This window comes from Spiroplasma endosymbiont of Tricholauxania praeusta, from assembly GCF_964019535.1.
GTDB classification, from domain to species: domain Bacteria; phylum Bacillota_I; class Bacilli_A; order Mycoplasmatales; family VBWQ01; genus Spiroplasma_E; species Spiroplasma_E ixodetis_A.
Window position 1 is genome coordinate 1,268,775 of record NZ_OZ026450.1, and the last position, 226,461, is coordinate 1,495,235.

The following is a 226,461-nucleotide window of genomic DNA, read 5'->3' on the forward strand; positions in this document are numbered from 1 at the left end:
TGCCGAACCATTTTCTGCACCATAATCACAAAGTTCTGCTTGCTTAATAACATCAGTATATCATTTGGCAAAATCAATCTCTCTTGCTGTAATATTTTTATTCTTTGCATTATTCATAATGATCTATTCACCCTTCGTTGATTGACTTTTATGTCATTTCCAATAATTTGGATAATTTAAAGCATCTAGCACTTTATTTGCTTGTTCTGATTCTAATACTTTTCCTAGTAAATAGTCAACCTTTAATCCTTTTAAAACAATAATTTCAGGAACATTAATAATACCACGAGCTAAAATATTTTTAATACCTAAAATTCTTAAATAATGCAAACAAATAATAACATCAATATATTTACTAAAACTAAAAGTAACTTGTTCTAATAAATTAGAAGTTAAAACTACATAATCAGGCTTAAAATGATTAATTAATTTAAAATTATCAATATGACGTAAATCATGAGTAAAAGAAATTTTTATTTTATTACTACGAATAGTTTTAATAATTGAATCATACTTATTCCAACTATTAATTTCACCAATATCTTGAAAATCAAAAATTAAATCACAATTTTCAAAAAGATTTTTTCTCTTATTAACAAGAGCAATCAACTTTGTTAAAATAGTTTTATCTTGTAACTCAATTAAACTAACAGGAAGAATAAGGTTTTTTTCTTGTTTTAATTTCGCAAATTTTTCAAATGTTTGAATAAATAAAGGTTCATTTACTTTTCATCACAATCCTGAATCTTGAATATTACGCATCAAAACAATAAACGAAACATAATAAGAGTTTTTAACAAAATTTCATCAAGCATAGTAACAATTTGGCTCATTTGAATTATCACTTTTATACACTGGTCTAATACTAACACTTAATAATTTTTCCATTTGCTCTGATTGTAGAAGCGAATAATGATTATAATCAGGATAATTTAAAATATCATTTGTCTTCAATTTAATTTCAATTAAGTCTCTACTTTGTACTACTTCTAATTGATTCTTATCAATAATTTTATTATATAATATATAGACATTTGAAGCATCAGTTTTTACTGAAGCATAAACACATAATATTTGACTTTGAATCTGCAAATAACTACTTTTTTCTACTAAATTACGTTTAATATAACTATTTATTTTTTTTTGGAATCGATATAAATTTATTTTCTTATTTCTAGAATAAATTAAAAACTGACCATCATAATATTTACAAATAATAGTATTATCTAATCCTAAAGTTATTTTACTATAATATGAAATTAATAACTCCATTCGTTCAATATTATTAACAGTTAAAATATTTTCTAATGCTAAATAATTTTTTATTTTTATTAAAATCATATATTCAAATTGACTATTTATTTTTTTATTATATTTTTTTTGACTAAAATTATCTAAAATAGTTTGCACAAAAACTGACTTTACCACTGTTAACTCATTTTGTTGTAAAATAATTGCTTGTGAAATAGCAAAACGATTATAACGAATATTACTTTGCATTTGACCATACAAAACTTTATTATTATTATCAAAATAATCAATTGATAAATCATAAACAATAACTTTACTTCCTAATTGAAAGGAAACCGAAAAATGACACGGCTCAAATGGAACTTTATTCACTAATAAATCTTGAATAAAAATTTCAATTTTTACTTTAGTTTTACGATTCATCATTGATTTAAATACAAACAATGAAATTCTTTTTTTACGATTTAAAACTTCTAAGCGTTCAGAAAAAGTAATAATTTCATTTTTTAAATCAATTTTCAATGGAACTAAACTTAACAAATCACCATGGATAACATTATAATATTGATTATTACGATGATTTAAACGCATAAATAAAATAATTATTATTGTCATAAAAGGAATTAAAGCAATAATTACAATTGCAGATCAACGCATAATTTTACCTCCATTTAATCAGAGCCTAAAGTAATATTACCATTATTTCCTTGGAAAAGTTTTAACTTTAGTCTTTGATTATCAATATATAATTTAGCTAAACGAAACATTTTGCGATCTTTAACCAAAATTCAATCAATAGCTTCAACAGGAATTGTTTCATATATTTGAACACGATTAGTATCAACATTTAAACCTCAATCTTTAACAGTGTTTTGAAATAATTTATGAATATCAACAGAAATAATAGCTATTTTATTAACATCAACATTTTGCTCTGCACATCACTTTCAAAAAAAATGACGTGTTGAATTACCTAACTCTAATTCTAAATAAGTAGCATGTTCTAAATAAGTTCAAACAATATATTCTTGCTTTGGCAATAATTTAATTTGTGAAGAAGGTTTAATTCCTTGTTCTAATATTAATGTAATGTTACTAACATCAGTATAAAAAAATAAGTTAAAAATATTTTTATTTTCTAAATGTTTAATAATTTGAATAGTTGATCTTCTTCTAAAATTTAAAAAAATATTATTGCGCTTTTTATTATTCGTTAAAGTAGAAGATTTATTAGTTTTTTTTTGTTTTTTAAACCTATTAAAAAAAGGATTTTTTTTTTCATTGTCTTCTGATAATTTAGAAATATCCAAATTAGGTTGATTTTCATCACTAAAATATTCTTTAATTTTTTTAATTCGTCGACTTCAACCCATAAATTATGACCACCTTATTATTAATATTTACCTAATTATACTAAATTTTTTTAAAATAATGGTGCTAAAATTCTAAGCAATAATAAAAATACACCCCGATAGGCAAAACTACGATGTAGTAGTGGATTACTAATAATTAAACTAGAATGAATAAAATCTTTTTCAAATGAAGCAGATAAATCACTATTTGTTTTACTATCATAAACAATTACTAAAGTTTGATGATCTGAATAAAGACTACGATAATCAAGATTAGTTGAACCAATAATAGTAATATCATCATCAAAAATACCAGACTTAGAATGGTTAAAAACATTATTATATTCATAAATTTTAACACCTGACTCAATCAATGAATCATAATAAGTTCTTGACATATCTAATGATAAAAATTTATCAGTAATTCCGGGTAATGATAATCTAACATCAACACCAGAATAAGCACTATTACGCAATGCAGTAATTAAATCGCTAGTTGGAATTAAATAAGGAGTACTAATTCAAACTCGCTTTTTAGCATTACTAATAAATTTAATAAATAAATCTTTTTGAATTGTTTCTTTAGTAATCGGTCCATCATCAATTACTTGGACAATAATATTATTTTTAATTTTTATTTCAGATTTTTCAGCACTAATATCAAGAATATTACCAGTAATAAAATGCCAATCTTGTCTAAATATTAAATCAATTGATTTAACAGCTTCCCCGACAATTCTAATTTGGGTATCTCTTCAAAAGCCATACTTTGCAGAAAGATAAATATAGTTATCTGCTAAGTTAACTCCACCAGCATAGCCAATATTCCCATCAATAATGATATCTTTACGATGATTACGAAAATTATAATTTCCTGTCATAAATGGTAATCTAACTGGTGAAAATTTATGAATAATAATTCCCATTTTTTTCATTTTTCATATTTTATATTTAGATAAACTAAAATATGAACCAACAGCATCATAAATCATATAAACTTTAACTCCTGCTTCAATCCTTGCTTTTAAAACATTAATAATTACTTCTAATAGTTCCCCTTCACCAAGAATAAAATAATTAATAAAAATATAACTTTTTGCTTGTTTTAAATCTTCAATTAATTTAACAAATTTATTAGGACCATTATTTAAAATTTGAACATCAGTATTATTATAAAATGGTCGATGAGAAATTCTTGTTGTATAGTTAAATAAAGATAAAGTATCATCACTCAAAGTTATTTTTTTTGATTCTAAAATTGAATTAGTAAAAGTTCAATCTTCTTGGGTATAAAAATAACTATTTGTTTTTAAATAAGCTTTTTGTTTTCGTCGATAACGATAAGGACGACCAAAAGTTCAATATAAAAAAATACCGATGATTGGCAAACATAAGGTAACCATAATTCATGATAGTTTTGCATCTTGCATACGATTGGTAATAAAAATAATAATACCAGTTAAAATAGTTAAAGTAATAATTATCATCAAAATAATTCATGAATATTTAATATAATTAAATATAACGAAAACTATTGTTGCAATCAAAGCAATATATAAGATTAATGATAAAAGTAAGTTTACTCGTTTACGCATGATTTCTCCTTAATATAAAGAGTTCTTTATTAAATTATATCTAATTATTAATAAATTTATTATTTAAAAGTAAAAAAAAGCAATTAATGCTTTTTAAATAATGGCGGAATGGGAGAGATTCGAACTCTCGCGACAGTTTCCCGTCCTAACTGATTAGCAATCAGTCCTCTTCAGCCTCTTGAGTACCACTCCAAAGTTATAATAATTATTTTTTTTACAATTATTATTATAACTTTAATTTTAAAATTTACTATGTATTTTTTAATTTTTTTTTAAAAATCCTATATTCCAAAATAAAATTTCACTATTTTTTAAATTAAATAAATAATATATTACTAAATTTGTTACAAATTTATTTATTACTTGAAACCACTATTCAATAATCTAATTAATTTATACAACACAAACATTGCATTGATAATTTTCACTATCCTCTAAAACCTCTTGACGAATACGAACATAATAAATTGATGAACAACCTTTTTTAAAGGCTCTAATATAAGCTTTATTTAAATCACGAGTTGTCGCTTTATCAGTAATAAATAAAGTTAAAGAAATTGCTTGATCAACGTGTTGTTGTGCTGCTGCTACAATATCAATAATTGGATTAGGGCCTAATTCATATCCACCTGCAGTGTAATATGCTAAATTATTATCATCAATCTTATAAGCAGGAACATAAACACGACCTAATTTCCCTTCTTTTCGTACCTCAACAGGAGCAACTACCGGTTGTAGACTTGGTGTACATGAAGATAAATAACTAATTGAACCAGTGGGTGCTACTGCCATTAAATGTGAATTAGCCAATCCTGTTTCTTTAATTTTTATTACTAATTCTTTTCATTGCTTCTGAGTTGGAATCATAATGTTATATTTTGCAAATAATTCTTGTATTTTTTTTGTTTCAGGAGTTCATTTATCTGACTGACATTTTATATATTTATCAAAATATGAACCATCAGCAAATTTTGAATTTTTAAATCCACTAAAACTTCCAAATTTTAATGCTAATTTATTTGAAGCACTAAAAGCATGATAAGCCATAACATAAAAGAAAATATTAGTAAAATCAATTGCTTCTTTTGAATCATAAAAAATATGATTTGTTGCTAAAAATCCATGTAAATTCATAGCGCCTAAACCCAAAGCATGATTTTTTTTATTTCCATATGCAACTGATGGAGCACTAGAAAAATCACTACTTCTTGATACGTGGTCTAATGAATGAATTGCTTGAAAAATAACCTCACCAAATTCACTTCCACTTTCCATTACTTTTGCAATATTAATACTTCCTAAATTACAACTAATATCTTCACCAATTTCTTTAAAACTTAAATCACTATTAAATTCACTAGCTGTACTTACTTGAATAATTTCACTGCACAAATTACTCATAACAATTCTACCAGGATGAGCATTATTTTTATTTACTGTATCATCAAATAATAAATAAGGATATCCACTTTCAAAATGTAATTCAGCAATCATTTGAAATAATTTGCGAGCACTAATAAAATTTTTACTAATATCAGGGTTTTTTAACATATTATAATACTCTTTAGTAATAGAAATATCTGTCATTGCTTTACCATAAACTTTTGCAATATCATAAGGACTAAAAAGTGCCATCTGTTCATTATTTTTTGCTAATTCAAAAGTAATATCAGGAATAACTACTCCTAAAGACATTGATTTAATACGAATTTTTTCATCTGCATTTTCACGCTTTGAATCTAAAAATAACATAATATCTGGATGATGAACATTTAAATAAACTGCCCCAGCACCTTGTCTTTGACCTAGTTGATTAGCATATGAAAATGAATCTTCAAGAATTTTCATAACCGGGATAACCCCTGTTGCTTGATTTTTAATATTTTTAATTGGCGCTCCAAATTCTCTTAAATTTGTTAAACACAGAGCAACTCCACCACCACGTTTTGATAACTGTAATGAAGTAGTAATAGCTCGAGCAATTGATTCCATGTTATCTTCAATTCGTAAAAGATAACATGAAGTGTATTCACCTCTTTGTTTTTTCCCTACATTTAAAAATGTGGGAGTAGCTGGTTGAAATCTACCAGACATAATTTGTCTTAAAATTTTACTAGCATGTTCAATATTACCATCAGCAAAAAATAAACTATTCATAACAACTCTATCTTCATAATTTTCTAAATATTGTTTACCATTAAAACTTTTTAAAGCATAAGAATTATAAAATTTTAAAATACCCATAAAACTTGTAAACTGATAATTAAAACTGTATGCTTCATTTGTTAATCGTTCAATTTCCGTAATTGAATATTTATTAATTATTGTTTCATCATAATATTGATTTTTTACTAAATATTCTATTCTTTCTTTAACGGTTTTAAAAAGCAATAAATTTGGTTTAATATGATTTTTCATATAAGATTGTGCTGCTTGCAAATCAAATTGTGCATTATTAGTAGTTTTTGCTCTAGCATTTAAAGTAACATATTCATCACTTTCTAAAGTTCCAGATAAAGTATTTATTTCATTAGTATTTTTTTTATCTTTATCTCAAAAATCTACTAATATATTTTTTATTGTTGATACATCATTTTGAGTTCCTAATAATTCAAATTGAAATAATAGTGGGACATTTAATTTTTTTGAAAGAATTGGCCCAGCAATCGCAAAAGTATCACCAAAATTAGTATTCCCCGACGCAATAACACCACGACAAAAATTACGATTTTGCTTGTTATTTAAAAATTTAATTACCTGTTTAGGAACTGCCCCTTCTTTAATATCGCCACCCCCACTATATGTTGGTGTTATTAACACATAATCTTTATCAACTAAAATTTCCTCTTGTAAATCGTGAGGAATTCTTGAATTTAAAACCTCTAATTTTTGAATAAAACGATGAGTATTATTTGACAAAGAAGAAAAATAAACAACATGAATTTTTCCTTCTGGCTTTAATATTTTTTGGTTTGAAACTTTTACAACATCATTATGCATTTTTTTACTCCTTTAAAATTAAAATTCTCAATCTTCATCTTGCGTTTCTACAGTAATGCCCATTACATAAGATGAACCATTACCTGAAAAGAAATCGTGATTTTCATCAGCTCGAGCTGATAATTGATTAAAAATTTCCGGTTTAATTCTTGTTTGTTCTTCACTAAAAGGTGAATCATATCCTAAATTTTGTAAAAACTTACCAGCATTATATAAACTAAACTTAATAGCGTCTTCAGTTAAATTAAATTCTTGATATAATTCTGTCAAATATTGCTTTTCTAAATCAATTAATTTAAACAATAAATCAAATACAAATTTTTTCATTTCTTCTTGTTTTTCTTTTGGTAACTTTTCAACTTTTCTTTGATATTTATAGCCACTATAATAATTATGAATAACTTTATCACGTAAAATTAATCTAATAATATCTGAAGTATTAGGTAATTTACTACGAGCAGATAAATAAAATGGTAAATAAAAACCACCATATAATAAAAAACCTGGCATTAAAGCGGCAGCTACTTTCGATTTTAAAGGATCATCACTTGTATAATAAGGAATTAGTGCACGTGCTCTGGCTTGTAAACTTTCATTATTAATTACTCACTCATGAGCAGATTCAATCTGCTCACTAGAACATAAAGTTGAAAAAATTGTTCCGTATGATCGAGCATGAACTGCTACCATAAAAGCAAAATTTGTATAAATAACTTGTTCATGATCAGTTAAAGAATTAGGTATTTGTGCAATATCACCAACCGTTGCCTGAATTGTATCTAATAAAGTTAAACCTGTAAATGTTCTTGTTATTAACTCTTGTCATTTTGGATTTAATGTTTTTCAAGAAGTCAAGTCATTAGAAACAGGAATTTTTTCTGGTAACCAAAAATTTTGAGTAATACGATTTCAAACTTCTAAATCTTTTTCATCATTGATTACATTTCAATTTACAGATCGCATTTTTCCATTAAAATTTTTCATAATATACTCTAATGGTGACTGTGATTGTTGAAAATATTTGTTATCTTTTGCCATTTATTATTACCCCTCTACTTAATTACACAACTAAAAACATCCCCTATATTATATAAAGGATGTTGTCATTATTAAAAATTACTTTATTAAAATTACAAATATTAAAAAATAAAAGTAATTATTAAAAATAATCATTAATTCACACCCAGGAATATAATATCACTTAAAAAATTAGACCGGTCTACTGGCTTAGCTTCATTTTACTTGTTACCCTTCTCAAAGTTTTATCTTCAATGGTTTTGTAACGTTCATCAACATCACAGTTGCTGGGGCAGCAAAGAATTCTCATCTTTTTCCCGAACATCTAAAGTTCCTTGTTATTTAGTTGTATAAATATTCTACTACAAGAAAAACAATTTTGGTAATTTATAAATACATTACTATGTATTTTTTTAACCTCAACTATTTTAAAATTATTCTTAATTTTTTTATTATGAAAATTTTCATTTTAATATACAAAAATAATTTAATATATTTTACTATTGTTTTTTAAAGTAAAAAAACATTAATCTTTATACTTTATTTGTTAATAATTTTTTTTCAACTTTTTGTAATTGTTTAATAAAATCATTAATAGTGCCATTATTTTTAACAATAAAATCAATATCTTTATTTAAAATTAAATATTTTTTTTGTTGATTTAATAGTGAAATAACTTGTAAATCATTAACATTATCACGTTCTTTTATTCGTTGGATTTTTTTATCTTCCTCAGCCTCAATTAAAAGAATTTTATCAACTAATAAATTTAAATTTGCATTAAATAATACTGCACAATCAATAACAATTAATTCTTGGTGTATTTTATTACGAATAATATCTTCTTCAACAATTTTTACCATTTTTGGTCAAATAATATTTTCTAATTTACGTAAAATATGAGGGTGTTGAAACGCTTCATACCGTAATTTTATTTTATTAATTGTTTTATCACTATTAATAAAAGTATTACCGAATTCATTAATTAATGCTTTTTTTGTTTCTTTTAGTGTATAAATATGTTTAACAACTTTATCAACAAAAATAACATACGCACCTTTATTTTGAAAAAAATTTGTAGCGGTTGTCTTACCTACTCCCGCTTCACCAATAATACCAATAATCATGAGTTCACCCTTACTTATGTTCAATTTGATAACTTGCAAGAATACCAATCATTGCTGCATTATCAGTACAGTATTCTAATTTTGGAACAATTATTTTTAAATTTGGATATTTATTTTTTAAATCTAATACTGCTAATCTTAATTGCTGATTAGCACTAACTCCTCCTGCTAAAACTAAAGTTTTTGGATTATGTTTTTTTAATGCTAATTCAATTTTATTAATTAACACTTGAATAACTGTTGTTTGAAAAGAAGCTGCAAAATTATTAAATTGTAACTTACCTTTTTCTTTATTTATCAAATTAGCACATGCTGATTTTAAACCACTAAAACTAAAATCTAAACTATTATCATTTTTAGGTAATGGTAATTTATAAGTTGGCTTTCCCAATTTAGCACTTCGTTCAATTTCAGGACCACCGGGATATTTTAAACCTAACATTCTTGCAACTTTATCATAACATTCACCAACAGCATCATCTAATGTTTGACCAAGTATAGTGAAATTTAAATGTTCATTTGCCAACATCAACTGTGTATGACCACCACTAACTAATAAACCAAGTACTGGAAATTCTCATTCATTATTAATTAAAGAAGCATACAAATGTCCATACAAATGATTACATGGAAGCAATGGCTTTTCTAAATAAGCAGCAATAGTTTCTGCTATAATTTTACCTACGTGTAAACAACTAGCAAGACCAGGAGTATTAGTATAAGCAATAAAATCAATATCCATAATTGAAATGTTAGATTTTTCAATTGCTGTTTGTAAGACAGTAGCAATATTTTCACTATGAGCTCGTGCTGCTAATTCTGGAACAACACCACCATATTGTTGATGAAGCTTAATTTGTGAAGCAATAATATTACTTAAAACATTTTTATCTTTAATAACAGCAACACTAGTTTCATCACAACTAGTTTCTATTGCTAAGATTATCATCAATATCCTCTTCTTTATAATAAGCAACTGCTGATTCTAAAGCTAAAATCATCATTTTTTTAAAACTAGTTTCGCGTAATGTTGCTGAAATTGATTCACCGGTAATAAAAGAATCAGAAATTGTTAATAAACAAGCAGCATTTTTTTCTAAATGTTTTGCATTAGCAAATAAAGCAAAAGATTCCATTTCTACTGCTAAGCATTTGCTAATTAAAGGATTAGTTTTATAATCATTATCATTAATACGATAAAATACATCACTTGAATGAATTAAACCTGATCTTAAATTTATTTTTTCACTTACTATATACGAAGAATTTTCATTTTTTTGCTGATCAAATTCATTATCAATTTTTTGTGCCACTTTATTAATAATTTTGCTAATATTACCAACAGATTCAATTTGATTTTCATCAATATTAGCAGCATATTTAGCGAAAGTAGATTCACTATATACTTTAGTAGTATTAATAATATCATAAATTTTAACATCTTTTTGATATGACCCAGCACTACCAACACGAATAATACAGTCAACATCATAAAATTTAAATAACTCATATGAATATATACCAATTGAAGGCATACCCATACCACTAGCAGCAATAGTAATATTATATCCTTTATATTTTCCAGTAAACATTAGCATATTACGAACATTATTTACTTGTTTTCAATCTTGTAAAAAATTAGAAGCAATGAATTGAGCACGTAATGGATCGCCTGGCATAATTACTACTTTTGCAATTTGATCACGAGCAGCTTTAATATGAGCTGTTGGAATTTTTTCTTTATTTTCCATATATTCTCCTTTTTTTAAATAATAATAGTTATTATAATATATTGTTAATTTAGTAACAACATTAATATTTTTAATGACTGGTTTTTTATTTTAAAAATTAAATTTAATTTTATAACTTTTCATACTAATTAAAGAAAATAAAAAATAATCTAAAAAAGTTTAATCAACACCTTTTTAGTTTTTTAGTATAATTTACTAAAACTAAATAATGTTTAGTTTATAAAAAAACTCATTTACTTTATTTTAAAGTAAATGAGTTCTTATTTTAAAAAGGTGGGAAACATAAATGTTTAAAAATTTAACTAAAGGAAATAAAAAAGAAATAGAAGAATGCCAAAGAAAAATGAAAAATTCTTCTGAAAAGCAAAAATATTTACAACAAAAAATATATTTTGAATGAGAAAAATTAGATAAAATAAATTGGATAACAGAAGCAGAACGAGTAGTTGAAACAAATAATACTATAAAACCATTAGAACAAAAATTACGAAAAGAAGAAAAAAAATGAATAAATAATTATAAACAAATAGAAGTAATAAAAAATAGACCATATTGTCAAGAAGAAAGAAAACAACGAGAAGCATTAAAAAGTCAAGAATTTGCAAAATTAAAACATGTACGTATGAATGAACCATCTATTTATCATGATGGAACTTTTGGTATAGTTTTTGATACAGTTTTAAAAACTGGTGAAAAGTTAAAAGGTTCATGGAATGAAACTAATAAAATCAAAATTAATGAAACACCTAGTTGTTCTCAATGAGAAAGAAGGGCAAATAGCAATCCATATAGTTCTCCATTTAAATAAGTTTTTATATTTAAAAATAACTAATCTCATTAATGAGATTAGTTATTTTTTATTTCTATTATAAACTAAACACTTATTGCATTTATTTTTAAATGACTTAAAATATAATTAACTTCTTAAACTTAAGAAGTTATTGGGGAAAAACAAAAAAAAGGAGAACTTAATGAAAATATTAATCAAAACATTAAGTGTTTTAACACTTGCAACAACCACAGGAAATTTAACGAGTTTCTTAAACTCAACTATACAAGAAACTAATATTACAAGTAATTATATTGAAAATAAAACACAGCAAGATACTGGAATGGCAACCCTTTTTAGGACTGTTTTTTGGTAGACACTTGTTTTTGATAATTAACTGGAGTTAGGTAGTTTAAGGTGCTGTGAATTCTTATGTTGTTGTATCAATTGATATAATCAAATAATTCTAATTTTAATTTGATTAATGATGTAAAATTTTTATCATTAATAAATTCAGTTTTGAAAGTTTTAAAAGTTGCTTCAGCAACAGCATTGTCATAAGGACAGCCTTTTTTGCTTAAAGATCGAGTTATGTTGAATGCTAATAAAAGTTTATCAATAGTTTTATTATTAAATTCGTTACCGCGATCGCTATGAAATATTTCAATATCTTTTAAACAGCGATTTGAGTGCATAAATGCTTGATATACTAATGATGCATCTTTTTTAGTACCTACACTATGTCCAATAATTTCGCGGTTAAATAGGTCTATTAATAAGCAAATATAGTTTCACTTACCATTAACTTGAACATAAGTTAAATCACTAACAATAACTTCATTTTTAATTTTATTATTAAAGTTTCTATTAACAAGATTGGTAATTTGACTATCATTGACTTTATTATGATGATTTTTGAATGATAATTTAGTGTATTTTGATATTAAATTATGCTTATTCATAATTTGTTTAATTTTTCTGCGTGATAAATAAATTTCTTGGTTTGCTAGTATGACTTTTAATCTTCTAGTACCATAAACTTCTTTATTTTCTTTAAAAGCACTAATAACAGCTTCATCATAAATATTATTTTGATTTTTATTTTTTTTCTTTAAATTAAAATAATATGTTGATTTAGAGAGTTTTAAAAAACGACACATTGTGCGAATTTTATATTTAGATTTATTATTTGCAATAATTTCTATTTTCTGCCTATTATTAGTGCTGCTTGCTTTAAAATATCATTTTCCATTCGTAATTGTTTTAATTCTTTATTTGCTTGAATTAATTGTTTTTCTAAATCAGAAAGATTATCTTTGGTTTTAAAACTGCCTGAATTAGTAAATTGCTTAATTCATTTATAAGTAGCCGCTCTTGTAACGTTATATTCTTTAACAAGACAAGATACTGACTTGCCACTTTGATATAAAGCTACTATTTGTTTTTTAAATTCATCTGAATATGAGTTAATATTGGCCATAATTATTTTCCTTTCTTTTAACTAATTTGTGAACTTGTCTACGTAATTAGTGTCCAATAAAGTGTAACCCATCCATACAATTTACATTGATAAAGATGGAAAGCAAGTAACAACTAATCAACATTTTTTAACAGACATAGATAGTAAAGAAATCATTCAAATTGGATTTTATAAAAATGAGAAAGAAGAAATTCAAGTTGTCAGAATGCCAAAAACAATCGAAAAAGTGCCAGAACAATTACCACGAGAAATAACATCTCTATGCGATATGTTTTTTAATGCATCAAAATTTAACCAAGATATTTCAAAGTGAGACACTTCTAATATAACAAATATGGATGGCATGTTTTATGGTGCTTCAGCATTTAACCAAGAAATTCTAAATTGAAATACTTCTAAAGTAACAACTATGTGAGCTATGTTTTATGGTGCTGCATCATTTAATAAAAGTATTTGAAAATGAAATACTTCAAAAGTAACAAATATGGGTGTTATGTTTTTTAATGCTCACTCATTTAATAAAAGTATTGCAAACTGAAATGTTTCAAATGTGACAAATATAGGATATATGTTTTATGGTGCTTCAGCATTTAACCAAGACCTTTCAACCTGAAATACTTCTAATGTAATATATATGAGTTGCATGTTTTATGGTGCTTCATCATTTAACCAAGACCTTTCAACCTGAAATGTAGAAAAAGTAACAGAGCATAAACATTTTAGTCTTAATTCAGGAATTGATAATTCTAATAAATTACCAAAATTTAAAAACTAAAAATTTTTTCCTAATATTTATAAAAATATCTTTGTATTTTACAAAGATATTTTTATTTCTATCATAAACTAAACACTTATTACATTTATTTTTAAACGACTTAAAATATAATTAACTTCTTAAACTTAAGAAGTTATTGGGGAAAAACAAAAAAAGGAGAACTTAATGAAAATATTAATCAAAACATTAAGTGTTTTAACACTTGCAACAACCACAGGAAATTTAACGAGTTTCTTAAACTCAACTATACAAAAAAATAATATTACAACTAACTATATTCAAAATAAAACTCAACAAGACACAATTTATATTGACAAAGATGGCAAACAAATAACAATTAGTGAAAGAGATTTGTCAAATATAAATAGTAAAGAAGTTATTCAAATTGGATTTTTTAAAAATAATCAACAAATACAAGTAGTAACAATGCCAGAAACTATTGAAAAAGTTCCAAAACAATTACCACCAGAAATAACATCCTTGAGAGAAATGTTCATAGAAGCCAAATCATTTAATCAAGATATTTCAACATGAAATACTTCTCACGTGACAGATATGGCTTATATGTTTTATGGTGCATCAGTATTTAACAAAAATATTTCATCTTGAAATACTTTTAATGTAACTGATATCAGTTACATGTTTACACGTGCTTCAGCATTTAACGAAAATATCGGAAACTGAGATACATCAAAAGTAATAAACATGAGTAGTATATTTTTTGAAGCAACTTCATTTAACCAATACCTTTCAACATGAAATACTTCTAATGTAACAAATATGAATAGTATATTTAATGGTGCTTCAGCATTCAATAATGATTTATCAAAATGAAATACATTAAATGTAAAAAATATGCATGCTATATTTTGTAATGCCACTGCATTTAATAAAGACCTTTCAACATGAAATACTTCTAATGTAACAAATATGAGTTCAATGTTTTATGGTGCTTCATCATTTAACCAAAAAATTCTAAATTGAAATACTTCTAATGTAACAAGTATGGATTTTATGTTTTATAATGCCACTACATTTAACGAAAATATTTCAAAATGAAATACAAAAAATGTAACAAACATGAATTCAATGTTTTATGGTGCTTCATCATTTAACCAAGATCTTTCAAAATGAAATGTAAATAAAGTAACAAGTCATGAAGAATTTGCTATTGGTTCACAAATTGATAATTCTAATAAATTACCAAAGTTTAAAAACTAAAATCAAAAATTTTAATAAAAAAGTAATATCTTATTGACATTAAATAAATAAAAATGTCTTTAAAAATTTAAAGACATTTTTATTAAACTCATTTATTAAACAATATTATCAATTTACAAAGATAAATCTTTTTTAATAAGAAAATAATTTCCTAATGGAAATAAACCAAGAGGTACTATTAACATTATTGGATATTGTCAAGCAAAATCTAATGCTCTAATAGAAAAAAGCGGTGCTTTTGCTACTTCTGTAACACCGGGAGCAAGTGTTATATTTGGAATATCACCAAACTTAAATGGAGAATTTAATAAAGAAGCAATTGTCATATATTTAAAATATTTAAGGTACTCAAGTCCAGGCATAGAAGAGAATAATGTCATTGTTTGAAACAAAATAAATACTGTTGAAATACATGTTGCTACTGAAAGAGAAATAACTGACTTATTAAAGTAACTAATAAAAGTTCAATTAATTGATGCTCAAAGTAAAGCCAATAATATTAAACCCAAATTATATAAAACAAGATATCCAAATTCTTGAAGTTTAAAATCTTGAAATCTAATTGGAAAAATAATTAATTGAAAAACAAAAGCCGAACCATATAATATTAATATTGAAGAAAGCAAAACAAAAAGTTTTGAATTTAAAATAGTTTTTCTAGACATTGGCATTGTTAATCATGAAGCTAAATAACCTTTATCAATTTCTTTAGAAACTAAAATATGATTTAAAATTAAACTAAAAGAAAAAATTAATATTAACCCCGGAATACCAAAAAAAACAAAATTAAGATAAGTCATGCCACCTAATCCACCTAAACCTGATACTCCATGTTCTTCGCCAATGAATGTCATAGTTGGAGCAAGATAATCTTGTGTTAAAATGGGAACTATTAAAATACATAAAATTATAAAAAATAATATTAATGGAATTTTAACATTTTTAAATTGTGATTTAACAAATCTAAAATTAATCATTAAAATTTACCTCATCCTTATAAAATTTAATAAAATATTCTTCTAAACTAAATGGTAATTCTTTAAAATTATCAACTTTATAAAGTGATAATTCTTTTAAAAACTTATCAACATTAGTACTTAAAACATTCACTTTAATAACTTTTGTTATATTATTTTTTTCAATAATATCTCATTTTTTATTTAAGAAATCATTATAATCTTTCACTGTTGAAAATTTAATTTCATAATTTTTCTTAGCAGAATTTTGTATTTCCTTAATTGATATTTCAGAAATTATTTTCCCTTTTTTAATAATAGCAACTTTATCACATATATTTTCAATTTCGCCAAAAATATGGGAACTCATAAATATTGTTGCACCTTCATTTTTAGAATTTCTAATTAAAGTATTAAACCTTTCTTGCATTAAAGGATCTAAACCTGAAGTTGGTTCATCTAAAACTAAAACTTTTGGTTTATGCATAAAAGCTGAGATAATCGCTACTTTTTGTTTCATACCCTTAGACATTTTTTTAATTTTTCTTTTTGCATCAAGTTCAAAATAATTAATTAATTTTTCAACATATGCCCAAGAAATATTTTTTCTAATAGTAGCTACTGTCTTTAAATAAGCAATTCCTGACATATAATCAGGCAATGTTACTTCACCAGCTAAATAGCCAAGAGATTCCATAATTTTTGCCGATTCTTTTCAACAATCATAATCTAAAATCTTTGCAAAGCCAGTATCAGATTTAATAAAACCTATCATTTGTCTAATAACAGTAGTTTTTCCAGCACCATTAGGACCAATAAAACCATAAACTTCACCTTTGTTGATTGAAAGATTAATATCAAAACAACCAATATTTGGAGAATATTCTTTAGTTAAATTTTTTAATTGAATTATATTCATATTTCCTCCAAACTAAATTAATTCATGAAATTATTATAAACGAAAAAGGGGAAAATATAAATAATGATATGTTTCTCTTTTATAAGAGAATCTTTAATATACTTATTTTCAAGTTTTATAAAACTTTATCATTTAATTAAATTAAATAATTAAATGTTTCCCAACTCACGAAAACGAAATGAAGTTTTATTTAATTTCTTTAACTCTCGTTTATTTAAAATATAAATAATTATTCCGGCAATTAAACCAACTAAAACACAAACGATAGCAATAATTAATAAAATTTGAATTCCCTGCAATGAATAATTTCGATGACCATCAACCACATAAGAATTATTTGGCAATTTTCCAATGGCTGAAGCAACATAATTAAATCAAGCATCTGGAGTAAAAGCAATTCAAGAAATTAATGATATTGTACTAGCATAACTGTTCTTTTCCATTGGTAATTCTCCAACTTGAACAAATCTTAACGTCAATAATGCTCAACCTACACAGCCAATAAACATAAAAAGTAAACACATTATAACTTGAAATAAAACTTGAACTGCTTTTGATGACTGTAAAAATCAAGCATTACCTCAACCAGGGATAACTACATATAAAGAACATGCAATCATTCCAACTAATAATAAAAATATTAAACCCAAAACGTAAGACTTTCACTTATCAGCTCAACGACCAATTGGACTAGCAACTAAAAATCTTAAACCATATGACCGAATTCCACCAAGAATAGTTACTACACCAACAGTAACACCAACTTCTGTTAAAGCGTCCTTCATATAATATGCAAAAGTAGACTGGAACATGTACATCCCAAAAACAAAAATACCACAAAGTCAAACTCGCAAAAATTTCATTGGTTGAAATAGTGAAATTATTTTTTCTTTTCAAATAATTTCTGTTTCTTCACGTTTTTTATTAGGAATAAATATTCAAACTAATAATGCCATTATAAATACCATACCACAAATAAAATAAGCAAAAACTAAAAATGGTATTTTTGTAATAAAATCATTTTGACCATATTGATTTTGTAAATTTTTAGTTAAAATTGTTATTCCTGTTGCAATTCCAGCAATAAAAATTAAACCAAATAATCCCAAAACTGTGCCTTCAAGACCATAAGCAACACCTTGTTGTTCTTTTGTTACATTCTGTGATACTAATTTTCAAAGTGGTGCTCAAAAAAGTCCCGCAATCGAAATACCCCATATTGTATAAATAATATACAATTGAATCATTCGTATATTTTTATCCATATTAAGTTGAATTATTAACGTTCATCATAAACCACATAATCCAGTTATTATAAGTGATACTATCATTATTTTTTTTGCACTAAAACGATCAGTAAGTCAACCACCTGGAATTCTAGAAATAAGAGCAACAAAACCATAAATAGCAACAACAAAATCAAACTCATCTTGATTTAAATTAATATACTGATTAAAGTTGGGAATAATATATCGTAAATAAAGCACTCCACTAAAAACAAATAAATCAGATAAAGCTAAAATGCTAATAATCAAAATAGTTTTACTATCCAAGTCGTGCGTAAAACTTTTTCAACATTTACTTAAAAATATCTTCATTATTTATTTTTCTGCTTTCATAATAATTTAGGATTATCACTAATATAGCCAGTTACTTGATTACCATATATTTCATTTATCTTCACGGCTTCTTCATCACTCTTAAATGTTCATATATTTAACGGTTTTTTTAATTTTTTTAACTTACTAATCATTTCAAAATCTAAAACTACGGAAATTGAAGGATGCAAATAATCAAAGTTTTTAATATACCTCTCACTAAAATCATTTTTATTTTCAAATAAATAACCTTTTTTCATAGGATATTTAATTCTTTTAACAATTTCGTTTAATAACTGGTGATTAAATGAAGAAACAATAATTTCGGCTTTACTTTTTTTTTCTAATTTTTTAATTTCTGAAAAAATAACCATTAATTGATTTGAAGTATATTTACGATTAATTTCTTCTTTAATTTCAACATTAATCATTTGATAATTTTTACTTAATTTTTCAATAAAATCATTAAATAATGGTGGAATTCATTCTTTATTATTTTTAAAAAATTCCAAATTAATAATTTCTTCATATAATAAACTACTAACCTCACTTTTATTATTGGCAATTCTTTCAAATGTATCATCATGAAAAATAATTACTTTATTATCTTTTGTTAATCGAATATCAAACTCTACTGCTTGGCAAATTTTCAAAGCATTTTGGAAATCAATGATTCGATTTTCACCTTCTGTAGAACGAAATCCACGATGTGCCACTAATAATGCCATAAAATAAACACCCCCAATATTCCTATACCTAATTATTTTACACTAGACTTGTTTTGTAATTAAAAAAGTACTTTGTGTTTCCCAAAAATTCAACTATAAAATTTTATTTTTTTAAGTTTAAGTAAAAATTAACAATTAAAATTAATATTTAATTAAGGAATAAGTCTAGTTGATAAATTATAATCATAAATATCATTATCTAAATTACTTGTAACTACAATACTATTATTTCATTCAACATTTTGTTTTGCTATTTTTTCATTAACTAACAATTGTTCAATAGTTTTATCTAATAAATTTAATTGTTCTAATTCTAAATTATTTGATATATCTTTTACAATTTCTTCACTATACACATCATCAAAAATTAAATTAGATGACAAATTTTCACTACTCATTACTGAACTTTGTTCTTCATTAACCATATATTCAAATTCTGCTTCCTCTAACAACTTATCTAATTCTGTTTCTTGTGTTTCTGAATAAACTTGTAATTCTAAAACATCTCATGCAATATTTTTTATTTGTTCACTACACATATCATCACAATTAAAACTGCTTAAATCAAAATTTTGTTTTAAAGTAGAAACACGACCAGATTGCAATTCTTTTTGTTTTTGTTTTTTTTCTTTATGGCGTTGATATCATTTTTTATTATATTCTTTCATTTTTGCCTTTATCTCAGGCCTTTGAGTATACTCTCGTTTTTTTTCTTTATTTTGATGACATCATTTTTTATTATATTCTCGCTTTCTTGCCTTCACTTCAGATTTTTGAAAATATTCTTTAATTTTTTCTTTATTACGTTGATATCTTTTTTTCTCATATTCTTTCCTTCTTGCTTTTACTTCGGGTCTTTGAAAATATTTTTTCTTTTTTGCTTTTACTTCAGATCTTTGATTATATTCTTTCCTTCTTATTTTTACTTCGGGTTTTTGTTCATATTCTTGCTTTCTTGCTTTCACCTCGGGCCTTTGAGCATATTCTTTAATTTTTTCTTTATTCTTTTGATATAACTTTTGATCACATTTTCTCCTTCTTGCTCTCACTTCAGGTCTTTGCATATATTCTCTTCTTCTCGCCTTTACTTCTGGCCTTTGAGCATATTTTTTCTTTCTTACTTTTACTTCAGGTTTTTGATTATATTCTTTTATTTTTGCTTTTATTTCAGGTTTTTGATCATATTTTTGTTGTTTTTCTTTATTAGATTGTTTATTAACTATTTCATTAATTTGAAATGAATAAACTGTATTAATAACTATACTTCCATTATTCATGTTTTTCCCTTCTAAATATAATTAATTAAATTTAATTTAAACTTTTACCACATTTTTCTATCTATCAAAAATTATATTTATTTTTTTTGATAAATAAAACTGTATTATTGTGAATTTTTTTTCAAATTCTTAATAAAATAAAAAATTTTATAGTATAAAATAACCATAAAATTTTTTATTTTTTATTATATTTTTAATTAAGTCTTGGAAAATATTACTAAAAAAGTAAAATTTAATTTCAAAATTAATTCATCATTAAAATTATTAATAACTAATTTTATCGTTTAGATTTATTGAAAGCAATACCCAATGCTTTTGGTGTTTTACTTCATTTTGATGTAAACACTAAAACTAATAAAGATGTTACAAAAGGCAATATATTCCATATATCAGAATTACTTGATATTCATTGAGGAATATTTGGTAAAAACGTAATTCTGGCACCTGTTGTTTCAACAATAGCAAATAAGGCAGCACCAATTGTAATCAATGGTACCCTTCATTGTCCAAAAATTAAAATAGCTAAAGCAATAAAACCATTTCCACTAACTGTTCCACGAAAAGTTTGACTAGCATACATTGGAAAAATACCACCAGCAATTCCTGCTAAAAAACCAGATAATAATACAGCAACATATCGTTGTTTAATAACATTAATTCCCGCAGCATCAACTGCATTGGGATTTTCACCAGTCGCAACATGATGTAATCCTCATTTAGTATATTTCAAAATAATAGCAATACTTACTAAAACTATAATTGCTAAAAATAAATATAAATTAAAAAATTCATTATTACCAATTTTTGGTAATTGATAAATATTTGTTAATGAAATAAAACCATTATTCCCTGGTAACTGAACAACAAAAACTGCAATTGCTGCTGCTAAAATATTAATTGCAACGCCAGAAATAATTTGATCAGATTTTAAAGTAACTGATGCAAAAGCATGGAAACAAGCAAATCCCATTCCCGCTAATCCACCTACTAATAAAGCAATAATTTGTGATCAATTACCTCAATTAACACCTATATTTTTTCCAAATGAAGAAAAAGCAAGAGCACCAATTGTCATCATTCCTTCAATACCAATATTAACAACACCAGCACGTTCTGAAATTAATCCAGATAATGCAGCAAGTACTAAAACAACAAAAATTAAACTAGAATGTTCAAGAATTATTTTGAGTGCTTCCATTAACTTTTTCCTCCTGTTCTTTCGGTTTTTATTTTCATAATTGCTTGTTGTTCATTTTTAAATATATCAGTAAATTTATTAATAAAAGTTGTCTTTTCAATTTCCGCTTTTTTAGTAAATTGTTTGGTTAATATATTAATATTACTATTAATTGGGATAATTTGACTTTTTAATTGCTGTTTGTTAATTTTATAATTTTTAATTAACTCTTTAACATTATTTTTATAATTAGTTTGAAGTTGATGTTTTGCTAAAATTAATTGTTTTTTTATTTTTTTATCATCAGTTTTAACTTTTTGATTTTTTAATGACTTTAATTCATCACTTAATTCTTGTTTCAATTTATTAATTTCTCGATAAAGATTTAATTTTAAGTCTTTTACTCTTGACTTATCTAATATTGCTTTTTGTTTTTTTAATAATGTTATTTCTCGAACTAAATCTTGCTTATAGTTATAAACATTATTTTCATATTTCATTTTTTCATTAATATACATATTTAAACTTTCACCATAAATCGTTTTTATTTCTTGTTGAAAATTATTTCAATTACCAATTTTACCTTTTTTTCAAATTGCATTATATTGTTTATATATATAATGATTTAAAGCTTTATTTTCTTGGAAAAATTGTGCTCAATTAACACCAACTTTATCATTTTTATTATTAATAACTGCTTGTAACTGTAAGTTGATATCACTATTAACTTTATTAATTTCTTGCGAAAGATTTTGTTTTAAATTTTTAACTTTTGACTCATAATCTGATAATGATTTATTATATTCTACCTTTAATTGTTCTTTATCAATTTTATATTTTTTAATTAATTCCTTAGTTTCAATTTTATAAGTAATTTGAAGTTGACATTTTTTTAAAATTAATTGTTCTTTTAATTTTTTATCATTAGTTTTAACTAATTCATTTTTTAATGACTTTAATTGATCACTTAATTCTTGTTTCAATTTATTAATTTCTTGTGAAAAATTTTGTTTTAAATTTTTAACTTTTGACTCATAATCTGATAATGATTTATTATATTCTATCTTTAAGTGATTAATTTTATTATTTTTTTCTTTAATTAAATCTGATTTTAACTTATTATATTGTCTCTTTATTTTAAAATTTTCAATAAAATGATAGTACATCTTGGTAATAAAACTATTTGTAACTTTTCGTTTTTCTCCATCAAAGGCTATATTTAAATAACGAATTAAAAATTTAATTGGCTGTAAACGAGATAATAAAACTGCACAGGCAGCTGAATAAATAATAACACCAAAAATAATATCACCAGTTGCTGTTGGTAATGTTAATACTGAACCAATTGAACCACCGCTCTTAATTAAACCTCAAAGAAAAGCAGAACCCACAACACCTATTGGATTAATTTGACCAACTAAAGCAACAGCTATACTATCAAAACCAATAGTCGGCAAATCATCAGTTAAAAAACTAATTGAAGGATTTTTGGCAATGTAATAAATAACAGCCATTACTCCTGCTAATGCTCCTGAAATAACAAATGATGTTATGCAATAATGTTTATGATTAATACCACTATAAACCGCAGCAAATGGATTTAAACCTACTGTTCGAATTTTATAACCTAAAGTTGTTTTTTTCAATAAGAATCAAACTGTTATTATTAAAATAATAGAAATTAATAATGGTAGTATACAATTATAACCATTAATACTCATACTCATACTATCATGAATAGTTGCTGATGTTCCGTGATCAGCATCATATAAATCTTTATTGATTTTAAATAGTCATTTTACTAAATATCAAATTGTTCAATTTAATAAAATAGAAGTAACAACCTCATGAACATTAAAAAAAACTTTTAATAACACTGTTACCAACGCCACCAATATTGCTGCTAATACTCCAGCAAAAAACGCGCTAATTATAGCTAATGGTTGTGATAAGTCATAACGAACACCAATTGCGATAACAACAGCTCCTGCTGCTAACATTTGACCAGCAACTCCAATATTAAACATTCCTGAGCGGAAAGAAATAACTAGTGCTAATCCTGCTACAATATAAATTGCTCATCAAACTAAAGTATTATCTCAATTATTAGCTGGCCAACTTGTAAAAGCATATGTTAATAACAACTGAAAATAAGTAAAAGCATTTTGACCTGAACCAATTATAACAAAACAAGCAATAATTAATCCAAAAATAATGGCAAAAATTGAACCCTTAAATTTAGTAAGACTACTATTCATTTCTTTTGAACCAAGATATAAACGACTTCGTCGTTTTAAAAATCATGTTTTTTGTTTAAACATTATCTTCATTTCCTTCCATTAACATTTTTTGTCCTGCCATCATTAATCCTAACTGTTCACGAGTAACATTTTTAGCACTAACATTACCAGTAATTTTACCAGCATGTAAAACAACAATTCGATCTGCTAATGACATAACTTCTGATAATTCATAAGAAATTAATAATACTGCATTACCTTCATTTTTTTCATCAAGAATACGACTATGAATATATTCAATAGCACCAATATCCAAGCCACGTGTTGGCTGAGCAACAACTAAAATTTTATGTTTTCTTGTTAATTCTCTACCAACAACCGCTTTTTGTTGATTACCACCCGACAAACCTCTAACTAAAGCAAAACCACTTTTACTACCACGAACATCATAATTATTAATAATATTTTGTGCATAAGATTTAATAGCTTTACTGCGAATCAAACCATGCTTAGAAAAAGGATATTCGCTAATATTTTGTAAAACCATATTATCAATAACATTATAATCTAAAACAAGTCCATATTTATGACGATCTTCAGGAATATGACTTAAACCATTTTTATATAAACTTTGAATTGAACTGTGTTTCATATTCTTATTACCAAAAAAAATATCACCTTTTTCTGGCTTAATTAAACCAGTAATTGCTGAAATTAATTCGGTTTGACCATTACCTTCAATACCAGCAATAGCCACAATTTCTCGTGACTTAACTTCTAAACTAAAATCAGAAAGACCCATTATTGATTTCTTATTACCAATTTTATGAACAAATAAATTATCAATTTTTAATAATACTGGCCCTAATACAACATTACCTTGATTTCTAATATCAACTAAATCTCTACCAACCATCAAAGTAGCAATTTCTTCTTTAGTTTTACTCTTAGATTCAAAAGTTTCAATAACTTTACCTAAACGAATTACTGTAACATTATCAGCAACTTGTTTAACCTCTTCTAATTTATGACTAATAAAAATAATAGTTTTACCATCACGTCTAAGTTCTTCAATAATTGTTAATAAACTAGTAATTTCTTGTGGTGTTAAAACCGCGGTTGGTTCATCAAGCACAATAATACTAGCACCACGATAAAGAACTTTTAAAATTTCAACACGTTGTTGCATACCAACACTAGTATTCTCAATTTTTAAATTAAGTTTAATGTCTAATTTATATTTTTTTGAAATTTCTAAAATTTTAGACTTAGCTTTTTTATAATTAATTCACTGTCATTTATGAACTGGTTCACTACCTAAAATAATATTTTGTAAAATAGTGAAGTTATCAACTAATTTAAAATGTTGATGTACCATTCCAATACCTAATTCACCTGCTCTAATTGGTCCTGATATTACTACTTCTTTACCATTAATTTTAATAATACCTTTTGTTGGTTGATATAGTCCAAATAAGATTGACATTAGTGTCGATTTACCTGCACCATTCTCACCAACCAAAGCATGAATTTCTCCTTTTTTAATTTTAATAGAAATATTATTGTTAGCAATAATAGTATCTAAAAAAACTTTAGTAATACCTTCCATTTCAACAGCATATTGTAAGTTCTGTTTTTCAATATTTACTTGCATTTTATCACCCCTCTTAATTATTTAAATGGATCATATTCTTTTTTAATACCATTAATTCAATAATGATCTTTTAAATTGAGTACTTTTTGTCATCCAGCAGAAATTTTATCTAATCAATTAGTAGTTTCTGTCATTAATGGTGTGTAAATATCTTTATCACCGTCTTTAATTGCTTTATTTGGTGCTATTCCAGTAAAATTAGGTCCACCTCTGTATGGTGCATCATCAATAAATGTTTGATCGGCAGTTGGATCAGTTGGATGCTCTGGATTCTGATTAGTTTTACCAACTGATTTTCAGAGCATAAGTTTAATTGAACTAATTAAATCTTTTTCTGCAGAAGTAATAAATCTATCTGCAGATTGTGGATATTGAAGTTGTTGATCTGTATCAACACCAATAATTTTACCTTGACCAGATTTTTTTAATGATGATAAAGTATCTTCGGTTTGTGGTCCTGCTACTGGAAAAATAATATTAGTTTTTTGTCGAGCAAGATCATCATTAATTGCTTGTGAACCTTTTGAACCTTGAGTAAAATCACCACTAAATTGAGTACCTGAATTTATAAATTTAATATTTGGTAATGGTTCTTTAAAATCTGAATTTAAAATTTTAACTCATGATATTAATTTTTCTTCATCTTCTTTATTTTTAAATTTATTATTAAAAAACTGTATGGCTCAATAATAACCATACATATAATTAGTAACTGCTGGAATATCAAGTCCACCATAGGTTGACATTTTTAAATTATCAAGTCCACCATATTGATTAGCATGAGCAGTTAACCATATTGCCCCTGCCAATCCGGCTAAAAAGCCTGATTGTTCTGCTTTGTAAAGTAAACCAGCCAATTGCTTATTAGATTTTGGTACTTCTTTATTTGGAGTATCACCATCAATAAAAATAAATTTCACTTTATGTTTTAAAATAGTATTTTGTGCTTTAACCAAAGCATTATGATGTAAAAATCCTGAAGCAATAATTACTTTACTATTTATGAAAACGGCTTTATTATATGATGTCATTAAATCATCAGTATTAGTTAATTGGGGATTATCTCAAGAAACCTCAACTCTTTTATTTTTATATTGAGGATCAACATAATCACTATGTGTTCAATCATTAAACTCTTGTTTAAACTTGAGAGCAGCATTATATGATGATTCATTAAAAGAAGCATCATTAATAGTATGTCCATCAGTTACAACAGTTATTCGATAAATATTTGGATCATTAAACTGACTATTGCAAGCAATGATTGGTAATATCATTATTACTGACAATGATATTGCACTAAATACAGTAAAAATTTTACGCATACTATTATATTCCTCCTACAAATATATATAAATATTTATATAAAAAAAATATAAAAAAAGAAAGCAAAAACATTGCTTTCTTAATTCAATTATTCAAAATAAAATAAAACTGTGTATAAATAAATTTTGAAAATAAATAGGTGGGAATAACTTACTATTAAAAAATACAGTATATATGTATTTAATATTAATTATTTTCTTATTTTCACAATTAACTCTAAACACTAGTTTCTCCTTTAATGGCATAACTACCATTATATAAGATAATAAAACTTATTCTTTAAAAATTCAAGAATAATTATAATTTTTTTAAAATATATAGTAAAGTTTTATTAAAACTGTGGTTTATACTTTTCAACACTTTCATCAACATAATTTTTTCAAGCATTTTCTCACTTATCACGAGTAGAATCATTAACTAAATCAGCAACTAATTTATTATAAGCGTCAGTTACTTTTTGTGCTAAACGTCAATAATCATTACTATCAATAATTAAGTTATTATAAATAGCACTAATAGAATCATTATTAGCAATTCCAAGATATTGCTGACCACCTAATGCTGGTTGTGGTATGCTGCCATCAAAGTATTGTTCACCATTAATAGGTTTAATAACTGAATGTTGATCATCCTTATTATAATCTAAATTAAAAGAATGTCATAATCAAGTATTAACTGACTTATGAATTCCTTTTAAAGCTGATGTAATAAAAATATCTTTAGCATAACTATATTGAACACTTTGATCAACATCGACACCAATAATTTTTGCTTTGCTATTAGTAGTAGAGTTTTTAACAGCTGATACTAAATCAATTGTTTGTGCTCCTGCAACAGGCATTACAATATCATCTTTATATCCATCAATTAATTGTGAAGTTATTGCTTTTGATGATTTTATACCAGATTCAAAACTACCTGTAAATTGTTTAGCAATTTTATCAAAATGAATATCAAATTTATTAGTTCATTTTTCAATTTTTTCCTTACCCTCTTTAATTCTAATGGCATTAGTCATTTCCAATAAATTATCATTGCTATTACGATATTTATTAAAATAATATACACCTCAATAATAACCCATCATATAACTAACAATAGTATCAGCTGGTAAACCACCAAAAGTTGACATTTTTAAACCATTATCATCATATGTTTCATGATTAGCTGCTAATCATATTGCTCCTGCTAATCCTGATAAAAACCCTGATTGTTCTGCTGAATAACTTAAACACGCTACATCAACTGGTTTTTCTAATTTAGCATCAACTAAAATAAAACGAACACCTAACTTTTTATATTGATTTTGAATAGCTGGTGTTAATGCACCAAGATGATTAAACCCAACAACAATAATTGTTTTAGCACCAGCAAATGTTGCTAAATTATAATTATTTTGTAAAGTTGAAACAGTACTATCTCGTGAAATAATTCAACGTGTTTTCATTTTTTTATTTTTTCAAACTTCATTACCGGGTAAATTACTAATCATAATACGATTATCATTAAATGTTTTAGTAAACTCTTTTGAACCTTCTAATACTTGCTGATTAAAAGCTTTATCAAATAAATCACCACCATCAGTAATTATTCAAATATCACCAACACTAGGAATACTACATCCAATTAATCCTACTGACGAACTATTTATTAACAAAGTAATAATTAATAATTTTAAAAAATATTTCATAAATTTCTCCTATAAATAAAAAAATGTACTACAGTAAAAATATTAATATTTATTTACAATTTTTTTATACTTTATTTTTACCATATTTTTCATCAAAATTAATAATTCCTCTATTATATGCATCAATAATAATTCGTGCGCAATGAACAGGATTATATAAAATATTAGTTTTTAATTGTAAATTAGCCATTAACAGTTTAATAAATAGTTCAAAATCATTTTCTTTTAATACAAAATCATGCGTAAAACCTTTTATATCATTCATATCTACTAATAATGCTAAAAGAATTTTATGAATTATTCCTCATGAAGAATTTTTAGCATTACTCTCAATTCTACTAATTGTTGCTTGACGAACACCTACTAATTTTCCCAAATATGCTTGCGTTCAACCAAGTCTTAGACCTATAGGCCTAATTTCTACTTCAATTGCCATTTTATTTCCCTCTCTAATTTTAGTTATTCCCAAACTTATTATGTTATGAAAAATTATAAAAAGATAAATTTTATTCTATATTTGCATAAAATATACTAAAATTAATATGGTGATACAAAATGGAAAATGAATTAATTAAATACTGAACAAAAAAAAGTTTTTTTTATGTTAGCATTTTGTGATTAATTGTTCAAATTATATTTATAATAATAGGTTCAATTTTAATAAATACTACTAGCGAAAAAATAATTAATATTTTATTAATAGTTGGCATAAATAGTTTAATTCTATTAATTTTGTTTGCTTTTTCTATTAATCATTATACTTATGAAACGGTTTATCAAATTAAAGTCAAAGGTAGTACTTTTCAAACTAAATTTTATCGTTATCTAATTATTCTATTTAGTTTTGGTTGATTAATTTTTTTCATTTTAAATGCATTATTTATGTTAGTTGAAACTGCCGTTTTTAAAGGCAAACTTGATTATTTTAATACTTTAAACGATCATTGATGAATTTTACTTATTGTAACAATATTTAACGTTTTAATTATTAGCATACATCGACAATTAATGCATTATACATTAACAAATTTACAATTACCATGAAGTAAATATATAAATAAGAAAAAGTAGATTATATCTACTTTTTCTTTGCATCTCATAAATTTATAATGTTTTTTGCACTAATTAAACCAAATAATGATCCACAAGCAACTAAACCACCATTCAATCCAATAAAAACAAATGATAATCCTAATACTAAAGTTATTACTCCATTGCCAAGACTAGCAATACTAACAATAATTAATGGTAATAATGTAACAACAATTGAAGCAACTCCAATTACTAAACGAAGAATATAACCAATTCTTTGTTCAAATGCTTTTCTTGAATTTATCATAACTAAAATAAATATAAGAATACCATAAGTTGTTAGACAAGCTATCAATATAATTCATCCTAATCATTGAATAGTACTTAATCCAGAATCAAAAACTTCTTGTAATCATTCTCCAAACTTCCATAATAATTCATAAGAACTTTCCATTAATCCTTTTAAAGAAATCATAATTATAGAAATAACCATTACCGGCATTAATGTTGTCAAAAGTAGATAAATACCAATGTTAGATAATGTTTTTGAAAATTTTAACATCCTTTTTACCTCTTTATAATTATTATTTCGCAATATTTCTAGTAAACTATTCGTACTTTATTTTTAACGTCTTATGCAAAAAAAATTTAAAATCTATAAACAATAATTTTATTTATCAATCATTTTTAAAATTATTAAAAACTAAATGTAATTAATAATTAAGTATCTAATTTTACATTTATCTTAACATTTAGCCAATATATAGCTAACGAAAGTAATGTTTACTCATATCTTGAAAAACAAAATCAATCGCGTTTTTAATATTTGGTCAATAATTTGGTAATATTTTTCTTATATTATGTTTTATAGCAAATCAAAAATGTTCAATTGGATTTAAATTAGGAGAATATGGTGGAAGAAATAATAGTTTGCATCCAACATTTTCAATTAATTGTTTTGTTGCTTTAGATTTATGAAACGTCGCATTATCTAAAACTATAATTTGTCCACACTTTAATACTGGAATTAGTATATTTTTAACATATGATTCAAAAATTTTACTATTGCAATGTCCTTCAAATGCTCATAGAGCTTTTAATTTACCTTTATTTAGTGCACCAATTATACTCATTCTCTTTATTTTATATGCAGGTTTATTATCAAATAATCTTTTACCTTTTTCAGACCAACCATATTTATAAAATTCATTATCATCAATTCCAGATTCATCAATATATACCAAATCTTCATTCATTATTTTCGCTATTTCTTTTAAAAAATCTTCTTGTTTATTTTTATCTCTTTGTTCATATAGAAAAGTTTTTTTTATATGTATAATTTAGTTTTTTGAAATAGTTATAAACTGTTTCTTTTGTCATATCACCAAATTTTTCAATTACTTTTTGAACTGTAACATCTTTATTTTCTGCTAAATAATTTTTTAATTCATCTAAATCCTTTATTTTGTGGCTATGTCCTTTTTGATAATTCAAAATTGGTTTTATATTTCCGGTTTTTTGCTTTCTTTTTCTTCATAAAAATAAAGTCTTTCTAGTGATATTGAACACTTTACAAATTTCTTTAATTTTCATGTTTTTACTTTCATAAACTTCTATTACTTTTCTTCGTAAGTCCTCACTGTATGGTTTTGGCATAATTTAATCTTCCTAATCTATTTTAATTATTGCTGAATTATACTTGTAAGTGCAAGAATTGTTTAAATTACATATTATTATTTTACATTATTTATGAGTAAACATTACTTTCGTTAGCTATAAATCAACAATAATACGTAATTTAAATAGTTAAAAATAATTATATCTTGTCTTTTAAATTTTAAAAATAAATATATTATCTTTATTGATTGTAAAATTTCAAAAAAAATGTTAAAAAAACTACAAACTAAATATAGTTTTTAACCTATTTACTTTGTTTCTCAAAGTAAATAGGTTTTTATTTTTAAAAGGAGAAAAAACATGAAAAAAATATTAAAAATAATAAGTGGTTTAATAATTATTACAAGTACAAGTTTAAGCGCTATTGGATGTTATAAAAATAACAATATTTATGATTTAAAAGTGTTACAATCAATAATTTGACAAGAATCAGCAGAAAGAAAAATATCATTATTAAATACTTTTCGTGCAGCAATAAAACAGTATGATGATGTTATAGAAGCAAATAAAAAACATTTATCATTAGATGTTATTTACGCAACCGCAAATAAACCTAATGCCAAAAATGATGAAGAAGATAAAAATTATACTGTGCATTATAATGAATCAAAAATTGAAGCTAATAAATATGTACCTATTGTTATTACTGATTTGGATGAAACATTCATAAATAATATTGGTTTTTCAATTTATAAATTTTTTAATCCAAAAATGAAAGATATGGATTATGAATTTAAAAAATGAGTTGATCATCAAGTCAATTTTGAAGAACAACTTTATAATGGAGTTTTAGAATTTGTTAAACATGTATGAAAAAGTGGTGGTATTGTTTTATTTGATTCAAATCGTTTTCAAGGCGAAAATATCAAGTATGGAGATGAAGCAATACCAACTAAAAAACTACTAGAAAATAATTATTATCCAAAGGCATTTCTTGATAGTTATGTTTGATGAATGCAAGGAGTAACTAAATATGATTCAAATAATTATAAAGATTTAATATCAAAAGAAAATCGTTTTAATTATATTAATAATAACAATTTTAAATTATCATCAAAAGATAAAAATAGTATGCAAATAAAAAATTGAGAAAATGATTTAGTACCAATAAAAAATGTACCATCACATATTGTAATGAGATTGGGTGATAACATTAATGATTTTCATTCTAATTTAACTAATTCAAAATTAATTGATAAAATATCATTAAAAAATGAATTAATAAATAATAAAAATTTTAATAACTTAATTGGTAAAGTGGGAGATGAATTTTGATTTACAAAAAATGAAAATGGAGAAATAATAGAACATTATTGAAAAGAAAATGAAAAAAATAGTTTAATTGATAGTGATCTAAAAAACCTTGGTTTTGTAAAAGAAATTAAACTAGAAGAAGGAAAAATTAATTGAAAAGAAACTTATGTACTGGTTGGTGGTAATGATGTATATGGTAATTTTTTATGAGATTTAGAAAAAAAATATGGTTCTAATTTAGATAATTGATTAAATTTACTAAAACATTATTTCAAAAAATATGAAAATATATGAAAATAATTTACAAAAATTAATATTCAATCTCTAAATAAAATTAATATATATATATATATATATATATTAATTGTAAATTTTCAAAAAGATGTTAAAAATAACTATAAACTAAAGACATATTCCGTAATTATTTTTTTGAAAAATCAAGTAATAATTTTATAATTTATTTTATTAATGAATTAATAAGGTGTTGATAAATATGGCTTTTGAAAATTTAAAAAAATTAAAAAATGATAAATTTTATAGATATTTTGGTATAAAACATTTTCATTTTAATGAAATGTTAGAAAAATTAATTGAAATAGAAAAATTAGAAAAAACTAAAGGTCGAAAAAATAAACTTTCAGTTGAAGAAAGATTGATGATGACACTTGAATATTGAAAAGAATATTATACTTTTTTTCAAATGAGTATTAAATATAAAATGAGTCCTTCAAGCTGTTTTCGAAATATTACTTGAGTTGAAAATAAACTTAGTAATGATAGAGATTATCAATTTTTAAAAGAAAAATATAAATCAAAAAATGATAAAAAACAAGAAAATTTAAATGAATTTCAATTTTATTTAATTGATTCAACTGAGATTGAAATTGAAAGACCAACTAAAAAAAACTACAGTTAGAATATTTTTCTGGTAAAAGTTGAATGTATTCTATAAAATTTCAAATTGTATATGATTTTTTTAATAAAAATATTGTTGATATTTTTGCTGATAATGGCAAAGTGCATGATTTTCAAATATTAAAAAATTCAAATCTTGTATTTTCTAAAAATACAATAATTATTGGTGATTTAGGATATCAAGGTATACAAAATATTTATGAAAATACAATAATACCAATTAAAAAAAGTAAAAATAAAAAATTAACTAAACAAGAAAGAAAATATAATAAGATTGTATCTAAAATTAGAATCAAAGTTGAACATGTTTTTGCTTGATTAAAAAGATTCAAAATTTTAGTAAATAAATGTAGAAAAAGTAAATTTAGACTTATGTAGTTAAGATTTAACTTACTTTGTAAAATTTTTAATAAAATAAAACCATTAAAATAAAAAAAATCAAAAATATATTTTTTAAAATTGAAATTATTATCAAGTTAATATAAAAATATTATTAACATTTTTTTATTTTCGAAATAGAAACTTATTTTTAAACTATTTTTTCGGAAAATATTAACTTTTATAATTAATAACACTAAAAAATTTATAAAAAGTATTATTGACAATTGATTAAATTTAATTATGGAATATGTCTTAAATATTGTTTTTAACCTATTTACTTTGTTTCTCAAAGTAAATAGGTTTTTATTTTTAAAAGGAGTAAAAAAATGAATAAAGAAATTGAACAAGAAATAAAAAACTTAATGTTTAAAGAAATAAAAAAATTAAGAACATATGCTATTAATTATCATAATTACAAAAAAAACATACAATTTAATGATATAGATATTCAAAATATAAATAATGGTATTGAAAATAAAAGTAAAAAAAGTAATATAAATAGTATTATGAGAGAACATAATTATGCAAAAAAATTATCTATTTTATAAAAAATTTAATTTAATTATAAAAAGTTTTAATATAAAAAATAGTAAGAACATATGTTCTTACTATTTTTGTAAACTTTGGTTTTGGTAATTTTTTCAATAATTTAAAATTACATCATCATTAAATAAATTAATTTCATTTTTTTTAACTCCTTTTTTTAATTTATTTATATTTTGTCATAATATATTTTGTAAAGGTATTGGATACTTTCATATTCGACGATTAGTTTTAAATTCTTTCAAATCTAACAGTTTATAAGAACGATTAGGAAATACTTTAATATCTAAATCATAATCAATGTATTTAACTGTTTGCGAATCTAAAATAAAGGGACTGGCAATATTACAATAATAATGAACACCATCATTACGAATCATACAAATAATATTGTATCAATCATTTTTAAAAAATAACCAAATTGCTGGATCAACGGTTGTTCATTTACGACCATTAATTTCAGTAATTGTTACATTCTCATTTACTAAAACTAAATATTTTTCAGTATCTTCTAAAACAATTGAATTATTTCAACTACGATATAAATCGCCATTATGCTTATATGCATGAATTGAAAGTATTTGCCCTTCTTTAAGGTACATATACATTTAAACCTCAACTTTCTGCAAATCATAAAACATAATAATTATACCATTATTTATTTAGTAAATAAAAAGCGAAAAATAAATTTATAATAATATTTATTTAAAAAAGAAAAAACTCCAAAAAGGAGTAGTAAAAAACATAATTTTATTAAATGGGGCGACTGACGGGATTCGAACCCGCGAATGTCAGTTCCACAAACTGATGCGCTAGACCGCTACGCCACAGTCGCCATATTAGTTTCTATAAGTAAAACCGTTAAATATTATACAATAAATTTATCATTTTTTAATATTTTTTTTCATAAAACTACAAAAATAATCATCTAATTTTCGTATATAACAGTAACAATAATAAAAAACAATGTTACTATTAACAATCAGAACACAATTTAAAATTAATAATTATGGTTAATTATTAATTTAAATACTCTTAAAATAAAGTTTTATGCCCTTAATAAAAAGCATAAAAATGTAATAAATAATATCTTATTAAATCAATTTATTAATCAAATTTTATTAACAATACTAACTTACAAATAATTTAGATACTAATACTTATGATTAAAATTTAGCAATATACTGATTCCTTTCTCAATTAATTTTAATTAAGAACACCAAAAACAAAACAAATACCCTGATTTACAGATTGAAAAAACATTTAAAATTGGTATAATTTATATAATTTTAATTTATATATCTTATTAATCTTATTATTAAAACTTTGAAAAAGTTATAATATACATTTTTATGTATCAAAAAATATTATTTTTAATAAATAGCAAAATATATATAGCTAACGAAAGTAATGTTTACTCATAAATAATGTAAAATAATAATATGTAATTTAAACAATTCTTGCACTTACAAGTATAATTCAGCAATAATTAAAATAGATTAGGAAGATTAAATTATGCCAAAACCATACAGTGAGGACTTACGAAGAAAAGTAATAGAAGTTTATGAAAGTAAAAACATGAAAATTAAAGAAATTTGTAAAGTGTTCAATATCACTAGAAAGACTTTATTTTTATGAAGAAAAAGAAAGCAAAAAACCGGAAATATAAAACCAATTTTGAATTATCAAAAAGGACATAGCCACAAAATAAAGGATTTAGATGAATTAAAAAATTATTTAGCAGAAAATAAAGATGTTACAGTTCAAAAAGTAATTGAAAAATTTGGTGATATGACAAAAGAAACAGTTTATAACTATTTCAAAAAACTAAATTATACATATAAAAAAAACTTTTCTATATGAACAAAGAGATAAAAATAAACAAGAAGATTTTTTAAAAGAAATAGCGAAAATAATGAATGAAGATTTGGTATATATTGATGAATCTGGAATTGATGATAATGAATTTTATAAATATGGTTGGTCTGAAAAAGGTAAAAGATTATTTGATAATAAACCTGCATATAAAATAAAGAGAATGAGTATAATTGGTGCACTAAATAAAGGTAAATTAAAAGCTCTATGAGCATTTGAAGGACATTGCAATAGTAAAATTTTTGAATCATATGTTAAAAATATACTAATTCCAGTATTAAAGTGTGGACAAATTATAGTTTTAGATAATGCGACGTTTCATAAATCTAAAGCAACAAAACAATTAATTGAAAATGTTGGATGCAAACTATTATTTCTTCCACCATATTCTCCTAATTTAAATCCAATTGAACATTTTTGATTTGCTATAAAACATAATATAAGAAAAATATTACCAAATTATTGACCAAATATTAAAAACGCGATTGATTTTGTTTTTCAAGATATGAGTAAACATTACTTTCGTTAGCTATATAATAAAAGTTTAAATAAAATTAACTTTAATTATATTTAGAAGGGAAAAACATGAATAATAGTTTAAGTATAGTTACTAATACTATTTCTTCATTTCAAACCAATGAAGAAATAGTTTTGTCATTATTTAGTGATAATTTCCTATTAGTTATCGAGTAAAAATTTCCCAAAAGTGAAGTTAAATATACTTGGTGATAAAAATGGAAAGAAGCATGACTATGAAAGAAAAATATAAGTACAAAATTATAAATGATATTATTATTAATAAATTATCTAAACATCAAGCCAAGAATAAACTTAATCTAACTATTAGAAGAATTAACCAATTAATTCAAATTTTTAATAGAGAAGGTAAAGTTGGTTTTATTCATAAATCTCGCAATACAATTTCTAATAAGGCAACAAATTTTGAAATCAAAATTAAGATTATCAACTTGTATAAAACAAAATATTATAATTTTAATTTTCAACATTTTCATGAGAAATTAATGAATGAAGAAAAAATTAAAATTTCATATAGCACACTTTATACTATATTAATCAAAGAAAAAATTACTTCACCAAAAAGACATAAAAATAAAAAAAATAACTTACATCCAACAAGAAATCGAAGAACAAATTTTGGTGAATTAATTCAAATGGATGCAAGTAATCATCATTGATTTGGTAACGATAAACCAAAATCATTTTTACATGCTGCAATTGATGATGCTACAGGAAATATTGTTGGACTATGATTTGATCATCAAGAAACATTAGATGGTTATTATAATGTTTTTTATCAAATTTTAACTAATTATGGCATACCAAAAACATTTTATACTGATAATAGAACAGTTTTTGGATATAAGAAAAAAATTGATTCAGGTAAAATAAACACAGAAAATGACACTTATACTCAATTCCAAAAATGCTGTAATGATTTGGGTGTTGAAATAATTAGAACTTCAATTCCACAAGCTAAAGGTAGAATTGAACGTTTATTTGGAACACTTCAAAGTCGATTAATTAGTGAATTACGACTTAATAAAATTAAAACATTAGATGAAGCTAATCAATTTCTCAAAATGTACATAAACGTTTTTAATAAACAGTTTGCCTTTCCTATTGATGATAATAAATCTGCTATGGTTAAAGCTCCTACACAAGAAGAAATAAATATTTATCTTTCAAGATTTTCTAAAAGAAAAACAGATAGTGGTTCAACTATAACATATTATGGTAAAAAATATTTTCCTTATAAAAATAACAAAGTTCAATACATACAATCTCGAATTGATGTAATTGTACTTAAATCGTTTATTAATGAATTATATCTTAGTTACAATAATCAAATATATGAACTAAAAGAAATAGCACTAAAACCAATTATTAAAGACAACTTGATAAAAACTAAAAAAGTTTATATACCCAATAAAAATCATCCTTGAAGATATGGATATCAATAATTCCTAATTAAAGTTATATAAGATTTACATTTTTTGAATACTAAACCATATAAATTTTTAAAATGTTTGTATATGAGCAAATTTGGTGCTTTAAAATTGATTTTAAAGATATAAAGAGATTACAAATTCAATATCTTCCTCTTTTACATTTTTTTGTGATTTTCTACTAGAACTTTGACTTTTGCTTGTTGAAGCTTCACTGTTTACTTTTGATTTGTCTTTTTGAAATCCAAGAGCATTAGTAACTCTTTTTTTATTTTTTTCTAGTATTTTATAAAATACTAGAAAAAAAGAACTTTCATTGTTAATTGAAAAAATTTAGGCAAAAAAAGCACGATTATTATATCCACTAGTTGAAGGTTGATTTGTCAACTCCATTGAATTTATTTCTTCTTTTTCAAGTTCTTTTAATAAGTTTTTTTTATTGTTATTTATTTTACAATTATAAATACAATAACCAATAATAATTGATGTTGTAATTAATCCATAACCAATAAAACCTGTTGTTGGTCAAAAATAATCTGACTCATAAAAATTAGTTAAATAATTTTTAATATTTGTTCATATATCTTTTTTTGTTTCAAAAAGTTCAGTACTAGTATTATTAGCATTATTAGTTTGATTATTGAAATTTGTCATTTCAGTTGTTGTTATTTTATTGAATATTTTTGATACAGGAGTTGAGATTACCGATGGTAAAGTAGTTATGTTATTAATAATTACCGATAGCATACTATCATTTCATGAATTGGTCTCCATATAAACTATCCTTTCAAAATAAAAACCTATTTGTTTAAAAATAAAACAATGGGTTAAAAACTATATTTAGTTTTTAACAATATTATAATTAATAAATTTTTAAATATTAAATATTTCTATATTATAAAAAATAGAAACTAAAATTTTCAGGATTATTTAAAATTTGTGTATTTTACTGAAATAGTTTAAATTTCCCAAAATAATTTAGTTTTTTTGATAAGTATTTTGGGAAATTTTCACTCGATATTGACAAATGAAGAAATAGTTAATAAACAATCTAAAAAAAGAAAATGACAAGAATATGAACAAAAACCTGAAGTAAAAGCAAAAAAGAAAGAATATAGACAAAAACCTGAAGTAAAAGCAAAAAAGAAAAAATATAGACAAAAACCTGAAGTAAAAGCAAAAAAGAAAAAATATGATCAAAAACCCGAAGTAAAAGCAAAAAAGAAAAAATATAGACAAAAACCTGAAGTAAAAGCAAAAAAGAAAAAATATGATCAAATGTGATACCAAAAAAATAAACAAAGAAAGAAAAAATATGATCAAAAACCCGAAGTAAAAGCAAAAAAGAAAAAATATGATCAAATGTGATACCAAAAAAATAAACAAAGAAAGAAAAAATATGATCAAAAACCCGAAGTAAAAGCAAAAAAGAAAAAATATTATCAAAGATCCGAAATAAAAGTAAGAAAGAAAAAATATGAGCAAAAAAGACATCAACTTATTAAAGAAAGAGAAAGAGAATTGCAATCCGATCATGTTTCTAGTTCAAAACAAATTTTTGATTTAAGTAATTTTAATAGTGATGATATGTATGATGAACAAGTTATAAAAAATGTATTAAATAATTTAGAATTAGATCAATTAAATTTATTAGATAAAACTATTGAACAATTGTTAGTTAGTGAAAAAATAGCAAAACAAAATGTTGAATGAAATAACAGTATTGTAGTTACAAGTAACTTTGATAGTGATATTTATGATTATAATTTATCAACCGGACTTACTCCTTAATTAATTTTAATTATTAATATATTTTAAATTTAAATTAAGAATTTTTAATTAAAAAAAATAATAGTGAGTATAAGAAAAAATAAAAATGATAAATATTATGACTCTTGTTGCAAAATTTTTAATTAAATTTAATATTAATAACATTTAAAATTGGTAAAGCTAATTCATATACGTTTATTATTGTGAATAATAATCATCAATAAATGGAATTCTTCAAAAAATTTCTAGATGATAAGTATAAGATATAAGAAATGCTAACAATCCTACACCAATAATAAAGAAAAATATATCTTTAAAATCAATATGGTATTGACGAAAACGTGTTCTTTTACCTTGTGGATCATAACCCCTTGAATCCATAGCGTACGCTAAATCTTCTGCTTTTTGAAATGAAGAAACTAATAAGGGAATAATTAATGATACTAACGATTTAACTTTTTCTTTAAAATGACCATTTTTTAAATCTACACCACGTGATGCTTGCGCTTTTAAAATTCTACCGGCTTCATCTAATAATGTAGGAATTGAACGAAGAGCAATAGAAATAATCATTGAAATAATATGTACTGGAAATTTAATTAATTTTAGTGGTAACATTAAATCTTCTAATGCTAATGTTAAATCTAATGGTTGTGTTGTGGTTGTTAAAATTGTTGTAATTAAAATCATTAAATAAATTCTAAGAGCAATATAAATACTAACAAATATAGCTTTATATGATACCTTAATACCGTGCCAACGTCAAATCATTCCAACATTAGGGCCATCAGTTAAAAAACAGTTAATTATAAATAAAATAAATGCCATAAATAAAATGGGGCGCATTAATTTTAATAACATCATAAAAGGTAATTTTGCACAAAAGAAAATTGTTATGACAGTAAAACCAATAAGAGCATAACCTTCAAAACCAGTATGAAAAAAAAGTGAAGCAATTAAACAAATTAAAACTAATAATTTAATTCTTGGATCTACACGATGAATGATTGAATTTAAAGGTAAATAACGACCAAAACTAACTTTCATTATTTATTACTCCTTACTTTTTATTGCTATTTTTTTTGGATAATATTTTTGATAGCTGGTCAATTAATTCTGAATCACTTCTAGCAGTAATTTTTGATGTATCAAATCCTGCTGCTTCTAATTTATATAAAAAACTATAAATTTTTGGTGGTTCAATTCCGGTTTCGGTAATTAATTTTTTATCTCTAAAAATAGTAATTGGATCTGCTTTTTTATAAATCTGTGTATTATGTAATACAATAACTTCATCAGCAACCATTAGTACATGATTCATATTATGAGTTACTAAAATAATAGTTTTGTTTTCTTTATGATTTAAATCATAAAATAAATTAATTAATTCTTTTTCACCATCGGGATCAAGTCCTGCTGTTGGTTCATCTAAAATTAAAGTATGACCTTGTAATGCCAAAATACCAGCAATAGCAACTCTTCGTTTTTGACCACCAGACAAATCAAACGGACTTCTTGATAAGTATGTTTCGTCTAATCCAACCAAATTAATATATTTTTTTGCTAACTCTCGTGCTTTATCTTTTTTCTCACCAAAATTAACTGGTCCAAACATAATATCTCGTTCAATAGTTTCTTCAAATAACTGATATTCGGGAAATTGAAAGACTAAGCCAATTTGTTTACGTATTTTTTTAATATCACGAATTTTTTTTTGATTAGCCTTAATAATAAAATCATTAATGGCAACTGAACCTGCCATTGGAACTAATAAACCATTAATATGTTGAATCATAGTTGATTTACCACTACCAGTTTCACCAATAATAGCAACTATTTTTTGTTCAACAATTTCAATAGTAATATCTTTTAATGCTTGATATTGATAAGGGGTTTTTGGAGAATAAGTATAACTTACTTCTTTGAATTTAATTGACATAAGCTAGAAATCAACTCCTCTTCACTTAATGTTTCATTAATATTAATCCCCTTATTTTTTAAACCTAACGATACTTTTAAAACAAAAGGAATATCTAAATGAATACTTTGTAAAAACTCTCATTCTTTTAATATTTCAGATGGAGTTCCATAACGAACTAACTTACCTTTATTCATAACAATAATTTTATCGGCATTAATAATTTCATCCATATCATGAGTAATAGAAATAATAGTTTTATTGCGTTGTTCTTGTAATTTTAACATAATTTCTTTAACTTCTCGTTTACCTTTTGGATCAAGCATACTAGTTGCCTCATCAAAAATAATAATATCAGGTTCTAAAGCTAAAACTGAAGCAATAGCTACACGTTGTTTTTGACCACCAGATAATCATAGCGGTTCATGATCTAAATATTTTTCCATACCCACTGCCCTAGAAACTCTGTCAATAATTGCTGGCATATCACTGGGTTCAACTAAATGATTTTCCAAGCCAAAAGCAATATCATCACGAACAGTTGAACCTATAAATTGATTATCAGGATTTTGAAAAACAATACCTAAGTGACGACGTAATTGTTTAATGTTTTTATTAGTAATTGTTTCACCAAATAATTGAATTGTACCTTTTTGTTTGTGTAAAACACCAATAATAATTTTTGAAAGTGTTGACTTACCACTACCATTATGACCAATTATAGTAATATATTCACCATGATTAATATCAAAACTAACATTATCAACAGCGTTATTGTATTCTGGTTTATAACGAAATTCAACATTTTTTAAACTTAATGAAATTTTAGATTTAATCATATTACTTCTAACTCCATTTTAAATATTATGCTAGTAAAATTATAACAGTAATTTTATATATATCAATTTATAATTTATAAAAATTATAAAAAAAGAAAAAAATGAACAATATCTGTTCAAAATTGAAGTAAAATTATTGTTCATTTTCTAATAAAATTTAGTTTATAAATTAAAGTTATATAAATTTCTATTCTATAAAATTAATGTAAAGAAATATCCGGATTTTTAGAATTTTCTTTTAATAAAGAATCATTTTTTGTTACTTCTTCTGTTGATTTCAATAATTTGTCACTTCAACTTTTAGATGAGCTGGGTACTGCTGATGAAGTTGAAGGTTGCGGATCATTATTTGAAATATTATTTTTTGATAATTTTTCTAGTTCTTTTTTAATATCTTTTAATTCTCGTTTTTTATCTTCTATTTTTCTTGTTGTTTTACCATGATTATTATAACAACCACAGCTCATAAGTAATCAAAATTTATTTCAAAAATCTTTTAATTTTTCAGCTTCTAATTTCCTAATTTCCGCTTCTAAAGATTTTTCTTTTCTTTGATAATATCCTAATGTAAGTTTTTGTTTACTACCTCTATAAAGTTTAGTAAATGGTTTATATATACGTTTAAATCATGGTTTTGCATTTTGCTGAGTAGAAGTAACATTTTCTTCTGGTGAAATTATTATTGATTCTTCTAATGAATTATTTTTTATTCGTTTTAAGACATCTTTTTTTTCTGTAATTTCTTTGACAATTTTTATAGAAGATTTTTCAAGCCTACATATTGTCAAAAGTAAACTTAAAATTTTTGAATTAATATTTGCTTTATCTATAACCACTATATTTAGTTTATGCTGTAATTCATATATTTCACAAATTTTCTTGTTTTTTTTGATCTCCAATTCTGCTATTTTAACTTCATTTTCTGTTTTTTTATTTGAATATAATTTATGATTTGCTTTTATTAATTGTTCTTTATTTTCTAAAATAATTTGTTTATGTTTAAATTCTTCAAATTCTAATAATGTTATTTCTTTCTCTTTTCTTTTTAAACTAGCAGATAAATTAGCAATTTTTAATCTTACTTCTAATATTTCATTTTCTTTTTCTTTAATCAAAAGATTCACATTACTATCATCATCAACTATGGTTTCTTTTAATTTACCTATTTCTTCTTCCATTTCTTTATCAATTTTTTTGAATTTTTCTAATTCATTTATTATTTCTTGTTCATTTTCTTTTAATTTTGTTATATTTTCTTGTATTTGTTGTTGTTGCTTTTCTTCTACTTCAACTTTATTTTCAATTTCTTTTCTTAAGTTTTCTAATTTTATTAAATCTTTTTCTTTAAACTTTACCTCTTTTTCTTCATATTTAATATTTTTTTCTTTTTTTTCCTTTAATTTATTTTTAATTTCATTTAAAGCTATCTTAAGTTTTTTAATTTCTTTACTTAAACCTTCTTTTTCATCATTAATATTTAATTTTAGTTTTTCTCATTTTTTTATTTCTTTTTTTTCATTTTTAATTTGATTATCATTTTCTTTGATTTCTTTTTCAAAGGCTTTAATTACTTTTTTTATTTCTGAACTTTCTTTTTTACGGTTTTCTTGTTCAGTAACTGGCATCAAAATCTTCCTTTCAAAATAAAAAAAATCGATTATTTTTTTAAAAAAAAATAATGGATTGAAAACTATATTTAGTTTTTCATCTATATTATATATAAACTTTATTGAATATATATTATACTTGCTAGATAACACTTTTAAATTTTTATAAAATATTTAAGAATTATTAAAAAAGTTTATTTTTAAACACTAAAATCTTGTTGTATAAGAAAAAGTATCAGTAATTAAACTATCTGGAAAATTATTATTAGATTCTCAAATTATACTGTCTACATCACTTGTATCATCATTACTTAATAAGGAAACAGTATCAACCTCATCATAATAACTATTAGTATCAGATATATTAGTATCAGATATATTATTATCAATAATAACTTCAACAAAACGTTCAAATTTAATATTTTTACTTAAGAGATAATTTTCTATTAAATTCATTATTTTAATTTTATCTTTTCTATTACTTTTTTTCACAATTAAATCATATGCAGTTAATCCAGTTTTATCTTTTATTGTTAAATCAATATTAGGTATTTGTAACAGTTCTTCTATTACTTCAAATCTAGAATAAAGAACTGCTTGATGCAAGGGAGTATATCCTAAATTATTTTGTATATTTATTTCACCACCTGCGTTTAATACTAATTTTAATAATTCAACATTAGATCTTAGTACACAATCATGAATTGGACTATCTCCTTCAGTGTCCTTAGAATTAATTTGATCATAAGATAAAATAGAAAGCAATGTTTTTACAATTTCTTTATAATTTTCAACTAAAATTTTAGTTCTACTGTCCTTTATACCCATATCATTATTTGATATAAATCTAAAGTAACCTAATGGATTACCTCTTTAGGTAAGCCCGTTGTGTCAACACTAGCACCTACAATTGCACATTTTAAAGGATTACCAATTTTTTCTGCTACATAATTTATTAATGATTGATCATTTAATTTTTGTATTAATAATTTTACAATATCTACATTTCCAAAAAGTGTTGCTATATGGAATATATTTCATCCTTTAATTGAATTAATATTTCAGTTAGGATCTAATGATTTTCATAATTCATTATTAGTAAACAATAAATTAACATTAGAATTATTAATTAAAAATTCAATAACTTCATTATCAAATTCACCATATTTGATAAAACGTTTGGCAGCATATTCGAAAGCACATTCAATAGGTGTTTCTCCATTTTTATTTTTATTATTAATTAATTCTTTATTAATTGATAATAAATATTTTAAAATATCAATTTGACCATTATTTGCAGCAATATGAAAAAGATTACTCTCATTATCAATTATTTCTTCTAAACTAATAATATTAGTTAATAATTTTATACCTTTGATATTTCCTTCTTCAATTAATTTTTTTGCTAATGCAAAACTTAATTTACTTTTAAATAAAATTTAATCATTAACTTTAAATAATTTTATTAATTGTTCCTTTTCATCATTCATAATAAGAAAATTAGCACATCTATAACTAACATTAATATGATAATTATTTACTATTATATTTTCTAATTCTTCTAAAAACCATTCTAGCTTTTTTAATTCTGCAGAATCTTTTAAACTATCTCCATCTTTAGCATATTCATAGTTAATTAATCTTTCTTTTATTATTTCAAGATTATCTTGTAATTTTAATTTTATCTCTTCTATAATTTTAAAATTTTCTAGTTCTTTAAAAGATTTATCAATAAGTTGATAAGTATTAATTTTTTCTTGAAATATTTTTTTTACATTCTTAATAAATATCTCTATATCTAAATTACTAATATTTTCTATAGATATCATCTTTCATTTTCTCCTTTTTATTCAAATTAAAAGTAAAATTTAATAAACATAAAAGAAACTAATATAGATAAAATATCCATATTAGTACTAAACATTTATTAAATTATGAATTAATAATATCATAAAAGTTTTCTAACTTTATATAATTTTAAAAAATATAAAAAAAAAACTAAATTTTACTATATAAAAATAAAACCAAAAAAATCAAAATTACTATGTCATAAAAATAGAATTTACTATTAATAGTAAATTCTATTTTTATTCTTTTAACTTATATTTTTTTTAATTAGTTTATCATCACTAACAACAAACTCTACATTCTTTGTTGTTGAAGGAACTCATTCACCAACACTTGGATCAAAATAAAGTCCTCTTTTTGGTTCCATAAATCAAAATATAATCATATAATTATTTTTATAATTAATCTCATTAAGATCATCAAAAACCGATGTTGGATCCTTTCCTACTGCCACTTTTTTATAAATTGAATTACCATTAGCATCTTTAATAGTAATTTTTATATAATCACTGCCTCCATAACCAATATTAAATTTTCATTATTACCACTGATGAAAAATGTTTTCTTAGTTTTATTTAAATTAATAATTGCTCGATATTGTGTTAAGTCCTGTCCCATTCCTTCTAATAATATACTATTTGCAAAATTTAATTTCACTGGAATTTGATATTTATTACCAACAAAATCTTCATTTCTATCTATAATTACAAAATTAGTATCAATACTTTTTTTATCAAGAAAATCAGGTTACTGGTTGATAACTTCGCAATTCATGTTCAACAATAGCATCATAATGACCATCAAAGATATTATTTCAAATCTCTTTTGTTAGTTTTGAATATTTACTTACAATTTTTTCAGTATCTTCATCAGCTTTAATTCCTCATTTAGCAAAGAATGGAATTAGATTTCGATTAGCTATTTTTGAAGTCATTTGAATAAAAAATTGTTTTTTTAATTCATTATCAGTTGGTAATAACTTATCATCTAATAATCGACAAGATTGATTTAAAGTTGAATAAAATCATTTTCCAAAGGCCTGATCTAATTGTCAAAACATACCTAATTTAACAAAAAGTGATTGTTTATCAAAATTTTTATCAGCATGTGATTTAATTAAGTTATTTTGAAATCCAAATTCTCTTTCAACTCAAAGCGCACTAATATTTACTGTAACTATAATAAAAATACCATAAAAAATATTTATCAATAATTGTATTAAAAAATACAATTTTATTTAAAATTGTCAACATATAAAAAAGAGAAAACATAAAAATGCTTTACTCTTTCCAAAAATTTTCTTGCTTTAGTATTTTTAATTAAACAAAAGTAATTAATACCATTGGCGCATTATCACCAGTTCTATTATCTACTTTAATTAACTTTGTATATCCACCTTTACGGTCTTTATATCTTTCAGCAATATTGCCAAATAATGTTGGAATAACACCATCCTTTGGATGCTCTTTAGTTGTAATTTTACGCAATTTAGCAATTGCCATTCTTCTTGACGAATACTATGCATCAAGTTCAATTTCCTGTGTTGTGATTACTTCAAATATTTTCAAAATTTAATTTTATAAAATCATTTAATGAACCTTTCTCTGTTTCTTTTAAATGAATAATTGCTCCATATTTTATTGGCTTTGATATATGATCAAATAAATCCACTCTCGTAGCAACTAATGAAAAACTATCAAAATCTTTATTAATTTTAATTCCTTTATTATTACTAAAATTTTGATCAATAACAACTTTGTTTGGATCATATTTACCAAAATTTTTTCGTAATTCTATTTCTTCAGCATCTTCACCATCTATTTTAGCCCTCTTATTAGGTTTAACGATATTAGTAGTTCTAATTTTTCCCTCTTCTGTTAAATACTTATACACCAATTTCATTGAAATTTCTACGCATGAATATTCATCAATTTTAATTTTTGGTTTAGCAACATTATATGAAACAGAATATCCAACTGTAAACTTTGTAACTCTTTTAACAATATTAAATGGTAATTTAATTGGTATTTCTTTTCTTTCACCGGCTTTTATCTCACCTTCAACAAAAATAAACGTGTCACCATTTTCTAAAAATGATAGATTAGCGATAGGATATGAAATTTTAGTAAGATAATTAATTACTGCTCGTGAAGTTTCTAAACTTATTGAATATTTTTGTTTTAAAAATGCAACTTTCCTTGTAACTAGGGGAGCTGCAAAAGAAGTTCCTGCATCTATTATAACCTCATTTGTTGAATTCAACATTTGTAAAAAATTATTTGAGCAATCCTTGGCACCAAAATCATTACCAATTTCATATGTAGATGGTTTTTCAAAAATACCAAATACATTACCAACTCCTGTATATTTTGAAACCTTAAGATCTTCATTATTTGTTTCATAAACTGCACCAACAGATATTGCAGAAAATGAATCAGCTGGTGAATGAAGTTTATTTAATTTATCGTTACCAGACGCTACAATAAATTGAACATCACATTCAAATTGTAAAATATCAAGTAATTTTCCAAACACTGAAAGTTTATTATAATCTACTCTAGGTGCACCTAATGATAAATTTCAAATTTTAATATCATTATTTTCCCTAACTATTTTTTCTACGGTTTTCATTAAGTAAAAAAGATTAATTTTTCCTAAAGGTAATGCTTCAAAAGTTTTAACATTAAACTCTCCAAGATTATCAGAAAAATTAGGATTAAGATAATCATTACCAATTATTAAGGATGCAACTTTAGTACCATGTTCATAACTACTTTCAAATATTGAAGGTAAAAAATTTCCTCCATCAGTATGATATGTTTGTCAACTGTTATGGAAAATACAGTTTGTATCAATAATTCCTATTTTTTCTCCATTATTTTTAGAACTAATAATTTCTAAATTATAATTATCAACTTGTTTATTGCTATCATCAAAAGTAATTTCTACATCTTCTACTGCTTGAAAAATAATAAATGGATCTTTATCAATAACTTTATTTAAATCATTAATATTAATATTTAAAAACTCATTTGCCACAATTTCATTATCTGCAATTAAAATTCCATCTTCTAAAAGCATTTTTTTAAAAATTTTAAAATCAATTATTTCATAAATTGAAATAATTGGAGAATAACTTTGTTTTTCAAAAAATTTAATTGTAATATCTTCAATATAAATTAAATCATTTAAAATCAATTTATATTTTCATAATTTTTTATCATTTAAATATTTTCTTATTTTTTCTTATTTTATTTTATTAGAACTTACAATATCATTATTAATTTTATTTATTTCAATATCATCTTCGTTAGTTATAGCAGCAATTGTTTCAGAAATTAAATTAATGGTTTCAAGTAAATCATTTTTACTACATGAATATACCAAATTAATTTTTTTTAGTTCATTATTATCACTAAATACATAATTTGAACCAATTTGAATTGGTCTCTTTGAATCTTTTTTAAAAATTTCTTTAATTCTTTTTGTTTTAGGCATTATTTTTGAAAATGATAAAGTTATTGGTAAATAAATAAATTTTGAAAAATATTCATACATGTTAATCATTTTTTCACATTTATTTTTTAAATTAATTAAAGTATTAATATTGAATGTTCATTTAGAATAATCTATTCCGCCGCCAGAATTATTTGGTATTATCTTTTCTGGTGATTTAAATTTAATTATTGCCATTTTTTAAACCTCTTTGAATTGTTGATTTGCTAATTGACACTATTTTTTCTATTTCTCTTAAAGATAATCCCATTTTTTTTAATAATTCAATTGATTCAATATTTAAAATTTTAACAATTGATTTTTCTACCGAATAATCATATATAATTGACTCAGTTATAATTCTTTCAACTAAAGAATAATCTATTTCTTCTTTTTTATATGTTAATATTTTGCGACAAATTTCCTTTTCAAAATTAATGTTATTTAAAATAGCTAAAGAAAATAATTCTTTTTCAAAAATTTCTAAACTAATATTATTCATCTTAATATTGACATTAAATCTTCTTAAAGTTGCTGAGTCTATGGAATTGACTTGATTAGAAATTGCAAATAAAATTGTCCCTTTTGGTAATGAGTCTAAAATCATATTAAATGTTCCAATCATTCTTTGATATTCATCATTTATTTCTCTATTTCTAGAACCAATAAGAGAATCAAACTCATCAATTATAAAAATAGAATTTATATAATTTTTTCTAATATCTATTAATAATTTTTGAAGATTTTTTTGAGTTTCACCTAATTTATGGGAAGTTAAATTTGGAGCACTAATTGAAAATAATTTTTTATCAAGTGATTTTGCAATATCACTTACAAATGATGTTTTTCCTGTTCCAGGACGACCAGTAATTAAGATTTTAACTGCTCCAATTTTAGAAGTTTTATTATGATCTCCTAAAAAATAAATCATTTTTTGTAATGGTTCATAATTTTCTCAAATAATTTTATTTGATAACTCTTCTTTTTTAACAACTAAATATTCATCATTAATTGAATTAATCGATATGGTTGATGTATTACCAATAATAGAAGTAATATAATCAGCATCTTTGGTTTTCCCTTCATTTTTTAATTCAATTGCAAATTTTTTTACTAATTCTATAACTGTTGCTCTGTTTAAATTAACTGCTGCTTCAATTATATCAACAATTACTTTTTTCATTTTATTAAAATGTCCCCTTTCTTATTTTCTATTAAATTATAATATATATTTTTTATTTTTGGGACAAAATTAAATATTTTGGGACAAAAATAAAAAATTTTTAAATATTAACCATAAATTAATTATTAAAAATAACTAAAAGTGGGACAAAATAAAAAAGAGAAAACATAAAAATGCTTTACTCTTTCCAAAAATTTTCTTGCTTTAGTATTTTTAATTAAACAAAAGTAATTAATACCATTGGCGCATTATCACCAGTTCTATTATCTACTTTAATTAACTTTGTATATCCACCTTTACGGTCTTTATATCTTTCAGCAATATTACCAAATAATGTTGGAATAACACCATCCTTTGGATGCTCTTTAGTTGTAATTTTACGTAATTTAGCAATTGCCATTCTTCTTGAATGCAAATCACCACGTTTAGCTAATGTTACTAAAGGTTCAATAAATGTTTGTAATCTTTTTGCTCTTTTTTCTAACAAAACTAATTTTCCATGAACAATTAATTCACTTGCTAAATTACGGATTTCAGCATCTACTTTAGCACTATTTCTTCCGATATCGTTAATATATGACATTTTTTCTTATCCTCCTTCTTAGTTTTTAATAGAAAACTCTAAATTATGTTTTGATACACAATCTTCAATTTCTTTAATTGATTTTGAACCTAAATGTTTAATTTGTTTAATTTCATCTAAACTTTTACTTACAATATCACCCAAAGTTTTATAACCATCACGTTTTAAACAATTGTATGAACGAACAGTTAAATTCAATTCTTCTAAGGCTTTGTTTAAATCATTATTTTCTTGCTCATTAGTAATTGAAATAACTTCAAAGTTTTTAACATTATCATCTAAATTAACAAAAAATTCAATATGACTCATTAAAATTTTAGCTGCCATTGCAATAGCTGATGCTGCTTTAACTGAACCATTAGTTTGTACACCAAGAATTAATTTTTCATATTCAATACCTTTTAATGTTTTAGTTACAGGTTCAATTTTATAATCAACTTTTTCAACGGGTGAAAAGTTTGAATCAATAGCAATAATGCCTGAACTATTAGCAATTTCTTTTTTATTTTCCTCAAATGAAGAATAACCACGAGATTTCTTTACCATTAATTCCATTTCAAAAAGAACATTTCTTGAAGTTGTTCGAGCAATAATTAATTCTGGATTAACTACTCTAACATCAGTTGGACAACTAATATCTCCAGCAGTAATATCTTGTTCACCAGTAATACTAATTTTTAAATTAGCAATTTTTTCGTCCTTTTGAATATCACCATCAAAGGCTAAAACTAAGTCCTTAACATTTAAAATTATTTCAGAAACATTTTCAATTACACCTTTAACTGCAGTAAATTCATGAGATACACCACTTATTCTAATTGCATATACAGAAATACCTGGTACTGAAGATAATAATGTTCTTCTTAAGGCATTAGCTAAAGTTGTTCCATAACCACGTTCTAATTGACTCACAATAAATTCACTGTAATTAATAGCACTATTTTCACTGTTTAAACTAAATTTTGGTTTTAAAAATTGTTGTTCCATGTTTTATTTTCACCTACTTTATTTTCTTGGTTTTTTTGGTGGACGACAACCATTATGAGGGATTGGTGTCACATCATTTAAATCTTTGATTTCAAAACCTACTGCTTGTAAACTACGAATTGATGGTTCTCTTCCTGGTCCTGTTCCATTAACAAAAACACTTAAAATTTTAACTCCGTGTTCCATAGCAGTTTTACCTGCAGCTTCAGCTGCTAACTGTGCTGAGTGAGGAGTTGATTTACGAGTTCCTTTGAAACCTACTGCTCCAGCACTTGATCAAGCAATAACATTACCATTAAGATCAGTAATAGTAACAATAGTATTATTAAAACTTGCTTTAATAAATGCTTTTGCTTTAATAAAATTAGGATTAACTTTAATTTTTTTCTTTACTGTTGTTTTTATATTCATTATTTTTTTCCTCCTAATTAACTTGCTTTTTTCTTGTTAGCAACCGTTTTACGTGGTCCCTTGCAAGTTCTTGCATTAGTTTTTGTTGATTGTCCTCTGGCTGGTAATCCTTTACGATGACGAATACCACGATAACATCCAATTTCCATTAATCTTTTAATGTTTAAAGACACTTCACGTCTTAGTTCACCTTCAGTTTTATATTTCTTTTCAATTAATTGACTAATTGAACTTAATTCTTTTTCTGTTAATTCATTAATTTTTTTAGTTTCTTCAATTTTTAGTTCTTTTAATATTTCTGAAGATTTGCTGCGACCAATTCCATAAATTCTTGTTAAACCAATTACTGTATGTTGATTTCCAGGAATATTTACTTGCGCAATTCTTCGACTTGCATTGTTAGTATTTGATGTCATATTTATTTTTCCTCCTTAATATTTCTATCCTTGACGTTGCTTATGTTTAGGATTTTCACAAATGATTACATTACGTTTTTTACGTTTGATTGGTTGACATTTGTCACAAATTTTTTTAACTGATGCTTGTACTTTCATCATTTTCCTCCTGTTAAACTATTAGTTTTCTTTGTTTTCATCATCTTTATTTATCGGTAAATGTGTAGTAGCCATTCTGTTACGAAAAGTAATTCGTCCTTCAGTTAAATTATAAGTTGATAATTCAACTTTTACATGATCACCTTTGATAATTTTAATTTTATGTGTTTGCATACGACCCGATGGTCTTACAATAGGAGTAAAGTCATATTCATTCAACTTTACTTTAAATCTAGCATTAGGTAAGACTTCTATTACTATACCTTCACATTCAATAGTACTATCATTAGTTTTTTTTACTTTTTGAACTTTGGGTTTAACTACTTGTTTTGGTTTAGCCATTAATTACATTCCTCATTATTTTTTTGATTTTCATTAAGTATTGTTAGTACTTCACATCCATCATTAGTTACTAGGATAGTGTGTTCAAAGTGAGCAGTTTGCTGTTTATCAGCAGCAACTACTGTTCACTTATCACTTAAAACCAGAATTTTATCAGTTGTTGTTTGAACCATTGGTTCAATACAAATTGTCATTCCTGACTGCAATTTTATTCCAGTGTTGGGCTTACCAACATTAGGAATAGCTGGGTCTTCGTGGAGTTTTTTACCAATACCATGCCCAGTATATGATGTTGGTAAATAAAAGCCTTCGCTTTCTACATAAGTTTGAATGGCGTTACTAATATCACCAATTCTAACCCCTGGTGCAATAATTGCTATTGCTTTATTTAATGATTCTTTAGTCACATTAATAAGTTTTGCTTGTTCTGGTGTTGGTTTCCCACCAACACACATTGTAAAGGCAGCATCTGCATGATAACCATTAACAGCAGCACCAGCATCAATTTTCACAATATCATTCATTTTAAAAGGTTTATCATTAGGAATGCCATGAATTAATTGTTCATTAACTGAAACACAAATTGTGGCAGGAAACCCATGATAATTTAAAAAAGAAGGTACAGCATTATTTTCTTTAATAATTTGTGCTGCCACTTTATCAAGTATTTTACCCGTTATCCCAACTTTTATTATCTTTGCTAACTCTTTATGAATAAGTGCTACAACTTGACTAGCGGCTTTGATATTTTGAATTTCACTTTGACTTTTAATGCTAACCATTATTTTTATTTCCTTTTAATGATGATAAATATGATTTAATTTGTTTTTTAATATCACTATTATCTTGGTTGGCATCCACTGTTCTTAACAGTCCACGTTCTTGATAAGAATCTACCAATGGTGCCGTTGCTACTTTGTAAGTTTTTAAACGATTGATAATTGTCTTTTCATCACTATCATCAATTCGCTTAATTAATTTTACCCCATCATTATCACAAATACCAGTAATCTTTGGTGGTAGGAAATTAAGATTATAAATTGCTTTACATTGAGGACAAGTAACTCTTGAAGACAAACGTTTAATAACTGTTTCTTCATTAATATCTAGATACAATACCATTGAAAGCGTTTCATTCAAACTTGTTAATACTTTATCTAATGATGCTACTTGTGAAATTGTTCTTGGATAACCATCAAGAATAAAATTATGTTTAATATCTTTTAAAGTATTACTAATAATCTCGTTTGTAATCTCATCAGGAACATATTGACCCTTATTAACATAAGTTTGAGCTTTTTTACCTACTGGTGATTGTTTTGTGATTTCATCACGAAACAAATCACCAGTTGATAAATGCATTAAATTATATTGTTCTTTCAGAAACTGTGACTGTGTCCCTTTCCCTGATCCTGGTGGACCTAAAATAATTAAATTCATCGTTACCCCCTAAGACCATAAGTGTTCTTTAACATCTTTGTTGTCCTTATAATTTAAGAATGAATGTTGAGTAATTCGTCCCTTAATTTGTTTTGTTGTATCTAATGCTACTCCAACCATAATTATTAATCCAGTTCCACCAACTGCTAATGAAGAAGGTAGATTAGTAAATTTAGAAATCAAAAATGGAGTTACTGCAACAGCAGTTAAGAAAAAGGAACCAATCGTACTTAAACGATTTAACATTCTTTTAATATAAATTTCTGTTTCCTTCCCTGGCTGAACGCCAGGAATATAAGTTCCTGATTTTTGAAAATTCTTAGCCATTTGTTCGGGATTAATTTGCACTTGTGCATATAAGAAAGTAAACATAATCGTCATTATAGCAAAAATACTAATTCCCGGCCACGACTGTAAAGATAAATAATTTCTAGCAAAATTAGCAAAACCACTATTTTGATCAACAATTTGCGCCACTGTCATTGGAGCAGTAATTAGTGCCGAAGAAAAAATAACAGGAATTACTCCAGCTGAGTTAACTTTTAAAGGTAAATAAGAACTTTTATCACCCTTTAAAGTTAAACCACTACCAGTTTGTTGAATTGGTAAGTGTCGCTCTGATTCACTAAAGAATACAACAACAAGAATAATCAGTAGGAAGGCTGCAAAATAAAGAGCAAATTTTAAAGCCCCTTGAAAAATAACACCATTATTAGTATCTGGTCCTACTCAATACTTAAAAGTTGAAGCTAAGTTAAATGGTAAATTAGCAGCAATTCCACCAAAAATAATTAGTGAAATTCCATTACCAATACCACGATTAGTAATCTGATCAGCCATTCATAATGATAACATTGTCCCTGCTAGTAAAATAGCTGGAATCAATACATAATAGAAAACTTCTGGTCCAGCTGCTCCCGATCCCGAACTTCAATCAACACTAATAATATGTTGAGATTGTAAACCAAAGATTGTGGCAAAACCTTGCATAATAGCAAAGGGGACAGTTAATACTCGATTCATTAACTCTAATTTTTTCTTACCTTTTTCTCCTGATTTAGCTCATCTTGTTAAGGTAGGAACAACATCAGTTGATAATAACTGAACAATAATTGATGCAGTAATGTAAGGTGACACTCCAAGTGCAAAAACAGAAAATCTGCTAATAGCACCACCACCTAACATTGAAATTAAATTAAAGAATTCAATACCACTACTATTACTGCTACTTAAATCTTCATTCAAAGTTACTCCTGGAACTGTAATAAATGCTCCAACACGAAAGATAAATAAAATAAAAATGGTAAATAAAATTCTAATTATAACTTCTTTATACTTTTTTATTAATTCACGGGTTGTTGTGAACACTTAGATCACCTGCGCTTTTCCTCCGGCTTGTTCAATAGCAGTAATTGCTGATTTTGAAAATTTATGAGCTTTAATTGTTTTTGGTGTTGTTAATTTACCTTTACCAAGAACTTTAATACCATCTTTTTTACTTCTAATCAATTTTAATTGAAATAAAAGTTCAGGTGTTATTTCATGCTCTTTAATTAAATCAATTTGTTCTAAGTTAATAATACTATAATTGGTTGTAGTAAAGTTAGTAAACCCTCGTTTTGAAATACGACGATATAGTGGTGTTTGTCCTCCTTCAAATCCGGGTCTTGTTCCACCACCGGTACGGGCATTTTGTCCTTTTGTCCCTTTACCAGCCGTTTTACCTTTTCCAGATGAAGTTCCTCTACCTAAACGTTTAATGTCTTTACGAGAACCTGGTGTTGGTTTTAAGTTATGTAATGTTGTTTCCATAATCCACCTCTAACCATTACTACGCTTAGTAGTAAGATTTTTATTTTTTATAAAATATTCTGCTGGTTTAACATTGCCAAGACCTGCAATTGTTGCTCTAGCTAAATTAATTTTATTTCTAGATCTAAATGCTTTTGAATAAATATTATGAATACCAGCTAATTCTAAAATATCACGAGCAGATCCACCAGCTTTAATTCCGATTCCTTCTTTAGCTGGTTTTAATAAAATTTCACTTCCACAATATTTACCTTTAACTTCATGAACAATAGAATTATTGTTTTTAGTTATCGTAATTGTTGTTAAATTTTTGTGAGCAGCTTCAATTGCCTTTTTAATTGCATCAGGAACTTCATTGGCTTTAGATATACCAAAACCAACTACTCCTTTACCATTACCAATAGCAACAGCAGCAGAGAAACGCAATCTTCTTCCCCCGGTTGTTACTTTGTTAATTTTTCTGATTCAAATCACTTTTTCAATAAATTCACTTGGAGTTTTTGGTTTACGTTCAAAATTTTTACGTGGTTCACGAACTTTATTTTCTTTTTTATCGTGGCTATTTCTTGGTTGTGATGAATTAGTATGTCTAATTTTATTTTCATTACCAGTAGGATTTTTTACTTCTGCTTTAACAGAAGGTTTTGCTACTGATTTTTGAACTTCAGTATTTTCTTTATCATCAATAATTGTTTTTTTATTTTCTAAACTCATACTTTTAATTCTCCTTTTTTAGAATTCTAATCCAGCACTACGCGCTGCTTCTGCGAATGCTTTCACTTTACCATGATATAAATATCCACCACGATCAAAAACCACTTTTTTAATTTTTTTCTTAATAGCTAAATTAGCAATTGTTTCTCCAAGTTTAGTAGCAGCATCTATATTGCTTTTTGATGCTAAATCTTTAAATGTTAATGTTGATACACCAATAATTGTATTTGAAGCAGTATCGTCAATAATTTGAGCATAAAAACTATTATTAGATTTAAAGATATTTAAGCGTGGTCTTTCACTAGTACCCATAATTTTACTACGAATACGATAATGACGAACTTTACGAGCTTGTTGTTTATTAATCATTTTCTATTCTCCTTAAGTGCCAGTATAAGATTATTTACCTTTACCAGCAGCTTTTCCTTCCTTACGACGAATGTGTTCATTTTTATATTTGATTCCTTTACCTTTATATGGTTCTGGTTTACGGAATTTACGAATTTTGGCTGCAACTTCTCCAATTAATTGTTTATCAATACCACTAATTTGTAATACTGTTGGTTTAGGAGCAACAATGGTAATTCCTTGCGGAATTTCAAACTTAATAGGATGAGAATATCCTAATGTTAAATTTAAGATATTAGCTTGGACAGCAGCACGATATCCAACACCATTTATTTCTAATTCTTTCATGAAACCTGTTGATACACCAACTAACATTCCATTAATTAATGAATTAGTTGTTCCGTGAAGTTGTTTATTTTTTTTGTTATCATCAGGTCTTGTTGTAGTAATTGTTTTTTTCTCTTCATCAACGTTAATTTTAATAACATTTGGTAATAGTTTTTTTAAAGAACCTTTTGCTCCTGTAACAGTTAACAAGTTACTTGCATCTAGCGTTATTGAAGTATTTACTGGAATGGTAAGGATACGGTTACCAATACGTGACATATAGAGTTTCCCCCTTATCATACATAAGCAAGAACTTCGCCACCAAGACCAAGTTTTTTTGCTTGTTTATTTGTCATAATACCTTTTGATGTAGAAATGATTGCAATTCCATAACCATTTAACACACTTGGTAAGTCTTCACATTTTGCATACATTCTTAATCCTGGTTTAGATATTCTTTTTAAACCAAGAATTGGACTTTTACCAGTATGAACTAATAAAAGTTCTAATTTAGGTTTGCTAGGATTTTCTTTAGTAACACGATATTTTTCAATATAACCATTTTTTTGCAAGATATCGGCTATCTTAACTAGTTGTTTTGAAGAAGGTACACTAACTACTCGATGTTTACTGCTATCCGCAGCGCTAATAGCATTACGAATAACTGTTAAAATATTACTTATTGGATCTGTCATCATAATTATATACCTCCTATCATGATGCTTTTCTAATACCAGGAATTTGTCCTTGGTATACTAAACCGCGAAAACAAATACGGCATAACATAAATTTACGAATAACCGCATGAGGACGGCCACACTTTTGACAGCGTGTATATGCTTGCGTACTAAACTTTGATTTACGGGCTTGTCTTACTTTTAATGAAGTTTTTGCCATCTTATGCCACCTGCTTTCCTTGTTTTTTAAACGGTAATCCTATTTTTTTTAATAACAATAATGCTGTTGCATTATTTGATGTTGTGGTAATAATTGAGATTTCCATACCACGAACTTTATCTACTTCTTCATAATTAATTTCAGGAAAAATAATTTGTTCTTTAATACCAACAGTGTAATTACCATTTTGATCAAATGCTTTAACTGATAAACCTTGAAAATCACGAATTCTTGGTAAAGAAATTGAGATAAATTTATCAAGGAAATCATACATTTTTTCGCCACGTAATGTAACTTTACAACCAATTGGCATTCCCGCTCTTAATTTAAAGCCGGCAATTGATTTTTTCGCTTTAGTGATAATTGGTTTTTGACCAGTAATTTTTGATAATTCAGATACTGATTTATCAATGGCTTTTGGATTACTACTTGCATCTCCAACACCAATATTAATAACAACTTTTTCAATTTTGGGTACTTGCATTATTGATGTAAAATTTAATTCTTTTTGCAATTGGGGAATAATAGTTTTATTATATTTTTCTTGTAAACGATTCATTTTTATGCTGTTACTCCTTTATTATCGTAATTCTGTTTCAGATCTTCGTGCAATACGAACTTTTTTGCCATCTTTATCAATTTTGTACCCAATTTTTGTTACTTTTTTATCTTTTTTACCATCAAGGATCATTACATTAGAAATGTGAACACTAGTTTTTACTTCCACAATTCCACCTTCTTGATCATTTTGAGTAGGTTTTTTATTTTTCTTAGCAGTAATACCTTCAATAATAACACGATTTTTTTCACGAAGTACTTGGATAATTGGTCCGGTATGACCTTTATGCTTTCCTGCAATGATTTTAATTTGGTCGCCTCTTTTTAATTTAGTATCAAGACTAATAACTGGTTTCTTTTTGCTTGCCATTTATTTCATCCTCCTAAACAATTTCTTCTGCTAAAGAAGCAATTTTATTATAACCACGCTCTTTAACTTCACGAGCCAAGACACCAAATACTCTAGTACCACGTGGCGTTTTATCTTCTTTAATAATTACTACTGCATTATCATCAAATTTTACACAAGAACCATCATTACGTTTTACACCAAATTTACTACGTACGACAACTGCATTAACAACTTGTCCTTTTTTCATTGCACTATTAGGTGTTACTGATTTTGCTGAACAAACAACAATATCACCAATTTTAGCAAATTTTTTAGTACTACCACCCAAAACTCTAATAACCATAACTTCTTTAATACCAGTGTTGTCAGCCACATTGGCTCACGATAGATTTTGTAACATCTTTCTTATCCTCCTGGTTAATTAAGCTTTTTTATTTGTTTTAGATTCAATAATCTTTAACAAACGGAAGCGTTTTAGAGCTGAAAGTGGACGAGTTGAAATGATTTCAACCTTGTCACCAATTTTAGCTTGGTTAGTTTCATCATGGGCATGATACTTTTTAGTTGACTTAAAACTTTTATGGTACATTGGATGTCGTTTTGAAGTTTCAACAACAACAGTAATTGTTTTATCATTTTTGTCAGAACTTACAATTCCAACAAAAGTTTTACGTTGTTTGTTTGGAATAATATTTGTCATTATTCTTTGTCCTCCTTAGCTGGTGTTACAGTTTTCTTAACTGTAGGTTTTTTAGATGGTTTTTCTACTTTAGTAGCAGTAACTTTTTTAACTTCTTTGTTTGATGATTTTGCTTTAGTTGTTTTTTCAGTAACTTCTTTTTTAGCAATTTTATCTGATTCTTTAATAACTTCTGATTTAGTTATTGTTTTAACTTTAATATCTTTTTTGTCATCAACTTTAGCAACTTTTTTAGTTTTTTTGCTTTCTTTATTTTCTTCTGGTAATACCATTTTATTAATATGTAATGGTTTGATTTTTTCACCATTATTAATTCTGATAGTTAATTCAGTTTTAATACGAGCAATATCCTTACGAAGATTATTTATCATATGCGGAGTTTCTAGTTTACCTAACGAACTTTGAATTCGTAAAGCAAACAATTGTGCACGAAGAGTTTCTTCGTCTTGTTGTAATTCTAAAGTTGATTTATTTTTAATTACTTGCATTTCCATTTGCTTCACCCAATTCTGTTGTTAAATTTTTAGCAACCTTTACTTCTTCTGTTGGTTTTATTTCTCTAGTAACAATTTTACATTTGATTGGCAACTTGTGCATTGCAAGACGCAATGCTTCACGTGCTGTTGCTTCATTAGGATATGATACTTCAAACATAACTGTTTTTGCTTTTACTACTGAGACTCAATGATCAATTGAACCTTTTCCTGAACCCATACGTACTTCCGCTGGTTTTCTAGTAATTGGTAAATGTGGAAAGATTCTAATTCAAACTTTTCCACCACGTTTCATGTAACGTGTCATTGCTACTCTGGCTGCTTCAATTTGTCTTTCAGTAATGTAAGAACCTTCTTCAGCACGAAGTCCGTAAGTTCCAAAAGCAACTGTTTTACAACCTTTTGCAGTTCCTTCATAACTTAAACGGTGGACGCAAGAGTGTTTATATCTCTTAGGTATAGCCATCTTACTTTACCTCCTTACGTGGTTGTTGTGGGTAATTATTTCGGCGATTGTTATTATTTCTTTGATTATATTTTGAAATAATTTCAGGTTGAGTTGAGTCAGTTCCTGATAAAATTTCACCTTTATATACTCAAACTTTAATACCAATTTGACCAAAAGTTGTTTTTGCCTCAGCAGTAGCATAATCAATATTACTACGTAATGTTGCTAGAGGAACACTACTTTCTGAATAACCTTCAACACGTGCCATATCCGCTTCACCAAGTCTTCCTGAAACACGAGTTTTAATTCCCTTTGCTCCAGCACGAAGTGCTTTACGAATTGCTAATTTTTGTGTTGTACGATGTGACATACGATTGCTTATTTGTTGTGCTAATGTATTAGCAATTGTTTGCGCATCAATATCAGGATTTTTAATTTCAACAACATTAATTCTAATACCTATTTTACGATTTTTAATTGTTTTACGAATTAATGTTGTTAATACTTCAATGTTTGAACCGCCTTGCCCTAAAACTGAACCAACACGAACACAGTGGATAAATAAGGTAATTTGTGATTTAGTTCTTTCGATTTCAATTTTAGAAACACCAGAAGTTTTTAAATGCGCAAATAGTGCTTTTCTAATTTTGTGGTCTTCTAAAATTCATTTTGCTAAATCTTCATTACTAGTTGCATATCAACGTGATTGTCAATCTTTATTGATACCATATCTTAATCCATTTGGACTAACTTTGTGACCCATATTACTTATTTACCTCCTAATTATCGCTAACCACGATAGTGATTTTGCTTGTTCTTTTTAAGATTTGATATGCTCTACCATGAGCACGGGGCATAAATCTTTTCATAGTTGGACCTTCATTTACAAATATTTCCTTAATACGTAATTTGTTGGCTTCCATTCCATAGTTATTAGCAGCATTAGCAACTGCTGAATTAATTAATTTTATAATTGGCTGTGCTGCGCGTTTTTTTTCATGAGCTAGAATTACTAGAGCTTTGGCAACAGCATTATCACGAACTAAATCGGCTACTAAACGCACTTTTCTTGGACTAATGCGTAATTTATCTAAATGAGCTTTTGCTTCCATAATTTCTATCTCCTAACGCTTTTTCTTGTCAGAACCGTGACCACCAAACTTACGTGTGGGTGCGAATTCTCCTAATTTATGACCAACCATATCTTCTGTTACATATACAGGTAAATGTGTTTTGCCATTATGTACACCGAATGTATGTCCAACAAATTGTGGGAAAATTGTTGAACGACGAGATCAAGTTTGAATAATTTTTTTTGATTTATTTTTATTTTGAGTTTCCACTTTGTTTAATAAATGACTATCAGCAAAGGGTCCTTTTTTTAAAGATCTTGACATATATTACTTTCCTCCTACTTTGTTGCATTTCTTCTTCGTACAATTAATTTATTTGATGCTTTTTTACTATCACGAGTTTTTAAACCTAATGCTTTTTTACCTCATGGTGTTACTGGAGCTTTTCTTCCGATTGGGGCTTTACCTTCTCCTCCACCATGTGGGTGATCATTTGGGTTCATAACACTACCACGAACAGTAGGTCTAATTCCTTTTCAACGATTTCTTCCTGCTTTACCAATATTTACTAAGTTATGATCATCATTTCCAACTGTACCAATTGTAGCTCGACAATTACTTAATACTTTTCTAACTTCACCTGATGTTAATTTTAATAATGTATACTTAGCTGTTTCATCACGACCAAGAATTTGAACAGTACCACCAGCACTTCGTGCCATTTGTCCACCTTTACCTGGTTTTAATTCAACATTATGAACAACTGTTCCTTGTGGAATCTGTGATAATGGTAAACAGTTACCAACAGTAATATCAATTTTAACAGTATCACTGTTTTCACCACTTAATAACTTATCTCCTACTTTGATTCCTTTTGGTGCTAAGATATAACGCTTTTCACCATCAAGATAAGAAATAAGACAAATGTTAGCATTACGATTTGGATCATATTCAATTGTTTTAACTGTTCCAACTACATTGTCTTTGTTACGTTTAAAATCAATAATACGGTATTTAACCTTATGACCATTACCTTGATGCCTTACTGTAATTTTACCTTGATTATTTCTACCAGCTTGTTTAACTAAATTTACTAATAAAGATTTTTCAGGGCTATTACCAATAGTTAAGTTCTGTTTGTAATCCAGAACGGTCATATTACGTCTTCCTGCAGTAGTGGGATTAATTTTTCTAATTGCCATTGTTTTTTTCTCCTTCCAATCTCATTAGCTTTGTTCTTCAGAACTAAACAAACTTAATTGTTCACCAGGAGCTAATTTAATAAGAGCTTTTTTTACTGCCGATGTTTTCCCAACAAATCTACCAACAGTTTTAGTTTTTGGTTTACTATTAATAATATTAACGTCTGCTACTTTAACTTCAAAAATCTGTTCAAAGGCTTTTTTAACGTGACTTTTATTAGCTTTACGGTTAACAGTAAATGTATAGATACCTTCAGCCATTTGTTTATAAGTTTTCTCAGTTAATACTGGTTTTACTATAACTTCACTTAAATGCATATTAAATTAAAGCCTCCTCAACGATTTTAATTGCCTCAGTAGTAAACAATACTTTTTTAGCATTTAATAAATCGTAAATATTAATACTATTAGCAGCGATTGTTGTTGTTCTAGGTAAATTGCGACCTGATTTAATAACTGTTTCTTTATTGCTTATTCCTGAAACAATTAGTGTTTTATTGTTTGCTAATTCTAAAACTTTTAAAGTTTCTAACATAATTTTAGTTGAAGGTTTTTCAAAGTTTAATTCATCAATTACAACTATGTTTTTATTTTGGAATTTGGCAGCCAATGCTGATTTTATTGCCAATCTTCTTACTTTTTTTGGTAATCCAATTAAATAATTACGATCAGTATTTGGTCCAAAAACAATCCCCCCACCTTTTCATTGTGGTGAACGAATTGAGCCTTGACGCGCATTACCTGTTCCTTTTTGTTTTCATGGTTTTCTACCACCGCCAGCAACTTCAGCACGACTTTTAACAGCGTGTGTTCCTTGACGTTTTGTAGCATTATAACTTAATAAACTATCAAACTGCGCTTGCTTGTGGGGTTCAATTCCTCAAATTTTTTCGTTTAAAGTTAATTCGCTAACTTTTGTTCCAGCGTTGTTAACAACATTAATTTTCATTTTGCTATCCTCCATAATTAACTTTATTGACCATCAGTAACTTCGGTTGTAGTATTTTGATTTCTAACAACTAATGATACTGGGGTTTTGAGAATTGGTTTTTTAACTGCTTGTTTAATAACAAGAAAGCCTTGTTTTGGTCCTGGAACTGAACCTTTTACTAAAAGATAATTATTTTCTTTATCTACTTTAATAACTTCTAAGTTAGCAACACTACGTTTAACATTTCCCATTTGCCCTGGCATTGGTTGTGATTTAAACACACGGTTAGCATTAATAGAACCTGTTGAACCCATTTGACGATGTAAACCTGATCCATGACCCATTGGACCACGTGATTGATTATGACGTTTAATGCGTCCTGTAAATCCTTTACCTTTAGAAGTTCCTTGAACATCAACGAATTCACCTGCTGTGAATACGTCAGCAACATTAATAAGATCTTTATGATTAAATCCGTTCATGTTACGAATTTCTTTCACGAAGCGCTTAGGTTGACTGTCGGCTTTTTTAAAGTGTCCGATTGTTGGTTTGTTTGATAAAGTAACACGAAGATCGAACGTTGCAAGTTGTAAACTACTATATTTGTCTTTTACATTTGTTTTAACTTGACTTACTACATTTGGTTGTACTTCGATAATTGTTACTGGAACTAGTTGTCCGTTGTTTAAGAAAACTTGTGACATTCCTAGTTTCTTACCTAAGATTCCTTTCATAATTTCCTCCTTGGAATATGTTGTAAATAATTAATATTTATCGATTTTAATAATTTTTTTTATTAATCTTTTTTGATACTTGATTTAAAGTTGATTTTTTTTTCATCTTTAGATTCGATTATCAAAGAGATACTAACACTATTAGGGATAGTAAGTCCACTTAGAGCATTTAAAGATTTTGGTGATAATTGAGCACCAATAATTCTTTTGTGAGTTCTCTTTTCAAATTGTTCACGTGAATCTTTATGTTTATGCGGTGAACGAAGAATAGTGAAAATTTCTTTATGAGTTGGTAATGGAATTGGACCTACCACTTCAGCACCTTCTTTTTTTAACACATCTTTAATTTTCTGTGCTATTTGGTCAATAGCTGAGTGATCATAACTTTCTAAACGAATTTTTACTTTGTCTCCTATGATTGCCATTGGCTATATCCTCCTTAGAACGATTTTTAATAAAATAAAGAACAAAACATGTGATATAATGACAACTGATATCAGTGTATCAGCATTTATACATAACAATCACGCCTTGTAAGTATAACATAGTGTAATGGTAAAAGGGAATAGCAAAATACAAAAAATACAAAAAAAATAATGGGTTTTTTGCTCATAATCTTTTAACTATTAATTTAGTTGTAAAAAATAAAGATTTTTATTAAAAAAATAATAAAATACCATTATTTTTTTATTATTTTCTTACTTTAAAAAAGTAAAAGGTAATATATAATTATAATATTTCACAAAATTTATTTAAATAAAAATATTACATGATATAAATATAATAATGAAATTCTTTTAGCAAAAGATATTTAAACTTCAATTTTGATATAATTCTAAAATTAGTAAGTTACACTTTTATAACAACTATGTTGATTAAATTAGAAAAGGAATTACAATGAGAGTAAGAAATAAGCCATGAGCAAAAGAATTTATTTTAACACATAATAATTTATGTATTAATGATCCCTATAATTACAAAGGGAAATGAAATAAAAAAATATTTCAAAATAAAAATCCAATCAATATTGAAATTGGAAGTGGCAAGGGAAATTTCATTATAAATCTTGCTAAACAAAATTCAAATCAAAATTATATTGCTATTGAAAAAAATATTTCTATTGTAACTATATTATTAAAAAAATTAATTGAAAATAAATTATGTAATTTAAAAATAATTATAGAAGATGCCATAAATTTAAAAGATTTTTTTGCCAATAATGAAATTAATAAAATTTATTTAAATTTTTCTGATCCATGACCTAAAAAAAGACATTTTAAAAGAAGATTAACATACCAAAAATTTTTAGAAATATACAAAAAAATTTTAATAAAAAATGGTCAACTTCACTTTAAAACAGATAATAACAATTTATTTAATTATTCACTTTTAGAATTTCAAAAAAATAAATGAAATTTATTAGAATATACAATTAATCTACATCAAGATAATAATATAATAAAAAATGATGAAGCATTTATTAAAACTGAATATGAAGAAAAATTCATTAAACAAAATAAAAACATTAATTATTTATTAATACAAAAAAATAAAATTGAAGTTTAAACTTCAATTTTATTAAAAAAAGTTAATGATTAACTAAGATTATATTCATATTAAACTATAAAGATTTTTCATCAAATGTTACATTTAATTTTCCACCCTGTGAATCTCAAGAAATAGGTAAATTTAAAAAAACAGTTTTTGGGTTATCGGGATTATCTGTTGAAATAATTTAATAAGTGTTAGAACCAATTTTAAGTTGTTCTTTATAACCGTTATCAACTAAAAGTTTAATCAAATCTTTAATAGTATAGTCACTTTTACTTCATTGACCCGTTTGTGATCAATAATATGAAGAACTAATAGTATCAGTTAAATTTACTGAATAACTAATTTTCCCTTCATTATGATACGTTCCTTGCTTAATAGTATATAAAACTGTTCCTATTGAATGTGATTTTAATTTAAATGATTGACTTGGATTAGTTAATGTTTCACTATCACTAGTAGTTTTAGTTCCTTGTTGCTCTGAACCAAATTCAGCACTAGTTTCAACATCACTTTTACCAACTCAAGGAATTTTAAATTCAGCTTTAACTTTAACTCCAATTTTTTCTAATGTTTTTCAAGAAAAAGTATTAGTATTAGTAATAGTTTTAGATTGTGATTGAGTTTGATAAATTTGTTCGGTATTAGAACTATTAGTATAAATGTCTTGAAAAGAATCTACTATATTTTCATCTTTAGCAACAGTCTTTATTGGTTTTAAAGTACCTTCTTTGCCAGTAAAATATTTATCATATTCTTTTTGAATCAAATCCTTCATGGAAATTGGTATTTCATAATTACCATCTGCTACTCATCCATTTTTTGGAATAATTGTATTATTGATATCTTTAATAATATTTTCCATATTATCTGGTGGATATCAAGTAAGTCCATTCTTTTTTGTTTCATGTTTTATAGAAGTATCAGCAGAAGTACAAGCAACTACATTCGTTACTGTTACTGTTGAAAATCCTAAAATAGACATTAATGATAATAATTTCCTCATATTTTTGATCATATATTATTTTCCTCCTAAATATTTATACACACATGTTTTGTGTGACCATCTTAATTAGCAGAACAAATAATGATTTAAAGATAAATGAATGATATACAATAAAATAGTTAAAGTCAAAAAAATTAATGAAATTATTTAAAATTAACATTATTTTTAACAAATTTTATCTTTTTATTCTTATATAAATAAGTAATAATTAATTATTTAATTTATACGAAAACTTATAATATTGATAATAGTAATCTTATAAATAACATTAAAAGTAAATATTGTATAAAATATTTTATTTGAATTTATTATAAAGATTAAAAAGAAAAACAAATATTTTAAGTAATTAAGAAGAATACTAATGCCATTATCATTAATAACTGAAACCACACCTTTATTACCACTATCAAATAATACTAGCACATGAAGACAAACTATTAAAATTGAACTAATGTATTTACCAAGAAATTAAACATTTAGTTTCGGGGTGAATATCATCAACTATTATTACAATTGCTAGTTTAAACATTATTAGCGCTCAAGTAAATAGTAATGAGGATATAGATTTTAAAAAGGCATTTACTACTTTAATTAAATGAGAAGTACTTGGCAATACTACTATTTCACTCTTTGTTTCATTTCTAAAGAAATGTTTAATAAATTTCGGTAATAGTCAATTAGAAAAAACTTTATTTTATAAAATATGAAATAAAATAAAAGATAAAGTATTTACTAATACTACTGAAACAGCTAACCTTAATTTTGAGGAAATAAAAATACATTAGAAACACAAATGAAAGAGTTTTCAAACTTATGTCAACAATTAGTTACAAAGTTTAAAACTCTTTTAAATAATAATACTGAAAATAATATTATATTAACCATTGAAGAAAACATTAATAACAATCTTAAAGCATATTCAATAATTACTAATGAATTAATAAAAATTATTGCTACTTTCGCAGTTTTCACTAGCGGAGTAGCTTTTGCTAGTTCTATAAGTATTATAAAAAACGATATAGCCAATGATTTACCTTTAAATCCAACATCCTTTGTTAAAACTTTTACTGCTCTTGAAACTATTATTGTATCCTTTTTAGCATTAATAATTTTTAAATTAAAATTTAATCTATTTGAAAATGGATTAAAAAATATTAAACACTCATTATTATGACAATGCATTAAAAAAATTATTAATAAACCTACTGTTAGTGAAGCAGATATTGAATTAGAATATGAAAAAATAACTGCTTTAAAAAGATGATATGATTTAAATTTTATTAAACTAGAATTTAATTTAAATGAAATACAAAAAATTTTAGAAATACAAACTTTAAATCCTAATAATGACTACAATAACAATATTTGTAAAAATATTAAATATTTATTTACTTGATTAATATCAATAGTATCTTCGATGACACTTGATAGTTATTTTGATATTATTACTGCTCAAATAAGTGCTAACAAAAAAATAGATTTTATAAAAGATTTAAAGCTACTAATAACTAAAGAAAATATAATAGTTGCAATAATAGCCCAAATTGGTTTTTCATTTAAACTTAATATTACTGATTTTTGTTGAGAAAGATTTAAAAATACATATACTTGTCAAGCATTAAGTTATATATAGCTAACGAAAGTAATGTTTACTCATAAATAATGTAAAATAATAATATGTAATTTAAACAATTCTTGCACTTACAAGTATAATTCAGCAATAATTAAAATAGATTAGGAAGATTAAATTATGCCAAAACCATACAGTGAGGACTTACGAAGAAAAGTAATAGAAGTTTATGAAAGTAAAAACATGAAAATTAAAGAAATTTGTAAAGTGTTCAATATCACTAGAAAGACTTTATTTTTATGAAGAAAAAGAAAGCAAAAAACCGGAAATATAAAACCAATTTTGAATTATCAAAAAGGACATAGCCACAAAATAAAGGATTTAGATGAATTAAAAAATTATTTAGCAGAAAATAAAGATGTTACAGTTCAAAAAGTAATTGAAAAATTTGGTGATATGACAAAAGAAACAGTTTATAACTATTTCAAAAAACTAAATTATACATATAAAAAAAACTTTTCTATATGAACAAAGAGATAAAAATAAACAAGAAGATTTTTTAAAAGAAATAGCGAAAATAATGAATGAAGATTTGGTATATATTGATGAATCTGGAATTGATGATAATGAATTTTATAAATATGGTTGGTCTGAAAAAGGTAAAAGATTATTTGATAATAAACCTGCATATAAAATAAAGAGAATGAGTATAATTGGTGCACTAAATAAAGGTAAATTAAAAGCTCTATGAGCATTTGAAGGACATTGCAATAGTAAAATTTTTGAATCATATGTTAAAAATATACTAATTCCAGTATTAAAGTGTGGACAAATTATAGTTTTAGATAATGCGACGTTTCATAAATCTAAAGCAACAAAACAATTAATTGAAAATGTTGGATGCAAACTATTATTTCTTCCACCATATTCTCCTAATTTAAATCCAATTGAACATTTTTGATTTGCTATAAAACATAATATAAGAAAAATATTACCAAATTATTGACCAAATATTAAAAACGCGATTGATTTTGTTTTTCAAGATATGAGTAAACATTACTTTCGTTAGCTATATGTAATTTTCCTAAAAAATGTTATCAGTCTGTTTACTCAAATAATTCATTTTTCCAATTAAGTTCAAATATTACTGAAGAAAATTTAGAAAAATTAGTCAAAAATTATTATGAAAAATTTGATAAAAATATTAAAATCTTAGAAAAAATAAATATTAAATTAAATGATACTATTAATACAAGTAATCGATTAAATATTAATAAAATTAATAATTCTCAACTACCACCATTATTAAAAACACTACAAAAAATAGAATCAAATATTATTTCAATACCAATTAACTAAAAATATTGTCAAATAACTTTTTTATAAAATAAAAAAGGAATAATTGTTATGATTATTCCTTTTTATAACTTTATTTACTTGTACTATAATTTTTCATATATTGAACTAATGTTTTAATTAATACACCCATACCACGATCATTTTTATAAGCAGTTCCTGCAATATCTAAATGTAAAAATGGTTTATCTTCACTAAATTCTTTTAAAAATGCAGCAGCATTTGATGAACCACCATATGGATCTTTAGAAAGATTACTTAAATCAGCTATTTTAGATGAACGCATATTTAAAATATTTTGTTGATGAATTGGCATTCTTCAAATTTCCTCATTAGTTTGTTGTGATGATAAATCAAAATCATTAAATAATTTATCATCAGTAGCAAAAGCACCAGTCATATAGCTACCTAATGCCACTAGCATTGCGCCAGTTAAAGTTGATAATTCAATAATACGATTTGCTTTTCCTTTACGTAAAGCATATGTCATACCATCTGCTAATACCAATCTTCCTTCTGCATCGGTATTATTAATTTCTACAGTTTTACCATTCATTGAAGTAAAAACTGTTTCTACTAAAGTAGCATGACCACCAATCTTATTTTCTGTTAAACAAGCAACAGCGACAAAGTTTATTTTTAATTGTAATTTAGCAGCAGCAATGGCAGCATTACATACACTAGCTGCACCCGACATATCAAATTTCATACCTTTCATTGCTGAAGAAGGTTTTAGTGAATAACCACCACTATCAAAAGTAATTCCTTTACCAACTAATCCCAAAATATCATCGGCATGCTGTGGATCACCTTTATATTCCAAAACAACAACACGAGCATCAAAATTACTTCCAGCATTAACTGCTAATAATAAATTCATATTTAGCTCTGTTATTTCTTTTTGCCCTAAAACCTTTACTGATAAATTTTTAATACCTTTTGCTGCATCTTGAATTTTTTTTGCAAAAACTTCGGGATATAATAAATTAGGTGGCATATCTTGCAAATTACGTGCTAAATTAATACTTTCTCCTTGAATTTCGATCTGTTGTTGTGAAGTATAGCTAGGGAATTTTGCTGTTGAAACAACATTATATTTAACTTTTTTTTCTTCATTCTTTTTACTTTTTAAAGTATATTCTTTAAAAGTACCGAATCATAATGCTTCATATATAGTTTGTAAAAGTATACTTTCATTTAAATTACTCGTAACAAAAGATTTGACATCAATATCCAAATCTTGACTATTATTACTACTAAAATTTACAAAAAAATTATAAACATCATTACGAGTTAAACCTTTACTATCACCTAAATATAGGTAATAAGTTTTATCTTCAGAAATTAATGTTAATTTATTTTTTTCTTTAGCAATCAATTCATGAGGAACTTTATCAGCAAATACCGCTGTTAATTTTAATTTTAATTCAAGTTTACTACTAACATTAAGTAGAATATTTTTATCCATATTTTCACTCCTAAATGGTAATATTAAAATAATTACAATATATCTGAATTAATATTTTCGAAAATTACAACAAAAATAGATAAGTTAAACAATATTATTGTATTATTATTGTATTGTAATATTACCATAGAATGGAGCAAAAACTATGAAGCGTTCTGAATTAAATGAAAAAGATAAAAAAAAGTACTGCTGAGATTTTAAGCATTTATTTATTAATAATGAATCTTGAAAAAAAGCTTTACCTGAGTTTGATAAATTTGCCAATCAACTTTTAACTTTTAAAGGAAAATTAAATAATATTGATAACTTTAAAAAATATTTAGCAATTAGCAAAGAAATATCAATGTTAGGATCTAAAGTTGTACAATATTTACATTATGGAGATTTAGATCAAACTAACTTAGAATTGCAACAATTATCTAGTTTATTTGCGACTCAACAAAGTAAGTTATCGGAAAAATTAGCATGGATTGAACCAGAAATTAAAACTATTGGTTTACAAACTATTAAAAACTGGATTAATAATGATCCCTCATTAATGATATATAAACATGATATGGAAGTTTTCTTTAAATTTGAAAAATTTATTTTAAGTGAGCACGATGAAACTTTACTAAGTAAAGTTAGTAAATCAAGAAGTGCTGCTGGTGGTTTATATGATAGTTTGGTTTATGCTGATAAACAAAAAACAATGTTTAATTATCAAAATAAAGAACAAGAATTAACACAAACTTTATATTTAGACATTTTAGAAAATAGTAATCCAGTAAAAGATCAACAATTAAGAATTGATATTTCAAAAAAATTTTATGAAGATATTAAAAATAAAAAACATTCATTAGCACAAGTTTATGAAAGTATTTTAGAAGTAGCTGTTGAAGAAATAAAAATTCGTAACAACGATAAAGAAAAAGATAATAAAAAACATTTAACTACTTTAGAATATAGTTTATTAAGTGATGATGTACCATTAATACTATATGAAAATTTAATAAAAACGGGACAGAAACACGCTATTTTAGTAGAAGAATTTTATAATTTAAAACGTAAATTTTTTAAATTTAAAAAATTTTATAGTACCGATACTAGTTTAAAAATGACAACAATACCAACCAAAAAATTCAGTGTTGAAGAAGGTATTAATTCAATCAAAGAAATTTTAAGTATCTTAGGTGATGAATATTTAGAACAATTAAACTTAGCATTATTACCAGGTAGAATTGACTATTATGAAGACACAAATAAACGAACTGGTGCTTATTCAACAGGTGGTAATGGCGTAGAACCCATTATTTTAATGAATTGAGATGATACTATTAATTCACTTAATACACTAGCTCATGAATTAGGTCATTCTGTTCACACCCTATTTTCAGAAAAATATCAAAAATATCCAAATGCTGACTATCCAATTATTTTAGCTGAAGTTGCTTCAACAGTTAATGAACATCTAGCATTTGATTATTTATATAATAAAGCGTCAAATAATCAAGAACGCATTTACTTACTACAAACTCATATTGAAACTGTAATTGGTACTTTTTTTCGTCAAATTCAATTTGCTGAATTTGAATGAGAAGCACATAAATTAGTAGAAAAAGAAGTGCCATTAAACGCCGATATTTTGGCTGATTTATTTGAAAATACAGCTAATAAATATGGACAAAAAGCATTAGATAAATACGAAGAAAAAGCAAAAGGATACTCATGACCACGAATTCTTCATTTTTTCCACTCACCTTATTATGTTTATAAATATGCTACTTCAATTACCGTTTCTTATAAACTTTATGAAGATGTTAAAAATGGTAAAAAAGAAAATTTACTTAACTTTTTAAAAGCTGGTGGCAGCAAATATCCATTAGATATTTTAAAAGATGCGGGTGTTGATTTAACACAAATTGATGTTTATAACCCATTAATTACTAATTTAAAGAAAATGATTAACCAATTATCAGACTTAATTAATAATAAAGATAATTAAATTGCAAAAAAATAATATATAATACTAATGGTGTTTTAGTCCTTTAGCATTTTATTTAAAACGTTATAAAATAATATGTACATATTTTGACTATTACAATTAGTAAAGACTAAGGAGAATAAATAAAAAATGAATGTGAAATTTGATTTTGAAGATATAAATCTAATTGCAAATAAAGGAATAGTTAAATCGCGAAAAGAATGTGATACCAGTGTTAAACTAAATGGTTTTACTTTTAAAATTCCAATTATTCCGGCAAATATGAGTGCTGTCATTAACCAAGAATTATGTATTTGATTGGCTAAAAATAATTACTTTTATGTAATGCACCGTTTTAATATCGATCAAATTAAATTTATTAAAAATATGCAGGAACAAAAATTATATGCTTCAATTAGCATTGGTGTTAAAAAAGAGGATAAAGAGTTACTTGAACAATTAATCAAACTGAATCTAATTCCTGAATTTATTACTATTGATATTGCTCATGGTCATAGTAATGCTATGGAAGAAATGATTAAATTTATAAAAACCACTTTTGCTAAAACAAATACTAAACCTTTTATTATTGCTGGTAACGTTATGACAAAAACCGCTGTTAAAGATTTAGAAAAATGAGGTGCTGATGCAATTAAATTTGGTGTTGGTCCAGGAAAAGCTTGTATTACTAAACTAAAAACTGGATTTGGTACAGGTGGTTGACAATTAAATGCTTTACAAGATGTTGCCAATAGCACCACTAAACCATTAATTGCAGATGGTGGTATTAGATGTAATGGTGATATTGCTAAAGCAATAGCTTTTGGTGCCACTATGATTATGGCAGGAAGTATTTTAGCGGGTTATGATGAATCACCTGGCAAAATTGTTACAATAAATGGTCAATCTTACAAAGAATATTTTGGATCAGCAAGTATTTTTAACAAAGCGGAAGCGAAAAATATTGAAGGTAAAAAAATACTTGTTCCATATAAAGGTTCAATTGCTGATACTTATAAAGAAATGGAAGAAGATTTACAATCTGCTATTTCTTATGCTGGCGGTAAAGATTTATCTGCATTAACAAAATGTGATTATGTTATTGTTAAAGGTACTATTAATAATGGTGATGATCGTTAATAACTTTTAATTTTTCTTTAAAAACAATTCTGGGTACCGAGAATTGTTTTTTATTAAAATAGAAGCAAATCAAACTGCCTATGATGATAATTGAATTCACAGTGATAATTGTTTAATGATATTAAAGAATCTAATAATTAAATTATTTTTAATATTTAAACTACTTTGTCTAAAACTTTTTTTCTGATTTTTCTGCCATTTTTTATCCCCTTTATTATCATTTATAGTGAGCAAAGGCTTTATTAGTTTCTTCCATATTTTTTTGCTTTTTAGTTTATATTCAATTTTATTTTAATAAAATATAATGAATTAAATAAACTTTATTTAAAATACCAGATAAAAATATATTGTGAAATACGTTTTATTTCTTTATAATAAATATAAAAATTAATATAAGTTTTTTAATCCATTTACTTTCATTTCAAAGTAAATGGTTTTTTATTTTGAAGGGGATGAAAAGATGATTAATACAGAAAAATTACCTTTATTAGAAACAAGTGCACATATTAATTATAATGGAATTAATAATTCAAATATGTCAATAAATCATAATGATTCATCTAGTACTGAAAGTATTATAACTTTAGATGATGATCAAATAACAAATAGAAGAGAAAATAATAATTTAAACAGTTTATTATTTGATGGTGATTCAGTAAATACTATTGTTAATTTTAGCAATGATTGAAGGGATACTGATGATCGTTATGGTGGAAAAACACAGAAAAGATTAGATATTAATGGTAATTGAGAATATAATACGAAATTTATAACAGGTGATATTTTAAATGAAAAAATAGCAAATATTGATAATCAATTATATTTAATGAAAGAAATTATATTAAATGATGGCAGAGTTATTTTAGAATTATCAAATTTAAATGAAAATAAAAAAATTGAAACAAAATATAAAATATACAATAATGAAGAAGAAAGAGAATACAATAATAATTTAAATGACTTGGATTTAACTACTTTTTTACCAATAAATAAAGAAAAAACTAATTTTTTAAAAAAATTTTTCAGTTCAAAATATATTTTTTTACCTAATACATTTTTTTTAAATTTTGCTTTCGGATCAGTATTATTATTTGAAGCTAAAAATTATTTTCATAAAGAAAAGTTACCTGAAAATCTTTATCATAATTTTTGAGATGTATTAATGAGTGGTATTAGTGGTATTACAGTAATGAATTTATCGTATTTAAATTACAAACTTATTTCTTTAAAAAATAAATGAAAATACTTATCTTTTTCTTTAGTAATTGGTGGTATTAGTATTTGAGATCAATTTTTATATTTATATGTTAGCGAAGAAAATTTCAACTTCATCTCTTTTATAGAAAGAATAAGTATTTTTTTTATTAGTATTTTAATTGAAGAATTAATTTTTGATAAAATTGCTCAACCTTGCATTGAAAAATTATGACAAAATTTAAAAAATCAAAACTTTTCAAAAATTATTAAATATGGTAGTACTGTTAGTATGCTTCTTTTTGTATCAATTTTTAAAAATATATTAACTGGTCTTTATGGCGAAGAAAAAGAAATAAATTTAGAAAATATTAAAAAAGCACTTCCACTAACACTATTGACAGTAATTCTTGAAAATACTCTTACTTCTTTTTCTTTTTCTTATTTTGATTGATTTTGAACAAAAATTTCAATTGCAAAAGAAATAGCAACCAATAGTATAAAAGGAATAGAAAGATTTGCTAATCAACAAGCACAAAATTATAGTTTTAAAAAATTAATAAAACAATTTAATTTTCAACCATTTAATGCAAACTTAATAAATGAAAGCGAATCGATAGATCATCCAGATTCAAATCAACCATCTATCCAAGTTATGTAAAAGTAAAGTCATTAATTCATCTTTTGATGAAATATAAAAAAATAACACATTTTAGTTTAATATATTAAAACGAAGAAGTAAACCCCCTATTATCGTTATATCCAATTTCATTGAAACAACGATTGGGATCCATTTCATTTCAAGATACAGCATGTCTAGATGTTGAAGGTTGAGATTGCATAGTTGCTTGACTTCTTAATCCAGAAATCTTTTGTTTAATTTCATATAATTTTGCAATTTTTTGTTGTTTAATTTCATTACTTCTACTATTATTAAAACGACCACAACTAATAATAACTCAAAATTTATTAGAAAAATTTCGCCCTCCTTTATCTGTTTCTAATTTTTGGATTTCTTTTTCTAATTTTTCTAATTGAGCTTGATATTGATTTAACGTTACTTCATATTTATATTTTTGAAATTGTTTATTCAATCAAATAAAAGGAGATTTTAATAATATTTTTATTTGTGTTTTTATACTTTGTGAATTATAAATTTGTCTTACTGTTGCAAGACAACCATTAATTTCGATATTTTTTTTATTTATACTAACATTTAATTTTGCAATTTTTTTATCTATTTTTGCAATATCTAAATTTCTTCTACTCATACTACGATTTAAATCGCAAATATTTTCCATCTTCAATTTTAATCTTATTTTTAATCTTGCATCTAAAACCTCTTTTTCTAATTTTAGATTTGGACATAATCATCAATTTTCTTGTTTTATTGAAAAAAATTTATTTGCTATTTCAAGTTCATTTCTAGCAATTTTACAAAATATTCTTTTTGTTTTGTATGTTCTTCTTTCTAACTTAACAGCTAATCTTGCTGTTTTTAATTTTAACTTTGATAAAATTAATTTTTTATTTAAATCATGAGCATTAAAATTTTCAATTTGCTGTTCTATATTTGTTCCTTCAACTTCCAATACTCTTATTTCACTATCTAATTTCTCTTCTCGTATCATTTCTTTGGATATTTCTTCATCTAATGCTACTATGTTTTCTTTTCATTTTTTTATCATATATGTTGTTTGTAATTGTTTATTTGGTAATTGATTTTTTAATTTTAATATTTCTTCTCTATTTTTTTCTATTTGTTTTTGGATTTCATAAAGTTCATTAATATTTATAATCTTGTCTATTTTTTTAATTTGTTCAAAATGTTTTTTTCTTTCTTTTTCTAATTTTTGTTTTTCAATCCTTAAAACTATTATTTTGTTTTGTTTTGTTTTTATTACAGTATCTATTTTTTTGATTTCTTCTTTAAAAATTTTTGATTCCTTTCTAATTGTTTCTATCACTAACTTCTTCCTTTCTTTTTTATTTAATATAAAAAAAATCATTACTTTCTTAAAAAAATAATAGATTGAAAACTATATTTAGTTTTTCTTTTACATTGTATATAAATATAATAAATGGATGGGTTACACTTTATTGGACACTAATTACGTAGACAAGTTCACAAATTAGTTAAAAGAAAGGAAAATAATTATGGCCAATATTAACTCATATTCAGATGAATTTAAAAAACAAATAGTAGCTTTATATCAAAGTGGCAAGTCAGTATCTTGTCTTGTTAAAGAATATAACGTTACAAGAGCGGCTACTTATAAATGAATTAAGCAATTTACTAATTCAGGCAGTTTTAAAACCAAAGATAATCTTTCTGATTTAGAAAAACAATTAATTCAAGCAAATAAAGAATTAAAACAATTACGAATGGAAAATGATATTTTAAAGCAAGCAGCACTAATAATAGGCAGAAAATAGAAATTATTGCAAATAATAAATCTAAATATAAAATTCGCACAATGTGTCGTTTTTTAAAACTCTCTAAATCAACATATTATTTTAATTTAAAGAAAAAAAATAAAAATCAAAATAATATTTATGATGAAGCTGTTATTAGTGCTTTTAAAGAAAATAAAGAAGTTTATGGTACTAGAAGATTAAAAGTCATACTAGCAAACCAAGAAATTTATTTATCACGCAGAAAAATTAAACAAATTATGAATAAGCATAATTTAATATCAAAATACACTAAATTATCATTCAAAAATCATCATAATAAAGTCAATGATAGTCAAATTACCAATCTTGTTAATAGAAACTTTAATAATAAAATTAAAAATGAAGTTATTGTTAGTGATTTAACTTATGTTCAAGTTAATGGTAAGTGAAACTATATTTGCTTATTAATAGACCTATTTAACCGCGAAATTATTGGACATAGTGTAGGTACTAAAAAAGATGCATCATTAGTATATCAAGCATTTATGCACTCAAATCGCTGTTTAAAAGATATTGAAATATTTCATAGCGATCGCGGTAACGAATTTAATAATAAAACTATTGATAAACTTTTATTAGCATTCAACATAACTCGATCTTTAAGCAAAAAAGGCTGTCCTTATGACAATGCTGTTGCTGAAGCAACTTTTAAAACTTTCAAAACTGAATTTATTAATGATAAAAATTTTACATCATTAATCAAATTAAAATTAGAATTATTTGATTATATCAATTGATACAACAACATAAGAATTCACAGCACCTTAAACTACCTAACTCCAGTTAATTATCAAAAACAAGTGTCTACCAAAAAACAGTCCTAAAAAGGGTTGCCATTCCAAAATTTACATGATATATACATTAATACTATTTTCTATATACAATTCAATAACTTATAATTCTTTTAAAATAAATTATTAATAATCTAATATTTACTAACAAAAATAAATTATTTTTTAATTTATATTAATTTTATTATAATATTTAATATCATATACAAGCACTAAAGTAGGTTAATAATGTTAGAAATCATAAGTCTTAATAATAAACATATTACAATTAAAGTGAAAAAAAATAAAAAAGAAATTTTAAATGCACTAGGTATTATTGATATCAATAATACTAATGAATTTAAAATATTTAATACTCCGTTTGCTCTTGAAATACTACTTAAATATACAAATAATAATGATAAATTAAAACAAATATATGAGCACTCACTAATATCATGAAAAAAAATCCAACAAGAAAAAAACTTAAATGATTATTCAGGTAATCCTAAACTAAGACATTATCAACGTGTTGATGTTGCAATTTTAAAAGCAAATAAAAGATTTGGCTTATTTAATGAAATGCGAACTGGTAAAACACCCACCATTTTAACAGCATTATCAGAAATGAAAACTAATAAAATATTATTTGTTGTTCCTAAGTCAACTATTTTATTAACATGGGTTCCCGAAATTAAAAAATGAACTACCTATAATTGTATTACTATTAAAGATGATATTACTAAAGTGCGAACAGAAAAATATAATCAATTTAAAAATAGTAATAATTGTATTTTAGTAGTTTCTAAAAACACTTTTAAAAATGATATAAAAAATAAATTATTAACTAAATTTGATTTTACATTAGTTATTGATGAAGCACATTTTTTAAGAAACTACAAAACTGCACAAAGTTCAACAATTTTGGAAGTTGCAAATAAAGTATCATCAGTTTATTGTTTAACTGGTACTCCCGCCAACAATCATCCTAGTGATATTTTTGGTATATTAAAAATTATTGATAATAAACTATATAAAAATATTGATTATTGAGATTTTGTTGCTCGTTACTTTGGAATAATTAGAAAACGTATTACTAATTTTGTAACTATTAATATACCAAAACCAAATGTTAAACAACAACTAGCAGCAGAATTTGATTATTTAGTTAAAAAAATATCAATTATGCGTAAACAAATTGATGTACGTAATGAAATGCCAAAAATTATTAAAAATGATTTAATTTTAACTATGCCCAAAGCACAAACTGCAATTTATTATGATACTCTTGAAACTATGAAACAAGAATTATTTTATAATAAAAAATCTAAAATAACTTTTTTACAAATATTTACCAAATTAAGAACTATTTGTTCAACACCTATTAATGAGGGAATGAAAGAATTAGGAGCAAAATTTAATTGATTACTAGACTACTTACATGATAATGAAAATGATTCAATTATTATTTATAGTAGTTTTAGTGATAAAGGAATTAACATTTTAAGTAACATTTTAGATAAACATAAATTAAATCATCAATTAATTACTGGTAAAGTAAATCATGAACAAAGACTTAAAGCTATTAGTGATTTTCAAAGTAAAAAAGTTAAAATTATTTTATGTAACATTAAATCTACTAATGTTGGTATCACATTAGATCAAGGTGATGTTATGATTTTTCTAGATCGTGAATTAAACCCAACCGAAAATGAGCAAGCTGAAAGTCGCTTTTTTCCAACTCAATTAAACGATAATAAAACTAGAGAAATTATTAATTTATATTGTGCTAATACTATTGATTTAAAAATTAGAGACATCCTTAATAATAAAATTGATATTAATAAAGTTATTAATGATCAAGGTATTAAATTTTTTGAATAATTTTTATTATATTTAATAAACTAAACGAGGATTAAAAACAAGATCTGCATTATTATTAGGAATGAATTGTTCATCATTAATTTCAAGAATATATTCTTGCAATAAAGGCGCAAATTCGTTTGAAGATTGAAAAGAATGAGTGTTATCAATGATTTGTTGACTTTCAAAAAATTCTCTATAATCACCATTATCTTCTCCATCATTTAAACAACAAAAAAGACCTGAAATAAAACCAAAAAGAGCACCAGCAAAACACCCTGAAAACACTGTTACAGCTGAAGTAATATCAAATTCAAAAATATTTTGTTCTCTTTTTTGATATAAATCAGAAAGAGCAAACAAACTACCTCCAATAATATTCCCTAAACAACTTGCTAATATTATTTTTTTATTAATCATGTTATTTACCACCTTTTTAATATTTAAATTATTGGTTTAGATATTTTTTTTAAATTAAATGCTTTTCAAGCAAGAGCATCTGCTTCATCATTATATATATCACCACTATGACCTTTAACTCATTTAAAATAAATATTAACATCTTTTGCTATTTTATCATAAAATGCTTTATATGCCTTTGTTTCTACTTTAGTAGTTTTTCATTCACCAGTACATCATTTACTAATTCCAACATAATCATGACAAATTAAAATTGATTTTATATTATTTTCCAAAGCTAACTGCATTGCCTTTTGTGCACCCATTATTTCTCCAGCAACATTTCTTAATTTTGCTCAATTTTCATCATCAAATTTTTCATAAAATATATCTTTTTTGTCATTATTTAAGAAAACAAGTCCATAAGAAAATTGATTAATTTCTTCTTTAAAACTACCATCAGTATATGCTATTACTTCATATTTATAGTGATTTTCAGATTTTATTTGAATTTTATCATCTAAATAATCTTGAGCTTCTTTTTTAGTTGCAAATTTTTTATACTGAGCACCAGCAAAACCTCTAATTTGTATTTCACATTCATTCCAGTTTTCAAATATTCCAATGACTCTACCTTTTTTTACTGCATAAAATTTACTTGCCATAATTATGACTCCTCTATTGTTTATTTTAATTTTACAATAATATTAAATTTTATCTAATTAAAATGACAAATTAAAGCAAAAATATTGCTGATGCTAATTAGCAAGTGACTTTACTAATTAAATAAAATGACACAAAAAAATATTTATTATTTTAAAATTTTAATTTTTAAATTTGGGTCATTTGTTAGGATCGTTTTCAAATCCTGAATTTTTAGCAAATCATCCATGTCATAATACTTCATTTACATTTCATTTTGATAAGTCTTGATTAAATAACGAAGCTTTATAAAACATATAACCCATATCCACCACTTTTGAAGTATCTCACTTTGAAATATCTTGATTAAATAACGAAGCTTTATAAAACATATAACCCATATCCACCACTTTTGAAGTATCTCACTTTGAAATATCTTGATTAAATGCTACTGCTCCAGCAAACATACAACGCATGCTTGTAACATCATTTACAATTCATTTTGAAATATCTTGATTAAATGATAAACAATTTCGAAACATATTATTCATATTTGTTACATTATTATCATAGAGTAAATTTGTAATATTACCATTAAATAACGAAGCACCATAAAACATTGAACTCATATCTCTCACATTAATTATATTTCAAGATAAATTTTGATTAAATGATAAAGCACCATAAAACATTGCATGCATAGTTGTTACATTAACTACATCTCAGTTTGAAATATCTTGATTAAATTTTTTTGCTCCAGCAAACATCGAACTCATATTTGTTACGTGTGCAATATTTCAACTTGATAGATTTTGATTAAATGATGAAGCATTACTAAACATATAACTCATATCTACCACATTTGATGTATTTCATTTTGAAATATCTTGATTAAATTCTCTTGCATCCATAAACATATTTTTCAAAGATCTAATTTCTGATGGTAATTGATCAGATACTTTTTCTATTGTTACTGGCATTTTAACAACTTGAATTATTCCTTCTCGATTTTGAAAAAATCCAATTTGAATAACCTCTTTGCTATTTATATTTGATAAATCTACTTCACTCGTTTTCACTTGTTTTCCATCTTTGTCAATGTAAATTGTATCTTGCTGAATTTTATTATCTAAAAGTTGAATTTTTTGTGAACTTGTATTTAAGATAACATTAGTTAAATTACCTGTAATTGCTAAAATACTTAATGTTGTTAATAATGATTTCATAATTAATCACCCTCCAAGTTTTCTCCAATAACTTCTTAAAGTTTAAGAAGATAAATATATTTTAGTATTTTTTAAAAAAATAAATAAACAATAAGTTATAAAAAACAAAGCATTACAATTATCTTTAAATTTAAATTAAATAAAAAGTTATCAATGTACTTGCAAAATGTTCACCGATAACTAAACTATTTTTAAATTGAAACTATTTTTTATTATTAAATTAATAAATAAAATAAAATACCGGCACTAATGATATTGCAATTAATAATGAAAAAAATTTTTTCATAAATTAATCCTCCTCAATTTTTACCAATAACTTCTTAAGTTTAAGAAGATAAATATATTTTACATACTTTTAATTATTTTTTAACACTTTTTTCATAAAATTGTATACTAATAACTTATTAACTAAATCTATTGCACTATTTAAAATAATATAAATTTTAATATATAAAACACTTAAAATATAAAAAAATAATTAATAAAATGATAAAACAGAAATCATGTAAAATATATAATATAAATTTAAAGGGGGTTAATTTAGATTATGCCAATTATTACAACTAAATGCTATATTTCATCATGTGAGAAAGAATATACATTTGACTCTTTATATCGTGATAAATTTATATATTGCAGTGGTAAATGTTATCAACAAGCATTCAATAATACAGTAACAAAATATACACAAAAATAATAAGTTAGTTTTGGAGAGATATTATGAAAAAAGAAAAATTAATAGAACTGATTAACAATAAAATATTATAAGGTTTTTAAAAATGAAAAAAAAGATATTTAAAGAAACTGTTGATGATAATTATTCAACAAAGAAAAGTATTAACTATTATAATAATTGACTTATTATAATTTTTTCATGATTAACAAGTATAACTTTAATAATTAGTTGAGTTTTATGAATTATTTTCTTTAAAAGAGAAACTACTGATTTATTAATCCTTATTGATAATTTAATGACTAAGAAATTTTTTAAATTCAATTTAACTTTTCCAACTCTGACAATTGCAGTATTGGGCTTTGGCTTCATAATTTTAGGTATTGTTGCTTTTCCTTTTATCTTTTTAAAAAATAATGACTTTATTTCTCTAATATTAACTAGAATTATGTTATGAATATCATTATTTTTTATTATTGGATCAATTTTATTTTTTTCCTTTGGTGGATATGCTGCTTTTTATAAATTTGCTTCTGTGATAACTATTCGTAAAAAACTATTTTTCATTATTCCATGAGGATTAGAATTTTTTTATTTTATAGTTTTAATAATTTCTTGTATATGCTTTATTAAAAAAAGTAGAAAAAAGAAATATATGTCACTAGAAGCAAAAGCACTATATTCACAAAATGAAATTAATCAAAACATAACTTCTTCAACAAATAATAATAATAATGAACAAGCAATATGAACGCCACAAGAAATTGAAGAAGTATGAAATAAAGGAGAAATTATCAATAATTTTAATCCACAATTATACCGTCGAGATTATGCGGGTGCCTTAATGTTTTGACATAATTTTATTGCACAACCGAAGCTTAATGATCCAATTGAAAGTTTAAATTGAACTATTATTTATGAACGTCCCACCACAGCAGATGGAACTAATTATATTAAAAATTTAGTACCCATGAATAATAATAATGCTGTTACTAAAGGTAATAATTTCCCCCATTGAACAACTTCAGTCACTTATGACAGTAAAAAAAATAAAAACATATTTAAAAAGAAGTCATGAAAACATAAAGAAAAAAATCAAATAGAATAAAAAAAACATATTTAAAAAACTAAGTATTTTAATACTTAGTTTTTTAAATAAAGATTAATTATCCAATTTTAGTTTTAGTTTCAACATTACTTGCTAATACTGTATCCAATACATCTTGACCACCACGAACCTGATGTTGTTCTGGATCAATGCTATGCAACATAATAATAACTTGATGAGCAACATTGATTTTCATACGATTAAATAATTTTGAAGCTTCCTCAATATAAGCTTGTAAGGGATTTAACTGCGCATAACCACGCAAATGGATTCCTGCACGCAGTTTGCTTAAAGCATCAATGTGATTAGTTCAATATTGATCAAAAGTTTGTAAAATAACACTATTTTCAATTTGTTTTATAATAACATCATTTAATTTTTCTCTTTTTTCAAGATAAAAATTATAAGATTTTTCAACAATTAAATCAATATTTTCCTCAATACTTAATCGATTTAACTTTTCTGCAATTAAATCATTAGGTTTAATTAATTTATTTTCAATACCTTTAACTAATTCATCATAATCAATAAACTGTTCTCTACCAACAACTTTATTAAAAATATTTAGTAAATCACGTGCTACTGTTCTGTGCATATTTTTGATTAAATCTAATAAATCATCAGCAAGTAAAATATTATCACGTTGATGATATGTAGCTTCACGATGCTGAGCAATAACATTATCATAATCTAATAAGTTTTTTCGTGCATCAAAATTCATACCTTCAATTTTTTGTTGTGCTCTAGTAATTGATCTAGTTAACATTTTTGATCTAATATAGTCTTCACCTAAACTTGCAAAAGCTTTTTTTAATTTTTCACCACCAAAACGTAACATCAAATCATCTTCAATTGAAACATAAAATCGTGAAAATCCAGGATCACCTTGTCTTCCAGCTCTTCCACGTAATTGATTATCAATTCTTCGTGCTTCGTTTCTTTCAGTACCTAATACAGCAAGGCCACCAAGTTCAATAACACCCTTACCAAGTTTAATATCTGTTCCACGTCCTGCCATATTGGTTGCTAAAGTAATTGATCCTTTTTCACCAGCTCTAGCAATAATATCAGCTTCACGAGCATGATTTTTAGCATTTAAAATCTCATGCTTAATTCCTTCCAAAGTTAACATATTAGCAATTCGTTCTGATACATCAACATTAGCAGTACCAATCAAAATTGGTTGTCCTTTAGTATGTCGTTCTTTAACTTCTGCAATTAAAGATTTAAATTTAGCATTTAATGAAGCAAAAACATGATCGGGTTTATCTTCTCGAATAATTGGTTTATTAGTAGGAATCTTAATTACTCTCATATTATAAATTTTTACAAACTCTTCTTCTTCGGTTTTAGCAGTTCCTGTCATACCACTTAGTTTATTATATAAACGGAAAAAGTTTTGATAAGTAATAGTAGCTACTGTTGTTGTTTCTTGTTGAATTGTAACATTTTCTTTAGCTTGTAAAGCTTGATGAAGTCCATCACTATATACTCTACCAGGCATTAATCTACCAGTAAACTGATCAACTAGCACAATTTCACCATCTTTAACAACATACTCTACATCTAATTTGAAAACATGATTAGCACGAAGTGCATTTTGAATATGATGAAATAATTCCGAGTTATCAATATCAAATAAATTTTTTAAATTAAACTGTTTTTGGGCTTTATTAACACCCGTTACTGTTAATGCAATTTGACGTGATTCTCAATCAATTTTATAATCTTCAGGTATTAAAGTTTTTGCAAAAACATCTGATGCTTGATATAAAGGAGTACGATTTTTTGAACCACCAGAAATAATTAAAGGTGTTCTTGATTCATCAATTAAAACAGAGTCCGCCTCATCAATGATAGCATAATTAAGCTGACGTTGAACTTTTTCTGGATAAACCTTAACCATATTATCACGCAAATAATCAAAGCCTAATTCTGAATTAGTTGTATATGTAACATCTTTTAAATACGCTTCACGTTTTTGATTAGTAGAATGATCACGAAGACTAACGCCAATAGTAATTCCCAAAAATTCTAAAATTGGTCGATTTAATTCGGCATCTCTTGCTGCTAAATATTCATTAACAGTAATAACATGAACACCTTTACTACTTAAAGCATTTAAATAAATTGGCATCACAGCAGTTAAAGTTTTTCCTTCACCAGTTCGCATTTCAGCAACATCGCCATTATGAAGAACAATACCACCAATTAATTGAACAGGATATGGATGTAATCCACTAATTCTTCGTGCTGCTTCTCTAATTGTCGCAAAAGCTTCAACTAAAATATCATCTAAAGTCTCACCTTCTGCCAATCTGGTTCTGAATTCAACTGTTTTATTTGCTAATTCTTCATCTTTAATTTTTCTCATTGTTTCATCAAGGCTAATTATTTCCTTAACTTGTTTATTAATTTTTCGTAAAATTTTACGATCTCACATAAAGTAAATCACCATTTTTTTCTTTATTATTACTTATACTTATTATTACTTGTAAAGTAATAAAATCTTTATTATTTTAACATAAAAAAACTTAGAAAACTTAGTACCCAAAAAAAATTGTATTTATATTATATTTTTTTCTTTCTCTTCGAAGTTAGAAAAAATAATTTACTATAATTATTTTAATTACTATAAAAAACTTGATTATTATATGATTTAATATTACTTTTATTAAAAGATTCCTGGTTAATTTCTGATTTTGTAAGTTCAATAAAATTAATTTTAGATTCTAACATTTTATTTAAACTATTTTCATTAAAGGGGAGATTGTCAAAAATCCGGAATAAATTAATTCATATAGTCTTATTATTATGTTAGACAAGAAATAATTTGGATTTTTATGAAATTGTACATTCATCTTACTATTTTTTAAAAGATATTACAACTAAAATACTTATAATTAAGTTTAGTAAGTGCTAAACTTATGGAATAAAGTTAAGGAGAATTTAAAAATGAAAATTAAAACACTTAAAAAATTACAGTTATTAACTGTATCATTATTTATTTTAACTATTTTAACTTTAATTATAGGATTGTGATTAATAGGTTTATTTCATGGAAAAGAAGTAGTAATCTCGAAAGATATTTCTTTACATAAAATTTTAAAAAAAATATTTAAATATAATGGTTTTATATTATGAAGTAAATATAGTTTATATTATATTCTAAGTAATAATAACATTTCTCTTAAAAATTTTGGAAACTATTATACTGTTCATAATTATTATCATTATTCTTTATTACAATTTAAAATTGGAATTATTTTTTGTGAGATTTTAGTACCAATTTTAATATTTATAACTATATTTTTAATTTTAAGAATAGTTTATTTAAAAATAAAAATTAAAAATTAAAAATTTTTGAGACTTTATTGCAAATTGTGAAATAATCAATAATTATTACATTCATTAAAACTATGTTTCTAAATTTATCTTATTACATTTAAAAATAACCATTTTAATATAAATTAAAATATTATATGTTCTATTACCAAGCATTTCTTTTAAAACATGTCAAATATTTGTTTCAGTAAAACAACCTATATTTCACTTTGCACCTTGATTTTCAATACCTTGTTTATTATTTTTAAAATACTGTTTCTTTAATTTTTTATGATTATCTAATTTTATATATAAATAGTTAATTAATTGTTCATATTGACCATTATTAATTAAATTTTTACAGTGATTATATTCTTCTAAATATTTTTCTTTATTTCCAGCCATTATTCCAAGATATAGTGTTCTAATTAAATGAAATTTATCTAAAACAAACTGTGCACCTAGATAATCAGCAACTTCTTTAATTCATCCTGCACTATCACCACAAATAATAATTTTTGCTTGTTCAATATTTTCATAAAATTTTTGACAATGTTCTTTAACAAATTCAGCACTTTTTTTAACTCCAATTGGAGTTCTTGTTTTTCTTATAATTGCTTTTATTCTTTTATTTTGTACTGGATGGGTTACACTTTATTGGACACTAATTACGTAGACAAGTTCACAAATTAGTTAAAAGAAAGGAAAATAATTATGGCCAATATTAACTCATATTCAGATGAATTTAAAAAACAAATAGTAGCTTTATATCAAAGTGGCAAGTCAGTATCTTGTCTTGTTAAAGAATATAACGTTACAAGAGCGGCTACTTATAAATGAATTAAGCAATTTACTAATTCAGGCAGTTTTAAAACCAAAGATAATCTTTCTGATTTAGAAAAACAATTAATTCAAGCAAATAAAGAATTAAAACAATTACGAATGGAAAATGATATTTTAAAGCAAGCAGCACTAATAATAGGCAGAAAATAGAAATTATTGCAAATAATAAATCTAAATATAAAATTCGCACAATGTGTCGTTTTTTAAAACTCTCTAAATCAACATATTATTTTAATTTAAAGAAAAAAAATAAAAATCAAAATAATATTTATGATGAAGCTGTTATTAGTGCTTTTAAAGAAAATAAAGAAGTTTATGGTACTAGAAGATTAAAAGTCATACTAGCAAACCAAGAAATTTATTTATCACGCAGAAAAATTAAACAAATTATGAATAAGCATAATTTAATATCAAAATACACTAAATTATCATTCAAAAATCATCATAATAAAGTCAATGATAGTCAAATTACCAATCTTGTTAATAGAAACTTTAATAATAAAATTAAAAATGAAGTTATTGTTAGTGATTTAACTTATGTTCAAGTTAATGGTAAGTGAAACTATATTTGCTTATTAATAGACCTATTTAACCGCGAAATTATTGGACATAGTGTAGGTACTAAAAAAGATGCATCATTAGTATATCAAGCATTTATGCACTCAAATCGCTGTTTAAAAGATATTGAAATATTTCATAGCGATCGCGGTAACGAATTTAATAATAAAACTATTGATAAACTTTTATTAGCATTCAACATAACTCGATCTTTAAGCAAAAAAGGCTGTCCTTATGACAATGCTGTTGCTGAAGCAACTTTTAAAACTTTCAAAACTGAATTTATTAATGATAAAAATTTTACATCATTAATCAAATTAAAATTAGAATTATTTGATTATATCAATTGATACAACAACATAAGAATTCACAGCACCTTAAACTACCTAACTCCAGTTAATTATCAAAAACAAGTGTCTACCAAAAAACAGTCCTAAAAAGGGTTGCCATTCCACCCATCCAACAATGTTATGATTAGGTAAAGGTTTATTATTTAAAAGTGAAAATAAAGATTTATTAAATTTTTTAAATAAATTAAAAGATAAAGATAAATGAAATGAAAAATTATATCAATTTGGTATACAAAATTCATTATTAGGTAAATGTTTTTTAATATGAATGTTAACTAAAAATGGTGAATTAAGTTTAACTTTACCAAGTCCAAGTTTTATGTCACGTGTTGCTAAATTTAATGAACAAGAACAATCAGCAGAATTATTTTTTATGAATGAACAAAGTGATAATGGTAGTTTAACATGAGTAACAATAGAAAATTCAAAAGTAAAAGTTGAAATATTTAATGGTAATAGAGAAATTTTATTAGGTAGTACAAAATCAAAAATTAAACCAGAAAGTCAATTAAAAGAAAAATATGAATTAAAAAATCCATTTGGTTATTTACCAATTGTTGAAATTACAAATTTACCACAAATTCATTTTTATGGTAATAGTACACAAATGAATGCATATCCAGATTGTGCACCAGTATGAAATTTAATATGAGATTTACAACATATTATTAAACAAAAAAGAAAAGAAAGAATATTAAATTTAACTAGATTTTATGGAATTATTGATAATGAAAAATTTAAAGCTTTAAATTTAAGTGATGATTTTCAATCAATTATTAAAGATGCATTTTTAAATATTACTACTGCAAATTATGTAAAAGGTGGTAATGGTGGAGTTGATATTGTACAAGGTAATCCAAAATTTGGTGAATATTGACTTGATTATAATGGTACAGCAAAACAAATATTTAATGGTGCTGGTTATGATTATGATGAATTTAATGGTATTAATTATGAAAATAAAACTAAAACATTAATGAATAATAAATTTGATATGCAAACAACAGAAGTAAAAATAACACATTATACAACTTATTTATATAGAATGTTTGATATGTTAGTAACTTCTTCTAAAGATGAAAATGGAAAAGTATATTGAAATGGTATTGGTGAAAGACCTTATAGTTTTGAATTTATACCAATTGCTATGGTTGACCAATTAGTACAAGATGAATTAATTAATAGTAGATTAAATAATGGAACAATGTCAATAGTTGAAGCAATTAGTTTATATGAAAATATTGATACATTAATGGCAAAACAAAAATTAGAACATATTATTAATGAAAATAAATTTTTAAATAAAAATTTAGGAGATAATACAAATGATAATGAACAACGCAGTAAGAATTCAATTAATGAAAAAAGCACATCTAGCATTAAAACAAACTCAGCAATTAATTAAAAGATGTAGTTATTGAAAAATATTTCCATTTGTTATAAATAATGGTGCTATACCTTTAACTGAAACTGGTTATAAACCAATTAATAGTAAAATAAGTGATTTTGGACAATATGAATTAATATTAACTGGTAATACTCCAGTTGTATGTATTTGAAAAAATAGTACAAAAATATATCAAAAAAATAAAGGAATTATTAATCCAGAAACTCATAAAACTACTGGTCAAGATGAATTTTATACAAAACAATATAAAATTGGGGATTATTGAAATGCTTATTTAATTGATGATACAAGTGGTGTTGATTTTAATAATTTACCAAATAATCAAATATTTAAAACAGTACAAACTAAAAGACAATATACTTTAGTAATGTTTGAAGAACATATTACAATTGATGATTATTTACAATTTTTTGTTGTATTTAATGATGAAAATGAAAATATTGGTGGTAATAGTACTAAAAATCAAGATAGACAATTATTATATATTTCAAATGTAACAAATTATTATAGTCCTTATAATGGTGCATTTAGTATGCAAGTTTTAACTTTTAGTAGTTTAAATGATAGAGTAATAAGTAGTGGTCAAAATACACTTGATTTTGTACAATATGCAAGCCCAGGTAGTGGTTATGCTTTTCCTACTATTGAAAAAGGAAAAGTAACGTTAAATCGTACTTTAATGCGTGATATTGGTGTACGTTATAGTCATAGACAAAGTTATGGATTAGAATTATTATCAAGTTGTTATTATTATGGAAGACCAATAATTCAAGGTCAAGAACCTATAAAACAAGGAACAGAAGAAATATTTGAAAGTAAAGTATTTGCTTCAAGAAGATTATTTATTGCTGGTAATAATGATTTATCTACAACTGATATTAAAAATAATGGTGGTTTACTTGCTGGTATAAATGATAAAATAACAACAAGTAGTCATCCTGAAACAACATTTTATAATATTATGGATGCAAAACCAACTGGATTTACTAATTTTAAAGATTTTAAAGAATGATTAAAAACTTCATTAAATTTTCAAGAAAATTTATTTGTAACAAAAGATTTTAAAGGTATGTTAGCATTTGATAAAGATAAAGCAACAAAAAGTAATGGTACAGCAATTGGTGAAGCAAAATTCTTTTGAGATAGTGAATGAAATATAAATAATTTAACGGGTAATTATAATGTTGATATGTCAAGTAATTTTAAATATAAAGACCCAGATACTCATTTAATTATAGGAAGTCCAACTGTTGATTATAGTAAAATATCACAAAAATATATGTCTGCTATATTAAATTTTAATTCAGTTGTATTTAGTCCTTTAATACAAATGCCTTATGATTCAAATCAATGATTACCTTTTGCTTTAAGTGATATTCCTTTAATTGGTAAATTATTAAATGCTTTAACATTAGGTATTTGAAGTAGTTGAGTTATTACTCAAAATGTTCAACAATATAAAAAAATGTTATATTTTAATGGTTTTATGAGTGCATTTTTTACAAGTAATTTAGAAAGTATTATTGGTAATGGTGGTTTAATTCCTTTAAATGCATTTACAAATGATAATGATTTTACTATTGGTAAATTATTAGGTGCAAATGTTTCAACAACTGCTATGACTATGAAATTAAGTGATAGAGTAAGTGTATATCCATGAGACCCTAATAATGGTCAAAAATTAACTACAAAAGAACAAATAAGTACAGTTGATTTATCACAAAAGAAAAATAATAAAGTTTATATTTTAGCAGAAGATACTGAATTTTTAGATATAGCAAGTCCTTTTACAAATGAAGATAAAGATTGTCAATGAAATCCTACAAGTAATGGAGTTATTGATGGTTCAAATTATGCTTATATTATTGATACAATTGTAACTCAATCATTACATCAAGGAGAAGAAAGACATACATTTTATAGTGATAATCCTTTTACTTATCAAGGTGATTATAATGAAATATCAGTTGCACAATTTCGTTATAATAATATGGGTTATTTAACTGGTAATGCTTTTAATTGAACAACTTTATATAAATTAAATCATGATGAATATGAAGAAACTGAAGAAACTACATTTAGTTATCCAGCAAAAATATTACCACCAAGTCCTCAAAATATAGCAAAATCAATAATTATTATTCCAGATTTAAAAATAGAAATGACTGCAAATAATTTACCTTTAACAGACACAAGTGATATTCGTGAATATAAAGATAATACTGAAAATTGATGACTTGCTAATAAAAGCAAAGAAATTAACTTTGAAGTTGATTTAAATCCATTATTAGACCCTACATTATTAATTAAAACTTTTAATGACTTAAAAAGATATTATAAATCAGTAACTGTTTATTATAATTATGAAATTCAAACAAAAGAAGAAATACGTAATCTACATGATGATTTACCAATTAATTTTTCTACAACTGAAACTTTTAGACCAGCAAAAAATGAAAATACAAGTATAACTATTGATTTAAAAGATTTAATATTTAGAGATAATCGACCAATTACTGGTAAACATTTTGAACATTGAAATAATGGTCATCGTCAAGGTTTTGGAATTGGATATGCATATGGAATAACAGATAGTGATTATGATTTGAATGATTATCAATTTAATTTACTAGAAAGCAGAAATTCAATAAATGAAAAATTAAATAATAATTCTAATATTGGTTTTTGTATTATTAATAATAATGATTTTAAATGGAATTTTTATTTACAAGCAACATTAGGAAAAATTGAAGGTGTTATTCAAGGAATTTATGCTACTACATATAGTTATGGAATGAGATATATTGAGAGATTAAATGTAAATATTTATAAAGTAATTTTAAATGTAAGATAATTTGTTATAATAAATTAAAAAGGAAAGGATTAATATAATGTTTTTTTATGTATTTTTAGTAATTAAAATATTTGTCATTGCTTTTATGATTACACCCTTTATTTTAGGAATTACCTTAACTGGTATAGAAAAATGTAAAAATAATAATCCTTTTGGTGTATTAATTTTAACGGTTTGTTTGAATATTATTGGTACTGTAATAGGTTGTGTTTTATTATATAAAAATCAAAATCCAGAATTTAGATTTTGAAAATTTTTTTGAAATAAAATTAAAAAAATATTTACATTTAAAATACATTGTAAAAGAAAATCTAAACAAAATAATATTTCCCCACAATCTTAAAATATGTATAATATGAAAATACTTACCTAAGGGGTTAGAAAAGGTAAGTTGTATATATCAATTTATTTCATTTATATTTAAACTTAGGTTGGCACCTAATTAAAAAGTTACCTTAATTGGTAACTTTTTTGTTTATATTTTTTAATTTTAATTATAAACTTGTTATATTACTTTTAATAACATTTGTATTATTATTTACTGGTAAATTAGAATTATTAATATATGTTTTAAATTCATTTGCTCATGCTGGTATTGTTTTTAATACTTCTAATTGTTCTTTATCTCTAGTATTATAATATTGTTCTTTATACTTTTCTCTTTTTATTTCTAATTTTTCATCATTTAGTACTTTAATTTGTTTTTTTGTTAGTCAACTTATTTGATTATAATTAAGTCATGAAAATTGTTCATTTGTAAACCATTGAATTTGATTAGGTGAAAATCATCTAATTTGAACTTCACTTAATTGTTGAATTTCTTCTTTTGAAAGACTTTTTATATCATCTTCATTGAACGATTGAATTTGCTCTTTTGTCAAATTTAAATTTAAATTTTTACTATAGTTTTCATCTATATTTCTTTTTTTTCTTTCTATCTTATTTTGTGAACTTTTTTCTATTTTTTTATTTAATTTATTACCCCATTCTTGGGCTTTTAAGTGTTTTTTATAAATAATTTCAAGAACTTCATCTTTAATTTGTTGTTCTTTTTTTGGTAAATTACTTTGAATATTTGCAAAATTTGTTGCATTATTAGTAATGTTTGCTATTTGATTAGCAATTTTAATAATATCATTCATTTTTAACACCTCTTTTAAAATATAAAAAACCATTTACTTAAAAAATAAAGTAATGGGTTAAAAACTTTTTAAATTTTTTTAATATTTTATTACTTTATAAATTAATTGCAATAAATATGATATTTTAACATTTTAATGTTTCTTTAATTATTATTTACTCCTTATTTACTCCTTATTATAATTTAATTTTTCTTCTTTTGTATTTGGAAAATGATTATAATTTTGCATTAATTGATTATCTGGAGCAATAAATACTTCTATTTCACCAATATCATTTATTTTATATGATAATACTCTTCAATCTGCTATATTTATATTTTTAAAATTATTAGTATCACAATATTCATTTGTACATCTTTCTTCTGTTAATCAATAATTACCATTATGTGAAAATGATATTTCTTCATCTTTTGTATATATTATAAATCTATTATATTTATCAATATATTTTAAAAAGTCTCATAAATTCATATTATTTACTCCTTATTTTTATATTAATTTTTAATTTCTTTTATTTTATTTTTAAATTGTTTTTTATGAAAATAACACATATTAAAAAATTGAACTACACTATCTTCTATATTTACAGTTTTTAAAGTAACTAATACTTTACTATTACAATCTTTAACAATACATTTAAGTAATACTTTTTCTTGTTTTTGTTTTTGCATTATTTAACTTCCTTTTTACAAGTACATAAATTAATTGATATTTCTAAGTGTTTTAAATTTTTTAATTTTCCTATATTTTCACTAAATTCTTGTATACTTTTCATTGCATAATAATCTGTTTCAAACTTACTCATTTTATTTATTCTCCTTATTTAAATAATATCAACCAATTAATAAACTATCTGCTTCATCATGATTTGATATTGTTATATTTCAATTTTGTTCATTAATTAATTCATTTGCTAACTGTATTGAAGTATTTTTTATTCAAATAAATTCTTGTTTTTTAGGTAAATTAAAATTATTTTTTAAATTATTTACATATCATTTTTTTCATGAAGAAGGACTTATTAACATATTTTTTGTTATTAATTTGTTAAATTGTCCAGCAATAAAACCACGTAAATGTTCTTGTGTTTCATATCCAATACCATTTTTTACATGAAAAGTACCACGTTCAATAATTAAATCTAATTCATTATCATTAACTTTTATATCTCAATAAAATTGTCTTTTTCCATTATATTCTTTCAAATTATAACTTTTAACAAATATTGGTTTTCATCTTATTATAAAATTATCACTTATATTTTCTTTTTCTCATAATGTAAATCCAGTATTTTTTATACTTGGGTCAATTGAAAGTAAATAATTAGTCATCTTCATCATCACTACCTTCTAATTCTTCATTTCATTCACCTTCTTCAGCACAACAATCAGTACATATATTATCATCATATTTTTGGGTATATCATGAATTACTAAATGGATAATCACATCTTTTACAATATTTTTTATTCATTATCAAATTCACCATTTTCTAATCTATTTAATAAAATTTTAATAAAATCCATTTCACCTTTTATATATTGTTGTAAATCTTGATAAAATTTATCATTATATTGTTCTTCAACATTTTTTAATCTTTCATTTAAATAATTAATTAATTTTTCTTTATTCATTTTTATTCTCCTTATTTTTATTTAAATATTTATTTTCTACATTTTCAGATAAATTATTAACTATTATTTCTAAACATTTCATACATCAATAATTAGTTAATCAAATTCTTTTATTACAATATTTACATTTATTCATTTTTAAATACCAAATTATCTAACTTACTTATATTTTCTTCTAATTGTTGAAAATTTGTATTATTTTCAATTACATTATTAATATTTGGATTATCAATATATATTTTTTCATTTTCAGTAATAATTGCTTGGTCACTTTCATATGCAATTTGCATTTCAGTACTCATAATTCCCCATTTTCTTAATAATTGAGTTAATACAGTTTTTAATGCCATACTATCAAAATCACTAACAATAAATTCTTTATTTTTTGCATAAGTTTTTGAATATTTTAAAAAATGTTTTTCTATTTGTTTTTTTGACATATAGCTAACGAAAGTAATGTTTACTCATATCTTGAAAAACAAAATCAATCGCGTTTTTAATATTTGGTCAATAATTTGGTAATATTTTTCTTATATTATGTTTTATAGCAAATCAAAAATGTTCAATTGGATTTAAATTAGGAGAATATGGTGGAAGAAATAATAGTTTGCATCCAACATTTTCAATTAATTGTTTTGTTGCTTTAGATTTATGAAACGTCGCATTATCTAAAACTATAATTTGTCCACACTTTAATACTGGAATTAGTATATTTTTAACATATGATTCAAAAATTTTACTATTGCAATGTCCTTCAAATGCTCATAGAGCTTTTAATTTACCTTTATTTAGTGCACCAATTATACTCATTCTCTTTATTTTATATGCAGGTTTATTATCAAATAATCTTTTACCTTTTTCAGACCAACCATATTTATAAAATTCATTATCATCAATTCCAGATTCATCAATATATACCAAATCTTCATTCATTATTTTCGCTATTTCTTTTAAAAAATCTTCTTGTTTATTTTTATCTCTTTGTTCATATAGAAAAGTTTTTTTTATATGTATAATTTAGTTTTTTGAAATAGTTATAAACTGTTTCTTTTGTCATATCACCAAATTTTTCAATTACTTTTTGAACTGTAACATCTTTATTTTCTGCTAAATAATTTTTTAATTCATCTAAATCCTTTATTTTGTGGCTATGTCCTTTTTGATAATTCAAAATTGGTTTTATATTTCCGGTTTTTTGCTTTCTTTTTCTTCATAAAAATAAAGTCTTTCTAGTGATATTGAACACTTTACAAATTTCTTTAATTTTCATGTTTTTACTTTCATAAACTTCTATTACTTTTCTTCGTAAGTCCTCACTGTATGGTTTTGGCATAATTTAATCTTCCTAATCTATTTTAATTATTGCTGAATTATACTTGTAAGTGCAAGAATTGTTTAAATTACATATTATTATTTTACATTATTTATGAGTAAACATTACTTTCGTTAGCTATATATAAAGTTTTTTCAAAACCATTTACTAACTGAAAATATGCTACATAACCAATAATAGGTTGTTTTAATCTTTCTAAATCATCTTGTATTCAATTAAATTCAATTCCCTTAAGTCTATCTATTTTTTTAATTTCTGTTAATCTAACATCACTTACATTAATTTCTTTATATTGTTGTGAACGTAATGCTAATTGAATATAACCTTTATATCCCATTTGAAATTGAGCATTATTTACTTTTGTGTTATTATCTCAATAAGGTACAATATAACAATAACCAAAATTCTTTTCTAATGGTAAATTCAATAATACTGCTTGATAACAACTATTAATAATAGTATCTGGATATGCTTTATCTAAACCATATTGATTTGAAATTGCTAATACATTACTTTTAAATTTTTGTATTTCTAAATTATTAATAATACCTTTTTGTCTAATAAATTTTTCTACATTACCATTATTAATATTTTTAACTAATAATTCATTTGCCATTTTATTTTAATTCCTTTCATGTTCAAATTGCTTTTTCTCATTCCATTAATAATTCATTTGTTATTTCAACTTTAATTAATTCAATTTCATTTTCTTTAACTCAACATATAAAATGAATATTTGATAATTCATAATTATTATTTTTTAATAATCAATAATACGCTATTATTTGTAATTTTGATTTTTCTAATAATTCTTTAGTAAAAACTTTATAAGTTTTAAAATCTACTATTATATTTAAATTATTTTCTTTATAAATTAAATCTGGTGTTCCAGCAACTATATCTGCATTAAACATTTTTTCACTAATATATTCATTATTATTAATAAATTTAGTAGGTAAATATTCTAATAATGTATAACAATAATTTAAATAATTTTTTGGAAATAAATCTTTAATATAATTTTTAATTTGATTAGTTATATTTTTAATATTTATATTTTGAAAATATAATTCTGCTACTTTATGAACTGCATTACCTCGAATTCTTGCATTATGAATATTAAAACAATATTTACATTTATTACATTTACAATATGAATTACCCAAATAATAATCAAGTATTTTACTTACTGATATTAATTCTTTATTTTTTATAAAATATTGATGTGTTTCTTTTTTAAAAATTAAATTATTTTTTTGATTATTTAATTGCATTTTTAATTAAATCCCTTACAAAATTATTAATTGTAATTTCTTTTTTTACACAAAGTTTTTTTAATTCATAATGGTCACTTTTAGTAAGTCTAATAATAATTTGTTTAGTTATTAAATCTTCTGGCTTCTTTTTAGGAGCTGCTACCATATTTATTCATCTCCTTTAACCTTTAATAATTCTTTTATAATCAATAATTGCTTGTTCTAATTTATTTACATCTTCATATATAAAATAATCATTACTAATTTTTAAATCCCCATCATTATCAATTTCAAAATCAAAATTTTCATATTTACTATTAAATTGTTCTTGCAATTCTTCAAATTTTTCTATTAATTTCATTGCATTTTGTAATTCTAATTGATTCATTATATTTACACTCCTTTAAAATTTTCTAATTGTAATTCATTAATATAATGGTTATATAACCTATCATAGTTATCACTTGTTAAATACATATCATTTTCAATCATGTCATTAATACATTTATTACAATAATAAGAATTATCAATTTCACTAAATCAAATATATTTTTCATTATGAATATTACATTTCATTATTTTCACTCATTAATTTATAAAAACATTTATTACAAGTTCTATTTGCAAATGATGAATTTTTATGACAAATATCACATGAGCCAAATATTTTTATTTCTTCATATTTTATATATATTCTTTTATCTTCTTTTAAATTCAACATAAATTAATTCTCTCTTTCTATAATTTTTAATATTTCTTGTATTTCAATATATTTTTTATTTTTAAGTAATTTTTCATTACATAAATTTTTTATTAATTCTATTTTTTCAACATTTAATAACATATTAATTTCCTTTAATACTTTAAATAAAATATTTTTTCATTATGAGTATTTATATCTTTCATTGGTGTAACAATATAATTTATTGCTAAATCATTATCATTATATGGATTATTTATTTTAAAACTTTTCATATCTTGTTCTCATGTAATGTTATATTTAAAACATTCTTGATTATTATTATTTTTAAAAATATAATAACCATTATATTCTTCATAAAATTCACAAGATATTAATTCATTTTCATTTGTAGTAATATCTGAAATATTTTTTATATATTTTAAAATTTCACTACCTTTAATACTTTCAATATCTTTTGTAATTGATTTTTTACCTAATTTATAATTAAAATCTTCAATTATTTTTAATGTTATTTTTTTATTATTTTTATTAATAATAGTATCTTTAATTGGAAATCATGTTTCATATTCACCAATTTCTAATAACATACCTTTAGTTGTTTCTCTTACTTTATTTTTAATATCTAAATTAACATTAATCATTACAAATCCTTTCTATGTATAAGCCTTATCACCTACAGTGATAAAAGGCTTATATACTACTAACCACTTATCTATCTACTACGTATAGGCTTATGCTACTGTAAGTAGCAAAGCCTAGGAGGGTAGGGGTTCTAGGGGAAGGGAACCAAAAAATATCAAGTTTTAAAAAAGCATGACAAAAATTACTATTGGGTAATTCCAGCACAATAGCCTACATAATTTTTTATTTAGTTATGTAATAATTAATTACTTTAATAAAGTGCTGGTTTAATAAAATAATTAATTATAATTGTTAAACAATTAAAAATGAGAGAATTATCTCTCAAGTTATTTTTATAAAATATACCAATTTTTTATTCGGCTAATTCATTAGACATATTCCATAATTAAATTTAATCAATTGTCAATAATACTTTTTATAAATTTTTTAGTGTTATTAATTATAAAAGTTAATATTTTCCGAAAAAATAGTTTAAAAATAAGTTTCTATTTCGAAAATAAAAAAATGTTAATAATATTTTTATATTAACTTGATAATAATTTCAATTTTAAAAAATATATTTTTGATTTTTTTTATTTTAATGGTTTTATTTTATTAAAAATTTTACAAAGTAAGTTAAATCTTAAGTACATAAGTCTAAATTTACTTTTTCTACATTTATTTACTAAAATTTTGAATCTTTTTAATCAAGCAAAAACATGTTCAACTTTGATTCTAATTTTAGATACAATCTTATTATATTTTCTTTCTTGTTTAGTTAATTTTTTATTTTTACTTTTTTTAATTGGTATTATTGTATTTTCATAAATATTTTGTATACCTTGATATCCTAAATCACCAATAATTATTGTATTTTTAGAAAATACAAGATTTGAATTTTTTAATATTTGAAAATCATGCACTTTGCCATTATCAGCAAAAATATCAACAATATTTTTATTAAAAAAATCATATACAATTTGAAATTTTATAGAATACATTCAACTTTTACCAGAAAAATATTCTAACTGTAGTTTTTTTTAGTTGGTCTTTCAATTTCAATCTCAGTTGAATCAATTAAATAAAATTGAAATTCATTTAAATTTTCTTGTTTTTTATCATTTTTTGATTTATATTTTTCTTTTAAAAATTGATAATCTCTATCATTACTAAGTTTATTTTCAACTCAAGTAATATTTCGAAAACAGCTTGAAGGACTCATTTTATATTTAATACTCATTTGAAAAAAAGTATAATATTCTTTTCAATATTCAAGTGTCATCATCAATCTTTCTTCAACTGAAAGTTTATTTTTTCGACCTTTAGTTTTTTCTAATTTTTCTATTTCAATTAATTTTTCTAACATTTCATTAAAATGAAAATGTTTTATACCAAAATATCTATAAAATTTATCATTTTTTAATTTTTTTAAATTTTCAAAAGCCATATTTATCAACACCTTATTAATTCATTAATAAAATAAATTATAAAATTATTACTTGATTTTTCAAAAAAATAATTACGGAATATGTCTATTAATAAACGATTTAAGTACAATTACATCAATTCGAGATTGTATGTATTGAACTTTGTTATTTTTATAAGGAAAATATTTTTTACCATAATATGTTATAGTTGAACCACTATCTGTTTTTCTTTTAGAAAATCTTGAAAGATAAATATTTATTTCTTCTTGTGTAGGAGCTTTAACCATAGCAGATTTATTATCATCAATAGGAAAGGCAAACTGTTTATTAAAAACGTTTATGTACATTTTGAGAAATTGATTAGCTTCATCTAATGTTTTAATTTTATTAAGTCGTAATTCACTAATTAATCGACTTTGAAGTGTTCCAAATAAACGTTCAATTCTACCTTTAGCTTGTGGAATTGAAGTTCTAATTATTTCAACACCCAAATCATTACAGCATTTTTGGAATTGAGTATAAGTGTCATTTTCTGTGTTTATTTTACCTGAATCAATTTTTTTCTTATATCCAAAAACTGTTCTATTATCAGTATAAAATGTTTTTGGTATGCCATAATTAGTTAAAATTTGATAAAAAACATTATAATAACCATCTAATGTTTCTTGATGATCAAATCATAGTCCAACAATATTTCCTGTAGCATCATCAATTGCAGCATGTAAAAATGATTTTGGTTTATCGTTACCAAATCAATGATGATTACTTGCATCCATTTGAATTAATTCACCAAAATTTGTTCTTCGATTTCTTGTTGGATGTAAGTTATTTTTTTTATTTTTATGTCTTTTTGGTGAAGTAATTTTTTCTTTGATTAATATAGTATAAAGTGTGCTATATGAAATTTTAATTTTTTCTTCATTCATTAATTTCTCATGAAAATGTTGAAAATTAAAATTATAATATTTTGTTTTATACAAGTTGATAATCTTAATTTTGATTTCAAAATTTGTTGCCTTATTAGAAATTGTATTGCGAGATTTATGAATAAAACCAACTTTACCTTCTCTATTAAAAATTTGAATTAATTGGTTAATTCTTCTAATAGTTAGATTAAGTTTATTCTTGGCTTGATGTTTAGATAATTTATTAATAATAATATCATTTATAATTTTGTACTTATATTTTTCTTTCATAGTCATGCTTCTTTCCATTTTTATCACCAAGTATATTTAACTTCACTTTTGGGAAATTTTTACTCGATAACTAATAGGAAATTATCACTAAATAATGACACATTTAAAAGCATACTTGTAAAAATAATCAAAAATAGTACAATTTATAAGTAAAATTAAGAAAAAAGGAAGAATTTAAATGAGTACAAGGTGTAAAACAAGAAAAAAAGTAAAAAAAAATAAAAAAACAAAATAAATTTAAAAATCAAAATTGTGATTTATTAATAAATAAAGTAAATAAATATAAAGAAGAAAATACTAATCTTATTTTTTGTCAAAAAATGTTGTGTCCACAAGAATGAAGTAATGTTATAGAAATTAAAGAACTTGGAAAATTTTTTTTCTGCTTTGAGCATGCAGATGATTTTGAAGAAAAAGAATTACCAAAAATTTTAGATAATTTACCTGATGAAAAACTTGAAAAAATTATTAAAGCAAATCAAGAATAATTTTTAAATCCATACAAAAATGTAATTAGGGGAAAAAATAATACTACTGTGAAAAAAAGTATCTTCACATTTGCTATATAATAAATAATTCCAACAAAATTAATAGTATAGGTCTCACAAAATAAACGCCTTTAATTTAGGTGTTATTTTGCATTTAAAAGCATACTTGTAAAAATAATCAAAAATAGTACAATTTAAAAGTAAAATTAAGGAAAAAAGGAGTAATTTAATATGAAAACATGAATAAAAACAAATTTAAGTAAAATAACATTAGCATTAGCACTAACTGGTGCAACAACTGGAACAATAGGATTAATCATGGGGGGGTGCTTACCAATAAAATGGAAAATTACTATTTAAAACCAAATGGAGAAAAAGTATTAGGTACAACTACAATTTGATGAAATAAATGATATAGCCCTGATAAAACTAGATTGTATTTTTCAAAAATTAAACATCATGATGAAGATGTAAAATGAGATGGTACTTACACAAATAATTATTTTGAATAATTAAATTTCTAAGTTAATATAAGAAATATTTTCATTATATTTATCGAATAAATTAATATTTTTTAAATCAATTTCTTGTTTATCTGTTATTAAAATAAAATCATAATTTCCGGAACCAAAAACACCACTAATTTCAATCCGATTTAGATTATTAATCGGATTTTCGATTTGTAATTCAAATTCACTATTATTATCAATTTGTGATATTTCTTTATAAAATTCCAATTTAGAAAATAATTGAGATTTATTTGAACCATATAAATTTAAAGCATTTTCAATTTTATTATTACTAATGATTAATTTTGTAAAATATTTTCCATATTCGCCATTTGCTAATGTTCAATCTGATGGAATTAATGAAGGTATATTATTAGTTTCTAGTTCATTGGTTATAGATAATCAATTAAATTGATTATCGTCTAATTTAAATAATTCATTTTGACTAATATCATTATTTCTTAGTTTAATGTTATTCATATCTGTAAAATCAAAATACTCAGATTTTAATATAACTTTGGTATCTTTAAATCTTCAAATATCTTTACCAGTAGGTTTTATTGGACTCGATTTTAATTCAAAATAATAGGGTAACAAAATTTTATTATCATCATTTAAAACTTTATTAATTGACATAATTGAATAAATATTATTTGATAACATAATTACTAGTTTCTTAAAAATATGAACTTGTGGTAAATTTATATAATTTGGATAATCCAATTTTCATTGTTTAAATAAATTAGTTATTACTTCTTCTGGTTTTTGTCCTTCAAATTTTGCTCTTAACTTTGCAATTTCATTGTCTGGAACACCTTTATCATCATATGTTGCACCATCAAAATTCCTATTATAATTATATGTATAACTTAGCATATCTAATAATAGTTGTTGTAGACTGTCAATGGGTGGTTTATCATTTATTTCAATTTCAATATCATTAAAGTTCTGTGATAATTCAATAACAATATTTCTACTTGGATATGGTGGGTTTGGTTCTCGATGACTATATAATAAATATTGTTCATTCTTTTTCATTTCAAAATCAGCTAATTTTTTCGGTATTGGGGATGGTCCATCATATTTACCAATTTTTGCATATGTTATTTTTGCATTATTAATAATTTCTTTTCTTGTTTCAGTTCCACCACCAATAGCAATTAAATCTAAAACTGATTTTTCTTGTCCAATAAATTGTTTTGCTAAATTTCAAGGTAATATTTGTTCACTAAATCATTGTTGTAATATTCTAACTTTTGGTTGAGTTTCAATAGGCATTGATAATAGTGGAAATGCTATCTTATCCTTGATAAATAACTTTGGGTATACTTCCATATTATCAACTTCACCAAGTACCTTTATATTCCCGAAAATCATGCTTCTAGGGGCTTTAATTTTTAAACCAATTACTTTTGTATCTTTGTCTAATGGTTTTTGTAATTTAATAATTATTGGATAACCATCTCTTGTTTTAAAATCTTTAATTTTAATAATAGTAATACTTTTAGTACTCCTTGTTTTTGGATTTTGATAAGGTTGTGAATAATTATTAATAATATATAAATTATCAATATTATTTTCAGTTAATGATTCATTAATACTAACTGCATATAACTTAAATTGATTTAATAAATTTATTTCTTGAAATATTAAATTTTTAATATCAGTCATACTATATTCAATTGTATTATCATTAATATTTGTACTTGCTCTTTGATTTAATTGCATAGTAAAATCAGATGTTTCAACAGCAGTAGTTTTTAATACTTTTTCAATATCAATAAATCCGATTTTAATAGTATTTGCTGAAAATTTTAAAGTATTATTTTCATTATTTTTAAATAAACGTTCAATTTCATAAATATAAATTGTTCTTTTTTTAAATTCATCGTATGCTCTATTAATATCGGGGTCACTAGTTGCTCTCATCATATTAGTAAAGTCATAAGGAATATTATCAATTAAATAATCATTTTCTACTTCTGCTTGATTAAGTTTAGTTTGTTTCTGTGGAAATTTCGTTTGTGGTTTGTTGTTGTTTTCCATTGTTTTCTCCTATTAATTGGTTATTTTCGGGATTAAATAATTTTAATCTCACTGTTAAATTATTAATTTCTTGTTCATCATTAATATTAAATGTTTTACTATTTAATAAGTCTTTATCTAAACGTACTAATATTTGAATAAATTTAAGAATATCAATATTAAATTGTCATAATTTTTGTTCAATATAGTTAATAGTTGAAATATTTACTGCTGTACTTTCGGGAACTGATTGTTGTGCAGATTTCTTTTGACTTGGTATATGAATACCACAACGTTTAAATATTTCATTAACATTTCAATCGTATATATCAGTTAAATTTTTACCTTTAAAATTACTATTTGTCATATTAATATTTTCATTTTGTTCGTTATTATCTCCACCACTTTTAAATATGTAGTTTTTAGTAACCAAAGTTCTTACTATTTGTTCTAATGCTGATTGAACATTCCCATAAGTTTGATTAAAAATAAATTTAGGTGAGTTTAAAATAGTATCTAAAACAATTTGTTCATAAATAACATCTAATGCTTTAATTTTATCCATTACTTTATCACAATCTGCTAATTCATTTGCTTTATTTCGCATAATTGCTATTGGTATATAATTAATATTTAGTGTTTGTTCTTGCTCTAAATTTGGATTATTAATGAATGATTTAAAATCTAATGGAAATTGTTTTTTATTATCACTAATACTATAAATTGCACGATTAATAGTTACTTGTTCATTATTTAATGTATAAATTTCAAATAATCTTACATTTTGTGCATTTTGTTGATAACTATCATAAAAAATAGTACATTGAATTAATTTACCGGTAATATCATAAACTCTTTGTTGAATATCTATTACTTGAAAATATAAATCATCATTAGCAATAAAAATTAAATAACCACTAATTCCTAATTTGCTTAATTTAAAAATAGAATTTCAATTTTTTCTATAAAATTCTTGCTGAATTAAGTATTTTTTAATAGTTTCATTATTAATATCTAATGGAGCATTATATAAATTAGCATTATTTTCTGCTACAAAATCAGTAAAATAAGTTTCATGGTTAAAATCATTAAAACCAAAATAATTTAAAATAGAAGCATGTGTACTTTTATTTTTATTAGTTAAAAATTTTACTTTTTCATTTTGATTATCACTAGTATTTGTTTTATCTTTTCTTTTAAATAAACTTAACATAATATTCACCACCTTTCTAAAATATTTGATTAATTTTTAATACAATTTTTACAATAATAAATATAATTAAACCAGCAGTTGCAGAAGATAATAGTACTCCAATTAAACCTAAAATAATTTTTATAATTTTAAAAAACATAATATTATTCCTGTAATTCTTCTAATTTTCATACATTACCTTTTAAATTACCTTTTCCGCTATAAATAGTAATCAATTTTGCATGTTGAACTGATAAAATTACTATATTAGCACTATCATTAAAGGTTTGTATTTGTACACCATCAATTTTTTTATCAGTTATAATAAATTCTTGTATAGTATAAACTGGATTATATATACTTCAAGAATAATAAACTCTATAATGTTTATTAACTATAAAATCATAAGTAATTTGTCAATTATCTCATTTATTTTTTTCTCTTGTTCCTACTTCTTTTCAATTTGAACGACTTGGACTTGGTGTTGGAGGAATATCTTTTAATTCATTAATAGCACCGGCAATAGTTTTATCAGTAGTTTCTAAATTAGGAATTTCAGTACTAATAGTATTGATAGAAAAAACATATTTAAAATGGTCTTTATCCATTTTATCTTCTATTTTTTTATCTACTTCTTCTTTTTTATAATAATCAGATAAATCAGTTTTACCACCAATAGCACTAATAGTATTAGTTACTTCATCAATTTTAATATTTTCGCCAGTAGTTAATTTATTTTGCTTTTTATCTAATAAATTATTAGTTTCTATTTTTGTATAATAATCACGTTCAGTACTTTCTTCTGCTATAAATTCAGTTGGCGTATCTATTCCTTGATATTGATATATTTCTTTTATATCACCAATTAAATTAATTTTTCCACGTTCAGGATAAGAATTACCTCCACCCCTAAATTTTTTATTTCTATTGTCATAGTAAATAGTTCCAATATTTAAAATATTTTTATTTGAGATTTGTTCATTATAAGTCATGGAATCAACATTTAACAATTCAAATTCATTAAAAACATTATTTAAATAAATTTTAATTACTTTATAAAATTTCATAAAGTCATTTTCTGTTGAATATTGATAACTGATTTTAATAAAATATCATTTAAATGTTTCTATATTATTATTTTCAACTTTTTTTCATAGGGGACTAGTTTCGATATTAAATCAATTATTTTTAACATCATTAATATTTTCGTTTGCTTTAATTAATTCAGTATTTAATTTTGTAATTTCATTTTCATTAGTAGTAATTCGTTTTTGTTGTTTAGCAGAAAAATCACAAGTTGGTGCATGTGTATAATCACCAATTTGTGGATTATTTTGTAATGCTTCGGGTGGTAATGTACCAATTTCATCAGGTCAATCTAAAATCATTGTTTCAGATTCTTTATCATAATCTGTTGCAACATAACCTTTATTTATAAATTTTGTAACAGGACCTCTATATATTTCATTTTCATTATCATCAACTAAATCATCATACAATTTCATTTGTTTTGATAATGTAAATTCTTTTTGTTCTTTAATTAATTTATCAATTTGATTTCTAGTATAAAATGCTTTTAAGTCAATTTTTTCAACATCTATTTCATCATCATTATAACTTGAAAATATTTGTTTTAATTCTGTTAATCTTGCTCATATTTTCATTCTACTAGGTGCTAAATCTCAAACATTAATTGTAGGAGTACTATTTGCACTAAATTGAGTACCATTATTAAATTGAATAGTAGCATCAACATTAAATTCAATTGGTGTACGATTAAATACTCAATGTTCAACCATTACATAAACCATATCTTTTAATGTTTCTTTAATTAATTCATCTTTAAAACTATCAAAAGGAAATTTAGATAAAATAAAATCAAGATAAGCATTAATATCATTTTGAGCACGAATAGCAAAAGTTATAAATCAATCATTAACATTAGGTCATGTTTGTATGTATTGCTGTGGCGTTTCTGTAATTTTTCCAGTTAATGGATATCAGTTATTATAATTTTCTAAACTGACATCAGTTCAAAGTTTATTAATCATAATTTATCATTCCTTAAAAAATGCTTTTTTATAATGTTTAGTTTTTGTTTTAGTTTTTCTATGTGCAATATGAATAACTTCTTTTTGTAATTTCTTTTTCCCTTTTTCTACAATTTGACTATATGCAAATTTTTCTAAATGATGTAATAGTCGAGTACCAAATAAAGTATTAACTGAAAATTTTAAACCAACACTTTTAAATGATTTATTAATATTTTCAATAGGATTATTAATAACATTCACTACTTTATGATAAGTTCTTATTATTCTAAATATTTCTCTATAAACTTTAAAACTATCTCTAATTACTTGTTGAATAACTGGTGGAGCAAATGCAATTGCTTTTAATCATTTATTACGACTAACTCCATAACCAATATATCAACCACTATATCATCTATATCAGTGAAATGGATGTATTTGAGTAACAAAAGTTTCTGCTTTAATAATACTATCAACAACTGTAATTGGTTTATACTTAGGATTACGATGATAAATAGTAATTGCACATTTACTTAATGATAAAGGTTGAATTTTACAACCCATAAATACTGGTGAACTTAATGGAATTAATTGTGCATGTTTAATTGCTTTTTTCTCTGCACTAGTAAATAAATTTGTTGCTTTTTCTTTTAATTTATTAATTTTTTCAAATGCTTGTTTTTCTAACTTTTCAAATTTTTCTTGTAATTTATATATACTTTCTCGTAATTTTTCAAAATATGGAGTATCTTTTCAAAATTTATTTAAACCTTTTTTTAAATAAAATCTAATATCAAAATATTTAAAAGTTTGATTTGCTTTTAAAACAAGTTGATGAATAACATTATTTTTAAAATTAAATTTAATAGCATTAGCACGAATTTTTTGTAAATCTAAAATTAAAGTTTTTCCATATCTATTTTCTGTATGTATTGTATGAACTAAATTTAATCAATCATGTTGATTCATGGATAGTACTTTTTTTAAATCAGTATTATATTTTTTTAAAAAGTTATTTGCTTTTTCAATATCTTTAATTTTAAATTTAGGAGTTAATTGTGGACTTAGTTTTATTAATGTATTTTGTAATAATAAGTAATCTTTTAACTCTTGTGCTTCTAATTTTTGAAAATTATTTTTATATTGTCTTTCAGCAACATAACCTAAATCTCGTAATACTGTTTCACGATTAGGAGTAAAACTATAATTCATTAAATAACGTTTATTACCAATAATTTTATCTGTTAAAATTTCTTTTCCACTTACTTGACTAATAATTTCTTGTAAATTTTTTGCTTCTTTAATTCCAACTTGTTCTAATGTTTTAGTTTTTTGTGCTAAATTAATAAATTTAGTAGTACGATAACCACGACTAATTTTATTAATTCCAGCAAATGCTGGTAATATATTAAAAAAAGTATTTAATGGTGTTACATTTCCTTTTAAATAATCATAAACTTGATTAATAGTAAAATCAGTTAAAAATTCTACACCAACAGCACTAATACTAGCAATTAAATCACTTGCACCTAATCCAAGTGCTAAACTTTCACTTAAACCACCAGTAAAAGGAGCAAGTGCTACTGCTATAACTTGTACACCAATCATTTCTAAAATTTCTCACCAAAAACTTTTATTTTCTTGCTGTTTACTTATTCTAGTATGTTTTGGTTTATTTATGTTTAAAAGTATTGCTGTACTAGTTGTACCGATTGGCATGGTATTAATTTCCTTTATTTAAGAGTTATTTTAATTGGATTTGTTGTTCCTTTATAATTTAAATCATTAACATTTGAAGAAATAACTATGTATAAATCACCTGCTTTTTGTTTTTGATTACTTACATTAGTTTTTCCTTGTGCATCACTAAAATATTTAATAGTTGGATTTGTTAAATTTGGATTTAATGATTTAAGTTCATTAGTACTTTTTATTTGTGTATTTAATTCACTATTATTGTTATTAACATTTGCAGTAATATCAATTGTTAAACTTGTAATTTTAGTTTTTAAATCAGTTTTATCATTATTAATGATTGCACATAACATTCAACGTGAAGTTGTTTCTTCATCTGTTATATAGGGTATTGATTCACCAGTTACTTCTCCACCAACTAAATATCTTCTTCCAACTTTACCATCAGCAATATCTTGAACATATACAACTGTATTTTGCAACATATAGCTAACGAAAGTAATGTTTACTCATATCTTGAAAAACAAAATCAATCGCGTTTTTAATATTTGGTCAATAATTTGGTAATATTTTTCTTATATTATGTTTTATAGCAAATCAAAAATGTTCAATTGGATTTAAATTAGGAGAATATGGTGGAAGAAATAATAGTTTGCATCCAACATTTTCAATTAATTGTTTTGTTGCTTTAGATTTATGAAACGTCGCATTATCTAAAACTATAATTTGTCCACACTTTAATACTGGAATTAGTATATTTTTAACATATGATTCAAAAATTTTACTATTGCAATGTCCTTCAAATGCTCATAGAGCTTTTAATTTACCTTTATTTAGTGCACCAATTATACTCATTCTCTTTATTTTATATGCAGGTTTATTATCAAATAATCTTTTACCTTTTTCAGACCAACCATATTTATAAAATTCATTATCATCAATTCCAGATTCATCAATATATACCAAATCTTCATTCATTATTTTCGCTATTTCTTTTAAAAAATCTTCTTGTTTATTTTTATCTCTTTGTTCATATAGAAAAGTTTTTTTTATATGTATAATTTAGTTTTTTGAAATAGTTATAAACTGTTTCTTTTGTCATATCACCAAATTTTTCAATTACTTTTTGAACTGTAACATCTTTATTTTCTGCTAAATAATTTTTTAATTCATCTAAATCCTTTATTTTGTGGCTATGTCCTTTTTGATAATTCAAAATTGGTTTTATATTTCCGGTTTTTTGCTTTCTTTTTCTTCATAAAAATAAAGTCTTTCTAGTGATATTGAACACTTTACAAATTTCTTTAATTTTCATGTTTTTACTTTCATAAACTTCTATTACTTTTCTTCGTAAGTCCTCACTGTATGGTTTTGGCATAATTTAATCTTCCTAATCTATTTTAATTATTGCTGAATTATACTTGTAAGTGCAAGAATTGTTTAAATTACATATTATTATTTTACATTATTTATGAGTAAACATTACTTTCGTTAGCTATATATCTTTTCATTGCTCTTGGTGTTGCTAAAACAAAAGACATAATTTTAGTTTCATTATTATCAGTAAAAGTCATATAATCATCCATAACAATTTGACATAGTACACCTTTAATATATAAATCATTTCCATTTAATCTTAATTGTTGAGCAATCTGATTATCAGTAATTAAACCTTTATTATTAGCTAAATAAACAATACTATCATAAAGATTATTAGTAATAAAAAAACGACAATTATTACTATTTCTTAGTTGAAATAAAGTATTTCAAGCATCTAACATTGATTTTAAATATCCTACTGGTGTTTTATCAGTAATATCTACTTTAGTTGCATATTTTGCAATTACATTTGTATCATTATTTGCTAAATAATCTGCTAAATCATTAGCAACTTCATATTGCATTGTATTTAATAAATTTTGTCCATTTTCAGCATTTAAATCAACATTAGCAATTATTTCACCTGCAACTGCTTTCTTCTTTAATTTCTTTTAAAATTTTAATAGTTTCAGCATAACTAACATCTAATCCTTTGCTTTTATCATTTCATTTTAGTACTTTAATTTCTGGATTTTTTGGTTTTTTAACTATAAATTCAATTTTTGTAGAATTAACCATTTCAATAGGAAAAAAACTTGCTCATGGTGAATTTGATTGTTTATAAAATTCTATAAACTCTGGTGCTTCTACTAATTTTTCGGTATTATCTAAATTTTTATTGAATGGTACTGCCATTTTTTATTTTCCTTTCTGTTATAAATTATTTTTCTTTTTATAATCCAATAAAGTACTTTTTATTGAATTTGGTTGATTTGTTATTATTGTCTGTGGTTTGCCACCTGTATTAATTGTTTCTTTAAATACTGGTTGTTCTTTAATCATTTTTTTAATAGTTTCTTCAATTTTTGAATTTTCTAAATTATTAGTTTTAAATTTTAAATAATCATAAAATTCACTTTTAACTTGATATTTTTTAAATATATTAATCATTTCTTTTTCTTTAATTTCTTGATTAAGTTTATTTAACTTATTTTCTGCTTCATTAACTTTATTTTCTATTTCTTGTGAAGAAGCATTATTTTCAGTTAAAGGTTCAGTTGTTTGTTGAACATTATTTTCATTTTCTAACATTTACATCACCACTTTTTTATTTATTTTCTTTATTAATCTTTTCATTTAACTTTGCTAATTTTTTTTGATGTTTAATAATTTTGTTATTTGCTCTAACATGTTTTGGAGTTGTGATAAATCTTTTTAATAAAACAATAATTTCTCTGCAAATTAATGTTCCAACACTTGTTCCAATAATTATTAATTCATGTAAAAATTCTTTCATCTCAATATTTTCCTTTCAACTATTTATTTTTAATTTTTAATTATTCATCAAATTGACCACCATTAATTCTTTCAATCATCGATTTTGAATTACTTATAATGCTTACTAATAAGGCAATTTCTTTATTTAATTGTTCCATTCTCTCTTTATATGTATGAATTTCATTATTATAATATTCAAGTAATTTTTCTTTATTCATAAATTATTCACCTCCTTTATAAACTCATGTGATTATAATCTCAATTTAATGAAGCATTATCATGATTTAATGGTACTTCGCTCATATTATCACTACCATAATATTGACTTGCAGTTTCACTATTAATAGTAAATCTATTGTCATTAATTAATCTTGTAGTTTCATCATTAAATGATGTTTCTTGCATTTCTTCATTATGATGTGTAGTTTCCATAGGTAATAAATTATGGATAATTTCACTTGCACCAGCAACAATTGTAGGTACTGCATAAGCATTATTAAAATTATTATTAATACCCATTGCTACACCACTTGATATTAAACATCCACCAGTTGCCATATTACAAATCTTTCTTATTGTTTCAAATTTATTAGGTATTAACTCCGTTAATCCATTAATAAGATTTGATATACCATAAGCATTTAAACTAATATATGTATCTCAATCCATTAATGACTGATTTTCTTGTTTATTTAATAGTAATCATGGCGGACCTTCTGTTGTAGTTGTAGTAATTATTGGAATTGGTGTTGTTGGAATAATAGGATTAATATTATTTTCTGTTCATTTACTATAATTTGCTAAACCAATTGTTCCTAATCCTAATGCTATTTTTTTAGAACTATTAATTAATTTAGTTTTAGTATTTGGTCTTTGATTTAAATTTCAAATATCTAAACCTAATTTTTTACCAAATAATAAACTATTAATTGAACCTAATATTGGATTAGCAATTACTTGACCATAATAAGCACTTGTACCAATCATTGCACAAATAGGACTTATACCAGTTCTAATTAATTTGGTTAAAGTATAATTTGATTGTGTATTTTCGTTTGGCATTTTATTCTCCTTTATTTGTTTTTATCAGTTCTCTTATAACATCTAATAAGGAATCTACTACATAAGAATTTAATTCAAATTCATAATTTCTAATTTTAATTTTTTCCTTTTGCATTTGTTTAATCTCCTTTAATTTCTAATTTTTTAATTGTTACTTTAATTCAACCTTGATAAACATCATTATCACCAACTATTAATGCAACATTACTTTCGGGGTCAGAAACAATTATGTGTTTGGATTTAACATTTGGGTATTGTCTTAAAATAATTGCTCTAATATCATTACTTGTATGAATTGCTTTTGGAAATGGTGATAATATTTCAATTTCATCTTTATTTTCAAACAAAGTAGGTAATATTATCATTAATTATTCTCCTTATTTTTAATTTGATTAGCAATTTCAAGTTTTTCTTGTTCCAATTTATCTTTTATTATTTGATTTTTTCTAATTATTTCTTGTTCTAATGAATAAATATGTTCTGACATTTTATTTATTATTAAATTTATATAATGTATTTCTTCTTCAATATTATTAAATGCAAGAGTTCCTATTTTAATTTTTAAATTTTCTAATACTTTTTTCCATATCTTTTTTTATTACTAAATCAGTCATTTGTTTTGGATTTTGATTAAAATTCATTATATTTTTTCTCCTTTTTGTAAAATATCTTTTATTATTTCTAATTCAGTCATTCTAATTTCATTTGTTTTAATAAAATTTTGCAATCTTTCAATTTCTTTTGTATATTTATTAATATTTTCTTTATGCTGCTTAATTCTGTCATTAATATATTCTAATGGTGTATTTTTAATCATTTTTTTACTCTTTTCATTTTTTAAATCATTTAACATTGATTGAACAAAATGCACGATTTTTAGGAATATTTAAAGTATTAAAAATTTGACCAGTTACAATAATTTCATCGTTTTTGTTTAATAAAATACATCGTCTATAAAATTTTGGGTTATTAAAAATTAAAGTAACATAATTTAATCCATTTCATTGACCACGAACACTATAATATAATTCCTTATTACCTTTTTCGTAATATTTTGCTTCAATAGTGTTACTCAGTTTTACTTTTAATTTGACATAATTTGCTTTATCTTTCATTTTTATAATTCCTTAAATAGTATTGAATATGCTTATAAGCATCTTGTTCATGTTTTGTTAATTTTATATTTCCTTTATAATTTTCTATTTTAGTTTTATTTTTTGGTTCACTTTCTAAATAATCTCAATTCATAACATCTTCTACTAATACCATTAATGCACCAATAATCTTAGGTGTTGCTAATGGATTAGTTAATAATTGTTTTGAGCTTAAAAAGAAATTTTCTACAATAACTAATATTTTTTGATTAATAAATTGTTTTTTAATTAATTTAAAATATTCTTTATATATATTTTTACTTTCTAAAACTGTTTTAATTTTGAATGTTTCATTAAAAGTAATATTATTAGTTTCACTTGAATATATAACCATTCCATTATTACCAATTCCAGCAGGATCAATTCCAATAATTAAGTCATATTGCATTAATTAAGTTAACCTCTAATAATCGTTTTAATAATTTCTAAATCACAATTACATCAACAATATTTACATTCTTCAATAAATTCTTTATGACCACAAACTAAATTATCTTTTTTTAAATCATCAATCAGTTTAATTAGCCCTATTTTAAATTCAATATCATCACTGTCTGGTATGCAAATCGTTCCTCTTTTAGTTAAATATTCTTTATTCATATTTATGCCTCCTACTTAACCTAATATTTAAAATACAGTCATAACAAATCGCTTTACTATTTTTATCTCTTAAAAAATATTTTCTTGTTTTTATATCATTAGTATTAAAGAATAAATAATCTAATTTATTTTGTTTACATGTTCAACAAAAATACTTTTTCATTATGAGTTGAAATTTCCTTATATGAAGTAACTATATAATTAATTGGTAAATCATCGTGTTTATATGGATTATTTATTTTAAAACTTTTTCTATTTTCTTCTCATGTAATGTTGTATTTAAAACATGGATTTGTAATATTAGTTTTGTTATCTGTTATTTCACCCATAAATCAACTATTATGCTGTTCATAAAATGTTAATGGTTCAAGTTTGATATCATTAAGATAATATTCTTTGGGTGTTTCTTGTTTATTAACAGTTATTTTTTGGTCTTTAATATATGGTTCTAATAATTTTATTAATTCATTACCACTTAATTCTCTTTTAATATTTTCTAAATTAAAAACTCAATATGTGTAACTGTTATCAACAATAAAAGAATTATTTTTAATCATTCATTTTGGAAGCGATAATTTATATTCAACATAATCAATAAGAATAGATTGTGGTTTATCTTTAACAATTTGTTCTTTTTTAAATTCTATTTGCATAATAATCCTTTCCTAATATGTTCTGTTGCTTCTAGCATAAAGAACATATATTTTGATTTTTAGATTATTAATAATACTACTATTAGTTTTATTCATTCCATGAAAACTGGGCTCAAAAATAAATTGTGAAATTTTAAAAAGAAATCGAGGCATTCGATTCAATACTTATTTAATTTGTGTTAAACAAATTAATATTTTAATTGAACCGGCACCGCTCAATTTTTTTTACAAGTTTGAAATTTATTTTCTCGCCCAAAAAAATTTTTCAAAAAAAATAAAAAATAAAACCAACACTTGCTCACTGGGGAGTGGCAAGGTTGGTTAAATAAAGAATAGAATTAATATAGTAGGTTCCCTAGTAGGTCTATATATACTAGTTTCCAATTCGCTCCCACCCCAAGAATTACCATTAAATGGTTAGTATAATTTATTAGGTATCACTCCACTTTTTATTTATTCATGCAAGTCCACATGTTCTAGCTACTATTTTTAACAACTGTGTTGTAGTTCACTTTTTTAGTTCCCTAACACGTGTTGATAATAGCGTTAAAGACGGTTATTAAAAATTTTAAAATTTTACAATTACAAAAAAAGACAAGATTATTTCTTGTCTTTTTCCTTGTTAATAATTTTTATTTTATCTTATAAAATCTATATTTTTTAAAATACGTCGAATATAAATTTAAGGGTAAAAGAGAATTTAATTTGTCTATCATCATTTTTAAATGGTAATTTCGGAAATAAGTTACTAATATGATAATTAATTATTTCGTAACTTTGACAACCGCCCTCATTAAAGTTGTCTTCTTTTTTTAATTTACTTTTTTTTGTAAGTTGATTTTTATTTTTTTTAAAAATATAAAATAAACTAAATATTGAAGTTGTTGTGAAAAAGAAACTAATAACTAAAAATCAAAATTTTTTTAAACTTCATTGACTACTTTTTTTTCCAATTTTCTCTTCTACAAAAATTTGATTTTCTTTAATTATTAATGAACTAGTTTTTAGTTTATTAATAATTGGAATTCTTATTACTTTAAAAAATTTACGTTGGTCAGTTCTAAACCATTGAATTTGCATATCTGTAAAAAATGGAATTTGGTCCTTTGTAAAAGATTGAATTTGTTGGGCTATTAAAGACTGAATCTGTTCCATTGTCAATGATTGAATCTGCTCTTTTGTAAAATATGGAATTTGTTCTGGTGTAAAAACTTGAATTTGGTCGGTTGTAAATCAAGAAATTTGTTCTTTTGTAAAAAATAGAATTTGTTCTGGCGTAAAGATTTGGATTTGCAAAGGCGTAAAAAATGAAATTTGATTTTCTGTCAATGATTTAATTTGTAATAATGTAAAAGATTGAATTTACTCTTTTGTAAAAGCTGCAATTTGAATTGGTAAAAATGACTGAATTTGTGATAACTTAAACGACTGAATTTGAATAGATGTAAAAGACTTAATTTGTAATCATGTCAATGATTGAATCTGTTCCATTATCAATGATTGAATCTGTTCCATTGTCAACTCTTGAATTTGATCTTTTGTAAAAACCGCAATTTGTGATGGCAAAAACAATGAAACTTGTTCTTTTGTAAATGAACTAATTTGTAATGGTGTAAAAGATTGAATTTGATCTAATGTAAATAATGGAATTTGGTCCTTTGTAAACGCTTGAATCTGTAATGATATAAATGAAGCAATTTGTTCTGGTTTAAAAGATTGAATTTGTGATGACCAAAATGATTTAATTTGTTTTGCTATAAATTTTGGAATCTGTTCTTTTGTAAATGAACTAATTTGTAATGGTGTAAAAGATTGAATTTGATCTAATGTAAATAATGGAATTTGTGCTGCTGTAAAAAATGGAATTTGTTCTGGTGTAAAGACTTGAATTTGTAATAGTGTAAATCAACGAATTTGATCTAATGTAAATGAAGCAATCTGTTCTTTTGCAAAATTTGGAATTTGCTCTTTTGTAAAAAATGGAATTTGCCATAATCAAAATGACTCAATTTGAATGGGCGTAAAAGCTACAATTTGAATTGGTAAAAATGACTGAATTTGGTCTTCCGTTAAATGTAAAATTTGTATTTTTGTAAATGCTGGAATTTGGTCTTCTGTCAATGACTGAATTTGTCATAATCAAAAAGACTGAACTTGCAACGGCAAAAATGATGCAATTTGTTCTCTTGTAAATGCTGCTACTTGCAACGGCAAAAATGATTTAATCTGTCATAATCAAAATGACTCAATTTGAATGGGCGTAAAAGCTGCAATTTGAATTGGTAAAAATGACTGAATTTGTTGAATTGTAAAAAGTGGAACTTGTTGTTTTGTAAAATCTACCACTTGCAACGGCAAAAACGACTGAATCTGAATTGGTGTAAATGACTCAATCTGGATATCTATGAAAGATGAAATTTGCTCTTCTGTAAAAACTTGAATTTGCAATGGCAAAAATGATGCAATTTGGTCTGGTGTCAATGCTAAAATTTGCAATGATGTCAGTGAAACTACTTGTTCTTTTGTAAATGACTGAATTTGCTCTTTTGTAAAAGACACAATTTGTATTTCTATAAATTTTGAAACTCGTGATGGCAAAAATGATGCAATTTGAATAGGCAACAATGATCTAATTTGTATAGGCATCAATGCTTGAATTTGTCATGACCAAAAAGACTGAATTTGAATTGATGTCAATGCTTGAATCTGAACTTCTGTAAAAACTGAAATTTGATCTTTTGTTAAGGATTGAATTTGTCAAGGCATAAATGATTGAATTTGAAAAAATGTAAAATATGGAATTTGTGTAACATTAAATGACCTAATTTGTATAGGCGTCAATGATTGAATTTGTTCAGTTGTAAATAATGGAATTTGTTGATTTGTGAAAGATGGAATTTGTTCTGCTGTAAAATATGGAATTTGTTTTTCTGTAAAATATGGAATTTGCAACGGCAAAAATGACTCAATTTGAATTGATGCCAATGCTTGAATCTGATTTTCTGTAAAAAATGGAACTTGTTCTTCTGTTAAGAATTGAATTTGTAATAATGTAAAAGATTTAATTTGATCCGTTGTAAAATGTAAAATTTGTCAAGAAGTAAATAATTTAATTTGTTCGGTTGTAAATAATGGAATTTGAAATTTTGTTAAATGTGAAACTTGCTCAATTGTCAATGAAACAATTTGTACTTTTGTTAACGATTGAATCTGTTCTTTTATCAATGACTGAATTTGTGATAACGTAAAAATTTAATCTGCTCTGTTGTAAATGACTGAATCTGAATCGGTGTAAAAGATTGAATTTGTAATAATGTAAATTCTGGAATTTGTGCTGCTGTAAAAAATGGAATTTGTGTAACATTAAATGACCTAATTTGTATAGGCGTCAATGATTGAATTTGTTCAGTTGTAAATAATGGAATTTGTTCTGCTGTAAAATATGGAATTTGTTTTTCTGTAAAAAGAGGAATTTGTAATGACGTAAATGACTCAATTTGTACTTTTGTAAATTTTGAAATTCGTAATAATGTAAATGATTTAATTTGAATAGGCAAAAATGACCTAATTTGTATAGGTGTCAATGATTGAATTTGTCATGACCAAAAAGACTGAATCTGTTCCATTGTCAATGATTGAATCTGAACTTCTGCAAAAACTGAAATTTGATCTTTTGTTAAGGATTGAATTTGTCAAGGCATAAATGATTGAATTTGAAAAAATGTAAAATATGGAATTTGTGTAACATTAAATGACCTAATTTGTATAGGCGTCAATGATTGAATCTGAATAGGAGTAAACGCCTTGATTTGATTTTCTGTAAATGATACAACTTGTTTTTCACTAAAATACGGAATTTGCGACGGCAAAAATGCTTGAATCTGAATAGGAGTAAACGCCTTGATTTGATTTTCTGTAAATGATACAACTTGTTCTCTTGTCAATGACTGAATTTGTGATAACGTAAAAGATTGAATTTGTTCTGCTGTAAATGATACAACTTGTTCAATTATTGATGAATTATTTTTTTGTTTATTAAAAGTTGAAATTATTTTTCTTCCAAAAAATTTACGCTGCTCTAATGTAAAAATTTGTTTTTGTTCTGATGTAAATGATGCAATCTGTTTTTCTGTAAATTCTGGGATTTGTTCTTTTGTAAAAGCAGAAATTTGTAACGGTGTAAACGCAGGGATTTGTTCGGTTGTAAATAATGGAATTTGTTCTGGCGTAAATACAGAAATTTGCAACGGTGTAAACGCAAGGATTTGTTCTGATGTAAAAATTGGGATTTGTTCATATGTTAAATACGGAATTTGTTCTAATGTAAATGCTGCAATTTGAATAGATGTAAATGACTGAATTTGTCATAATCAAAATCATTGAATTTGTTCAGTTGTAAATAATGGAATTTGTTCTGCTGTAAAAAGTGGTATTTGCTCTGGTAGCAATGATTGAATTTGATATTTAGATAAAGCTTTTATTTCATGATCTGTTAAAATTGATATTTTTATTGAAGGTATTATTGAAATCATTGTTGTATTAGATTCTACTTGTAAAGTCTTAAAAATTGAAATATTACTATTAATGATAGGTTCTTCTTGTAAAAGAGGTTTAACAATCAATGAATAATTATTAGGCATGTGCTTTTCCTTTCCAAATAAAAACCTATTTACTTTAAAATAAAGTAAATAGGTCAAAAACTTATATTTATATTTTAATATTTTTCTCTATCTATTAAGTGAATCTTACACTATTTTAAGAATATTATTATAAATATTATTTATAAGCAATTTTATTTTTAATATTAATATAAAACCTTCATTTATTTTTAATGTTCATTAATAACAACAATTATTTTTTTACTAACATTGTTAATTTTAATAAAATCATTAATTTTTTGTGAATTAACTCGTTTAGCATTACGCAATGCTCAACCAATAGAACGTATTAGATAAAAATTTGTTGTTAATAACAATGGCTTAATTAATGCAAATAGTAAATTAAAATCAGTATCTTCTTTAAACATTAATTGTGATTGAATTGCTATTCTTTGAATTCAAAAATTACTATCATTTATTAACTTAAATAAATATTGATCTCTAACACTAATATTATTGTTACTAAATATAAGAACACCAATAATATTATCAAAATAATCAGTAGTATCTCATCAAATATTATGCTTAATTATCGATAAAAGCCAATCTAAGTCATTAAAACTTAAGTTTTTCTTTCATCAAAGATTTAAAAATTCCATTGCTGTATATTGAAATTCACGATTTTTTTGTAAATATAATGTTTCAAATAACTGTTTTTTACTTATTAAAGATAAATTTTTATTTCATTTATTTAAAAATAATCTTACTAATGGTTTTCGTTTACTAGTTAAAATTCCATAAAATTTGAAATTATTAATTAAAAATTTTTCTTGTTTAATTTTAGTATTAATATTAGCATTATTAATAAAAATTGTCGTTAATATTTTTATTTCTTCATTAAATTTTTCCATATATACCTTTCTATCTATATAAAATATTTTATCTTAAAAATATTGAAGGGAAAGTACTCATTAAAATAATCGTTATTATTGCTAAACAACTAAATATGCATAATCTAAGAATATGACGAAAATGTTTTTTATTTAAATAACTAATTGTTTGATTTAAATACATTAAATTTCATTTATTAATTGGCAATTGATAATAATCCAAAATAGCGATTAAAATTGCATGTTGTTTAAATGATTTACATTTTTTATAATATTTAATATGGAATGAAATTTCATTTCAATGCTTGAAACTAAAAATATTATTAAGATCCATTAGTTCCGAAACAATTTCTTCTGGTGTAAAATCAGCATTTGCTGCATAAAAAGATTTGAATTGCTTATTTTGTTTAATTCAATATTTAACCTCATAAATAATCATAAATAATGCAATTACTAATACCATTACCACTGTTAAATCTTTAAATATATTTACCGCATACAATAATTTTCGAAGTTCAAAACTAATTTTTTGATCAGTTTTATCAATAACAGTTAATAATATTGAAAGAATTATTGAAAATATTGATAAAAACAATGCTAATATATCCATAATTCTAATTTTTTGTGTACATTTTAATTTAATATATTTAAATAAATCTTTAACAACAATATTAACATCAATTGTTAATGTTAAATTTTGTATATTTGTTTGTATTTCTTCATACCTAGCTTCTTCTAACTTTTCTTCTTCATCATCAAAAAACATAGTTTTCCCTCCATCCTATATTATAATTTTAACATTATCCGTAACTAAAACTAAAAAAATGAACAACTCAAAAAGTTGCTCATTTTTATATTTTAGTAATAGTTTATTTTGGAGTTCAAGTTTTTAATAAATCATTTTTAATATTACCTACTTGTGGCCCATAAATTACCTGAATAGCTGTACCTTTTTTAAAGATACCAACCGCACCAGTTGATTTTAAAATATTATCATCAACTTTAGTTTCATCAAAAACTGTAACACGCAATCTTGTAGCACAATTGTCTAATAATTTAACATTACTTCGTCCACCAAGACCTTTAAAAATATTTTCTAACATATCATTATTTTTATCTTTATTAGTATCAGGTGTTAATGTTTGTTTCTTTGTCATTTCTGCTTGTAAAGTTTTATGAATAGACTCTGCACCATCAAGATAGGTAATTTCAACTTTATTGGCAATTACTTTAATATTTTTAGTTCCACTTAATCTTAATAAAGCTTTTGAATAAATATTTGCATCTTTTAAAGTTGCAACTAATACTTTATCTTTAGCGTTAACATCAATGATATTTAATGCTCCACCAAGTCCAAGTAATAAATTTTCTACTTTTGTTCTACCTTTTTTTGAAGACTTATCTAAAGAACTTTCAACACTTTGTAAAGCTAAGTTGGTTGCTAATTCTCCTTCTTCACGACCTAAAGTTTTGTAATTTCTTCACTTAATAATGTAATAGAACCCAAAGAAATAAGCAGGTGCCATAATTAATCCAGTAACAAATACTCAATAGAATCCTGTTTCTTTACCAAGAATACTTGGTAATATTCCAAAGAAAGAAAAATCAATAAATCCAGCAGCAAAACCTTGACCAACAACTATATTTAATAAATACGCCATCATAAAACTAATTCCTGCCATAAATGCATGGAAAACAAAACATAATGGTGCTACAAATAAGAATGAAAACAATAATGGTTCTGTAACTCCTGTTAAGAAAGAAGTTAGAGCAGCAGATCCTAAAATACCACCAACCATTTTTTTATTTTCTGGTCGTGCTAACATTCACATAGCAAGTGCTGCAAAGGGATAGCCATATTGCATATATGCAAATCGCCCACTCATAAACATTGTTCCCGGTGTTTGATTCATGTGTCCTACTGCATTAGAAGCAAATTGTCCAAAGAAAATATTGTACGCTCCAACAAAATGATCACCAGATTCATTAATTCAATTTCCACCAATTCCAGTATATCAGAAAGGCGCATATTGAACGTGATGCAATCCTGTTGGTATTAATAAACGCTCAGTAATTCCAAAAAACATTGCAATAAATGCTCCACCAACTGTCGGATGAAAATTATCACCAGTTAACTGTCCATCAGTAAGTTGACCTGTATTCATACCAGCTGCTAAGCCATTACCAATTTCTCTAAAAGCAATTAATAACATTGGTCAAATAAAGAAAAAAGCTAATCCCATTCCTATTCCAACAAAAAAAGCTAAAATTGGCACAAAACGTTCACCACCAAAAAAAGCTAATACTCTTGGCATACGAATATTGTATGAATGATTATGAACAATTGATACTAATCAACCAACAAGAATGCCACCTAAAACTGAAGTATCAAACGTAGGAAATAATCCTAAGACAGAAGAAAATAAACCAGAAGATTTACCACTTTCTGGAGTAATCTTTGCACCTTCACCTAAACCTCATGGATCAAACCCCAACATTCCTGTTTTAGGATTTCAAAAAAACATGCCACTAATAACTGAAGTCATAACAATAAAAGTAATAAATCCAGAAAGAGCAGCTACACCTTTACTAGCTTTTGCAAAACCAAAAGCAATAGAAATAGCAAAAATCAATCCTAAATTAGCAAAAACAACGTTTCCGGCTGATTGCATAATTGAAAAAATATTAATAATAGCAACAAGACTATCATGATTAGGCAATTGCTTTAAAGCACTAGCAACTCCACCACCAATTCCTAACAATAAAGAAGCTATTGGTAATGTAGCTATTGGTAAAAAAATGGCTCTTGATAAGTTTTGCATTTTACCAAACATTTTGCCACCTAATTTATTGAAAGTTCCTTTAAAAGTAAAACTAGGATTTTTCTTATCCTCAGGAGATGTTTGTTTACTATGAAAAAATTTACTCATTTTCTCACCTCCATTCTATATTGTTCTATACAGATGAGAATTTTATTCTATACTTAATATTAATATTTAACTATTTCTGTCAAGAAATTGTAAACCAATTTAAATAAGTTAAACATTAACTTAAAAACTAATTTCAAATTAATATAAACTTATATTAATATACTATCAAATTTTACAAAAAATACAATTAATATAAATAAAAAAGTAAGTACAATTACTCCTTGACAGAAAAGTAATAATACTTACTACAATTAAAGTATAACAAAAACACAAAAAAATACAAATATTACAAAAAATACTAAAAATATAATTAATGTAAAATTCTTTTTTGTAAAAATACTTTTTCAATTTTACTTTTATCAAAAACTTTATAAAGAAAATCTAAAACATCATTTTTATTAAATTTATTTTTTAATAAATACCTAAATCGCAAACTTTCTAAACTTACATAATAGTTAAAATCTTTAAAATAATCGCTATTAGCAACATAATCATAACTTCCACCAATTAAATAAGTAATACCTTGTTCATTTGGTTTAGTTTTAAATAAATAAAATTCTTTTGCTTTTTCACATGCTTGCACTAATTCTTGTAAACTTAACATTTTAGTTCCACGAACTATAAGCGGATTTTTACAATTTCTACTAAAAGAATATGCTTGAATACCAACATCTTTTTGATTTAATGATTTAATATTTTCTTGTACTTTTGTTACATATTTACTTAAATATTTAACTACAAATTCATTTGTTCCTTTATGTACAACCTTTAAATCAATACCTTTATTATTACCAGCATGTGTTCATCATGTAATTATCATACTATATGGTATTTTACGATTAAATAATATATGAAAATGAACTGCACCACGCTTTTGATATTCATAAACATAAAAATATCTTAATTCACCCAAATGTTTAGCACGTTTAGGGTCATTTCATCAACGTTTTAAACGTTTAAAAAATAATTGTAAATCATGTTTTGCTTTTTTAATATCAGTTTCATTTTTGTGATAAGTTAAAGTTAGAAAACTTAAAATTCTTGCATTATAAAAATTATGTAATGCTTTTTGAACTAATTTACATTTAGTACGAACATTATTATTTCTTAACTTAGTATCATTACCAATATTCTTTATACCTAATTTATTTCTTTCATTTCTAATCATATCAATAGGCAAAACAATATTTTTAACATAACAAGCATAAAAAATCTTTTTAACATAAAAATTATATGAAATATTCATTTATAAACATTCCTGTCAAGAATTTTTAATAAAATTAAAATTGAATGATTTATAAATAAATATAAATCTTTATATATCTTATCATAAAATAATAAAAAAAGTATCAAATTTTACACTTGCGGTGAAAAATGATACTTAACAGATAAAAATATTATATATATAGCTAACGAAAGTAATGTTTACTCATAAATAATGTAAAATAATAATATGTAATTTAAACAATTCTTGCACTTACAAGTATAATTCAGCAATAATTAAAATAGATTAGGAAGATTAAATTATGCCAAAACCATACAGTGAGGACTTACGAAGAAAAGTAATAGAAGTTTATGAAAGTAAAAACATGAAAATTAAAGAAATTTGTAAAGTGTTCAATATCACTAGAAAGACTTTATTTTTATGAAGAAAAAGAAAGCAAAAAACCGGAAATATAAAACCAATTTTGAATTATCAAAAAGGACATAGCCACAAAATAAAGGATTTAGATGAATTAAAAAATTATTTAGCAGAAAATAAAGATGTTACAGTTCAAAAAGTAATTGAAAAATTTGGTGATATGACAAAAGAAACAGTTTATAACTATTTCAAAAAACTAAATTATACATATAAAAAAAACTTTTCTATATGAACAAAGAGATAAAAATAAACAAGAAGATTTTTTAAAAGAAATAGCGAAAATAATGAATGAAGATTTGGTATATATTGATGAATCTGGAATTGATGATAATGAATTTTATAAATATGGTTGGTCTGAAAAAGGTAAAAGATTATTTGATAATAAACCTGCATATAAAATAAAGAGAATGAGTATAATTGGTGCACTAAATAAAGGTAAATTAAAAGCTCTATGAGCATTTGAAGGACATTGCAATAGTAAAATTTTTGAATCATATGTTAAAAATATACTAATTCCAGTATTAAAGTGTGGACAAATTATAGTTTTAGATAATGCGACGTTTCATAAATCTAAAGCAACAAAACAATTAATTGAAAATGTTGGATGCAAACTATTATTTCTTCCACCATATTCTCCTAATTTAAATCCAATTGAACATTTTTGATTTGCTATAAAACATAAGGGAGCATACCGATGTTGTCAATAATATTCAAATTTGTCTTAAAATTATAAAGTTAGACGAGAATAATTTTGACTTCAATATGCAATTGTATGTTAATCTTAACACTTAGAAAATATTAGTCAACAATAATACTTACTTTTATAACTCAAAAATTCTTATTAAACTTTACGTTAATAAGTTTTATTTTATTTTTAGTTATTTTTTAAATTTAAGTTTTAATTTATAATAACTGGATGGCTGTATTTATTTGATAACATTTAAAATTAACCATTTTTGTATACATATCAATGTTATAAGTTCTATCACCAATCATATGCTTTAAAATTTGTTTAATATTAGTTTCAGTAAAGCAACCAATATTTTCAACTAGTGCTTGGTTTAATACACCATCTTTTGCATTAATAAAATAACCAACTTTTATTTTTTTATATTGTAAAGTTAATGATTGTAAAAAATCAATTAATTCATAATATTCACCTTTGGCAAATAAATTTATTGCATTTTGATAGTGTAATTTAGCAATTTGATTTTTTCTTCTTCCAGCCATGATACCAAGAAATAAAACATGAAAAGCATGAAATTTATCTAAAATAAATTTGGCATTTAAAATGGTAGCAGTTTTTCTAATTCATTTTGCACTGTCTCCACAAACTATTAAATTTGCTTGGTCAAAGTTTTCAAAAAATAAATTACCATATTTTTCTATTAATTTTGCGGTTTTTTCAGCACCAATTTCTGTTTTTGATACTCTTATTTTACATACAGCTCTTTTATTAATTAATTTTCCATTTTTCTTTTTACCAGTACACATTACTATTAATCTCATCGAACATTTTTTACAATTTTTAGTATTGTGTTTTTCATTAAACTTAAATTTTCGATGACCATCATCAATATTTACATATAAATTTTGATTTGGTTGTAATGGTATTTTGGGAATATTTGCTTTTGGTAATTCAAATTTTTGATATGTTCTACAAACTGTACTATTACTTATTAAATCTTCAATAAAAGTATCACAAACATCACGATACTTTTTACCATCAGCAAAATATTTTAAAATTTGTTTAATAACGTTAGGTGCAAGTTTACTATATTTTTTAACACCAAGATAGTTATCTAATAAGGATGCATATTCAGTTTTTTGTTTTTCTATGTTATAATAAGTACAAATACGTCGTTTATAAGTTAATAAACCTTTTTTTGCTTTTAGTTTTCGTTGTCTAAATCTATATGATTTATATTTAGATTTATCACATGTACTTCATAAATAATCATCTATTTTTTTAAATAATTCTTCTGTTTGTTTTAAACTTAATTCATCTTGATTAAAATCGTGTTTGTCTCAATCAAAAAGATTAGGAAATGGTAGTGTTAACATTTTTAATGTTCCTTTCTTTTAAATAATTTAATTTTAACTTATATATGTTAATAAGGAGTAAAATATGGCTTTTATTAGTAGTTATGCACAACTGAATAAAAAATATAATCTTAATTTTAGTGATAATAATTATAGTTTTAGTTGAGATATTTTTAAAGCATTTGTTGGTGATGAATGAGCAGAATATTTTACTACTAATTGTTTTTATCGTTTTATACCAACAGCACGTGGAACAAGAAAAACTTGAAACTGTTTAGCATTTGATTTATTTATATGTTGTAATTTTAGTGATAGTAGTGTCCAAGAAGTAAGAAGATATGAAAATACTCATAGTGAAACTACAATTGGTGCTTTAATGAATGTTTGTCAAGTTTTATTAGATACATATAATATTAATTTATTACCTAATAATCCACATGGCATTAAATGAAAAATTACTAAGGATGGGGGATGTATTATCTTTCCAAGTAATCAACAAATTGATTTTATTGGTTATGCTAATGGTAATAAAATTTTTGGAAAAGAAGCAGGTGGGTCAAGTTTTTTAGGTTCAAGAACAGATGAAATAATCATGGCAGAAGAAAAAGAAACACTTACTGATAAAGAATTAACATATCGCTATGAGCGATTAGAAATATCTATGTTTAGAAGTAACAGAATTAAAGTGTCAAATGAACCAATTAAAGAATGAAATTGAACTTTTATTGATAAAAATATATATAGCCCTACTTTTGGAAAAAAGATTACTCGTTATTTTTATAAAAACTTTTTTATGACTTTTACATGCAATCCTTATGATAAATATCATCCATTTTATTTAAAATACTGTACGCCATTTTTACCATTAAATAATGAAGTAATGGAAAATCTTAAAAAAATTGGCAAAGTTTATTATGAAAATAAAGACATGTTTAGTGGTTTAGGTTTATTTGTTTTAAGATTCACTATTAAACCATTTTGAGATAAGTTACCGGATATCCAAAAAAGAAAATTATTAGAAATGAAAAAAAGTAATGAAGATGAATATAATACTGTTTATTATGGTTTTGAATTTTTAGATAGTGATGCAACAATTTTCCCATTTCAAAAAACAGTAAAATATTGACAATCATATGATTTAAAACAATTTTATAATCAAGAAAAAGAAATGTATAAATTTGATTTTTATAGTGTTGGTATTGATTGAGCTACGGGACCAAAAGACCATACTGTATTTATGGTAGTTGGTTTTAAAGAATATAATAATACTGGTTATTATGATGCTTATATTATTTGTGAATTAGTAGTTACACCAAATGACTTTATAAATGAAAATGAAAAAATTAATGCTTATGTTAATGAAATTTTAGGATTAATGGATAATTTTGAAAATTTTGAACAAGCAATTTATTTTTATGATGATAAAGCAAGAACAGCAATGGATTGATTAAATCAAAAATTAATTGATGAATACAATACTATTTTAATAACACAAACTGCTATTAAACATGCTTCAAATTTAAATCAAGAAGCCGGATTAACTAATAGAGTAGTTTGAATGAGAAATATTATGAGTTATGGAAACTTTTACGCAAATAAAGATGATTTACCAAAAACAACTCAATGTTTAGAAGAATTACGTTATGATGAAACAAAAACTAATATTCCTGACAAAAATATGTATCAAGACCCTTATGATGCTCTGTTTTATGCACTGTATCCATATAAAAATGTAATTAGGGGTAAAAATAATGCTACTGTGAAAAAAAGTATCTTCACATTTGCTATATAATAAACAATTTCAATATAATTAATAGTATAGGTATTATAAAATAAACGCCTTTAATTTAGGCGTTATTTTGCATTTAAAAGCATACTTGTAAAAATAATCAAAAATAGTACAATTTAAAAGTAAAATTAAGGAAAAAAGGAGTAATTTAATATGAAAACATGAATAAAAACAAATTTAAGTAAAATAACATTAGCATTAGCACTAACTGGTGCAACAACTGGAACAATAGGATTAATCATGGGGGGGGTGCTTACCAATAAAATGGAAAATTACTATTTAAAACCAAATGGAGAAAAAGTATTAGGTACAACTACAATTTGATGAAATAAATGATATAGCCCTGATAAAACTAGATTGTATTTTTCAAAAATTAAACATCATGATGAAGATGTAAAATGAGATGGTACTTACACAAATAATTATTTTGAATAATTAAATTTCTAAGTTAATATAAGAAATATTTTCATTATATTTATCGAATAAATTAATATTTTTTAAATCAATTTCTTGTTTATCTGTTATTAAAATAAAATCATAATTTCCGGAACCAAAAACACCACTAATTTCAATCCGATTTAGATTATTAATCGGATTTTCGATTTGTAATTCAAATTCACTATTATTATCAATTTGTGATATTTCTTTATAAAATTCCAATTTAGAAAATAATTGAGATTTATTTGAACCATATAAATTTAAAGCATTTTCAATTTTATTATTACTAATGATTAATTTTGTAAAATATTTTCCATATTCGCCATTTGCTAATGTTCAATCTGATGGAATTAATGAAGGTATATTATTAGTTTCTAGTTCATTGGTTATAGATAATCAATTAAATTGATTATCGTCTAATTTAAATAATTCATTTTGACTAATATCATTATTTCTTAGTTTAATGTTATTCATATCTGTAAAATCAAAATACTCAGATTTTAATATAACTTTGGTATCTTTAAATCTTCAAATATCTTTACCAGTAGGTTTTATTGGACTCGATTTTAATTCAAAATAATAGGGTAACAAAATTTTATTATCATCATTTAAACCTTTATTAATTGACATAATTGAATAAATATTATTTGATAACATAATTACTAGTTTCTTAAAAATATGAACTTGTGGTAAATTTATATAATTTGGATAATCCAATTTTCATTGTTTAAATAAATTAGTTATTACTTCTTCTGGTTTTTGTCCTTCAAATTTTGCTCTTAACTTTGCAATTTCATTGTCTGGAACACCTTTATCATCATATGTTGCACCATCAAAATTCCTATTATAATTATATGTATAACTTAGCATATCTAATAATAGTTGTTGTAGACTGTCAATGGGTGGTTTATCATTTATTTCAATTTCAATATCATTAAAGTTCTGTGATAATTCAATAACAATATTTCTACTTGGATATGGTGGGTTTGGTTCTTGATGACTATATAATAAATATTGTTCATTCTTTTTCATTTCAAAATCAGCTAATTTTTTCGGTATTGGGGATGGTCCATCATATTTACCAATTTTTGCATATGTTATTTTTGCATTATTAATAATTTCTTTTCTTGTTTCAGTTCCACCACCAATAGCAATTAAATCTAAAACTGATTTTTCTTGTCCAATAAATTGTTTTGCTAAATTTCAAGGTAATATTTGTTCACTAAATCATTGTTGTAAAATTCTAACTTTTGGTTGAGTTTCAATAGGCATTGATAATAAGGGAAATGCTATCTTATCTTTAACAAATAACTTAGGGTATACTTCCATATTGTCAACTTCACCAAGTACCTTTATATTGCCAAAAATCATGCTTCTAGGGGCTTTAATTTTTAAACCAGTAACTTTGGTATCTTTATCTAATGGTTTTTGTAATTTAATAATAATTGGATAACCATCTCTTGTTTTAAAATCTTTAATTTTAATAATAGTAATACTTTTAGTACTTCTTGTTTTTGGATTTTGATAAGGCTGTGAATAATTATTAATAATATATAAATTATCAATATTATTTTCAGTTAAAGGTTCATTAATAGAAACAGCATATAACTTAAATTGATTTAATAAATTTATTTCTTGAAAAATTAAATTTTTAATATCAGTCATACTATATTCAATTGTATTATCATTAATATTTGTACTTGCTCTTTGATTTAATTGCATAGTAAAATCAGATGTTTCAACAGCAGTAGTTTTTAATACTTTTTCAATATCAATAAATCCGATTTTAATAGTATTTGCTGAAAATTTTAAAGTATTATTTTCATTATTTTTAAATAAACGTTCAATTTCATAAATATAAATTGTTCTTTTTTTAAATTCATCGTATGCTCTATTAATATCGGGGTCACTAGTTGCTCTCATCATATTAGTAAAGTCATAAGGAATATTATCAATTAAATAATCATTTTCTACTTCTGCTTGATTAAGTTTAGTTTGTTTCTGTGGAAATTTCGTTTGTGGTTTGTTGTTGTTTTCCATTGTTTTCTCCTATTAATTGGTTATTTTCGGGATTAAATAATTTTAATCTCACTGTTAAATTATTAATTTCTTGTTCATCATTAATATTAAATGTTTTACTATTTAATAAGTCTTTATCTAAACGTACTAATATTTGAATAAATTTAAGAATATCAATATTAAATTGTCATAATTTTTGTTCAATATAGTTAATAGTTGAAATATTTACTGCTGTACTTTCGGGAACTGATTGTTGTGCAGATTTCTTTTGACTTGGTATATGAATACCACAACGTTTAAATATTTCATTAACATTTCAATCGTATATATCAGTTAAATTTTTACCTTTAAAATTACTATTTGTCATATTAATATTTTCATTTTGTTCGTTATTATCTCCACCACTTTTAAATATGTAGTTTTTAGTAACCAAAGTTCTTACTGTTTGTTCTAATGCTGATTGAACATTCCCATAAGTTTGATTAAAAATAAATTTAGGTGAGTTTAAAATAGTATCTAAAACAATTTGTTCATAAATAACATCTAATGCTTTAATTTTATCCATTACTTTATCACAATCTGCTAATTCATTTGCTTTATTTCGCATAATTGCTATTGGTATATAATTAATATTTAGTGTTTGTTCTTGCTCTAAATTTGGATTATTAATGAATGATTTAAAATCTAATGGAAATTGTTTTTTATTATCACTAATACTATAAATTGCACGATTAATAGTTACTTGTTCATTATTTAATGTATAAATTTCAAATAATCTTACATTTTGTGCATTTTGTTGATAACTATCATAAAAAATAGTACATTGAATTAATTTACCGGTAATATCATAAACTCTTTGTTGAATATCTATTACTTGAAAATATAAATCATCATTAGCAATAAAAATTAAATAACCACTAATTCCTAATTTGCTTAATTTAAAAATAGAATTTCAATTTTTTCTATAAAATTCTTGCTGAATTAAGTATTTTTTAATAGTTTCATTATTAATATCTAATGGAGCATTATATAAATTAGCATTATTTTCTGCTACAAAATCAGTAAAATAAGTTTCATGGTTAAAATCATTAAAACCAAAATAATTTAAAATAGAAGCATGTGTACTTTTATTTTTATTAGTTAAAAATTTTACTTTTTCATTTTGATTATCACTAGTATTTGTTTTATCTTTTCTTTTAAATAAACTTAACATAATATTCACCACCTTTCTAAAATATTTGATTAATTTTTAATACAATTTTTACAATAATAAATATAATTAAACCAGCAGTTGCAGAAGATAATAGTACTCCAATTAAACCTAAAATAATTTTTATAATTTTAAAAAACATAATATTATTCCTGTAATTCTTCTAATTTTCATACATTACCTTTTAAATTACCTTTTCCGCTATAAATAGTAATCAATTTTGCATGTTGAACTGATAAAATTACTATATTAGCACTATCATTAAAGGTTTGTATTTGTACACCATCAATTTTTTTATCAGTTATAATAAATTCTTGTATAGTATAAACTGGATTATATATACTTCAAGAATAATAAACTCTATAATGTTTATTAACTATAAAATCATAAGTAATTTGTCAATTATCTCATTTATTTTTTTCTCTTGTTCCTACTTCTTTTCAATTTGAACGACTTGGACTTGGTGTTGGAGGAATATCTTTTAATTCATTAATAGCACCGGCAATAGTTTTATCAGTAGTTTCTAAATTAGGAATTTCAGTACTAATAGTATTGATAGAAAAAACATATTTAAAATGGTCTTTATCCATTTTATCTTCTATTTTTTTATCTACTTCTTCTTTTTTATAATAATCAGATAAATCAGTTTTACCACCAATAGCACTAATAGTATTAGTTACTTCATCAATTTTAATATTTTCGCCAGTAGTTAATTTATTTTGCTTTTTATCTAATAAATTATTAGTTTCTATTTTTGTATAATAATCACGTTCAGTACTTTCTTCTGCTATAAATTCAGTTGGCGTATCTATTCCTTGATATTGATATATTTCTTTTATATCACCAATTAAATTAATTTTTCCACGTTCAGGATAAGAATTACCTCCACCCCTAAATTTTTTATTTCTATTGTCATAGTAAATAGTTCCAATATTTAAAATATTTTTATTTGAGATTTGTTCATTATAAGTCATGGAATCAACATTTAATAATTCAAATTCATTAAAAACATTATTTAAATAAATTTTAATTACTTTATAAAATTTCATAAAGTCATTTTCTGTTGAATATTGATAACTGATTTTAATAAAATATCATTTAAATGTTTCTATATTATTATTTTCAACTTTTTTTCATAGGGGACTAGTTTCGATATTAAATCAATTATTTTTAACATCATTAATATTTTCGTTTGCTTTAATTAATTCAGTATTTAATTTTGTAATTTCATTTTCATTAGTAGTAATTCGTTTTTGTTGTTTAGCAGAAAAATCACAAGTTGGTGCATGTGTATAATCACCAATTTGTGGATTATTTTGTAATGCTTCGGGTGGTAATGTACCAATTTCATCAGGTCAATCTAAAATCATTGTTTCAGATTCTTTATCATAATCTGTTGCAACATAACCTTTATTTATAAATTTTGTAACAGGACCTCTATATATTTCATTTTCATTATCATCAACTAAATCATCATACAATTTCATTTGTTTTGATAATGTAAATTCTTTTTGTTCTTTAATTAATTTATCAATTTGATTTCTAGTATAAAATGCTTTTAAGTCAATTTTTTCAACATCTATTTCATCATCATTATAACTTGAAAATATTTGTTTTAATTCTGTTAATCTTGCTCATATTTTCATTCTACTAGGTGCTAAATCTCAAACATTAATTGTAGGAGTACTATTTGCACTAAATTGAATACCATTATTAAATTGAATAGTAGCATCAACATTAAATTCAATTGGTGTACGATTAAATACTCAATGTTCAACCATAACATAAACCATATCTCTTAATGTTTCTTTAATTAATTCATCTTTAAAACTATCAAAAGGAAATTTAGATAAAATAAAATCAAGATAAGCATTAATATCATTTTGAGCACGAATAGCAAAAGTTTTAAATCAATCATTAACATTAGGTCATGTTTGTATATATTGCTGTGGTGTTTCTGTAATTTTTCCAGTTAATGGATATCAGTTATTATAATTTTCAAGACTAACATCAGTTCAAAGTTTATTAATCATAATTTATCATTCCTTAAAAAATGCTTGTTTATAATGATGAGTATGTTTTTTTGTTTTTTTATGTGTTATATGTTCAATTTCTTTTTGTATTTTATTTTTACCTTTTTTTAATTTTTTCTTACTTTTTGTTACAACTTGACTATATGCAAATTTTTCTAAATGATGTAATAATCCAGTACCAAATAAAGTATTAACACTAAATTTTAAACCAACATTTTTAAATGATTTGTTAATATTTTCAATAGGATTATTAATAACATTTACTACTTTATGATAAGTTCTTATTATTCTAAATATTTCTCTATATACTTTAAAACTATCTCTAATTACTTGTTGTAAAACTGGTGGAGCAAATGCTATTGCTTTTAATCATTTATTACGATTAACACCATAACCAATGTATCAACCACTATATCAACGATATCAATGGAATGGATGTATTTGAGTAACAAAAGTTTTTGCTTTAAGAATACTATCAACAACTGTAATTGGTTTATATTTAGGATTGCGATGATAAATAGTAATTGCACATTTATCTAATGACAAAGGTTGAATTTTACAACCCATAAATACTGGTGAATTTAATGGAATTAATTGTGCATGTTTAATTGCTCTTTTTTCTGCACTAGTAAATAAATCAGTTGCTTTTTCTTTTAATTTATTAATTTTTTCAAATGCTTGTTTTTCTAACTTTTCAAATTTTTCTTGTAATTTATATATACTTTCTCTTATTTTTTCAAAATATGGTGTATCTTTTCAAAATTTATTTAAACCTTTTTTTAAATAAAATCTAATATCAAAATATTTAAAAGTTTGATTTGCTTTTAAAACAAGTTGATGAATAATATTATTTTTAAAATTAAATTTAATAGAATTAGCACGAATTTTTTGTAAATCTAAAATTAAAGTTTTTCCATATCTATTTTCTGTATGTATTGTATGAACTAAATTTAATCAATCATGCTGATTCATAGATAATACTTTTTTTAAATCAGTATTAAATTTTTTTAAAAAGTTATTTGCTTTTTCAATATCTTTAATTTTAAATTTAGGAGTTAATTGTGGACTTAGTTTTATTAATGTATTTTGTAATAATAAGTAATCTTTTAACTCTTGTGCTTCTAATTTTTGAAAATTATTTTTATATTGTCTTTCAGCAACATAACCTAAATCTCGTAATACTGTTTCACGATTAGGAGTAAAAATATAATTCATTAAATAACGTTTATTACCAATAATTTTATCTGTTAAAATTTCTTTTCCACTTACTTGACTAATAATTTCTTGTAAATTTTTTGCTTCTTTAATTCCCACTTGTTCTAATGTTTTAGTTTTTTGTGCTAGTTTAATAAATTTACTTGTACGATAACCACGACTAATTTTATTAAGTCCAGCAAATGCAGGAAGTATATTAAAGAAAGTATTTAATTTTGTTACATTTCCTTTTAAATAATCATAAACTTGATTAATAGTAAAATCAGTTAAAAACTCTACACCAACAGCACTAATACTAGCAACTAAATCACTTGCACCTAATCCAAGGGCTACACTTTCACTTAATCCACCAGTAAAAGGAGCAAGTGCTACTGCTATAACTTGTACACCAATCATTTCTAAAATTTCTCATCAAAAACTTTTATTTTCTTGTTGGTTACTTGTTCTAGTATGTTTTGGTTTATTTATGTTTAAAAGTATTGCTGTACTAGTTGTACCAATTGGCATGATATTAATTTCCTTTATTTAAGAGTTATTTTAATTGGATTTGTTGTTCCTTTATAATTTAAATCATTAACATTTGCAGTAATAGTTATATATAAGTCACCCGCTTTTTGTTTTTGATTACTTACATTAGTTTTTCCTTGTGCATCACTAAAATATTTAATAGTTGGATTTGTTAAATTTGGATTTAATGATTTAAGTTCATTAGTACTTTTTATTTGTGTATTTAATTCACTATTATTGTTATTAACATTTGCAGTAATATCAGTTGTTAAACTTGTAATCTTAGTTTTTAAATCATTTTTATCATTATTAACAATTGCACATAACATTCAGCGTGAAGTTGTTTCTTCATCTGTTATATAGGGTATTGATTCACCAGTTACTTCTCCACCAACTAAATATCTTCTTCCAACTTTACCATCAGCAATATCTTGAACATATACAACTGTATTTTGTAACATATATCTTTTCATTGCTCTTGGTGTTGCTAAAACAAAAGACATAATTTTAGTTTCATTATTATCAGTAAATGTCATATAATCATCCATTACAATTTGACATAGTACACCTTTAATATATAAATCATTTCCATTTAATCTTAATTGTTGTGCAATCTGATTATCAGTAATTAAACCTTTATTATTAGCTAAATAAACAATATTATCATAAAGATTATTAGTAATAAAAAAACGACAATTATTACTATTTCTTAATTGAAATAAAGTATTTCAAGCATCTAACATTGATTTTAAGTATCCTACTGGTGATTTATCAGTAATATCTACTTTAGTTGCATATTTTGCAATTACATTTGTATCATTATTTGCTAAATAATCTGCTAAGTCATTAGCAACTTCATATTGCATTGTATTTAATAAATTTTGTCCATTTTCAGCATTTAAATCAACATTAGCAATTATTTCACCTGCAACTGCTTCTTCTTTAATTTCTTTTAAAATTTTAATAGTTTCAGCATAACTAACATCTAATCCTTTACTTTTATCATTTCATTTTAATACTTTAATTTCTGAATTTTTTGGTTTTTTAACTATAAATTCAATTTTGGTTGAATTAACTATTTCGATAGGAAAAAAACTTGCTCATGGTGAATTTGATTGTTTATAAAATTCTATAAACTCTGGTGCTTCTACTAATTTTTCGGTATTATCTAAATTTTTATTGAATTGTATTGCCATTTTTTGATTTCCTTTCTGTTATAAATTATTATTTTTTTTATAATCCAATAATGTACTTTTTATTGAATTTTGTTGATTTGTTATTATTGTTTGTGGTTTGCCACCTGTATTAATTGTTTCTTTAAATACTGGTTGTTCTTTAATCATTTTTTTAATACTTTCTTCAATTTTTGAATTTTCTATATTACTTGTTTTAAATTTTAAAAACTCATAAAATTCCGTTTTAACTTGATATTTTTTAAATATATTAATCATTTCTTTTTCTTTAATTTCTTGATTAAGTTTATTTAACTTATTTTCTGCTTCATTAACTTTATTTTCTATTTCTTGTGAAGAAGCATTATTTTCAGTTAAAGGTTCAGTTGTTTGTTGAACATTATTTTCATTTTCTAACATTTACATCACCACTTTTTTATTTATTTTCTTTATTAATCTTTTCATTTAATTTTGCTAATTTTTTTTGATGTTTTATAATTTTATTATTTGCTCTAACATGTTTTGGAGTTGTGATAAATCTTTTTAATAAAACAATAATTTCTCTGCAAATTAATATTCCAACACTTGTTCCAATAATTATTAATTCATGTAAAAATTCTTTCATTTCAATATTTTCCTTTCAACTATTTATTTTTTTATTTTTGATTATTCATCAAATTCACCTTTAATAATTCTTTCAATCATACATTTTGCATCCATTAAAAGATTTGCAATTAAACGTTCATTCAGTCGTATGTCTTCTAAATCTTTTTCATGTTGTTTTAATTTATCATCATAATATTGAATTAATTTTTCTTTATTCATACTTTTCACCTCCTTTATAAACTCATGTGATTGTAATCTCAATTTAATGAAGCATTATCAGTATTTAATGGTACTTCGCTTAGATTATCACTACCATATTGACTAGTTGTTTCACTATTAATTGTGAATCTATTATCATTAATTAATCTTGCAGTTTCATTATTAAATGATGTTTCTTGCATTTCTTCAATATGATTAGTTGTTTCCATTGGTAGTAAATTATGGATTATTTCACTTGCACCAGCAATTATGGTAGGTACTGCATAAGCATTATTAAAATCATTATTAATACCCATAGCAACACCACTTGATATTAAACAACCACCAGTAGCCATATTACATATCTTTCTTATTGCTTCAAATTTATTAGGTATTAACTCAGTTAATCCACTAATAAGATTTGAAATACCATAAGCATTTAAACTAATATATGTATCTCAATCCATTAATGACTGATTATCTTGTTTATCTAATAATAATCATGGTGGACCCTCAGTTGTAGTTGTAGTAGTTATTGGAGTTGGTGTTGTTGGAATAATTGGAGTAATATTATTTTCTGTTCATTTACTATAATTTGCTAAACCAATTGTTCCTAAACCTAAAATAATTTTTTTAGAACTATTAATTAATTTAGTTTTAGTATTTGGTCTTTGATTTAAATTTCATATATCTAAACCTAATTTTTTACCAAATAATAAACTATTAATTGAACCTAAAACTGGATTTGCAATTACTTGACCATAATAAGCACTTGTACCAATCATTGCACAAATTGGATTTATACCAGTTCTAATTAATTTGGTTAAAGTATAATTATTTGTTTCCATTTTTTTCTCCTTTTATTTGTAATAATTTTTCTAAAACATAATGATTTTTATCAAATTCTCTAATCAATCATTTTTTTGTTTCTGACGGATTATTAGTACAAAGAATTAATCTTTCTATCATATAAATTAATTCTTTTTTATCTGCTCTATCAAAAATTACTTTTAAAATTTCATCTAACATAATTTATTCTCCTTTATTTGCTTTTAACATTTCTCTTACAATATCTAATAAAGTATTTACTTGATAATCATATAATTCAAATTCATGAATTCTAATTTTAATTTTTTCCTTCTGCATTTATTTATTCTCCTTTAATTTCTAATTTTTTAATTGTTACTTTAATTCAACCTTGATAAACATCATTATCACCAACTATTAATGCAACATTACTTTCGGGGTCAGAAACAATTATGTGTTTGGATTTAACATTTGGGTATTGTCTTAAAATAATTGCTCTAATATCATTACTTGTATGAATTGCTTTTGGAAATGGTGATAATATTTCAATTTCATCTTTATTTTCAAACAAAGTAGGTAATATTATCATTAATTATTCTCCTTATTTTTAATTTGATTAGCAATTTCAAGTTTTTCTTGTTACAATATATCTTTTATTATTTGATTTTTTCTAATTATTTCTTGTTCTAATGAATAAATATGTTCTGACATTTTATTTATTATTAAATTTATATAATGTATTTCTTCTTCAATATTATTAAATGCAAGAGTTCCTATTTTAATTTTTAAATTTTCTAATACTTTTTCCATATCTTTTTTTATTACTAAATCAGTCATTTGTTTTGGATTTTGATTAAAATTCATTATATTTTTTCTCCTTTTTGTAAAATATCTTTTATTATTTCTAATTCAGTCATTCTAATTTCATTTGTTTTAATAAAATTTTGCAATCTTTCAATTTCTTTTGTATATTTATTAATATTTTCTTTATGCTGATTAATTCTGTCATTAATATATTCTAATGGTGTATTTTTAATCATTTTTTTACTCTTTTCATTTTTTAAATCATTTAACATTGATTGAACAAAATGCACGATTTTTAGGAATATTTAAAGTATTAAAAATTTGACCAGTTACAATAATTTCATCGTTTTTGTTTAATAAAATACATCGTCTATAAAATTTTGGGTTATTAAAAATTAAAGTAACATAATTTAATCCATTTCATTGACCACGAACACTATAATATAATTCCTTATTACCTTTTTCGTAATATTTTGCTTCAATAGTGTTACTCAGTTTTACTTTTAATTTGACATAATTTGCTTTATCTTTCATTTTTATAATTCCTTAAATAGTATTGAATATGCTTATAAGCATCTTGTTCATGTTTTGTTAATTTTATATTTCCTTTATAATTTTCTAAATTATTAGTTTTATTTTTTGGTTCACTTTCTAAATAATCTCAATTCATAACATCTTCTACTAATACCATTAATGCACCAATAATCTTAGGTGTTGCTAATGGATTAGTTAATAATTGTTTTGAGCTTAAAAAGAAATTTTCTACAATAACTAATATTTTTTGATTAATAAATTGTTTTTTAATTAATTTAAAATATTCTTTATATATATTTTTACTTTCTAAAACTGTTTTAGTTTTGAATGTTTCATTAAAAGTAATATTATTAGTTTCACTTGAATATATAACCATTCCATTATTACCAATACCAGCGGGATCAATACCAATAATTAAGTCATATTGCATTATTCAAAGTCACCATTTTGAATTTTTTCTTGTAATTTCATTATTAATTTAAGTTTTCAATTACTAATAATAATTTTAATTACATCACTAATATCATCTTTAAGTAATTCAATAAATTCATTATCAAGATAATAAATTAATTTTTCTTTATATCTATTAATTACTTCTTTTTTAAATTTTTCTCTTAATTTTTCTTTATTAATTCAAAAATCATATTCAGTTTTACATTTACCATCATGATTAATAAAAAGTTTACAATCATCTATTGTACAGTTTGTTTTATCCATATTTATACCTCCTACTTAACTTATTTTTAAAATACAGTCATAACAAATTGCTTTACCATTTTTGTCTCTTAAAAATTTTTTTCTTGTTTTAATATCACTAGTAGTAAAGAATAAATAATATAATTGTTTTTGTTTACATGTTCAGCAAAAATAATTTTTCATTTAATATTCCTTTTCTAATATGTTCTGTTGCTTCTAGCATAAAGAACATATATTTTGATTTTTAGATTATTAATAATACTACTATTAGTTTTATTCATTCCATGAAAACTGGGCTCAAAAATAAATTGTGAAATTTTAAAAAGAAATCGAGGCATTCGATTCAATATTTATTTAATTTGTGTTAAACAAATTAATATTTTAATTGAACCGGCACCGCTCAATTTTTTTTACAAGTTTGAAATTTATTTTCTCGCCCAAAAAAATTTTTCAAAAAAAATAAAAAATAAAACCAACACTTGCTCACTGGGGAGTGGCAAGGTTGGTTAAATAAAGAATAGAATTAATACAATAGGTCCCTACAACAGGTCTATATATACTAGTTTCCAATTCGCTCCCACCCCAAGAATTACCATTAATGGTTAGTATATTTTATTAGGTATCACTCCACTTTTTATTTATCCATGCAAGTCCACATGTTCTAGCTACTATTTTTAACAACTGTGTTGTAGTTCACTTTTTTAGTTCCCTAACACGTGTTGATAATAGCGTTAAAGACGGTTATTAAAAATTTTAAAATTTTACAATTACAAAAAAAAGACAAGATTTTTATTCTCGTCTTTTGTCATTTATTTTTAATTCAAGGGTAAAAAAAGAAAGGAGCTATTTTTAAAACTTTTTAGTTATCGACATCTTCGACACGCTCCCAAACATAATATAAGAAAAATATTACCAAATTATTGACCAAATATTAAAAACGCGATTGATTTTGTTTTTCAAGATATGAGTAAACATTACTTTCGTTAGCTATATATATATATATATAATAGTAAAAACAACAATAAAATAAATAAAAACGATTTTTTTACTACTATAATAGTAATTTCGGAGAAATTTTATAATCTATATAGATATTATTAATAACTACTATAAATTTTAATAGTATATTGTAATTAAAAAAATAGTAAATATTTTAAAACACTTACTATTTTTATTTTTTTAATTTTAAGTATTAATTTAAATTAAATCAAATATCTAAACCAATAAATTTAATAATTAACGTACCAATACAATAAGTAAAAACTAAAGTTGTTAACATATATAAAATTCATGATTCTTTTACTCTTTTATGATCAAGAAATTTATTAAAAGGAATTGCTTTTACAGCAAATCCGCTAGCAATAAAACTAAAAAGATAAATACTTATTTCAATTATTCATTTTATTAAATGTGAATCATGCATATTTATTAACCTCCACTAACCCTTTTAATACGTTCATCAAATACCTTTGTTTCTTGCTCTTTTAAAATTGATGTATATTCAACTTTATCACTAATAATACGAACCATATGTAAATCAGTTACCAAAAGTCCACCAGAAATCGTTAAATTACGAATTTTTTCTTTAATTTTAAATGACATTTTTGATATTTGAATATTAGCAATCAAAGGTGTATGCCATTCAAGAATACCAACATAGCCTTCAGTTGTTTTAACATTAACTCACTGTACTTCTCCATCGAAAAAAATACCATCAGGAGTAATAATTTTAAGATTTAATGCCATACTATCACCTTCAATTATCTCAATTTCTTTGCCTTTTCAATTGCTTGTTCAATAGTTCCTACATATAAAAATGCTTGCTCTGGTAAATCATCACATTCACCATCTAAAATTTGTTTAAAACTATTAACAGTTTGACTAATAGGAATATAAATACCATTTAAACCCGAAAATTTTTCAGCAACATGAAATGGTTGTGAACAAAAATTACGAATTCTTCTTGCTCTAGCTACTATTTTTTTATCTTCTTCACTCAACTCATCCATTCCTAAAATACCAATGATTGGTTCTAATTCAGAAAAACGTTGAATTGTTTCAATAACTCTTTGTGCAACATCATAATGTTCCTGACCAACAATAGCAGGATCTAACATTCTTGATGAAGATTGTAAAGGATGAACAGCAGGATAAAGCCCTAAAGCAGCAATATTACGATCTAAAACAATTTTAGCATCCAAGTGAGTAAATGTTGTCGCAGGAGCTGGATCAGTTAGATCATCGGCTGGTACATATACTGCTTGTACAGATGTAATAGAACCACGTGTTGTTGATACAATACGTTCCTGTAAAGCACCCATTTCTGTCGATAATGTTGGTTGGTATCCTACTGCTGAAGGCATTCTTCCTAATAAGGCTGATACTTCACTACCAGCTTGTGTAAAACGAAATATATTATCAATAAATAATAATACATCTTGCTGTTTTTCATCACGGAAGTATTCAGCAATTGTTAAACCAGTTAATGCAACACGCATTCTAGCACCTGGTGGTTCTGACATTTGACCAAACACTAAAGCAGTTTTACTAATAACACCTGACTCTTGCATTTCATAATATAAATCATTACCCTCACGTGTTCTTTCGCCAACTCCTGAAAAGACAGAAATACCACCATGTTCTTTAGCTATGTTATTAATTAATTCTTGAATTAAAACTGTTTTACCAACTCCAGCTCCACCGAATAAACCAATTTTTCCACCTTTAGCATAAGGTGCTAATAAATCAATAACTTTAATTCCTGTTTCTAAAACTTCTGATTTTGATTGTAATTCATCAAAACTAGGAGGTGTACGATGAATAGGATATTTTAATTTAGTTTTAAGTTCTTTACCATCATCAATGACTTCACCCAATACATTAAAAAGTCTACCCAAAACTTCTTCACCAACAGGAACACTAATTGGTATTCCTAAATCAACTGCTTCAAGACCACGTAGTAATCCTTCAGTTGGACCCATTGAAATACAACGAACACTATCATCACCAATATGTTTTGCAACTTCAACAATTAATTTTTGACCATTATTATCAATACTAATAGCATTATTTAAATTAGGTAAACTATTATGATTAAAACGAATATCAATAACTGGACCTGAAATTTGAACAATTTTTCCAATATTTCGTTTAGTTGGTAATTGTTTACTAGTTTTAACACTTTCTTTGCTATTAACTACTTTTTTAGTGACTTTTGCTTTTACTTTAGCAATAACTTTAGTATTATCCTTTTTTAAAGAATTTTTATCACTAACTTTTTTTTCTTTAATTGTTATAGGTTTTTTACTAGTTGCATTTTTCATTTTAGTTTACTCCTTTATTATGATGATTGGGCATCAGCGCCACCAATAATTTCTGAAATTTCTTGGGTAATAGCACCTTGACGGGCACGATTATAACTTACTAATAATTTATCTTTCATTTCTTTGGCATTATTTGAAGCATTTTCCATTGCTAATCTTCGTAATGCTTGCTCTGACACTTGTGATTCTACTAATGCACCATAAACAATGGCACCAACATATAAAGGAATAGCACTATTAATAACAGTATTAGCGTCTGGTTCAAAATCGGTTTGAATTAAATTACTTTCTTGATTAGTTTTAATAGAAACAATTGGCAATAAATCAATAATTGTTGGAATTGTTGTTACCGTATTTACATATTTTGTATATGCAATTTTAATAGCATCAGTTTCTTTATTATTAAACTTAGAAAGTAACAACAAAGATATCTCTTGCGAATCATTATATGATGATTGAATGTTAATTTCAGTATAAGATTGCATAATTTTACAATGATGATTAGTAAAGTATGAAACTCCTTTACTACCAATAACAACTATTTCATCTTGTGGTTTATATTGTTCTAATACTAATTTATTTAAATTATTATTAAAACCACCACATAATCCTAAATTAGAATTAAAAACGACTCATATTGTTTTATTAATAACTTGATCTTTTGTTTTTAAATAAATTGAATTACTTAATTTAGGTATTAGTTGATTGAATGTATCATAAACTTCAGAATAATAAGGTTTAATCATCTCAATTCTTTTACCTACTTTTTTTAATTTAGCTGTTGATACTAGTTGCATTGCTTTAGTAATTTTATAACTAGTATTAACAGATTTAATTTTTTGTCTAATTTGTTCCATGCTTTGAGCCATGATATTTCACCTTACCTTCCTAAATACATTATTTGAATGTTTTAATTAATGTTTCCCATTCTTCAAGACTACCATATATTTTAGGATTATAGTCATTTAGCTTATTGGTCAAATTATAAACAACCTGCATAATGCCTTGACTAATGCTCACTTGTAACTCTTCACTAAACGCTTGATCTTGCTGTAATTTTAAATAACTTTTTCGTTGTTGTTTTTGAAAATAAGTTATTACTTCCTTTTTAAAAGAATCCATCATTTCTACTGGTAATCATTTAATTGCCTTATTTTTAATTGCTAATAAAATAATTGCTTGATCAATTTGATTTAATGGTTCATTTTGTTTTTGTTTTAAAATTTCAATGGCACGTTTACCATGTTCAATAACAGCTCTAGTATTTTCATCTAAATCAGAACCAAATTGTGAAAAAGCTTGTAATTCACGAAATTGTGCTAATTCTAATTTTAATGTTCCACCTGCTTGTTTTATTGCTTTAATTTGTGCTGATGAACCTACCCGTGAAACTGATAAACCCACATCAACTGCTGGACGAATTCCGGCATTAAATAATTCTGACATTAAAAAAATTTGACCATCAGTAATTGAAATAACATTAGTAGGAATATATGCAGAAATATCACCGGCTTGTGTTTCAATAATAGGTAAGGCAGTAATACTCCCACCACCATGTTTTTCATTTAATTTAGCTGCACGTTCTAATAAACGTGAATGAAGATAAAAAACATCTCCTGGATAAGCTTCTCTTCCTGGTGGTCGTCTTAATAATAAAGAAATAGCACGATAGGCCACTGCATGTTTACTCAAATCATCATAAACAATTAAGACATCTTTACCTTCTTCCATTCATTCTTCGGCAATAGTTACTCCTGTATAAGGAGCAATATATTGCAAAGGAGCAACTTCACTAGCAGTAGCAGCAACAATAGTTGTATACTCCATTGCCCCTAATTGTGTTAATTTATCAACAATTTGAGCAACAGTTGAGGCCTTTTGACCAATAGCAACATAAACACAAAAAACATTTTTACCCTTTTGATTAATAATAGTATCAATAGCAATCGTTGTTTTTCCAGTTTGACGATCACCAATTATTAACTCTCTTTGACCTTTGCCAATCGGAATCATTGCATCAATTGATAATAATCCTGTTGCTAAAGGTTCTGATACAGATTTTCTAGTCATCACACCCAGCGCTATTCTTTCAATCGGTCTAGTTTTCGTAGTTTTAATTGGACCTTTACCATCAATCTTTTGCCCTAGTGCATTAACAACTCTTCCTAAAAGCATATTACCAACTGGTGTTTCAACAACATTACCTGTTCTACTAACAATATCTCCTTCTTTGATACCCGTGTCATCCCCCATTAAAGTAACACCAACAGTAGTTTCTTCTAAACTCAAAACCATACCATAAATATTACTTTTAGGAAAAAATACTAATTCACCATTAACAGCCTTATCTAAACCATGAATTAGTGCAATTCCATCACCGACAGTAACAACAATGCCTTCCTCATTAGCACTAATTTTTTTACCATAATTTTTAATTTGGCTTTTTATAATTTCTGAAATTTGATTAACGTTTAAGGACATTTGTTTTACCTCTATTCATGACTTAATAATTCTTGTTTTAATTGATCAATTTGACCTTTAACTGAACCATCAAAAACTTGATTCCGTACTTTAACTTTAATACCGCCAATTAATGATTTATCAATCTTGTTAACGACTTTAATCTTATGTTTAATGACTTTCTCAATTTTCAATTTTATTTGATTTATTTGTTGGTTTGAAAGTTCTATTACTGAATAAATAATGCCATAGTTTACATCTTGATATTCATTACATAATTTGCGAAATTCTTTTAAAATGAAACGAACACACTGGAAATGATGTTCATCAATCAACAAAAAGAAAAAATTTAACATATATGGTTCAATATGATTTTTAAAAGTTTCACTAATAATTTGTTTACGTGTTTCAATAGTTAAATTACTACTACTAGTAATATCAATAAATTCTGGATAAGTAGTAAAAATATCAATTAATTTATTACTTTCTTCAGCAAATTGAGTAATTTTTTTTATTTCTCTTGCTAATTGAAAAAGACCATTACTTCATTGATTAGCTAATCCTTCATCTATCATTTAACTTCACCACTATTCCAAATTCTTAATAAAATCAGTAATTAATTGTTCATGTTTTTTAGCATTCATTTCAGCACCAATAATTTTTTTAGCTGCTTCTAATGCTACTACTTTGATTTCTTCGTTAATCTTTGCTTCTGCCTCTTTACGAGCACGAACTAAATCACGATTTGATTGATTAGTAATACGCATACTCTCTTCTTGCGCTTTATCAATAATTTGTTTACGCTTATTGTAACCATCATTTTGTGCATTAGCAATAATTTCCTGAGCTTCAATTTTAGCAGCTTTTAATATTTGACTAGCTTCACCACGATCTTGATTAGCTAATGATTGCTTGCAAGCAGCATCATCAAGTTTTTCTTTAATTACTAAATGTCGCGAATGTAAAGCCTTACGAAACGGAGCATAAACTCATCTTCAAAGTACCATTAATAAAATTAATGTTGCAAAAATATGAGCAATAAAAACAGGAAGATTGGGAAATAATTGATTAACAATATCATCACCTGATACTAAATCATTGAAATTAAAATTCATAAAATCACCTACTTTTTAATATTTTTTAATACCTTATGCTACAAATATTAAAATTAGAGAAACAACTAAACCATAAATAGCACCTGATTCGGCAATAGCTGCACCAATAACAAATTGTGTTCTAATTTTAGATTCTACTTCAGGATTACGAGCAACCGCTTCAACAGCTTTACCAGCAGCAAAACCTTGACCAATTCCACTTCCTGCACAAGAAATAGTTGAAATTCCAGCTCCAACAAACTTTAAATTCATCAATCCATTAGGATCAGCTGCTAAATGATTAAAAAAATGAAAGACATGTGTCATTACTGTTGTTAATAATTCCATAATAAATAAATTCTCCTTTTTGTATTTTATTTTTTTTCCATAATTGAACGTTCGGTATAAATTTCTTCTTCATGATTTATTGCTTGTTGTTTACGAAGTTTTTTTGGTAATTTAATAGTAAGTTCTCCCTTATGAGAACTTCCTTCTTCCATTTGTAATTTCCAATAAACAAGAGTTAAGGTGCCAAAAATTAAGGCTTGAATGCTTCCAGCAAATAAATCAAAATAAATATGTAAGAATGGTCCAATTACACCAATTAATAAATTCATCTGACCAATAATTGGGATATTACTTCAAATATTAGCAGTTACCCCATAAAGCATTGCCAAAATAATACTTCCACCTAAAATATTACCAAATAAACGAAAAGATAAAGAAATCAAAGGTGCAAATTGAGTAATTAATTCTAGAGGGTTAATAATAAATTTTTTAAAAAATAAAAGTTTCTGAAATTTAATAGCAATATAATATATTCCAATAAAAGTAACTAATGCCATTGATAAAGTAACCGTATACATTGATGACTGTGGTTCAAGACCAATAATCGATAATCAATTACCAATTAAAATATAACCCATTACATATAACAAATAAACTGTCAGGTTTTTATACTTTACACCAAGAACATCAACAACAATTTTTTCAACTGATTTAATTATTAATTCAACAACTAAAACAATACCTCTTGGATCTTCATCAGGCTTCATTCGTTTTACTTTATAATAATAAATATAACTAATAACACTGATAAAGACTGTTGTTATCAAAATTGTTACCAATTGTGGCATAATTTGTAAATAATTCCAACTTTCCAATCCAGCTAAAGTTTCCATTTAAATTCCTTCTTTTAAGTTATTTTTTTGATATACACATAACGTTGCAGTAATAGTAGCAACCATCAATATTGACATTCCGGCAATTATAGTAAAAATATTAGCAAAATTAAAGAAAATATTCAAAACTATAATTGAACCATAAATTAACATTCTTAATAAGAATCCAAAATATGCTAAGGTTTGTTTTAAATGTATTCCACTGGTTAATCATTTTGACGATAAATATAAAAAGCATAACCCAATCATACTTCCTATAAAACCAATATTAAATCCAGTAATTAATAACCAATGGTTTGTATTAATTATAACAGTTATAATTAATCCTACATTAATTAATAATCAATAGCATAACATTGTAAAAAGTATTGAAAGAAAAAGGTTATTTCTAATTTTTTCCATTAAAATATTTATTTAGTTCCAAAAATTCGATCACCAGCATCACCCAATCCAGGTACAATATAACCATCATCATTTAATTCTTTATCCAACGCTGCTAAAAAAATCTTAACATCAGGATGATTATGATTAATTTTCTTAATAGCTACTGGTGCTCCTACAATGGAAACTAAAGTAATGTTTTTAAAACCTACTTTTTTTAATTCTTTAATAGCAGCATCAGCAGTACCACCAGTAGCAAGCATTGGATCTAAGATAAATACTAATGCATCACTTATATTTTTAATATTTTTGGGATATTTAAAAAAATATTTTTGTGGTTTTAAAGTTTCTTCATCACGATAAAGACCAACATGACTAATAATTGCATTAGGTACTACATACTCAAATCCATTTGTCATCCCTAATCCTGCTCTTAAAATCGGAGAAAGAATGATTGTCTTGGTTAATGTTTTACCAATAACTTTAGTAATGGGTGTTTCAACTTCAATTTCATCAAGAGGAATATCTTTAAATACTTCATAAGCCATTAACGTTGCAATTTCGCTTAAATTCTCTTTGAAATCTTTTTTTTGGGTTAAGTGATTTCTAATTCTTGTTAATTTATCTTGTATTAAAGGATGATTAACAATAAACAGATTTTTACTACTTTCCACTAAAAACACTCCTTTATCTTTAATGCGTATATTTTCAATAATTTAAAATATATACTAATATGAAATTTTACGCCTTTTAATTTATAAATCAATAAAATAACAATAAAAATAACGAAAAAAGATAAAAGATTTATTCAAAAATTATTTTTTTAATTGTTAATAACATTCTTATAGTTCAAAATTAACTAAATAAAAATATAATTTATAAATTTTATTTTAATAACTTTGTTTTTATTTTAAAAAAATTATAATCTAAAATATAAATTTAATAAATTTCTTTTATTGATATAGAAAATTATATATTTACAATAAACTATTAATAGTAATTTTTGTCTTATTTTTATCAAAATAAATAGTTTTTTTTATTTTGAAAGGAGAAAAAAATGAAAAAAATTCAAAAATACTTTACATATACAGGCGGAATATTAGGTGGTAGTACAGCATTAGGTGGTATAAGTTATTTTTATTATGATTTAATTTCAAAAAATAAGGAAGCTTTCCATGATCCAGAAGCAGGAATGGCACTCTTTGGAATAATGTTTACTATAGCAGGTTCACCTTTGATTGGAGCATTTTTAGGCTCTAAACTAAGGTATGGAATTGGCACTTCCATTTCAAATATTTATGATAAATGTTTTCCAACAAATATTTCTGATATTAATGTTGAAAGTAATAACGAACAACAAATATCTGAAAGAACTCCATTATTAAAAAACAACGATATAACAAGTATTAATAGTGAACAATTACCAATAATTAATGAAAATCATTGTCAATTAACTTTTTAATAAACTTAATAAAAATAAATGTTAGTAATTTACTAACATTTTTTATTTATGATTAAATAACAATAAAAAAAGTTACTGTTTAACACCCATTTTTTTCATTTCTTCATATAACTTATTATTATTTCTATTATTTCATGTACCAAATTGATGATTAAAAGAAGTAAGCAAAGGATAAGAAAACCCAAGTTCTACTAATTTTTTAATACATTTAAAATAATCTTCTTTTAATGGTAAAACAACTTCAGCAACTTTCTGTTTTCATGGTTGTTTATATTGAATACCACTATAAATATCATTTAATTCAGGAACAATAAAAGCATAAATTCCACCAACACCAACTTCCATAAAATTATGTTTATTTGGATGAGGATATTCAAAAATTTTAATATGTAAAACCAAATGTTCTAATAAATTACAATAAACTAATCGATCAGCATATTGATAGGCAAATGGTGACTTTTGAGCTCATTTGGGAGTAGATAACAAAATTGCTTTATCTTCATCAATATGATGAATATATAAACCTTCTTTTCCCCTTGTTATTCCTTGTGATTTCTTAGACATTGTTGCATCTGAAAAATAATTTTTTGAAATACATCCATATTTATTTTTTAAAAAATTACAAACATTTTCATAATTCATTGTTAATAACTTTTCTACTTCTGACATGCTTACCCCATACTATACTACTTTATTTTTATGATAATAATGAAAATTAAGTTATCTTTTTTATTACCCAAAATAATATAAATTAATCTTTAACAAATGCTAAGACAAAACTAAAACTACCATGTAATAAAAAATGATAATCATCTTCAATAGCATTAACATTAATATGAACATCATCAAATGTTTTAATAGATTCTGATAAAGTATGACCTTCTACATTAACAACATAGTCACTATCTTGTTTTGCTGTTGGAACAATAGCGTTAATTTTACTTTCAATTAATGATAAACAACGTAAAGCAATTGCTTCACCAAAAGTAGTGGTATTAATTTTAATTTTTTCTTCTTGCTTATCAATATTAATATTACTAATGTCTTTAGCCTTTGGTACTAATTTTACACAAGCATTAAAACTACCTTTTAAAATATTACTATTATTTGAAGCAGATACATTAACAGTAAGTGATTCAAATTTATTAATTTTAGCATACATATCATTATGATTAAGAATTGTTATTTTATAATCAGTACCATTTTCTGGCTTTTTTCCTTCTGGAACTAATTTACTAATTTCAGTTTGTACTTTAGTTTTAAATTTAATTAAAGCTATATTATAAATATCTTTATTTAATTCAACAGGAGCATTAGTAACTTCCATATTAATATTACTAATATCAACATATTTTTGATTTGCATCATTTACCTTATCACATGCAATAAGTGGTAAAGAAATAATGCTCGTTAAAAACATCGCTTTAAATACTTTTAATATTTTTCTCATAGTTTTTCACCTATTATTCTCTCGAAAAAACTAATCTTCTTAGTTTTAACTTTATATTTCTTAATTATTTTTGATTATTAACTTATTATTATTTTGTTTTCTTGAATATTTTTTATAACTATTTGTTCCAATAAAAATATAGTAAATTAAAATATTAATAGAACCTATTAATACTGATACTAAACCAAAATATAACAATAGGCTAACTTTAAAAGAAGAAAAAGAAAAAATAATTCCTAAAGTAATTAAAAAAAAGCCAGTAAATTGAATAAACTTTCAAGTATTAAATTTAAAGTGTTTTTTTGACATAATTTTGCTCCTAATAATATATTTTGTATAATTATATCATTTTCACAAAAAAAGCAAAATTTTTAATTATTAAATAATAATTGTTATAAACTAATAACATGAACAGCAAAACTAATTGCTTCTTCATATTTATTAAAAAGAAAAAATAAACGTTTATTTTGAAAATTAATTTCAATACCAATATATTTTTGTTTATTTTTTATATAATTATTTTTTTCTCAAAAAAATGTAATACTTTTAACATCAACTAATGGTATTATTTGTAGTTCAAAAGAATCAATAAAATAAAGATTATTTTGTGAAATTAACAAGTCTATTTGATTTAAAGGTATAAAATCTGATGATTTGATAAGATTAACGTCTTTAATTTTATAACGTAAAAATAATTTTTTGGCAGCACTATATTCAGTTTTTAGCAAAATATTTTGGCCAGAAATCTTATTAAGTTCTTCATACTTTCCCAAAATGACTTTGTCACTATAATAAATATCTTCTTTAATTTTTTCTATTGAGACTGGTAATTCTTTAGTATTTATTTTTTTTAATTTTAAGTATTTATATAAAGTATTTATATCTTTAGTAATTTTTAATATTTTCTTTTGTTTATTTTTTTTAATTAATAAAATTAGTGCAATTAATAAAATCAATATTGTTGTGCACGCAATAATAATTAAAATTATTCATCAATTCATAGTATTATCTCCTTTTTTAATACTGTTATCTAATTATTATCTAATAATTTTATCATTAAAACTATTAAAAATAGTTGATGGTTTATTTGTTAAAATCTCACCTGCTACTCTATACCTTAAATTAGGGAAGTTTATATTATGATAATCGTTAATTGGTTGTTCATTACTTAAATTACAACTTGTAGCTACTAAAGGCCCTGTTAATTTAATTAATTTTTGAATAAAATGTGAAGCACTAACTCTAATTGCTATTGTCTTTTTATTTATTCAATATGATGTGTTTAAACTAGGTTGTTTTAAAACTATAACAGTAACTTTACCAGCACTAAAATTATTTATTAAAAATGACTGTAATTGATCGCTAATTATACCAATGCTTTTAGCTTGCTCTCAACTAGCAACTAAAATTGGCAGTTCTTTACTATAATCACGTTTTTTAATTTGATAAATTTTATTAATAGCTTTGTCATCATCAAATTTACAAACAAGACCATAAATTGTATCTGTTGGTAAAGCAACCACTTCGCCATTAGCAATGATTTGGCTAATTTCTTTAATTTGATTTTGCTGTAAAGTTATCATGAAAACACCACTATAAATTTTAACTAAATTATACACCTATTATTTTAAATATAATAGTTGTTTCAAAATAATGAATAAAAAACTTATAAATAATATTTGTAATTTAAAATAAACCTTAAAATTACTAATTAAGGATTGGAAAATCATTAATTAATGGTTTAATAAACATCTTAATTTAATATAGATTAATATTTATATTAGATTTTTATTAAATTAAATATAGAAGGAGAATCAAAAAATATGCCTAAAAGAAAAATAGGAATACAACATACTAATGAAGAAATTGAAAAAATAAGAAAAGAAATTGAAGATAATGATAATAAACCATTTATAATAGAAACAATTTGTATTCAAAATATCATTGAAAAAACAATTGATAAAAAATTTAATAATAATGATTTTACAAAAATGATTTTTCCCAATAAAGAATTAGATAGTACTATAAAAAAAGAAATTATAAAATTAGAAACTCAATTTAAAGATGCAGAAATAGATTATATTAAATTTAATTCTTATTTACCAAAAATATAATGAAAGTTAAGATTTATCTTTCTGATGATTATTTAACTAAATTATCATTATTAAATTTATTAAAAATAAATGATTTCATATTTGTTTTTTATTTATACTATTAATTTTATATAAAAAACATCTTTAAACTTATCGTCAAAGATGTTTTTTATATAAAAATGTAAGGGAAATTAACATTAAATTGTCATGATTGATTGTATTATTTTATATATATGACTAATACTTTTAATATTAGTATTAATCATTTTCTTAAATAAAGAAATTCACAAATTGATTCAATTATAATTTTGAGTATTGTTTTTATTAGTAAATAAAATGAAAATAAAATGAATTTTAAATTTGTTTTGAAATATCAAAGGGTTTTTTATATATAAAAGGATAATAGGGAACTCGTAATTAGGAATAGGTAGTAATTGATTTATTAATAATATTTTTTTCATAAATATGATTTTTAATTATAGAACATTCATCAATATCTAAAAATTCTAAATTTAAATTATATTTTTTGATAAATGTTTTTTGAAATGCTCACAAAATAGATTTAATACTATAAAATTTTTCTTGGATATAAAAATTAAATACCACAATTGAATATTGAATTCTTTTTAACATTACTCGTTTTATTTTTTCATTAATATTTTTTTCTAATTCATAATTTCATGAATTTTCATTAATATTAATAACAGAAATATTCTTATATTTATCTAAATTATAATTACTATAGATATTTACCTTTTCAATTAATATACAAGGTTTTTGATTTAGTAAATGAAGTTTAAAATTATTACTTAAGTTATTTTTTAGGGAAATAATTAAAATATTAGGGAAATTTACTTTTATAAATGAAGTTATTTGAATTTTATTAGCATAGGAGTCATCAATTAAGAATATATATAAGGGAATGTTTCAGTTCTCGTTTGCTATAAAACTTTTATGAAAAGTAATTATTAAAAATTTATTTTGTAAAAGATTAAGATTGGGAAAATAATTATTTTTTAATTGCGAATTTATAATAAAAAGGAGTTGTTGCCCTCATTGGTAGTCACTTTCTATTTTAAAAGTATCATCCAAGGCAAAACCAATATCACTATAATAATTAAATTGTAATTTAAATCAATTATCACTAAGAAAACTATTCAAATTACTTTTAAAAGTATTTGAATATAAAGACACCTGATATTCATAAGTAATAAAAGAAAATATTTTTTGAGTAATGTTACTAATTTCTGAAGTTATATTTGGAAATAATTGACTGTCAACTTTAATATTAAGTAAACAAATGAAATTAAAATAATTGGTTTCAAACTTATCAAACTCAATAGCAAACTCTTTAGCAATTATTAATCTAAAATGTTCGACTTCTCTTTTTATACTTAAGTTTAAATTAAATTCAATTTGTTCATCTTTTTCAAAAAAAAAATTAAGTTTAATTTTTCGTACATGAATTGTTAAAAATCATATTAGTTGATCATCATAATATTTTTTATAACCGATATTGATCATTATAATTTCTATTTTTTTGTATATATAGGTTAGGACTTTATCATTAGTTAAGAGATTTTTTTTATCTTTACTAATAAGTTTTATAATAATAATAGCGGTTATAAATCTTAAATGTCATTCATAACCATCTAATTGAAACCCTTTATTATGTTCAAATTTTAATTTTAATCTTAAATTTTGTTCAAAGAAAAAGTTATTCAAGTAAATAATGTCTTTTTTTAAATTATACTTATTTGTGTTACTTATATTGATAAGTCACTCACTACTTAAATATTTTTTTGTCATACACATATTAAGAACAAATTACTCATTCTAACAAAAGGATATTCATTGGATATGTGGATAAACTGTGTAAGCAAAGTATTTATTGCTACTATTTCATTGTCACCATTAATTACAAAGTAATCTTGCTTTCTGGAAATATTGCAATTACTAATTTTTATTAACATTGTATTAATAAAAGTAATATTTCTTTGTAAAGTTCGAAATGTAACATTAAATTTTTCCATTAGAAATGCTATATTAACCGAACAAGAATACTGAAAATATTTTAATATTTCAATGATACGCCACATTAAAACTGCCCCCGTTATCCTAATTGAAAGATTAAATGAGATTTTCCTTTTCAAAAAATAAAATAGTCACCTTTTGAGTGACAAAATTATTGTTCTTAAATTGTTTTTATATGTTATAATGTTTGCCAAATAAATAGCATTCTTCATTTATTATTAATATCTTTAATAAATTTGTAATTATATTGTGGTAAATACTTTTTAATAAGAATAGTTAGTGCTTCTTTTTGATCAAAACCAAATTCAAATGCTAATAAAAAAGATTTTTCTAAAACTGCATGACATTGTTGAAAAATTACTTCATAAAAATATAATCCTTTATGATCAGCAAATAAAGCTAATTTTGGTTCATATTGTAAATTATGTTTTGAAAAAGTATTCGCTGTCTCATCAATATATGGCGGATTTGAAATAATAATATTAAATTTATGATTTTTAAGATTTGTAAATATATCGCTTTCAACAAAATTAATATTTTTTAGGTTAAAATTATCATTATTAATCTTAGCAATAGTTAATGCATCTTTGCTAATATCACTTGCTACTATATTTCAATTAGGTTTCTTTAACGCTAAACTAATAGCAATAGCACCACTACCTGTTCCTAAATCTAATACTTTTAAATTATCATTATTAAAAATGTTTTGTGCATAGACAAAAACATTTTTAACTAGTTCTTCAGTTTCATTACGAGGAATTAATACTCTATTATCAACAACAAACTTATGATCAAGAAATCATTGATAACCAATAATATATTGTAAAGGATAGCCAGCAACAAATTTTTTAACTAGTTGTAAATATGATTCTAAAAAATCTATTGCTATTGTTTGACTAAGATTTGCATATAATCAAGATAAATCTTTATTAATAAACTTTAATAAAATTATCTTATTAATTTGTTCATTTTTTTTATTAATTTTTTTTGCTAATAAAAGATAATCTCTATAAGTCATTAATTTATACTCCAAAAATAAATATTTTATTGAAAATTAACAGATGAATTATTATTTCTTGAAGTTTTTTTTATTAAATTATTAACAACGAGAATTAAAACAATAATACTAAAAATAAATAAAAAACTAATTGTTAATAAACAAATAATTGGAAAAAGAATAATGTAACTACAAATACTAATAATAAAACCAAAATTATTAATATTATTACCATTAATATTTCGTAAAAATTCTAAATTTTTTCATAATAAATAATGAAAAATTAAACTAGATGCACTAGCAAATCATAATGTTAAAACTAAAAATAAAATGTGAATAATACCACTACTAAAAATTAATGTAATAAATGTTCCTAATGTCGCATATAAAAAAATAACTGATATTAAAAACAAAATTTTTGTTCTAGAGTCTAAAATCTTAAAATCCATAATAATTTCTTCCTTTTTTACTTTAATACTGTAATATTTTCATCAATATTTTCTAATTTTTCTTTTTGTTCACTACTAATTAAAGCAATAATAATTTCATCAATATTACCTTCCATAATACGATCTAACTTTAATAAAGATAATCCAATCCGATGATCGGTTACTCTATTTTGTGGATAATTGTATGTTCTAATTTTTTCTGAACGATCACCGCTACCAACAGCTGTTTTTCTTAAATTACCAATTCTTCCCTGTTCTTCTTCAACTTTTTTTTCATAAAGTTTAGCTCTTAATACCCGCATTGCTTTATCTTTATTATCATGTTGACTTCGTCCGTCCTGTGAAGTTACAACAACACCTGTTGGAATATGAGTAATTCTAATTGCTGAATCGGTAGTATTAACATGTTGACCACCAGCACCACTAGAACGATAAGTATCAATTCTTAAATCAGAATTATTTATTTTAATTTCAACTTCATTAACTTCTGGCAATACAGCAACCGTTGCAATTGAAGTATGAACTCGTCCTTGTGATTCGGTTTTTGGAACTCTCTGAACACGATGTCCACCAGCTTCAAACTTTAATTTAGCAAATACATGTTTACCTTTAACCATAAAAGCAATATAACTAAATCCACCATTTATTGCTTCCTTTGCCTCAATAGTTTCAATTTTTCATCGTTGAATTTCACAATACTTACTATACATACGATATAAATCACCAGCAAAAATATTTGCTTCATCACCACCAACAGCTCCTCTGATTTCAATAATAACATTTTTATCATCATTTATATCTTTAGGAATTAGTGTTAGTTTTAATTCATTTTCTGCTTTTTCTAATTCTATTTCATTTGCTTTAATATCTATTTTAAGCATTTCACAAAGTTCTTGATCCTGTTCGGTTGCTAATGCCTTTTTTGCTTCAATAATTTCTTTGTTAATTTTTTCATATTTTCAATATTGTTCAATAATTGGTTCTAATCTACTATGTTCTTTTGTTAATTCAGTGTATTTATCACGAGGAATTAATTCGGGATTTTCTAACTGCTTTTCAATTTCACTATATTTTTTAGTAAGTTGCATTAACTGTTCTAATGTTTTTTCATTCATAATATCACACCTGATTTATCTATTCTGATTATTTGTTAAGACACGATGATGACTACGACATCGAGCTTCATATTGTTCTTGCGCACCAATTAAAATAATTTCATCATCATATCTAGCTTCTCGGCCATTAATAATACGTTGTGTCCTTGTTGCTGCTTTACCACATTTTACACAAACAGCATCTAATTTAGTTACAAATTCTGCTAAGGCTAATAATTCTTTAGTAACAGGAAATGGTTCACCACGAAAATCTTGATCTAAACCCGCAACAATAACTTGCTTATTTTGATTTGCTAATGTTTTAATCACTTCAATAATTGATGGTTTAAAAAATTGTACTTCATCAATTGCAACTGCTTCTATTTCTTTATCTACATGTTTTAATATTTGCATTGGATCATCAATTACTATCGCTGTGATAGATACTCCTTTATGACTTACTACTTTTTTAGCATCATAACGAATATCAACCTTGGGTTTAAAAACTAGCACTTTGCGTTTAGCATACTGTAAACGATTTATACGTCGCATAAACTCTTCTGTTTTTCCAGCAAACATACAACCAGTAATTACTTCAATTCATCCCTCATTATAACGACTATACATTTATATCCAACTCCATCTCTAATTTTAATTGTTTGTTAATTCTGGTGATTTACTAGCAACTTTATCTAAACTATCAATCAATTTTTCAACTTCATTAATATTTTGTAAATATGCACCAGCTGCTGTCTGATGACCACCACCACCAAACTTGGCAATAGTATCATTAATTATTCATCTTGCACTACGAACACTAACTTTGATTTTACTATTCATTTGATCATAAGCAGCAATTAATCAAATTTTAATACCATCAATATTTGACATTACATTAACTTGGCTAGTTAAATCTTCTCTAGTTAAAACAACTTCACCTTTAATATTTAATATTTTATTTTGACTAATAATTTTTGTTTGTAAGTCAGTAATTATTTTATCGTTAAATATTATATAAGCAACACCATTATCAGTAATTTTAAAATTTGATAATATATATCCTTTCAATCTTGCGATTTTTAAATTTTGAATATATAAATTTTGATATAAGTCTAATAAATTAAAATTTTGTTTAACTAAAAAACTAGCAATCTGAAAAGTTTCTTCATTAACAGAGCGATACAAAAATCTACCAGAATCAGTAACTAAACCAAGAAATAAATTTCTAGCTGCTAAAGCAGAAACTTTTAAATTCAATACTTGTGCTCATTTTGCCACTACTTGGCAAGCAGCAGAAGCCTTTTCTTCAATTAAATCAATATCACCATATTTATCAACAATTGGATGATGATCAATTTTAATTATTTTTTTTCCTTCTTCTCAAAATTCGCCACTAATTCGTTCGCGATTGGCTGTATCAGTGACTATTACTAGTGCATTTTCATAATCTTCTTTTTTAACAAAAGTTGGTTGTGGAAATAATGATGCCATATGTTCATTTGTTTCACCTGGAACAAGTACTTTTTTATTTTCAAAATTATCTTCAATAATTTTTTTTAATCCTCATTGTGAACCCAAAGCATCTCCATCAGGATTAATATGACGATGAATAATAATTGGATTACTAATTTTTATTAATTCATAAATTGCTTGTGCTTCTTTTTTAAACTTATTCATATTATATATCCTTTCTATCATGTACCAATTAATTGCTTTGTTTCATCATCAAAAACAAAAATTGAATTTTTAGTAATACTAATTCAACCAACAGTTCCCACTTCTAAATTATCATTATTATTAGTTAAAACTTCAAATTGTTCTGATTTAGTAGTTTCAACCAATAAATATGCTTTTTTATCATCAACTTTAGTAATATTTTTAATAACACCATTAATAATAATTGAATTTTTTAAAAAAGTAAATCGTGGTTTCTTTGCACTAAACAAAATGGCATTTGATTTAAAAGCAATAGTAGAAGCGGTTTTAGCACCAAACTTACCTAAATTTACATTATAAAAATATAAATTATGAGCATTTCATTCTCCCTTTGCGATATTAATATGCTGTTCATTTATTTCTTTTAATAAATTTAAAGATAATGGTTTATCAGTGATTTCACTAACATTTCCTTGTTGAATAATTATTTCATTTTCAATAACAGTAACATTAGTTGCTAATAAATTAATATCAACTTGATTATTAGTTGTAAAAATAATAATTATTTTCAAAAATTTTTGTAATTTTTTAATTCAATTTGCTAATTGTTCTTTATTATCAACATTTAAAAGTTCAAATGGGTTATGTAAAATTAAAATTTTAGTAGGCACAATTAATTGTTGAATGATTTTTATTATTTGTCGCTCTACTATTGTTAATTGTGTTAAACGTAGTGACAATAAATGACTTAGATCTAAATGTTTAAATATCATAACAATATTTTCACTAATTAAATCACGGACATCAATTAACTGCGAATATAAAGTTTGTAATTGTTGTTGATATGTTTCTTTATCTTGTAACTGTGGATTTTTTAAAATTTTATCATGATAGATTTTAATTTCATCTTTAATATTTTTTAAAAGTAAATGCATTTCATCTGGTAAAAGTTGCATTGCCACAAAATCTTGTTTCATATTAAATTTAATTCTTTGTACTTCTGCTAAGTCAATTCACTGGTCTAAAATTTGATCAATTTGACTACGAGTACATTTAATTTGTTGATATGAAACTAAATGATTAAGTTCACTATTAAAATTTTGATTATGATTGTTACAAGTTTTTAATGTAGTTCTAATTTCACTTCTAGTAGTACTAATCTCTCTATTTAAATAATTATTTATTTCTTTAATAACAAAACTAATTTCTCGTAGTTGAAACTCTCATTTTCTTTCTTTTGGTGGATTACATCCACAAAAACATGGTCCCACTAAACTTTCCAAACTAGAAATACGATCTTGCAAAGATTGTAAAAATAATAAGTTATTATTTGCAATAATATTTTTTTCTTCGGTAGTGAATTTTTTAATTAGAATATCTGTTAATTTTTCACTTCCAGCAAAATTAAATTTCTCTTGAGCAAAGTTTTTATGAAAATGATTAATTTGATATTGATATTCTTTAATAAAATTATTACGAGTGCTTTGTGTCTCATTAATAAAATTTTTAATAATATTAATTAATTTTTCTTTAAAATAACCACTGTCTAAATTTAAACCTATATTTTTTAAGTTTTCAATATCAGTCTTAATTTTTTGATTAATATTACTTATTTCTTGTAAAAAAGGTTTATTAGTAACTGCTGTTCTTGCTAAGTTACGTTGAATACTAAATAATTTATTTCAACTCTGTAAATGCATACTAACATAAGCCATTTTTCGTTCAAAACCAATACTATTATAAGTAACATCAATATCATCAATTAAAATTTTACCCTCCATAATAGCAGAAGAACCTGCTAGAGCATTAATTAATTTTTCAATATTATCTTCATCATTACTAAAAATTGCCAAGCAACTAGGATATTTTCCTTCAAAACTTCAATCTTTTACGGCTTTTTCAACGGATAAATTAATAATACTAAAATTAAAGTTACTAGTTTGCTCAGTATTATATCTAATACCTTTACTTATTACCAATTTATTAAAATCAGATGATTTTTCCATAAAACCATTCCCTACCTTAAAGTTTTTTATTTCATATACTATTAAAATTATATTCTATATTTATTGGGTTGTATACATACAATATTTTAACTTAATTAATGTTAAATATGTCTGTAAATAATTTTATTTTTAGAGTATAAAAAAAGAAACTATGATTAGTTTCTAGTTTAATTAAAATTATTTTTTAACTTGTTTAGTATCAGTTAGTTTTAGAACATCTTTCGCTGTTTCTAATACAATAGTTTTAGTATTTTGTGGTTTTGCTTTGTTTATTTCAACAGTTTTTGTTTTTGTTTCAACTTGTTTACTTGCTTTTGTATTAAAGCGTTCAACTCTTCCTTTTGCTGAAACAAATGATTGTTTTCCAGTATAAAATGGATGACAACTTGAACATGTATCAACACGGATTTCTTTACCCTTAGTTGAACCACTTATAAAATTATTGCTACATGTTATACATGTTACTTTAGTTTGAAAATACTCTGGATGGATGCTTGCTTTTGCCATGGTTTCACCTCACTTATAAAATTACTATTAATAAAAAGTACTTAAAAATAATATCATTAACAATATAAAAAAGCAAATAAATATTAATGATAGATAGAGTTTTTATTTTGATAGATTATATTGTAAAAATGTGTTCTAATTCAATTAACTAGATATCATGAATTTTATTTTTTTTAAATTATATATTCTATTGAAATCTAAAACTTAAAAATTGTTTTTATATGAATAAAAAAATATTATTTACATAATTGATACATTTTTCAGTTAATTAAATACAATAAAAAATATTTACTTTCAGTAATTAAAGATAAAATTTTAATTTGTAAATGATTAGTAATGCTTTGATATTTTTTAATACCTAATGCTAAATTAGAAAGATAAACATAACGATATTTATATTTATCTCAATGCTTGGTATTGATACCAAAGATATTATTAATTTTCTTGTTCTTGTACGATTAGGAATATATAATCTTGGTTATCTTCGTATTCAACTTTTAAATCTTCTAATGTTCTTTTAAAAACATCATTAGATTTTTTCTCATAGAAACTAAATTGATTTTCAATACTAATTTGTTCTTGTATTAATACAATTCCCTATTTTGCTTTTAAAAATTAATTAATACTACATTAATTTTACTAAGTAAATAAAAATAATTACCACTTAAAGGTTTGAATCTAAGTGGGGTATTTATTAGAAAATTATTTAAATTTACATAGTAAAACATTAATATATTTGTTATATTTTAGATAAAATAAGTTATTTATACTAAGAGTTATAAAAAGGGGATTACTCCATGAAAAAAGAAAATTTTAATTTTTTAGAAGAAAAAACACAAAAAATTAATACTACAGATATCTTATACCCTAAAACAGAAATTGATGAAATTCAAAAACCAAATAATAAAGTAATAATATTAAACGGAAAATATGGTTCTGGAAAAACTTCAATAATTGAATCAATACCAAATGAGCATACTAAAATTATTAATATTTCTTTATTAGAAGATAATTTAAGATAATTTAAGTTTAATGTGTATAGTAAAATGAAAAAGAGTAAAAATATATTTAGAAAAAATTATTTATTATTTTTTTTAATTCTAAATATATTATTCTTTTTAATTACTTTATGTTTAAATTTAATCTATGCTTCTTTTACCACAGATGTTCTTTTTAAAACAGCATCAACTTTAATGAGTTCTTTTTTTTCTATAATGTTACTAGTTTTTTTATTTAATTTTAAAATTTTTGAATAAATATCAGCCAAATAATCAAGAATATTTTTTATACGATATTGATGATAAAATAATAAAAATAATGAATAAAAATAATATTATTATTGCTATAGAAGATATAGACAGACTTGAAGATAAAAAAATAACTGAATTAATTTCACTATTGAATTCTTTAATTGCAAAAATTAATAAACAAGTTATAAATGAAAATTCTAAATTAATTTTAACAATTGATTTAAATATAATTTCTGAGAAAAATATAAATTTACTTAGTAAATCTAATTATTCTATTATAAACACAACAACACATACAAATATTTTTTTATGTACTTGAGCAGAAACAAAAATAGGTGAATACTTAGATTCTATAAGTCAGGAAATATTTGTAGAATTTCCATGAATACTCACTATAAGAGAATTTAAAAAAATTGTTAAAGATTCAATAATCGATTTTGACTTTTTTAAAAAAAGTAAATTTTTAAGTCTTTTTTATAGTGAATTAATTTCTTTTAATTTTTTTCTAATAAAAAATTTATTAGTATTTTCTTTTAAAAAAGAAAATATATTAAATAAAAAAATTAGTTGATTATTAACTAAAGATTATTATAAAGAAATTAATTTAAGTAATGAAAAGAAAAAGGATGCTATTAAAGAATACACTAATTTAAATTTTGGAGAAATTCCTCTTTTTTTGCAAGAATTAATTTTAGATAATATATATTTAGGAATTATAGGATCAACTAATAATCCCAAGAAATTTAATTATACAATTTTTTATATTACAAATAAATTAGATTATGTACCTATTGAAAACAAACTAGAATCCTTTTTAAAAATTATACAAAAAAGATTTAAAAATATTATTCTACCAGGTCTCGATTATATAAGTTTAACTTTAAAAAAAGAATTATTAAATTTAGATACAGATTTTACTAATTTTGACAATATATACGCTGATTTAATATTAAAAATAAGAAGTAATTTTAATGATACTGAAATTAATGAGCTTGTTAAATTAATTAATAACATAACAAGCTCTGAATTAGACAATAACTTAGTAGGTTTAGATTCTTATATTAAAAATAAATTTAATCATTATTTAAATTCAAATAAATCACCTTCATTTTCTAATCAAATAATATATCAAAAAATTGGATTAAAATTTGATAAAAAAATTATTTAGAATACTTTAAAAAAGTAATTGAATTGGGTGCTCCTATTTATATTAACTGGAAAATATTAAATGAAAATATTGAATTGCAAGACTTATTATCAAACGAAACATTTAATTATAATTTAAATAAAAGATTTTTAATTTGTATAACAAACCTAATTTTTGATGTTATTAAGTTAGATCATTTTAAAAATAGTAATGAAACATTCTTAAATTTATTGAAAAAAGAATGTTTTAGAGAATTCCAAAAAGAATTGCAAGAAATATATAGTTCAAATTTTTTGGCTACTTTTTTTAATAGTATAGTTGAATTATTCTACTTAGATAAAACTAAATTTGGAATAGATTATTATAATGAAATAAATAAAATTATTAAAGAAAAGAGAAAAGAAATTAAAATTAATGAAATTATATATAATGAATATGGAAAAATAAGTTATTTATTATGACCATGACATTTTATAGATTTAGAAAGTTTATGAATAATAGAAAATTTTAATAATAACTGTATTTCTATAGAAAAAATTAAATTTATTTATGATGAAATATCTTTAAATTTAGAAAAAATAGATGAAAAATATCAATCAAAAGTTAAAGAAAAAATGAATTATATTATTGATAAACTGAATTTAAAATTTAAAAAACTTTAAATAATTTTATTATTTAAAATCAAAAACTTTAAATTCACTATCTAAGATATTAATATTTAAACAGTAACGCTCGTAACTGTGAACAATCATTAAAGTGTCACCTTTGCCTGCTCGTTGAATAAAGTCAGTTTCTTCGGGTGAAAGCCCACCATATGATTGATATAGTAATTTAACATCATTTAAATCACTAGGGGCAAGATTAAATATAAAAGTATATTGCGTATTATTAATCATTGCTGTAGTTTTCTTTTTAATATCTTCAGTACCTGTAAAGTCATTAATATTTTGGGTTGTAATAATAATTCCTGCATGATATTACGACAACGCTTTACCATTTGATACATAAAGTTAAGCGCGACTGGATTGTCTTTGTCAATAGCTAAGTGAGCTTCATCAATAACGATGATTAATTCTTTATCTTTTTTAAAACGATTACGTTTAACTTCACCTTTAATAAAAGCAAGAACTAAGTAAACTGAGCGGCTGTAATTTTAGGAATATCTTGATCAAACAATGTTCAAACATCATAAACAACAAATTGATTATTAAAATTTAATGTTGTATGAACATTCCATAATTTACTATATTGACCATCATTACAAAAGTCATACTGAATGATATCCATTAATTCATTTAAGATTTTATTTGGCTTTTCTTGGTAACTGTGACAAATAGTTTCATATAAATTTTGGAAAGTAGGGAATTGTCCTGGTTGCAATTTACTAATATCAGTAGCATTAGTAATTTGAAATTTAGTATATGTTTTTTGAATTTCATTAATTAGAACACGTAATTCTCTTTCTTTTAAATCATGGTATAGGGTTCTAAATCATAAGTTTTAGTAACACTAAAACCAATATCATCACTACATAAATTAATAACTCTATAAGAAATATCTAATTTTTGTAAAATTAATTAATATGGAAAAAATATTGAAAAAAATATAAAATTTGATAACCTTTAATCATAAACATATAAGTTTTAAAAAAACCTATTACTTTATTTAAAAGTAAATAGGTTTTTTATTTAGAAATATATTAAAGGAGAAAATAAAGATGTTAGATTTTGCTAAATATTTTGATTTACAAAGTGATGGTGAATATTTTGATTCAATCATGAAAAATATAATTAAAGAAAATAGAAAAAATGAAAATGTAATTAATATTTCAGAAGAAGAATTAATATTAAAAGAAACTAATGATTTCAAAGAATTTAAATCACTAATTGAAAAAGAAATTAAAATGTTTATTTTTAATGATGTAAAAAAAACTCTACAAGAATGAAAAATAAAAAATTTTAAAAAAATTTATGCTCTTGAAGAAAGAGGAATAAAATATAGTCGTCAAAGTTATCCAGATCAAATATTTCAAACTCACTATGCTATTTATCAAAGAATTAGTGAATATTTTAATAATGATTATAATACTTTGATAATTTCTGAAATTTTAAAAAATTTAAAAGAATTAGAAAAAATCTATAAAGAACTTAATAAATTTGATGATGTTTTTCCTGATAATTGTTTTTTATTAGAAGAACTATTACCAGAATTTCAAGAAAGTACAAGTAAAAATAGTATGAATGAAATGCAAAACAGAAAAAGAAATATTAAACAATTGGCAAAAGAAAATGAGCAAGAAAATGAAGAATGAGATATAACAGAAGAAGATGAAATTAAAGAATTAAAAAGTAACAATACTAATAGAAAAATTGCTCTTTATGAATTATTAAATAAAAAACTTGATGAGAAAAAGAAACTTAAATTTAAACCTTGAAATAATACTAAATGTAAACAAATTGATCAAGAAATTACAAAAATTAAAAAAGAATTACAAACTATTGAAGAACATGAAGAAAATGAAAACAATAAAGTTATTGAACAAATAATTACCAAAGTTAACCAACTACAAGTTCAACCTTCAATTAACACAGATGATGATATGAATAATTATTATGATGAACAAACAACTATTCAAAAACAATTTTCAACTTTATAAAAAAGTATTACATTAAATGTAAATAAAAAAATATAATCTAGTAATAGATTATATTTTTTTATTTTTTTATATTTTTTAATAATTGAAAATCATTAAAATTTTTGATTTTAATATCAAAAATATATACTAATTAATTTTTAACATTGAAAAATCAAAATCTTCAGATGAAAAAACTCTGTTATTTCTTTTTAAAAATTCTTTTGTTTTATAAATTTCTTGAGAAACCAAAATATATTGTCCTTTTTTCTGTAAAATATTATTCATCACTTTTTCTGTTAAATCTAATCCTAAAGTTACAACTATCATTGCATCAACATCTAATTCTGATACATTTTCAGAGTTTTGTTTATACCTTTCTCTAAGCGTTCTTTTTGCACTAATACCAATATTAAATTTATTATATTTTACAATAAAATCATATTCAACTGAATGAACTTTTGAATCATGAGAATTATTTAATAATTCAATATTTTCTTTGAATTCTAAAAATTTCTCCTTAACTCTAGCTTCATAACTTGAACCAGCTGTAGATTTTATTGATTGATTAACACTTTCACTAATAATTAAATTAAAAACTGCATCACTATTTAAATTACTATTTTTTGATAAAAATTTAATTTTTTCATTTAATTTTAATATTTCATTATTTGATGTATTTAAAATAAAACTACTTTTATCATTATCAAATCTTATAAGCATATCAATTATTAATGAAAAAATTACTCTAAAACTATATGGATATTCTAAACTACTAATATCATACTCTATACTAAGTGGATCATTTATACTACTAATTTTTTTTACAAATCTGGAATTTGTAAATGTTTTAACTTCTTCTCATAAAAGTTCTTTTAATTGAAATAAAGAAATTGCAAAATCTAAAAAAATAATAAAATTATTTACATTTTTATTATTTGTTAATAATAATTCAGATATAGCTAACGAAAGTAATGTTTACTCATATCTTGAAAAACAAAATCAATCGCGTTTTTAATATTTGGTCAATAATTTGGTAATATTTTTCTTATATTATGTTTTATAGCAAATCAAAAATGTTCAATTGGATTTAAATTAGGAGAATATGGTGGAAGAAATAATAGTTTGCATCCAACATTTTCAATTAATTGTTTTGTTGCTTTAGATTTATGAAACGTCGCATTATCTAAAACTATAATTTGTCCACACTTTAATACTGGAATTAGTATATTTTTAACATATGATTCAAAAATTTTACTATTGCAATGTCCTTCAAATGCTCATAGAGCTTTTAATTTACCTTTATTTAGTGCACCAATTATACTCATTCTCTTTATTTTATATGCAGGTTTATTATCAAATAATCTTTTACCTTTTTCAGACCAACCATATTTATAAAATTCATTATCATCAATTCCAGATTCATCAATATATACCAAATCTTCATTCATTATTTTCGCTATTTCTTTTAAAAAATCTTCTTGTTTATTTTTATCTCTTTGTTCATATAGAAAAGTTTTTTTTATATGTATAATTTAGTTTTTTGAAATAGTTATAAACTGTTTCTTTTGTCATATCACCAAATTTTTCAATTACTTTTTGAACTGTAACATCTTTATTTTCTGCTAAATAATTTTTTAATTCATCTAAATCCTTTATTTTGTGGCTATGTCCTTTTTGATAATTCAAAATTGGTTTTATATTTCCGGTTTTTTGCTTTCTTTTTCTTCATAAAAATAAAGTCTTTCTAGTGATATTGAACACTTTACAAATTTCTTTAATTTTCATGTTTTTACTTTCATAAACTTCTATTACTTTTCTTCGTAAGTCCTCACTGTATGGTTTTGGCATAATTTAATCTTCCTAATCTATTTTAATTATTGCTGAATTATACTTGTAAGTGCAAGAATTGTTTAAATTACATATTATTATTTTACATTATTTATGAGTAAACATTACTTTCGTTAGCTATATATTATTTGATTCGCCATTAGTTTTATAATTTAATATACTAATAATAAGTTCATATCAAGATTTACTATCCAAATTTTTATTTTTATTTTGGATGGGTTACACTTTATTGGACACTAATTACGTAGACAAGTTCACAAATTAGTTAAAAGAAAGGAAAATAATTATGGCCAATATTAACTCATATTCAGATGAATTTAAAAAACAAATAGTAGCTTTATATCAAAGTGGCAAGTCAGTATCTTGTCTTGTTAAAGAATATAACGTTACAAGAGCGGCTACTTATAAATGAATTAAGCAATTTACTAATTCAGGCAGTTTTAAAACCAAAGATAATCTTTCTGATTTAGAAAAACAATTAATTCAAGCAAATAAAGAATTAAAACAATTACGAATGGAAAATGATATTTTAAAGCAAGCAGCACTAATAATAGGCAGAAAATAGAAATTATTGCAAATAATAAATCTAAATATAAAATTCGCACAATGTGTCGTTTTTTAAAACTCTCTAAATCAACATATTATTTTAATTTAAAGAAAAAAAATAAAAATCAAAATAATATTTATGATGAAGCTGTTATTAGTGCTTTTAAAGAAAATAAAGAAGTTTATGGTACTAGAAGATTAAAAGTCATACTAGCAAACCAAGAAATTTATTTATCACGCAGAAAAATTAAACAAATTATGAATAAGCATAATTTAATATCAAAATACACTAAATTATCATTCAAAAATCATCATAATAAAGTCAATGATAGTCAAATTACCAATCTTGTTAATAGAAACTTTAATAATAAAATTAAAAATGAAGTTATTGTTAGTGATTTAACTTATGTTCAAGTTAATGGTAAGTGAAACTATATTTGCTTATTAATAGACCTATTTAACCGCGAAATTATTGGACATAGTGTAGGTACTAAAAAAGATGCATCATTAGTATATCAAGCATTTATGCACTCAAATCGCTGTTTAAAAGATATTGAAATATTTCATAGCGATCGCGGTAACGAATTTAATAATAAAACTATTGATAAACTTTTATTAGCATTCAACATAACTCGATCTTTAAGCAAAAAAGGCTGTCCTTATGACAATGCTGTTGCTGAAGCAACTTTTAAAACTTTCAAAACTGAATTTATTAATGATAAAAATTTTACATCATTAATCAAATTAAAATTAGAATTATTTGATTATATCAATTGATACAACAACATAAGAATTCACAGCACCTTAAACTACCTAACTCCAGTTAATTATCAAAAACAAGTGTCTACCAAAAAACAGTCCTAAAAAGGGTTGCCATTCCACTATTAAAAACAATGGCGGTGGTCATACAATGATAGAACCATCAGAAAATGTTTCATTATTATCAATGATATCTTCTAATCTTGCGGGAAAAATAGCTGAAAAAATTATGGTAGGAAAATCAATTCCTCAATCAGCCTCACATGACATACAAAATATTTTAGAATTATTAGATGAACTATCAAAAATAAATTTAAGTCATAAAATACCAAAAATTTTACTAAAACAAACACAAGAAACCGTAAATACATTAATAGAAAATTATAAGACAATACATTTAATTGCAATAATGTGTCTTGTTAAAAATGAAAATAATAAAGAAGAAATAGAATTTATTTATAAATATAAAGAGTTGCCAAAACACATCAAATGTAAAATAGAACAAGATACAAATTTGAATAATTTTTTAAATTCAGAATTTAATGTTGAAAGTTTTAAAAAATATCAAAATTATAGTTTTGAAGACTTTTTTAAATATGAATTGTTTGAATTTAAGACATTATTAAATTTCTATCCAAATTTAAAATCTGAAGCAAATGCTTATGAAAACTTTAGTAATAAAATAATTGATTTGTGTTTGAAAAATGATTCATTGAAATTAAAAATTATTAAAGAATATACAAAAGTAGTTGAAGAAATTGTTAAAAAATCAATAACAGTAGCAGAAGATTGAAATAATGCATCTATAAATTTTACTGAAACTATTTTAAGTAAAATATTATGAAAAGAAATACCATTTTATTCACAATAGACATATTCCATAATTAAATTTAATCAATTGTCAATAATACTTTTTATAAATTTTTTAGTGTTATTAATTATAAAAGTTAATATTTTCCGAAAAAATAGTTTAAAAATAAGTTTCTATTTCGAAAATAAAAAAATGTTAATAATATTTTTATATTAACTTGATAATAATTTCAATTTTAAAAAATATATTTTTGATTTTTTTTATTTTAATGGTTTTATTTTATTAAAAATTTTACAAAGTAAGTTAAATCTTAAGTACATAAGTCTAAATTTACTTTTTCTACATTTATTTACTAAAATTTTGAATCTTTTTAATCAAGCAAAAACATGTTCAACTTTGATTCTAATTTTAGATACAATCTTATTATATTTTCTTTCTTGTTTAGTTAATTTTTTATTTTTACTTTTTTTAATTGGTATTATTGTATTTTCATAAATATTTTGTATACCTTGATATCCTAAATCACCAATAATTATTGTATTTTTAGAAAATACAAGATTTGAATTTTTTAATATTTGAAAATCATGCACTTTGCCATTATCAGCAAAAATATCAACAATATTTTTATTAAAAAAATCATATACAATTTGAAATTTTATAGAATACATTCAACTTTTACCAGAAAAATATTCTAACTGTAGTTTTTTTTAGTTGGTCTTTCAATTTCAATCTCAGTTGAATCAATTAAATAAAATTGAAATTCATTTAAATTTTCTTGTTTTTTATCATTTTTTGATTTATATTTTTCTTTTAAAAATTGATAATCTCTATCATTACTAAGTTTATTTTCAACTCAAGTAATATTTCGAAAACAGCTTGAAGGACTCATTTTATATTTAATACTCATTTGAAAAAAAGTATAATATTCTTTTCAATATTCAAGTGTCATCATCAATCTTTCTTCAACTGAAAGTTTATTTTTTCGACCTTTAGTTTTTTCTAATTTTTCTATTTCAATTAATTTTTCTAACATTTCATTAAAATGAAAATGTTTTATACCAAAATATCTATAAAATTTATCATTTTTTAATTTTTTTAAATTTTCAAAAGCCATATTTATCAACACCTTATTAATTCATTAATAAAATAAATTATAAAATTATTACTTGATTTTTCAAAAAAATAATTACGGAATATGTCTAATGAAATAAAACAGATATAGATTTTATTAATCAAGAAAATAGCAAAGTTTCAACAAGTAAAGGTCAAAGTTCTAGTAATAAATTACAAAAAATATAAATCTTAGATACTTTTAAACTTTAGACATATTACGCAACTAATTAATTTTAAAAATTGAAAAAATATTTAATATTTTATTTCATTAATTGATTTATAGTAGTGTTTGGAGAAATTATAAGGTAGCGATGTTATTAATTTTTATCCATATATAATTTCATATATCCTTGAAATGAAATGAAATAAATTACCTTTTATACACTGAAAAAAGTTTTAAAAATATTATAATAAATAAATGATATATTTGAATATGTCACCATAAATCTAAAAATTTTAAAGAGGTATAAAATGAAAAGAATATTAAATATTTTAAGTTGTTTAACATTTAGTGCATTAACTACTATTAACATTAACGCTTGTGACTTTTTTGATAACAACTCTCACAAATCAAAACCTTTGTACGAAAATGAAGAATGATTTAATGGCACAAGTTCTCAATATGAAGGCAATATTGTAGACAATATCAATATAATGTCTTGAAAAAAATATCATTTAGATTGACAATCATTTATTAAAAAGTATCAATTGTTAAATTTTGATGATAAAGCAATTATTAAAGTTGAAACTGCCACATATAAAAACTGTATATGACATAATTTACCATCTCAAATTACAGGACCTAACTTATCAGTTAATACAGCAAAAATTAACACATCAAGTAACACAAATGATGAAAAAAACAAAATTTGTTGAAATATAGAATTTATGTATTATTATGGCAGTTGATTTACTCCGTTAGTTTTTATTCATATCTATGCTCAAGCATTTTTTTGATATAGTAATAATGGCAATATATATTTATCTATTCATTTAAAAGAAGAATCAAAAAATGCTGTAGAAGGAGCACACTTTAAACTTCAAATAAATAGTACATATTTAAGCTAAATTTATTAATTATAATAATGAAAAGGGGACAATATAACAATGAATGATGAAGATGAAAAATGTGACTTAGAAGTTAAATTAATTTTAGCAAAACAATATAAAAATGATCAAATCAAAGAATTCTTAGTAAAACTTATAAATTCAAAAAAAGAAGAAAATAAATTTTATAGTAACTTAGAATTACTGGCGGATGTTTCACTATATTATAAAAAAATTAAAAAAACTGTTAAAATAACAAATAATATTTTGGAAATAATAAGCAAAATTTTAAAATTAAATGATACTGAAATAAATAATTTTTTAAGTTTAAGTTGAAATAAAATTCAAGAAATAACTACAGAAAAAATCATAAATATCGAAGAAATTAATGATTTATTAAATGAACCTTTTGTAAATACTTCATATATTAATCAAAAAAATTTAATATAGATTTCTAATTTAATATCTTTCTAAAATACTTACATTAACTTCATAAATAACACTCAAAAGTATTATAAATACTATTTTATTTTTGAAATAATGTAAAATTATTTTATAAAAGGGTTAAAGTTTGAAAAAGGGGTATTTTATGAAAAATTTAAAAAGTATACTATCAATTGTAGGTGTTTTAGGATTTACAGCAGCAACAACAAGCAATGTCACTGCATGTATAAGTAATATAACAAGTAATTTTCAAGAAATAACAAATTGAAAAGAAAATAATGGTGAAATTCAAAGCTTAGTTAATAATAAAAATACTATTTATGCAGGAACCAAAACTGGTGATGACAAAGGTAATTTATTTAAAATTACAAAAGATGATACAACAACACCTTTAACAAATTGAAAAGAAAGTAATGGTAAAGTTCAAAGTTTATTAAATGTTAATGATACGATCTATGTTGGAACAAAAACTGGCGATGGCAAAGGTAATTTATTTAAAATTACTGATGATGATACAATAATAGCACTATCTAAATGAGATGAAAACAACGGTGAAATATGTAGTCTATTAAACATTAATAATACTATTTATGCAGGAACAAAAACTGGTGATGGCAAAGGTAATTTATTTAAAATTACTGATGATGATACAATAACAGCACTATCTGATTGAAAAGATACTAATGGTGAAGTTCGTGGTTTACTAAATGTCAATGGCACAATTTATGTTGGAATTAAAACAACACCCGTTGATAATGTATATACAGGAAAGTTAATTAAAATTACAAAAGATGACACAATAACAATATTATCAAAATGAAATGTAAACAATGGTGAAATTTATAGTTTAACTACTTCAACAAACGAAAATATTTATATCGGAACTAAAACTGGTGATGGTCAAGGATATTTATATAAAGTTAAAGAAGATGGTGAAAATACAGTAGTAACTAACTGAAAAGATACTAATGGTGAAGTTTTAAGTCTAGTTAATGATAATAATACAATTTTTGTTGGAACAAGAACTACTGATGGTAAAGGAAGATTATTTAAAGTTGTCTATACAGTAGCAATTGGTATTTTTAGTTGAAGTAGCAGTGGTGGCGAAGTACATAGTTTATTAAATGTCAATGGTATTGTTTACGCTGGAACTAAAATTAATGATAATAAAAGAAAACTATTTAAAAGTTTAAATCCAGAAGGATAATAAAAACTAATTAATTTAATTTATTAACTTCTTTTAAAAAAACCTAAAATTTAATTTTAGGTTTTTTATTATTTTTATCCTGTATAATTTTCAAACTTACCTCATTTTGGAATAAAAACAGTTACTACTTTTCCTGTCGGGCCGTTTCGATGTTTAGAAATAAGAATTTCAGCAAGATTACTTTCTTGTGAACTTGTTGTTTCTTCGCTATTTTTTTCCTTATAATAATCATCACGATATAAAAACATAATTACATCAGCATCTTGTTCAATAGCCCCTGACTCACGTAAATCAGACATTAAAGGGCGTTTTTCTTCACGTCTCTCCACCATTCTTGATAATTGTGATAAACAAACAATTGGTACTCTTAATTCTCTTGCCAAAATTTTTAAACTACGAGAAATATTTGAAACTTCTTGTTGACGTGATTCACTATCTCTACCAGTTAATAACTGTAAATAATCAATAATTACTAACTTAATGCTATTTTCACGACTTAATTTTCTTAATTTAGTTTGCAACTCTAAAACTCTTAAACCAGGTGTATCATCAATAATAATTCTTTTTTGTTTCAATTGCTCAGCAGTAGCACTAATACGATTTCAATCAGCCTGTGTAAATTTAGACTTATTACGTAAACGATTAGCATCAAAATGTCCTTGACAAGAAATCATTCTTGTAATTAATTGATCTTTTGGCATTTCTAATGAAAAAATAACAACAACATCGTTTTTATTATCTTGTTCATTAGCAGCATTTAAAGCAAAATTAAGTGCTAAGGCGGTTTTACCCATTGAAGGTCTAGCTGCTAAAATAATTAAGTCACCTCGTTGAAAACCACTAGTAATCATATCCAAATTGTTAATACCTGAACTTGTACCAGTAATATTAACTGTTGATTTTTGTAGTTGTTCAATTTTAGTTACCACATCATCAATGTGTTCACTAATTGGCAACATCTCTTCATGATTACGTTCACTACTTACTTGTACAATTTGAGCTTCAGCAGCAATTAAAACTTCATTAATTGACTTTTCACTTTGTAACTCTTTACCAATATTTTTTAAAGCATTTTCTAATTGTCGTTTAGTAGTTCTTTCAATCAAAATATCAATGTGTTCTTTTAAATTAGCATCAGTAATATATTGAGCCACTAAAGAAGATAAATATTCAATTCCACCAATTTTATCCAAATTATTTTGCTTAACTAATTCTTCGGCAATAGTTGTTACATCAATACCGGAATTATTTTTATAAAGATTGGTAATTGTTTTAAAAATAATTTGATTAGAATTAATTGTAAAGTCATGTGGTGCCAATAAATTTAATGCACTTTCACATGCTGGTGATGATTGAATCATCGCACTTAAAACATTAACTTCTGCATTATTTATATATTGACCATTGTTAGACATAATTATTCTCCTAAAACTTCAACCTTTAATTGTGCAATAATTGTAACATCTAATTTAATATTAATGTTAGTTATACCTAATTCATTAATAGGATTAAATTTAACAAATTTATGTTTATCAATTTTAATGTTATATTTTTGCACTAGTTGTTCACAAATTTGTTTTGAAGAAATAGCACCAGAAACTTTACCATTATTACTTTTTAATTTAAATTGTAAAGTAATTAAAGCTAATTGTTCTTTAATTTTTTGTAAATCTTCTAATTCCATTTCTCGTTGTATTTTTTTATTTTCAATTACTTTTTGATTAATTTTTAATGCTTCTGATGTAGCAATTACAGCTAATTTTCTAGGTAATAAATAATTTTTACCATAACCATCACTAACATTAACAACTTCACCTTTTTTACCATAATTTTTAACATCCGTTAAAAGTACAACTTTCATTGTAAACATCTCACTTTCTATTTTAATAATTTTTAATACCTTTCAGTAGTAGCACTCTCACTTTGATATACGCCACTTTCAATTAGTTTTACCAATTCATCATACAATGCTCTAATTCCCAATTTACTACTTTGGACAGCAGCAGCACTAAAGTGACCACCACCACCTAAGTTTTCACAAATAATTTGAACATTTATTTCACCGTTGCTTCGTGCTGATAAACAGGCACGTCCTTGACGATCATAAGCAATAGTAAATGATGCTTTACAATCACGTAAGTCTAACAACATTTCTGAAATTTGGGCTAAATATGAAGTATGTACTTCTAAGTTTTCATCACCAACAGCAACTAAAAATCCTTTTTTAATTTCTTGGGCGTGACTAATTAAAGCAAATTTATCAATTAGTTCATTTAAACTATTTTTCAATAATCCTTTAACTTTAGAAGGAGAAGCTCCTCAATCAGTTAATAATCCACAGGCTTCAAAAGTTCTTCTTGTTGTTCTTACTTGGAAATTATTAGTATCAATTAAAATACCTGCAAACATTATATTTCATAAAAATTCTGATTCAATATTATTAAAATCATTATAATAAATAATTTCTGTCATTGCTTCAGCTGTTGAAGAAGTTCCTGCATCAATATAAGAAGTAATGGTACTACTAATTGATTCATCAGAAACACGATGATGATCAATAACAATAATTTTTACAGCTTTACTTAATAAATCAGGACTATCAACGCGTTGTGGATTATGAGTATCAACAACAATTAATAAAGTATTTGCATGAAGAAATTTAAGTGCTTGTTTACCAGTAATAAAATTACGACTAATATAACTTTCAGGAACAAGTTCATGAAGAATTTTTAATGTTTTTTCATCAACTTCATTTTGATTAATAACATAATGAGCACTTTTATTTAAACTTTTAGCAATTTCAATAATAGCTGTTCCTGAAGAAATACTATCAAAATCAGCAGTCGCATGTCCCATAACTAAAATGTTTTCTGCTAATTTTATTTCATTATATAATGATTGTGCAAACATTCTAATATTAATTTTAGATTCTGATTGTTTTGCTTCAATAGTACCTCCAATAAAAACTGTATTACCACCAAATTCACGAATAACTACTTGATCACCACCACGATAAACTGCTAACTCTTTACTTTCAATAGCCAAATCATATAGATCTTTACTAATAGCATTACCATAAGAGAAACCAGCAGATAACGTAATATCTGCTTTAAATTTTTTAACACCTTCTCGAATATTTTTAATAAGTGGAAAGTTATCATTTCTTGCTTTATTAAATTCATTTTGATAAAGTAAAATATTGTAACCATCTTCAATATTACCTAATAATAAACCTGAATAATTATTAGCAAAATCATTTAATTCAGTTTTAATAAATGCTTCAACACGAATTTGATTCTCAACTCTTAATTTTTGTAAAGAATTATAAAAATTATCAATACTAATTACACCAAAAACTAATTTTTCTTGCTGTAATTTATTATATAAGAAATGATATTTAGTTGTTTCTTGTAACAAAATTGTTCTAGTTTGTACTAAATAAATAGCATCATAAAGCATATCTTCAATTTTAAGTGTAATTTGAGTAATATTATTACTAATTAATTGTTCTAAATCTCTTGATAGTTTAACAATTGATTTTCCAATTAATCTACCTAAACCTTTATCTTCTAAAAATTCACTTACTCACATAATTGATAAATCACTATCCAAAACAATCATACCAACACTACCAAAAGTTAAAGCTTGTGCATTATTTAATTTTATGATTTCGGCTGTGTTAATATAACGATGACGAATTCATAAACTAAATAAAAAAATATAAAGACAAACAATAATAAAATTACCTAAAACTAAACTTAAAATTACAGTAATAGTGACCACTTGTTCTGCTGTCTCAATATTAACAATAAAATAAGTCAAGCCAATTAAAATTTCAACTACTAATCAAACAATCATTATTAAATGATAATTTCTTAACGATTTGAACACTTTGTCACTTCCTTCTAATATTATTAATTATACTATAACACTAATACTAAAAACAGCCATTATCTTTTATGTAATATAATACTATTAAGGTCTTTTTATTTTAATTTTAAACTATTATTTAAAATAAAATATTTTTAAGATAAAAATAAATAAAAATTGAGTAAGATTTGTAAACTTACTCAATTTTTTATCTTGAATATCTTAATAATCCCATGATTTGGGCACGTTTTATATTTTTAGCAATTAAACGTTGATACTTTGGATTAGTACCTGTTGTTCTTGCTGGCAAAATTTTGTTATTATTACCCATAAATTTACTTAGTAATTCAATATCTTTATAATCAATATAAGTAATATTATTTTTAGTAATAAAACAAGATTTTCTTCTTGTAAAATTTCTTGGTTTACCAGTGTTCATAATTATCCTCCTTTAATTATTTAAATCTCAAATGATATCTTCTTCATCAAATTCTATATTTTGAATAGCAGCTTCTTTTTCTTGAAGCTGATTAATATTAGTAAAGGCAATATCAGTACTATAATTAGGACTTTTAAAAGCATCATCTAAATGAATTTTATTCTCATCTCTTGGTTTTGAATAATTAATATTAGCATTATTACCACTACTATCTTTTTTACGATTATCTAAAAAAGTAACAGTTTGTGCAACCACTTCAGTAATATATAGTTCTTTTCCATTTTGATCGGTTGATTTTCTTACTGACAGTCTTCCTGAAACTGAAATTAAAGAACCTTTAACTAAATAATTAGTCATATTTTCAGCAACTTTATTTCAAGCCACACACGAAATATAATCAGCTTGATTTTGAATATTATTAACTGCAAGTGTAAAAAAAGTAAAAGGTTTTCCTGTTGAAGTTTGATGTAACTTTAAATCACGAGTGATTCTACCAATTAATGTAACAATATTCATTTTTTATCCTCACTTTTAACTTAGATTTTATTAATCTTTTTGTTCAGTATTCGATGCATTATTATTAGTATTTGTTTTTGAATTTTGGTAATTAGTTTTTGTACGATAAGATGATTCAGTACCAGCGATTGGTCTTGGTTTTCTTTCACCATTTTCATCACGATTATAAGAAGGACGATTTCCTGGTCTTGTTGGTCGAGAGAAAGAACTAGATTCTACTTGACGTTTTGGTTTAAACTTATTAACTTTTTCACTATCTAAATTAATAACTAAAAAACGCATTACGTCTAATTGTCTTTGTTTATTTAAAGCTACACGATTAAAGTTAGCAATGTTTTCTGGTGAAGTTAGCACTTCAATAATAAAATAATGACCCTTAACTTTTTTGTTAATAGGATAAGCAAATTGACGAATAGAATCTTGTTCTTTAGTAATTTTTCCAGCATTTTTAGTTAAAATTTCACAAAATTCTTTTTTAATTAATTGTGCTTTTTCTTGATTTTGATCATCAACGATGTACATAATTTCATAATTATGCTTTTGTTTTAAATCTTCCAATGTTCGAAGACCTCCTTTTGGGCATATGGCTCTGATGAGCAAGGAGTAAATATATTAAGTTTGATTTTTAAATATTTGACTCATACAATATTATAACGTAATTACCTTTAAAGTAAAGGAAAAATAACAATAATTATTAATATAACATGAGAAAAAATGACTAAATAAAAATTTGATTTCAATAAGAAATTTTATTTTATATAATCAATTATTTTTTGTACTATTTCCTTAGGAGTTAAATCATTAGTGTCAATTACTAAAAAATTAAAGTTATTTTTTTCTTTTTCATATCACTGTTCATATTTTTTATTTAATAAACTTCAGTATTCATGAGGTACATGTTTTTCTGATTCACGACCACGAAGGTTTATGCGTTCAATTGTGTTTTCAAGATTTGCTTTTAAATAGACAATTAAATCAGGCTTAATTTGTGGATCAAAATAAAGTGATGAAATAATAACATTATTATAAAAATTTAAATACACTTCATAATCTCTATCATTCATATTGTTTTGAGCTTTTAATACCTCAACAAAAATAGGATCTTCTAAAATACTACGATCAAAAATAACATTGTTAAAATTTTGTGCTTCTTTTAATTGTTTACTTCGTGCCATCAGCATAAATACTTGCATTTTAAAAGCATATTCTAAAGGATTTTGATAAAAATCATCTAAATAGGGATTACTAGTAACTGGCTCGTCCATAATTTTATATTTTAATAATTTTGCTAATTCTCTACTAATAGTGCTCTTACCAACACCAACTACACCAGATAATACAATTTTCATTTTTTGCCTCCCATAATATATGATTATAATTAATTTATCTTAATATATAAATTTTCTCCCTCCAAATAAAAAAACATTTAATAAATTAAATTTTACTTTTACTAAAACTCGTTGCTTATATTTTCAAAGATTAACGTAATATCAATTAACATTTTTTGAAATTATTGATAATACACTTTCTTGATTCTACATACCTTTTAATAACTATATTTATCATAACATATAAATTTTACTCTAACTTAAATCTATTATTTTTAGTTAACTTCCATATTAGTATTTTTAAATTTATTATTTATATAGCTAACGAAAGTAATGTTTACTCATATCTTGAAAAACAAAATCAATCGCGTTTTTAATATTTGGTCAATAATTTGGTAATATTTTTCTTATATTATGTTTTATAGCAAATCAAAAATGTTCAATTGGATTTAAATTAGGAGAATATGGTGGAAGAAATAATAGTTTGCATCCAACATTTTCAATTAATTGTTTTGTTGCTTTAGATTTATGAAACGTCGCATTATCTAAAACTATAATTTGTCCACACTTTAATACTGGAATTAGTATATTTTTAACATATGATTCAAAAATTTTACTATTGCAATGTCCTTCAAATGCTCATAGAGCTTTTAATTTACCTTTATTTAGTGCACCAATTATACTCATTCTCTTTATTTTATATGCAGGTTTATTATCAAATAATCTTTTACCTTTTTCAGACCAACCATATTTATAAAATTCATTATCATCAATTCCAGATTCATCAATATATACCAAATCTTCATTCATTATTTTCGCTATTTCTTTTAAAAAATCTTCTTGTTTATTTTTATCTCTTTGTTCATATAGAAAAGTTTTTTTTATATGTATAATTTAGTTTTTTGAAATAGTTATAAACTGTTTCTTTTGTCATATCACCAAATTTTTCAATTACTTTTTGAACTGTAACATCTTTATTTTCTGCTAAATAATTTTTTAATTCATCTAAATCCTTTATTTTGTGGCTATGTCCTTTTTGATAATTCAAAATTGGTTTTATATTTCCGGTTTTTTGCTTTCTTTTTCTTCATAAAAATAAAGTCTTTCTAGTGATATTGAACACTTTACAAATTTCTTTAATTTTCATGTTTTTACTTTCATAAACTTCTATTACTTTTCTTCGTAAGTCCTCACTGTATGGTTTTGGCATAATTTAATCTTCCTAATCTATTTTAATTATTGCTGAATTATACTTGTAAGTGCAAGAATTGTTTAAATTACATATTATTATTTTACATTATTTATGAGTAAACATTACTTTCGTTAGCTATATATGTATATTGTCCTTTATAGGTTAATTTTATAAAATTAATATGATAAAACCAAACTAATAATTTTGTACTATTAATAAATAGAGGTGAATTTGTATGAATAACGACTGAGAAACATTTTTTAATTCTTCTGTACTAAAAATGAAAAAAGCAATAATTTCTTATAATAACTTTTTAGAAGATGATAGACTAGAAAATTTTTATATTTTTGCACATATAGCTTTTAATAGACTATTTATAGCTTTTTGTATAAAAAATGATAAAAAACAAAAAATTAAATTTTTTAACGAATTGTCTAATATATTAAAAAAGGAATCTGTCATAACTTCTGATGCAAAAAAAATAATAGATTTATTTAATAATATAAGAAATGAAATACATCACAATATTCATAATAATATAGACGATAAAACAATAAATTCAATAGAAAATGTAAAATTTTTGACTAGTTTAATAAACTTGTACAAAAGAATAATTTTTGAAATTTGACCCGATTTTAAATTATATGAAAACATAATATATTTTAATAATGATAATAATAATAATTTTAATATACCATTAGAAAATACTTACATGATAAAAGTAAAAGAAATTATTAATAAAGAAGAATTGCAAAATTTCTTTAAAGAATATGCTAAAAATATTATCATAGCAAATCATGATAGTAAAAAAGAAAACAATATTATTCTAAAAAAAGATTTAGACCCTAATGAAATAACTAAAGAAGATCTTAAACCTTCAGAAGTAGTAAGTGAATTAAAAACTCAATTTGATTCAAAATTTAATAAGATAGATTTTACAAATATATTAAAATATTTTTGTGTTTTTTCTTTACCAAATGAAAATAGCAACTGAGAGCCTTGAAATATGTCTAATAATTATGAAAAATTAACCATATCTAATAAATTTAAAAACCATTGTTATAAATTAGACATTACAAAGAGTATTTTATATAAGAAATCTATAATTAAACTTTTACTTAATTTTTTACAAAAATATCCCAATAATTATAAAAACTTCTTGAAAGAACAAAAAAATTTAATAATAAAGGTAATATAAATGATTTTTTATAATTTTTTTATTAATTTTAATTTAAAGTTTAATATTTTATTTAAACATTAAAACCTAAACTTTCCAAAAAATATTTCTTATATAGTAGGCAATAATAACGTAGAACCACAAACAATAAAATACATTATTAAAAATAAATTTATAAATAAGAAAAATTAATTTGTAAGATTATTAGCATTGACTATATAATATTAAATTTGAATTTATTTATTTCAAAAAATAAATTTTTAATAAAATAAATTATGATATTATTTTAAAGCGTATTATTTTCTGAAATAAATAATAAGTTACTAACAATGTAAATTTAGACTTTAAATTTATCAATTGTTATAATAAGAATAAATTTGTAAAGGGTCAGGTGAATTTTTATGTACAGTGAAAGTTTAAAAAATAATTTAAATGAAGATATTAGTAAGCATTTTACACACTTAAAAACAATAGAAAAAGATTATAAAATTACTCATGAAGGTGTATCAAGAATGGTAATGCTTGATCGTTATGCACAAAAAGACAAAAATTTAATTACTTTAAAACGAGGTGATTTGGTAATTAGTATTATCCGTGAAGACGCTATTTTTCCAACTAGAGGAATTGGTTATGTTGTTGAAGAATTAGAAAATCAAGTTTATGCTATCAAAATTGAAGATGAATACCTAGGTTCAATTGATCCTGAACTAATAAAAATTTCTGGTAAAGCCGGTATTATCCACAAACAAAAATATGAACTTGAAAAACCACTAGAGTTATTTTATGAACAAATTGCTTATCGTGTTGGTAAATCATTAACTACAAAAGAATCACCAAAATTAAGATCTGTTTATTTATCCGAATTTTATGAGCAATTAAAATCGCTAAATATAGTACCTGCCGGAAGAGTTTTATATGGGACTGGTAGTGATTCTAATGTTACTTTTTTTAACTGTTTCGTAATGCCTTTTATTCATGATTCACGAAGTGGAATTGCTGCCCATCGTCAAGAAGTTATGGAAATTATGTCACATGGTGGTGGTGTTGGTTCTAATGGTTCAACACTAAGACCAAAAGGTACTGTTGCTAAAACAGTTGGTGGTAAATCTTCAGGAGCTGTTTCTTGATTAAACGATTTATCTACATTAACTCATTTAGTAGAACAAGGTGGATCACGACGTGGCGCACAAATGATTATGCTAGCTGATTGACATCCAGATATTACCGAATTTATTATTTCAAAAATGCAAAATGCAAAAATTTTATTATGGTTAAAAGAAAATTCAAAATCAAGTTTAATTCGTGATGAAGCAAGTAAAAAATTAAAATTTGAAGTACTTAATGACCAAGATCGCAATATTTTTGAATCAATCTTAAATAATGAACAACTTTTTAATGAAGAAATAATAGAAAATGCTAAAAATAAACTAGCACTTGGTGGATCTTGAGAAGTAATTAAAAGCGATTTTTTAACCGGAACTAATATTTCAGTAACAATTAGTGATGAATTTATGAATGCCGTTGCAACAAATGGTAAATGAAATTTACGTTTCCCTGACTTAGATAATTATACTGTAACTCAAAAACAAGCTTATGATGAACATTGAAATAAAATTGGTGATGTTCATGATTGAGAAAAAATGGGTTACCCAATTAAAACTTATTATACAATTAATGCATCTGACTTATGAGATTTAATTAATTTCTGTGCTACATATTCAGCAGAACCTGGTATTTTTTTCATTGATAGAGCTAATGAAATGACTAATGCTCAAGCATATGGTATGCGTGTTGTTGCTACTAATCCTTGTGGTGAACAACCATTAGCACCCTATTCAGTTTGTAATTTATCAGCAATTAATTTAGCTAATTTTGTTAATAAAAAAACGAGTGAAATTCTTTACGATGAACTAAGTAAATCTGTAACAACTTGTGTTCGTATGCAAGATAATGTTATTGACAGCACTCCATACTTTTTAGAAGCAAATAAAAAACAAGCACTTGGTGAACGAAGAATTGGTCTAGGAGTAATGGGTTTACATGATTTACTAATTTGAAGTAATCTAAAATACGGCTCAAAAGAAGCTAATGAAGTAGTTGATAAAATTTTTGAAACTATTACTACTAGTGCTTATCGTGCATCAATTAATATTGCTAAAGAAAAAGGAAGTTTTCCATTTTTAAAATCACGCGAAGCATTTATTAATAGTGGCTTCATGAAAACAATGCCTGAAGACATCAGAAATGATATTCTTAAATATGGTATCCGTAACTCACATTTATTAACTGTTGCTCCAACAGGTTCAACCGGAACTATGGTTGGTGTATCAACAGGACTTGAACCATACTTTGCCTTTTCATATTTCCGTTCAGGAAGACTTGGCAAATTTATGGAAGTAAAAGCAAAAATTGTAAATGACTGATTACAGTATCATCCAGAATTTAAAGAAAAACCATTACCAGATATTTTTGTTTCAGCAATGCAATTAACACCTGAAGATCATGCTAATGTACAATGTATTATTCAGCGTTGAGTTGATTCTTCAATTTCAAAAACTGTTAATGCTCCAAAAGGTTACACTGTTAAAAAAGTAGAACAAATATATTACAAATTATATAAAGATGGAGCAAAAGGTGGAACTGTTTATGTTGATGGAAGTAGAGATAGTCAAGTCTTATCTTTAACCGATGATGATAATCAAATGCAAGACCAAGTTAACTTAAGTGATCTTGGTCTAACTGAAACTTTTGCCGATAGTATTAATGAAACAAAACCAATTAAACCAGGATGACGTAATGATCGTCAAGATCGTAAAATTGGTACTGATTTAGGTGATTTATGTACAATGTGTAAAGAAGGAGTCCTTGTCTTTAGCGCTGGTTGTTATACTTGCAATAATTGTGGTATTCAATCTAAATGCGGATTATAAAAATAAAAAACTACTTAAAATTAATTAAGTAGTTTTTTATTTTTGTATTTATTTACATTTTAGATGTTTGATAATTACTAGTTACATTCTGTTGTACTAAAGATGCTACTGAATGCAATTTATTTACTTCTTCACCTATATTTTTTCCTCAATCTTGAAGTTTTGTTTCAGATTTAAATGATTGATCATCTTCAAAAAATTTTTTTCTACACTCTTCATTGTACAATTTATGTTTTCTTAAAATATCAGATAAATTTTCTTCTCTTAATTCACTGTCAGATTCTATTGTTATAATATTTTCTTCTTGCAAATTTACTTCTTCTACAATACTTTCTAGTCTTTTCAATAATTTTTCTAGTTTTTTTGTCTTTTTGATTTGGTTATATTTTTCATCAATACTTGGTTTAAATTGAAGAAGTGCACCTTTAAAAACTAGCAATACACCAATAGGTACGCCCACAGTTATACCAATAGGTCCTCCCGCAACTCCAATTAAAGCACCAAATAAAGCACCTCCAATCATAGGAACACCACCTTTTATAACCACAATTCCTAATAACTCTAAATTTTTACAAATATCAGGATGTTTTTTTGATTTTTATTTCAAAATTCTTTTAATTCATTATTTATTTTTTCTATAGTTTCTTTCATCTTTTATTCTCTTTCCATTTTTTGACTACAAAGATGGTTTAAATTTATTTTCTAAAGATAAATTTTGTAATCTTGTTGAATCTTCATCTAAATTTATATCTTGTCAACCATCAGTTTTTATGTTTTCTCTTTCTAAAAATAATTTGTCTCTTGACACGTCTTTATATAAGGTTGTAACTATATCTAATAATGCATCATAACATTTTTTATCACCAATCTTTAATTCTTTAATAGTTTTTTTAAAATTACTTGCATATTCCTCATATTCTTTTAATATAAGTTTCTTATTACTTTTATCTTGAAAATAATTATCTAAAATAATTTTTCATATTTTATTTTCAATATCTCGTATTTCTCTATCTTCTTTTGATAAGAAATTATTTTTCTCATTTTTACTTTTTTCTTCTAATATTTTACATCTTTGTAACTCTAAATCTTTTACTTCTTCTTTTTTATCATCTATAAGTAAATGTAAACAAGCGATTTTTTTATTAAGTCTTGTTTTTTCATTTTTTAAATCTTCAATTTCTTTTTCATTCTTATTTTTCTTTATTTTTTCTTTATTTTTTGCTTCAATTTTTTCTATTTTTGCTTCAATTTTTTCTATTTTTTTTAATTTTATTTTTATTTTTTTTTCTGCTTTTTCAATTTCTTCAAGTTTTTCATCTTCATCAAAAAACATATATTTAAAAAATATATCTTTGCTGTGTAACTTCATATATTCTGAATTTCTTAATTTTTCTTTTTCAAGTTTTTGTTCAAAAAGAAAAACTCACTCTTCTACTATTTTCGAATTAACTAAATTTTCAATTCCTACTGCTATATTTCTACTCATTTTTCCTATTCCCTTTCAATATTTTATAAAAAACCCATTTACTTTAAAAATAAAGTAAATGGGTAAAAAACTAATCTTTTGATTTAAAATTAACACATTTTATTTTTTTTTACAATAAAATTATTCTGGGAGCGTGTCGAAGATGTCGATAACTAAAAAGTTTTAAAAATAGCTCCTTTCTTTTTTAAACCCTTAAATTAAAAATAAATGACAAAAGACGAGAATAAAAATCTTGTCTTTTTTTGTAATTGTAAAATTTTAAAATTTTTTATTATTAACATCCTTTAAATATCTACTACACGCAGTGACCAAGTAGGAGAAAGTTAATAATTAATAACCCTCTTTAACGCTATTATCAACACGTGTTAGGGAACTAAAAAAGTGAACTACAACACAGTTGTTAAAAATAGTAGCTAGAACATGTGGACTTGCATGGATAAATAAAAAGTGGAGTGATACCTAATAAAATATACTAACCATTAATGGTAATTCTTGGGGTGGGAGCGAATTGGAAACTAGTATATATAGACCTGTTGTAGGGACCTATTGTATTAATTCTATTCTTTATTTAACCAACCTTGCACTCCCCAGTGAGCAAGTGTTGGTTTTATTTTTTATTTTTTTTGAAAATTTTTTTGGGCGAGAAAATAAATTTCAAACTTGTAAAAAAAATTGAGCGGGACCGGTTCAATTAAAGTATTAATTTGTTTAACACAAATTAAATAAATATTGAATCGAATGCCTCAATGTTTTTTAAAATTTCACAATTTATTTTTGAGCCCAGAATTGCTGGAATTAATAAAACGAATAGTAGTATTATTAATAATCTAAAAATCAAAATATATGTTCTTTATGCTAGAAGCAACAGAACATATTAGAAAAGGATTATTATGCAAATAGAATTTAAAAAAGAACAAATTGTTAAAGATAAACCACAATCTATTCTTATTGATTATGTTGAATATAAATTATCACTTCCAAAATGAATGATTAAAAATAATTCTTTTATTATTGATAACAGTTACACATATTGAGTTTTTAATTTAGAAAATATTAAAAGAGAATTAAGTGGTAATGAATTAATAAAATTATTAGAACCATATATTAAAGACCAAAAAATAACTGTTAATAAACCAACTACTCCAAAAGAATATTATCTTAATGATATAAAACTTGAATCATTAACATTTTATGAACAGCATAATAGTTGATTTATTGCCGAAATAACTGATAGTAAAACAAAGATTACTAATCCTTGTTTTAAATATAACATTACGTGAGAAGAAAACAGAAAAGGTTTTAAAATAAATAATCCATATAATCATAATGATTTACCAATTAATTATATAGTTACTTCTTATAAGGAAATTTCAACTCATAATGAAAAAGTATTTTTGTTGAACATGTAAACAACATAAATTAGATTATTTATTCTTTAATACTAATGATATAAAAACAAGAAAATATTTTTTAAGAGATAAAAATAGTAAAGCAATTTGTTATGACTGTATTTTAAATATTAGGTTAAGTAGGAGGCATAAATATGGATAAAGAAAAATTAATTAGTTGATTAAAAATAAGAGAAAAAGAATATAGAAAATGTATAGAAAATAATAATAACTATAAAGGAAGATATGAAATTATATGTGTATTATTATATGAAATAAATAATGGAGACTTTGATTAATAATGGAATATGACTTAATTATTGGAATTGACCCAGCAGGAATTGGTAATAATGGAATTGTTATATATTCAAATGAAACTAATAATATTGTTTTTAATGAAACATTCAAAACTAAAACAGTTTTAGAAAGTAAAAATATATATAAAGAATATTTTAAATTAATTAAAAAACAATTTATTAATAAAAAAATATTAGTGATTGTTGAAAATTTCTTTTTAAGTTCAAAACAATTATTAACTAATCCATTAGCAACTCCTAAAATTATTGGCGCTTTAATGGTATTAGTAGAAGATGTTATGAACTGAGATTATTTAGAAAGTGAACCAAAAAATAAAACTAAAATAGAAAATTATAAAGGAAATATAAAATTTACAAAACATGAACAAGATGCATATAAGCATATTCAATATTATTTAAGGAATTATAAAAATGAAAGATAAAGCAAATTATGTCAAATTAACAGTAAAACTTAGTAACACTATTGAAGCAAAATATTACGAAAAAGGTAATAAAGAATTATATTATAGTGTTCGTGGTCAATGAAATGGATTAAACTATGTTACTTTAATTTTTAACAACCCAAAATTTTATAGACGATGTATTTTATTAAACAAAAATGATGAAATTATAGTATCTGGTCAAATCTTTAATACTTTAAACATCCCTAAAAATCGTGCATTTTGTTCAATTAATGTTAAATGATTTAAAAAATGAAAAGAGTAAAAAATGATATTATGAAAAATTTTATTAATAGTACCAATATTAATAACAAGCATAACACTAATAATATTTTTAATTTATATAATTAAAGATTTAAAAAATGAATATAAAGTTTTAAAAATATTAAGTGAAATTTCTAATCAAATTGAAAATAAGGAGAATAAATAATGAATAGATGTACATTTTCACAAACTACTAAATTTACTAGTTTAATACCACCACATGATGAACATTTTGAACAAATACAATGTGAAAATATGACAGAAGAGCAATTTGATGAATATGGAAGAGTATATTGTAAAGAACATAGAAATAAAGTTGATGAAATTAATAATTCAAGACATAAAAATTGTATTAATAAAGAAAAAATAATTGAATATTTAATTGAACATGACACATTAGATATGGAATTAATAATTGAATATTTAGAAAAAGGTTAATTTGATAATGAATAAATGTGAACATGAAGATGTGAGTATTGAATTAGTATTTAGATGTGATAATTGTAAAGCTGTTCAATTTCAACATCCAAAAAATAATAAGGAGAAATAATTATGAAAATTTGTAAAAATTGTAAAGAAAATTATAATTGACCAAATTGCGAAAATTGTTTTAAAAATAATGATAATAAAAATTAAAAAGAATAATAAATGTGGTTATGGTAGAGTTTTTGCTCATAAATGTAATAACTTATGTAAACAAAAACAAAATAAAAGAGTTAGGAAAGAAAGGTTAAATTATGAATAAAGAAAAATTAATTAAATATATTAATGATTTAATTGAATTAGAGCCAGCACGGAGAACGGATGTAACATTATTTATCTTAAATAAACTAATAGAAAATGGAGAATTTGACTAATGATAATATTACCTACTTTATTTGAAAATAAAGATGAAATTGAAATATTATCACCATTTCCCAAATCAATTCATACAAGTAATGATATTAGAGCAATTATTTTAAGACAATATCCAAATGTTAAATCAAAACACATAATTGTTTCTGACCCAGAAAGTAATGTTGCATTAATAGTTGGTGATAATGATGTTTATCAAGGTTGAATTAAAGTAACAGTTAAAAAATTAGAAATTAAAGGAGAATAGAAAATGCCAAGTATAGAAAATCAATCAAATTATACTTTAACTAAATTAATTAGAACTGGAATAAGTCCAATTTGTGCAATGATTGGTACAAGTGCTTATTATGGTCAAGTAATAGATAATCCATTATTAGGTTCAATTAATAGTTTATTATTTGGTAAAAAATTAGGTTTAGATATTTGAAATTTAAATCAAAGACCAAATACAAAAACTAAATTAATTAATAGTACTAAAAAAATATTATTAGGTTTAGGAACAATTGGTTTAGCAAATTATAGTAAATGAACAGAAAGTAATATTAGTCCTATTATTCCAACAACACCAATTCCAATAACTACTACAACTACAACAGAAGGTCCTCCATGATTACTATTAAATAAACAAGAAAATCAGTCATTAATGGACTGAGATACATATATTAGTTTAAATGCTTATGCAGTACCTACCATAATTGCTGGTGCAAGTGAAATTATCCATAATTTACTACCTATTGAAACTACACATCATAATCAAGAAATGCAAGAAACTTCATTTACAAATGAAACTGCAAGATTAATAAATGATAATAGATTCACAATTAATAGTGAAACAACTAGTCAATATGGTAGTGATAATATGAGCGAAGTACCATTAAATCATGATAATGCTTCACTAAATTGAGATTATAATCACATGAGTTTATAAAGGAGGTGAGTAATTTATGAATAAAGAAAAATTAATTGAATATTATAATCACGAAATAAAAACACATAAAGAAAGGATGGAACAATTAAATAAAGAAATTTCTTTATTAGTAACTATTATAAGTAATTCACAATCAATGATTGAAAGAATTAATGGTGGGCAATTTGATGAATAATCAAAAATAAACAATAAATAGTTGAAAGGAAAATTTGAAATGAAAGAATTTTTACATGAATTAATAATTATTGGAACAAGTGTTGGAACATTAATTTGCAGAGAAATTATTGTTTTATTAAAAAGATTTATCACAACTCCAAAACATGTTAGAGCAAATAACAAAATTATTAAACATCAAAAAAAATTAGCAAAGTTAAATGAAAAAATTAATAAAGAAAATAAATAATAAAGTGGTGATGTAAATGTTAGAAAATGAAAATAATGTTCAACAAACAACTGAACCTTTAACTGAAAATAATGCTTCTTCACAAGAAATAGAAAATAAAGTTAATGAAGCAGAAAATAAGTTAAATAAACTTAATCAAGAAATTAAAGAAAAAGAAATGATTAATATATTTAAAAAATATCAAGTTAAAACTGAATTTTATGATTATTTAAAATTTAAAACTAATAATTTAGAAAATTCAAAAATTGAAAAAACTATTAAAAAAATGATTAAAGAACAACCAGTTGGAATGGCAACCCTTTTTAGGACTGTTTTTTGGTAGACACTTGTTTTTGATAATTAACTGGAGTTAGGTAGTTTAAGGTGCTGTGAATTCTTATGTTGTTGTATCAATTGATATAATCAAATAATTCTAATTTTAATTTGATTAATGATGTAAAATTTTTATCATTAATAAATTCAGTTTTGAAAGTTTTAAAAGTTGCTTCAGCAACAGCATTGTCATAAGGACAGCCTTTTTTGCTTAAAGATCGAGTTATGTTGAATGCTAATAAAAGTTTATCAATAGTTTTATTATTAAATTCGTTACCGCGATCGCTATGAAATATTTCAATATCTTTTAAACAGCGATTTGAGTGCATAAATGCTTGATATACTAATGATGCATCTTTTTTAGTACCTACACTATGTCCAATAATTTCGCGGTTAAATAGGTCTATTAATAAGCAAATATAGTTTCACTTACCATTAACTTGAACATAAGTTAAATCACTAACAATAACTTCATTTTTAATTTTATTATTAAAGTTTCTATTAACAAGATTGGTAATTTGACTATCATTGACTTTATTATGATGATTTTTGAATGATAATTTAGTGTATTTTGATATTAAATTATGCTTATTCATAATTTGTTTAATTTTTCTGCGTGATAAATAAATTTCTTGGTTTGCTAGTATGACTTTTAATCTTCTAGTACCATAAACTTCTTTATTTTCTTTAAAAGCACTAATAACAGCTTCATCATAAATATTATTTTGATTTTTATTTTTTTTCTTTAAATTAAAATAATATGTTGATTTAGAGAGTTTTAAAAAACGACACATTGTGCGAATTTTATATTTAGATTTATTATTTGCAATAATTTCTATTTTCTGCCTATTATTAGTGCTGCTTGCTTTAAAATATCATTTTCCATTCGTAATTGTTTTAATTCTTTATTTGCTTGAATTAATTGTTTTTCTAAATCAGAAAGATTATCTTTGGTTTTAAAACTGCCTGAATTAGTAAATTGCTTAATTCATTTATAAGTAGCCGCTCTTGTAACGTTATATTCTTTAACAAGACAAGATACTGACTTGCCACTTTGATATAAAGCTACTATTTGTTTTTTAAATTCATCTGAATATGAGTTAATATTGGCCATAATTATTTTCCTTTCTTTTAACTAATTTGTGAACTTGTCTACGTAATTAGTGTCCAATAAAGTGTAACCCATCCAAGATTACTTATTATTACAAAATACATTAACAAAATTAAGTCCCCAATTAACTCCTAAATTTAAAATTAAAGATATTGAAAAAGCAAATAACTTTTTAAAAAAATATAATACTGAATTAAAAGAGGTATTAAAAATGAACCAACATGATTGATTAAATTTAGTTCATACAATACATACAGAAAATAGATATGGAAAAACTTTAATTTTAGATTTACAAAAAATTCGTGCTAATGCTATTAAATTTAATTTTAAAAATAATGTTATTCATCAACTTGTTTTAAAAGCAAATCAAACTTTTAAATATTTTGATATTAGATTTTATTTAAAAAAAGGTTTAAATAAATTTTGAAAAGATACTCCATATTTTGAAAAATTACGAGAAAGTATATATAAATTACAAGAAAAATTTGAAAAGTTAGAAAAACAAGCATTTGAAAAAATTAATAAATTAAAAGAAAAAGCAACAAATTTATTTACTAGTGCAGAGAAAAAAGCAATTAAACATGCACAATTAATTCCATTAAGTTCACCAGTATTTATGGGTTGTAAAATTCAACCTTTATCATTAAGTAAATGTGCAATTACTATTTATCATCGTAATCCTAAGTATAAACCAATTACAGTTGTTGATAGTATTATTAAAGCAGAAACTTTTGTTACTCAAATACATCCATTTCACTGATATAGATGATATAGTGGTTGATATATGTCAATATCGAGTGAAAATTTCCCAAAATACTTATCAAAAAAACTAAATTATTTTGGGAAATTTAAACTATTTCAGTAAAATACACAAATTTTAAATAATCCTGAAAATTTTAGTTTCTATTTTTTATAATATAGAAATATTTAATATTTAAAAATTTATTAATTATAATATTGTTAAAAACTAAATATAGTTTTTAACCCATTGTTTTATTTTTAAACAAATAGGTTTTTATTTTGAAAGGATAGTTTATATGGAGACCAATTCATGAAATGATAGTATGCTATCGGTAATTATTAATAACATAACTACTTTACCATCGGTAATCTCAACTCCTGTATCAAAAATATTCAATAAAATAACAACAACTGAAATGACAAATTTCAATAATCAAACTAATAATGCTAATAATACTAGTACTGAACTTTTTGAAACAAAAAAAGATATATGAACAAATATTAAAAATTATTTAACTAATTTTTATGAGTCAGATTATTTTTGACCAACAACAGGTTTTATTGGTTATGGATTAATTACAACATCAATTATTATTGGTTATTGTATTTATAATTGTAAAATAAATAACAATAAAAAAAACTTATTAAAAGAACTTGAAAAAGAATAAATAAATTCAATCGAGTTGACAAATCAACCTTCAACTAGTGGATATAATAATCGTGCTTTTTTTGCCTAAATTTTTTCAATTAACAATGAAAGTTCTTTTTTTCTAGTATTTTATAAAATACTAGAAAAAAATAAAAAAAGAGTTACTAATGCTCTTGGATTTCAAAAAGACAAATCAAAAGTAAACAGTGAAGCTTCAACAAGCAAAAGTCAAAGTTCTAGTAGAAAATCACAAAAAAATGTAAAAGAGGAAGATATTGAATTTGTAATCTCTTTATATCTTTAAAATCAATTTTAAAGCACCAAATTTGCTCATATACAAACATTTTAAAAATTTATATGGTTTAGTATTCAAAAAATGTAAATCTTATATAACTTTAATTAGGAATTATTGATATCCATATCTTCAAGGATGATTTTTATTGGGTATATAAACTTTTTTAGTTTTTATCAAGTTGTCTTTAATAATTGGTTTTAGTGCTATTTCTTTTAGTTCATATATTTGATTATTGTAACTAAGATATAATTCATTAATAAACGATTTAAGTACAATTACATCAATTCGAGATTGTATGTATTGAACTTTGTTATTTTTATAAGGAAAATATTTTTTACCATAATATGTTATAGTTGAACCACTATCTGTTTTTCTTTTAGAAAATCTTGAAAGATAAATATTTATTTCTTCTTGTGTAGGAGCTTTAACCATAGCAGATTTATTATCATCAATAGGAAAGGCAAACTGTTTATTAAAAACGTTTATGTACATTTTGAGAAATTGATTAGCTTCATCTAATGTTTTAATTTTATTAAGTCGTAATTCACTAATTAATCGACTTTGAAGTGTTCCAAATAAACGTTCAATTCTACCTTTAGCTTGTGGAATTGAAGTTCTAATTATTTCAACACCCAAATCATTACAGCATTTTTGGAATTGAGTATAAGTGTCATTTTCTGTGTTTATTTTACCTGAATCAATTTTTTTCTTATATCCAAAAACTGTTCTATTATCAGTATAAAATGTTTTTGGTATGCCATAATTAGTTAAAATTTGATAAAAAACATTATAATAACCATCTAATGTTTCTTGATGATCAAATCATAGTCCAACAATATTTCCTGTAGCATCATCAATTGCAGCATGTAAAAATGATTTTGGTTTATCGTTACCAAATCAATGATGATTACTTGCATCCATTTGAATTAATTCACCAAAATTTGTTCTTCGATTTCTTGTTGGATGTAAGTTATTTTTTTTATTTTTATGTCTTTTTGGTGAAGTAATTTTTTCTTTGATTAATATAGTATAAAGTGTGCTATATGAAATTTTAATTTTTTCTTCATTCATTAATTTCTCATGAAAATGTTGAAAATTAAAATTATAATATTTTGTTTTATACAAGTTGATAATCTTAATTTTGATTTCAAAATTTGTTGCCTTATTAGAAATTTTATTGCGAGATTTATGAATAAAACCAACTTTACCTTCTCTATTAAAAATTTGAATTAATTGGTTAATTCTTCTAATAGTTAGATTAAGTTTATTCTTGGCTTGATGTTTAGATAATTTATTAATAATAATATCATTTATAATTTTGTACTTATATTTTTCTTTCATAGTCATGCTTCTTTCCATTTTTATCACCAAGTATATTTAACTTCACTTTTGGGAAATTTTTACTCGATAACTAATAGGAAATTATCACTAAATAATGACAAGTAAGTATTATTGTTGACTAATATTTTACAAGTGTTAAGATTAACATACAATTGCATATTAAAGTCAAAATTATTCTCGTCTAACTTTATAATTTTAAGACAAATTTGAATATTATTGACATCTTCGGTACGCTCCCATTATTCTTAAAAACTGCATTAAATTTAATAAATAATTAAATTTATATAATCATTTTTTAAAATCAATTTTTATTTTTGTAATAAAACATTATTTACTGATTACTACTAATATGGTAATACGAAGGTAATAACTTACTATTAAGTTAAGTTATTAATTTTTAAAAGAGAATATAGTTTTCTTTTAAAAATTACCTTCATATTTAAATTTTTAATGAGAAAAGGAATTTATCAAATGAAAACATTTTTAATAAACATCACTCTGACAGCAATAACTTTAACTGCTGGAAATGAAATGATAGCAAAACATTTTAATGAACAAATAAGTGTTAAATCACAATTATATGTCCTTGGCGACAGCTTATCAGATAATGGTAATTTAGCTAATATTTTTACTTATGATACTTGAAATATAGATAAAGTTAAATTTCAAGAACCTTTTTATCATAATTCATTTACTAATGGCGATGTTGCTGCTAGTATTTTAGCGAAAAAACTAGGAACAGAACTATTACCAGCTTGATATCAAAAAGGTAATAACTATGCTGTAGGTGGAGCACAAGCCGGACAAAATCATAGTTGAGAATATCAATTATTCTTAAATCATTATTCTATTGACCACCAAGCTAATCAATTATTAAAAGATCATAAAATACAAAAAAATGATGATATTTTTATTGAAATAGGTGGTAATGATCTGCTTTCTGCTATGGATGAAAATTCAACAGCAAAACAAGAGTCAATTATTAATAATGCAATAACAACTGAGTTTGAAACTATTGATACATTAATTAATGCTGGTGCTCAAAATTTAATAATTGCCAATGTGCCTAACATTAGTAATATTCCAAAATATGTTAATGAAAAACAATCTGTTAAAGAAGTAGCAAACCACTTATCAAATGAATATAATAACAAATTAAATGATAAAATTACTGAATTAATAAAAAATAATTCTGATATTAATATCAGACCGTTTGACTTAGAAACTAATTTTAGTGATTTATTATCTGAAGCACAAGAAATAGGAAAAAATATTACTAATGAATCAATAAAATGATCAATTCCCGGTTTAGCTTTAAATTTAAATCCAAGATATATTGATGGAACAACTCCAGAAACTATTAATAATAATTTTTTCTTTGATTATGTTCATCCAAATAAATGAGCACATGATCAAATTGGTCTTGAACTATTCACTGAACTTACTTCATAAAAAATGCAACAGAAACAATTAATTAACAATATTTTTATTCTTAATTTATTTTAATATATATAGTATTAAAGTAGTATAATACATATAAAGCCAAGAAAGAAGGTGTATTTAATGATTAAAAAAATTAACGATGATCTAAATGATTATATTAGTGAACATCTAAAATATCAAATGCTTAGTTTTAAATTAAGTAATGATGCAAATCAAAAAGGATATCCTGGGTTTGCGCGCTTCTTCCAAGTAGAAGCAGCTGATGCTGTTGTTCATATTCGTAAAATTTGTAACTATTTAATGGATCAAGATGCTCAAGTTGAAATTAAAGACATTAAAGTTCCAACTTTTACTACAAAAAACATTGAAGAAGCATTAAAAAAATTAAAATCTACTAAAGAAGAATTACTTGATTTTACTAATAAACTTGTTAAAAGTGCTCGTGAAAATAATGATAATTTAACTGCGAAATTTTATGACTGATTCTTAATTGATTTCTATGAAGAAATTGCTTATGAAAAAGACTTATTGGATTGAATTGCAATGTCTAATAGTAACCTTTATAAAATTGACAAACGTTTACTAAAAACTGAAGAGCCAGATACTTTAAAAGTTATTGTTCCATTTTATGAACCCGAATAAATTTCATATTTAACTCTTAATTTTCACCAAAAATGTATAAAAAATTATACATTTTTTATTTTTTTATAAAAATTTTGTTGTATTTTTTTGATTTTCTTCTGCTTGATAGTTTAAACTGTATTCTCTTTTTTCACCTTCAATATTTATTTCATCTTTACTTTTATTACTTCATTCAATAACTTTTAACTTATTTTCTCCTAAATCAGTTTTAATATTAATTATTACTCATATATACTCATTATAAATCTCTTTAAGTTTTTGAAAATGCTTTTGAAATAAAAATTTATTTTTTCACTATAATTACCTTCAAATGTAATCATTATTGAAATGTTTTCTATTATTTTTATTTGTTTTACATACTCTTCTGATATTTTTTGTAATCTTCTTTGTTTATTATATTCGGTTTCATTTATTTCATTTCAATTATTGGAACCGTGTTGATAACCAATATCAAAAGAAGAAAATAATTCTGATGGAAATGCCATTTTTCTAAAAGTCTTTAATGAAAAATATAAATTATTTTTCATTGAATAAAAATCTAATCCTATATACTGACTATTAGCATCATATAATATTTCTTTTTCTTCTTCTTTAAAATTATTTTCAATTATATAATTAACAATTTTTTGAATTTTTACCAATTCTCCTACATCATATGTTGGATTATTTTTTTGATCTAATTCTTCTCTTAATTCATTTATTACCTTACTAATAATTTTAGAATGTTTTGTGACAACAATTACATCATAAAAATCTGTATCAAAATATAATTTATAATTATCATTTTTTTTAATTTTAATATTTAATAAAATACCATAACAAGCATAAAGAAATCTAGGGAGTGAACGTTTTAATTCAACATCACCATCTAAATAAATGCCTCCATATTGGTTTAATATAACAATTCTTATAAAATCTGATGCTGATTTTAGTTTTTCTTTAATTGCTAATCTATTATTTTTAAATATTTGTTCAAATATTACTACATCATTATTTTCTAAATTTTCTATTTCTTTTAAACTAATAATTTTAATATTATTAAGTAACTTATGTTGTTGTTTTTCATTTTCAGTAATTTCTCTATTTTTTTCATTTTTAGAAATTCATAAAATAACTTCACGTTCATGTTGATGTAATAAAGCCGCATAAATTATATTATTTCTTACAGTAATTGGTATTTCTCCAATTCATACAAAATGAATTGGATATTTATTATCTATAACTGCCATTTTTTTAATAACTCTTATATTTTATTTAAATGCATTGTTTAAAAATGATAATTCATCTTCGATATTTAATCTTGGAAATAATAACTCTTTTTTATTAACAGATTTATTAAAAACTTCATTCAAGTTAATATTGACTATTGGTTTAGTAATTTTTAAGACACCCAATTGTTCATGAATTTTTAATGAACTATTAACCAAAATTGGACTTAATAAAGCACTACTAATAATTAAAATATTTGCTAATAAATTTAAAATATTATGTAATTCAATAGTTTTATTATTTTTATGTAAATCTCATGGTTTTGTTAAATCAATTAATTTATTACCACTAGTTATTAATTTAAAAACGACATTAATTGCTTCATGAATTTGATACTCATCCATTTCAATATTAAAATCATTAATAGTACTTTTAATAATTTTAATTATTTCTATTGCTTGTGGTTGTAACTTATTTAAATTAACTTTGGGAATTTTACCATCACAATATTTAATGATCATTGTAACTGTTCGCGAAAGCAAATTACCTAAATCATTAACAAGATAAGAGTTATAACAATTTAAAAATAATTCATGACTATATTTTGCATCATGACCAATAATAATTTCTTTCATTAAAAAAAACCGTAATCCATCTGCACCATAACGATTTACTAGTACTAAAGGATCAATAACATTACCTTTTGATTTTGACATTTTTCCTTCTTCATTAGTAATTCAACCGTGAGCCAAAATTCGATTTGGTTGTCTCAAGTTTAATGCCATTAATAAAATTGGTCAATAAATCATATGAAAACGACTAATTTCTTTACCAACTAAATTCACAATTTCACAATTTGAATCTAGTCAAAATTTTTTAAAATTAATGTCATCATCTTGTAAATAACCTAATCCTGTTAAATAATTACTTAATGCATCAATTCAAACATAAATAACATGTTTTGGATTTTCTAATACTGGTACCCCTCAAGTAAAACTCGTTCTAGTAACACTTAAATTTTCTAAACCTGGCGTAATAAAATTATTAATCATTTCCGTTTTACGATTAAGTGGTCATAAAAATAATGGATGTTCATCATAATATTTTAATAATTGTTTAGTATATTTTTCCAATTTTAAAAAATATGATGGTTCTGATAAAGTAGTAATATTACCTTGACATATTTTACATGTATTATTAGTTTTATTAATTTGGCTATCTGTCAAAAATTCTTCACAAGAAATACAATATGAGCCTTCATATTTTCCCAAATAAATATCATTTTGTTTTAATAATTTGCTGAATATTTTCTGAACACTTAAAATATTATTTTTATCAGTTGTTCTAATAAATTTATCATAATCAATATTTAAGTTTTTTCATAAATTCTTAAACCCAACAACAATATCATCAACAAATTTTTGTGGAGTTTGTTTATTTTCATCCGCCTTTTTAGCAATTTTTTGACCATGTTCATCACTTCCAGTTAAAAAGAATACTTCATAACCTTGCATTTTCTTATAGCGAGCTAAAACATCAGCAATAATTGTTGTATAAGCATGTCCTAAGTGTAACTTAGCACTAGGATAATAAATAGGGGTAGTAATATAAAATTTTTTTGTCATTATTTGCTCCTAAATTTAATAATTATAATTTTACATTAAAATAGTATTTTTTATTGTAATACTTATTTAAATTAATAATATTTTATTAATCTTTATTTTTTTATAAAATGGAACATTTTTGTTGATATTGATTTTTATTAAAACCATTATCAGAGTTAACAGCATCTATATCAACATTTAAGTAAAACTGATAATCACTATTTACGTGTTAAAGAACACTACTTTTTTCATTATCATAATTATTTACTGGTAAATACTGATTACCATTACTCATTAATGGTTGATTTTGTAATTTTCCTGAAATTGCAAAATCATATCAATGTCTCAAAAGATCATTTTTTTCTCATTGTCTTCTTTTTTCTTTTTCTATTTTTTCTAAAATATTATTAAGTTTTAAAATTTTTAATCCAACCTTTTTCAATTCTTCTTTTTGATTACTTATATTAACTTTTTCACATACTATTTTGTTAATTCGTTTTTTTTCAAAATTATAATAACCAAAAGTTAAAAACTTAACTAATTTATTCTTAAATTTAAAAATTTTACTTGTTTTTTGTTTTTCGAAAATTTCTAACTTTTTAATACTATTTATATTATAAGAAAGAAATATAGATTGTTTTTTAATATATGACTGCAATGTTTTTTCACATTTATATTTCTTATTACTAATATAATATAATATTATTTTTATTTTATTAATTTTCTTTTTTAATAAATTAATATCTAATTCTCCATTATCTTTTAAGTATCGATCATCTAAAACATCATAAAAATGTTCTTCATTATCATCATAGCTTGTAATAAAATTAAAATGTTGATTTATAAAAGGAAAACTATTATCGATTTTGTATTTCTTCATAATTTTCACTCCTTAAACTTATATAATCTAGTGACTAATTACAATATTTTCTTAATCTTTTATATTTATTGATTATTAGATAAAATAAAAAAAACAAAAATTAATAAATTAAATGCTAATTAAATTTAATATTAAACATTATTTATCTTTAAAAACTTTTTTAAAAATATAATCAACATTTATTAAAAAAATATTATTATTACAACATTCATTTAACTGTTCACTAGTTAAATATTGATTAATATTATTCTTTATTAATACATCTTTAAAATTAATCATTTTATTTTGTGCTTCTAAAGTGCATTTTTGAATAAAATCATAAGCAATTTCACGTGTTATTTTTGGATTATTTTTAATAATAGTCAATAAAACTACTTGTGAAAAATAAAGTTCATTAGCTTTAGCAATATTATTTGCCATGGCACTAGTATTAATTACTAAATTATCTAAAATATTTGTCATTCTATTAATAATAAAATCTAATATATGATAAATATCAGGTAACATAATGCGTTCATTAGAACTATGAGAGATATCACGTTCATACCATAATAAATTATTCTCATATACTATACTATTATAACTTCGAACTAATCTTGCTAAACCACAAATATTTTCAGAACCAATTGGATTTTTTTTATGTGGCATTGAACTTGAACCTTTTTGTGAAATAGAAAATCCCTCTAAAAGTTCATTAACTTCGCTACGTTGACTCAAACGAATTTCTAAAGCTATTTTTTCAATTGTTGTAGCAATTGAACTTAATTGTGTAATTAAAAAAATCAAACGATCACGTTGTACTACCTGCGTAGCACAACTGTCAACTTCCATTTTTCATTTTTTGGCAATAAATTCACTAACTTTTGGCGAAATATGAACAAAATTACCCATAGCACCCGTAATCTTAATAACTTCAACTTGTTTTCTTGCTAATTCCAACCTTACTAACTGTCTATTTATTTCATCGTATCATAAAGCAAATTTTAATCCTAATGAAGTTGGTTCACCAAAAATACCATGACTGCGACCAATTACTAATTGATTTTTATATTTAAACGCTAATTCTTTTAATTTCAATTGTAAAGTAATTAAAGCTTTTTCAATAATTTCATTTGAAAATTTTATTTGTAGATTTTGGACACTATCAACCATATCAGTTGAAGTTAAACCATAATGAATTCAACGACTTTCAGTTTTTAAGTTAGCACTCAACATTCTAGTAAAAGCAACTACATCATGCTTAGTTTCTAATTCTAATTTATTCATTAATTCAATATCTAATTTAGCATTTTTTTTAATTAATTGAAAATCTTTAAGAGGAATTATATTTAAATGTTGTAATGATTCACAAACATCAATTTGAAAATTCATTCATAAGTTTAAACGATTTTTCATATTTCAAATATTAGTCATTGCTTTTGTTTCGTAACGTTCAATCATTTTTACTCCTTAATAAATATAGTTTGTTTACGATCTGGACCAACAGAAAATATTCTAATTGGAACACCCACCAACTCACTAATTTTTTTTAAATAATTTTTAGCATTTTCTGGTAATTCATCATAACTAGTAATATTAGTAATATCTTCATTTCAGCCAGGCATAGTAATAAAATGTGGTTGACATTTATTAAAGTTATTAATTTGAGAAGGTATGTATCTAATTATTTCGCCATTTAAAGTATAATGCGTACAAATGCTTAATGTTTCAATACCAGTAAGCACGTCTAACAACATAATAGCTAAACTAGTAAATCCATTAATTTGTGCACTATACTTAGCAATAACTGCATCAAATCATCCAATTCTTCTTGGTCTTTTTGAAACTGTGCCATATTCATTACCAGTCATACGAATATAATCTGCTAATTTACCAAAAACTTCACTAGGAAATGCACCAGCACCAACTCTTGTACTGTATGCTTTAGTTACACCAATAATTTCGTTAATTGCTTTTAAAGAAATACCTGAACCAATAGCAATTGAACTAGCACTTGGATTAGAAGATGTTACAAAAGGATATGTACCATGATCTAAATCTAATAAAGTACCTTGTGCTCCTTCAAATAATATCTTTTTATTTCTAACTAATTGTTCATTTAAAAATTGACCAGTATCAATAATTAAATCTTTAAAGTATGGTAATAATTCTAATAAACGATTATATATTGTTTGCGCATTAAATTCTTTTTCATATCCATAAACATTTTTTAATATTTTATTTTTAATTAACAAATTATCAGTAATCAATTCTAATAGCCGATCCTTATCTAATAAATCACCCATTCGAATTCCAATCCGATTAACTTTATCAGCATAACAAGGTCCAATTCCTTTTTTAGTAGTTCCAATAGCTTTATCACCCTTAATTTTTTCTTCATATTCATCAAATGCTAAATGATAAGGTAAAATAATATGAGCACGATCAGAAATTCGTAAATTTTGACAACTAAAACCAGCAGCTTTTAAATATTCAATTTCAGAAACTAATTTTTCTGGATTAACAACACAACCATTAGCAATAACACAATATGAATCTTTATTAAAGATACCAGAAGGAATAATACTTAATTTATATTTTTGATGTTCAAAAACAATTGTATGTCCGGCATTATCACCACCACTTCAACGAACAATAACATCAGAATTTTGACTATAATAGTCAGTTATTTTACCTTTTCCTTCATCACCTCATTGACAACCAATAATAGCAGTAGTTTTAAATGGTTTTGGTTGATCAATTTTTGATATTAAAATATTTTTAGTATTAACAATTTTATTAGTAATTTTTTGATTTTCTTCTTTTATTATATGTTTTGATTTTTCAAAATCTACTTTCATCTTATTAATGATTGGCTTAACAGTGTCAGTTTTTATTGATTGCGTTTTTACTTTAGTTGCTTTTTTTACATCTTTAACTTTTGGTTTAATAGTTTTATTAAGTTGTTCAACTTTAGTTTTTGCCTTTTCTATTGTTGGTTTGATTATATTTTTTTTTGCTTTCATATTGTCTCCTTTATACTCAAAAAAAAGTATTTATAAATTTATAAATTAATTATATAATTATTTAATAATGATTATCAAAATATTGTTATTAAAATAAACTAGTAAAGGAAACTTAAAAAATGAAATGAAATTTTGATAATGACAGTTTTCAAAATGATAATAATGATGATTTTGACAAACTTTGTCCTATTTGTAAGCAAAAATTACTAGAAGCAAAACTTGAAAAAATAAATGAAATAAATCAATATCAGCAAACACAAAATGATATTTTATTAATTGAAGAAATAAAAAAAGAATTAGAAAAAATTAAAAAAGAAAAAGAAACACAACTTTATGTTTACTTATGTAGAAAACATAAAAATGAAAATATTCTTTAATATTTTTATAATATATTAATTATTTTTTATTATATTTATTCATAATATTTTCAAATTTACTATCAGTAATTCAACTACTAATGCTTTCTACAAAAAATTGTTTATGATCTTTTATATTCTTTAACTCATCATTACTAAACTTACTCAAAACTCAATCAGCCGTGTTAAAATTAGGATTTTTACCAACACCAATTCTTAATCTTTGAAAATCTTTACTACCAATTTGATTAAAAATACTTTTAATTCCATTATGACCAGCAGCACTAAATTTTTGTTTGTATTGAAATTGACCAAAATTTAAATCAACTTCATCGTGAATAATTAACACGTTTTCAATTTTAATTTTAAAATAATTCATAAAATTTGAAACACAAAAACCTGATAAGTTCATAAAAGTTAATGGTTTCAAAAAAATAACATCAGTGCCATTAACAACAGTTTTAACATATTGACCATTAAATTTAGTTTGATTAATTTTTAATTGTAATGTTTCACAAATCATATCAATAATAATAAAACCAATATTATGACGTATCAATTCATACTCTTTACCTGGGTTTCCTAATCCAATAACTAATTTCATTTACTTTAAATTTCCTCTTTATTATTTTTTACTATTTTTATTATTAATTTTTTTTATTAATTCATTTGTTTTATCATCATAAACTTTTGTTAATGATTTATTATTAATTGAAGCATCAATCATTTTTGCAATAAAATCAGCAATTGAAATAATTTTTAAGCCATTAAATTTTTTTTCCTCAGAAATTTCAATAGTATTAGTAATAACAACTTCCTTAATAATTCCATCAATAACAGCTTGTTTCAAATTTTTTGAAGCTTGACCACTAAAAATACCATGAGTAGCTAAAATATAAACTGATTTTGCACCATGTTCTTTAATAGCTTTTGCTGCATTAATAATAGTACCACCTGTATCAATCATATCATCAATAATAATAGCATTCTTTTCTTTAACATCTCCTAATACAAACTTAACTTGACTTTGATTAGGAGTTGTTCTTCTTTTATCAATAATTGCCAAAGGTACACTTAAATAATTGCCTAATCTTCGAGCACGAGTAACACCACCATGATCTGGAGATACAACAACTAAATTAGTTAAATTTTCTTCAATTAAATAAGATGCTAAATCTTGAGTTGCTCGTAAATCATCAACAGGAACATCAAAAAATCCTTGTTCTTGTGGTGAATGTAAATCAACAGTAATAACACGATCAACACCCGCAACAGTTAATAAATTTGCAACAAGTTTACAAGTAATAGGTTGTCTACCACCTTGTTTTCGATCTTGACGAGCATAACCAAAATAAGGAATTACTACATGAATTTTAGCAGCAGATGCACGAACTAAAGCATCAACAAAAATTAATAATTCCATTAAATTATCATTAGTTGGCGGCGAAGTTGATTGGATAATATATACCACTTTCCCTCGTACTGATGTTATAGATTGAATGTTAAATTCACCATCAGCAAAACGACTAATTTCTGCTTTTCCAGGTTCAATATTAAGTTTTTTACAAACTTCTTGTGTAAATTTTTGACTAGCACTTAAACCAAAAACTACAATGTTTTCTACATTATTCATTAAATCCTCCTTTACATGTTTCTAAAAAATTATAATTATAATTTCATTATACAATGTTTATTACAATTTAAGTATATTAAATTTAAAGACTATTAATTAAAAATAATTAATAAAAAGTTATATCTTTTGCAAGAAAAAATAAAATCATTATAATAGTTAACGGATAATAAATATTTAAAAATATGTTTATTAATAAACAAGGATTATTGCTGAGGTGTTTTATATACTTATTATCCACATTCTAATATCATTAATTTTAATAATTATTCTGAAAGGTATTTATTATTAATAATAGTAAATAACTGGTAAAACATTGAAAATGTTAATTCTTCAGATCTTATTGTTAATGATCAAGATAAGTCCTTAATTAAATTAACGGCTTTTTCTTTGCTATTTAAATAAATACCCAAATTGTTAACTAATGTTTTTCTCTTATTAACAAAACAACTTCTTACAAATTTTCAAAATAATTGTGGTTCATCAAGTTGAAATTTAGGATTTACTTTAAAATAAACAACACTACTTGTAACATTAGGTATCGGAGTAAAATTATTAGGACTAACATCAAAAATAATTTTAACATCACAATAAAATTGACACATAACAGAAAGATTATTATATACTTTAGTTTTAGGTTTAGCACAAAATCTTTGTGCAACTTCTTTTTGCATCATTAATGTAAATGAATCAAATAATTCAATATTTTCTAATAATTTTAAAACAATTTGTGAAGTAATATAATAAGGCAAATTTGCAATTACATGAATTTTTTGATTTATTGCAAATTCTTCATTAATGATTTTTTTTAAATCTAAATTTAAAAAATCATCATTTATAATTTTTAAATTTTTGTATTCATTTAACTCTTTTTCTAAAACAGGAATTAATTTTTTGTCAATTTCAATTGTCACAACTTTTTGCGCAGTGCTGAGTAATTTATTAGTTAAATGACCAATGCCCGCTCCAATTTCAACAATGCCATCTTCATCTTTAAAATTACTAGTTTTAACAATTTTATCAATTATATTATTATTAATTAAAAAGTTTTGTCCAAACTTTTTAACTGCATGTAAGTCGTATTTTTTCAATATTTTTTTTGGATTTTCCATTATTATTCTCCAATTCACATTTTTAGTTAATTATATACTAGTAATAATTAAATAAATAGTTAGCCAACTAATCATATATGCTAAATTTACTACTAGCAAATCTACATGTGGTAATATTAACATATATCAACTTAATAAATAAATATTAATTTGAGTGGGAAAAGGAGATGATTTTTATATGGCAACAAAAATAGAGGTTGCTAATGACGGACACAATAACCAAGACGTTAATATTGTTTCTCTAGATTTAGGAACAAGAAATTTAATTGTCAGAGTTAATGGAAGGGTTGTTTATAGTCAACCATCAGCAATTGTATTTGATACAGAAAACGGAGAAGTATTCATTGGTGAAGCCGCTTTATTAATGAAAGAAAAAACTCCAGCGAATAAAATTTTCAGAGAACCAATGGCTAATGGCGTTATTAGTGACAATAATGCTTTGATTGCTTTATTAACTGAAATTTTTACACAAATTATTGATGTGAAAGCTGAAAAAATTTGAGAAAATTCAGTAGCACTTGTAGCTATTCCATCTAAGGTTTATAAATTAGATAGAACTGTTTTACGTGAAATTCTACAAGGAAAAAAAATAGCTAAAATTCCAATTTATAGTGATAAATTTCCCAATAGATATAATGCAAGTAATGAAAGCGTAATGAAAGCTGAAAAAGTTGTTATTGTTCCTGAAGTAAAATTGGCAGCTATTGGTGCTGGGGAAGCACTTTGAGATGCTTCAGGAGTATTTATTCTTGATATTGGTGGTGGAACTTCTGACTGTGCCATTTTATCAAGTGGAGAAGTTATTGTTCAAGATTCAATTCCAATTGCTGGAAATGCTATTGAACGTAGTATTAAAGAACATTTTGAAAAAATGCACTATATATCTCTTAGCTCAATGGAGGCTGAAAAAACAAAAATTAGTGCTGGTATTTGAATAGATGGTGAAAAAGATAGTGAAAATAAAATTACTATCCATGGAAAAAGTACTAAAACTAAAAAACCTGAACAAATTACAGTTCCTAAGCAAGAAGTAGCTAGAGTAGTTACTGAAGCCTTTGAACCAATTGTTGCACTATGTAGTGACATTATTGATAAAGCTGGACCTGCCTTTTCAGAAATGATTATGAAAGACGGTTTAACTATCACTGGTGGGGGTGCTTTGCTTGAAAATATTACAACTTATCTAAACAAACGACTAAATTTAGAACATGTGGTATCTGCTAATAATCCAAGAGAATGTGTAATTAGAGGGACTCAAGCCTATGAAACTCATAAACAAGATGTATATGAAAAAGGATTCATTAGACCAAGTAATTAAAATTCCAGGTGTGTAGAAGGAGGAAAAAAAATGGGATTATTTGATAAAAAACCCAAAGAAAACTTAAATAAAAAAAGTAATATTAAGTCTATTAATGACTACCAATGATTAGCTTTAGATGTTGGAACAGAAAACTTTAAAGCAAGGTATGTTAACATTGGACTTACATATGATGCTCCAACTTATCTTGCTGAAGACTATGAAAAAAATGTTATTCTTTATGGTGAAGAAGCTAAAGCTTTAATTGATAAAACAAATGAAAATGTTGTTATTAAGCGTCCAGTTCGTGATGGTAATATTGCTGATCCAGATGCTTTACAACGTATCCTTGCTAAAATTTTTCAAGATTTTAGACTTGAAATTAAAGATTCAAAACAAGCTGATAAAAACCCTAATTTAATTGTTTTAATGGCAACACCAAGTGAAATTAATTCAGTACAAAGAGAAGCATTAGAAAATATAGTTCATCGTTTAGGAGCACTTCGTGGATTTGTTCAAGAAGAAGTTAAAATGGCAGCATTAGGTTCAGGCCAAGATATTTTTGGAACTGCAATTATGTGTGTTGATATTGGTGGGGGAAGTACTGATATTGCCGTACTTAGCAACGATTCAATCCTATATTCATATACAACACATTGTGCTGGAGACTATTTAACACAAAAAATTCAAGAATACATAGCTAAAAAGCATGCTTTAAAAATTGGTACTAAAGAAGCAGAAGATGTTAAAAAGAACATCGGTTCACTTATGAAATATCAAGATGAAAAACCATATACTATTTCAGGTGTTTCATTACCTAGATTAGACTCTCAGCCAGGAGAAACAATGTCAATTTCTAAAACTATTGAAATTACACCAGAAGAAATTCGTGAAAATGTAATGCAAGTTCAATTTAGAGAACATGTTATTCCATCAATTCGTAGAGTACTAAGAACTTCTGGGGAAAAAGCTGCTGGTAGTGTTAGTGACTTAAAGAAAAAAGGTAAGGGAATCACAATTTGTGGTGGTGGAGCTTACATTAAAAAAATTGATGAATTTATTAAAGAAGAATTGGCTAAGGAATATTTCATCGAAGTTAAAGCTGAAAAAGGTACAAAACCAATTCGTCAAAAATATGAGGGAGATATTTTTGAAGTACGTGTTGCTCAAAATCCTTTAGATAATGTTATTGATGGTTGTGTAAAATATCGTGATACAATTTACAAACAATTAATAGCTGAACAAAATCCTAACCGCGAAATTCTAACAAAAGATGAAGATTTAGGATAAAAAATAAGTTTAAATAAAATGCACTTTTAAAATTTATAGAAGTGCATTTTTTACTTATATAAATAATAAATTACTATTCAAAATGAAATGAAAAAATAATGGTAATGATTTAGTTATCAATTTCAAAAAAAGCAAACAAAAATATAAAATTTCTAGAAGGTACATTTTTTTCTTTCTATGATTATTAATTTAAATAAGGAATTGAAATTATTAATAATAATTTTTTTAAAAGGAGATTTTATGAAAAAATATCGTAAATTTTTTATAATTTTCATAGTTTTATTGGTTACTGGTTTACTTGCTTGAATTATTGTTTGAAGTTGCCAAGTTAATTATAATCGCGATTATTATCTTAGTTTATTACGTTATCGTTGATCATCAGAAATGACTAGTTTTATTAAAGAGAATGAACGAAAAATTAAAAACCCAGCTAGTCAAATGGCAAATAATGAATTTAATAGTTTTTATGATAATGCTAGTAAACCATTACCTTTTCTTGATTTTAATCAATTAGCACATGATTTAACTAATACACGACTAGGAACTCAAAACAGTAATGTTGATTGAGAAAAATTATATAAAGATGTTGGTTTAAGTCAACTTGCTACTGAAACAGCAAAAAAAGAACAATTACGTTTTTATAATATTATGGCAAGAGTATATGGTAAAAATAATATTTTACGTTTAATGCAAAGTGTTACTCAAGCACCAATATCAAATAAAAACGTCGTTGCTTATAATCAATATTCTTATCTAATTAATAGTCAACGTCAAATTTATGGTCCAGATTTTGTTAATACTAAAGAAATTAGCGCAAACTATCAAGCGGGTTGATGAGCAACTAATAACATAATTAGTGTTAGTACTCATGAATATGGTCATGCTTTCGATAATTTTTTATCATTAACGGATGATGAACGTAGTACGTTTAATAACAATTGAAATTAGCCTAAAAATAATAAAATCGAAAATTATTTACTTAATAAAAATATTTTTAAAATTAATAATGATTATTCATCTGTTTGAAGAGCAGAAAATCACGTGATGAGGGCGCCAATTTCTGATTGTAGTAAATTATTAATGAATTATTTAAATGATAAAGTTAATATTAATAGTAGTGATTATCAAAAAAGATTAGTATTCCCACAATGATTATTGTGCAAAGTAATTATGGTCGTATGTTTTGAAGCCAAGCAAAACCTTATAAAAAAGGTGAATTTTTTGCCGAAGCCTTTGCTGAATGATTATTAACGCCACAATCTGGAAGAGGGTGAAATTGAGAATTATTAAATGATTTTTTTATTAAAAAATTACCAACTTGTTTATAAATTTTTCCATAAAATATTTTAATTAATAAACTTTTTTAATTCTTCTGTTTTTAAAATTCCTAGAATTTTATTAAAAATAATATTATTTATACCAGTTAATCTTAATAATCTTGTATTTTTAATAGTTTTTAATTTATCAAATATCATAGATTTCCTATCTTTTTTAATTTTAATCATATTTTAAAAATCAAATTTTAATAAATAACTATCCACAAGAAGTCTATTATATAGAGAAACATGAAGCAATATTAATAAAGGAAAATTATATAAAATAATAACCTAAAAATAAAATAATATTTATTTTTTTTTACAAATTAATTATTATTAATAAGTTTTATTAATTTCTTTTGTCTAACAAAATAACCAATTAAAATTAAAACTCCAGGAATAACAAATGTTGTTAAACTAAATAAACCTGTTAAAAATAATCATTTTTCTTCAATAAAATAATTATTTAAACAAAGTAAAAAGGGAATCACTTGAAATAGTCCATAAATAATTATTAAAATAATAACTAGTGAAAAATAATTAAAAAATGTAAATATTCCATAAATAATACAACTAATAAGTAATATTATTGACATAATCATTCCAATTATTAAACCTATTTTAATAAAATTATTATTATTTATCATTTTTTTCACTATTCCTTTTTTTACTTTATATAAAAGTTTAATATAAAATGTTATAATATTATTATACTACTTATAGGAGAAAGTTATAGGAGAAAGATAATCTAATGCAAAAAATAAATATTTTGTTTAAAAATCAGATTCAAAAAAAATTAAAGTAAATAATTTATTAAAACATAAAAATCAAATTGTATATTTTTATAATGTAATTGTCTTTAAAACATATATATTAGTTTATTATTATAAATAAAAAACACAAACTTAAAATACTACCAATTGATAATAATATTATAAACTACTACTTTTTCATCTAAATTAATAATTTAACAAGTTAATATTATTATTTTTTTTAAAATCTTTAAAAGAATACTATAAAAATAGTAGCCGCTGCTTATAAAAAAATAAATAATATAAAAACTTTTTTCTAACTAAAATCAGATTGTAATTTAAAGTTTTACACTTCAAATTACAATCTGCTTTAATAATTTTATATTATAACTTTATTTTAAATATTTAATTAATAATCTATTGCAAATTTCAATCCATACCCTAAACTTCTAGTTAAATAGACATTAGAAAATGCCATATCGGCTGTTAATCTTGCAGGAAATAAAAATTGAATGTGTCAATCAAGATTATCAAAAAATAATGCAGTAGTTATACCTCTAACAACTTCAGCAGTTGCTAAAAAATCGTGATACGATTCTTTAAATGAAAAATTCATGCTATTATATGCTACTTCTTCATTCGTAATTTTTCCCTCATTAATTTTATTAATTTCTTTTCCCATTATTTTTAAAGAAACAGAAAATACATCATAATGTTCTGAACCTCAATCTATTTTATCTGAACCATTATTTAAAAATCATTCTAATATTCTAATAGATTTTGGTTTTTGAAAAGATTTTAAACCTGTAGAAACTACAAAATCTCAACTTTCATAAGCTGGATTTGATAATGCTGATGTTTTATAGCTATGAACAATATCTTTTTTATTTTCACTAAATTCATAAGTTATTTCTTTAACTTCTTTTGGACTATTATTTATATTTAAAAAATTATTTGCATTTGTAAATGCTAAACCAATCGTTCCTAATAATGTTACTAAAGTTTTCATATATATTTTCCTTTCATAAATTAAAATATTACATTTTTATTTTTATAAATATTCCATAATTTATCTTGTTAAACTTCTGGAACTCAATTAACTTTTAAATCATTATTTTCACCAATAAAATGATTTTTTCCCTCGTCTGTTAATGTTAATTTAACATGTGTATCATGTTCTTTTAAATCTTCTGTAGTTAAAGGATCACCATCTACTTTTACAATATTAATCATATTAATATCTAATTTTGAAAAACCATTTTGTTTTTTTAATTCTTTTACTAAAATAGTTTTAAATTTAGCAATATCTGCTTTACAATTTACAGTTGGAGTTGTTAAAAATTTTAAGTTTTGTTTAACAAATAAATTTAATGAAACATCGTATTCTACTGCTTGATCTACTAGTTCAACTTTATTTGTTTCTTCTTTTACTCCTTTATATAAATTTAATTTAATTTTAATTGTAATAAAATTTTCTGAACCAATAATTAAACCTTGTTGATCTTCTGCAGAATATATTGCTACTAATTCATTTTCTTTAACTTCAATATTTTTATCTTTGGAAATTTTTTGAACTGGAACTGTATTATTAATTGGTACTATAATTGTTGCTAAATCTACTGTTAATTTTGATCAAACAAAATCATATGTATTATTTTCTTCGTTATATTTAATACCAAAACCTTCTAAATTACTAAAGTCATCAACATTATAACTAGAAGCAAATGATTTACTTAAAATACTTTCTGATGTTTTACAAGCAACTATTGCTGTTGTACTTACTGTTGTAAATGCAATCGTTCCTAAAATATTTAATCATTTTTTCATTTTTATAAAAAACCCCTTTTTATACACTTATTATATTATTATTTTAAAAAAAATTAAAAAAATACATTTTTAAATGTCAACAATATTTTTTATTGATTAAAATGTATTTTTTTATATTTAAAATTATTATTTTAACTGTATAAAAGTATAGACGATTAACTATTTTAAAAGTAATAACTTTAACTTTATATAAAAAAATAAAAATTAAAAAACTAATTGTTTTTTAATTTGTTCAGAAATTTCTTTACTTTCTAAAACTTCAATTAACTTTAAACCAAATTCAAATGCAGCACCAATTGATTTTCCAGTTATAATATTATTATCAACTACTACTTTTTCATCTAAAATAATACTTTTATTTAAACCAATATTAGTGCCTGGATAATGCGTAATTTTTTTGTTATCTATTAAATTTAATTGACCTAAAATTTGGGGTGCTGCACAAATAGCAGCAATAAACTTATTACTATCTTTAGCAAAAATAACTAATATTGATTTTAATAATTCATTTTTGCTTAAGTTTTCTACTCCAACTTTACCACCCGGTAAAATTAGCATCTTATAACTTAACAAATCAATATCACTGATTTTCTTTTCACATAAAATAAAAACATTATGACTTGATTTGATTTTTAAGTCATTTTCAATACTTACTAAATCAATAACAATATTAGCCCTTCTTAATAGATCAATAGTAATTATTACTTCACCCATTTCATAGCCTGTTGCTAAAAAAATAGCTACTTTAAACTTCTCATTATTACTCATTATTTCTTTTCAATTCATTATTTAATTTAAAAACATTAATAGCATTTTCCCTAGTTGCATTAATAATACTTTGTTTTGGGATCTTCTTTAATTCAGCTATTTTATTAACTGTAAATATTATATTTTCTGGATGATTAATTGTTAATCCATTTTTGGGATTTTTGCCTCTTTTTGGTTCAGGAGTTAAATATGGCGCATCTGTTTCAACTAATATTTTATTAATTGGTATATTTTTTGCCACCTCTTGTAACTTCAAAGCATTTTTATATGTCACATTACCTGCAAAAGAAATATAAAAACCTTGTTTTATAAATTTTTCAGCTATTACTTTTGTTCCTGTAAAACAATGAAGAACACCATTAGTAATATTTTCTTTTTTAATAATTTCAAAAGCATCTTCAAAAGCATTACGAATATGTAATAATACAGGTAATTTATGTTCTTTAGCTAATTTTAATTGTTCAATAAATCATTTTTTTTGCAATTGTGGTTCTGTAAATTTATGATAATAATCTAATCCAATTTCACCAATAGCAACTACTTTACCGGTTGCTATTAATTTTTTCAATTCTGAAATAGTATTACTATCGCAAGTATTTACTTCTGTTGGATGAATACCTACAGCTGCATAAAGATTAGGAATTTTTTCTTCACTCTCAAATTCATAAATTTGACTAACAGCTTGCTTACTAGTATTTAAGTCAAAACCAACATTACAAATACTACCAATGCTATCACCTGCTGAATAAGCATCAGTTAATAATTTTAATATTTCTGTTTCATCATAATGTTTTGACATTAAATGACAATGAGTATCAAAAATTCCATTATTAGCCATATATTTTACCTTCCCTTTTATTTTCCTAAACAAAATCTTTTAAAAATTTCATCTAATAAATCGGTTTCAAATTTTTTACCTTGCATTTCTAAAATCTTATTTCATGCAGTTTGTAAGTGAACAATAATTAAGTCTATCGAAATATTCTTTTTTAAATCTTTTAATGCTTCTGAAATACTAAGTTCAATTTCATCCAAATATGCTAATTGTCTTGTATTCGCAAAAAGTAATTCTTTATCAAAATTAATTTCAGTAGTTATAATTTTATTTTTTATTCCTAAAATTAGATTTTCAATTTCGCCCATTATTGCACTAACTTTTACCACATTAAAATTATTTTTAATGTCTAATTTTAATTTTAACCTTAAATCCGTTTTATTAATAGCAATAAGGTAATTTTTATGTTTTATTTTTTCTAATAATTGTTTATCCTCAACACTTAAATCTTTTGAACCATCAAGTACTAATATTATTAAATCTGCTTCATTTAAAGCCTTATGTGATTTATCAATACCTGCTTTTTCGATATCATTTAAAGTATGACGTATACCTGCTGTATCAATTAAATTTAAACTAATATCACCCAAATTAATTTTGCCTTCTACCAGATCTCTTGTTGTTCCTTCTTCATTAGAAACAATAGCTTTATCTTCATTTAAAAGCACATTTAATAGGGAAGATTTTCCAACATTAGGTTTTCCAATAATAACTGTATTAATTCCTTCTTTTATAGTTTTAGTAATTTTACTATGTTCTTTAATAACTTTTATTTTATTTAAAAATTTTTCAACTAAAGGAATAACATTATTAATTGTTTTTTCCTCAACTCCATCGTATTCAGGATAATCAATATTAACTGTTATATTAGCAATTAAAGTTAGTAATTCTGAAGATAATTCATCAATTAGTACTCTTGTTTTACTACTTAAACTATTAATAGCGGTTTTTAAAATAGTATTATTTTCAGCCATAATTAAATCATTAATAGCTTCTGCTTCAATTAGATCAATTTTATCATTTAAATAAGCTCTTCTCGTAAATTCTCCTCTTGTTGCCATTCTCATACCTGTAGATAGTAATAATTGCAAAATTTTTTGTGTTATTAACACTCCGCCATGACAATTAATTTCAATTGTATCTTCACCTGTAAAAGATTTGGGAGCGCGATAACATGCCAAAACAACTTGATCAATTTTATTCTTATTATGATCAATAATATATCCTGTTATTAAAGTGTGACCTTTCTGATTTAAAATATCTTTATCAAAAACCTTATTTAATAACTCATAAGTATCTTTTCCTGAAATTCTAATAATACTGATTGCTTGATTTAAAGGTGCGGTTGCAATTGCAGTAATAGTATCATTTAACATTTTTTCCTCTTTTCATTTAAACAATCTAAGATTTAAAATCTTAGATTACTCTAATTTTCCAATCTAATTACTACATGTCGGTTATAACCTATACCTTCAGAAAAACTTGATATTCCTTCAATATTTTTAACTATTTCATGTATAATTTTTCTTTGGTTATTAGGCATTGATTCAAAATGAAACATTTCTTTACTTATTCTTATTTTTTTTATAATTTCATATATTCTAATTTTAAAATTTTGTTTTTGAATATTTAAATAATTATTAACATTTATTACTATTTGATAGTTTCTTTTAAATTTTATTTCTAAATAAGTAATAAGTAAATTTTGTAAAGCACTAATTGTATAACCTTTTTTGCCAATTAAAATTGAATTTTTATTCTTACAATTAATATTAATATAAAATTTATTACCATTTAATATTATTTCTTCTTGATAATTTTTTATATTAAAAAGTTCCAATAAATCATGTCATTTATCATTCAAATAATTTTTAACATCATTTTCATTAAAAATAAAAATTTTAGTAATAGTTTTAAATAAACGTTTTTCTATACCTAATTTTATATAAAATGTTTTGGAGGGCAAATTTTTGATAGTTTTTTCTAAATCAATATTTTTTTTAAATGATTTAATTTCCATCTTTTTTTCTCCACATTATAATAAATTACTTATTTTTTTTAGGTTGAACAACTATTTCAGATTTTGTAAATATCTTTTTAATCTTACTTGAAAATGGTGTACTAATTGTACCATTTTTTTTATAACGACTACGTTTATGTTTATTATAGTAATGAAAACCAAGAGTTTGAAATATTTGTAATATTCCAGAAATAATTCAATAAATGCCTAATCCTGAAGGAGCAACACATACATAGAATAAAAACATAAAAATCATAACGCTTTGAATAATAACTTGTTTTTTTAATGCAGCTTTTGCTTCTTTAGTTTTAATCTTCTGTCGTGAACGATTTAAAAACATCGGTAATAACATAGAAACTAATTGTGTTGGTATATATATAACAATAATTATTAAATACATAAATTGGCCATGAGTAACCATAGTTCATGGTTGTTCAACTAAACTAATAGCACCAACAACAGTATTTTTTAATAAATTAGTTGATTTCATAACAGTAAACATAGCTGTTAAGAAAGGAAGTGATAAAAACATTGGAATAAAAGCAGCTATTGGATTTATTCCTTCTTTTTTATAAATAGCCATTAATTCCATTTGTTGTTTTTGTTTTGCACTTGGATCACGTGAATGTTTATATTTGGCTTGAATTTCGGAAGTTTTCATTTGCACTGATTGCATTTTTTCCTGATTTTGTTGGGCTTTAAAAGTAAATACTAATGTAATAAGTTTAATAATTAACGTTGTAAAAATAATAGCAAAAATAACACTTACTGATCAGTATTTTGAATTTACATCAACTCCACCACTTAATCCAGCAGAAATACTAACTAAGATTCAAGCGATTGGATAAACAAACATTCCAAAGAACGGTGATTTAGTTTGCGTTCAAGCTTCACTTCATGTTCTAATCCCTGTAAATCCATATTCATAAATATTATTACCATTAAAATGAAAAATGTGATTTTTTGCTACATCACTGTTACCAATAAGTAATTCAAAAAAAACAGCAGCTACATTATATCTTTGAAAATCATAAGCTGAAATAACATCACTAGTTGCAACATTAGGATCACCCATAGTCTGACCACAACCTCAAAGTGTTGACATCAATAAAAAAGTTCCTAAAATAATTTTAGTTCATTTTCATGTTATTTTTAATCAAACGTTTTTTTTCTGTTGTTCAGGAAATAAAAACTTTTTATATTGCATTAAATTTACTCTCCTATAATGGGATTTTCATTAAAAGATGTAATAAAGAACTAAGATTTTCTTCATATGTATTAGATAAATAATTTTTTCTAATCATAATTACTATATCTACTGGTCAATCTTTTTTAATATCTACTAACATTCCTCGTACTTGACGTTTAATCTTATTACGTGCAAAAGCAAAACGAACTAGTTTTTTTCCTACTGATACGCCTACTCGTATAGCCTCAAAATCTACTCTATTCATATAATAGATAAAAAATTGACTATTTGAAATACTTTTTCCTTCATTAATTAAATATTTAAAATGATGATTTTTCAAAAGGCGGTATTTTTTTTCCATATTTTGTTCACCTTATTTTATTTTTTAAACTATGCTGTTAATTTTTTACGTCCTCTTTGACGTCTTCTTTTAATAACATTAATCCCTGTTGCAGATTTCATTCTTGCAAAAAAACCATGAGTTTTTTGATGTTTTCTCTTACTTGGTTGATATGTCGGTTTCATTTTTTTCTCCTTTTTTTTAAAAATTCTAATAAAAAATCATTAAGAGTATTCTAACATAATTTTTATATCTTAACAAATTATTCTGTTTATTTTTAATAAAAACAATATTAGTTTAACAAAAAAAATAAATCATTTATAATATTAAATAATAAATAATATTTTTTTTATTTTTTTAAAAGTATAATAAAAGTATAATACAGATTATAATTATAAAAAAGTTATCAACATTAATCCACAATTTATCCACAATAATTATATTAATTAAAGAGGTTTTTAAA

276 protein-coding genes, 2 tRNA genes, 2 pseudogenes and 1 riboswitch (1 of these 281 cut by a window edge) are annotated in these 226,461 nt (G+C 23.8%); of the genes and pseudogenes, 70 read left to right on the top strand and 210 right to left on the bottom strand.

Going from position 1 to position 226,461, the window contains the following annotated elements; translation table 4 throughout:
• The 10 genes from proS to AACK96_RS07030 all read right to left on the bottom strand — a co-directional run.
• A protein-coding gene (proS, locus tag AACK96_RS06985; RefSeq protein WP_338974082.1) for a proline--tRNA ligase crosses the window boundary here: on the bottom strand, positions 1 to 117 show its 5' portion. The gene continues 1,335 nt to the left of window position 1, outside the view; only the first 117 of its 1,452 coding nucleotides appear in the window; its start codon is at positions 115 to 117; its stop codon lies off the left edge, out of view.
• A gap of 6 nt (positions 118 to 123) precedes the next feature.
• A complete protein-coding gene (locus AACK96_RS06990; protein WP_338974084.1) occupies positions 124 to 1,908 on the bottom strand; it encodes a hypothetical protein in 1,785 nt (594 codons plus the stop codon).
• Between the two features lie 14 nt (positions 1,909 to 1,922).
• Positions 1,923 to 2,624, bottom strand: coding sequence for an acetyltransferase (locus AACK96_RS06995; protein ID WP_338974086.1), 702 nt, complete (start codon positions 2,622 to 2,624; stop codon positions 1,923 to 1,925).
• 50 nt (positions 2,625 to 2,674) lie between these two features.
• Positions 2,675 to 4,198: a cardiolipin synthase gene (gene cls, locus AACK96_RS07000; RefSeq protein WP_338974088.1), complete on the bottom strand. Its 1,524-nt coding sequence runs from the start codon at positions 4,196 to 4,198 to the stop codon at positions 2,675 to 2,677.
• Between the two features lie 101 nt (positions 4,199 to 4,299).
• Positions 4,300 to 4,390: transfer RNA gene (locus AACK96_RS07005), tRNA-Ser, on the bottom strand.
• Positions 4,391 to 4,591: 201 nt separating this feature from the next.
• Positions 4,592 to 7,198 carry a class 1b ribonucleoside-diphosphate reductase subunit alpha gene (gene nrdE, locus AACK96_RS07010; protein WP_338974089.1) on the bottom strand — a complete coding sequence of 869 codons (2,607 nt, stop codon included), beginning with the start codon at positions 7,196 to 7,198 and terminating at the stop codon, positions 4,592 to 4,594.
• 18 nt (positions 7,199 to 7,216) lie between these two features.
• The gene (gene nrdF, locus AACK96_RS07015; RefSeq protein WP_338974091.1) at positions 7,217 to 8,236 is read right to left on the bottom strand and encodes a class 1b ribonucleoside-diphosphate reductase subunit beta; all 1,020 of its coding nucleotides are present in this window, start codon (positions 8,234 to 8,236) and stop codon (positions 7,217 to 7,219) included.
• Positions 8,237 to 8,393: 157 nt separating this feature from the next.
• Positions 8,394 to 8,559: riboswitch (cobalamin riboswitch) on the bottom strand.
• Positions 8,560 to 8,748: 189 nt separating this feature from the next.
• A complete protein-coding gene (gene coaE, locus AACK96_RS07020; protein ID WP_338961076.1) occupies positions 8,749 to 9,342 on the bottom strand; it encodes a dephospho-CoA kinase in 594 nt (197 codons plus the stop codon).
• Between the two features lie 10 nt (positions 9,343 to 9,352).
• Positions 9,353 to 10,291 carry a tRNA (adenosine(37)-N6)-threonylcarbamoyltransferase complex transferase subunit TsaD gene (gene tsaD / locus AACK96_RS07025; RefSeq protein WP_338974092.1) on the bottom strand — a complete coding sequence of 313 codons (939 nt, stop codon included), beginning with the start codon at positions 10,289 to 10,291 and terminating at the stop codon, positions 9,353 to 9,355.
• Complete coding sequence (locus AACK96_RS07030; protein ID WP_338974093.1) at positions 10,266 to 11,093, bottom strand: purine-nucleoside phosphorylase; 828 nt, start codon at positions 11,091 to 11,093, stop codon at positions 10,266 to 10,268. Before AACK96_RS07030 ends, tsaD begins: the two co-directional genes overlap by 26 nt.
• A gap of 286 nt (positions 11,094 to 11,379) precedes the next feature.
• Between AACK96_RS07030 and AACK96_RS07035 the strand changes: the two genes are divergently transcribed.
• Both AACK96_RS07035 and AACK96_RS07040 read left to right on the top strand, forming a co-directional pair.
• Positions 11,380 to 11,901 carry a hypothetical protein gene (locus AACK96_RS07035; protein WP_338974094.1) on the top strand — a complete coding sequence of 174 codons (522 nt, stop codon included), beginning with the start codon at positions 11,380 to 11,382 and terminating at the stop codon, positions 11,899 to 11,901.
• 163 nt (positions 11,902 to 12,064) lie between these two features.
• Positions 12,065 to 12,238: a hypothetical protein gene (locus AACK96_RS07040; RefSeq protein ID WP_338974095.1), complete on the top strand. Its 174-nt coding sequence runs from the start codon at positions 12,065 to 12,067 to the stop codon at positions 12,236 to 12,238.
• Here AACK96_RS07040 and AACK96_RS07045 read toward each other — a convergent pair.
• Positions 12,219 to 13,342 (bottom strand): IS3 family transposase gene (locus AACK96_RS07045; RefSeq protein ID WP_338973306.1). Its coding sequence is split into 2 segments (ribosomal slippage): positions 12,219 to 13,099 and positions 13,099 to 13,342, totalling 1,125 coding nucleotides; the frame shifts between segments, so codons are not numbered across the junction. The two genes, AACK96_RS07040 and AACK96_RS07045, sit on opposite strands and share 20 nt — an antisense overlap.
• Positions 13,343 to 13,547: 205 nt before the next feature.
• Here AACK96_RS07045 and AACK96_RS07050 point away from each other — a divergent pair.
• A complete protein-coding gene (locus AACK96_RS07050; protein WP_338974097.1) occupies positions 13,548 to 14,117 on the top strand; it encodes a BspA family leucine-rich repeat surface protein in 570 nt (189 codons plus the stop codon).
• A gap of 165 nt (positions 14,118 to 14,282) precedes the next feature.
• The gene (locus tag AACK96_RS07055; protein WP_338974099.1) at positions 14,283 to 15,338 is read left to right on the top strand and encodes a BspA family leucine-rich repeat surface protein; all 1,056 of its coding nucleotides are present in this window, start codon (positions 14,283 to 14,285) and stop codon (positions 15,336 to 15,338) included.
• 113 nt (positions 15,339 to 15,451) lie between these two features.
• Here AACK96_RS07055 and AACK96_RS07060 read toward each other — a convergent pair whose 3' ends face one another.
• The 11 genes from AACK96_RS07060 to AACK96_RS07110 form a co-directional block, all read right to left on the bottom strand.
• A complete protein-coding gene (locus tag AACK96_RS07060) occupies positions 15,452 to 16,315 on the bottom strand; it encodes an ABC transporter permease subunit (RefSeq protein WP_338974101.1) in 864 nt (287 codons plus the stop codon).
• A complete protein-coding gene (locus AACK96_RS07065; protein ID WP_338974102.1) occupies positions 16,308 to 17,213 on the bottom strand; it encodes an ABC transporter ATP-binding protein in 906 nt (301 codons plus the stop codon). The genes AACK96_RS07060 and AACK96_RS07065 overlap by 8 nt, the downstream gene beginning before the upstream one ends.
• Before the next feature lie 149 nt (positions 17,214 to 17,362).
• Positions 17,363 to 18,811: an MFS transporter gene (locus tag AACK96_RS07070; protein ID WP_338974103.1), complete on the bottom strand. Its 1,449-nt coding sequence runs from the start codon at positions 18,809 to 18,811 to the stop codon at positions 17,363 to 17,365.
• Positions 18,811 to 19,539 carry a glycerophosphodiester phosphodiesterase family protein gene (locus tag AACK96_RS07075; RefSeq protein WP_281748966.1) on the bottom strand — a complete coding sequence of 243 codons (729 nt, stop codon included), beginning with the start codon at positions 19,537 to 19,539 and terminating at the stop codon, positions 18,811 to 18,813. The genes AACK96_RS07070 and AACK96_RS07075 overlap by 1 nt, the downstream gene beginning before the upstream one ends.
• Positions 19,540 to 19,691: 152 nt before the next feature.
• Positions 19,692 to 20,816 carry a hypothetical protein gene (locus tag AACK96_RS07080; protein WP_338974104.1) on the bottom strand — a complete coding sequence of 375 codons (1,125 nt, stop codon included), beginning with the start codon at positions 20,814 to 20,816 and terminating at the stop codon, positions 19,692 to 19,694.
• A 277-nt stretch (positions 20,817 to 21,093) separates the two neighbouring features.
• Positions 21,094 to 22,014: an ABC transporter permease gene (locus tag AACK96_RS07085; RefSeq protein WP_338974105.1), complete on the bottom strand. Its 921-nt coding sequence runs from the start codon at positions 22,012 to 22,014 to the stop codon at positions 21,094 to 21,096.
• The gene (locus tag AACK96_RS07090; protein WP_338974106.1) at positions 22,014 to 24,314 is read right to left on the bottom strand and encodes an ABC transporter permease subunit; all 2,301 of its coding nucleotides are present in this window, start codon (positions 24,312 to 24,314) and stop codon (positions 22,014 to 22,016) included. The genes AACK96_RS07085 and AACK96_RS07090 overlap by 1 nt, the downstream gene beginning before the upstream one ends.
• Positions 24,307 to 25,887 carry an ABC transporter ATP-binding protein gene (locus AACK96_RS07095; RefSeq protein ID WP_338974108.1) on the bottom strand — a complete coding sequence of 527 codons (1,581 nt, stop codon included), beginning with the start codon at positions 25,885 to 25,887 and terminating at the stop codon, positions 24,307 to 24,309. The genes AACK96_RS07090 and AACK96_RS07095 overlap by 8 nt, the downstream gene beginning before the upstream one ends.
• Positions 25,888 to 25,904: 17 nt before the next feature.
• Positions 25,905 to 27,212 (bottom strand): BMP family ABC transporter substrate-binding protein, encoded by a 1,308-nt coding sequence (locus AACK96_RS07100; protein WP_338974110.1) that lies wholly within the window; start codon positions 27,210 to 27,212, stop codon positions 25,905 to 25,907.
• 332 nt (positions 27,213 to 27,544) lie between these two features.
• A complete protein-coding gene (locus AACK96_RS07105; protein ID WP_338974112.1) occupies positions 27,545 to 28,903 on the bottom strand; it encodes a BMP family ABC transporter substrate-binding protein in 1,359 nt (452 codons plus the stop codon).
• Positions 28,904 to 28,967: 64 nt separating this feature from the next.
• A complete protein-coding gene (locus AACK96_RS07110; protein ID WP_338974114.1) occupies positions 28,968 to 29,339 on the bottom strand; it encodes a helix-turn-helix transcriptional regulator in 372 nt (123 codons plus the stop codon).
• A 119-nt stretch (positions 29,340 to 29,458) separates the two neighbouring features.
• Between AACK96_RS07110 and AACK96_RS07115 the strand changes: the two genes are divergently transcribed.
• Positions 29,459 to 29,974 (top strand): hypothetical protein, encoded by a 516-nt coding sequence (locus AACK96_RS07115; RefSeq protein ID WP_338974116.1) that lies wholly within the window; start codon positions 29,459 to 29,461, stop codon positions 29,972 to 29,974.
• 7 nt (positions 29,975 to 29,981) lie between these two features.
• Here AACK96_RS07115 and AACK96_RS07120 read toward each other — a convergent pair whose 3' ends face one another.
• From AACK96_RS07120 to AACK96_RS07130, 3 genes are all read right to left on the bottom strand, one after another.
• A complete protein-coding gene (locus AACK96_RS07120; protein ID WP_338974118.1) occupies positions 29,982 to 30,497 on the bottom strand; it encodes a hypothetical protein in 516 nt (171 codons plus the stop codon).
• Between the two features lie 205 nt (positions 30,498 to 30,702).
• Positions 30,703 to 31,275 (bottom strand): IS630 family transposase, encoded by a 573-nt coding sequence (locus tag AACK96_RS07125; protein ID WP_338975134.1) that lies wholly within the window; start codon positions 31,273 to 31,275, stop codon positions 30,703 to 30,705.
• A complete protein-coding gene (locus tag AACK96_RS07130) occupies positions 31,232 to 31,591 on the bottom strand; it encodes a helix-turn-helix domain-containing protein (RefSeq protein ID WP_338973555.1) in 360 nt (119 codons plus the stop codon). Before AACK96_RS07130 ends, AACK96_RS07125 begins: the two co-directional genes overlap by 44 nt.
• 321 nt (positions 31,592 to 31,912) lie before the next feature.
• On the opposite strand from AACK96_RS07130, the gene AACK96_RS07135 reads away from it, so the two are divergent.
• From AACK96_RS07135 to AACK96_RS07150, 4 genes are all read left to right on the top strand, one after another.
• Positions 31,913 to 33,166 (top strand): HAD family acid phosphatase, encoded by a 1,254-nt coding sequence (locus tag AACK96_RS07135; RefSeq protein WP_338974120.1) that lies wholly within the window; start codon positions 31,913 to 31,915, stop codon positions 33,164 to 33,166.
• Positions 33,167 to 33,359: 193 nt separating this feature from the next.
• Complete coding sequence (locus AACK96_RS07140; protein ID WP_338973316.1) at positions 33,360 to 33,782, top strand: transposase family protein; 423 nt, start codon at positions 33,360 to 33,362, stop codon at positions 33,780 to 33,782.
• A 23-nt stretch (positions 33,783 to 33,805) separates the two neighbouring features.
• Complete coding sequence (locus AACK96_RS07145; RefSeq protein ID WP_338974121.1) at positions 33,806 to 34,159, top strand: transposase family protein; 354 nt, start codon at positions 33,806 to 33,808, stop codon at positions 34,157 to 34,159.
• Positions 34,160 to 34,488: 329 nt separating this feature from the next.
• Positions 34,489 to 34,710 (top strand): hypothetical protein, encoded by a 222-nt coding sequence (locus tag AACK96_RS07150; protein WP_338974122.1) that lies wholly within the window; start codon positions 34,489 to 34,491, stop codon positions 34,708 to 34,710.
• A gap of 60 nt (positions 34,711 to 34,770) precedes the next feature.
• On the opposite strand, the gene AACK96_RS07155 is transcribed toward AACK96_RS07150, so the two are convergent.
• Together AACK96_RS07155 and AACK96_RS07160 are read right to left on the bottom strand one after the other, a co-directional pair.
• On the bottom strand, positions 34,771 to 35,307 hold the full coding sequence (locus AACK96_RS07155; protein ID WP_338961175.1) for a DUF402 domain-containing protein: 537 nt from the start codon (positions 35,305 to 35,307) through the stop codon (positions 34,771 to 34,773).
• Between the two features lie 156 nt (positions 35,308 to 35,463).
• A tRNA-His gene (locus tag AACK96_RS07160) sits at positions 35,464 to 35,540 on the bottom strand.
• Between the two features lie 680 nt (positions 35,541 to 36,220).
• Here AACK96_RS07160 and AACK96_RS07165 point away from each other — a divergent pair.
• The 3 genes from AACK96_RS07165 to AACK96_RS07175 all read left to right on the top strand — a co-directional run bounded on the left by AACK96_RS07165 (position 36,221) and on the right by AACK96_RS07175 (position 38,562).
• The gene (locus AACK96_RS07165) at positions 36,221 to 36,580 is read left to right on the top strand and encodes a helix-turn-helix domain-containing protein (RefSeq protein ID WP_338973555.1); all 360 of its coding nucleotides are present in this window, start codon (positions 36,221 to 36,223) and stop codon (positions 36,578 to 36,580) included.
• 28 nt (positions 36,581 to 36,608) lie between these two features.
• A complete protein-coding gene (locus AACK96_RS07170; protein WP_338975131.1) occupies positions 36,609 to 37,109 on the top strand; it encodes an IS630 family transposase in 501 nt (166 codons plus the stop codon).
• Positions 37,110 to 37,314: 205 nt separating this feature from the next.
• Positions 37,315 to 38,562, top strand: a complete 1,248-nt coding sequence (locus tag AACK96_RS07175; RefSeq protein ID WP_338973446.1) for an ISNCY family transposase — start codon at positions 37,315 to 37,317, stop codon at positions 38,560 to 38,562.
• Positions 38,563 to 38,880: 318 nt separating this feature from the next.
• On the opposite strand, the gene AACK96_RS07180 is transcribed toward AACK96_RS07175, so the two are convergent.
• Positions 38,881 to 39,294: a hypothetical protein gene (locus tag AACK96_RS07180; protein WP_338973439.1), complete on the bottom strand. Its 414-nt coding sequence runs from the start codon at positions 39,292 to 39,294 to the stop codon at positions 38,881 to 38,883.
• A gap of 273 nt (positions 39,295 to 39,567) precedes the next feature.
• On the opposite strand from AACK96_RS07180, the gene AACK96_RS07185 reads away from it, so the two are divergent.
• Positions 39,568 to 40,338 carry a hypothetical protein gene (locus AACK96_RS07185; RefSeq protein WP_338974123.1) on the top strand — a complete coding sequence of 257 codons (771 nt, stop codon included), beginning with the start codon at positions 39,568 to 39,570 and terminating at the stop codon, positions 40,336 to 40,338.
• 177 nt (positions 40,339 to 40,515) lie between these two features.
• On the opposite strand, the gene AACK96_RS07190 is transcribed toward AACK96_RS07185, so the two are convergent.
• From AACK96_RS07190 to rpsJ, 43 genes and pseudogenes are all read right to left on the bottom strand, one after another.
• A complete protein-coding gene (locus AACK96_RS07190) occupies positions 40,516 to 41,364 on the bottom strand; it encodes an energy-coupling factor transporter transmembrane component T (RefSeq protein ID WP_338974125.1) in 849 nt (282 codons plus the stop codon).
• A 13-nt stretch (positions 41,365 to 41,377) separates the two neighbouring features.
• A complete protein-coding gene (locus AACK96_RS07195) occupies positions 41,378 to 42,256 on the bottom strand; it encodes an energy-coupling factor transporter ATPase (RefSeq protein WP_281748539.1) in 879 nt (292 codons plus the stop codon).
• Positions 42,232 to 43,074: an energy-coupling factor transporter ATPase gene (locus AACK96_RS07200; RefSeq protein ID WP_338974127.1), complete on the bottom strand. Its 843-nt coding sequence runs from the start codon at positions 43,072 to 43,074 to the stop codon at positions 42,232 to 42,234. Before AACK96_RS07200 ends, AACK96_RS07195 begins: the two co-directional genes overlap by 25 nt.
• 200 nt (positions 43,075 to 43,274) lie before the next feature.
• The gene (locus AACK96_RS07205) at positions 43,275 to 44,699 is read right to left on the bottom strand and encodes a hypothetical protein (RefSeq protein ID WP_338974129.1); all 1,425 of its coding nucleotides are present in this window, start codon (positions 44,697 to 44,699) and stop codon (positions 43,275 to 43,277) included.
• Positions 44,700 to 44,888: 189 nt separating this feature from the next.
• Positions 44,889 to 45,509: an ankyrin repeat domain-containing protein gene (locus AACK96_RS07210; protein WP_338974131.1), complete on the bottom strand. Its 621-nt coding sequence runs from the start codon at positions 45,507 to 45,509 to the stop codon at positions 44,889 to 44,891.
• 29 nt (positions 45,510 to 45,538) lie between these two features.
• Entirely contained in the window at positions 45,539 to 45,787 is a 249-nt protein-coding gene (locus AACK96_RS07215) for an ankyrin repeat domain-containing protein (protein WP_338974133.1), read from the bottom strand.
• An 81-nt stretch (positions 45,788 to 45,868) separates the two neighbouring features.
• A pseudogene (locus AACK96_RS08435) lies at positions 45,869 to 46,120 on the bottom strand (ankyrin repeat domain-containing protein); the annotation flags it as partial.
• A complete protein-coding gene (locus AACK96_RS07225; protein ID WP_338974137.1) occupies positions 46,121 to 46,510 on the bottom strand; it encodes a hypothetical protein in 390 nt (129 codons plus the stop codon). It abuts the pseudogene before it with no gap.
• 266 nt (positions 46,511 to 46,776) lie between these two features.
• Positions 46,777 to 46,983 (bottom strand): hypothetical protein, encoded by a 207-nt coding sequence (locus AACK96_RS07230; protein WP_338974139.1) that lies wholly within the window; start codon positions 46,981 to 46,983, stop codon positions 46,777 to 46,779.
• A gap of 276 nt (positions 46,984 to 47,259) precedes the next feature.
• Positions 47,260 to 47,739, bottom strand: a complete 480-nt coding sequence (locus AACK96_RS07235) for a M60 family metallopeptidase (protein ID WP_338974141.1) — start codon at positions 47,737 to 47,739, stop codon at positions 47,260 to 47,262.
• A 109-nt stretch (positions 47,740 to 47,848) separates the two neighbouring features.
• Positions 47,849 to 48,031: a L17 family ribosomal protein gene (locus tag AACK96_RS07240; RefSeq protein WP_338974143.1), complete on the bottom strand. Its 183-nt coding sequence runs from the start codon at positions 48,029 to 48,031 to the stop codon at positions 47,849 to 47,851.
• Positions 48,018 to 49,727 carry a S8 family serine peptidase gene (locus AACK96_RS07245; RefSeq protein ID WP_338974145.1) on the bottom strand — a complete coding sequence of 570 codons (1,710 nt, stop codon included), beginning with the start codon at positions 49,725 to 49,727 and terminating at the stop codon, positions 48,018 to 48,020. The genes AACK96_RS07240 and AACK96_RS07245 overlap by 14 nt, the downstream gene beginning before the upstream one ends.
• Positions 49,728 to 49,775: 48 nt before the next feature.
• The gene (locus AACK96_RS07250; protein WP_338974147.1) at positions 49,776 to 50,222 is read right to left on the bottom strand and encodes a hypothetical protein; all 447 of its coding nucleotides are present in this window, start codon (positions 50,220 to 50,222) and stop codon (positions 49,776 to 49,778) included.
• Positions 50,209 to 51,207 carry an ATP-binding protein gene (locus AACK96_RS07255; protein ID WP_338974149.1) on the bottom strand — a complete coding sequence of 333 codons (999 nt, stop codon included), beginning with the start codon at positions 51,205 to 51,207 and terminating at the stop codon, positions 50,209 to 50,211. The genes AACK96_RS07250 and AACK96_RS07255 overlap by 14 nt, the downstream gene beginning before the upstream one ends.
• Positions 51,208 to 51,424: 217 nt before the next feature.
• A complete protein-coding gene (gene rplQ / locus AACK96_RS07260; protein WP_252319218.1) occupies positions 51,425 to 51,790 on the bottom strand; it encodes a 50S ribosomal protein L17 in 366 nt (121 codons plus the stop codon).
• A gap of 18 nt (positions 51,791 to 51,808) precedes the next feature.
• The gene (locus AACK96_RS07265) at positions 51,809 to 52,777 is read right to left on the bottom strand and encodes a DNA-directed RNA polymerase subunit alpha (protein ID WP_281748527.1); all 969 of its coding nucleotides are present in this window, start codon (positions 52,775 to 52,777) and stop codon (positions 51,809 to 51,811) included.
• Between the two features lie 18 nt (positions 52,778 to 52,795).
• On the bottom strand, positions 52,796 to 53,188 hold the full coding sequence (rpsK, locus tag AACK96_RS07270) for a 30S ribosomal protein S11 (RefSeq protein ID WP_252319229.1): 393 nt from the start codon (positions 53,186 to 53,188) through the stop codon (positions 52,796 to 52,798).
• A gap of 17 nt (positions 53,189 to 53,205) precedes the next feature.
• Positions 53,206 to 53,604: a 30S ribosomal protein S13 gene (gene rpsM, locus AACK96_RS07275; RefSeq protein WP_174480910.1), complete on the bottom strand. Its 399-nt coding sequence runs from the start codon at positions 53,602 to 53,604 to the stop codon at positions 53,206 to 53,208.
• A 24-nt stretch (positions 53,605 to 53,628) separates the two neighbouring features.
• Positions 53,629 to 53,742, bottom strand: a complete 114-nt coding sequence (gene rpmJ / locus AACK96_RS07280) for a 50S ribosomal protein L36 (RefSeq protein ID WP_174480911.1) — start codon at positions 53,740 to 53,742, stop codon at positions 53,629 to 53,631.
• 21 nt (positions 53,743 to 53,763) lie between these two features.
• Entirely contained in the window at positions 53,764 to 54,084 is a 321-nt protein-coding gene (gene infA / locus AACK96_RS08440; RefSeq protein WP_348774424.1) for a translation initiation factor IF-1, read from the bottom strand.
• Positions 54,084 to 54,866 (bottom strand): type I methionyl aminopeptidase, encoded by a 783-nt coding sequence (gene map / locus AACK96_RS07290; protein WP_338958159.1) that lies wholly within the window; start codon positions 54,864 to 54,866, stop codon positions 54,084 to 54,086. Before map ends, infA begins: the two co-directional genes overlap by 1 nt.
• On the bottom strand, positions 54,859 to 55,524 hold the full coding sequence (locus AACK96_RS07295; protein ID WP_281748525.1) for an adenylate kinase: 666 nt from the start codon (positions 55,522 to 55,524) through the stop codon (positions 54,859 to 54,861). The genes map and AACK96_RS07295 overlap by 8 nt, the downstream gene beginning before the upstream one ends.
• 9 nt (positions 55,525 to 55,533) lie before the next feature.
• Complete coding sequence (secY, locus tag AACK96_RS07300) at positions 55,534 to 56,892, bottom strand: preprotein translocase subunit SecY (protein ID WP_338958165.1); 1,359 nt, start codon at positions 56,890 to 56,892, stop codon at positions 55,534 to 55,536.
• Positions 56,893 to 57,336: a 50S ribosomal protein L15 gene (gene rplO, locus AACK96_RS07305; RefSeq protein WP_174480916.1), complete on the bottom strand. Its 444-nt coding sequence runs from the start codon at positions 57,334 to 57,336 to the stop codon at positions 56,893 to 56,895.
• Between the two features lie 9 nt (positions 57,337 to 57,345).
• A complete protein-coding gene (gene rpsE, locus AACK96_RS07310) occupies positions 57,346 to 58,050 on the bottom strand; it encodes a 30S ribosomal protein S5 (RefSeq protein WP_338974152.1) in 705 nt (234 codons plus the stop codon).
• Positions 58,051 to 58,068: 18 nt separating this feature from the next.
• On the bottom strand, positions 58,069 to 58,419 hold the full coding sequence (gene rplR, locus AACK96_RS07315) for a 50S ribosomal protein L18 (RefSeq protein WP_174480918.1): 351 nt from the start codon (positions 58,417 to 58,419) through the stop codon (positions 58,069 to 58,071).
• Positions 58,420 to 58,449: 30 nt separating this feature from the next.
• The gene (gene rplF, locus AACK96_RS07320; protein WP_252319239.1) at positions 58,450 to 59,004 is read right to left on the bottom strand and encodes a 50S ribosomal protein L6; all 555 of its coding nucleotides are present in this window, start codon (positions 59,002 to 59,004) and stop codon (positions 58,450 to 58,452) included.
• 14 nt (positions 59,005 to 59,018) lie between these two features.
• Positions 59,019 to 59,423, bottom strand: a complete 405-nt coding sequence (rpsH, locus tag AACK96_RS07325) for a 30S ribosomal protein S8 (RefSeq protein ID WP_174480920.1) — start codon at positions 59,421 to 59,423, stop codon at positions 59,019 to 59,021.
• 13 nt (positions 59,424 to 59,436) lie between these two features.
• Positions 59,437 to 59,622 (bottom strand): type Z 30S ribosomal protein S14, encoded by a 186-nt coding sequence (locus AACK96_RS07330; protein WP_174480921.1) that lies wholly within the window; start codon positions 59,620 to 59,622, stop codon positions 59,437 to 59,439.
• Position 59,623: 1 nt separating this feature from the next.
• Positions 59,624 to 60,181, bottom strand: coding sequence for a 50S ribosomal protein L5 (rplE, locus tag AACK96_RS07335; RefSeq protein ID WP_174480922.1), 558 nt, complete (start codon positions 60,179 to 60,181; stop codon positions 59,624 to 59,626).
• A 21-nt stretch (positions 60,182 to 60,202) separates the two neighbouring features.
• Entirely contained in the window at positions 60,203 to 60,550 is a 348-nt protein-coding gene (gene rplX, locus AACK96_RS07340) for a 50S ribosomal protein L24 (protein WP_338974153.1), read from the bottom strand.
• A gap of 13 nt (positions 60,551 to 60,563) precedes the next feature.
• Positions 60,564 to 60,932 carry a 50S ribosomal protein L14 gene (gene rplN / locus AACK96_RS07345; RefSeq protein WP_338974156.1) on the bottom strand — a complete coding sequence of 123 codons (369 nt, stop codon included), beginning with the start codon at positions 60,930 to 60,932 and terminating at the stop codon, positions 60,564 to 60,566.
• Between the two features lie 21 nt (positions 60,933 to 60,953).
• A complete protein-coding gene (rpsQ, locus tag AACK96_RS07350; protein ID WP_252319243.1) occupies positions 60,954 to 61,232 on the bottom strand; it encodes a 30S ribosomal protein S17 in 279 nt (92 codons plus the stop codon).
• Positions 61,232 to 61,726, bottom strand: a complete 495-nt coding sequence (rpmC, locus tag AACK96_RS07355) for a 50S ribosomal protein L29 (protein ID WP_281748521.1) — start codon at positions 61,724 to 61,726, stop codon at positions 61,232 to 61,234. Before rpmC ends, rpsQ begins: the two co-directional genes overlap by 1 nt.
• Positions 61,707 to 62,192, bottom strand: a complete 486-nt coding sequence (gene rplP / locus AACK96_RS07360) for a 50S ribosomal protein L16 (protein ID WP_281748520.1) — start codon at positions 62,190 to 62,192, stop codon at positions 61,707 to 61,709. Before rplP ends, rpmC begins: the two co-directional genes overlap by 20 nt.
• Before the next feature lies 1 nt (position 62,193).
• On the bottom strand, positions 62,194 to 62,937 hold the full coding sequence (gene rpsC / locus AACK96_RS07365) for a 30S ribosomal protein S3 (protein ID WP_281748519.1): 744 nt from the start codon (positions 62,935 to 62,937) through the stop codon (positions 62,194 to 62,196).
• A 16-nt stretch (positions 62,938 to 62,953) separates the two neighbouring features.
• Entirely contained in the window at positions 62,954 to 63,286 is a 333-nt protein-coding gene (gene rplV / locus AACK96_RS07370; protein ID WP_174480929.1) for a 50S ribosomal protein L22, read from the bottom strand.
• Positions 63,287 to 63,298: 12 nt separating this feature from the next.
• The gene (gene rpsS / locus AACK96_RS07375) at positions 63,299 to 63,571 is read right to left on the bottom strand and encodes a 30S ribosomal protein S19 (protein WP_174480930.1); all 273 of its coding nucleotides are present in this window, start codon (positions 63,569 to 63,571) and stop codon (positions 63,299 to 63,301) included.
• Positions 63,572 to 63,585: 14 nt separating this feature from the next.
• On the bottom strand, positions 63,586 to 64,449 hold the full coding sequence (rplB, locus tag AACK96_RS07380; protein ID WP_338974158.1) for a 50S ribosomal protein L2: 864 nt from the start codon (positions 64,447 to 64,449) through the stop codon (positions 63,586 to 63,588).
• 24 nt (positions 64,450 to 64,473) lie between these two features.
• A complete protein-coding gene (rplW, locus tag AACK96_RS07385; RefSeq protein ID WP_252319250.1) occupies positions 64,474 to 64,767 on the bottom strand; it encodes a 50S ribosomal protein L23 in 294 nt (97 codons plus the stop codon).
• 1 nt (position 64,768) lies between these two features.
• The gene (gene rplD, locus AACK96_RS07390; RefSeq protein ID WP_281748516.1) at positions 64,769 to 65,398 is read right to left on the bottom strand and encodes a 50S ribosomal protein L4; all 630 of its coding nucleotides are present in this window, start codon (positions 65,396 to 65,398) and stop codon (positions 64,769 to 64,771) included.
• Between the two features lie 23 nt (positions 65,399 to 65,421).
• Positions 65,422 to 66,114, bottom strand: coding sequence for a 50S ribosomal protein L3 (rplC, locus tag AACK96_RS07395; RefSeq protein WP_174480934.1), 693 nt, complete (start codon positions 66,112 to 66,114; stop codon positions 65,422 to 65,424).
• A 62-nt stretch (positions 66,115 to 66,176) separates the two neighbouring features.
• Positions 66,177 to 66,533, bottom strand: coding sequence for a 30S ribosomal protein S10 (rpsJ, locus tag AACK96_RS07400; protein ID WP_338975148.1), 357 nt, complete (start codon positions 66,531 to 66,533; stop codon positions 66,177 to 66,179).
• A gap of 478 nt (positions 66,534 to 67,011) precedes the next feature.
• Between rpsJ and trmB the strand changes: the two genes are divergently transcribed.
• Complete coding sequence (gene trmB, locus AACK96_RS07405; RefSeq protein ID WP_338974160.1) at positions 67,012 to 67,680, top strand: tRNA (guanosine(46)-N7)-methyltransferase TrmB; 669 nt, start codon at positions 67,012 to 67,014, stop codon at positions 67,678 to 67,680.
• A 169-nt stretch (positions 67,681 to 67,849) separates the two neighbouring features.
• Here the strand turns inward: trmB and AACK96_RS07410 are convergent, their stop codons facing one another.
• Positions 67,850 to 68,683 carry an ETX/MTX2 family pore-forming toxin gene (locus AACK96_RS07410; protein WP_338974162.1) on the bottom strand — a complete coding sequence of 278 codons (834 nt, stop codon included), beginning with the start codon at positions 68,681 to 68,683 and terminating at the stop codon, positions 67,850 to 67,852.
• A 781-nt stretch (positions 68,684 to 69,464) separates the two neighbouring features.
• On the opposite strand from AACK96_RS07410, the gene AACK96_RS07415 reads away from it, so the two are divergent.
• The 3 genes from AACK96_RS07415 (at position 69,465) to AACK96_RS07425 (ending at position 71,310) form a co-directional block, all read left to right on the top strand.
• Positions 69,465 to 70,304 (top strand): hypothetical protein, encoded by an 840-nt coding sequence (locus tag AACK96_RS07415; RefSeq protein ID WP_338974163.1) that lies wholly within the window; start codon positions 69,465 to 69,467, stop codon positions 70,302 to 70,304.
• 117 nt (positions 70,305 to 70,421) lie between these two features.
• Positions 70,422 to 70,781 (top strand): helix-turn-helix domain-containing protein, encoded by a 360-nt coding sequence (locus tag AACK96_RS07420; RefSeq protein WP_338973555.1) that lies wholly within the window; start codon positions 70,422 to 70,424, stop codon positions 70,779 to 70,781.
• Between the two features lie 28 nt (positions 70,782 to 70,809).
• Complete coding sequence (locus AACK96_RS07425) at positions 70,810 to 71,310, top strand: IS630 family transposase (RefSeq protein WP_338975131.1); 501 nt, start codon at positions 70,810 to 70,812, stop codon at positions 71,308 to 71,310.
• 360 nt (positions 71,311 to 71,670) lie between these two features.
• Here AACK96_RS07425 and AACK96_RS07430 read toward each other — a convergent pair whose 3' ends face one another.
• Positions 71,671 to 73,065, bottom strand: a complete 1,395-nt coding sequence (locus tag AACK96_RS07430) for a peptidase M17 (RefSeq protein WP_338974164.1) — start codon at positions 73,063 to 73,065, stop codon at positions 71,671 to 71,673.
• A 145-nt stretch (positions 73,066 to 73,210) separates the two neighbouring features.
• Here AACK96_RS07430 and pepF point away from each other — a divergent pair, with 145 nt between their 5' ends.
• The 3 genes from pepF to AACK96_RS07445 all read left to right on the top strand — a co-directional run bounded on the left by pepF (position 73,211) and on the right by AACK96_RS07445 (position 78,023).
• Positions 73,211 to 75,049: an oligoendopeptidase F gene (pepF, locus tag AACK96_RS07435; RefSeq protein ID WP_338974165.1), complete on the top strand. Its 1,839-nt coding sequence runs from the start codon at positions 73,211 to 73,213 to the stop codon at positions 75,047 to 75,049.
• Positions 75,050 to 75,178: 129 nt separating this feature from the next.
• Positions 75,179 to 76,168: a GMP reductase gene (locus AACK96_RS07440; RefSeq protein ID WP_338974167.1), complete on the top strand. Its 990-nt coding sequence runs from the start codon at positions 75,179 to 75,181 to the stop codon at positions 76,166 to 76,168.
• Positions 76,169 to 76,628: 460 nt separating this feature from the next.
• Positions 76,629 to 78,023, top strand: coding sequence for a hypothetical protein (locus AACK96_RS07445; RefSeq protein ID WP_338974169.1), 1,395 nt, complete (start codon positions 76,629 to 76,631; stop codon positions 78,021 to 78,023).
• Between the two features lie 64 nt (positions 78,024 to 78,087).
• On the opposite strand, the gene AACK96_RS07450 is transcribed toward AACK96_RS07445, so the two are convergent.
• The gene (locus AACK96_RS07450) at positions 78,088 to 79,329 is read right to left on the bottom strand and encodes a hypothetical protein (protein ID WP_338961267.1); all 1,242 of its coding nucleotides are present in this window, start codon (positions 79,327 to 79,329) and stop codon (positions 78,088 to 78,090) included.
• Between the two features lie 190 nt (positions 79,330 to 79,519).
• Between AACK96_RS07450 and AACK96_RS07455 the strand changes: the two genes are divergently transcribed.
• Positions 79,520 to 80,643 (top strand): IS3 family transposase gene (locus tag AACK96_RS07455; RefSeq protein ID WP_338973306.1). Its coding sequence is split into 2 segments (ribosomal slippage): positions 79,520 to 79,763 and positions 79,763 to 80,643, totalling 1,125 coding nucleotides; the frame shifts between segments, so codons are not numbered across the junction.
• A 195-nt stretch (positions 80,644 to 80,838) separates the two neighbouring features.
• A complete protein-coding gene (locus tag AACK96_RS07460) occupies positions 80,839 to 82,473 on the top strand; it encodes a DEAD/DEAH box helicase (RefSeq protein WP_338974170.1) in 1,635 nt (544 codons plus the stop codon).
• Between the two features lie 12 nt (positions 82,474 to 82,485).
• On the opposite strand, the gene AACK96_RS07465 is transcribed toward AACK96_RS07460, so the two are convergent.
• The 3 genes from AACK96_RS07465 to AACK96_RS07475 form a co-directional block, all read right to left on the bottom strand.
• Positions 82,486 to 82,872, bottom strand: a complete 387-nt coding sequence (locus AACK96_RS07465) for a hypothetical protein (RefSeq protein WP_338974171.1) — start codon at positions 82,870 to 82,872, stop codon at positions 82,486 to 82,488.
• Between the two features lie 23 nt (positions 82,873 to 82,895).
• Positions 82,896 to 83,516 (bottom strand): ribonuclease H family protein, encoded by a 621-nt coding sequence (locus AACK96_RS07470; RefSeq protein ID WP_281748496.1) that lies wholly within the window; start codon positions 83,514 to 83,516, stop codon positions 82,896 to 82,898.
• 159 nt (positions 83,517 to 83,675) lie between these two features.
• Positions 83,676 to 84,719, bottom strand: a complete 1,044-nt coding sequence (locus tag AACK96_RS07475; RefSeq protein WP_338974172.1) for a BspA family leucine-rich repeat surface protein — start codon at positions 84,717 to 84,719, stop codon at positions 83,676 to 83,678.
• Between the two features lie 547 nt (positions 84,720 to 85,266).
• Here AACK96_RS07475 and AACK96_RS07480 point away from each other — a divergent pair.
• Positions 85,267 to 85,416 (top strand): hypothetical protein, encoded by a 150-nt coding sequence (locus AACK96_RS07480; RefSeq protein WP_281748502.1) that lies wholly within the window; start codon positions 85,267 to 85,269, stop codon positions 85,414 to 85,416.
• 82 nt (positions 85,417 to 85,498) lie between these two features.
• Entirely contained in the window at positions 85,499 to 86,500 is a 1,002-nt protein-coding gene (locus tag AACK96_RS07485) for a hypothetical protein (RefSeq protein WP_338974173.1), read from the top strand.
• A gap of 58 nt (positions 86,501 to 86,558) precedes the next feature.
• Here the strand turns inward: AACK96_RS07485 and secA are convergent, their stop codons facing one another.
• Positions 86,559 to 88,943 (bottom strand): preprotein translocase subunit SecA, encoded by a 2,385-nt coding sequence (gene secA / locus AACK96_RS07490; RefSeq protein ID WP_338974175.1) that lies wholly within the window; start codon positions 88,941 to 88,943, stop codon positions 86,559 to 86,561.
• Between the two features lie 512 nt (positions 88,944 to 89,455).
• On the opposite strand from secA, the gene AACK96_RS07495 reads away from it, so the two are divergent.
• Complete coding sequence (locus AACK96_RS07495) at positions 89,456 to 89,857, top strand: hypothetical protein (RefSeq protein WP_338974177.1); 402 nt, start codon at positions 89,456 to 89,458, stop codon at positions 89,855 to 89,857.
• A gap of 60 nt (positions 89,858 to 89,917) precedes the next feature.
• Here AACK96_RS07495 and AACK96_RS07500 read toward each other — a convergent pair whose 3' ends face one another.
• Positions 89,918 to 90,229 (bottom strand): hypothetical protein, encoded by a 312-nt coding sequence (locus AACK96_RS07500; RefSeq protein WP_338974178.1) that lies wholly within the window; start codon positions 90,227 to 90,229, stop codon positions 89,918 to 89,920.
• 309 nt (positions 90,230 to 90,538) lie between these two features.
• Here AACK96_RS07500 and AACK96_RS07505 point away from each other — a divergent pair.
• From AACK96_RS07505 to AACK96_RS07520, 4 genes are all read left to right on the top strand, one after another.
• A protein-coding gene (locus AACK96_RS07505; protein ID WP_338973306.1) for an IS3 family transposase occupies positions 90,539 to 91,662 on the top strand; the annotation gives its coding sequence in 2 pieces (ribosomal slippage) (positions 90,539 to 90,782 and positions 90,782 to 91,662; 1,125 coding nt in all).
• A 28-nt stretch (positions 91,663 to 91,690) separates the two neighbouring features.
• On the top strand, positions 91,691 to 92,980 hold the full coding sequence (locus AACK96_RS07510) for a hypothetical protein (protein WP_338974180.1): 1,290 nt from the start codon (positions 91,691 to 91,693) through the stop codon (positions 92,978 to 92,980).
• The gene (locus tag AACK96_RS07515; RefSeq protein WP_338974182.1) at positions 92,901 to 95,837 is read left to right on the top strand and encodes a hypothetical protein; all 2,937 of its coding nucleotides are present in this window, start codon (positions 92,901 to 92,903) and stop codon (positions 95,835 to 95,837) included. The genes AACK96_RS07510 and AACK96_RS07515 overlap by 80 nt, the downstream gene beginning before the upstream one ends.
• A gap of 37 nt (positions 95,838 to 95,874) precedes the next feature.
• On the top strand, positions 95,875 to 96,180 hold the full coding sequence (locus AACK96_RS07520; protein WP_338974184.1) for a hypothetical protein: 306 nt from the start codon (positions 95,875 to 95,877) through the stop codon (positions 96,178 to 96,180).
• Positions 96,181 to 96,331: 151 nt separating this feature from the next.
• Here AACK96_RS07520 and AACK96_RS07525 read toward each other — a convergent pair whose 3' ends face one another.
• The 21 genes and pseudogenes from AACK96_RS07525 to AACK96_RS07625 form a co-directional block, all read right to left on the bottom strand.
• Complete coding sequence (locus AACK96_RS07525) at positions 96,332 to 96,979, bottom strand: hypothetical protein (protein ID WP_338974186.1); 648 nt, start codon at positions 96,977 to 96,979, stop codon at positions 96,332 to 96,334.
• Between the two features lie 165 nt (positions 96,980 to 97,144).
• Positions 97,145 to 97,450, bottom strand: a complete 306-nt coding sequence (locus tag AACK96_RS07530; RefSeq protein WP_338974188.1) for a hypothetical protein — start codon at positions 97,448 to 97,450, stop codon at positions 97,145 to 97,147.
• Between the two features lie 23 nt (positions 97,451 to 97,473).
• A complete protein-coding gene (locus AACK96_RS07535) occupies positions 97,474 to 97,650 on the bottom strand; it encodes a hypothetical protein (RefSeq protein WP_338974191.1) in 177 nt (58 codons plus the stop codon).
• Positions 97,650 to 97,784: a hypothetical protein gene (locus AACK96_RS07540; RefSeq protein WP_338974192.1), complete on the bottom strand. Its 135-nt coding sequence runs from the start codon at positions 97,782 to 97,784 to the stop codon at positions 97,650 to 97,652. The genes AACK96_RS07535 and AACK96_RS07540 overlap by 1 nt, the downstream gene beginning before the upstream one ends.
• Position 97,785: 1 nt before the next feature.
• A complete protein-coding gene (locus tag AACK96_RS07545) occupies positions 97,786 to 98,310 on the bottom strand; it encodes a hypothetical protein (RefSeq protein ID WP_338974194.1) in 525 nt (174 codons plus the stop codon).
• A complete protein-coding gene (locus AACK96_RS07550; RefSeq protein WP_338974196.1) occupies positions 98,303 to 98,452 on the bottom strand; it encodes a hypothetical protein in 150 nt (49 codons plus the stop codon). The genes AACK96_RS07545 and AACK96_RS07550 overlap by 8 nt, the downstream gene beginning before the upstream one ends.
• Positions 98,445 to 98,612, bottom strand: coding sequence for a hypothetical protein (locus AACK96_RS07555; protein ID WP_338974198.1), 168 nt, complete (start codon positions 98,610 to 98,612; stop codon positions 98,445 to 98,447). The genes AACK96_RS07550 and AACK96_RS07555 overlap by 8 nt, the downstream gene beginning before the upstream one ends.
• Positions 98,605 to 98,748, bottom strand: coding sequence for a hypothetical protein (locus tag AACK96_RS07560; protein WP_338974200.1), 144 nt, complete (start codon positions 98,746 to 98,748; stop codon positions 98,605 to 98,607). Before AACK96_RS07560 ends, AACK96_RS07555 begins: the two co-directional genes overlap by 8 nt.
• The gene (locus AACK96_RS07565; RefSeq protein WP_338974202.1) at positions 98,741 to 99,052 is read right to left on the bottom strand and encodes a recombinase RecT; all 312 of its coding nucleotides are present in this window, start codon (positions 99,050 to 99,052) and stop codon (positions 98,741 to 98,743) included. The genes AACK96_RS07560 and AACK96_RS07565 overlap by 8 nt, the downstream gene beginning before the upstream one ends.
• A 4-nt stretch (positions 99,053 to 99,056) precedes the next feature.
• On the bottom strand, positions 99,057 to 99,629 hold the full coding sequence (locus AACK96_RS07570; RefSeq protein ID WP_338975134.1) for an IS630 family transposase: 573 nt from the start codon (positions 99,627 to 99,629) through the stop codon (positions 99,057 to 99,059).
• Entirely contained in the window at positions 99,586 to 99,945 is a 360-nt protein-coding gene (locus tag AACK96_RS07575) for a helix-turn-helix domain-containing protein (RefSeq protein WP_338973555.1), read from the bottom strand. The genes AACK96_RS07570 and AACK96_RS07575 overlap by 44 nt, the downstream gene beginning before the upstream one ends.
• Before the next feature lie 91 nt (positions 99,946 to 100,036).
• The gene (locus AACK96_RS07580; protein WP_338974204.1) at positions 100,037 to 100,561 is read right to left on the bottom strand and encodes a recombinase RecT; all 525 of its coding nucleotides are present in this window, start codon (positions 100,559 to 100,561) and stop codon (positions 100,037 to 100,039) included.
• A gap of 1 nt (position 100,562) precedes the next feature.
• Positions 100,563 to 101,219 (bottom strand): PD-(D/E)XK nuclease family protein, encoded by a 657-nt coding sequence (locus tag AACK96_RS07585; RefSeq protein WP_338974205.1) that lies wholly within the window; start codon positions 101,217 to 101,219, stop codon positions 100,563 to 100,565.
• Entirely contained in the window at positions 101,206 to 101,367 is a 162-nt protein-coding gene (locus AACK96_RS07590) for a hypothetical protein (RefSeq protein WP_338974207.1), read from the bottom strand. The genes AACK96_RS07585 and AACK96_RS07590 overlap by 14 nt, the downstream gene beginning before the upstream one ends.
• A gap of 15 nt (positions 101,368 to 101,382) precedes the next feature.
• Positions 101,383 to 101,589, bottom strand: coding sequence for a hypothetical protein (locus AACK96_RS07595; RefSeq protein ID WP_338974209.1), 207 nt, complete (start codon positions 101,587 to 101,589; stop codon positions 101,383 to 101,385).
• A 5-nt stretch (positions 101,590 to 101,594) separates the two neighbouring features.
• Complete coding sequence (locus tag AACK96_RS07600) at positions 101,595 to 101,777, bottom strand: hypothetical protein (RefSeq protein WP_338974210.1); 183 nt, start codon at positions 101,775 to 101,777, stop codon at positions 101,595 to 101,597.
• A complete protein-coding gene (locus AACK96_RS07605) occupies positions 101,767 to 101,922 on the bottom strand; it encodes a hypothetical protein (protein ID WP_338974212.1) in 156 nt (51 codons plus the stop codon). Before AACK96_RS07605 ends, AACK96_RS07600 begins: the two co-directional genes overlap by 11 nt.
• Before the next feature lie 134 nt (positions 101,923 to 102,056).
• Positions 102,057 to 102,545: a hypothetical protein gene (locus AACK96_RS07610; RefSeq protein ID WP_338974214.1), complete on the bottom strand. Its 489-nt coding sequence runs from the start codon at positions 102,543 to 102,545 to the stop codon at positions 102,057 to 102,059.
• A 573-nt stretch (positions 102,546 to 103,118) separates the two neighbouring features.
• Complete coding sequence (locus tag AACK96_RS07615) at positions 103,119 to 103,526, bottom strand: transposase family protein (protein ID WP_338973314.1); 408 nt, start codon at positions 103,524 to 103,526, stop codon at positions 103,119 to 103,121.
• Positions 103,527 to 103,549: 23 nt separating this feature from the next.
• A complete protein-coding gene (locus tag AACK96_RS07620; RefSeq protein ID WP_338973316.1) occupies positions 103,550 to 103,972 on the bottom strand; it encodes a transposase family protein in 423 nt (140 codons plus the stop codon).
• Positions 103,973 to 104,059: 87 nt separating this feature from the next.
• Positions 104,060 to 105,166, bottom strand: a pseudogene (locus AACK96_RS07625) (ISNCY family transposase); the annotation flags it as partial.
• 302 nt (positions 105,167 to 105,468) lie between these two features.
• Between AACK96_RS07625 and AACK96_RS07630 the strand changes: the two are divergent.
• The 3 genes from AACK96_RS07630 to AACK96_RS07640 all read left to right on the top strand — a co-directional run bounded on the left by AACK96_RS07630 (position 105,469) and on the right by AACK96_RS07640 (position 106,148).
• Positions 105,469 to 105,636: a hypothetical protein gene (locus AACK96_RS07630; protein ID WP_338974218.1), complete on the top strand. Its 168-nt coding sequence runs from the start codon at positions 105,469 to 105,471 to the stop codon at positions 105,634 to 105,636.
• A gap of 231 nt (positions 105,637 to 105,867) precedes the next feature.
• A complete protein-coding gene (locus AACK96_RS07635; RefSeq protein ID WP_338974220.1) occupies positions 105,868 to 105,996 on the top strand; it encodes a hypothetical protein in 129 nt (42 codons plus the stop codon).
• Positions 105,978 to 106,148, top strand: coding sequence for a hypothetical protein (locus AACK96_RS07640; RefSeq protein ID WP_338974221.1), 171 nt, complete (start codon positions 105,978 to 105,980; stop codon positions 106,146 to 106,148). Before AACK96_RS07635 ends, AACK96_RS07640 begins: the two co-directional genes overlap by 19 nt.
• Here the strand turns inward: AACK96_RS07640 and AACK96_RS07645 are convergent, their stop codons facing one another.
• From AACK96_RS07645 to AACK96_RS07780, 28 genes are all read right to left on the bottom strand, one after another.
• Positions 106,149 to 108,191 (bottom strand): hypothetical protein, encoded by a 2,043-nt coding sequence (locus AACK96_RS07645; RefSeq protein ID WP_338974222.1) that lies wholly within the window; start codon positions 108,189 to 108,191, stop codon positions 106,149 to 106,151. It lies immediately after the preceding gene.
• Entirely contained in the window at positions 108,142 to 109,383 is a 1,242-nt protein-coding gene (locus tag AACK96_RS07650) for a hypothetical protein (protein WP_338973974.1), read from the bottom strand. Before AACK96_RS07650 ends, AACK96_RS07645 begins: the two co-directional genes overlap by 50 nt.
• Before the next feature lie 16 nt (positions 109,384 to 109,399).
• The gene (locus tag AACK96_RS07655; RefSeq protein ID WP_338973392.1) at positions 109,400 to 109,522 is read right to left on the bottom strand and encodes a hypothetical protein; all 123 of its coding nucleotides are present in this window, start codon (positions 109,520 to 109,522) and stop codon (positions 109,400 to 109,402) included.
• A 4-nt stretch (positions 109,523 to 109,526) separates the two neighbouring features.
• Complete coding sequence (locus AACK96_RS07660) at positions 109,527 to 111,413, bottom strand: hypothetical protein (protein WP_338974224.1); 1,887 nt, start codon at positions 111,411 to 111,413, stop codon at positions 109,527 to 109,529.
• Between the two features lie 3 nt (positions 111,414 to 111,416).
• Positions 111,417 to 113,114: a hypothetical protein gene (locus tag AACK96_RS07665; protein ID WP_338974225.1), complete on the bottom strand. Its 1,698-nt coding sequence runs from the start codon at positions 113,112 to 113,114 to the stop codon at positions 111,417 to 111,419.
• Between the two features lie 14 nt (positions 113,115 to 113,128).
• Positions 113,129 to 113,575, bottom strand: a complete 447-nt coding sequence (locus tag AACK96_RS07670; RefSeq protein WP_338974226.1) for a hypothetical protein — start codon at positions 113,573 to 113,575, stop codon at positions 113,129 to 113,131.
• A gap of 4 nt (positions 113,576 to 113,579) precedes the next feature.
• Positions 113,580 to 114,152 carry an IS630 family transposase gene (locus tag AACK96_RS07675; protein WP_338975134.1) on the bottom strand — a complete coding sequence of 191 codons (573 nt, stop codon included), beginning with the start codon at positions 114,150 to 114,152 and terminating at the stop codon, positions 113,580 to 113,582.
• A complete protein-coding gene (locus tag AACK96_RS07680; protein WP_338973555.1) occupies positions 114,109 to 114,468 on the bottom strand; it encodes a helix-turn-helix domain-containing protein in 360 nt (119 codons plus the stop codon). The genes AACK96_RS07675 and AACK96_RS07680 overlap by 44 nt, the downstream gene beginning before the upstream one ends.
• A 91-nt stretch (positions 114,469 to 114,559) precedes the next feature.
• A complete protein-coding gene (locus AACK96_RS07685; protein ID WP_338974227.1) occupies positions 114,560 to 114,994 on the bottom strand; it encodes a hypothetical protein in 435 nt (144 codons plus the stop codon).
• A gap of 43 nt (positions 114,995 to 115,037) precedes the next feature.
• Entirely contained in the window at positions 115,038 to 115,325 is a 288-nt protein-coding gene (locus AACK96_RS07690) for a hypothetical protein (protein WP_338974228.1), read from the bottom strand.
• An 18-nt stretch (positions 115,326 to 115,343) separates the two neighbouring features.
• Positions 115,344 to 115,721, bottom strand: coding sequence for a hypothetical protein (locus AACK96_RS07695; RefSeq protein WP_281747963.1), 378 nt, complete (start codon positions 115,719 to 115,721; stop codon positions 115,344 to 115,346).
• A 16-nt stretch (positions 115,722 to 115,737) separates the two neighbouring features.
• The gene (locus AACK96_RS07700; RefSeq protein ID WP_174480113.1) at positions 115,738 to 115,926 is read right to left on the bottom strand and encodes a hypothetical protein; all 189 of its coding nucleotides are present in this window, start codon (positions 115,924 to 115,926) and stop codon (positions 115,738 to 115,740) included.
• Positions 115,927 to 115,966: 40 nt separating this feature from the next.
• On the bottom strand, positions 115,967 to 116,125 hold the full coding sequence (locus AACK96_RS07705; RefSeq protein WP_338961498.1) for a hypothetical protein: 159 nt from the start codon (positions 116,123 to 116,125) through the stop codon (positions 115,967 to 115,969).
• Between the two features lie 16 nt (positions 116,126 to 116,141).
• A complete protein-coding gene (locus AACK96_RS07710; RefSeq protein ID WP_338974229.1) occupies positions 116,142 to 116,969 on the bottom strand; it encodes a hypothetical protein in 828 nt (275 codons plus the stop codon).
• Positions 116,970 to 117,088: 119 nt separating this feature from the next.
• Positions 117,089 to 117,334: a hypothetical protein gene (locus AACK96_RS07715; protein ID WP_338973650.1), complete on the bottom strand. Its 246-nt coding sequence runs from the start codon at positions 117,332 to 117,334 to the stop codon at positions 117,089 to 117,091.
• Positions 117,334 to 117,456: a hypothetical protein gene (locus AACK96_RS07720; protein ID WP_338974231.1), complete on the bottom strand. Its 123-nt coding sequence runs from the start codon at positions 117,454 to 117,456 to the stop codon at positions 117,334 to 117,336. Before AACK96_RS07720 ends, AACK96_RS07715 begins: the two co-directional genes overlap by 1 nt.
• A gap of 153 nt (positions 117,457 to 117,609) precedes the next feature.
• A complete protein-coding gene (locus tag AACK96_RS07725; RefSeq protein ID WP_338973522.1) occupies positions 117,610 to 117,822 on the bottom strand; it encodes a hypothetical protein in 213 nt (70 codons plus the stop codon).
• Positions 117,791 to 118,084, bottom strand: a complete 294-nt coding sequence (locus tag AACK96_RS07730) for a hypothetical protein (RefSeq protein ID WP_338973423.1) — start codon at positions 118,082 to 118,084, stop codon at positions 117,791 to 117,793. The genes AACK96_RS07725 and AACK96_RS07730 overlap by 32 nt, the downstream gene beginning before the upstream one ends.
• Positions 118,074 to 118,511, bottom strand: a complete 438-nt coding sequence (locus AACK96_RS07735) for a hypothetical protein (RefSeq protein ID WP_338973653.1) — start codon at positions 118,509 to 118,511, stop codon at positions 118,074 to 118,076. Before AACK96_RS07735 ends, AACK96_RS07730 begins: the two co-directional genes overlap by 11 nt.
• A gap of 8 nt (positions 118,512 to 118,519) precedes the next feature.
• Positions 118,520 to 118,723, bottom strand: coding sequence for a hypothetical protein (locus AACK96_RS07740; protein WP_338974232.1), 204 nt, complete (start codon positions 118,721 to 118,723; stop codon positions 118,520 to 118,522).
• Between the two features lie 134 nt (positions 118,724 to 118,857).
• On the bottom strand, positions 118,858 to 119,376 hold the full coding sequence (locus AACK96_RS07745) for a hypothetical protein (protein ID WP_338973655.1): 519 nt from the start codon (positions 119,374 to 119,376) through the stop codon (positions 118,858 to 118,860).
• Between the two features lie 660 nt (positions 119,377 to 120,036).
• Complete coding sequence (locus AACK96_RS07750) at positions 120,037 to 120,705, bottom strand: hypothetical protein (RefSeq protein WP_338974233.1); 669 nt, start codon at positions 120,703 to 120,705, stop codon at positions 120,037 to 120,039.
• A gap of 33 nt (positions 120,706 to 120,738) precedes the next feature.
• The gene (locus tag AACK96_RS07755) at positions 120,739 to 122,601 is read right to left on the bottom strand and encodes a hypothetical protein (protein WP_338974235.1); all 1,863 of its coding nucleotides are present in this window, start codon (positions 122,599 to 122,601) and stop codon (positions 120,739 to 120,741) included.
• Complete coding sequence (locus tag AACK96_RS07760) at positions 122,595 to 124,016, bottom strand: hypothetical protein (protein WP_338974236.1); 1,422 nt, start codon at positions 124,014 to 124,016, stop codon at positions 122,595 to 122,597. Before AACK96_RS07760 ends, AACK96_RS07755 begins: the two co-directional genes overlap by 7 nt.
• Positions 124,017 to 124,204: 188 nt before the next feature.
• On the bottom strand, positions 124,205 to 124,885 hold the full coding sequence (locus tag AACK96_RS07765) for a DNA alkylation repair protein (protein WP_338961282.1): 681 nt from the start codon (positions 124,883 to 124,885) through the stop codon (positions 124,205 to 124,207).
• Between the two features lie 28 nt (positions 124,886 to 124,913).
• Positions 124,914 to 125,630: a hypothetical protein gene (locus AACK96_RS07770; RefSeq protein WP_338974237.1), complete on the bottom strand. Its 717-nt coding sequence runs from the start codon at positions 125,628 to 125,630 to the stop codon at positions 124,914 to 124,916.
• A 103-nt stretch (positions 125,631 to 125,733) separates the two neighbouring features.
• Positions 125,734 to 127,794, bottom strand: a complete 2,061-nt coding sequence (locus AACK96_RS07775; RefSeq protein ID WP_338974239.1) for a PTS transporter subunit EIIC — start codon at positions 127,792 to 127,794, stop codon at positions 125,734 to 125,736.
• A 310-nt stretch (positions 127,795 to 128,104) separates the two neighbouring features.
• The gene (locus AACK96_RS07780; RefSeq protein ID WP_338974241.1) at positions 128,105 to 129,040 is read right to left on the bottom strand and encodes a rolling circle replication-associated protein; all 936 of its coding nucleotides are present in this window, start codon (positions 129,038 to 129,040) and stop codon (positions 128,105 to 128,107) included.
• A 280-nt stretch (positions 129,041 to 129,320) separates the two neighbouring features.
• On the opposite strand from AACK96_RS07780, the gene AACK96_RS07785 reads away from it, so the two are divergent.
• Together AACK96_RS07785 and AACK96_RS07790 are read left to right on the top strand one after the other, a co-directional pair.
• Entirely contained in the window at positions 129,321 to 129,680 is a 360-nt protein-coding gene (locus tag AACK96_RS07785) for a helix-turn-helix domain-containing protein (RefSeq protein WP_338973555.1), read from the top strand.
• A 28-nt stretch (positions 129,681 to 129,708) separates the two neighbouring features.
• Positions 129,709 to 130,143, top strand: coding sequence for an IS630 family transposase (locus AACK96_RS07790; protein ID WP_338975149.1), 435 nt, complete (start codon positions 129,709 to 129,711; stop codon positions 130,141 to 130,143).
• A 196-nt stretch (positions 130,144 to 130,339) separates the two neighbouring features.
• Here the strand turns inward: AACK96_RS07790 and AACK96_RS07795 are convergent, their stop codons facing one another.
• Positions 130,340 to 131,500, bottom strand: coding sequence for an Mbov_0401 family ICE element transposase-like protein (locus AACK96_RS07795; protein WP_338973382.1), 1,161 nt, complete (start codon positions 131,498 to 131,500; stop codon positions 130,340 to 130,342).
• 64 nt (positions 131,501 to 131,564) lie between these two features.
• Here AACK96_RS07795 and AACK96_RS07800 point away from each other — a divergent pair, with 64 nt between their 5' ends.
• Together AACK96_RS07800 and AACK96_RS07805 are read left to right on the top strand one after the other, a co-directional pair.
• Complete coding sequence (locus tag AACK96_RS07800) at positions 131,565 to 133,271, top strand: hypothetical protein (RefSeq protein ID WP_338973384.1); 1,707 nt, start codon at positions 131,565 to 131,567, stop codon at positions 133,269 to 133,271.
• 150 nt (positions 133,272 to 133,421) lie between these two features.
• On the top strand, positions 133,422 to 133,703 hold the full coding sequence (locus AACK96_RS07805) for a hypothetical protein (protein ID WP_338973386.1): 282 nt from the start codon (positions 133,422 to 133,424) through the stop codon (positions 133,701 to 133,703).
• On the opposite strand, the gene AACK96_RS07810 is transcribed toward AACK96_RS07805, so the two are convergent.
• The 29 genes from AACK96_RS07810 to upp all read right to left on the bottom strand — a co-directional run bounded on the left by AACK96_RS07810 (position 133,704) and on the right by upp (position 154,620).
• The gene (locus tag AACK96_RS07810) at positions 133,704 to 135,746 is read right to left on the bottom strand and encodes a hypothetical protein (protein ID WP_338973388.1); all 2,043 of its coding nucleotides are present in this window, start codon (positions 135,744 to 135,746) and stop codon (positions 133,704 to 133,706) included.
• A complete protein-coding gene (locus AACK96_RS07815; protein WP_338973389.1) occupies positions 135,697 to 136,938 on the bottom strand; it encodes a hypothetical protein in 1,242 nt (413 codons plus the stop codon). Before AACK96_RS07815 ends, AACK96_RS07810 begins: the two co-directional genes overlap by 50 nt.
• 16 nt (positions 136,939 to 136,954) lie before the next feature.
• Positions 136,955 to 137,077: a hypothetical protein gene (locus AACK96_RS07820; RefSeq protein WP_338973392.1), complete on the bottom strand. Its 123-nt coding sequence runs from the start codon at positions 137,075 to 137,077 to the stop codon at positions 136,955 to 136,957.
• 4 nt (positions 137,078 to 137,081) lie between these two features.
• Positions 137,082 to 138,968, bottom strand: a complete 1,887-nt coding sequence (locus tag AACK96_RS07825) for a hypothetical protein (protein WP_338973395.1) — start codon at positions 138,966 to 138,968, stop codon at positions 137,082 to 137,084.
• A 3-nt stretch (positions 138,969 to 138,971) separates the two neighbouring features.
• Positions 138,972 to 140,690, bottom strand: coding sequence for a hypothetical protein (locus tag AACK96_RS07830; RefSeq protein WP_338973398.1), 1,719 nt, complete (start codon positions 140,688 to 140,690; stop codon positions 138,972 to 138,974).
• A gap of 14 nt (positions 140,691 to 140,704) precedes the next feature.
• The gene (locus AACK96_RS07835) at positions 140,705 to 141,886 is read right to left on the bottom strand and encodes a hypothetical protein (RefSeq protein WP_338973401.1); all 1,182 of its coding nucleotides are present in this window, start codon (positions 141,884 to 141,886) and stop codon (positions 140,705 to 140,707) included.
• Positions 141,887 to 141,904: 18 nt separating this feature from the next.
• Entirely contained in the window at positions 141,905 to 142,282 is a 378-nt protein-coding gene (locus AACK96_RS07840; protein WP_338973404.1) for a hypothetical protein, read from the bottom strand.
• A gap of 16 nt (positions 142,283 to 142,298) precedes the next feature.
• A complete protein-coding gene (locus tag AACK96_RS07845) occupies positions 142,299 to 142,487 on the bottom strand; it encodes a hypothetical protein (protein WP_338973407.1) in 189 nt (62 codons plus the stop codon).
• 41 nt (positions 142,488 to 142,528) lie between these two features.
• On the bottom strand, positions 142,529 to 142,687 hold the full coding sequence (locus AACK96_RS07850; RefSeq protein ID WP_281748859.1) for a hypothetical protein: 159 nt from the start codon (positions 142,685 to 142,687) through the stop codon (positions 142,529 to 142,531).
• A gap of 14 nt (positions 142,688 to 142,701) precedes the next feature.
• Positions 142,702 to 143,514 (bottom strand): hypothetical protein, encoded by an 813-nt coding sequence (locus AACK96_RS07855; protein ID WP_338973410.1) that lies wholly within the window; start codon positions 143,512 to 143,514, stop codon positions 142,702 to 142,704.
• Positions 143,501 to 143,695, bottom strand: coding sequence for a hypothetical protein (locus AACK96_RS07860; RefSeq protein WP_338973412.1), 195 nt, complete (start codon positions 143,693 to 143,695; stop codon positions 143,501 to 143,503). Before AACK96_RS07860 ends, AACK96_RS07855 begins: the two co-directional genes overlap by 14 nt.
• A 121-nt stretch (positions 143,696 to 143,816) precedes the next feature.
• A complete protein-coding gene (locus tag AACK96_RS07865) occupies positions 143,817 to 144,062 on the bottom strand; it encodes a hypothetical protein (protein WP_338973415.1) in 246 nt (81 codons plus the stop codon).
• Positions 144,063 to 144,112: 50 nt separating this feature from the next.
• Positions 144,113 to 144,337 (bottom strand): hypothetical protein, encoded by a 225-nt coding sequence (locus tag AACK96_RS07870; RefSeq protein ID WP_338973417.1) that lies wholly within the window; start codon positions 144,335 to 144,337, stop codon positions 144,113 to 144,115.
• Positions 144,337 to 144,549: a hypothetical protein gene (locus AACK96_RS07875; protein ID WP_338973420.1), complete on the bottom strand. Its 213-nt coding sequence runs from the start codon at positions 144,547 to 144,549 to the stop codon at positions 144,337 to 144,339. The genes AACK96_RS07870 and AACK96_RS07875 overlap by 1 nt, the downstream gene beginning before the upstream one ends.
• Positions 144,518 to 144,811: a hypothetical protein gene (locus AACK96_RS07880; RefSeq protein WP_338973423.1), complete on the bottom strand. Its 294-nt coding sequence runs from the start codon at positions 144,809 to 144,811 to the stop codon at positions 144,518 to 144,520. Before AACK96_RS07880 ends, AACK96_RS07875 begins: the two co-directional genes overlap by 32 nt.
• Entirely contained in the window at positions 144,801 to 145,241 is a 441-nt protein-coding gene (locus AACK96_RS07885) for a hypothetical protein (protein ID WP_338973425.1), read from the bottom strand. The genes AACK96_RS07880 and AACK96_RS07885 overlap by 11 nt, the downstream gene beginning before the upstream one ends.
• Positions 145,241 to 145,528: a hypothetical protein gene (locus AACK96_RS07890; protein ID WP_338973427.1), complete on the bottom strand. Its 288-nt coding sequence runs from the start codon at positions 145,526 to 145,528 to the stop codon at positions 145,241 to 145,243. Before AACK96_RS07890 ends, AACK96_RS07885 begins: the two co-directional genes overlap by 1 nt.
• Positions 145,529 to 145,543: 15 nt before the next feature.
• Positions 145,544 to 145,690 (bottom strand): hypothetical protein, encoded by a 147-nt coding sequence (locus AACK96_RS07895; protein ID WP_338973430.1) that lies wholly within the window; start codon positions 145,688 to 145,690, stop codon positions 145,544 to 145,546.
• A gap of 1,009 nt (positions 145,691 to 146,699) precedes the next feature.
• The gene (locus AACK96_RS07900; protein WP_338961288.1) at positions 146,700 to 146,930 is read right to left on the bottom strand and encodes a hypothetical protein; all 231 of its coding nucleotides are present in this window, start codon (positions 146,928 to 146,930) and stop codon (positions 146,700 to 146,702) included.
• Between the two features lie 5 nt (positions 146,931 to 146,935).
• Positions 146,936 to 147,253, bottom strand: a complete 318-nt coding sequence (locus AACK96_RS07905; RefSeq protein ID WP_174480958.1) for a F0F1 ATP synthase subunit epsilon — start codon at positions 147,251 to 147,253, stop codon at positions 146,936 to 146,938.
• 14 nt (positions 147,254 to 147,267) lie between these two features.
• On the bottom strand, positions 147,268 to 148,830 hold the full coding sequence (gene atpD / locus AACK96_RS07910) for a F0F1 ATP synthase subunit beta (RefSeq protein WP_338974242.1): 1,563 nt from the start codon (positions 148,828 to 148,830) through the stop codon (positions 147,268 to 147,270).
• Between the two features lie 17 nt (positions 148,831 to 148,847).
• Positions 148,848 to 149,699: an ATP synthase F1 subunit gamma gene (gene atpG, locus AACK96_RS07915; protein WP_338974244.1), complete on the bottom strand. Its 852-nt coding sequence runs from the start codon at positions 149,697 to 149,699 to the stop codon at positions 148,848 to 148,850.
• Positions 149,700 to 149,727: 28 nt separating this feature from the next.
• The gene (gene atpA / locus AACK96_RS07920) at positions 149,728 to 151,311 is read right to left on the bottom strand and encodes a F0F1 ATP synthase subunit alpha (RefSeq protein ID WP_338974245.1); all 1,584 of its coding nucleotides are present in this window, start codon (positions 151,309 to 151,311) and stop codon (positions 149,728 to 149,730) included.
• A gap of 11 nt (positions 151,312 to 151,322) precedes the next feature.
• Positions 151,323 to 151,865, bottom strand: coding sequence for a F0F1 ATP synthase subunit delta (locus tag AACK96_RS07925; protein WP_281749183.1), 543 nt, complete (start codon positions 151,863 to 151,865; stop codon positions 151,323 to 151,325).
• Positions 151,866 to 151,877: 12 nt separating this feature from the next.
• Entirely contained in the window at positions 151,878 to 152,405 is a 528-nt protein-coding gene (gene atpF / locus AACK96_RS07930) for a F0F1 ATP synthase subunit B (protein ID WP_281749184.1), read from the bottom strand.
• A 33-nt stretch (positions 152,406 to 152,438) separates the two neighbouring features.
• Positions 152,439 to 152,732, bottom strand: coding sequence for an ATP synthase F0 subunit C (gene atpE / locus AACK96_RS07935; RefSeq protein ID WP_281749185.1), 294 nt, complete (start codon positions 152,730 to 152,732; stop codon positions 152,439 to 152,441).
• A 26-nt stretch (positions 152,733 to 152,758) separates the two neighbouring features.
• On the bottom strand, positions 152,759 to 153,565 hold the full coding sequence (locus AACK96_RS07940) for a F0F1 ATP synthase subunit A (RefSeq protein ID WP_338958309.1): 807 nt from the start codon (positions 153,563 to 153,565) through the stop codon (positions 152,759 to 152,761).
• Positions 153,566 to 153,922 carry a hypothetical protein gene (locus AACK96_RS07945; RefSeq protein WP_338974247.1) on the bottom strand — a complete coding sequence of 119 codons (357 nt, stop codon included), beginning with the start codon at positions 153,920 to 153,922 and terminating at the stop codon, positions 153,566 to 153,568.
• 53 nt (positions 153,923 to 153,975) lie between these two features.
• A complete protein-coding gene (gene upp, locus AACK96_RS07950; RefSeq protein WP_308699596.1) occupies positions 153,976 to 154,620 on the bottom strand; it encodes a uracil phosphoribosyltransferase in 645 nt (214 codons plus the stop codon).
• 383 nt (positions 154,621 to 155,003) lie between these two features.
• Here upp and AACK96_RS07955 point away from each other — a divergent pair, with 383 nt between their 5' ends.
• Complete coding sequence (locus tag AACK96_RS07955; protein ID WP_338974248.1) at positions 155,004 to 155,408, top strand: hypothetical protein; 405 nt, start codon at positions 155,004 to 155,006, stop codon at positions 155,406 to 155,408.
• A 72-nt stretch (positions 155,409 to 155,480) separates the two neighbouring features.
• Here AACK96_RS07955 and AACK96_RS07960 read toward each other — a convergent pair whose 3' ends face one another.
• The 5 genes from AACK96_RS07960 to AACK96_RS07980 form a co-directional block, all read right to left on the bottom strand.
• Positions 155,481 to 156,077 carry a hypothetical protein gene (locus AACK96_RS07960; protein ID WP_338974249.1) on the bottom strand — a complete coding sequence of 199 codons (597 nt, stop codon included), beginning with the start codon at positions 156,075 to 156,077 and terminating at the stop codon, positions 155,481 to 155,483.
• An 82-nt stretch (positions 156,078 to 156,159) separates the two neighbouring features.
• Positions 156,160 to 156,858, bottom strand: coding sequence for a hypothetical protein (locus AACK96_RS07965; RefSeq protein ID WP_338974250.1), 699 nt, complete (start codon positions 156,856 to 156,858; stop codon positions 156,160 to 156,162).
• A gap of 60 nt (positions 156,859 to 156,918) precedes the next feature.
• The gene (locus AACK96_RS07970) at positions 156,919 to 157,167 is read right to left on the bottom strand and encodes a hypothetical protein (protein WP_338974251.1); all 249 of its coding nucleotides are present in this window, start codon (positions 157,165 to 157,167) and stop codon (positions 156,919 to 156,921) included.
• Between the two features lie 83 nt (positions 157,168 to 157,250).
• A complete protein-coding gene (locus AACK96_RS07975) occupies positions 157,251 to 157,859 on the bottom strand; it encodes a hypothetical protein (RefSeq protein ID WP_338974253.1) in 609 nt (202 codons plus the stop codon).
• A 36-nt stretch (positions 157,860 to 157,895) separates the two neighbouring features.
• On the bottom strand, positions 157,896 to 158,441 hold the full coding sequence (locus AACK96_RS07980) for an L-threonylcarbamoyladenylate synthase (RefSeq protein ID WP_338974255.1): 546 nt from the start codon (positions 158,439 to 158,441) through the stop codon (positions 157,896 to 157,898).
• A gap of 240 nt (positions 158,442 to 158,681) precedes the next feature.
• Between AACK96_RS07980 and AACK96_RS07985 the strand changes: the two genes are divergently transcribed.
• Entirely contained in the window at positions 158,682 to 158,972 is a 291-nt protein-coding gene (locus AACK96_RS07985; protein WP_338974257.1) for a hypothetical protein, read from the top strand.
• Positions 158,973 to 159,368: 396 nt separating this feature from the next.
• Here AACK96_RS07985 and AACK96_RS07990 read toward each other — a convergent pair whose 3' ends face one another.
• The 8 genes from AACK96_RS07990 to rpmE all read right to left on the bottom strand — a co-directional run bounded on the left by AACK96_RS07990 (position 159,369) and on the right by rpmE (position 167,694).
• Positions 159,369 to 160,676 (bottom strand): hypothetical protein, encoded by a 1,308-nt coding sequence (locus AACK96_RS07990; RefSeq protein WP_338974259.1) that lies wholly within the window; start codon positions 160,674 to 160,676, stop codon positions 159,369 to 159,371.
• 487 nt (positions 160,677 to 161,163) lie between these two features.
• Positions 161,164 to 162,003, bottom strand: coding sequence for a peptide chain release factor N(5)-glutamine methyltransferase (gene prmC, locus AACK96_RS07995; RefSeq protein WP_281749192.1), 840 nt, complete (start codon positions 162,001 to 162,003; stop codon positions 161,164 to 161,166).
• Positions 162,004 to 162,029: 26 nt separating this feature from the next.
• The gene (locus AACK96_RS08000; protein ID WP_338974261.1) at positions 162,030 to 162,431 is read right to left on the bottom strand and encodes a hypothetical protein; all 402 of its coding nucleotides are present in this window, start codon (positions 162,429 to 162,431) and stop codon (positions 162,030 to 162,032) included.
• 17 nt (positions 162,432 to 162,448) lie between these two features.
• On the bottom strand, positions 162,449 to 163,546 hold the full coding sequence (prfA, locus tag AACK96_RS08005) for a peptide chain release factor 1 (RefSeq protein WP_338961378.1): 1,098 nt from the start codon (positions 163,544 to 163,546) through the stop codon (positions 162,449 to 162,451).
• A 15-nt stretch (positions 163,547 to 163,561) separates the two neighbouring features.
• On the bottom strand, positions 163,562 to 164,152 hold the full coding sequence (locus tag AACK96_RS08010; RefSeq protein WP_281749194.1) for a thymidine kinase: 591 nt from the start codon (positions 164,150 to 164,152) through the stop codon (positions 163,562 to 163,564).
• Between the two features lie 24 nt (positions 164,153 to 164,176).
• Positions 164,177 to 165,202 carry a bifunctional oligoribonuclease/PAP phosphatase NrnA gene (locus tag AACK96_RS08015; protein ID WP_338974263.1) on the bottom strand — a complete coding sequence of 342 codons (1,026 nt, stop codon included), beginning with the start codon at positions 165,200 to 165,202 and terminating at the stop codon, positions 164,177 to 164,179.
• 14 nt (positions 165,203 to 165,216) lie between these two features.
• Positions 165,217 to 167,187 carry a hypothetical protein gene (locus AACK96_RS08020; protein ID WP_338974264.1) on the bottom strand — a complete coding sequence of 657 codons (1,971 nt, stop codon included), beginning with the start codon at positions 167,185 to 167,187 and terminating at the stop codon, positions 165,217 to 165,219.
• A gap of 177 nt (positions 167,188 to 167,364) precedes the next feature.
• Positions 167,365 to 167,694 (bottom strand): 50S ribosomal protein L31, encoded by a 330-nt coding sequence (gene rpmE / locus AACK96_RS08445; protein ID WP_422397324.1) that lies wholly within the window; start codon positions 167,692 to 167,694, stop codon positions 167,365 to 167,367.
• Between the two features lie 797 nt (positions 167,695 to 168,491).
• Here rpmE and AACK96_RS08030 point away from each other — a divergent pair.
• The 3 genes from AACK96_RS08030 (at position 168,492) to AACK96_RS08040 (ending at position 170,753) form a co-directional block, all read left to right on the top strand.
• A complete protein-coding gene (locus tag AACK96_RS08030) occupies positions 168,492 to 168,716 on the top strand; it encodes a hypothetical protein (protein ID WP_338974265.1) in 225 nt (74 codons plus the stop codon).
• A 295-nt stretch (positions 168,717 to 169,011) separates the two neighbouring features.
• Positions 169,012 to 170,112 carry a hypothetical protein gene (locus tag AACK96_RS08035; protein ID WP_338974267.1) on the top strand — a complete coding sequence of 367 codons (1,101 nt, stop codon included), beginning with the start codon at positions 169,012 to 169,014 and terminating at the stop codon, positions 170,110 to 170,112.
• Between the two features lie 74 nt (positions 170,113 to 170,186).
• On the top strand, positions 170,187 to 170,753 hold the full coding sequence (locus AACK96_RS08040; RefSeq protein WP_338974268.1) for a hypothetical protein: 567 nt from the start codon (positions 170,187 to 170,189) through the stop codon (positions 170,751 to 170,753).
• A 9-nt stretch (positions 170,754 to 170,762) separates the two neighbouring features.
• Here the strand turns inward: AACK96_RS08040 and AACK96_RS08045 are convergent, their stop codons facing one another.
• Together AACK96_RS08045 and AACK96_RS08050 are read right to left on the bottom strand one after the other, a co-directional pair.
• Positions 170,763 to 170,987 (bottom strand): hypothetical protein, encoded by a 225-nt coding sequence (locus AACK96_RS08045; RefSeq protein WP_338974270.1) that lies wholly within the window; start codon positions 170,985 to 170,987, stop codon positions 170,763 to 170,765.
• A 232-nt stretch (positions 170,988 to 171,219) separates the two neighbouring features.
• Positions 171,220 to 171,471, bottom strand: coding sequence for a hypothetical protein (locus AACK96_RS08050; RefSeq protein WP_338974272.1), 252 nt, complete (start codon positions 171,469 to 171,471; stop codon positions 171,220 to 171,222).
• Between the two features lie 337 nt (positions 171,472 to 171,808).
• Between AACK96_RS08050 and AACK96_RS08055 the strand changes: the two genes are divergently transcribed.
• A complete protein-coding gene (locus AACK96_RS08055) occupies positions 171,809 to 172,747 on the top strand; it encodes a hypothetical protein (RefSeq protein ID WP_338974273.1) in 939 nt (312 codons plus the stop codon).
• A 126-nt stretch (positions 172,748 to 172,873) separates the two neighbouring features.
• Here the strand turns inward: AACK96_RS08055 and AACK96_RS08060 are convergent, their stop codons facing one another.
• The 3 genes from AACK96_RS08060 to AACK96_RS08070 form a co-directional block, all read right to left on the bottom strand.
• Positions 172,874 to 173,446: a hypothetical protein gene (locus AACK96_RS08060; protein ID WP_338974275.1), complete on the bottom strand. Its 573-nt coding sequence runs from the start codon at positions 173,444 to 173,446 to the stop codon at positions 172,874 to 172,876.
• A 239-nt stretch (positions 173,447 to 173,685) separates the two neighbouring features.
• A complete protein-coding gene (locus AACK96_RS08065; RefSeq protein WP_338975134.1) occupies positions 173,686 to 174,258 on the bottom strand; it encodes an IS630 family transposase in 573 nt (190 codons plus the stop codon).
• Complete coding sequence (locus AACK96_RS08070; protein ID WP_338973555.1) at positions 174,215 to 174,574, bottom strand: helix-turn-helix domain-containing protein; 360 nt, start codon at positions 174,572 to 174,574, stop codon at positions 174,215 to 174,217. Before AACK96_RS08070 ends, AACK96_RS08065 begins: the two co-directional genes overlap by 44 nt.
• A 286-nt stretch (positions 174,575 to 174,860) precedes the next feature.
• On the opposite strand from AACK96_RS08070, the gene AACK96_RS08075 reads away from it, so the two are divergent.
• Both AACK96_RS08075 and AACK96_RS08080 read left to right on the top strand, forming a co-directional pair.
• Positions 174,861 to 175,984, top strand: a protein-coding gene (locus tag AACK96_RS08075) for an IS3 family transposase (protein ID WP_338973306.1) whose coding sequence is annotated in 2 segments (ribosomal slippage) — positions 174,861 to 175,104 and positions 175,104 to 175,984 — 1,125 coding nt in all. Because the reading frame shifts where the segments join, the coding sequence is not laid out codon by codon here.
• A gap of 46 nt (positions 175,985 to 176,030) precedes the next feature.
• The gene (locus AACK96_RS08080; protein ID WP_338974277.1) at positions 176,031 to 176,750 is read left to right on the top strand and encodes a hypothetical protein; all 720 of its coding nucleotides are present in this window, start codon (positions 176,031 to 176,033) and stop codon (positions 176,748 to 176,750) included.
• 200 nt (positions 176,751 to 176,950) lie between these two features.
• Here AACK96_RS08080 and AACK96_RS08085 read toward each other — a convergent pair whose 3' ends face one another.
• Together AACK96_RS08085 and AACK96_RS08090 are read right to left on the bottom strand one after the other, a co-directional pair.
• Positions 176,951 to 177,358: a transposase family protein gene (locus tag AACK96_RS08085; RefSeq protein WP_338973314.1), complete on the bottom strand. Its 408-nt coding sequence runs from the start codon at positions 177,356 to 177,358 to the stop codon at positions 176,951 to 176,953.
• Between the two features lie 23 nt (positions 177,359 to 177,381).
• On the bottom strand, positions 177,382 to 177,804 hold the full coding sequence (locus AACK96_RS08090; protein WP_338973316.1) for a transposase family protein: 423 nt from the start codon (positions 177,802 to 177,804) through the stop codon (positions 177,382 to 177,384).
• A gap of 470 nt (positions 177,805 to 178,274) precedes the next feature.
• On the opposite strand from AACK96_RS08090, the gene AACK96_RS08095 reads away from it, so the two are divergent.
• From AACK96_RS08095 to AACK96_RS08105, 3 genes are all read left to right on the top strand, one after another.
• Positions 178,275 to 178,871: a hypothetical protein gene (locus tag AACK96_RS08095; protein ID WP_338974279.1), complete on the top strand. Its 597-nt coding sequence runs from the start codon at positions 178,275 to 178,277 to the stop codon at positions 178,869 to 178,871.
• Between the two features lie 39 nt (positions 178,872 to 178,910).
• Positions 178,911 to 179,300, top strand: coding sequence for a hypothetical protein (locus AACK96_RS08100; protein WP_338974280.1), 390 nt, complete (start codon positions 178,911 to 178,913; stop codon positions 179,298 to 179,300).
• A 139-nt stretch (positions 179,301 to 179,439) separates the two neighbouring features.
• Positions 179,440 to 180,501 carry a hypothetical protein gene (locus tag AACK96_RS08105; RefSeq protein WP_338974282.1) on the top strand — a complete coding sequence of 354 codons (1,062 nt, stop codon included), beginning with the start codon at positions 179,440 to 179,442 and terminating at the stop codon, positions 180,499 to 180,501.
• 74 nt (positions 180,502 to 180,575) lie between these two features.
• Here the strand turns inward: AACK96_RS08105 and dnaB are convergent, their stop codons facing one another.
• From dnaB to AACK96_RS08150, 9 genes are all read right to left on the bottom strand, one after another.
• Positions 180,576 to 181,916 carry a replicative DNA helicase gene (gene dnaB / locus AACK96_RS08110; RefSeq protein ID WP_338974284.1) on the bottom strand — a complete coding sequence of 447 codons (1,341 nt, stop codon included), beginning with the start codon at positions 181,914 to 181,916 and terminating at the stop codon, positions 180,576 to 180,578.
• Positions 181,917 to 181,918: 2 nt separating this feature from the next.
• A complete protein-coding gene (rplI, locus tag AACK96_RS08115; RefSeq protein WP_286641879.1) occupies positions 181,919 to 182,362 on the bottom strand; it encodes a 50S ribosomal protein L9 in 444 nt (147 codons plus the stop codon).
• 32 nt (positions 182,363 to 182,394) lie between these two features.
• Complete coding sequence (locus tag AACK96_RS08120) at positions 182,395 to 184,392, bottom strand: DHH family phosphoesterase (RefSeq protein WP_338974286.1); 1,998 nt, start codon at positions 184,390 to 184,392, stop codon at positions 182,395 to 182,397.
• Between the two features lie 187 nt (positions 184,393 to 184,579).
• A complete protein-coding gene (rpsR, locus tag AACK96_RS08125; protein WP_174481285.1) occupies positions 184,580 to 184,810 on the bottom strand; it encodes a 30S ribosomal protein S18 in 231 nt (76 codons plus the stop codon).
• Between the two features lie 12 nt (positions 184,811 to 184,822).
• On the bottom strand, positions 184,823 to 185,326 hold the full coding sequence (locus tag AACK96_RS08130; RefSeq protein WP_338974288.1) for a single-stranded DNA-binding protein: 504 nt from the start codon (positions 185,324 to 185,326) through the stop codon (positions 184,823 to 184,825).
• 30 nt (positions 185,327 to 185,356) lie between these two features.
• Complete coding sequence (rpsF, locus tag AACK96_RS08135) at positions 185,357 to 185,884, bottom strand: 30S ribosomal protein S6 (protein WP_338961413.1); 528 nt, start codon at positions 185,882 to 185,884, stop codon at positions 185,357 to 185,359.
• A gap of 191 nt (positions 185,885 to 186,075) precedes the next feature.
• On the bottom strand, positions 186,076 to 186,675 hold the full coding sequence (locus tag AACK96_RS08140; RefSeq protein ID WP_252320085.1) for a deoxynucleoside kinase: 600 nt from the start codon (positions 186,673 to 186,675) through the stop codon (positions 186,076 to 186,078).
• A gap of 300 nt (positions 186,676 to 186,975) precedes the next feature.
• On the bottom strand, positions 186,976 to 187,548 hold the full coding sequence (locus AACK96_RS08145) for an IS630 family transposase (RefSeq protein WP_338975134.1): 573 nt from the start codon (positions 187,546 to 187,548) through the stop codon (positions 186,976 to 186,978).
• Positions 187,505 to 187,864 (bottom strand): helix-turn-helix domain-containing protein, encoded by a 360-nt coding sequence (locus AACK96_RS08150; protein WP_338973555.1) that lies wholly within the window; start codon positions 187,862 to 187,864, stop codon positions 187,505 to 187,507. The genes AACK96_RS08145 and AACK96_RS08150 overlap by 44 nt, the downstream gene beginning before the upstream one ends.
• A 217-nt stretch (positions 187,865 to 188,081) precedes the next feature.
• Here AACK96_RS08150 and AACK96_RS08155 point away from each other — a divergent pair, with 217 nt between their 5' ends.
• Together AACK96_RS08155 and AACK96_RS08160 are read left to right on the top strand one after the other, a co-directional pair.
• A complete protein-coding gene (locus tag AACK96_RS08155) occupies positions 188,082 to 189,044 on the top strand; it encodes a hypothetical protein (RefSeq protein WP_338974289.1) in 963 nt (320 codons plus the stop codon).
• 380 nt (positions 189,045 to 189,424) lie between these two features.
• Positions 189,425 to 191,953 (top strand): vitamin B12-dependent ribonucleotide reductase, encoded by a 2,529-nt coding sequence (locus AACK96_RS08160; protein ID WP_338974291.1) that lies wholly within the window; start codon positions 189,425 to 189,427, stop codon positions 191,951 to 191,953.
• A 52-nt stretch (positions 191,954 to 192,005) separates the two neighbouring features.
• Here the strand turns inward: AACK96_RS08160 and AACK96_RS08165 are convergent, their stop codons facing one another.
• Both AACK96_RS08165 and AACK96_RS08170 read right to left on the bottom strand, forming a co-directional pair.
• Positions 192,006 to 192,476 carry a hypothetical protein gene (locus tag AACK96_RS08165; protein ID WP_338974293.1) on the bottom strand — a complete coding sequence of 157 codons (471 nt, stop codon included), beginning with the start codon at positions 192,474 to 192,476 and terminating at the stop codon, positions 192,006 to 192,008.
• A 153-nt stretch (positions 192,477 to 192,629) separates the two neighbouring features.
• Entirely contained in the window at positions 192,630 to 193,439 is an 810-nt protein-coding gene (locus AACK96_RS08170) for a hypothetical protein (RefSeq protein ID WP_338974295.1), read from the bottom strand.
• 890 nt (positions 193,440 to 194,329) lie between these two features.
• On the opposite strand from AACK96_RS08170, the gene AACK96_RS08175 reads away from it, so the two are divergent.
• From AACK96_RS08175 to AACK96_RS08230, 12 genes are all read left to right on the top strand, one after another.
• On the top strand, positions 194,330 to 194,848 hold the full coding sequence (locus AACK96_RS08175) for a hypothetical protein (RefSeq protein WP_338974297.1): 519 nt from the start codon (positions 194,330 to 194,332) through the stop codon (positions 194,846 to 194,848).
• Positions 194,849 to 194,982: 134 nt separating this feature from the next.
• Positions 194,983 to 195,126: a hypothetical protein gene (locus AACK96_RS08180; RefSeq protein WP_338974298.1), complete on the top strand. Its 144-nt coding sequence runs from the start codon at positions 194,983 to 194,985 to the stop codon at positions 195,124 to 195,126.
• 2 nt (positions 195,127 to 195,128) lie between these two features.
• Complete coding sequence (locus tag AACK96_RS08185; RefSeq protein ID WP_338974300.1) at positions 195,129 to 195,566, top strand: hypothetical protein; 438 nt, start codon at positions 195,129 to 195,131, stop codon at positions 195,564 to 195,566.
• Positions 195,556 to 195,849, top strand: a complete 294-nt coding sequence (locus AACK96_RS08190; RefSeq protein ID WP_338973567.1) for a hypothetical protein — start codon at positions 195,556 to 195,558, stop codon at positions 195,847 to 195,849. Before AACK96_RS08185 ends, AACK96_RS08190 begins: the two co-directional genes overlap by 11 nt.
• Before the next feature lie 3 nt (positions 195,850 to 195,852).
• On the top strand, positions 195,853 to 196,014 hold the full coding sequence (locus AACK96_RS08195; RefSeq protein WP_338974302.1) for a hypothetical protein: 162 nt from the start codon (positions 195,853 to 195,855) through the stop codon (positions 196,012 to 196,014).
• Positions 196,014 to 196,286 carry a hypothetical protein gene (locus AACK96_RS08200; protein WP_338974303.1) on the top strand — a complete coding sequence of 91 codons (273 nt, stop codon included), beginning with the start codon at positions 196,014 to 196,016 and terminating at the stop codon, positions 196,284 to 196,286. The genes AACK96_RS08195 and AACK96_RS08200 overlap by 1 nt, the downstream gene beginning before the upstream one ends.
• 181 nt (positions 196,287 to 196,467) lie before the next feature.
• The gene (locus AACK96_RS08205; RefSeq protein ID WP_338973528.1) at positions 196,468 to 196,593 is read left to right on the top strand and encodes a hypothetical protein; all 126 of its coding nucleotides are present in this window, start codon (positions 196,468 to 196,470) and stop codon (positions 196,591 to 196,593) included.
• A 111-nt stretch (positions 196,594 to 196,704) separates the two neighbouring features.
• On the top strand, positions 196,705 to 196,950 hold the full coding sequence (locus AACK96_RS08210; protein WP_338974305.1) for a hypothetical protein: 246 nt from the start codon (positions 196,705 to 196,707) through the stop codon (positions 196,948 to 196,950).
• Between the two features lie 3 nt (positions 196,951 to 196,953).
• Positions 196,954 to 197,631, top strand: coding sequence for a hypothetical protein (locus tag AACK96_RS08215; protein ID WP_338974307.1), 678 nt, complete (start codon positions 196,954 to 196,956; stop codon positions 197,629 to 197,631).
• Positions 197,632 to 197,647: 16 nt separating this feature from the next.
• Complete coding sequence (locus AACK96_RS08220) at positions 197,648 to 197,806, top strand: hypothetical protein (RefSeq protein ID WP_174480221.1); 159 nt, start codon at positions 197,648 to 197,650, stop codon at positions 197,804 to 197,806.
• A 39-nt stretch (positions 197,807 to 197,845) separates the two neighbouring features.
• Positions 197,846 to 198,034, top strand: a complete 189-nt coding sequence (locus AACK96_RS08225) for a hypothetical protein (RefSeq protein WP_174480113.1) — start codon at positions 197,846 to 197,848, stop codon at positions 198,032 to 198,034.
• Positions 198,035 to 198,050: 16 nt separating this feature from the next.
• A complete protein-coding gene (locus AACK96_RS08230) occupies positions 198,051 to 198,356 on the top strand; it encodes a hypothetical protein (protein WP_338974309.1) in 306 nt (101 codons plus the stop codon).
• On the opposite strand, the gene AACK96_RS08235 is transcribed toward AACK96_RS08230, so the two are convergent.
• Positions 198,337 to 199,460, bottom strand: a protein-coding gene (locus tag AACK96_RS08235) for an IS3 family transposase (protein ID WP_338973306.1) whose coding sequence is annotated in 2 segments (ribosomal slippage) — positions 198,337 to 199,217 and positions 199,217 to 199,460 — 1,125 coding nt in all. Because the reading frame shifts where the segments join, the coding sequence is not laid out codon by codon here. The genes AACK96_RS08230 and AACK96_RS08235 overlap by 20 nt on opposite strands.
• A gap of 208 nt (positions 199,461 to 199,668) precedes the next feature.
• On the opposite strand from AACK96_RS08235, the gene AACK96_RS08240 reads away from it, so the two are divergent.
• On the top strand, positions 199,669 to 200,322 hold the full coding sequence (locus AACK96_RS08240; protein ID WP_338974311.1) for a hypothetical protein: 654 nt from the start codon (positions 199,669 to 199,671) through the stop codon (positions 200,320 to 200,322).
• 199 nt (positions 200,323 to 200,521) lie between these two features.
• Positions 200,522 to 200,866, top strand: coding sequence for a hypothetical protein (locus AACK96_RS08245; protein WP_338973702.1), 345 nt, complete (start codon positions 200,522 to 200,524; stop codon positions 200,864 to 200,866).
• Positions 200,867 to 201,253: 387 nt separating this feature from the next.
• Here the strand turns inward: AACK96_RS08245 and AACK96_RS08250 are convergent, their stop codons facing one another.
• A complete protein-coding gene (locus AACK96_RS08250) occupies positions 201,254 to 202,501 on the bottom strand; it encodes an ISNCY family transposase (RefSeq protein WP_338973983.1) in 1,248 nt (415 codons plus the stop codon).
• Between the two features lie 453 nt (positions 202,502 to 202,954).
• Between AACK96_RS08250 and AACK96_RS08255 the strand changes: the two genes are divergently transcribed.
• Together AACK96_RS08255 and AACK96_RS08260 are read left to right on the top strand one after the other, a co-directional pair.
• Positions 202,955 to 203,935 (top strand): SGNH/GDSL hydrolase family protein, encoded by a 981-nt coding sequence (locus AACK96_RS08255; RefSeq protein WP_338974312.1) that lies wholly within the window; start codon positions 202,955 to 202,957, stop codon positions 203,933 to 203,935.
• A 111-nt stretch (positions 203,936 to 204,046) separates the two neighbouring features.
• Entirely contained in the window at positions 204,047 to 204,568 is a 522-nt protein-coding gene (locus AACK96_RS08260) for a ferritin-like domain-containing protein (protein WP_174481292.1), read from the top strand.
• Between the two features lie 221 nt (positions 204,569 to 204,789).
• On the opposite strand, the gene AACK96_RS08265 is transcribed toward AACK96_RS08260, so the two are convergent.
• From AACK96_RS08265 to AACK96_RS08285, 5 genes are all read right to left on the bottom strand, one after another.
• On the bottom strand, positions 204,790 to 205,797 hold the full coding sequence (locus tag AACK96_RS08265) for a glycosyltransferase (RefSeq protein ID WP_338974314.1): 1,008 nt from the start codon (positions 205,795 to 205,797) through the stop codon (positions 204,790 to 204,792).
• A gap of 21 nt (positions 205,798 to 205,818) precedes the next feature.
• Positions 205,819 to 207,402, bottom strand: coding sequence for a methionine--tRNA ligase (gene metG, locus AACK96_RS08270; protein WP_338974316.1), 1,584 nt, complete (start codon positions 207,400 to 207,402; stop codon positions 205,819 to 205,821).
• 208 nt (positions 207,403 to 207,610) lie between these two features.
• Positions 207,611 to 208,261 carry a hypothetical protein gene (locus tag AACK96_RS08275; protein WP_338974318.1) on the bottom strand — a complete coding sequence of 217 codons (651 nt, stop codon included), beginning with the start codon at positions 208,259 to 208,261 and terminating at the stop codon, positions 207,611 to 207,613.
• 138 nt (positions 208,262 to 208,399) lie between these two features.
• Positions 208,400 to 209,701, bottom strand: a complete 1,302-nt coding sequence (gene purB, locus AACK96_RS08280) for an adenylosuccinate lyase (protein ID WP_338961450.1) — start codon at positions 209,699 to 209,701, stop codon at positions 208,400 to 208,402.
• A gap of 2 nt (positions 209,702 to 209,703) precedes the next feature.
• On the bottom strand, positions 209,704 to 211,266 hold the full coding sequence (locus AACK96_RS08285; RefSeq protein WP_338974320.1) for an adenylosuccinate synthase: 1,563 nt from the start codon (positions 211,264 to 211,266) through the stop codon (positions 209,704 to 209,706).
• A 119-nt stretch (positions 211,267 to 211,385) separates the two neighbouring features.
• Here AACK96_RS08285 and AACK96_RS08290 point away from each other — a divergent pair, with 119 nt between their 5' ends.
• Entirely contained in the window at positions 211,386 to 211,643 is a 258-nt protein-coding gene (locus AACK96_RS08290) for a hypothetical protein (protein ID WP_252320612.1), read from the top strand.
• A gap of 19 nt (positions 211,644 to 211,662) precedes the next feature.
• Here AACK96_RS08290 and pth read toward each other — a convergent pair whose 3' ends face one another.
• The 3 genes from pth to rsmA all read right to left on the bottom strand — a co-directional run bounded on the left by pth (position 211,663) and on the right by rsmA (position 214,364).
• Positions 211,663 to 212,226 carry an aminoacyl-tRNA hydrolase gene (gene pth / locus AACK96_RS08295; protein WP_338974322.1) on the bottom strand — a complete coding sequence of 188 codons (564 nt, stop codon included), beginning with the start codon at positions 212,224 to 212,226 and terminating at the stop codon, positions 211,663 to 211,665.
• A gap of 21 nt (positions 212,227 to 212,247) precedes the next feature.
• A complete protein-coding gene (locus tag AACK96_RS08300) occupies positions 212,248 to 213,255 on the bottom strand; it encodes a ribose-phosphate diphosphokinase (protein WP_286641660.1) in 1,008 nt (335 codons plus the stop codon).
• Positions 213,256 to 213,518: 263 nt separating this feature from the next.
• Positions 213,519 to 214,364 carry a 16S rRNA (adenine(1518)-N(6)/adenine(1519)-N(6))-dimethyltransferase RsmA gene (rsmA, locus tag AACK96_RS08305; protein ID WP_338974324.1) on the bottom strand — a complete coding sequence of 282 codons (846 nt, stop codon included), beginning with the start codon at positions 214,362 to 214,364 and terminating at the stop codon, positions 213,519 to 213,521.
• Positions 214,365 to 214,542: 178 nt separating this feature from the next.
• On the opposite strand from rsmA, the gene AACK96_RS08310 reads away from it, so the two are divergent.
• The 4 genes from AACK96_RS08310 to AACK96_RS08325 all read left to right on the top strand — a co-directional run bounded on the left by AACK96_RS08310 (position 214,543) and on the right by AACK96_RS08325 (position 218,279).
• Positions 214,543 to 215,682, top strand: a complete 1,140-nt coding sequence (locus AACK96_RS08310) for a rod shape-determining protein (RefSeq protein ID WP_338974326.1) — start codon at positions 214,543 to 214,545, stop codon at positions 215,680 to 215,682.
• A 30-nt stretch (positions 215,683 to 215,712) separates the two neighbouring features.
• Positions 215,713 to 216,951, top strand: coding sequence for a rod shape-determining protein (locus AACK96_RS08315; RefSeq protein ID WP_338974328.1), 1,239 nt, complete (start codon positions 215,713 to 215,715; stop codon positions 216,949 to 216,951).
• 240 nt (positions 216,952 to 217,191) lie between these two features.
• Positions 217,192 to 217,899, top strand: coding sequence for a hypothetical protein (locus AACK96_RS08320; protein WP_338974330.1), 708 nt, complete (start codon positions 217,192 to 217,194; stop codon positions 217,897 to 217,899).
• A gap of 200 nt (positions 217,900 to 218,099) precedes the next feature.
• A complete protein-coding gene (locus AACK96_RS08325) occupies positions 218,100 to 218,279 on the top strand; it encodes a hypothetical protein (protein ID WP_338974332.1) in 180 nt (59 codons plus the stop codon).
• Between the two features lie 18 nt (positions 218,280 to 218,297).
• Here AACK96_RS08325 and AACK96_RS08330 read toward each other — a convergent pair whose 3' ends face one another.
• From AACK96_RS08330 to rpmH, 11 genes are all read right to left on the bottom strand, one after another.
• Positions 218,298 to 218,426 (bottom strand): hypothetical protein, encoded by a 129-nt coding sequence (locus tag AACK96_RS08330; protein WP_338974334.1) that lies wholly within the window; start codon positions 218,424 to 218,426, stop codon positions 218,298 to 218,300.
• Between the two features lie 167 nt (positions 218,427 to 218,593).
• Positions 218,594 to 218,914 carry a hypothetical protein gene (locus AACK96_RS08335; RefSeq protein WP_252320948.1) on the bottom strand — a complete coding sequence of 107 codons (321 nt, stop codon included), beginning with the start codon at positions 218,912 to 218,914 and terminating at the stop codon, positions 218,594 to 218,596.
• A 514-nt stretch (positions 218,915 to 219,428) separates the two neighbouring features.
• Positions 219,429 to 220,028, bottom strand: a complete 600-nt coding sequence (locus AACK96_RS08340) for a hypothetical protein (protein WP_338974336.1) — start codon at positions 220,026 to 220,028, stop codon at positions 219,429 to 219,431.
• Positions 220,029 to 220,096: 68 nt separating this feature from the next.
• Positions 220,097 to 220,846 (bottom strand): hypothetical protein, encoded by a 750-nt coding sequence (locus AACK96_RS08345; RefSeq protein WP_338974338.1) that lies wholly within the window; start codon positions 220,844 to 220,846, stop codon positions 220,097 to 220,099.
• A gap of 204 nt (positions 220,847 to 221,050) precedes the next feature.
• Positions 221,051 to 221,632, bottom strand: coding sequence for a DJ-1 family glyoxalase III (locus AACK96_RS08350; RefSeq protein WP_338974340.1), 582 nt, complete (start codon positions 221,630 to 221,632; stop codon positions 221,051 to 221,053).
• A complete protein-coding gene (locus tag AACK96_RS08355) occupies positions 221,607 to 222,452 on the bottom strand; it encodes a TatD family hydrolase (RefSeq protein ID WP_174481418.1) in 846 nt (281 codons plus the stop codon). The genes AACK96_RS08350 and AACK96_RS08355 overlap by 26 nt, the downstream gene beginning before the upstream one ends.
• A gap of 17 nt (positions 222,453 to 222,469) precedes the next feature.
• Positions 222,470 to 223,825, bottom strand: coding sequence for a tRNA uridine-5-carboxymethylaminomethyl(34) synthesis GTPase MnmE (gene mnmE / locus AACK96_RS08360; RefSeq protein ID WP_338974341.1), 1,356 nt, complete (start codon positions 223,823 to 223,825; stop codon positions 222,470 to 222,472).
• Positions 223,826 to 223,875: 50 nt separating this feature from the next.
• Complete coding sequence (locus tag AACK96_RS08365) at positions 223,876 to 224,469, bottom strand: protein jag (protein WP_338974342.1); 594 nt, start codon at positions 224,467 to 224,469, stop codon at positions 223,876 to 223,878.
• A 25-nt stretch (positions 224,470 to 224,494) separates the two neighbouring features.
• Positions 224,495 to 225,676, bottom strand: a complete 1,182-nt coding sequence (gene yidC, locus AACK96_RS08370) for a membrane protein insertase YidC (RefSeq protein WP_338974343.1) — start codon at positions 225,674 to 225,676, stop codon at positions 224,495 to 224,497.
• Between the two features lie 13 nt (positions 225,677 to 225,689).
• Positions 225,690 to 226,019, bottom strand: coding sequence for a ribonuclease P protein component (rnpA, locus tag AACK96_RS08375; protein WP_338974344.1), 330 nt, complete (start codon positions 226,017 to 226,019; stop codon positions 225,690 to 225,692).
• Positions 226,020 to 226,048: 29 nt separating this feature from the next.
• Positions 226,049 to 226,183 carry a 50S ribosomal protein L34 gene (gene rpmH, locus AACK96_RS08380; RefSeq protein WP_174481423.1) on the bottom strand — a complete coding sequence of 45 codons (135 nt, stop codon included), beginning with the start codon at positions 226,181 to 226,183 and terminating at the stop codon, positions 226,049 to 226,051.
• Between the last annotated feature and the right edge of the window lie 278 nt (positions 226,184 to 226,461).